The following is a 227,092-nucleotide window of genomic DNA, read 5'->3' as shown; positions in this document are numbered from 1 at the left end:
GCCGGCAACTGCTGGTCCGCGGCACGGTCACCCGTGCCACCGCCGCCGAGGAGCGTGCCGTCTACGCCCGTCGCGGCCGCTACCTGCAACTGCTGGCCTGGCTCAACACACCGGAGCAGGCGGCGCTGCCGGTGGCGGCCCGCCACGCCGCCTGGACGGAATTCGATGCGGCCCACGCCGACCTCGAACCGCCCGGCAGCTGGGCCGGATTCGCGCTCCGCCCCGAAGAATTCACCTTCTGGCGCGGCGACCCGGACGGCCCGTCGCAACGGGTCCGGTACCGCCGCGCCGAAACAGCTTGGACCGTGGAGGTTTTGCCCGGATGACTCTGATCGTGCACAACGCTGTACTGCTACCGGTGGCCGGGGAGGAGCAGTGGTTCCACGGCTGGTTCGGTGTCGGTGCCGACGGCCGGATCACGGCGATCGGCGCGGGTGATCCGCCCGCGGGGGAGGGGGAGCGCCTCGATGCCGGGGGCGCCTTCGTCGCACCGGGTTTCGTCTCCGCGCACAGCCACATCTTCACCGCGGGCATGCGCGGCGTCGCGGCCACCGACACCCTGTACCCCTGGGTGACCCGCAACACCGAGATGCTGCTCGCCACGGGCGCCGAGGACCTGTACTGGCTGACTCTGGCCGGGGCCCTGGACTTCCTGGGCGCCGGGGTCACCTCGGCCTACAACTTCACCCAGAGCCGAGTCCTCGCGAAGTTCGACTACGAGACGTCGAGCCTGAAGGCGGCCGCGGTGCGCCCGGTCGAATTCCTCACCCGCCAGATCGATGCCGCCGCCGACGCGGGCCTGCGCTGCGTCAACGCCGTCCGCCTCGACGACGAACAGCTGCCGGAGGCGGAAGCCCTGGAGGCGTTCGGCCTCGCGATGGAGCACGTCGCCGCCGCGGTCCCGCCGGAGCTGAATCTCGGTGGCTCCGTGTTCGGTTCGGTGCAATGGGCCACCGATCCGATCACCGCCGAGCGTGAGCGCGCGATGATGCGGCGCCACCGGGTCACCAACCAGGCGCATTTCGTGGAGACCGCCGAGCAGATCGACATCCAGCGCGCCAAATTCGACTGGTACGACAAGGCCGGGGTGCTCGGCCCCGACTTCGCCTTCGGCCACTTCGTGCACCCCACCGACCACATGATCGACCGCGCGGCGGAAACCGGTTGCGCCATGGTGTGGCAGCCGATGTCCAACGGCCGCTTGGGTTCCGGAATCGCCGACGTCCCGCGTTTGCTCGCCACCGGCATGCGGGTCGGCATGGGTCTGGACGACCAGTCCTGCACCGATGTCGCCGACCCGTTCGAGAACATGCGCACCGGCCTGTACCTGCAACGGGCCCGGCACTCCGACGCCGCGATCCTCGCCCCCGCCGACATGCTGCGCCTGCACACCCTCGGCGCCGCCGCCGCGATCGGCGTCGACGACCGCGTCGGCTCGCTGGAGGTCGGCAAATACGCCGATTTCGTGATCGTCGACCCCCGCCGCCCCGACCTCGGCCCGATCTGGGATCCGGTCGCCACCTATGTCCTGGCCTGCTCGCTGCGCAACCTGCGCGGGGTCTACGTGGGCGGCCGCCGGGTCTGGGCCGACGGCGCCTCCACCCACCCGCAGGCCACCGAGGCGTTCGCGCAACTGCACGACCGCATGGTCCGCGTCGCGGGAGAGAACGGGATCCATTGCGCGATACCGAGAGTCGCGGTCTGAGCCGGAACCTGCCGGACCGGTGGTCAGCGGCCGGCCCAGGGCAGCGGCGGCACCCGCGCGGTCAGCCAGCCGGTGACGTAGTCGAGTACCGCCGGGTCGATGGTGGTCTCGATGGTGCCGTACTCCCGGATCGTCCCGGTGCTCGTCGGCTGCATGAGGTGGTTGAGGCCGTCGAAGAGATGGACATCCGCGTCGGTGTCGGCGGCGAGATACTTCCGCATCGGTGACTCGCTCTGCTCGGGCGGCACCTGGAGATCCTTGCTGCCGAAGAAGGCGAGGACCGGCACCCGCAGCGCCGACAGCGCCGGAGCGGGATCGTAATTCAGGAACGACCGGAAATTCGTGGAGGTGTAGTAGTCGGCCTCGGCCGCCGGTCGCCGCTGCTCCGGCGCCAGCGTCGCGTTGTGCTCGCGATACAGGTCACGGGCCCGATCCAGATCCCCGGCCCGCAGCAGCGTCACCAGCGTGCTCACGAATTCCAGCTGACCGCGGATCTGTTCGGGCGCCGCCCCCGCCGCCTCGGCGATCAGCCGGTTCTGCTCCAGCAGTACGTCCGCCCCGACCACGGCCGGCCCCGCCATCAGGATCACGAAGCTCACCCCGCTGTCCGGCCGCGCCGCGACCAGCGGCGCGAGATACCCGCCCTCACTGTGCCCGAGCAGCCCGATCCGGCCGGCATCGACATCGGCGCGGCCACGCATGAAGGCGACCCCGGCCGCCGCGTCATCGGTGAGATCGCGGTAATCCGCACTGTTCAACGTGCCCCCGGTACCCCCGATGCCGCGTTTGTCGGTGCGCAACACCGCATACCCCGCCCGGGTCAGGGTGTCCGCCAGCAGCAGGAACGGCTTGTGCCCGAAGATCTGCTCGTTGCGGTCCTGCGGCCCGCTGCCCGCGATCAGCACCACCGCCGGATGCCGGCCCGGTGTGTCCGGCACCGTCACCGTCCCGGCCACGGTGATGTCGCCGCTGCGGAAAGTGACATCCTCGGCGCGATACGGCCACGGCGGCCGTGGCTCCTGTGGTCGCGGCGGCACCGGCACCTCACCTCGCCGCAGCGTCAGCGGCAGTTCCCGGCCGCCCTGGACGAAGGTCCCGACGATCGAATCCGCGCCACGGTCGTAGCTACCCCGGAACGCCACGTCACCCGGCAACTGCGGCACCCGGAACGACACCGCCCCGGCATCGGCGCGCACCTCGTCCAATGGCAACCCGTACGCCCCCTGCACCGGGACATCGAGCGTGCCCCCGCCGTCGGCGAACGTGATCCCCACCGGCAGTTGCTGATTCGGCAACACCAAGACCCCGTTCCAGGCGCCGTCCAGCCCCGGCGGCGCCACGTGCCCACCGGATCCGGACTGCGCACAGGCGGCCACCATGGTCACGAGCAACATCAGCGTCAGTGATCGCAACGCACCCATGCCCCCAGGCTAGACATGCGCCCCGATCCCGGGCCGGTATATCCCGAAGATGGCCCCGACCGGTCGGCTTCGCCGTATTCGCGAGGATGCCTGCCCGTGACGAAGTGGCCCCGACTCCCAACTGTCGAGTGCGACCTGCCGTTCCGTGGTAATTGGGGGTGATCGCGGACCGTCCTGGCACTTATGGTGGGGCTGAACCGAAGACGACGGTGATGTCCTGCTGTGGTCCGCGACCACCTCGCCCGCGCACGCCGATGCCCCGGGCCCCGGATCGTTCCAGGATGGGTAGGTGGCGGAAAACGGGTGCGGGCCGGGCACATGTCGGTCCCGGCGGCTAGGGTGCGGGGTGCGTTTTCCGGCAACGGCGCCGGAAAACGTCTGCCTCGTCGATCAAGGAGTGAATTCTGCTCGTGCGTTACCCGATTCGCGCTCTCGCCCTCGCCGCCACCACCGTTGCGGCCGCATTGCTGACCGTCGGCACCGCCGCGGCCGAGCCCGCCCCGCAACCCGCGACCGATATCTTCACCCAGCTGCACGGCATCACCGCCGGCCTGGTGGATTTCGATCCGACCTGCGCCTTCGGCTCCGTCTCCGGATCCGCCTGCGGCGGATACGACTAGCGATGCGACGGCCCGGGGCCACCGCCGATGCGGTGGCCCCGGCCGCGCGCTACGCGCGCCCGTAACGCTCCACCAGCGCGGATCCGAACACCGCGAGCTGTGCCCGTAACTCGTCGGGCTCGACGACCTCGACCTCGGGGCCGAGTGACATCACCCAGCGGGCCGCGGCGGCGATATCGTCGGTCGCCAGCCGCAATTCGCAGCCGTCCCCGTCGCCGACCGCCTCGGCCACCGACGGCGGCACCCAGGCCCGCACGACCTCCACCGGCGCGTCCACCCGCAGCCGCACCGCATGCCTGCGTCCGCGCGCGAGCGATCGGGTCACGAACCCGACGGGATCCTCCGGCGGCAGCGGAGTCGGCAACGACCTCCCGATCGGTTCCACCGTATCGATGCGATCCAGCGCCCACGTCCGCCAGGCGGGCGAATCACGTTCGCAGGCCACGAGATACCACATCCCGCCGAGGTGGACGAGTTGCAGCGGTTGCAGGGTCCGGGCCCGGTCGTCGACCCGCCGCCGGATCCGCACCGCCTCCCGCTGCCGGCACGCGAGCGCCAGCGCGACCAGCACCGCGCCGTCGACGATGCGCCGCGTCTCGTCGGCATGCCCGATCTCGGCGAGCGCGTTGAGCCGCTGCTGCATTCGCGCCGGTACGATCGTGGCGATCTTGGCCAGCGCGGTCGCGGCGGCCGTCGCGATGTCCCCGATCCCGGCCGCCGTCCGCAACCCCAGCACGACCGCCAGCAGTTCGTCCCCGTCCAGCATCAGCGCCGGTATCGAGGCCCCGCGCGCCAGCCGATACCCGCCACCACGCCCCGGTGCGGCGTCGATCCGATACCCGAGCTCGCGCAACTGCCCGATGTCCCGGCGCGCCGTGCGCTCGGTGACCCCGAGCCGCCGCGCCAGCTCGCTCGCCGAGATCCCCGGCCGAGCCTGGAGCAGCGTCACCATCTCCAGCCGCCGGCCCGTCGTGTTCACACCCGCCATTCTCGCCGATATCCGGACAGTTTCCGTCCGGGTTGGCTGGCACCATGACGCGCATGAACATCCGACTCCTCCAGCCGGCCGGGCTCGTCGCGAGCCCCGCCTTCAGCCACACCGCGATCGTTCCCCCCGGGGCCACCACGATCTACGTCGGCGGCCAGAACGGTGTGGACGAAAACGGCTCGGTGGTCTCCGCCGATATCGCCGAGCAGTCGCTCAGGGCGGTCGAAAACGCCGGCGTCGCACTGGAAGCCGCCGGAGCGACGCTCGGCGATGTCATCGCCTGGACGGTCCTCATCGACGCGGACGCGGACCTGCGCGCGGCCTACGGCGCCATCGCCCCGAAACTCGCCCGCCCCGGAGCCCCGCCGCTGGTCACCGCCGCCCGTGTCGCGGGCCTCGCCGTTCCCGGCGCCCTGATCGAGGTGAGCGCGATCGCCGCACTACCACCACGGTGAACGGCGACATCACCGGCACGGCGCCGTCGCGCCGGACATCGTGGTAACCCCGCCCCTGTGGCAGACCCGTGAGCGAAATGCACTGCTGTGCAAGGCCGTCGGCCGCCGGGCGGAAGTTGTCGGACCCAGCCGCTAGTTTCACCGGCATGACCGATCCGACTTCCGTCCGGCACGACGGCGACACGTGGGACCTCGCCTCCAGCGTCGGCGAGACGGCCACCGCGGCCGCCGCCGCCCGCGCACTGGCAACCCGCGCGAACCCCGCACTCATCGCCGACCCCTTCGCGGAACCCCTCGTCCGCGCGGTCGGCATCGACTTCCTCACCCGCCTGGCCACCGGTGCGGCGGACGAGGACTTGGTCGACCAGGTCTGGATCGACATAGCCGTGATCCGAACCACGTTCTACGACAACTTCTTCCAGACGGCCGCGACCGCGGGCATCACCCAGATGGTCATCCTGGCCGCCGGCCTGGACTCCCGCGCCTACCGCCTCCCCTGGCCCACCGGCACCGTCGTCTACGAACTCGACCAGCCCCCCGTCATCGACTTCAAAACCCGCACCCTGGCCGACCTGCACGCCACCCCCACCGCCGACCGCCGCCCGGTCCCCGCCGACCTCCGTGACGACTGGCCCGGCGCCCTGCGCACCGCCGGTTTCGACCCGTCCCGCCCCACCGCCTGGAGCGCCGAGGGCCTGCTGGGCTACCTCCCTCCCGAAGCCCAGGACCACCTGCTCGACACCCTCACCGACCTCAGCGCTCCCGGCAGCCGAGTGGCCACCGAAAGCCGCCCCAACCCGAACCCCGGCGACGACGCCGAAACCAAGAAAAGCCTCAACCACCTCTCCGACCGCTGGCGCGCCCACGGCTACGCCCCCGACATGGCGGGCCTCCGTTACTTCGGCCCGCGCAACGAGGCAGCCCCCTACCTCACCGCCCTCGGCTGGACCCTCGACAGCACCACCCTCCGGGACCTGCTCACCGCCACAAACCTCGCACCCCTGAAGGACGACACCATGCGCAGCGGCGACGTGCTCTATGTGAGCGGTGTCCTCGGGACGAGCATGATGTAGCACCACCTCGTCCCGAGGACCGGGCTGCCACGTCTCGCGAAGCGCCGACCGTGCCCGGCCATCTCCCGATCCGGCGGCCGGAACCCGCTCCCGCACACGGCCGTCGGTGTTACGCCAGATCCCACACCGATCGCGCGTGGATCGGGAGGCCGTGCCCCGGCAGCAAATGCTCGACCGGCAGTTCCCGCAGACGGCTCGCGGTCTCCGCGGCTGCCCTGACATCGACTGTGTCGGGAGCGAATCGCGGTCGCCCGTTGATCGTCAACACCGCGTCCCCGGACAGCAGCGTGCGGGTCTCGGCATTCCACAGCGCGATGCTGTCGTCGGTGTGGCCCGGAGTCCGCACGACCGTCCAGGCCGATGCGCCGTGCAGCGGTTGTCCGTCCTCCAGACTGCCGACCGGCCGTGGCCCCGGCCAGAGCATACGCCGAGTCCCGCCGAATCCGGCTGTCACGGCTGCCCGCACGAATCCTGTTGCGGCCCTGCGGTCGAACGGCTGCCCGAACAACAAGGGCCAGGTCCGGGCCAACTTCACCAGACTGGGAGTCCTCGGCTCGACGCCCTCGAGGTAGGACAGCGTCACCGTCGGCAGATGGACGTTCGCATCGTGCCGCCGAGCCAAGGCCGCCGCGCCACCGACATGATCGCAGTGCCCATGGGTCGCCGTGACGACCCGGACCTGCCCAGCCATGGTCGCCAGCAGCGGCTCGACATCATCGACCGACGTGGGCATCCCCGGATCGACCACGACGATCGCGCCGTCGTCGCCGGTCAGCAGATAGCAGTTGAAGCACCACCTGGAAACCCGCGACACCCCCAAGGCCGCCAGCCGTTCGACCACCGCACCCATGTCCACCCCCTGCCCCGGTTCGCCGCGCGGGGCCACCGCGCGGCGACCCTGCGGAGTGCAGTCTATCCGGCTGCGTCGACTCTCATCACCCGTCGTCGACCGTCCACGAGGTGAACTGTCCGGGCACATCCGCCCGGTCGGTAAATTTATTTCCGAATATTCGGCCAGGGATTCGATTAAATGAATTGAACGCTGGTCGTTTGTGTTCGTGCTCATTTTGTGGATATCTTCTGCACCATGCCGTTGTGACAGGCCGGAGTTGGGACCGAAAGTTGCACAATCATGACGATTTCACTCGACAAATATCGGTGGGAAAGCGAATTCGCTCTCCGCCACCAGGCATTGGGGCGTGCCGAGGGTGAAGCTGTCGGACGCGCGGAGGGTGAGGCGACGGCGATTCTCACCGTGTTGGCCGCCCGTGGGATCACTGTCGACGCCAGTACCCGCCGTCGCATATCGGAATGCTGGGACCTCGAGCTGTTGGCACAGTGGTTGAGGCGCGTTGCCATAGTATCGACCGCTGCGGAATTGTTCGAGTGAGGTTTTCGTTGTCGGGCACCGCATGTTGTGCGGTGCCCGACCGATGGTGATCAGGTGAGGTAGCGGTACGCCGGGGAATTCGGGTCCAGGCGTTCGCATTGGATGGGGGATTCGTCCATGCGTTCCAGGAGGGATTTCAGGCCCTCGGAGACGCCGAGTTCGATGCCGACCAGGGCGGCGCCGGTTTCCCGGTTGTTGCGTTTGACGTATTCGAAGAGGGTGACGTCGTCGTCGGGGCCCAGGACTTCGTCCAGGAAGCGGCGGAGGGCGCCGGGCTCTTGGGGGAAGTCCACCAGGAAGTAGTGCTTGAGGCCCTGGTGGACCAGGGAGCGTTCGATGATCTCGCCGTAGCGGGAGACGTCGTTGTTGCCGCCGGAGACCAGGCAGACCACCGTCGAGCCGGGTTCCACCGTGAGTTCGGCCAGGGCCGCGACCGCCAGGGCGCCCGCGGGTTCGGCGATGATGCCCTCGTTCTGGTAGAGCTCGAGCATGGTGGTGCAGATGGCGCCCTCGTCCACTTGCAGCATGCGGAAAGACCCTGCACCCGAATCGGATTCGGTGGAGATGAGCAGGGGCAGGGAGGCGTGCGAGACGATGCGGCCGCCGAAACCGGCGACCGTCCGGTAGGGCAGGTCGCCGATGCGGCGGACGGCGGCGCCGTCGACGAACGGGTCGATCGACGGGAGGGTGACCGGGCCGCCCGCGACCAGGGCGGCCGTCATGGAGGCGGCGCCGGCGGGTTCCACGCCGACGATGGCCGTGCCGGGGGAGCGTTCGCGCAGGTAGGTGCCGATGCCGGCCAGGCAGCCGCCGCCGCCGACCGGGATGATCACCAGGTCGGGGGTGGTGGGCAGCTGGTCCAGGAATTCCACCGCTACCGTGCCCTGGCCGGCGGCGGTGCGCGCGTCGTCGAAGGGGGGGACGGCGGTGGCGCCGGTGCGGGCGACGTCGGCCGCGGCAGCCGCGGCGGCCGCGTCGTAGGTGTCGCCGGTGGCGATCAGTTCCACGAACCGGCCACCGTGGGCGCGGATGCGGTCGCGTTTCTGCTTGGGGGTGGTGGTCGGGACATAGATGCGGCCCGCGATGCCCATGGCCCGGCAGGCGTAGGCGACACCCTGCGCGTGGTTGCCGGCGCTGGCTGTCACCACACCGGCGGCACGCTCGGCGGGTGTGAGTTGCACGATCAGGTTGTAGGCGCCGCGCAGCTTGTAGCTGCGCACGGCGGTGAGGTCCTCACGCTTGACGTAGACCTCGGCGCCCGATCGTGCCGACAGCCGCTCGATTCTCTGTAGCGGCGTCGGCTCGATGATGTCGGAAATTCGCTTCGCGGCCGCGTCGATCTCGTCCGCCGTCAATTCGGGCAGCGGACCGGACACCTTCTCTGCGAGCTCGAGCGATTTCGACACCCCGACATGCTATCGGCAGGCGAACCGGTCGCCGCGGCCGACCGGGGGGCCGCACCCATTGTCCGGTTTCGCGGACGGGGGCGCGGCCGGAGCCGGATCAGTGCGGGGTGAGGACGAACAGCGGGATGCTGCGGTCGGTCTTCTTCTGGTACTCCGCGTAGTCCGGCCAGGCCGCGACCGCGCGCTCCCACCACTGCGCCTTCTCGTCGTCGAAGACCTCGCGGGCGGTGTAGTCCTTGACCACGTCGCCGTCGCGCAGTTCGACGTGCGGATCGGCCTTGATGTTGTAGTACCAGACCGGATTCTTCGGGGCGCCGCCCAGCGAGGCGACCACCGCGTATTCGCCGTCGTGCTCGACCCGCATCAGCGGGGTCTTGCGGATCTTGCCGGATTTCGCGCCGACCGTGATCAGCAGGATGATCGGCTTGCCCTTCATGGTCTTGCCCTCGGCGCCGTTCGAGGACTCGTACTTGTCGGCCTGTTCGCGTGACCAGTCGGTCGGACTGGGCTCGTAGTCTCCGGTGAGTGGCATGTCCGTCAGAATACCGACCGGCATGCTGGTGATTCCGGGTGGCAGCGTTGCGATTCGGACTCCGGGTCAGCGTCGCCGGGAACCGACCGGCAACCGCTGCAACACGATGAATACCAGTAGTAGCGCGCCGATCACGATCCGCGTCCACCGCGAACTCGGCGTGCCCTGGAAACTGACGATGGTCTGGATCACGCCGAGGGTGAGCACGCCGAGCGCGAAGTGGTGCCCTCCAGCACCGCGATGTCAACGGTCTCATTCGAGCCCTTGTACTGGTCGGCCACCCACTGCCCGGCCTTGTGGCCCTCGCTTGATCTGATTCTCCTGCTTCTGTTGTGCGTCGGCGAATTTCAGGTTGATGCCCGCGGTCTTCGCCGACTCGTGGATGGACCGGGTGTTCGCGGTGCGCCGGCCGCTCTCGGCGCCGACCTGGGAGAAACCCAGGGTGGGCTGGCCGTTGCCGCTTCCGGACGAGCCGCAACCGGCGAGCGCCGCGGTGGTGAGGGTGAGGACACCGGCTGCGGTGACAAGCCTCTTCGATACGAGGGGATTCCCTTGCAGTGAACCGGGACAAGAGTTGTGTCTGATAGTGTTAGCGCTCACATTCGTCCCGTCAAGGGTATGAGTGAAACATTCCGGCACCGGTGACCCGCGGGCATCGGTTGACGCTCATGGCAATTCGCCGCGCACCGGCCGGGCCGCCGCACCCGGCGAAGTGAGCGCTAACCTGAATCGTCGGGACCGGGGCCGGGAGATCGGAACTCCACAAGGCGTGGAAAGGCTGGGGATGTGAGAGACAGGGACAGGCATGCGCCGGTGAAGGTGGCGCGGGTGGCCGGGGGACGTCCCGCGGTGATGACCGACGTGGCCAAGCTCGCCGGGGTCTCGCATCAAACCGTGTCGAGGGTGCTGAACGGCAGCCCGCAGGTGCGCCAGGAGACCCGTGACCGGGTGCTGCGCGCGGTGGAGGAACTCGGCTACCGGCCGAACGCGATGGCGCGCGGGCTGGTCAGCCGCCGCTCCAAGGTGCTGGGCGCGGTCACCTTCGATACCACGCTGTACGGCCCGGCGTCGATGATGCTGGGCATCGAGCGGGCCGCGCGCGCCGCGGGCTACGGCGTCTCCATCGTCACCCTCGAACGGGTCGACCGGCACGGCGTGCTGGACGCGGTGAACACCCTGGCCGACCAGGGCGTCGACGGGGTGATCATCCTCGCGCCGCAACTGGCCGCCGCGGTCGCGCTGCACAACCTGCCCGCCCGGCTGGTGGCGGTGGCGGTGCAGGCCGGGCACGACGCGGGTCTGCCCGCGGCCTCGATGGACCAGCACGAGGGCAGCCGCCTGGCCGTGGAGCACCTGCTGAGCCTCGGGCACGAGACGGTGTGGCACGTCTCCGGCCCCAACGGCTGGCTGGAGGCCCGCGACCGCGTCGACGGCTACCGCCGCACCCTGGAGACCGCCGGCGCTCGCATCCCGCCCATGATCAGCGGCGACTGGAGCGCCCGGTCCGGTTACGAGGCCGGTCTGGTGCTGGCCGCGCAGCCGGGAGTCACCGCGGTGTTCGCCGGCAACGACCAGATGGCGCTGGGCCTGTTGCGCTCGTTCGCCGAACGCGGCATCCGGGTGCCCGACGATGTGTCGGTGGTCGGCTTCGACGACATCCCCGAGGCCGCCTACCTGTCCCCGCCGCTGACCACCGTGCGCCAGGATTTCGACGAGGTCGGCCGCCGCAGCATGCAACTGCTGCTGCGACTGCTGGAGAACGACGGCGAGAACCCGGACCCGCCCGCGGTATTGCCGACCCTCGTCGTCCGGGACAGTTCGGCGCCGCCGAAATAGGCTGCGGCGCACAGTTCCCCGCTCCACGGCGGGCCGCTCGGACGGCCCGCCGAAATCGCCTGCCGCGCAGCGCCGCCACGAGTGCGGCCCGAACAGCCCGCGGCGAGCGGGAACCGGCACGGGGAACTCCCGCCCCGGAGGGTTGGGGCGGGAGTCCCCGGCGGGCGGCCACCGGATCGACACGGCCGCCAGCGCGGGGCGGCCGTGGGGTTCAGGTGGCCGCGCGCTTCTTGTTGTAGACGTCGAAGGCGACCGCGGCCAGCAGTACCAGGCCCTTGATCACCTGCTGCCAGTCGCTGCCGACGCCGAGCATGGACATGCCGTTGTTCATCACGCCCATGACCAGGGCGCCGACGATCGCCCCCACCACGGTGCCGATGCCGCCGCCGGCCGAGGCGCCACCGACGAAAGCCGCTGCGATGGCGTCCAATTCGAAGTTCTGCCCGGCCTTCGGGGTGGCGTCGCCGAGACGCGCGGCGAAGATGATGCCCGCCAGCGCCGCCAGCACGCCCATGTTGACGAACACCCAGAAGGTGTTGCCCCGGGTGTTCACCCCGGACAGCGCCGCCGCCTTCTCGTTTCCGCCCACGGCATAGATACGTCGCCCGATGACCGTTCGGTTCATCACGAACGAATAGACCAGGATCACCGCCACCAGGATCAGGCCGATGATCGGAATCCCGTTGTAGGAGGCCAGGACATAGGTGAACGCGCCGATCACCAGGCCCAGCGCGACCATCTTCGCGACGAACAGCGACCGCGGTCCGGTGGGCAACCCGTACGAACGCCGCCGCCCGCGCAACCGCAACTGCTGCCAGACCAGTGCGGCGATCGCGGCGATGCCCAGCAGCAGGGTGGCGCCGTGCAGATCGCCGACCCGCAGATGCACCACGATCCCGTGCCGGAACCCGTCGAACACCACCGCGTGGATCGGCAGCCAGTTCGGCAGATAGCCCGCGGCGATGTTGACGAAACCCTGCGGGAACGGCCCGATCGACTGCCCCTGCAACACCAACTGCGCCAGGCCCCGGAACAGCAGCATGCCGCCGAGGGTCACGATGAAGGCCGGGATCTTCACGTAGGCGATCCAATACCCCTGCCACACACCGATCACCGCGCCCAGCGCCAGCCCCGCGACCACCACGACCGGCCACGGCCAGTGCCAGTGCACGATCGCGATGCCGGTGAGCGCGCCGACCAGCGCGCATACCGAGCCCACCGACAGGTCGATGTGCCCGTTGATGATCACCAGCATCATGCCGACGGCCAATACCAGGATGTAGCCGTTCTGGAGGATGACGTTGGTGACGTTCAGCGGGGTCAGCAGGCTGACGCCGTCGCTGAGCTTGACCGTGGTGAGGATCTGGAACAGCACCACGATGGCGATCAGCGCGACCGTCATGCCGTACTGACGGACGTTGCCGCGCAACGTCTTCCGCAGCGCGGCCAGTGCGCCGGTCTGCCGCCGGGCGGTGGCGGCGACGATCTCGTCGGTGTTCTCGCCCTCGGTGATCAGATCCCGCAACGTCACGACGGCACCGCCTCGGACGCGGCGCCGCGGGTCATCAGTCTCATCACTGCCTCCTGTGTCGCTTCCGCTCGCGGCAGCTCACCGGTGATGCGGCCGGCGTTCATCGCGTAGAGGCGATCGCACAGACCGAGCAGTTCCGGCAACTCCGACGAAATGACCAGCACGCCTTTGCCTTCCGCGGCCAGCTGCTGGATGATCAGGTAGATCTCGTATTTGGCGCCGACATCGATGCCGCGGGTCGGCTCGTCCAGGATCAGCAGCTCCGGTTCGGTGAAGATCCACTTGCCCAGCACCACCTTCTGCTGATTGCCGCCGGAGAGGTTGCCGACCTTCTGGAACACCGTCGGCGTCTTCACCGTCAGCCGGGTGCGCAGCCGTTCGGCCGCGAGCACCTCCCGATGCGTGTCGATCACCGCACGGGTCGACACCGCGGCCAGATTGGCGAGTGTCATGTTGCGGCGGATGTCCTCCTCCAGGATCAGCCCGTACTGTTTGCGATCCTCGGAGACGTAGGCGATCCCGGCCGCGATGGCATCGCCGACCGTCGAGAGTTTCAGCGGCACACCATCCTTGCGCACGGTGCCGCGGATGTTGCGGCCGTAGGACCGGCCGAACACGCTCATCGCCAGTTCGGTGCGTCCGGCGCCCATCAGCCCGGCGATGCCGACGATCTCGCCGCGCCGCACGTGCAGCGCCGCATCGCGCACCACCTGCCGACCGGCGATGGTGGGGTGATCCACTGTCCAGCCCTCGAGCTCGAACAGCACCGCGCCGATGTCCGGCGCCGGCCGGGGCGGGAACCGATGGTCCAGGTCGCGGCCGACCATGCCCTTGATCAGCCGGTCCTCGGTCACCTCCGCGGCGGCCAGCGTCTCGATGGTGTGCCCGTCGCGCAGGATGGTGACGGTATCGGCCACGGCCAGTACCTCGTTCAGTTTGTGCGAGATGAGGATCGAGGTGATCCCCTGCGCACGAAGCTCTTTCAGCAGCTCCAGCAGGGCCGCGCTGTCGGTCTCGTTGAGCGCGGCGGTGGGCTCGTCGAGGATCAGCAGCCGGACCTGTTCGGCCAGCGCCTTGGCGATCTCCACGAGCTGCTGCTTGCCGACGCCGAGGGCGGCGACCGGCGTCTCCGGATCCTCGATCAGCCCGACTCGGGTCATCAGTAGCATTGCCTGCCGGTTGGTCTCCTGCCAGTCCACCGTGCCGTACCGGCCGCGCTCGTTGCCCAGGAAGATGTTCTCCGCGATGGACAGCTGCGGCACCAGCGCCAGCTCCTGGTGGATGATCGCGATCCCGGCGGCCTCGCTGTGCCGGATGTCGCGGAACGCCATCTCGGTGCCGTCCACCAGGATCGCGCCGGTGTAGGTGCCGTGCGGGTAGACCCCGGACAGCACCTTCATCAGGGTCGACTTCCCGGCGCCGTTCTCCCCGACCAGGGCGTGGATCTCACCCCGGGTGACCTCGAAGTCGACCTCGTCCAGGGCCTTGACCCCCGGGAATTCCATGGTGATCGCGCGCATTTCGAGAATGTGCGGGTTCACATCGCCTGCCTCTCCTGCGGACTCCGGGAGCCGCCCCTCATCGCGGCCGACTCCCGGTCACCCGAACCTGTTCCCGCACAGCGGGTTCGGCTCAGGCGAAGTCCTTCTCGCTGTAATATCCGCTGTCGATCAGCACCTGCTTGTAGTTGGCCTTGTCCACCGCCACCGGTTGCAGCAGATACGACGGCACCTTCTTCTTGCCGTTGTCGTAGGAGGTGGTGTCGTTGACCTCCGGAGTACCGCCGGTCAGGATGGCGTTGGTCATCTGCACCGCGGCCTTGGCCAGCAGCCGGGTGTCCTTGAACACCGTCATCGTCTGCTCGCCGGCGATGATCGACTTCACCGACGCCTTCTCCGCGTCCTGGCCGGTGACGATCGGGATCTTCTTGTCGCCCTTGCCGTATCCGACCGCCTTGAGCGCCGACAGGATGCCGATGGACAGGCCGTCGTAGGGCGACAGCACGGCGTCGACGGTGGCGTTGGAGTAGTTGGCCGACAACAGATTCTCCATCCGGGCCTGCGCGGTGGCGCCGTCCCAGCGCAGCGTGGTGACCTGGTCCACGTTGGTCTGCCCGGAGCGCACCACCAGCTTCCCGGTGGTGATCAGCGGCTTCAGCACCGACATCGCGCCGTCGAAGAAGAAGTAGGAGTTGTTGTCGTCCGGCGATCCGGCGAACAGCTCGATGTTGAACGGGCCCTTGCCTTGCGCGACGCCGAGCTGGTCGACGATGTAGTTCGCTTGCAGCACACCGACCTTGAAATTGTCGAAGGTGGCGTAGTAGTCCACGTTCGCGGTGTCGCGGATCAGCCGGTCGTAGGCGACGACGGCGATCTTGGCGTCCTTGGCCTTCTGGAGCACCCCGGTCAGCGACTTGTTGTCGATGGCCGCGATCACCAGCGCCCGCACGCCCTGGGTGATCATGTTCTCCAGCTGCGACACCTGGGTCTCGATCACATCCTCGGCGTACTGGAGATCGGTGTCGTACCCGGCGGTCTTGAACTGGCCGACCATGTTGTTGCCGTCGGCGACCCAGCGTTCGGAGGATTTGGTGGGCATCGCGATGCCGACCTTGCCGCCCGCCTTGGTCGTCGAGCCGGAGCCGGAATCGACGGAGCAGGCCGCCGCGGCGAGCAGGGCCGCGGCGCCGCCGGCGACGGCGAAGAATCCGCGGCGATCGAATCGGTTCATAGGGGACTCCCTTGTCTGTCTATACCTGCACGAATTCGATTCCGGTCAGCCGGCAGAACACCTGCCAGTCCGTGGCGTGCCGGCCCACGTTGAGCACCTGATGGTGCGGCCCGCCCGCCGCCAGCCAGCCGTCCATGCAGGCGCGCACGCCGCTGCCGGGCCGGAACTGGCCGTAGGGCATCTCCAATTGCGGCAGCGGCGCGGCGTCGAGCACCTCGCCCTCGGCCACCACCAGCCGGAACCGCTCCCCGCCGAGTGACACCAGACAGGCCAGGGTGGCCGGGCCGGGCCGGTACCGGAACAGGAACGTCGGCGGCGCGTCCAGCCGCCCGATGCCCAGTTCGCGGTGGATCAGCCGCACCGGCTCGTCGTCGCGGGCGACGCGCCAGTTCCCTTCGCCCATATGACTCATCAGGATCGAATCGGACGGGAAGTCCATGGCGTACATCTCGGTGAAGTGGCCCTCACCGATGAGCTGATGCCCGGCGTACACCATCGCCGCCGCCATCGCGTCGCCCTCGGCGCCGTAGCCGTAGCCCTTCGCCATCAGGCTCGACGCCGCCGCCAGCGGCAGCCGCGTGAACCGGCCGTCCTCGCCGATGGCGTCGAAATGGGTGGAGTAGGCCCGGTATCCGCGGTCGACGAGGATCTTCTCGATCGCCAGCTGCATCCGGGCGTGGTCCTCGCGCTCCGCGGTGGTGAGAGCGGCGTCGATCTCGAATCGCGTGTTCTCCCAGTCGATCAGCGCCGCCACCCGATCGGCGGGCACGTCCTGCGAGCCGCGGTACAGATCGCCCGGGGCGACGAAGGAGATCTCCGGGCCGAGGGTCCGCAGCAGCGCGTTCTCGTCGACGCGGATATCGCCCATGTCGTTCATCGCGTAGCCGAAGATGCCGACCTTCAACGACTTCCACGCCGTGACCGCGCGTGCCGCGCGCGCCCAGCGGTCCACCCGCATCGCGAATTCCGGTGCGCGCCAGTCGTCGGTGATCACCTCGAACGGCCGATCCGCGCGCACCAGGGCGTTCGCGGTGTCCTGGGCGCCGTGGATGCCCTGGTTGTAGGTCATGTCGGCCATGTCCCAGGCCGCGGTCACCTGCGGCTCGGGCTGAATGTTGGCCAGCAGCACCGGAAGCCGGTTCTCGTTGAACAGCCGGGCCACCCGCATCGCGGGGCCGTAGGTGAGCAGCACCACCATCACGCCGTCCAGGTCGGCGTTGACGAATTCCCGCATCACCTCCTCGGCGTCGGCACGGTCCTTGACCGGGCGGCCCACGGTCCAGTCGGCCACCTCGGCCAGCCGGTCGGCGATCTCGTGCGCGTAGCCGGCCTGCCGGTCGGTGATGCCGGGAATCATGTGGTCGTACAGCGCCTGCATGATGCCGAGCAGGCCGATGCGCGGTTTGCGCACGGGCACACCGGATTCCGCCGGGACCTCGGCCCGGTGCAGCGGAGATACGGATGTCATGACGGGTTCGACTCCTTCGGCGGCCGCGCTCAGCGCTGGCCGTAGACGTTCTGGTAGCGGTCGTAGAGACGGTCCACGTCGGCCTGCGGCAGCGGCGCGGGATCCCCGAGTTGCCGCGCGATGTGCACCGTGCGCGCGACGTCCTCGCACATGACGGCCGCCTGCACCGCGGCGCGCGCGCTGCCGCCGATCCCGAACACGCCGTGGTTGCGCATCAGCACCGCGGGGGAGCGGTGTCCGGCAAGGGTTTCCACCACCGCCCGGCCGATCGCGTCGGTGCCGATGAGGGCGAACGGGCCCACCGGGATCTCGCCGCCGAACTCGTCGGCCATCGCGGTGAGCGCGCACGGGATCGCCTCGCCACGCGCGGCCCAGGCGCTGGCATAGGTGGAGTGTGTGTGCACCACGCCGCCGACCTGCGGCATCGCCCGGTACACGTAGGCGTGCGCGGCGGTGTCGCTGGACGGCGACAGCTCACCCTCGACCGGATTCGCCGCCAGATCGCAGACCACCATGGACGCCGGGGTCAGCTCGTCGTAGGACACCCCGCTGGGCTTGATCACCAGCAACTGTTCCCCCGGCACCCGCGCCGAGACATTGCCCGCGGTCCACACCACCAGCCCCCAGCGGATCAATTCGTGATGCAGGACAACGAGTTCCGCGCGCAACCGGGCGATCGCGGCGGTGACCACGCCGGTGTACAGCGTGGGACCTTCCCGGCGGGCGGCTGCATGCGGCCCCGGCCCGGTCGCCGCCGGCCCGGGCGTGATCGCCACGTGCGGCTCCGGTTCGGTCACCGCTGTCCCGGCTGCACCTGTCGCGTGGGGCCAGGGCTCGGGCACCTCGGTCCCGGGCGCGGCTGTCCCGTGCGGTTCCGGCTCGCTCATCGGGTGCCCTCCTTGCGGGCCTCGTTGCGGATGCGGCGCAGCCGGTGCAGGACGTCGTTGCCGCCGCGGCCGAAATGGTCGTGCAGGAGCCGATATTCGGCATAGAGCGCGTCGTAGGCCGCGGCCCGATCGGGGTCGGGCAGGTAGGCGGCGCGGCGCACCCGGCCCATCGCGTCCGAGGCGGCCCGCACGTCCGGATGGCAGTCGGCGGCGACGGCGGCGTGGATGGCCGCGCCCAGCGCCGGGCCCTGCCCGGATTCCAGCACCGACAGCGGCAACCGGGTCACGTCGGCGTAGATCTGCATCAGCAGTTCGTTCTTCAGCAGGCCGCCGGCGACGATCAACTCCCGCACCGGAACTCCCGCGCCCTCGAAGGCGTCGATGATCGTGCGGGTGCCGAAGGCGGTGGCCTCCAGCAGCGCCCGGTAGACGTCCTCGGGTGTGGTGGCCAGCGTCAGGCCGACGATCACCCCGGACAGGTCGTGGTCGACCAGGACCGAGCGGTTGCCGTTGTGCCAGTCCAGCGCGACCAGCCCGTGCTCGCCCACCCGTTGCCGCGCGGCCAGTTCCGTCAGGTGCTCGTGTGGATCCAGGCCCAGTGCCGCCGCCCGCTCGGCGTACGACCGCGGCAGCGAGGAGGCCACGAACCAGGCGAAGATGTCGCCCACCCCGCTCTGTCCGGCTTCGTAACCCCAACTGCCCGTGACGATTCCGCCGTCCACGACGCCACACATGCCGGGCACCTCGGCCAGCCGGTCGCTGTTCATGACGTGGCAGGTGGAGGTGCCCATCACCGCGAGCATGCGGCCGTCGGCCACGGCCCGGGCCGCGGGCGCGGTCACGTGCGCGTCGACATTGCCGACGGCCACCGCGATGCCGGGCCGCAGTCCCGTCCAGGCCGCCGCCTCCGCGCTGAGACCACCGGCCCGCGCGCCCAGCGGTGACAGCGGATGGTCCAGTTTGGCGACGAAACCGGTGAAGCCCGGATGCAGTGCGGCGAGGTAGTCCGGGCCCGGCCGATGGCCGTCCTGGTGGATGCCCTTGTACCCGGCGGTGCACACGTTGCGGGTCTCCACCCCGGTCAGCCGCCACACGATCCAGTCCGCCGCCTCGATGAAACGCGCTGTGGCGGCGTAGATCTCGGGGTCCTCCTCGAGCAGCTGCAAGCCCTTCGCGAACTCCCACTCGGCGGAGATCCGCCCGCCGTACCGGCCGATCCAGGGTTCGTCGCGCTCGTGCGCGACGGCGGTGATCCGGTCGGCCTGGTCCTGCGCGGCGTGGTGCTTCCACAGTTTGGGATAGGCGTGCGGGCGGTCGGCGTAGCGCGGCACCCGGCACAGCGGAGTTCCGTCGGCCAGTGTCGGCAGCACCGTGCAGGCGGTGAAGTCGGTGCCCAGCCCGATGATCTCGCCCGGGTCGACCCCGGCGGCCGCGACCGCCGCGGGCACCGCGTCGCGCAGCACCTCCAGGTAGTCCTCCGGATCCTGGAGCGCCCAGTCCGGCGGCAGCGCCGCGCCCGAGGCGGGCAGCGTGCGGTCGATGACGCCGTGGCGGTACTCGGTCACGGCGGTGCCCAGCTCCGCCCCGTCCCGCACCCGGACCACGAGCGCACGGCCGGACAGCGTGCCGAAATCGACACCGACCACGTACTTGTCGGTCATGCATTGCCTCCAGCTATGTTAACGCGCACATTGTTACCTGGGACACTGGTCAAGTGTCAAGGTGTGTCCACAATTCCGGCCCTCCATCAGCGGTTTCGGATGTTCCCCAGCCGAATTCGTGCGTAAAATGGATGCTGGTGCACTGCGGCCGAATCCACATGTGACCGGTCTTGTGAGCGTTCACAACGATGATCCGAGGCCGAAGTGCCCGCGTGTCCCGGGGTCGGGCAAGAGCGGTCTGCTATTAGAGTCCAGCTTATGAGGTTCGGGGCGAGAGGGATGTCGATGACGGGGCTGGCCGCTGCCGTCGTCGCCGTCGGCGTGGGGGCCGCGCCACCGGCCACCGCGGAGATCGTCCCGATGGCGCCGCACGAGAAATCCTTCGCCTCCCCCTTCGGCGGGTTCACCGTCGGCACCCGGGACGAGACGATCAACCGGATGCCGCCGATCAACATGGTCGGCACCACCCGCGAGGCCCTGGTCAGCCTCGTCTCCTACGCCAGCATCGACGGCCCGGCCGGCGGCGTGCTACGCACCGGATACCACGTCGGCTGCGCGGTGGCCGTCACCCTGGCCACCCTCGGCAGCCAGTCCGAGGAACTCCAGGGCTACTCCTTTACCCCCGGCTCCACCACCCCCCTCAACCTGAACGGCTTCCTGGCCCCCGAACCCCTGGCCACGGTCAACCTCGCCCCCGGCGAGGTGAAGGAAGTACAGCTGGCGGAGAAGGAACTGATCCCCGGCAAGACCGTCTCCACGATCATCCGCGACTTCCACCTCATCGTGAACTCCTGCGAAGGCCCGGTCACCATCCGCGAATACGCCTACGTCTACGCCAAATCGGCCGAGGTCGACGACAGCGGCGCCATCTTCGGCGACCCGGCCTGGCTCTGATCGCGGCTCGTCGCTTCCGGCGTGACCTGCGGTATGGTTCGACCGAGCCGAGAACAGGGGCAGGGTCGAGTACGCCCGTCGACAACCGCCCTCCGCGTGACCGGGCGGGACCGGATATGGCCGACACGTTCGCAGTCGACCCTGCGGAACTCGCCGCGCAGGCACCCACATTCCAGGGGGCCGGCGCTGAGTTGTCCGCCGCGCTGTCGCGGCTGCAATCGGTCCTCGCCACCGAGGGGCAGTGCTGGGGTGCCGATGACGCCGGTCGGCAATTCGCCCGGACCTATCAGCCGGACGCCGACAGGACCGTCCAGGACGTGGCGAATCTGATTCAGATCCTGCAACGGACCGGCGGCAAACTCGGTACCGCCGCAGACTCTTTCGACAACCAGGACAACACCAACGGCAGTGTGGTCCGCCGTGGGGCCGGCGACGGCACTCCGGCCTCGCCCGGCAGCGGCGCTCCCGGTGCCACGCCCGTGACGATCGGGCCGGGCCGATCGTCGCAACCGGAGACCACGGGAAATACGAGCCCGCCGAATTCCGGATATCCGATCACGACGAGCGCGCGACCCGGGCAGGTGACGGCGACACCGAATTCCGATGTTCCCGGGTCGCGCGCTCCGATCGGACGCAGTGCCGCGCCGCCCGCCTCCGGAACGTCGAATTCGTCCGGGGCACCGGATGGTTCGGTCCCCGGCGGCAGTGGGTCCGGCGTCGAGCCCGGCGCGGTGAAACCGGGTGGTGAGAACCGGAATTCGCCGCGTGCCGCGACCGCGGACGACGCCGTCACCTCGGGGCCGGGCACGAGTCGGCCCACCTCGGGCGGCGTCGTGGCCGCCGCGCTGTCCGGATCGTCCCCGGGTGTCGGCGAATCGTCCACCGGCGTCGGCGATCTCGATTCGAACGACACGAATGGGTCCGTGCCCGCGGCTCCCGCCGTCACGTCCACCGGTGCGGAGGCCGGCGCACCGCGGCGCAGCCCCTGGACCCACCCCGGGCCCGGCCGTCGCCGCAAGGACAAGGACGAGCGCAAGCCGAAACCGAAGCCGGGTGCGGAGGCCGGCGCGGAGTCGGCGGCGAGTCCGCAGCCGCTCGAGAACCTCGAGTACGATGCGATCCAGGACGCGAAAACTCAGCCTGCCCAACGTATCTCGGCGGCCCGGCCGGATGGTGCGCGCCCTCGCGGTACTCCCTGGTCGACGCCGGGTCGCACTGTCCCCGATCCTGCGGCCCGCACGACCCGTGAAGGATGACCGATGCCCGAATACCACCGGCCGGACACGACCGAACTCCAAGCGGCCACCGCGGAGATGAAGCGACTCGTCGACTCCCTGCTCGACGGTCTCGATCAGCAGCGCGAGGATCTGCCGGGTGTCGTCGAGCGGCTGTCCCGCTCCCGGTCGTCCGCATGGTCGGCGGACCGACTGGCCGAGGTCGTCGTGGATGCCTACGGGATCGTGGTCGAGGTCCGGCTGGCCTCGAACGCGTACCAGGCCGCTACCCCCGGGCGACTGGCCCGATCGATCACCGAGGCCGCACGGTCGGCGGCCGCCCTCGCCCAGCAACAACGTGCCGACATCGTCTCTCCCATCACCGAAACCGCCGACGCGCTGCCGGATCTGCCGGATCTGTTCCCGGGCGCGCCGAGCCTGCGAGGGATCCGGGACATCGTCGCCGCGGCCGCCGGGACCTCCGAGGCGGTGACCGCACCCGACGACGAATCCGAGACCGAATGAGCGAATATCGGCTCGTCACGACAGCGTCGGACGAAGTCATCGCTGATCCGGGAGTACGCTGCGGTGACGACACATTCGCAGTCACGGCCGGGAGACAATGGACTTCGAGCAGTACATCGACGGGCCGATCATCTTGTTCGGTGTTGCCGACAACTCCGAGGACGGCGCCGTACTGTGGTGCGGGCCCAGGGCTCTCGTCCATATCGCCGGTCTCGGTGAATGGCCGCCCGGCGACATCGACGCTACCTTCAGGGTTTCGGGTACTCTGATCGCGGAGGGCGACGATGCCGACCTGCACAACGAGTTGAGTGAGGCCATGCATGGCACCGGTCGCCGGTACCTGGTACGAGATGCCGAGTGGGTGCGTGTTTCCGACTGATCGGTGAGGCGCCGCACACTCGGTGGAGTTCGGCGCCATTCTTCGAATCCGGTGTGGGTTGTCACGGATTCGATCGGTACGAGGGAATCCGCAGCGTGCCGTCCCGGTGAATTCGGGTGCCGCATCACGATCCATGGTGGTGTTTCTGATGATGCCAAGGCTGCGGCGCCGGATCGTCCGATGACATTCACGATGCCGCCGGAGGTACCGGCCTGGGTGGTTGCCGCGGTAGCGGGGCCCATGCCGGAGGGCGACGAGGACGCGATGCGGCGCGTGGGGCACGCGTGGATCGAACTCGGTGACGTCATCGCCCAGGTGGCCGAGTTGACCGGTGCCGCCCGGCAGAAAGCGCTGGCCGTCATCGCCGGCGAGACCGGCACGGCCCTCGCGGCGCACGGGATCGATCTGGACGGTGATCTCCACACCGCCGCCAATGCGTGCTACAGCCTCGGCGAACAATTGCTCAACAATGCTCTGTACACGGAATATACGAAGTACGTGATCGCCGGATCGCTGGTGGCGCAACTGGCGGTCGATGCGTTCGCACCGGGTATCGGTGAGGCAGAGGGCGTGGCACAAACCGCCGCGACGCGGATGACCATTCGCGCTGCGGTCCGGGAGTTGGTCGCGAACCTGGGACGTGACGGCGCTCGGGCGGCCGCGGCCCGGCTCGGGAAAATGGTGCTGTTCAAAGGGGCCACCCTCGGTGCCGTACAAGGTGGTCTCATTCCGGCGGCCGCCGATACCGTGCAGATGGTCCAGGGAAATCGCCGATGGGGTGATTTCGATTGGCGCGAAATCGGATTGGGGGTGGTGTCGGGGGGCGCGGCAGGAATGGCCGGTGAATTCTTCGGCGGCAAGGCGATCGCGGGGATGGATCGACGGGTTTCGGGCGCTGCTGCGCGGAATGCGGCGCACTCACCGTTTCTCGGACGGGCGGTCGTGCGTTTCACCGGCGCAGCGATCGGCGGCGGGGCGGGTGCCGTGGCGGGTGTGGTGGCCATCGCGCCTTTCACCGGTTCGCTGGATTTCAGTTGGAAGAATCTGCTGCCCGGGATCGTCGGTGGTGTGATCGGCACGCTGCCACATGCCTTGCGCGTGCACGGGCCGAGCGGGCCGCCACCGCCCCCGGGCAGTGAGCGGATCGCATTTCCCGAGGGTTCGCCGAACGGCCCGGACGGATCGGCCCTGCGTGTACCCCGGGACCCGACCGGCCTACCTCCGAACGCGCGCGTTGGCGAAGAGGGCCGTGTACCGGTGGTGCGGGACGGTGGGCCGGTGACCCGTGAGGGTGAGCCGGTGACCCGTGAGGGTGAGCCGGTGACCCGTGAGGGTGAGTCCGTGACCCGTGAGGGTGAGTCGGTGACCCGTGACGGTGAGTCGGTGACCCGTGAGGGTGAGCCCGTGACGCGCGACGGTGAGTCGGTGACGCGTGAGGGTGAGTCGGTGACGCGTGAGGGTGAGCCGGTGACCCGTGAGGGTGAGTCGGTGACGCGTGAGGGTGAGTCGGTGACCCGTGAGGGTGAGCCGGTAACGCGTGAGGGTGAGTCGGTGACGCGTGAGGGTGAGTCGGTGACCCGTGAGGGTGAGCCCGTGACGCGCGACGGTGAACCGGTGACGCGGACCGGTGAGCCGGTACTGAGGGAGGCCGAGGGACCGGTTGTCGGCGAAGGCGGGCCGCGTGGCCGATCCGCGGAGGTGCCGGTACGCGAGCCGGGGGAGATGGCGGCGCCCGGCGGCAGGGCCGGTGGTCCGGGCCGTGAGGTGACGGTATCGCCCGAACGCGCCGGTGAGGTGCCGCCGCGGATCGATCGAGTTGCCGCGGAAGAGGTTCCGGCCGCTACGGTCCGGTCCGAGGAGAGCCCGGCCGAGACGGCTCCGGCCGAGGAGTCCCCCGCCGCGGAGAGCCCGGCCGAGACGACCATGGATCTGGGGGAACTGCGAGGCGTACGAGAGGGAGAACTCCAGGTCGAAGGTGATTGGCGGGATCGCGAATTCATGCCGGAGCTCGACGGTCCCCGCCAGACCTATTTGAAGAGTGAATTCATCGAGATGTGGGAGAACAAGCTCGGCCGGAAGTTGTTCCCCATCGAGCTCAGGACGCTGGACCGTGGATGTATCGGTGTGACCATGCTGAGCATCGGCCGGGACGGGCACAGTCCGCCGATGAATCTGGCTTTCAGTGATCCCGGGACGCACTACTCGCCGTACGAGTTCGAGCGTGTGCTCGGTCCGCTGGAGCGGGCGAACGAGGGGATGAACCAGTACAACCGATGGCTCCGCGAGGCGACGGCCGAATTGGCGGCCGCGCGGCAGGTTCCCGGTGCCGGGGACGATTCACCGGAGATCCGCAATATCCAGGCCAGGGTGGATTACTACCGGTCCGAAGCGGCCAGATACGAGCAGGCGGCGGAGGATCTGGCAAAGAATCTGAATGCCCAGGACAAGTCCGCATGGGGTGATATGCGGACGGCGGCCAAATTGGAGCACGGTCAGCGGACCAAGGAAACGGTGCTGGGTTACAAACATCGGTTCGAGGAAATCTTGGCGCAGCGACCCGCCACCAGAGAAGACTTTCTCGCCATGGTCGCAGCGGATCCGGTGCTCGGCAGGCTACGGGGGGTGGATCAGCAATTACCCAGCGGCAGTCCCGCGGATTGGGACGTGGTCATGTATGCCAAGCACTTCTACTCCGGGCAGGCCTATGCTTACGGCGCCGACGGGAAGGTGCTGGTCGACTCCCATGGACATTGGCGCACGGTCGACACGGACCCGAATCCGCGCGCGTTCGCCCCGGATCCGGCCACGGCTCAGGTCGATATGTCGAGCGATCTCTTCGGCGGGAAAGGGCCCGGCATCTGCAACTTCGACTACGGACGCTATGTCGAGGAGACCGACAGCTGGCTGAGTGGCAACCACATGGAGTTCACCGACGCTCGGCGGGAGACCGATCCCATGCGCGTCATTCATCAGTCGGACGCCAGATTCCATTCGTACGGTAAGTCCTACGACAGTGCCGTGATCGCACTGGCCTTCAGACGGGTGACGTGAACCACCCCGTCGGATCCAGACTTGTCCAGGTTCGTCCCGGCTCGGCGTTGCTGCCCGGTGGGACGAGGTATGATTCCAGGGTTCGACCCTCGACGGCCGACGCTGATGGGAGCTTACTGATGGTGTCGCGCATCCACTCCGGGACATAGCAATGCGTTGGGGAACAATCGGAAGCATCGCCGGCACCCTGGTCGGCGGGGCGGTGGGCGGGATGATCGACCCGTTCGGCGGCGAGGTGGCCGGCGCCATGATGGGCCAGGCGTTGTTCAGCGGTGGTGGCGCCGCCGTGGGGCAGATGATCGGCGGCATGGTCGGTGACCACGAGGATGCCGGTACCGCGCTCGCTCATGCCATGATCAGCTTCGCCTCGGCGGGCGCGCCGGGCTCGCTGGCCGGGGCCGGTCTCGCGGGTCTGGGTGTCGAAGGTCTGGCCAACGGTCTGCTCTCGGGAGCCGTCGGATCCCTGTCGGTGCTGGGCATCAACCACGGGCTCGACGAGTGGCGATCGCAGATGGACCACACCATCGCGGACCGGAACGCGGGCGTATGGATCGGTGGTTCGGTCGACGACCTGAACGAGAAGGTCGCGGGCGCCACCGCACAGGGCTTCCTGTTCCAGCCGAATCTGATGCCCGCGAATATGCGCACGTGGTACGCGAGTCTGGCCGCATTGCTGGCCGCGCACTGGCGCAACCTCGGCCATCCGGATTCCAGCGGCCGGGCACCGCAGACGGCGATACCCTCGTCGGTCTCGACGCCGCCACCGCTCACCGGTAGTGGCGTGAAGGAATACGAAATCACCGCCGATGATCTGCGCACCAGCATCCAGACCTTCATGCGGTTGGACAATGCGCTGGTCGGTCAGGTCGATACCACCAAGGCCAACATCACGACGGCGAGGAAGAACCTCGTCACCCTGGCCGACAACATCAACGACTCGATCCGATCCGGCGACGGCAAGGCCGCCGGTTACGAATCCATGATCAACTACGCCTTCAACCAGGTCGTGGACACCATGAATGCGGCGGTCACCGCGCATCTGCTCACAGCCGGCACCATCACCGGGCTGGCGCCGAGGTAGCGCCGGCTCAGCTCGCCAGGCAGCCCGGCCCCAGCAGCGCCTTCAGATCGCCCATCAACGCCGACGACGGCGAGACCCGGAGATTGTCGGACACTTTCAGCAGGGTGGTCTTCTCGCGGGAGCCGACGTGGCGGATGTGGACGTCGGCGGTGCCGGGGTGGCTGGACAGGACGCGTTTGAGGGCGCCGAGTTTGTCGGGGGTGCACAGGCGGGTCGGGATGATGACCGACAGCGGTTTCTCGACACCGATGTGCGACAGGTCGGGGACCACCAGATCGTTGGCGATCAGGGAGATGCGGTCGTCGCGGGCGGAGACGCGGGCCTTGACCAGCACCACCGCGTCCTCGGTGACGTCCATGCCGTAGGCGGAGTACGACTGCGGGAAGAACAGCACCTCGATGCCACCGGAGAGGTCCTCCAATTGGGCCGAGGCCCAGGGCATTCCGTTCTTGTTGATGCGGCGGGTGACCGAGGCGAAGATACCGCCGACGGTGACCTGGGTGCCGTCCTTGATGTCGCCGCCGAGGATGGTGGGGATCTGGGTATCGGACTGCGCGTTGAGCACGTGCGCGACGCCGTCGAGCGGATGGCCGGAGACATAGAGGCCCAGCATTTCCCGCTCCAGGGCGAGTTTGTGCTTGGTCTCCCACTCCTCGTCGGGGACCTTGACGTCGAAGACGCTGGAGACCGAGTCGTCGGCGTCGTCGAGGCCGCCGAACAGGTCGAACTGGCCGATCGCCTCCGCCTTCTTGGTGGACATCACGGCGTCGATCGCGTCGGAGTGCACCAGCAGCAGACCCTTGCGGGGGTGGCCCAGCGAGTCGAAAGCGCCTGCCTTGATCAGCGATTCGGCGACCTTCTTGGTGCAGGCCACGGCGTCGATCTTGTTCAGGTAGTCGGAGAAGTCGGTGAACTTCGACTTCTCCTTGCGGGCGGAGATGATCGAGGCCACCACGTTCGCGCCGACGTTGCGGACCGCGCCCATGCCGAAGCGGATGTCGTTGCCGACGGAGGCGAAGTTGTGCTCGGATTCGTTGACGTCCGGCGGCAGCACCTGGATGCCGAGGTGGCGGCAGTCGGCCAGGTACACCGCGGCCTTGTCCTTGTCGTCGCCGACGGAGGTCAGCAGGCCCGCCATGTACTCGGCCGGATAGTTGGCCTTCAGATACGCCGTCCAGAACGACACCAGGCCGTAGCCGGCCGCGTGTGACTTGTTGAACGCGTAGCCGGCGAACGGGAGGATGGTGTCCCACAGCGCCTTGATGGCGGGCTTGGAGAAGCCGTTCTCCAGCATGCCCTTCTCGAAGCCCTCGAATTCGGCCTCGAGCACCTCGGCCTTCTTCTTACCCATGGCGCGCCGCAGGATGTCGGCGCGGCCGAGCGAATAACCGGCGACCTTCTGCGCGATCTGCATGATCTGCTCCTGATACACGATCAGGCCGTAGGTGTCGCGCAGGATGTCCTTCAGCGGCTCTTCGAGCTCGGGGTGGATCGGTGTGACCTCTTGCCGGTTGTTCTTGCGGTCGGCGTAGTCGTTGTGCGCGTTCATGCCCATCGGGCCGGGGCGGTACAGCGCGAGCACCGCGACGATGTCCTCGAAACCGGTGGGCTGCATGCGCCGCAGCAGATCTCGCATGGCACCGCCGTCGAGCTGGAACACGCCCAGGGTGTCGCCGCGGGCCAGCAGTTCGTAGGTGGGCGGATCTTCCAGCGGCAGCCGGTCCAGGTCGAGATCGATGCCGCGGTTGGCCTTGATGTTCTCCAGGGCGTCACCGATGACGGTGAGGTTGCGCAGGCCCAGGAAGTCCATCTTCAGCAGGCCGATGGCCTCGCAGGAGGGGTAGTCCCAGCCGGTGATGATGGCGCCGTCCTGCGGGCGCTTCCAGACCGGGATCGCGTCCATCAGCGGTTCGGAGGACATGATGACCGCGCAGGCGTGCACGCCGGCGTTGCGGATCAGGCCCTCGAGGCCGCGGGCGGTCTCGTAGATCTTGGCGACGTCCGGGTTGGTGTTGATGAGCTCCCGGACCTCGGCGGCCTCCTTGTACCGCTCGTGCTCGGGATCCATGATGCCCGACAGCGGGATGTCCTTGGCCATGATCGGCGGCGGCAGCGCCTTCGAGATCTGGTCGGCGATCGCGAAACCCGGCTGGCCGAACTGTACGCGGGCCGAATCCTTCAGCGCCGCTTTCGTTTTGATGGTGCCGAAGGTGATGACCTGGGCCACTCGGTCGGTGCCCCACTTCTCGGTGGCGTAGCGGACCATCTCACCGCGGCGGCGATCGTCGAAGTCGATATCGATATCGGGCATCGACACGCGCTCGGGGTTGAGGAACCGCTCGAACAGCAGGCCGTGCGGGATCGGGTCGATATTGGTGATGCCCATCGCGTACGCGACCAGCGAGCCGGCCGCCGAACCACGGCCCGGCCCGACGCTGATGCCGACCTCGCGGGCATGGGTGATCAGGTCGCCGACGACGAGGAAGTAGGCGGGGAAGCCCATCTCGATGATGACGTTGAGCTCGTAGTCGGCGCGGTCGAGGTATTCCTGCGACGGGCCGTCGGGGAAGCGCCGGTCGAGCCCGCGCAGCACCTCGCGGCGCAACCAGGACGACTGCGTCTCGCCCTCGGGGACCGGGAAGATCGGCATCCGGTCGCGGTGCGACCACACGTCGTCGTAGGGCTGGACCCGCTCGCCGATCTCGACGGTGCTGTCACAGGCCCCGGGCACCTCGGCATCCCAGATCGCGCGCATCTCGTCGGCGGACTTGAGGTAGTAGCCGGTGCCGTCGAACTTGAACCGGGCCGGATCCGAGAGCGTCTTACCGGTCTGGATGCACAGCAGCGCCTCGTGATTGGACGAGTCGGTCTCGAAGACGTAGTGGCAGTCGTTGGTGGCCAGCGGCTTGATGTCCAGGGTGCGGCTGATCTCGAGCAGGCCCTCGCGCACCCGCCGCTCGATGGACAGGCCGTGGTCCATCACCTCGAGGAAGAAGTTCTCCTTGCCGAAGATCTCCTGCCACTTGGCCGCCGCCTCCAGCGCCTCGCGGTCGTGGCCGAGCCGCAGCCGGGTCTGTACTTCGCCGGAGGGGCAGCCGGTGGTGGCGATGATGCCCTCGGCGTGCGCGGCGATGATGTCCGCGTCCATCCGCGCCCACTTGCCCAGCTGGCCCTCGATGGACGCCAGCGACGACAGCTTGAACAGGTTGCGCAGGCCGGTGGCGGTCTCGGCGACCATCGTCATGTGGGTGTAGGCGCCGGAACCCGAGACGTCGTCGCTCTTCTGGCTCGGGTCGCCCCACTGCACGCGCTTGGTGTCGAAGCGCGAGCCGGGCGCGATGTACGCCTCGATGCCGATGACGGGTTTGACGCCGTACTTCTTGGCCGTGTTGTAGAACTCGGAGGCACCGTACATGTTGCCGTGGTCGGACATGCCGACCGCGGACATCCCCAGGCGCTGCGCTTCCTTGAACAAGGGCGTGATCTTCGCGGCGCCGTCGAGCATCGAGTACTCGGTGTGGTTGTGCAGGTGAACGAAAGATCCCGACGAGGCTGACACGACTGGAGAGTATGCCTCACCCCCGACAGGTTTCGGAGCCGCTGTGCGGTCGTCGCAGGAACGCGGCGCGTCGCGTGGCGAAGGTCACGTCGCCGGGCAGTGTAGTTTGCCTGTGGATCGCTGATCGGAGGCGAACGGAGAAGGAGGCGCCGGCGTGACGATCGCGGGCCGGGGCCGGCCGGAACCGTGGCGGTGATCGCGATGCGGATGGAGTCCGCGGTCGACCTGGTGCAGCAGATCGGGGACATCGCAGGGGTTTTCGCCTTCGCCGTCTCGGGCGCGCTGCTGGCGGTGCGCAAGGACTACGACGTGTTCGGCCTCGCGGTGCTGGCGGTGGCCACCGCGCTCGGCGGGGGTGTGCTGCGCGATCTGATCATCGGCCGGGTGCCGCCGGCGGCGTTCACCGATCTCGGCTACCTGTACACCTCGCTGCTGGCCGCGGCGATGGTGGCGCTGTGGCGCCCGCCACGGGAGACCGGGCGGTGGTACCGGCGGACCCGGCGGCTGCGGCTGACCCGGTGGCTCGACATCGCCGACGCGGTCGGTCTGGGCCTGTTCTGTGTGCTGGGTACCCGCACGGCCTTCGAACACGGGCTCGGCGCGCCCTCGGCGGCGTTGCTGGGCCTGGTCACCGCGGTCGGCGGCGGCATCGTCCGGGACGTGCTCGCCCAGCGGTCGCCGGCGATCCTGCGCCCGGACACCGACCTCTATGCCATCCCGGCGCTGTTCGGCTCGGTGCTGACCGCGATCCTGTTGCACGAGCACTGGTATCGCGGCTGGACCGCGTTGCCGGCGGCCGCGGGCGCCATCGCGTTCCGGTTGCTGGCACTGCGCTACCACTGGCGCGCCCCTCGTGCCCGCGGTTCGCTACACCGCTGAATCGTACCGATCGATAACGAACCGATACCGCCGCTGCGATTATTCGAGTAGCACGCTACGCAGGTTTCGGACGGCTCACGGCGGGAGGATCGGGGTATGAAACGTTTGGTGGTGTGTTGTGACGGAACGTGGGGAACCGAGAGCAACCCCACGGTGTCGAACATCGTGAAGATCGCGGAGTCGGTGCGGCTGAGCACCTCCCGCGACACGGGGGAGCACGTGGGCCAGCGGGTCTTCTACACCGACGGTCCCGGTTCCCGGGGGTACCGGCTGGACAAATGGCTCGGCGGCGCGTTCGGGCTGGGCCTGGACGCCGCACTGGCGACGATGTATTGGCAGGTCGCGCTGAACTGGGAGGAAGGCGACGAGATCTTCATCTTCGGCTTCAGCCGCGGCGCTTTCACCGCCCGCAGTCTCGCGGGCATGATCAACCGGCTGGGCCTGCTGACCCCGGACGCGCTGATCGACAAGGCGTATCCGCAGGCGCTGGCCATCTACCGGGAACGCAAGGCGCATCCGGACGATCCGGATCCGCCGGAATGGGCCGCCTTCCGGGAGCGGTACTGCACGCCCTCGGTGCCGATCAAATTCCTCGGGGTGTTCGACACCGTGGGTGCGATGGGGGTGCCCGGCATCACCACGCATCGCTATCGGTTCCACGATCTGCGGCTGTCACCCATCGTGCACTGCGCCCGGCAGGCGCTGGCCATCGACGAGCGGCGGCGGGTCTACCAACCCTGCCTGTGGGAGATCACCGACGAGGACGGGGTGCGGCGGCAGCGGCCGGACCGGGTCGAGCAGGTGTGGTTCACCGGCTGCCACGGCGACATCGGCGGCGGTAACGCCGACTCCCGGCTGTCGGACACCACCCTGCGCTGGATGATCCGCGAGGCGCAGGTGCAGGGGCTGGAATTCGACGCCGGTCGGCTCGCGCGGATATTCGGCACACCGGCCGGCGACGCCGCGGCCGGGGCGGTGTCCGGCGACGGCGGGGACCGCCCGGCCACCGGCACCGGCCCGGCGTTGCCGAACCAGACGCTGACCGTCGGCTACCGCCTGCTGAATCTGCTGGGCCTGCTGGTGAATCCGGGCAATCCGCGGTTCTACCGGGACGCGTGGCGGCGGCTGGACACCCCCGACGACCGCAAGATCTACCTGTCCTCCAGCGTCACCACCGGACCGGAGTACGACCCGCCGAACGTGCGGCGCTGGGAACGGGAACTGGACGGGACGCCACCGACCGTGCGGGTACCCGGCCCGGAGGCGTTCGACCCGCCGCCGCGGCCGACCGTCGTGAGCCCGGTGGAACTGCCCGCACCCGCGCGCACCTGATTCGCTGCTCGCGGAACCCGGTCCGGCGTACCCGGGCCGGGTGCCCCGGCGACGGGCCGGCCGGGCCCATCCGGGGGTTCCGGCCCCGGAGGGACCGGACCGCCGCCTGCCGGTCACCGCGGATCCGGTCCGCAAGTGCCGCGGCGGCACGGTGTTTCAGCGGACCAGCAGCGCGACCGGCAGGCGGGCGAACAGTTTCTCCATCCGGGCCGCGCTCTGGAAGGTGTGCCCGGTGAGCCGGTCGGTCCAGGTGCTGCCGTTGGGCAGGTCCATGGTGGTGTCGGCCCAGCCGGTGTCGGCCAGGGCGGCGCTGTGCCGGGTGGCGGCCACGATGATCTGCGGCGGCTCCCCGGCCGGGCCGCGGCCGTAGGCGATCAGATGCGAGGCGTGCTCGCCGCGCCCGAACATCGGGGTGTAACTGCCGCCGACGAAGCAGTCCGGGCGTTCCCGGCGCAACCACAGCGCGTACGCCACGATCCACATCTTGGCGGACCCGGAGGCATCCACTTCCGGTGTGCCGGTGAGTGATTGCAGCATCGCCAGGCGCTGCCCGAAATCCACCGGACGGCGGTTGTCCGGGTCGACGAGCGAGTCCTCCCACAGCTCGGTGCCCTGGTACACGTCCGGGATGCCCGGCCCGCACAGTTGGAGCAGCTTCTGGCTCAGCGCATCCGACCAGGCGTGCGGCGCCAGTTGCCGCACCAGCGTGCCCATCTCGACGCCGACGCCGCCGTCCAGCACCGCGTCCAGCCACCGATGCAGGGCCGTCTCGAACTCCGGATCCGGCTCCTCCCAGGAGGATCGGGTGCCGGCCTCGCGAACGGCCTTCTCCGCGAACCGATGCAGTCGATCGCGCAGCCCCGGTACCTCCGACCCGGGGCGCCCGTCGGCGGGCCAGACCCCGAACATGTTCTGCAACAGGAACAACGCGGTCGCCTGGTCCGGGGCGGGGCTGCGCTCCAGCCAGCCGTCGACCTGCTGCGCCCAGCTCTCGGCGACCTGCGACAGCACCCCGATGCGCGCGCGGACGTCCTCACCGCGCTTGGTGTCGTGGGTGGACAGCGTCGTCATGGTGGCCGGCCAGCGTTGCGCCCGTGCGGCATTGGCGAGGTGGTAGTCCAGCAGTGAGCGCCCGAACCGGTCCGGATTGCCCCCGATCTCCTGCAACGACACCAGCCGGGCGGCCTGGTAGAACATGGTGTCCTCGACGGCCTTCGCCGCCACCGCGCCGCAGACCTGGTGGAACCGCCGGGCCGCCTCGCCCCCGGCGGCCAGCGCCGTCACCAGCATCGACAGCGGTGCGGTGAGTTCGCTGTTGCGCTTGGCCACCTCGGCCACCACCGCGCCGATCATTCCGGCCAGCGGGGCGTAGTCGGTGCGCGCCACCGGGATGAACGACAGCACCTCGATGGTGGCGTTGGTCAGCGACAGATCGCTGATCGGCACGGTGTCGGAGCCGCCGCCGTCGCGTTTGACCGCCGCCACCAGCCGCCGCACCTCGGGTACCAGCAGCTTCTCGGCGACCGCGCGCTTGATCCGATGTTCGGTGTCGCAGAACCACTCCCGATCGCTGCCGTGCCCCAGGAAGCGTTTGGACAGCTCGGTCAGCGGCGCTTCCCCGGCCGGATCCAGCAGGACGCCACCGAGTTCGTCGAGAGCGTCGTAGCCGGTGGTGCCGTCGATCGGCAGGGTGGCGTCCAGGGGTTCGCGATTGGACAGCGCCTTCTCGATCAGCAGCAACCGGCGCGGGCCGATCAACCGGCGCAGTCGCGCGAGATATCCGGCGGGATCGGACAGTCCGTCCGGGTGGTCCACCCGGACGCCGTCGATCAGGTCGTGTTCGCACCAGGCGGCCAGTTCCCGGTGGGTGAGGTCGAAGACGGCCGGATCCTCCTGCCGCACCGCCGCCAGGCTCGACACCGCGAAATACCGCCGGTACGTGCAGACGCCGGCCTTCCAGCTGACCAGCCGGTAGTGCTGGCGGTCGTGGATGCGCAGCGCGTTCTCGCCGTCGGTGCCCGGCGCGATCGGGAAGCGCAGATCGTGCAGGGCCAGCATGGGTTCCGCGCCGCTGCGGTCGACGGTCAGGGCCGCGGGGTCGTTGTCGTTCTGGAGCACCGGCAGCGCGAGCCGGCCGCCGGCGCCGTTACCCGGCGTCCAGTCGATGTCGAAGAAGTGCGCGAACGCCGACTGCTTACCGTTGCGCAGCACATCCCACCACCAGGGGTTGTGCCGGGCGTCGCCGACGCCGACGTGGTTGGGCACCAGATCGGCGATCAGGCCCATGCCGCGGCTGCGCACCTCGTCCGACAGCGCCTTCAGTCCCGGTGGGCCACCGAGGGCGGCCGACACCGTGGTGGGGTCGGTGACGTCGTAGCCGTGGGTGGAGCCCGGCATGGCCGTCATGATCGGCGACAGGTACAGATGCGACACGCCCAGCTGTTGCAGATATTCGGCGACCGAGCGGGCATCGGCCAGCGTCAGCGCGTCCGGCCGCAGTTGCAGCCGGTAGGTGCTGCGGACGGTGGTCCGGCGAGCGGGCGCCCCGAGCCGGGACTCGGGGCGCGATGCGGTGTCCTGTCGTGGTGGGGTGTCTGTCATCTCGGTGTCGATCATGCGGTACGGCGGAGAACGAGCAGGCAGCGAGCGGGTACCTCGACCGTTGCCGAGGCGTCGTGATCCGCCGGGGCGTGCCCGGTCGGAGCCGAGCAGTCCAGCGCCACCGACCATTGCAGGCCGAATCCCGTGCCCGGCAGCGTGAACCCCATCGGCTCGTCATGGGCATTGAAGCACAGCAGGAACGAATCGTCGCTCACTCGTTCCCCGCGTGGCCCCGGTTCGACGATGGCCTCGCCGTTCAGGAATACCGCCAGCGAGCGGCCGAAACCGGAATCCCAGTCGGAATCCGTCATTTCCGTGCCCGCCGGGGTCAGCCACGCGATGTCGACGGTGGGCCGGCGATCGGCGGTGGGGCGGCCGTCGAAGAACCGGCGGCGGCGGAACACCGGATGCGCGGCCCGCAACGCCAGTGCGGCCTTGGTGAATTCGACCATGTCGGCGTTCTTCTGCGCCAGCGTCCAGTCCATCCAGGACAGCGGGGAGTCCTGGCAGTAGGTGTTGTTGTTGCCCTGCTGGGTGCGGCCCATCTCGTCGCCGTGCAGCAGCATCGGGATGCCCTGGGACAGCGCCAGTGTCGCGAGCAGGTTGCGACTCTGCCGGTCCCGCAACGCGAGTACCGTGGGATCGTCGGTGGGTCCCTCCACACCGCAGTTCCAGGACCGGTTGTGGCTCTCGCCGTCGCGGTTGTCCTCGCCGTTGGCCTCGTTGTGTTTCTCGTTGTAGGACACCAGGTCCCGCAGCGTGAAACCGTCGTGCGCGGTGACGAAGTTGATGCTGGCCCATGGCCGGCGGCCGGTGGCCTCGTAGAGGTCGGAGGAGCCGGTGAGCCGATAGGCGAACTCGCCCAGGGTGGCCGGTTCGCCCCGCCAGTAGTCGCGCACGGTGTCGCGGTACTTGCCGTTCCATTCCGTCCACAGCACCGGGAAATTGCCGACCTGATAACCGCCCTCGCCGATGTCCCACGGTTCGGCGATCAGCTTCACCTGGCTCACCACCGGATCCTGTTGCACCAGGTCGAAGAAGCTGGAAAGCCGGTCCACGTCGTGCAATTCGCGGGCCAGGGTGGCGGCCAGGTCGAAGCGGAAACCGTCGACGTGCATGTTCAGGATCCAGTACCGCAGCGAATCCATGATCAGTTGCAGGGTGTGCGGGTGCCGCACGTTGAGGCTGTTACCGGTGCCGGTGTAGTCGACGTAGCAGTCCGGGTCCTCTTCGGACAGCCGGTAGTAGGCGGCGTTGTCGATACCGCGCAGCGACAGCGTCGGGCCGCGCTGATTGCCCTCGCCGGTGTGGTTGTAGACGACGTCGAGGATCACCTCGATGCCGGCGGCGTGCAGGGCGCGCACCATCGCCTTGAATTCGGTGACGGCCGCGCCGGCCCGCTGATCGGCCGCGTACTCGTGGTGCGGGGCCAGATAACCGACGCTGTTGTAGCCCCAGTACTGCCGCAGGCCCTGCTCCACCAGCGTCCGGTCGTGCACGAAGGTGTGCACCGGCATCAGCTCGATCGCGGTGACGCCCAGCGCTTTCAGATGGTCGACGATCGCCGGGTGCGCGATGCCCGCGTAGGTGCCGCGCAGCTCCGGCGGTACCGCGGGATGGGTCATCGTCATGCCCTTGACGTGGGCCTCGTAGATGACTGTCTCGTGGTACGAGTGCTTCGGCGGGTGGTCGTGCCCCCAGTCGAAGAACGGGTTGATCACCACGCCGGTCATGGTGTGCCCCAGCGAATCCTCGCCGGGGGTGTACAGCGCGGGATGGTTGTCGATCCGCCCGGTGAACGCCTTGCCGTAGGGATCGAGCAGGAGTTTGCTGGGATCGCAACGCAATCCGCGCTCGGGGTCGTGCGGCCCGTGCACCCGGAACCCGTACTGCTGGCCGGGGGCGATGGTGGGCACGTAGGCGTGCCAGACGTAGCCGTCGACCTCGTCGAGCGGTACGCGCGTCTCGCCGCCATGGGGGTCGATCAGGCACAACTCCACCCGCTCGGCCACTTCGGAGAACACCGAGAAGTTGGTGCCGGCTCCGTCGTAGGTCGCGCCCAGGGGATAGGCGGTGCCGGGCCATACGCCCAGCGGAGCCACGGCACCGGGGGGTTCGGGCAGGACCATACTTCGACACTAACCGTATCCCCGGGGAGGGCGAGACGGGTGGGGCGGGAGTGCCGCCGATCGGCGAATCCGCTATGTCCCCGCCGTCCGGGTGAAATACCAGGTCGTGGCCGTTTCGTCGACGAAACGCGACATCGATCACATCGCTACCCGGCGGTGACCGGGGAGATATCCGCGTCCGGCAGTTCCAGCCGCCAGGTCTGGCCGACCAGATCCCGCCCGAAGCTGTGGTGCGGCTCCGAGTCGACCAGTGCGAATCCGGCGCGCTGGTAGATGCGGCGGGCCGAGGCGAGGATGTCGTTGGTCCACAGTACGACGCTGCGGTAACCGGTGTCCGCGGCGAAGCGCAGGCAGGCGCCGACCAGGGCGGAGCCGACCCCGAGCCCGCGCGCGGACGGTTCGACCAGCAGCAGCCGCAGCCGCGCGGTGGTGTCGTCCTCGCGCACGCAGAACACCGCGCCGACGGGGGCGCCGTCGTATTCGGCGATCCAGGCGCGCTCGCGCCGCGGGTCGCGGGTGTCCAGGTACTGCGCCACGATCCGGGCCACCAGCGTCTCGTAGCTGCCGTCCCAGCCGAATTCGGCGGCGTAGAGGGCGGCGTTGCGGGCGATCACCCAGCCGTATTCACCCGGGCGGGGTTCGCGCAGGATCAGCGCCGGGGTGGCGCTGCGATCGAGGACGGCGCCGATGGTGCGCATGGCCTCGATCAGCCGGGTCCGGTCGGCGGGGGAATGCCCGGCCAGCATGTCGACCACATCGCGGCGGGAGCGCTCGTTCAGCTCGGCGAAGGCGGTGGCGCCGGCCGCGGTGAGCCGGACCTCCTGGCGGCGCGCGTCCCGCTCGGAGCGCTGCCGGGCGACCAGGCCCTGTTCCTCGAAGCGGGCGAGGATGCGGCTGAGGTAACCCGGGTCCAGGTCCAGGTCCCGGCGCAGTCCGGCGACCTCGGTGGGTCCGGAGGTGGCCAGCTCGAACATGATCCGGGCCTCGGTGAGCGAGAAGGCGGTCTCGACCAGATGTTCGTGCAGCGCGCCGATGAGCCGGGTGTAGCGGCGGTTGAAGGCGCGGACAGTCGCGATATCCGCTTCGGCGACGGCTGTTCCGGGGCGGTCGTGAGCGGCGCTACTGTCCGGCGGGGCGCTGTCCGAGGTGGCGGCGCTGTCGAGTGTGGCGGCGCTGTCTGGTGGGGCGGCGCTGTCTAGTGGGGCGCTGCCAGTTGTGGCGCCGCTGTCAGGGGTGGTGCTGTCCTGGTCGGCGGACGTGCGCACGGTGCTCATCGACGGATCCCGGTGCTCGGGGCGCGGCGTCTCGGATCTCCGGTGTGTCGTCGCCTGGGTGTGAAATTCTTTGACTGCGTCAAAGATTAACAGCGGCCCGCCCCGCCCGCCGTCTTTCGGCGCGGCCCGGCCGCGAGCGGGCCGTGGCCGGTCGAGTGGTAACTTGAACGCCGTTCAAGCCGCCTGTGCGAAGGACTTCCCGTGCCCCTCACCCCCGCCGAGATCACCGCCCTGGACGCCGCTCACGTGTGGCATCCCTACGGCGGATTCCCCGCGAGCACCGAACCGCTGATCGTGGCGTCCGCGGCCGGCACCCGGCTCACCCTCGCCGACGGCCGCGAACTCGTCGACGGCATGAGTTCCTGGTGGGCCGCCGTGCACGGCTACCGGCACCCGGTCCTGGACGCGGCGCTGCTGGCCCAGTCGCAGCGGATGAGCCATGTGATGTTCGGCGGCCTCACCCACGGACCGGCGGTGCGGCTGTCGCAACTGCTGGTGGAGCTGACCCCCGAGGGCCTGGACAAGGTGTTCCTCTGCGATTCCGGCTCGGTGTCGGTGGAGGTGGCGGTCAAGATGTGCCTCCAGTACTGGCGGGGGCTCGGCCGGCCGGAGAAGCGGCGATTGTTCACCTGGCGCGGCGGCTACCACGGCGACACCTTCACCCCCATGAGCGTCTGCGATCCCGAGGGCGGCATGCACTCGCTGTGGACCGACGTGCTGGCCGACCAGATCTTCGCCCCCGTACCACCCGCCGAATACGACCCCGATTACGTGGCGGACCTGGAACGACTGCTCGCCGCCCACGCCGGCGAGACCGCCGCGGTGATCGTCGAACCGGTGGTGCAGGGCGCGGGCGGCATGCGCTTCCACCACCCGCGCTACCTCGCCGACCTGCGCCGGTTGTGTGACGACCACGGCGTACTGCTGATCTTCGACGAGATCGCCACCGGATTCGGCCGCACCGGAACGTTTTTCGCCGCCGAACAGGGTGGGGTCGGCCCGGACGTCATGTGCGTCGGCAAGGCGCTCACCGGCGGCTATCTGACCCTGGCCGCCACCCTGTGCACCACCGCCGTCGCCGAGACGATCAGCGCCGCCCACGGTGGACTCATGCACGGCCCGACCTTCATGGGCAACCCCCTGGCATGCGCGGTCGCCGTCGCCTCGCTGGAACTGCTGCGCTCCCGCGACTGGGCCGCCGAGGTGGCGGGCATCGAGGCCGGGCTGCGCACGGGACTGGCTGCCGCCCACGATGTTCCGGGTGTGGTGGACGTGCGGGTGCACGGCGCGATCGGCGTGGTGGAACTCGGCCACCCGGTCGACATGCGCAAGGCCACCCACGCCGCGGTCGAAGCGGGCGTCTGGCTGCGACCGTTCCGCAACCTCGTCTACACGATGCCCCCCTTCATCAGCACCCCCGACGACATCACCCGGATCACCGCGGGCGTGGTCGCCGCCGCCCGCACCTGAGGCGGAGCTGCCGGGGGGTTGCCCTTGAACGGTGTTCAAGTATGCTCCCTACCTGTGACTGATCCGTTGAGTTGGCTGGACGAGCGGGCCGAGGAACGAGTGCGGGCCGGGTTGCGGCGGGAGTTGCGGGCCCGGACGCCGCAGACCGGGCTGATCGACCTGGCCTCCAACGACTATCTGGGGCTGTCGAAGCATCCGGACGTGATCGCGGGGGCGATCGAGGCGGTGCGGACATGGGGGACCGGGTCGACCGGATCGCGACTGGTCACCGGCACCACCACCGCGCACGAGCAGTTCGAGGCCGACCTGGCGGAATTCGTGGGTGCGGAAGCCGGACTGGTGTTCGCCTCCGGATACGCGGCCAACCTGGGCGCGGTGACCGCGCTGGCCGGGCGCGGCAGCCTGGTGATCTCGGATGCCGCGAGCCACGCCTCGCTGGTGGACGCCTGCCGGTTGTCGCGGGCCCGGGTCGAGATCGCCCCGCATCGGGACGTGGCCGCGGTGGACCGGCTGCTCGGCGGCCGCACCGAGGAGCGCGCCCTGGTCCTCACCGACTCGGTGTTCAGCGCGGACGGCGATCTCGCACCCCTGGTGGAGTTGCACCGGGTCACCCGCGCGCACGGCGCGGTGCTGATCGTCGACGAGGCGCACGGCCTCGGCGTGCGCGGCGATTACGGCCGCGGCCTGGTGCACGAGGCCGGCCTGGCCGGTGAGCCTGACGTCGTGGTGACCGCCACCCTGTCGAAAGCCCTTGCCGCACAAGGCGGTGCGGTACTCGCGACCGAACGGGTCCGGGCCCACCTGATCGACACCGCCCGCACCTTCATCTTCGACACCGGCCTGGCCCCGGCCGCGGTCGGCGCCGCCCACGCCGCGCTGCGCCTGCTGCGCGCGGATCCGGCGATGGGCGGGCGGGTCCTGGCCCGTGCCACCGAGATCGCCCGCATCGCCGGTGTCCCGCAACCGGATTCGGCCGTGGTCTCGGTGGTGCTGGGCGCCCCGCAGGTCGCCTACGAGGCCGCCGTGGCCTGCCGGGAACGCGGCCTGAGCGTCGGCTGCTTCCGCCCCCCGACGGTCCCCGAGGGCACCTCCCGCCTGCGCATCACCGCCCGCGCCGACCTCACCGACGCCGAGATGGGTGTCATCGCCACGGTGCTCACCGACGTGCTCGCCGACGCCCGGCAGGCGGTGGCGGCATGAGCACCGTGATCATCACCGGTACGTCCACCGATGTCGGCAAGACCATCGTGACCGCCGCCCTGGCCGCGACCGCCCGCGCGGCGGGACGCACGGTCGCGGTGTGCAAGCCCGCCCAGACCGGTGTCGCCCCCGGCGAACCCGGCGATCTCGCCGAGGTGCGGCGGCTGTCCGGCGTGGATCGCACCCTGGAGCCGGTCCGCTACCCGGATCCGCTCGCCCCCGACACCGCCGCCCGCCGGGCCGGGCAGCCACTGCTCACCCTGGGCGAGACGATCGCCGCCATCGACTCCCTGGCCGACGCGGACCTCACCCTGGTGGAGGGCGCCGGTGGATTACTGGTCCGGCTGGGCGAATTCACGCTCGTCGACGTGGCCGTGAAACTCGGCGCACCGGTGCTGGTGGTCGCGGCCGCCGGGCTCGGCACCCTCAACCACAGCGAACTCACCGTCCGCGCTCTCACCGCGGCAGGCATCGCGTGCGCGGGCCTGGTGATCGGATCCTGGCCCGCCGCACCCGATCTCGCCGCCGAATGCAACCGCACCGACCTACCCGCCGTGACCGGCGTCGACCTGGTCGGCACGGTTCCCGAGGGCGTCGGCCGCTGGGACGGCACACGTTTCGCCGCCGCCGCCCCGAGCTGGTTCGATTCCGGCTGGGCTGCCCGGTATTTGACCTGAGGTCACCGCGCGGCACCGAAACGTGCTGTGATCCTGAGGAAGTGGCCGGACACACGCCGGATGAACGGCTTCGGGGGTGAGGCCACGAAGGGACCGAGAGCCTGCTGCATGCGGTCTCGGCACAGACGGGCCCGCATCGCCGCGCGTGCGATCCGGGACCGGGCGGCTGCCCCGAGGTAGCGGCCGACTCGGCTCGAGTGGCGAATCTCTCCTCCGGGTCGGATGTTCGGCGGGTGTGCGCCGGCGGAGTGCCTGCGTAGCGAACCGCGGGCGACCCGGGTGGGCAGGATACTCGGGCGACTCGCGGCCCGGGGTGCGGTTCCCCGGCGGTGACGGCGGACGTCCTACCCTGGATGAGGTGCTGTTCGACCAGTGGGCTTCCACCAGCGTCGCGGATTACGACGATGCGCGGCGGCGGGCCCGGCTGGCCGAGACCAGGTTCGGGCACGGGTGGGTGCGGTGGGGGCGGACGCGCCGGGTGTTGCTGCGGGCGTTGGTGATTCCGCTGTTGCTGGGATGCGTCTGTGCGGCGTACACGGCCGGGGACGTGGCTCCGCAACGGGCGCGGCTGGCGCGTACCGAGCCGGCGGTGCTGCCGGTCACGCCGGCCGCGGATCCGCGGATGCGCGATACCGCCGTGTTCGATCTGGTCGGGCTGGGGGCGCTGGATTCCCGGGACACCGTCCGCGCGTTGCCGTCGCTGGCCGGGCTCGGGTCGGTGTGGTCGGTGCGGTACGACAACAGCGGTATCGATACCAAGGTGATCGGTGATCTGATCGTCAAGGTCACCGATGCCGCGCACGTGGACAACGTGGTGCTGGTCGGGCACAGCATGGGCGGGGTGATCGCGCTGGAGGTCGGGCGGCACCTGTACACCGGTAGTACGAAGCGGCTCACCGCGGTGATGCTGGACTGTACTCCGGTGAACCTGAACGCCGTTCGTCCGGAGAGCCGCAACCAGGGGGAGGAACTGCTGCGCTGGACGGGGTGGATCCCGGGGGCGCGGGAGAGCCGGACGTTGCGGCTGCTCGCCGAAATGTATTCCCGGCGTGATAATTTCGTCGACTATTCGTCGGAGCCGCCGGGGATCCGAGGAGACCGATTCGCCCGGACCGCCGCGGATGTGCTGTGGCAGAAGCTGTTCAATGAAGATGTCGCGAGCAACGGGTTGATCGAGTCCCAGTTCGAGGCGATCGTGGCCGGTGGCGCGATCGGCGATCTGGGAGCGATGGATCGGCGGGTGGACGGCAAACCGCGGCCCGCGATCGTGTTCATCCGGCCGCACGACCCGGATCGTGATCCGATCGTCGACGACGAGTACACCCATCGCGTGCTGATCGATACCGTCGGCGGGGTCGGCGGCACCCTGCTGGTGGTGCTGACCCGGGGGACCGGACATGCCGACCCGATTCAGCAGCCCGGCGAGTACAACGAGGTGATCGCGCAGCAGGTCGTGCCGTTCGTGCGGCTGGAACAGCGCGAGGAGCTGACCACCGGGCAGGCCCGCTAGCGCACCCGGGCGCCCAGCAGATGCCGCACGCCGCCCAGGAACAGTTGCAGACCGAAGTCGAAACGTTCGGTGGCGCTGGTGTTCTCGTACAGCGGCGACGATTCGTCGGGCAGCGCGCCCGCCGAGTCCATCTGCATCCGCGACTGCTCGTCCACCACCTCGCCGAGCACGTAGTACAGCAGCGTGTAGGCGGCCAGATCGGCCTCCTCCCGGGTCATGCCGGCCCGGATCAGGCCGCCGGCCATGCGTTCGCGGCCCTTGCTGGTGGTCAGCCGGGAGGCGTAGGTCGAGGAGACCAGTTCGGCGCCGTCGCGGTAGGCGAGCAGGCACGAGCGCAGCCGATGGGCGAGCACGCTCAGCTGCGCGGTCCACTCGCCGGGCCCGAGCTGCTCCTCCATCGGCGCCAGGATGCGGTCGGCGACCGCGCCGAGCAGCGCCTGCTTGTTCGCGAAATGCCAGTACAGCGCGCCGGGTTGCACGCTCAGCGCGGTCGCCAGCCGGCGCATGGTGAGGTCGGCCAGGCCGTACTGATCGAGAATGGCGACGGCCCCGTCGATCACATCCGCGCGGTGCAGCTGCACGTTCGCCACGGCCACTCCTTGTCCCGATTGACGCCACTTGGTTCCCTACCTTAACCTGAACACCGTTCAACACTCCTGAACGCCGTTCAAGTTGCACGGCCGCCGGTCGGACGAAGGGATTCACGCGCATGACCCAGGCACCCGTCGAGACCGCTGTCGACATTCTCGGCATCGCCCGCGAGCAAGTGCTCGAACAGGGCGTCGGGCTCACCCGTGAGCAGACCCTCGAGGTGCTGCGGCTCGGCGACGACCGGCTGGAGGAGCTGCTCGCGCTCGCGCACGAGGTGCGGATGCGGTGGTGCGGCCCGGAGGTCGAGGTCGAGGGCATCATCTCGCTGAAGACCGGCGGCTGCCCCGAGGACTGCCACTTCTGTTCGCAGTCCGGTCTTTTCCAGTCGCCGGTGCGCGCCGCCTGGCTGGACATCCCGAGCCTGGTCGAGGCCGCCAAGCAGACCGCGAAGACCGGCGCCACCGAATTCTGCATCGTGGCGGCCGTGCGCGGGCCCGACGAGCGGCTGATGGCCCAGGTCGCCGCCGGTGTCGAGGCGATCCGCAACGAGGTCGACATCCAGGTCGCCTGCTCGCTGGGCATGCTGAACCAGGACCAGGTCGACCGGCTTGCCGCGATGGGCGTGCACCGCTACAACCACAACCTGGAGACGGCGAAGTCGCACTTCCCGAACGTGGTCACCACGCACACCTGGGAGGAGCGCTGGGGCACCCTGCGCATGGTCCGTGACGCGGGCATGGAGGTGTGCTGCGGCGGCATCCTCGGCATGGGCGAAACCCTGGAGCAGCGCGCCGAATTCGCCGCGCAGCTGGCCGAACTGGAGCCCGACGAGGTGCCGCTGAACTTCCTCAACCCGCGGCCGGGCACCCCGTTCGGCGATCTGGAGGTGCTGCCCGCGTCGGAGGCGCTGAAGGCGGTGGCCGCCTTCCGGCTGGCGCTGCCGCGCACCATCCTGCGCTTCGCCGGCGGCCGCGAGATCACCCTCGGCGATCTCGGTGCGCAGCAAGGCATCCTCGGCGGTATCAACGCCGTCATCGTCGGCAACTACCTGACCACGCTGGGCCGGCCCGCCGAGGCGGACATCGATCTGCTGGCCGATCTGAAGATGCCGATCAAGGCGCTCAACGAAACCCTGTGACAGCGATGCTGTCGAAACCCTCCGACAGCGATGCTGCCGGAGGACCCGATATTGTTCGGGTATTGTCTCAGCCAGCCGGCGCAGCTGCGGGAGTCAGTGAGGTGGTCGTGGACATGGATGTCGTGAACATGGATGCGGAGACGCCGCATGCCGCGCGCTACAACCCGTTCACGGGTGCCGCCGTCACGGCGGACGGGTCCGGTCCGGTGCCCGCGGCCGCCGCGCTCGGACTGGAGCCGCCGCGCTACTGCGCGCAGTGCGGCCGCCGGATGATCGTGCAGGTGAGTCCCGACGGCTGGTGGGCGAAATGCTCCCGGCACGGGCAGATCGATTCGAAGAGCCTGGATCCGCGCTGATGCCGGGCCGAAGCGCCGCCGCACAGCTGGGCGGGCGGGACGATCTGCGTGCCGCCGCCCTGGTCGCCCTCGCCGTGATCCTGGTCAGCGCGGTCGCCGGGATCGCCTGGGGAGTGCTCGCGCCCTATGAGAAGGCGCTGGTCGTCGACTCGAAACACGGCGCTCCGCTGACCGGGGAGAGCGCGCATCGCTTCGACGCGATGGCGATGTTCCTGGCCTTCGCCGCGGCCACCGGCCTGTTGTGCGCGGTCGGCGCCTGGCGGCTGGCCCGCCGGCTGCGCGGTCCGCTGCTGGAGGCCGGCGTTCTGCTCGGCTCGCTGATCGGGACCGGCGTGATGGTGTGGGTCGGTGAGACGGTCGCGCGGCTGGCGCACCCCCGACCGTCCGATCCCGTCCTGCACACCGTCGTCGAGGTGGCCGCCACCGTCGACGGCGGCTTCAGCGGGAAATTGCTCGGCATCACCTGGCCTGTCCTGCACGCGGGTCCGGCGCTGGTGGTGCAACCGCTGGTCGCCTCGCTGGCGATCCTGATCCTGGCCGCCCTCAGCACGTCCGAGGATCTGCACACCGGCCGGGGCCGGGCCGTGCCCGGCGAACCGCCCTACCTGTCGGAGATCAGCTACGGGCCGTACGGGGCGGCGCCGGTCGACACCGCCGATCCGCGCTCGTAGCGTCGGAACCGGGGGCCGGTGCACCCGGTTGCGGTCGACGAGGAGGTGAGCGGCGTGGTCGACGATGTCGAGAAGCGATGGCACGATCCGGGCATGTTCCGCCGGGCCGTGCTCTACACCGTCGGCGTGGTGGTGGTCGCGGCGCTGGTACTGGTCGTCATCCAGACCTGGGCCACTCGCCGCGAGGCGTGCGCCGCTGCGGCGACCTACTGCGACACCGCCTCGCGCGCGGCGATCGTCGGTGGCCCCGGCCTGGTGCTGATGCTGGGCACGCTGGGGGCGTTCCTCGCCACCTACCGGGTGTGGCGGGAACACCGCACCTGGCCGATCTGGCAGGGTGCGGGCTGGTTCCTGCTGGTCCTGACGCTGGCGTATCTGGCGATCGGCAGCAGCGTCTTCGCCGGCTGAGCCGCCGGAGCACCGCGTTCCGCCCGGTCCGGCCGCTGCGGTTCCGGCAGGTGTGCGAATGCCGCGGGTGGGTAGTTCCGCCTTGTGGTACTGGGACTTTCGAGGGCGATCCGCGGCTGCCTGTTCGATATGGACGGCGTACTGACCCGGACCGCCGAACTGCACACGGCGGCATGGCAAGAGATGTTCGACGAATTCCTGCGGGCCTGGTCGGCCTGGCACGACAGCGTTTTCCAGCCCTTCGATCCGGATACCGACTACGGCGAGTACGTCGACGGGAAGCCGCGGGCCGACGGCGCCCGCTCCTTCCTCGCCTCCCGCGGTATCGACCTGCCCGACGGTGAGCCGGACGATCCGCCCGGCACCTGGACGGTCGAGGGCCTGGCCAATCGCAAGAACGACATCGTGCTCACCACGCTGCGGGCCGACGGCGTGGCCGTGTACGACGGCTCGCTGCGCTACCTGCGCGCCGCCCGCGACGCCGGGCTGAAATGCGCGGTGGTCTCCTCCAGCGAGCACACCTCGCAGGTGCTCGACGCCGCCGGGATCACCGGACTGTTCGATGCCCGGGTCGACGGCACCACCGCCCGGCACGACCACCTGCCCGGTAAACCCGCGCCCGACATGTACCTGGTCGGGGCCGCCGCCGTAGACCTGCCCGCGTCGGCGTGCGCGGTCTTCGAGGACGCCACCGCCGGGGTCGAGGCCGGGCACGCGGGCGGATTCGGCCTGGTGGTCGGCGTGGACCGGATCGGGCATCCGGACCGGCTGCGCGCGCACGGCGCCGATGTGGTGGTCTCCGACCTCGCCGAACTCCTGGACCGCCGATGATCACGCATCCCGCATTCGACGTGCGGCCCTGGGCGATTCACGAGAACTCCCTGCACCTGGACGCGCTGGCCCGCACCGAATCGATCTTCGCGCTGTCCAACGGTCATATCGGCGTGCGCGGCAACCTGGACGAGGGTGAGCCGTACGGCATTCCGGGCACCTATCTGAATTCGGTGCACGAACTGCGGCCGCTGCCCTATGCCGAGGCCGGCTACGGCTATCCGGAATCCGGGGAGACGATCATCAACGTCACCAACGGCAAACTGATCCGCCTGCTGGTGGACGACGAGCCGCTGGACGTCCGGTACGGCACCCTGCACAGCCACGAACGGACCCTCGACCTGCGCGCCGGCACCCTGACCCGGCGGCTGGAGTGGAGCTCACCGGCCGGGGCCGGGGTGCGGGTGTGTGCGCAGCGGCTGGTGTCGTTCACCCAGCGCGCGATCATGGCGATCCGTTACGAGGTGGAACCGATCGACGCGCCGATCCGGCTGGTGGTGCAGTCGGAACTGGTCGCCAACGAATCGCTGCCCGGCGCGGTCGGCGACCCGCGCGCCGCGACCATGCCGGAATCCCCGCTCATCGCCGAGGAGAACGCGACCACCGCCGAGGGCGCGGTGCTGGTGCACCTCACCAAGAGCAGTGAACTGCGGGTGGGCGCCGGCATGCGGCACGAGGTGACCGGCCCGGACGCACTGCACGTGGAGACCGACGGCGCCGAGGACGTCGCCCGGATGACCGTGACCGCCCGGCTCGCGCCCGGCGAACGGCTGACCCTGGTGAAATACGTCGCCTACGGCTGGTCCGCGCGGCGCTCCCGGCCCGCGGTGCACGATCAGGTGGTGGGCGCGCTGACCGCGGCCCACACCACCGGCTGGGACGGCCTGCTGCGGGAACAGCGGGAATTCCTGGGCGAGTTCTGGTCCGGCGCCGACGTCGAGGTCGACGGCGACGCCGAGGTGCAGCAGGCGGTGCGGTTCGCGCTGTTCCACGTGCTGCAGGCGGGCGCGCGCGGCGAGTGCCGGCCCATTCCCGCCAAGGGCCTGACCGGTCCCGGGTACGACGGGCACACTTTCTGGGACAGTGAGATGTTCGTGCTCCCGGTGCTCACCTACACCTCGCCGGAGGCGGCCGCCGACGCGCTGCGCTGGCGGCACCGCACCCTGCCGATCGCGGAGGAACGCGCCGCCCAGCTGGGCCGGGCGGGCGCGGCGTTCCCGTGGCGCACCATCGCGGGCCGGGAGTGTTCCGGCTACTGGCCGGCCAGTACGGCCGCCTTCCACGTCAACGCCGACATCGCGCACGCGGTGCTGCGCTACGTGGAGGCCACCGGCGACCGGGAATTCGAGCGCGACACCGGATTACCGCTGCTGGTCGCCACCGCGCGGCTGTGGCGCAGCCTCGGTCACCACGATGTCGAGGGCCGGTTCCGCATCGACGGGGTGACCGGCCCGGACGAATACAGCGCGCTGGCCGACAACAACGTCTACACCAATCTGCTGGCCCGGCAGAACCTGATCGGCGCGGCCGAGGCCGCGGTGCGGCATCCGGACCGGGCCCGCGACCTGGACGTGAGCACCGAGGACATCGCCGAATGGCGCAACGCGGCGGGCGCGATGTACATCCCCTACGACGACCGCCTGGGCGTGCACCCCGCCAGCGAGGGTTTCACCGACCACGCGGTATGGGACTTCGCCACCACCACCGCCGCGGATTATCCACTGCTGCTGCATTATCCGTACTTCGAGCTGTACCGGAAACAGGTGGTCAAACAGGCCGACCTGGTACTGGCGATGCACGTGTGCCCGGACGCGTTCAGCACCGGGCAGAAGGCCCGCAACTTCGCCTACTACGAGCCGCTGACCGTCCGCGACTCCTCACTGTCCGCCTGTACCCAGGCCGTCCTCGCCGCCGAGGTCGGCCAGCTGGACCTGGCCTACGACTACCTCGGCGAGGCGGCGCTGATGGACCTCGACGACCTCGAACACAACACCCGCGACGGTGTGCACATCGCCTCGCTGGCCGGAACCTGGGTCGCCCTGGTCTCCGGGCTCGGCGGCATGCGGGTGCGATCCGGGCAACTGTCCTTCGCACCGCGGCTGCCGCCGAACCTCGCCCGCCTGCGCTTGCGCCTGCGCTTTCTCGACCGGCGGCTCGAGGTGGACATCCAGGCGGACACCGCCACCTACCGGCTGCTGGACGGCGAGCCCCTCACCGTCGTCCACCACGGCACACCACTGCGCCTCGGGGCGGATCCGGTTTCGCGGCCGATCCCGCCTGTTTCCGCTGGGCCGCGACCTCGGCAGCCGCCCGGTCGTGCCCCGGCGCGGCGCGGTCCCGGCGACTGACGCGCGCACCCGGGGCCGGATGCCGCTGAAGTGTTGTCGTGCGTGCCCGGGACCGCTTGCCGACGAACCGTTGCCGTGTGCACGCGACAGCGGCAGCCGTTGAGCCATGTCCGGACCGGAATTCGATTTTCCGGCTCTCACCAGCACATTCGCCGCACAGGTGCGTCGTCTCCTGAACTCCTCCCGCCACGCTGGACGGTGCCTGGGATGATTCGGCGGAAGGGTGGGGAGGACAGATGGATTCTGGTGGGGTGCGGCGAGGCCGGCTGCGGCCGTCGCCGAGAACGGCTTTCTCGCAACGGTTTGCGGAGTTGTTCGTGGCGGCCGCGAATCCGACGCTGCGGCGGGTCGCGGCGGCGGCCGAGGCGCGGATGCGGGCAGCCCGCGCGGCCGGGCCGAAGTCCGGCGCGTCGATCCAGCGGATCAGCGACTGGAAGGCCGGGCGGAACGTGCCCGCGCGCTTCGAGGTCTTCCTGCCGGTCCTGCTGACCCTGATCGACGAGGCTCGCAAGGCCAGCAGCCCGGTGCCGCCGGTATTGCTGGATGTGCGTGAGTGGCAGCGGTTGTGGACCGCGTCGAACGAGTGGGATCCGAATTCCGAAGCGGCGGACGTGGTCAGCCCCTACCTGGGCCTGGCCGCCTACGGTCCGGAGGACACCGAGGTCTTCTTCGGCCGGGCCCGGCCCACCACCGAACTGGCCGACCTGGTGCGGCGGACGACGGCCGGCGACGGCGGCCTGGTGTTGCTGGTGGGTGCCTCGGGTGCGGGGAAGTCGTCGTTGTTGCAGGCGGGATTGATTCCGGCGCTGGTGGATTCGATGAACGAGTGGGCAGTGGCGACGCTGACACCCGGTCCGGACCCGGTGCGCGCGCTGGTGGCGGCGACAGCGGGCACGATGTCGGACCCGACACCTGCCAGGCTGTTCACCACTGGTGGCAGGGTGGGCACGCCCGCTGCCGAGACCGACCCATCCGGTGCCGGGGCGGCAGAGCCTTCCGAGGCCGGTATGACCGATGCGGAACCGCCCACCGTCAGCGAAGGACGTTCGCCTGCTGCGGATTCCACAGCCACGAGGCTCGCCGTATGGGGGAAGGGACGGCAGCGGCTGATCGTGGTCGATCAGCTGGAGGAGTTGTTCACCCTGTGTCCGGACGAGGGCGAGCGCGCGGAATTCCTGGACGCGCTGGCGCATCTCGCGATTCGTGGCGAATCCGGTCCGGTGGCAGTGGTGTTGGCGGTGCGTGCGGACTTCTACGCTCGGTGCCTGGACGAGCCGGTGCTCGAGGATGCGTTGAAACATCGCAGTTATCTGCTCGGACCGATGCGGTTGGACGAATTGGCCGAGGCGATCACCCGGCCCGCCGAATCCGCGGGGTACAAGCTGGAATCCGGGCTCGAGGGGCTGGTGATCAGTGAGCTGTGCGGGCTCGGTGGCGACGAACGGCGCAGTTATGATCCCGGTGCGCTGCCGCTGGTTTCGCATGCGATGGAGGCGGTGTGGCAGCGGCGCGAGGGCTCCCGGCTCACCATCGAGGGCTATCGGGCGGCGGGTGGGGTACTGGGTTCGGTCGCCGCCACCGCCGAGCAGGCGTGGGGCGAGCTGACGGAATTCCAGCAGGCGGTCGGTAAGCAGGTGCTGCTGGGCCTGGTCGCGGTCGGTGACGATTCCCGAGACACCCGTCGCCGGGTGTCGCACGCGGATCTGTTGCGGCAGAGCGTGACCGCCGCCGAGGCGGCCCTGGACGCGCTGGCCCGGACCCGGCTGATCACCCTGGAGGCCGAGACCGCTTACCTCACGCACGAGATCGTGCTCGACGCCTGGCCGCGGTTGCGGTCCTGGATCGACGAGGACCGGGTGGGGTTCCTGGAACGCCAACGCCTGCAAGCGGATGCCGACGACTGGGTCGAGCACCGGCGCGATCCCGCCCTGCTCTATCGCGGCGCCCGGCTGGTCACGATGCGTGAGCACGCCCGCCGGGGCGCCGTCGGCCCCGTTCCCGAGGAATTCCTGCGGGCCGCCGAATCCGCCCGCCGCCGTGCCGATCGCCGGACCACCGCCCGCCGGACCAGCCTGATCCTGCTCACTGTGGTCTCGATGATCCTGGCCGGGGTGGCATTCGTGCAGAACCACAACGCCTCTCGGGACCGTGACGCCGCCGTCTTCAAATCGGTTCTCGCCGAGGCGGACCGGCTGGAGGCGAGCGACCCTTCGCTGTCCGCGCAGCTGGTTCTGGTCGCCGCGCGGATGCGGCCGCGCGATCCGGAGGTGCTGGCGCGGCTGGTCGACACCGAGAGTCGGCCGCTCGCCACACCACTGAGCTGGCGCGGCGAAACGGTGACCGCCGCCGCCTTCCGGTCCGACGGCCGATTACTGGCGACGGCGTCCGACGGGATCCACCTGTGGGACATCTCCGATCGTGGTAACCCGCGCGTGGTGGGTGGCGAACTGCACGGCGGCTCGGCGGCCGTAAGCATTCTGGCGTTCGGCCCCGGTGGTCGGACTCTCGGCGCGGCCACAATAGCGGGGGACGTCCGGCTGTGGGATACGCGGGATCCGGAACATCTGGTGCCCCTCGGCACGTCCCTGCATATCGGCATCCCGACTGCGCTGGGCATCGGCCCCGATGGCTCGACACTGGTCACCGGCAGTCTGGACGGCGCAATCACGTTCTGGGACATCACCGATCCCGCTCGGCCGCATCCGATCGGCACCCCGATCCGGGTGGCCTCCGGGTTCCACAGCACCTATTCGGTCATGTTTTCGGCCGATCTGCGCCGCGTCGTGACGGTCAGCGCACAGGGTGCCGCTCGGGTGTGGGATGTCACCGATCCACACAGACCGGCGGTACCCATCGGCGATATCGACAGCGCGGCGACCGCGGCGGCGCTGAGCCCGGACGGCCGGGTAGCGGTCGTGATGACCAGGAACTCCCTGGAGATATGGGATTGCCACGATGCGAGCGCGCCTGCGCGTTTCCTCGCGACCTTGTCCGATGCGGACACCAACGTCGGTGCCGGGCTGGCTTTCCGCGCCGACAGCCGAGTGCTCGCTTATCCGTCCACCGGCGGTGGCGTCGCGCTGACGGGTCTGACCGAGTTGTCGCACCCGATATCGCTCGGCCGACAGTTGACCAGTCCGCTCGGGTTCCGTAGTCAGGTCACTTTCGGCCCGGACGGACACACCGTGGTGATCGACGGCCATGACGGCGCCTATTTGTGGTCACTGCCGGATTCTATTGTGCCAGAATATGATTCGTTGCCGAGGGGGTCCTTGAATATGGAACAGGACAGGACGATGCTGGTCGGCGACGAGGTGACGGGCAGGCATTTCGAGTCGTGGCGAGTGGATGATTCACTCGGCGTACATAGGATCGGCCGGTTCGATCTCCCGGAGACATCGGGCAGCCCGGGTCAGCTCCTGCTGGGTCCGGACGGCCGGAAATTGATATTTCATCCCGCCATCGGCAATATCCAGCTGTTCGATATATCCGAATCATCCGGCATCGCGCCAAGTGGCGAACTACCGCATACAGGAAGCGGCACCGGTAATGTCATGGCATTCGGTCCGGACGGCAACCGGCTGTTCGTGGGCTGGACCGAGAACGGCGCGGCGTACCTGCAGATCTGGGATCTCCACCGCAGCGTCCCTGCCCTGATCGCGGAGCGGGTGCCGCTCTCGACGCGATATATCCTCGCCCTGGACATCAGCCCCGACGGCAAATACGCAGCCGTGCTGAGTGAGGGGGGAAGGGCCGAATTGTGGTCGGTCGCGGATCCCGCCCACGTCGAACTGTCCACCCGATTGCAGCCGAGCGGATCCGTGCCGCTGACCCATGTCAGATTCGGCCCGGGAGGCGACATACTGATCGCGACCGCTGTCGATCGGACGATGCGGGTCTGGGACACCATGAACCGTTTCGCGCCGGTGACCATCGGCGACTCCAGCGCCGAGCGAACGGCCTGGACCAGTGATCTCGCCTTTTCCGGCGGTGGGAGATATCTGGCGTACATCGATGGCGACTCGGCGATTCGGTTGTGGGACTTCAGCGAGCCCGCGCATCCACGGGCGATCGAGCACCCGATCGGGACCGCGCGTCCCGCTCCGATGGGCGGCACCGTCGCCTTCCTCCCGGACGGCAGGCACCTGATCGCCACCGGCGCCGATGGCCTGGTGCACTTCTGGGACCTCGATCCGACCGCGGCGATCACCCGGATCTGCGCGACCACGCGGACGATCCTGACACCACAGATCTGGCGGGAGCACCTCCCCGAATCGCCCTATCGCCCACCGTGCTCCTGACAGGTCCTCGAACGCTCACTCCGTTTCGCGGACGGCCTCGTACTCGGCCTCGAAGGTCTTCTCCCGCCGCCGTTCCCGGATCTTCCACACCACCAGCGCCACCACGACGACGGCGGCCACGCCGATCGCCAGGTCCCGGCCGACGGTCTTCGCGACCGCCTGATAGGAGGCGCCCGCGAGGTAGCCGAGCACCACGAACGCGGTGCCCCAGATCAGGCCGCCGAAGGCGTTGAAGGACAGGAACTTCCGATACGGCATCCGCGACGCCCCGACCAGTGCGGGCATCACCGCGCGGAAGAACGCGGTGAACCGTCCGAGGAACACCGCCCACCCGCCCCGGCGCGCCAGGAAGTCCTGGGCCTGGTCCAGCCGCCCCCGATGCCGATCCAGTATCGAGGCGTTCAGGATTCGGGACCCCAGGTGCTTACCCACCTCGTATCCGACACTGTCGCCGACGATCGCCGCGACCACCACCAGCACGATCATCGCCCAGAGCTGCACATGCCCCTGACTGGCCGCGACCCCGCCCAGTACCGCCGCGGTCTCGCCGGGGATCACGAACCCGACGAAGATCGCGTCCTCGACGAAGACCAGCAGGGTGACGATCAAGTACACCCAGACCGGTGAGATGTCGAGGATCCGATGCATCAGCGACTCCATGCAGGTCACGGTACCCGGTTCCGCCGCGGGCGCGCCGGGTCTACCGCTCACCGGGCCCGCACGGTACTCGCTGCCCTCGTCTGCGGGCCCGGGAAAATCGCTGGTGACCCGGTACCGCATCGCGCTACTGTGCATCCGCGATCACGGGAGGAGATGAAGTCATGATCGATACGCCCCGCCGGGAACAGCCCGGCGATGCCCCGCTCCCGGAGCGCGCCGATCTCACGGCCTGGCGTCGTCGCCATGCTCTCCGCCGTTCCAGTGCGGCTCAGCCCGTTCCCAATGCGCGCCGCTATCGCCGCACCACCAAACACCGCAAGCACGAACAGGATTCGTAGGCCCGGCCGAGCGTTCGTGTACCCGCATGTATCGCTCCGGGGAGCGGAGTGCACACTGGAGTCCGCGTCGGTCTCGTGTCGCCCGTGGCCGGAGGATGGCTGGGAACCGCGTCTCAACAGCAAATCGGGGGGCGATGGAAGAGGTGCAAGCGGCGCTCACCGAGGGATTGCAGCGCATACGAACCGCGGTGCAATCCGGGACCGAGGCAGCGAGCGAGGAGACCGGTGCAGTGGCGGGCGGTATCCGTTCCGCCGCCACGAATGCCGAGCGTGCGGAGAAAAGCGCGCTCGGGGGAAATCACGAGTGGTCGACGCCCGGTTCCGGGCAGGCCGCGACACCCGCGGCACGTTTCGAGTCCGCTCCCGAGTCGGCTGAAACTGCCTCGTCCGCAACACTTTCCACCGCACAGTCGACAGTTGTCGATCCGGTGCCGTCCTATCCTGCTGCGATCTACCCGGCTGTTCCGGAAACCTTTGTTTCCGGCATTCCGGACTACCAGCTCGATGATGCCCTGACCAATCTGAGCGGCGGAAGTGCGCAGCGATTGTCCAGATTCGGTCCGGGTGCGGGCTTCAGCGGGGTGTACAACCCGGAGACCGGCCAGTTCCTGGCATATCCCAGCGGTAATACCAGGTACCACGATGGCCGCGGCTTTCCGATGAACTTGGTGGCCAGACTCGGTGGACACGGCGAAGTCAACGACACCTTCACCGCGATCACGGGATTGCCGGCGCGGGACAGTGTCGGATTTGTTGCCGTCATTCGAGACGACGGTGGCATGGGTTGCCGTTGGAGCTCGAGTTCCGTCAACAATCAGAATCCGAGTTTCGCCGGCCGTGAGGTTCCGGAACGGCTGCGACCGGGCATCATGGATGGCCTGGAACAGTTCACGGGACGCAGAGTGGAGTCCGACACATGAGTATGCCGGCAATCAACGGCTGGGTACTGCCCGCCGCCTTGACGGCCGCGATCGAGGCCGGGCGCTGGGTAGCGCCGTCCGATGCGGCTCTCTTGGAGCGAGTGTTCGCCGAGCCCCCCGAGGACCCGAGTTTCTATACGCTCGAGTACATGCGGTTCGAGAACGGCCGATGGCTCGAAAACGCGGTCAGGAGTCCAGAACTGTGCGGCGAGCCAGATAACGCGGCGCCGCCCGGTGATATCGATCCCGGCCGTTCTGTCCTCATCGGAGACCTCGGCTGCGACATGTCGTTCGCGCTCGATTTCCGGATTTCGGACGCCGCACCGCAGGTGATCTTCCTCACGCCGTCGACCGGGCGCTGGATAACCGTCGCGCCCCGGATCGAGGACCTGCTGGTCCGATTAGGGCTGTAGTGCCGCCGGGAGATGGAGACGGCTCCGTGGCGCCGGCAATCGGTTGCGGCCGAGATGATTTCATGCCGGTCCGGCTCTCGGTGTGAACACCGGATGCCTCAGCCGCGCGGCCGCAGGGCTGCGAATTCGTCGGTGACGCGCAGTTCCGAGTCGGTGAAGCGGTAGAGGGCGGCCGGGCGGCCGCCGGTTTTGCCGGGAGGGGCGGTGGCGCCGGTGGGGGTGATCACGGTGCGGCGGCTCAGGACGCGTTGCAGATTGGTGGTGTCCACCTCGTACCCCAGTGCGGCGCAGTAGATTTCGCGCAGGGTGGACATGGTGAAGCGCGGTGGGGCCAGGGCGAAGGCGATATTGGTGTAGGAGAGTTTCGCGGCCAGCCGGGTGCGGGCGTGCTCGACGACGGTGCCGTGGTCGAACGACATGTGCGGCAGGGCCGAGACCGGGTGCCAGCGGGTGTCGTCGGGGAGTTGCGGGTCGGAGGTGAGGGGGATCAGGCCGAGGTAGGCGGAGGCGATGCGGCGGGGGCCGGGAACCCGGTGCGGGTCGCTGAACAGCGACAGCTGCTCGAGGTGCGTCAGCTCGCGGACGTCGACCTTCTCGGCCAGTTGCCGGCGGGCGGAGGTGTCGAGGTCCTCGTCGTCGCGCAGGCGGCCGCCGGGCAGTGACCAGGTGCCCACCTGGGGGTCCATCGCGCGTTCCCACAGCAGCACGCCCAACTCGGTGCGATGCCCTCCGGTTGCTGGACCGGCTTCCGTAATGCCCGCTCGACCTGCGGAAATGATGTCCGGGAAGCGACGAACCTGGAACACGGCGGTGAGCGATTCGTGAATGGTGCTACTATGGGACACGTTTTCGATTCTAAGTCGAAAACCGGTCGGAGGCGAATCGGCGAAGTTGCCGGCTCCGATCGCGCGCATTAGGAGAGGGAGCCAGAGATGGCGACGATGACGCTTGCGGAGCACGTGGTGGACAGCCCTGCGGGTTACACGGGGATCGAGGCGACCCCGGAATGGGCGCAGGAGGTCCGGCGACTCGCGGCCGCACGCAATGCGACGATTCTCGCGCACAACTACCAGCTGCCCGAGATCCAGGACATCGCCGATCACGTCGGCGACTCGCTGGCGTTGTCCCGCATCGCGGCGGCGGCGCCGGAGCGCACGATCGTCTTCTGCGGTGTGCACTTCATGGCCGAGACGGCCAAGATCCTCAGCCCGGACAAGACCGTGCTGATTCCCGATCAGCGGGCCGGTTGTTCGCTGGCCGACTCGATCAGCGCCGACGAGTTGAGCGCGTGGAAGGCCGAGCATCCCGACGCGGTCGTGGTGTCCTACGTGAACACCACCGCGGCGGTGAAGGCGCTCACCGACATCTGCTGCACCTCCTCGAACGCCGTCGACGTGGTGGCCTCCGTCGACCCGGACCGCGAAGTGCTGTTCCTGCCCGACCAGTTCCTCGGCGCGCACGTCAAGCGGGTGACCGGCCGGCAGAACATCCACATCTGGGCCGGTGAGTGCCATGTGCACGCCGGTATCAACGGCGCCGAGCTGACCGAGCAGGCCCGCAGCCACCCGGACGCCGAGCTGTTCGTGCACCCCGAATGCGGTTGCGCCACTTCGGCGTTGTACCTCGCCGGAGAGGGCGCCTTCCCCGCCGACCGGGTGCACATCCTGTCCACCGGCGGCATGGTCGACGCGGCCAAGGCGGCGAAATCGAGCCAGGTCCTGGTCGCCACCGAGGTGGGCATGCTGCACCAGCTGCGCAAGGCCGCGCCCGGCATCGACTTCCAGCCGGTCAACGACCGCGCCTCCTGCAAGTACATGAAGATGATCACCCCGGCCGCACTGCTGCGCTGCCTGGCGGACAACCGCGACGAGGTGCACGTCGACCCCGATGTCGCCGCCGCGGGCCGGGCGTCGGTGCAGCGCATGATCGCCATCGGCAATTCCGGTGGCGGTGAATAGTCCGGCAGGCCAGCGTCTTTCGAACGGATCTGTCGTGATGCTCGAATTTTCGGACGGTACAAGGGGGGACCGGCGATGACCACACCGGTGATCTCCTGGGAGGCACAGGCGGACCTGGTCGTGGTCGGCGGGGGCGTCGCGGGTCTGACCGCGGCGCGCGCGGCGGCCCGGCGCGGCCTGCGCGTGCTGGCGCTCAGCAAGGGCGGTCCCACCGACACCGCCACCCAGTACGCGCAGGGCGGCATCGCCGTCGTCGCGCCGCAGGGTGATTCGGTGGAATCGCATGTGCAGGACACGATCGCCGCGGGTGCGGGCCTGTGCGATCCGGACGCGGTGCGATCGATCGTCGCGGGCGGTCAGGAGGCGGTGGCCGCGCTGACCGATCTCGGGGCGGTCTTCGACCGGGCCCGGGACGGGCAGATCTCCCGGACCCGGGAGGGCGGGCACAGTACCCGGCGCATCATCCACGCCGGGGGCGACGCCACCGGCGCCGAGGTGCAGCGGGTGCTCAACGCGGCCGGGCTGCCGGTGCTGTTCGGCACGGCGGTGGCCGAGATCGTCACCGGCCCGGCGGGGGTGCAGGGTGTGGTGGCGGTGTCCGGCGACGGATTCGGGGTCGTGCACGCGCCCGCGGTGCTGCTCGCCACCGGCGGCCTCGGTCAGCTCTACGCGTGCAGCACGAATCCGCCGGGGGCCACCGCGGACGGGATCGCACTGGCGCTGCGGGCCGGGGCGGCGGTCGCCGATCTGGAGTTCGTGCAGTTCCATCCCACGGTGCTGTTCACCCCCGGCGGGCTGGGCCGCCGGCCGCTGATCAGCGAGGCGGTGCGCGGTGAGGGCGCGGTCCTGGTCGATCCGGAGGGCCGGTCGGTGACCGCGGGGGTGCATCCACGCGGTGATCTGGCGCCCCGGGACGTGGTGTCGAAGGCCATCGCCGCGCGCATGCAGGCCCTCGGCGTCGATCACGTCTATCTCGACGCCCGCGCGATTCCCGAGTTCGCGCAACGGTTTCCGACGATCACCACGAGTTGCCGGGCCGCCGGGATCGATCCGGTCACCGACCTGATCCCGGTCGCACCGGCGGCGCACTACCAGTGCGGCGGCGTCGTCACCGACACCGCCGGGCACACCGGGGTGCCGGGCCTGTACGCCGTCGGCGAGGCCGCCCGCACCGGCCTGCACGGCGGCAACCGCCTGGCCTCCAACAGCCTGCTGGAGGGTCTGGTGGTCGGCGCCCGCGCGGGCATCATGGCCACCGAGCGGCGCGGCGTGCCCGCGCGGGTGACCGAGGTCGGCCCGGTGGATTTCCCCGCCGCCGACCGGAAACTGTTGCAGGAGTTGATGACCGACAACGCCGGCGTGGTACGCAGCGGCGACGGCCTGCGTGCGGCCATCCTGCGCCTGTTGCAACTACAGTCCGATCCGATCGCGGAAACCGTTGCGGCGCAGCCCGTGACAGCGCTCGAGAACGCGGCCCTGACACTGACCGCGCGTGCGCTGCTGCTGGCCGCCACCGCCCGCACCGAGAGCCGCGGCTGCCACACCCGCGCCGACCAGCCGGAACCCCGGCCCGAACTGGCCCGCAGCCTGCCGATCCGGCTGGGCCCCGACGGCCGCCCGCAACTGATCACCGACGGCCCGGCCGGCACCGGCACCGTCCCGGCCGTACGGCAGGCGTCGTGATCGCCGGTGCGGCAGGCCGCTCGATGAGCGGAGTAGCCGGGGCTGCGACGGACCCGCTACCCGGCACGATTTCGAGGACGAGGAGTGAACTGATGGCTCTGGACGAGGGATTGGACCGGGACGAGGTGCTGGCGCTGATCCGCACCGCGCTCGCGGAGGATATGCGCTACGGTCCCGACATCACCACGGCCGCAACGGTTCCCGCCGAGGCGACGGTGAAGGCGGCGGTGGTGTCGCGGCAGCCGGGCACGGTCGCGGGGCTCGACGTGGGCCTGCTGGTGCTCGACGAGGTGCTGGGGGCCGACGGCTACCAGGTGCTGGAGCGGGTGGCCGACGGCACCCGGGTGGCCGCGGGCGACGCCGTGCTGACCGTGTCGGCGCCCACCCGCGGGCTGCTGACCGCCGAGCGCACCATGCTGAACCTGGTGTGCCACCTGTCCGGTATCGCCACCGCCACCGCCGCCTGGGTGGACGCGGTGGCCGGCACCGAATGTCGCATTCGAGACAGCCGCAAGACCCTGCCCGGAATGCGCGCATTGCAGAAGTACGCGGTGCGCGTCGGCGGCGGGGTCAACCATCGGATGGGTCTCGGTGACGCGGCGCTGATCAAGGACAATCACGTGGCCGCCGCCGGTTCGGTGGTGGCGGCGCTGCGGGCGGTCCGCGCCGCGGCCCCCGGCCTGCCCTGCGAGGTGGAGGTCGACAGCCTCGATCAACTCGACGCCGTGCTGACCGAGGACGTGGAACTGGTGCTGCTGGACAACTTCCCGCTGTGGGCCACCCAGGCGGCCGTGCAGCGCCGCAACACCCGTGCCCCGCAGACCCGGCTGGAGTCCTCCGGCGGGCTCACCCTCGACGTGGCCGCCGCCTACGCCCGCACCGGCGTCGACTACTTCGCCGTGGGCGCTCTCACCCATTCGGTGCGGGTGCTGGATCTCGGCCTGGACTTCTAGGTACGTGCCGCACCGGCCGGATCGTGGTGCTACAGCCCGAATTCGGCCGGTGTGAGCCGCAACACCGCACAGCACTCCCGCAGCGCGGCGACGCCCCGGACACCGACATCGCCGTCCGGCGCGGCGATCTCGAGTCCCGCGCGGACGGCGGCGCGGGCCGCCACCGGCTCGGCGGTGGCCTTCGCGACCTCCTGGAACACGTAGGCGCGGCCGAAAGCGGGATCGAGGATCAGGCGATGCCAGTTGTCCTCGAACATGTTTCGCAGCTCACGCGGCGGAAAGTGGTGCAGCACAGGCGCGGTGCCGATGCGGTCGGCCACCCGGCTGCGCTGGTCCGGGTCGCCCACCGCGTCGGCGCTGCTCACCAGCGCGCACACGCCCACGACCGCGTCTCGGAACGAATTGCCGCGCAACATGTTCGGTGCTGCGGCGACCGGTCTCTCCGGTATCGGACCGGAATGCCCTGCTGACATCACGTACCCCCAACAAGCTGGTCGGTGGGTCGTGTACCCCTCACGATCCCGGCCGAAACGATCAATAGCGTGACGCTAACAGACCGATGTCATTCCTGCACGGTGAGTCCCCGCTCCAGAGGGGTGCGAAAACGAGGTATCGCGCGCACCGGCCCGAACCAGTCCGCGACCCGCCGCGCCTCGGCCTCGATCGCCGTGCGCGCGTCCGCGCCGACGTCTTCCAGCGTCCGCCAGACGATCTCGCCGTCCACGCGCTGGGCCCAGCCGCCGACCACCCGGCCGTCCCACCACACCGTGGGGCCGATATTGCCGTTGCCGTCGAACAGTTCTCGCTCGTGCGGACCCAGGAACCACTGCCGTGCCTGCCATCCCATCGGCGTCGGATCCAGTGCGGGCAGCAGCGCGGCCCACGGCTCGGGCGCCGGCGTCGGTTCCAGGTCGTCGGCCAGCACCACCCCGGCGCCGCCGTCGAGGTCGACCTCGGCGACGTCCAGCCGGGCCAGCGCCTTGCGCACCTCGCCCAGACTCCAGCCGGTCCACCACTTCAGGTCGGCGACCGGCGCGGGGCCGAAGGCGCGCAACCACTGTCGCACCAGTTCCGGGCGGGCCTGCTCGATCGGTGGTGGCGACAGGTCCGCGGGCAACCAGGATTCGGCCGGCGCCCAGGTGTACCGGCTGGACGTCCAACTGCCGCTGGGCCGGCCGCGCACGATGCGTCCCTCGGCCCCCAGGATGACGAGCACCCACGTGGTGATGTTGGTCGGCCGCGAATAGCTCTTGCCCGGCGAGGTGTCGACCTGCAGCCGCAGCCCGGGTATCGCGGCGCCGAGTTCCGCCCCGGTGGCCGCGCCGCGGCGCAGCAACTCCCGATGCGTCTCCTCGGCCACCTCGTGCAGCCAGCCGTCGACATCGCCCTCGATCGCCCGCGCGATGTAGCGGCCGTAGGTGCGGCGCTGCGTGACCGCCAGCGCGTCGGCCACCGCCGACTGCAATATCGGCGCCGTCTCCACCGGCGCCACGAACATCGTGCGCCGCATCGCCAGCAGCCGTAGCAGCGATCGGTCCTCGTAGAGGGCGCGCTCGACATCGGCCGGGGTGAGGCCCCGGCTGCGCGCGCTCACCGACAGGAACACCGTCGCCGGATCGGTGGCGTGCAGCGCCACCAGTGCGCGGGTGATCTCCGTCGCGTCGTCCACCCGGGCCGCGACCGCGAGGCGGTGCCGCACCGCCAGCCGGGCCCGCCGTTCCGTCACCGTCATCGAACGCATGAGCGAACACTACCGGTCGGGCCGGGGTTCCGGCACACCGGAACAGTGACCGGGGTCACGCCCGGATCTCGCAGTGATCTCGTACGCATTGCACAGTGTGGCCGAATATTTCCCACAGATCTCGCTCCGGCGACAGACTCCACCGTCCGGCCCGCTACACTCGTCCCGAGGCGCGGGCGACCGCGCACAGTAAGTCACGGATCACGGAGAAATTCGGAGTAGTGCCATCGAAACCGGTCAAGTGATCGCAGGGCATTACCGCCTGGTCGAGCGGATTGGTAGCGGCGGCACAGGCGTAGTCTGGCGTGCCGTCGACGAGCGTCTCGAGCGATCGGTGGCGATCAAGCAGATCCTCACCCAGCCCAGCCTGCCGCCGGGTGAGAAGGAGATCGTGCGTCAGCGCGCCTCGCGCGAGGCCCGCAACGCCGCGCGGTTCCAGCACCCCAACGCGATCGTCGTCTTCGACATCACCGATCACGAGGGCGACCCCTGCCTGATCATGGAATATCTGCCGTCGCAGAGCCTGGCGGTGGTGCTGTCCGCGCAGGGCACGCTGCCGCTGCCGCAGGTCGCGCGCATCGGTGAGCAGGTGGCGTCGGCGCTGGTCGCCGCGCATCGGGCGAGCATCGTCCACCGCGACATCAAACCGGGCAACGTACTGCTCGGCGACAACGGCACGGTGAAGATCACCGACTTCGGGATCTCCAAGGCCAAGGGTGACGTCACCCTCACCGCCACCGGCCTCATCTCCGGCACCGCCGCCTATCTGGCGCCGGAGGTCGCGCGCGGCGCCGACCCGACCCCCGCGGCCGACGTGTTCGCCTTGGGCGCAACGCTTTTCCACTCCCTGGAGGGGCAGCCGCCGTACGGCACCAACCCCAACCCGCTGGCGCTGCTGTACGCGGCCGCCAACGGCCAGCTGCAACAGCCGCGCAATGCCGGCCCGCTCACCGATCTGCTGCTGTCACTGCTGTCGTTCGAGCCGGAGGACCGGCCGAGCATGACCGACGTGCGGGACGAGCTCGCCGAATTCGCCGACTACGCCGCCGATTCCGAGAACAACCGGATGCTGGCGACGCATCGGCCGGCCGGGCGCCGCCCGGGCATCCACACCCTGGACCGCCGGGCCGCCCAGGCCGACATCTCCACCGCGGAGATGATGGCCGCGGCCGCAACGATTTCCGAGCCGGAGATGATTCCGGTCCGGCCCGCGGCGGTGCACTACCCGACCCGGTCCAACCCGGTGTCGGCGCCGATCGAGCTGGAGCCGAGCCGCCGCAAGCCGCTGCTGTTCGCCGGTGGTTTCGCCGTGGGCCTGCTGATCGTGGCGGGTGTGCTGTTCGCCATGTTCAACAATTCGAGCTCGAATTCGAATGCGGCGCAGTCGCCCTCGGCCAGCACCAGCACGTCGGCGAAGGCGGGTGCGGCCACCACGACGGCGGCCCCGGTGGGGCAGACCAAGAGCTCCGGTAAGCAGATCGACCAGAACGAGGCGGTGGCGCTCGTCGATCAAAGTTTCTTCAGCGCGATCCTGGACACCCGGTACTCCGATGCCTGGGCCGCGCTGACCCCGGCCGCCCAGCAGGTCTACGGCAGCCAGTCGGCCTTCAACCAGTACTGGACCAAGAACACCATCCAGGGCTACAACACCATCGACGTGGCGAGCACCAGCAGCACCGACGGTTCCGTCGACATCCGGGTGGCCAGCGTCACCTACGGCGGCCAGACCAAGTCGATGCTGTTCCACGTCATCGACTCCGGTGGGCGCCTGCTCATCGACAGCGACACCAAGTAGGACCACCGAGGCGGCGGACGAGGATCCGCCGCCTCGCCTGGTCGGCTCAGTCGCGCGGGCGCAGGTTACCGGAGACCCCGGTGGGCCGGACCGCGATCGCCACCCGCTGCTCCGCGTCCGGCGGGACCACCGGACCACCCCCGTAGCGCTCGGACAGCCGGCTGTACAGCGCCGCCGTCGGATCGGGATCGATGTGATCGATCGTGCCCCGCAGCTCGAGGTAGCGGTACGGATTGTCCGGATCGAAGATCGAGATGGAGACCCGCGGCTCCTTGGCGAGATTGCGGAACTTCTGCCGGGCATTGGTGTGGGTGAACCAGACGAACTCACCGTCCCAGACGAACCACATCGGGTTCACCTGGGGGGAGCCGTCCGGCCTGGTGGTGCCCAGGCTGGCGTAGATCGGCCGTTCCAGCAGATCCCGCACCTGCTCGGGAATTTCGGTCACGTCGTGCCTCCGCGAAGGGATAGTGGTTGCTTACCGCGAGGATCAACAGCGACGGGCCGCGGTTCATGCCCGGGTCGGGCGGCGAAAATCGGCTGGCGCGCACCCGATAGGCTGGTAGCCGGTCCGAGGCCGTCCGGCCTTCGATGTGATGACCAGCACAGACAAGGACTCCGCACCGCTATGACATCCCGCATCGAGCTCGCCCGCGTCGATCTGCGCGGTCGCACTCCCACCACCGCCGAGCTGCGTACCGCGCTGCCGCGTGGGGGAGTCGACGTCGACTCGGTGCTGCATCACGTGCGGCCGGTCGTGGAGGCGATCCGCGATCGGGGCGTCGAGGCGGCGCAGGAGTTCAGCGCGAAATTCGACGGTGTCACCCCGGATGCCGTCCGGGTGCCCGCCGCCGAGCTGGAGCGGGCGCTGGCCGAGCTGGATCCGGCGGTGCGCGCGGCCCTGGAGATCGCCATCACCCGCACCCGCCTGGTGCACGCCGATCAGCGGCGCACCGACACCACCACCGAGGTGGTGCCCGGCGGCACCGTCACCGAGCGCTGGGTGCCGGTCGAGCGGGTGGGCCTCTACGTGCCCGGCGGCAACGCTGTCTACCCGTCCTCGGTCGTGATGAACGTGGTGCCCGCGCAGACCGCCGGGGTCGAGTCGCTGGTGGTGGCCTCGCCGCCGCAGGCGCAGTTCGGCGGGCTGCCGCATCCGACCATCCTGGCCGCCGCGCGGCTGCTCGGCGTCGAGGAGGTGTGGGCCGTCGGCGGCGCGCAGGCCGTGGCGCTGCTGTCCTACGGCGGCACCGACACCACCGGCGAGGCGCTGCTGCCGGTCGACATGATCACCGGACCGGGCAACATCTACGTCACCGCCGCCAAGCGGCTGTGCCGCGGCCTGGTCGGCATCGACGCCGAGGCCGGGCCCACCGAGATCGCGATCCTCGCCGACGCCACGGCCGATCCGGTGCACGTGGCCGCCGACCTGATCAGCCAGGCCGAGCACGACGTGCTGGCGGCCAGCGTGCTGGTCACCGACAGCGCGGCGCTCGCCGACGCGGTCGACGCCGCCCTCACCGCGCAGCTGGCGGTGGTCAAGCACCGGGAGCGGGTCACCTCGGCGCTGACCGGCGCCCAGTCCGGCGTCGTCCTGGTCGACGACATCGACCAAGGCCTGCGGGTGGTCAACGCCTACGCCGCCGAGCACCTGGAGATCCAGACCGCCGACGCGGCCGCGGTGGCGGCCCGGGTGCGCAGCGCGGGGGCGGTGTTCGTCGGCGCCTGGTCGCCGGTCAGCCTCGGCGACTACTGCGCCGGCTCCAACCATGTGCTGCCCACCGCCGGCTGTGCCCGGCACTCCTCGGGCCTGAGCGTGCAGACCTTCCTGCGTGGCATCCACGTCGTCGAGTACAGCGAGGCGGCGCTGAAGGATGTCGCCGGGCATGTGGTCGCACTGGCGAACGCGGAGGATCTGCCCGCGCACGGACAGGCCGTCCAGGCGCGCTTCGAGGCATTGCGATGACGCCGGCAGCCGGCGCGAGACGAGGAACGACGAGACGATGACGAAGACCGTGAACGTGCCGGGCAGCGGCATCTCCCTGGACGATCTGCCGCTGCGGGAGAACCTGCGCGGCAAGAGTCCGTACGGCGCACCGCAATTGACGGTGCCGGTCCAGCTGAACACCAACGAGAACCCGCACCCGCCCAGCCGCGGCCTGATCGACGACGTGGCGGAGTCGATCCGCGCCGCCGCCACCGACCTGCACCGCTATCCGGACCGCGACGCGGTCGCGCTGCGCACCGACCTGGCCGCCTACCTGACCCGGCAGACCGGGGTCGAGCTGGACGTGTCGAACGTGTGGGCCGCCAACGGCTCCAACGAGATCCTGCAACAGCTGTTGCAGGCGTTCGGCGGATCCGGCCGCAGCGCCATGGGTTTCGTGCCCTCCTACTCGATGCACCCGATCATCTCCGAGAGCATCGACACCGAATGGATCGAGGCCAAGCGCGGCGGAGACTTCGCGCTGGACATCGACCACGCGCTGGCCTGCATTGCCGAACGCCGCCCCGACGTGGTGTTCGTGACCAGCCCGAACAACCCCACCGGGCACAGCATTGCGCCGCCGGAGCTGATCCGGATCCTGGACGCGGCGCCGGGCATCGTGGTCGTCGACGAGGCGTACGCCGAATTCTCCGACGCCCCCAGCGCCATCGAGCTGATCGACCGGTATCCGGCGAAACTCGTGGTGTCGCGGACCATGTCGAAGGCGTTCGCCTTCGCCGGCGGCCGGTTGGGCTATCTGGCCGCGGCCCCCGCGGTGATCGACGCGATGCTGCTGGTGCGGTTGCCCTACCACCTGTCGGTGGTCACCCAGGCGGCCGCCCGCGCGGCCCTGCGGCACGCCGACGAAACCCTGGGCAGCGTCGCGGAACTGGCGGCGCAGCGCGAGCGGGTGGCAGCGGCGTTGCGCGCGTTGGACTTCGAGGTCGCGCCCAGTGACGCGAACTTCCTGCTGTTCGGCCGGTTCGCCGACGCCCCGGCCGCGTGGCGGCGCTATCTCGACGAGGGGGTGCTGATCCGCGACGTCGGCATCCCGGCCTATCTGCGGGTCACCATCGGCCTGGCCGCCGAGAACGACGAATTCCTGCGCGTCAGCGCGAAACTGGCGGCCACCGAGCTGGTCGGCCGATGAGCGCGGACCGTATCGCCCGGGTGGAGCGGACCACCAAGGAATCCAGCATCGTCGTCGAGCTGAACCTCGACGGCACCGGGCAGACCGAGATCAGCACCGGCATCCCGTTCTACGACCACATGCTCACCGCGCTCGGCGCGCACGCCGGTTTCGACCTGGGGGTGCGGGCCGAGGGCGATATCGAGATCGAGGCCCACCACACCGTCGAGGACACCGCGATCGTGCTCGGCCAGGCGCTGGGCAGCGCACTGGGCGACAAGCGCGGCATCCGGCGCTTCGGCGACGCCTACATCCCGATGGACGAGACGCTGGCCCACGCCGCCGTCGACGTCTCCGGCCGGCCCTACTGCGTGCACACCGGTGAGCCGGAACACTTGCTGCACACCGTGATTCCCGGTTCGCCGGTCGGCGGCCGGGGCGGCGTCCCGGGCGCGCCCTACTCGACGGTGCTGAACCGGCACGTGTTCGAGTCGATCGCGCTGAACGCCCGCATCGCCCTGCACGTGCGGGTGCTGTACGGCCGCGACCAGCACCACATCACCGAGGCCGAGTTCAAGGCCGTCGCCCGGGCGCTGCGCGCCGCCGTCGAACCGGATCCACGGGTGACCGGCGTACCGTCGACGAAGGGAACGTTGTGAGCACCCCTCGGATCGCGTTGCTGGACTACGGTTCCGGCAACCTGCACTCCGCGCACCGCGCGCTGGTCCGCGCCGGCGCCGAGGTCACCGTCACCGCCGATCCCGATGTGGCGCTGGAGGCCGACGGGCTGGTGGTGCCCGGCGTCGGCGCGTACGCCGCCTGCATGAGCGGCCTGCTGTCGGTGCGCGGCGAGCGCATCATCGGCAAGCGCCTGGCCGGGGGCCGGCCGGTACTGGGCATCTGCGTCGGCATGCAGATCCTCTTCGATCGCGGCGTCGAATTCGGCGTCGAGACCGAGGGCTGCGCCGAATGGCCGGGCGTGGTCGAGCGGCTGCACGCGCCCGTGCTGCCGCACATGGGCTGGAACACCGTGCAGGCGCCCGCCGACAGCGTGCTGTTCGCCGGCCTGGACGCGGACACCCGCTTCTACTTCGTGCACTCCTACGCCGCCCAGACCTGGGAGTGGGAGGACAACGGCACCATCGCCCCGGCGAAACTCACCTGGTGCGACTACGGTGGCCGCTTCCTCGCCGCCGTCGAGAACGGCCCGCTGTCGGCCACCCAGTTCCATCCGGAGAAGTCCGGCGACGCGGGCGCCCACCTGCTCCGCAACTGGGTGTCCGCGCTCTAGCGAGCGAGCACATTCGTTGCGGCGCAGGTTGTCTCGTGTCGGGTAGGGCCGGTTCGCTCGCGTGGACGCGAGGCGGACCGGTCGGCGCTACTCGGTGTTCTGAAGGTCACTGACCAGCCAGCTGTCGCCCACCCGGTTCAGGGTCAGGGCGAAGGCCCACACCCCGGCGCGCGGTTCGCGGCCGGTTTCGTCGGTGACGACCGTCTGGTTCACCACCAGGCGGGCGGCCTGCTGCGCGTCGTCGCCGGCGCCGCTGGTGCACTCCACCACATTGCCGTTGGAATGGGCGTGCAGCCCGGCGAGTTTGGTGCGCAGGGTGGGCAGGGCGTCGCGGAAGTTGTCGTGGAAGCCGCCGGTGGTCCGGTCCAGTACCCGCTGGAAATAGCCTTCGATCTCGCTGTAGTCGTAATTGGTGACCTCGCGGCCGAAGTCGCAGGCCGCGGTCCGGGCTCGGTCGTCGTCCGCCGTTGCGGTGGCGGGCACGACGAGACCGGCGGACGCGGCCACCAGCAGGGTGGCCGGAAGCATGGCTCGATACACGATGCCCTCGATCGTCGTTGCGTGCGAACCAGGTTCGGATCGCAGCGCCGACCTTACCGGGGTGCTATCGAACGCCTTACCGGAGAGGTATCGGGTGTTCGGACTACACCGGGTCGACCCGGACCGCGAGCCAGCGGCCGCCGACATTGTCGAAGGTCACCCGCATGACGGTGCGGCTGGGCTGCGGCAGGCCGAACGTGGCGTCGCTGCGGGTGCTCTGGTCGACCGAGACCACCGCGTCGGCGTGCCCGGGATCGGCGGTGTCGGTACGGCATTCGACCACCACCGCCTCCGCACGGGTGTGCGCGGACAACACGTGTTGCCGCCGGTCGGCCGCCGAACTCTGGAACTGGTCACGGAACGCGCCGGTGGACCGGTCGAGTACCCGCTGGTCGTAGTCGTCGTAGGCGGCGTAGTCGTAGGTGGCCAGCTGCCGGCCGAAATCGCAGGCGGCCAGCTGGACCGGGTCGGTGGGCGCGGTCGCGGTGGCGACGCCGGGCGCGAACATCCCGGCCACCACCGGTGACAGCCCGGCGACGACCAGTGCGGGCGCGAGCGCCGGCACTGCGAGCGCCGACCGGGAACGCAGCCTGAATGCACAGCGCTGCAAGGCAATCCGAGACACAAGTCACCTCTTGCTGGTTCGGCGAATGCTGACCGCACGGTCCCGGCGCCCGGGGCACGCTGAGGATCGGACGTCCGCTCCGGCGCCCCACCCCCGTTGTCCGGGTTCCCCTCCGGGCCTGCCGCAAACCCTATCGCTCCCGCCGGTCGCCTCGGCCGGGCGTCCCTGCGTGTCCTGCGCGGCGTGTCGAGCAGGGTCTGTCCGTGGCGGCGGAAGTCGCGGCGCGGTGGGCAGTGCGGGCGCTGGTGGGATTTCGTGGTGCCGTCGAGTGGAGGGTTCCACCCTGTCGGTGGCGAGCGTCCGAGGGCTGCGGCGCTGTCGAGCCGCGGGACGGTGGCCGGTGTCGCGCGGTGCCGGGCCGACGAACGGCCGAGTGATGGTAACCAATAGGATGCTTTCGTGAGTCTCGTGCTGCTACCCGCCGTCGATGTCGCCAATGGTGAGGCCGTGCGCCTCGTGCAGGGAGAGGCCGGCAGCGAGACCAGCTACGGTTCCCCGCGCGATGCGGCCCTGGCCTGGCAGAACGACGGCGCCGAGTGGGTGCATCTGGTCGATCTCGACGCCGCGTTCGGCAAGGGCTCCAACCGGGAACTGCTGGCCCGGGTGGTCGGCGAGCTGGACGTGAAGGTCGAGCTGTCCGGCGGTATCCGCGACGACGATTCCCTGAAGGCCGCGCTGGCCACCGGCTGTGCCCGGGTCAACCTCGGCACCGCCGCGCTGGAGGATCCGCAGTGGTGCGCCCGCGCTCTCGGCGAATACGGCGATCGGATCGCCGTCGGCCTGGACGTCAAGCTCATCGACGGCGAGTACCGGCTGCGCGGGCGCGGCTGGGTCAGCGACGGCGGCGATCTGTGGGAGGTGCTGGAGCGGCTCGAGCGCGACGGCTGCGGCCGCTACGTGGTCACCGACGTCACCAAGGACGGCACCCTCACCGGCCCCAATCTGGATCTGCTGCGCGAGGTCGCCAACGCCACCGAATCCCCGGTCATCGCCTCGGGCGGCGTCTCCACCCTGGACGACCTGCGGGCCATCGCCGGTCTGGTGGACGAGGGCGTGGAGGGCGCGATCGTCGGCAAGGCCCTGTACGCGGGGCGGTTCACGCTGCCCGACGCGCTGGCCGCGGTGCGCTGACGCCGCCGATGACCACCGTCGCTGCGACCGCCGACCTCACCGGGCTGCTGGCCACGGCGAGCGAGGCCCTGGATTCCGTCGCCCCTCGCTTCGTGGCGGGCATCGGCGCCCCGAGCGCGGTGGTGAAGGGGCAGGGCGATTTCGCGACCGAGTTCGATCTGGAGCTGGAACGCACCCTCTCGCAGCTGCTGACCGAGCGCACCGGCATCCCGGTGCACGGTGAGGAGTTCGGCGGTCCGGAGCTGACCACCGGCACCGCCTGGGTGCTCGACCCGATCGACGGTACTTTCAACTATTCGTCCGGGCATCCGCTGTCCGGCATGCTGCTGGCGCTGGTCCGTGAGGGCGAACCGGTGCTCGGGCTGACCTGGCTGCCGCTGCTCGGCCACACCTACGCGGCGATGGTCGGTGGTCCGGTGCTGGTCGACGGCCGGCCGGTGCCACCGCTGGGCCGGGGCCGGCTGTCGGAGGCGATGATCGGCTTCGGCGCGTTCAACATCGATTCGCGCGGGCGCATCCCCGGCTCGTTCCGGTTCGACGTGCTCGGCGCGCTGAGCCGGCTGTCCGGGCGGCTGCGCATGCACGGTTCCACCGGCATCGACCTGGCGTTCACCGCGTCCGGGGTGCTGGGCGGCGCGGTCGTCTTCGGCCATCACGCCTGGGACAACGCCGCCGGGGTCGCACTGGTCCGCGCGGCCGGGGGAGTGGTCACCGACCTGGCCGGCGCGCCGTGGACGATCGAGTCCGGGTCGGTGCTGGCCGCCGCCCCCGGGGTGCACGAGGAACTGCTGGAACTGATCCACTCCGCTGTGGACCGTGCCCGCCGCGACGGGCAGGCCGAGCAGTGATCCGCCTGCTGGACCGGGCCGGGATCCGCCGGGCAGGCCGCGCGGAGACTCGACGGCCGGACCGGGCCGGGACTCGACGGCCGGACCGGGCCGGGATCCACGGGGCAGACCGAGCCGAGGCACACCGGGCGGGTCCGGGGGAGCCCAGCCCGGCATCGACCATGACGACGACAACGATGGGGCTGATCCGATGAGTCTGGCCGTCCGTGTGATCCCGTGCCTGGACGTGGACGCGGGCCGCGTCGTGAAGGGCGTGAACTTCGAGAACCTGCGCGACGCCGGTGACCCGGTGGAGCTGGCCGCCGCCTACGACGCCCAGGGCGCCGACGAACTGACCTTCCTCGACGTCACCGCCTCCTCCGGCGACCGGGCCACCATGATCGACGTGGTGACCCGCACCGCCGAGCAGATCTTCATCCCGCTCACCGTCGGCGGCGGCGTCCGCACGGTCGAGGACGTGGACCGGCTGCTGCGGGCCGGTGCGGACAAGGTGTCGGTGAACACCGCCGCCATCGCCGATCCGGAGATCCTGCGCGAGATGTCGGAGCGCTTCGGCTCGCAGTGCATCGTGCTGTCGGTGGACGCCCGGCTGGTCCCGGAGGGCAACCCCCCGACACCGTCGGGCTGGGAGGTCACCACGCACGGCGGCAAGCGCAGCACCGGCATCGATGCCGTCGAGTGGGCCGCGCGCGGCGCCGAACTGGGCGTCGGTGAGATCCTGCTCAACTCGATGGACGCCGACGGCACCAAGGGCGGTTTCGACCTGCCGATGATCCAGGCGGTGCGGGAGGCGGTCTCGGTGCCGATCATCGCCAGCGGCGGCGCGGGCCGGGTCGGGCACTTCCCGCCCGCGGTGCAGACCGGCGCCGACGCGGTGCTGGCCGCGAGTGTCTTCCACTTCGGCGACCTGACGATCCCGCAGGTGAAGGACGCCATGCGGGCCGAGGGTATCGTCGTTCGCTGAGCCCTCCGGTGCCCGCACCGATCATCCCGACGACGGAACGGTTTTCATGAGCCTCGACCCGGCCATCGCCGCCCGCCTCAAGCGCAACGAGGCGGGACTGGTCGCCGCCATCGCGCAGGAACGCGGCAGCGGCGACGTGCTGATGATGGCGTGGATGGACGACGAGGCGCTGGCCCGCACGTTGTCGACCCGCAAGGCCACCTACTACTCCCGCTCCCGGCAGGAGTACTGGGTCAAGGGTGAGACCTCCGGCCACACCCAGTACGTGCACGAGGTGCGGCTGGACTGCGACGGCGATGTGGTGCTGCTGGTCGTCGACCAGACCGGCGGCGCGTGCCATACGGGTGACCACAGCTGCTGGGACGGGGACGTGCTGCTGTCGGACGCGCTCGCCGACTGACCGGCGGGCCGTACGCGCACGTGGACCGGTAGCCGCGCGGACTTCGCGAACCGGCCGCCGGATGCGCGTGCGAACCGGCCGCCGCGTGTCCGGGAGCTACGAGTTCGAGCGCCGTCGTGGCGCCCGCGTGGGCCGGCCCTTGTCGTCGTCGGGGCGGCCGCCGGCGCGGCCGATACCGCGGGCCAGACCGGAGTCCAGCTGGGCGATCAGCGCCTCACCCAGTTCGGCCAGTTGTTCGGTCTGCTGCGGGGTCAGACTCTCGAAGACCAGCCCGCGTACCGCCTCCAGGTAGCCGGGAGTAGCCTGCTGCACCCGCTCGAGTCCGAGGTTGGTCAGCACGGCCTGAGCGCCGCGGCGGCCGGTCTGCGCGTCGCGCACCACCCAGCCGAGTCGCTCCAGCTTGGTCACCACATGCGACAGCCTGGATAGCGATGCATTTGCCTTCTGCGCCAGATCGCTCAGTTGCAGGCGATGGCCGGGTTGTTCGGCGAGTATCGACATGATGAGGTACTCGAAATGCGTGAACCCGGACTCGTTCTGCATCTGGGTATCCATCGCAGCCGGAAGTTTGGTCGTCAGCGCGACGAGCATCTGCCAAGCTCGCTGTTCGATGGTATTCAGCCACGTCGTCACTCTGTGCCCTCTCTTGCAGCCAAGTGACGTGATCTCGTTAGCCGAGCTAGTGATAATTGAAACTTCAATTCACAGTCACCCGCGAACACTTAGTTTGCCACGATTTCGCTCGTGGGTCACCAGTGTTGTTTATGACGTGACATCTATCACGTGTCATCAGGTCTTGGGGTGACCATCGTCGGCGTGTCGAAACTTGGATTCGCGTGTCGTGTCATCGATATCTTGCGGCGTGCCGACGGATTGCGCGCGCTGTGTCGCGAGTTGCCGCTTGGCCGCCTGGTGGAGGCGGAACCGGCCGCGCAGCACCAGGAAAGCGGTCAGCAGGAACAGCAGTGTGGCGACGATCGCGCCGCTGAGCGTGGCGCCGCGGAATCCGGGCGCGTCGACATCGAGGACCCGCTCGCCGGCGTGTGCGGCGGAACTGCCGCCGAGCACGATGCTCAGCGTCATCAGATTCGGCAGCGCGATCACGATGGCGCCCACCGCCGCGGCCCCGGCCAGGAACCGGCCGCCGCGCTTGCCCCACACGGTCGCGGCGAACAGCAGGAGCAGCAGTGGGATCGCCGTGCACAGGACGCCGAGGAGCAGTCCGGACCAGATGCCCCGGCTGAAACTGCCGTGCCCGGACATGCCGGCGATCCGCTGCGCCCACCAGCGCGGGATGAACGCCGCCACCAGCACATAGGCCAGGACCAGTACGACCACGAAGGCCAACGCGCCGAGGATCCGGTGCCGCCAGACATTCGCGCCGGGACGGACGCCGACGGGTTGCTCCACGCTGTGTGAAGTCATAGCAACAGCGTATGCATCCGCGGCGGGGTGGAGAACCACCCGGACCCGAGCGTGTCCGATCGGCGGCCGATCAGCCGTTGCGCTGTATCGGGATCGGCTGTCGCGCCGGTACGGGATCAGCCGTTGCGCTGTGTGAGGAAGGCCAGCGCCTCGTCGCCGTGCACATTCGCCTTGAGTTCGCCGGTGATCACCGCGAGCACCGTGTGATCGGTGTCGATGACGAAGGTGTGCCGCTTGACCGGCATGAACCGGCCCAGCAGCCCGCGCTTGACGCCGAACTGCTCGGCCACCACCCCGCCGACATCCGACAGCAGCGGGTATCCCAGGCGCTGCGCCTCGGCGAAACCGGCCTGGGTGTCGACCGCGTCGGTGCTGATCCCGGCGCAGCTCGCGCCGACCGCCGCGAAATCGGCGGACAGATCCCGGAAGTGGCAGGCCTCGGCGGTGCAGACCGGGGTGTTCGCGGCCGGATAGAAGAACAGCACCAGCGGTCCGCCGGACAGCAGCGAATCCAGGGACCGGACGGTGCCGGACTGGTCGGGAAGCTCGAACGCGGGCGCCTGCTCACCTGTCCTCATGATCAGCACAGTACCGGGCGCGACCGGCGCCCGGTACCCGGGAAAACCCCCGTCAGATGCCGACCAGCGCGGCGATCTCCGGGTTCTTGATGGTCATCACGTCGAGGATGCCGTGCGCCTTGAGGAACGGTCGCAGCTCCTTGATCCGGTCGGCGTGCCGGGCGAATTCGTCCGGGAAGGCCCGGCGGTCCAGGTCCTCCAGGGCCTTGACATAGGTGACGAAGGAGGCCAGCGCGTTGTGCTTGCTCGGCGTCTGGCTGCTCCCGGACGCCGACCGGGTGGACCGGTTCGGCGGCTGGCTGACGTTCGTCATCCGGGCCTGGTCCGGCGACGGCCGACCGGCGGCGCGCCGGGGACCCTCGGGTGCGACCGGCTGCGAGGGGTACATCGGAGTTGAACTCCTCTCGTAGGATCCCGCGCGGACGCGGGCAAGAGTTCGTACGGGCGGATTTCGTACGGGTGAACATCGGACGTTCGTTATTCGCCGCCGCAGCGGTCCCGGCTGGCCCTCGGGTCGCGGGAAACCCGCTTGCCCGGTCCTGGAATGATGGGCGAATGCACGGCGCGTCGACTCCCCACACGACCACCCGGGACCAGTTCCGCACCCTCGCGGCCGAGCACCGGGTGGTGCCGGTGACCCGAAAGGTGTTGGCCGACTCCGAAACTCCGCTCTCGGCCTATCGCAAACTGGCCGCCGACCGGGCGGGTACCTTTCTGCTGGAATCGGCCGAGAACGGCCGATCCTGGTCGCGCTGGTCGTTCATCGGCGCGGGCAGCCCGTCGGCGCTCACCGTGGTCGACGGCAAGGCGGCCTGGCTGGGCGCCACCCCCGTCGGCGCCCCGGCCGGCGGCGAACCGCTGGCCGCCCTGCGGGAGACTCTCGAACTACTGCGCACCGAACGCCTGCCCGGACTGCCGCCGCTGACCGGCGGCCTGGTCGGCTATCTGGGCTACGACATCGTGCGCCGGCTGGAACGGCTGCCCGAACTGGCCACCGATGATCTGCGGCTACCGGAGATGGTGCTGTTGCTGGCCGCCGACCTGGCCGCCTTCGACCACCACGAGGGCGCCATCACGCTGATCGCCAACGCCGTCAACTGGAACGGCACCGACGAGCGCGTCGACGAGGCCTACGACGACGCGGTCGCCCGGCTGGACCGGATGACCGCCGCGCTGGCCACCCCCGCCGAATCCACGGTCTCGGTCTTCGAACGCCCCGAACCGGAATACCGGCGGCAGCGCACCACCGACGAGTACGGCGCCGGGGTGCGCCGGCTGGTCAAGGAGATCGAGGCCGGCGAGGCGTTCCAGGTGGTGCTGTCGCAGCGGTTCGAGATGGACTACGACGGCAGCCCGCTGGATCTCTACCGGATGCTGCGCGCCTCCAATCCCAGCCCGTACATGTATCTGCTGCACGTGCCGGACGCCGCGGGCGAGACGGCCTTCTCCATCGTCGGTTCCAGCCCGGAGTCGCTGGTGACCGTGAAGGAGGGGGTGGCGACCACGCACCCGATCGCGGGCACCCGGTGGCGCGGCGGCACCGAGGAGGAGGACGTGCTGCTGGAGAAGGGCCTGCTCGCCGACGAGAAGGAGAACGCCGAGCACCTGATGCTCGTCGATCTCGGCCGCAACGATCTGGGCCGGGTCTGCCTGCCGGGCACCGTGCGGGTCACCGAGTACCGGCACGTCGAGCGGTACAGCCACGTGATGCACCTGGTGTCGACGGTCTCCGGACGGCTGGCCCCCGGGAAGATCGCCCTGGACGCGGTCCAGGCGTGCTTCCCGGCCGGCACCCTCTCCGGCGCGCCGAAGGTCCGCGCGATGGAGCTGATCGAGGAGCTGGAGCCGACCCGCCGCGGCGTCTACGGCGGCATCATCGGCTACCTCGACTTCGCCGGCGACGCGGACACCGCCATCGCGATCCGGACCGCCCTGCTCAAGGAGGGCACCGCCTACGTGCAGGCCGGGGCCGGCGTGGTCGCCGACTCGAACCCCGAATACGAGGATCTGGAATCCCGCAACAAGGCCATGGCGGTGCTCAAGGCGGTCGCGGCCGCCCAGACCGTCCGCGCCTTCGCCGCCGATCCCGAGACGGCCCGGTGAGCGCTTCCGGAGCGGATGCGGCGGGCCCCGGGACCGGGGACCTACCGGACGCCGGCATCCAGCCGGGCGGGTCGGCCGCGGGGTCGTCCGGGCCGGGCGATCCGGCATCGGACGGCGAGGTCTCGCCCGGCGACGGCGCGACCGCCGGGGGCACCCGCCGGTATCCGGTCGGCCCGGCGGTGCTGCTGGCCGTGGCGGCGGTGCTGCTGTGGTCGTCGTCGCGGCTGACCTGGGTCACCATGGTGTCCTCGGACGGGCTCACCGAGCCGCGGACGCATCGGCTCGACGGCGGCACCTGGTTCGGGGCGCTGACCCCGCTGGCGCTGGTGCTGCTGGCCGCGATCGCCGCGGTGTTCGCCACCCGCGGCTGGCTGCGCCGGCTGGTCGGTGTGGTGGTGGCGGTGCTGGCCGCGATGGCGGCGGTGCCGTGGTTCGCGTTGGTGAGCGGGCACAGCCGGACCGCCGAGCGGGCCGGTCGGCTGGCGGATCTGCCCGCGCGCGCCGTCGTCGAGCACGTGACGACGTCGTGGCCTGCGGTCTGGCTGTCGATCGTGGGTGCGCTCGCCGCGTTCGTGGCCGGGGTGATGCTGGCCCGGATGCCCGAGACCACCGCCCGGATGTCCGGAAAGTACGAGAACCCGGTTTTCCGGCGCGCCGCGGCGGCCGAGCGGGTCGCCGGGCAACAGAATCGAGCCGATGACGCTTCCGAACGGACCGCATCGCCCGCCTCCGACCAGCCGTTGTCCGAACGGGTGCTCTGGGATGCCCTGGATGCCGGGGCCGATCCCACCGAGGACGATCCCGGCCGGCGGCGGTGACCCGGACATGCCCTGGTCGACTGCACAACACCCCGCCGTCGGCGCCGTGAACAGAGCCATTACTCTTTATCAAGCATCGGTGAGACAGCGCCTGGGGATTCTCAGGAAGCAAGTCCGTCTCCCCAGAAAGGATTCGAGCCAGATGACAGTCCTCGACTCGATTCTCGACGGGGTCCGCGCGGATGTGGCCGCACGGGAAGCCCTCCTGGATTTCCAGGCTGTGAAGAAGGCGGCCGCCGCGGCCCCCTCGCCGCGCGATGCCCGGGCCGCGTTGTACGCGGACGGCATCGCCGTCATCGCCGAGGTCAAGCGGGCCAGCCCCTCCAAGGGTGCGCTGGCCGACATCCCGGACCCGGCGAGCCTGGCCAAGTCGTACGAGGACGGCGGGGCCCGCATCATCAGCGTGCTGACCGAGCAGCGCCGCTTCCATGGGTCGCTGGCCGACCTGGACGTGGTCCGCGCGACCGTCGACGTGCCGATCCTGCGCAAGGATTTCGTGGTCGGCCCGTACCAGATCCACGAGGCCCGCGCGCACGGCGCCGACGTGATCCTGCTGATCGTGGCCGCCCTGGAACAGGACGTGCTGGCCTCCCTGATCGACCGCACCGAATCGCTGGGCATGACCGCCCTGGTCGAGGTGCACACCGAGGAGGAGGCCGACCGCGCCCTGGAGGCCGGCGCCTCGGTCATCGGCGTGAACGCTCGCAACCTCAAGACCCTGGAGGTCGACCGCGACGTGTTCGCGCGCATCGCCCCCGGTCTGCCCACCGAGGTCATCCGGGTCGCGGAGTCCGGTATCAGCGGCACCGCCGATCTGCTGGCCTACGCCGGCGCCGGGGCCGATGCCGTGCTCGTCGGCGAGAGCCTGGTGACCAGCGGCGATCCCCGCGCGGCCGTCTCCGAACTGGTGACCGCCGGAACCCATCCGTCCTGCCCGCGCCCGCTGCGCCGGGGCGTCGCCCGATGAGCGGAGCCGTCGAGAGCGCGGCGCTGCCCCAGGCCAGCGAGGGTGTCACCCAGCGCAGCCACGAGCCCGACGCGGGCGGGCACTTCGGCGTGTACGGCGGCCGGCATGTGCCGGAGGCGCTGATGGCGGTGATCGAGGAGGTCACCGCCGAATACGACAAGTGCCGCGTCGATCCGGGTTTCCTGGCCGAACTGGACCGGTTGCAGCGCGACTACGCGGGCCGCCCGTCGCCGGTGTTCGAGTGCACCCGGCTGGCCGCGCACGCCGGGGGCGCGCGGATCTTCCTCAAGCGCGAGGATCTGAACCACACCGGTTCGCACAAGATCAACAATGTGCTCGGCCAGGTGCTGCTGGCCAAGCGCATGGGCAAGACCCGGGTCATCGCCGAGACCGGAGCGGGCCAGCACGGCGTGGCCACCGCCACCGCGTGCGCGCTGTTCGGCATCGACTGCGTGATCTACATGGGCGCGGTCGACACCGCGCGGCAGGCGCTGAACGTGGCGCGGATGCGGCTGCTGGGCGCCGAGGTGGTCTCGGTGACCACCGGCTCACAGACGCTGAAGGACGCCATCAACGAGGCGCTGCGCGACTGGGTCACCAACGCCGACGACACCTACTACTGCTTCGGCACCGCCGCCGGTCCGCACCCGTTCCCGCTGCTGGTGCGGGATTTCCAGCGGGTGATCGGCCTGGAGGCCCGGGTGCAGGTGCGTGAGCAGTCCGGGCGGCTGCCCGACGCGATCGCCGCCTGCGTCGGCGGCGGGTCCAACGCGATCGGCATCTTCCACGCCTTCCTCGACGATCCGGCTGTGCGGCTGGTCGGCTTCGAGGCGGCAGGCGACGGCGTCGAGACCGGCCGGCACGCGGCCACCTTCACCGGCGGCACCCCGGGCGCGTTCCAGGGCGCGTACTCGTACCTGTTGCAGGACGAGGACGGTCAGACCATCGAATCCCATTCGATCTCGGCCGGACTCGACTATCCGGGCGTCGGCCCCGAGCACGCCTATCTCAAGGACATCGGCCGCGCCGAGTACCGGCCCATCACCGATACCGAGGCGATGGACGCGCTGCTGCTGCTATCGCGCACCGAGGGCATCATCCCGGCCATCGAGTCCGCGCACGCGGTGGCCGGCGCGCTGCAACTGGGCCGCGAACTGGGCGAGGGCGCAGTGATTCTGGTGAGTCTGTCCGGCCGCGGCGACAAGGACATGGACACCGCGGCCCACTGGTTCGGGCTGTTCGACCGGCCGCAGGAGGAGCAGCAGTGAGCCGTCTGGAGAGCGCCTTCGCCGCCACCCGCGCCGAGGGCCGCGCCGCTCTGATCGGTTATCTGCCCGCCGGCTACCCGGACCTCGCCGGATCCATCGCCGCGTGTACCGCGATGGTCGAATCCGGTTGCGACATCATCGAAGTCGGCATCGCCTACTCCGATCCGGTGATGGACGGGCCGACCATCCAGGCCGCCACCGAGCAGGCGCTGCGCGGCGGTGTCCGGGTGCGCGACGTGTTCTCGGTGGTGCAGGCGATCGCCGACGCCGGTGGCCGGGCGGTCGTGATGACCTACTGGAATCCAGTGCTGCGCTACGGCGTCGACCGGTTCGCCCGCGATCTCGCCGCCGCCGGCGGCCTGGGCCTGATCACCCCCAATCTGATCCCCGAGGAGGCGGGCGACTGGTTCGCCGCCTCCGCGGCGCACGATCTGGACCGCATCTTCCTGGTCGCGCCCTCCTCCACCGAGGAGCGGCTGGCGATGACGATCGAGGCCAGCAGCGGGTTCGTCTACGCCGCCTCCACCATGGGCGTCACCGGCGCCCGCGACGCCGTCTCCTCGATGGCGCCCGAGCTGTGCGCTCGCATCCGGGCTCATTCCGATATTCCGATCGGAGTGGGGCTCGGGGTCCGCAGCGGCGCCCAGGCCGCCGAGATCGCCGCCTACGCCGACGGCGTCATCGTCGGCTCGGCCCTGGTCTCGGCCGCCGCCGAGGGCCTGGACCGGGTGCGTGCGCTCACCGCCGAACTCGCCGAGGGCGTCCGCTCCGCTCCCGTCGCCTCCTGACCGGGCGGCCGGGCATCGGCCCGGTCCCGTCGGCTACGGTGGGGCGCGTGACCATTCCAGTCCTGGCAGACAGTGTTGCTGCGCGCGGTGCGGTGTTGGCCTACATTCCGAGTCCGCCGCGGGGCGTGTGGCATCTGGGCCCGTTCCCGCTACGGGCCTATGCGGTGTGCATCATCGTCGGCATCATCGTGGCGATCTGGTGGGGCGAGCGCCGGTGGCGCGAGCGCGGGGGACAACCGGGCGCGGTGCTGGACGTGGCGATGTTCGCGGTGCCGTTCGGACTGGTCGGCGGGCGGCTGTACCACGTGGCCACGGACTGGCAGAAATACTTCGGGGCCGACGGGCATCCGATGAACGCGTTCCGGGTGTGGGAGGGCGGCCTCGGCATCTGGGGTGCGGTGTTCCTCGGTGGCATCGGGGCCTGGATCGGCTGCCGGGCATATCGAATTCCGTTGCCCGCCTTGGGTGATGCGATCGCGCCGCCGATCCTGCTGGCCCAGGCGATCGGGCGGCTGGGCAACTATTTCAACCAGGAGTTGTACGGGCGTACCACCGAGGTGCCGTGGGGGCTGAAGATCTTCCTGCGCTTCGACTCCGCCACCGGCCAGCCGGACATGATGAACGGCATCTCCAACGGCGAGGTGGAGAAGATCGTCCAGCCCACCTTCCTGTACGAGCTGGTGTGGAATGTGCTGGGCGTGCTGCTGCTGGTGTGGGCCGACCGCCGGTTCCGCATCGGCCACGGGCGGCTGTTCGCGCTGTACGTGATGATCTACACCTTCGGCCGGTTCTGGGTGGAGTTGCTGCGCGACGACGACGCCACCCACATCTTCGGCATCCGGATCAACTCCTACACCTCGGTGATCGTGTTCCTGTGCGCCCTCGCGTATTTCCTGTTCGCGAACCGTGGCCGGGAGACGGCCGAGCAGCTGGCGCCCGGTGGAAAGCGGCCGTGGCCGTGGCAGTTCGGCGCGATGCGGCGCGCCGCGTCGGATTCGGCCGCCGTCGATTCGGCCGTGGCCGCGGCCGCGAGCGAATCGGCCGCGAGCGGCTCCGGCGACCCGGCGGGTTCCGGCGATGCGGCCACCCCCGGTGCTGCGGCCGCCGCCGGTTCCGGTGATCGTGCCGCGACCGGTGATTCGGCGGACGACGCTGCCGCCGGCACTGCGGCGGCGGATGCCCCGGCCGCCTCGACCGCCGCCGATTCGGCTGCCGGGGAGCCGGATTCCGGCAAGGTCGCCGCAAACGGCAACGAAACCGGTGCCGCGGCCGATAAACCGGCCGACCCGGTGGACGACGAGGACTCCGGGGCAGCACATGCGACTGCGGCGAACTCCGCCGAGTCGAGCAAGAATTGATGCGCGGGTCGGCGTGACCCGCGCGGGGACGGGGCCCGAGCCGATGCGCGGGTGGCCCGGACGAGCGAGGAGGACGCGTGACCGAGCCCAACCAGCCGCAGCCCGGATGGGGAGAGCCGCAGTACGGGGCGCCCGGCACCGGGCCGGGCGCGGGCCAGCCGCAGGACATCGGCGGTCAGTCCTACGCCGGTGGTTACGGACAACCGGGTAGCGGCTACGGCCAGCCGCAGTACGGCGCACCCGGTTACGGCCAGCAGCCGGGCTACGGGCAGCAGCCGGGGTACGGCCAGCCGGATCCCTATGCACAGCCGGGCTATGCCCAGCCGGGTTACGCACAACCGCAGCAGCCCTATCCGGGGACGGCCTACCCACCGGATCCGGAGGCGCCCTACGGGCGCAACATGTACGGCGAGCCGTACTCGGACAAGTCGAAACTCGTTGCGGGACTGCTGGAGATCTTCCTCGGCAGCTTCGGCGTCGGCCGGTTCTACCTGGGTTATCCGGGCCTGGCGATCGCCCAGATCGCCGTCACCTGGCTGACCTGCGGAATCGGGCACATCTGGCCGATCATCGACGGAATCATGATCCTCACCGGAAAGGTGCGCGATCCGTACGGACGTCCGCTCCAGGAGAATTGACCTGATGTTCACGTCGTCTTCGGCGTCCCTCGGTTCGTGACGCAGATCATGTTCAGTGCAATTGATAGCGACGGGTATGCCACATCGGCATGCCTCCCTCGGCAGACTAGGGTTGACTCGTGATGCGACGGACAAAGATTGTGTGCACCCTCGGTCCGGCTACCGCCGCCGAGGACCGGATCCGCGAACTTGTCGAAAGCGGCATGGACGTGGCCCGGTTGAACTTCAGCCACGGCGAACACGCCGACCACGCTGAGAACTATCAGAAGGTACGGCGCGCGGCGGACCAACTCGGCCGCGCCGTGGGCATTCTCGCTGATCTGCAAGGCCCGAAGATCCGGCTCGGCCGGTTCACCGAAGGCAAGACCTTCTGGGCCACGGGGGAGGAGGTGCGGATCACCGTCGAGGACATCGAGGGCAGCCACGACCGCGTCTCCACCACCTACAAGGAATTGGCCGCCGACGCCAAGGCCGGGGACCGGCTGCTGGTCGACGACGGCAAGGTCGGCCTGGTCGTGCTCCGGGTCGAGGGCAACGATGTGGTCTGCCGGGTCACCGAGGGTGGCCCGGTCTCGAACAACAAGGGCGTGTCGCTGCCCGGCATGGACGTGTCGGTTCCGGCCCTGTCCCAGAAGGACATCGAGGATCTGGAGTTCGCGCTCGAACTCGGCGTCGACTTCATCGCGCTGTCGTTCGTGCGCTCGCCGGCGGATGTCGAGCTGGTGCACGATGTGATGGACCGGGTCGGCCGCCGGGTGCCGGTGATCGGCAAGCTGGAGAAGCCGGAGGCCATCGACAATCTCGAGGCCATCGTGCTCGCCTTCGACGCCGTCATGGTCGCCCGCGGCGACCTGGGCGTGGAACTGCCGCTGGAACAGGTGCCGCTGGTGCAGAAGCGGGCCATCCAGATGGCGCGGGAGAACGCCAAGCCGGTGATCGTCGCGACCCAGATGCTGGAGTCGATGATCACCAACTCCCGGCCTACCCGCGCCGAGGCGTCGGATGTCGCGAACGCGGTGCTCGACGGCGCCGACGCGGTGATGCTCTCCGGTGAGACCTCGGTCGGCGACTACCCGATCGAGACGGTTCGCACCATGGCCCGCATCGTGCACGCGGTGGAGGCCGAATCCTCCACCCGCGTGCCGCCGCTGACCCACGTGCCGCGGACCAAGCGTGGTGTCATCTCGTACGCGGCCCGTGACATCGGTGAGCGCCTGAACGCCAAGGCGCTGGTGGCCTTCACCCAGTCCGGCGACACCGTGCGCCGGCTGGCCCGGCTGCACACCCCGCTGCCGCTGCTGGCCTTCACCCCGCTGCCGGAGATCCGTAGCCAGCTCGCGCTGACCTGGGGTGTCGAGACGTTCATCGTGCCGTCGGTGGCGACCACCGACGAGATGATCGGCCAGGTCGACAAGGAACTGCTGTCGATGAACCGGTACCGTAAGGGCGACCTCGTGGTGATCGTGGCGGGCTCGCCGCCGGGCACCGTCGGCTCCACCAACCTGATTCACGTGCATCGTATCGGCGAGGAGGATCACTGATTTGAGTGCGAGGCTGGGCGAGTCACGGGAGGTCGCGAACCCGTCGGGTGGTGTCCCGGCAGGAGACGCGGGCCCGATCGGCACCGGCGACCTCGGGGAACTGCTCGGCCTGCTCGATCTGGAGCCGGCCGGTGAGGACGTCTTCCTCGGCCACCATCCCGCGAAGGTGTGGAGTCGCACCTTCGGCGGGCAGCTGGTGGCGCAGGCGATCGTGGCCGCCGGCCGGACGGTGGAGACTCCCGGCTCGGCCCGGCCCCCGCGCCCGCTGCACGCGGTCAACGCGCATTTCATCCGCGGCGGAGATCCCAAGCAGCCCATCGAGTTCCGGGTGCAGTGCATCCGGGACGCGCGCAACCTCGCGAACCGGATGGTGGTCGCCAGCCAGGACGGCGAGGAGCTGTTCGTGATGCTGGCGGCCTTCCAGGACTGGGTGCCCGGCCTGGAACACGCGACCGCGCCGCCGGAGGTGCCCGGCCCGGAAGGGCTGGTGCGGGTGGAGGAGTCGTTCGCGGGCTTCGAGGACAAGCTGGAGATGTTCGTCAAGGCCCCGCGGCCGATCGAGATGCGCTTCGCCAACGATCCGGCCTGGATCCTCAAGGGCACCGGCGGCACTCTCGACCACAATCGGGTGTGGATGCGCGCCGACGGCCGGTTGCCCGACGATCCGCTGATTCACGTTGCGGCGCTGGGCTATTCGTCCGATACCACGGTGCTGGACTCGATCATCACCACGCACGGGCTGGCCTGGGGGCTGGATCGGCTGCTGGCTATCACGGTGAACCATTCCATCTGGTTCCACCGGCCGTTCCGCTTCGACGACTGGGCGCTGTACGCGACGCAGTCACCGGTGGCGGCCGGTTCGCGCGGGCTGGCCACCGGGCACTACTACTCGCAGTCGGGTGAGCTGCTGGCCACCGTGGTCCAGGAGGGTTGTATCCGGCACTGGCCGTCGCGGAAGTGATCCGGCGGGCCGGACATCAATTGCCCCGGTGGCCGGAACCGGCTGCCCGGTGGTTCCGGTGATCAGCACCTGTGGTGATCAGAAAATGCTGAGGTCCAGTTCCCGATTCTCCTCGAGATCGAAACTGTCGCGGCTGCTGGCGTGGATGGCGTAGGGGACGCCCTCCGTGCCGCCGCCTGCCGAGATGCCCAGCACCAGTTGGCGTTCCAGCGCGTTCAGATCGGCAGCGGTGAGCAGTTCCGCATCGGCCACCAGGCTCAGCGCGATCTCGTAGCTGCCACGGGCGCCCGGGTCGGCCGCGGGATGCGCGCGGCGCCAACGGGTTTCCAGTTCGGCGTGGGCGGGATGGTCGGAGTCGATCGGCAGGGTGAAGCGCCAGGCGAAGACGTCACGGTCGGCGACGTGCTCGTCCACCACTCGGCGCACGGTCGTCACGACGTGCTCGAGGGTTTCCGGTGTCACATAAACATGGAGCGAAACATCCGAAATGCGTTTCGGCATGTCGTTCAGTCCTGTTCTTGTGTCGAACCGTCGGCTGCTGAAGTGTTCGCGGGAAGTGTAGACCCGAATACTCGAATTGGCGAGAATCAGGCGTGTCACCGGCGCTGGGAGGACCGGCGGATCGGCAGAGGTCAGGCGTGGCGGCCGATTCCGAGGTGCCGCTCGAACGGCTGTGGCTCGGCCCGGCCGCCGGGCAGCACCACCAGTCGCGGCCGGCCGCGCTCGTCGGTGCTGCGCCCCTGATGGATGTGCAGGGCCAGCAGCAGCGGTACCAGCGCCCCGGCGATACGGTCGCCGATCTCGCAGTATTTCTCGGGGGACAGGCCCACCGGATCCGGAATGTTCTCCCGGCCGACCAGGGCGAGATCGTTTCGTGCCCGGTCGATTTCGGCGACGGTGCGGGCGCCGCTGACCCGGGCGATCCGGAAGGCCTCCAGCAGGGTGAAGGTGCGCGGAATCGCCGATGCCACGAGTTTGCCTACATCGTCGCGGAGGTGATCGGTCATCGCCAGGATCAGATCCGCGCGTTCGGCCATGGCCGGTTGCAGCCGGCGCGCCTTGAATCCGGCCGCATCGCCGCCGAGGCCGGTGATCGTCTGTGCGGCAAGCGGTTCCACCCCGAATCCGACGAGTGCGCGGGTGCCGGCGCTCTCGGCGGTGAGGTCGGCGAGCCGATGCTCGGCTGCCAGCGCCGCTGTGAGGCGTTCGGCGATCACCGAGCGACACACATTGCTATTGCAGACGAACAGGACGTGCATGGCAGTACGGTAGGGCGCGGGAACCGAAATCAGAAGCCGATCACGGGGGAATCACAGTCGCGTGCGCGAGTGTTCATCCGCCGGTAGCAAACCGTCGCCGAGCGTTTGCTGGAAGGTCGCTCGAGTGGGTAAACCGTTCGGTTGCCTAACTTTTCATCGTGAGGTGCCGGACTCGCCGGCCGGGTCGGCGGGTGTGTCGGCGTAGTAGGTCCGCTCGTCCACCACCGGCGCCGCGCCGGTCCCGGTGTCGCGGATCCGCCCACGGGTGGAGAACAGCCGCCCCCGGGAGGCGACGGTGGGTGCGAACCGGGCCAGGCCGGTGGGCGTGGCCATGTCGTCGTACATGGCATCGATCCCGCCGCGCGCGAAATACGCCTCGTGCCAGAAACCGGTGCCGCCGGAGTCGCGCAGGAATTTCTCCCACCACTGCCGGTGCGGATCGCTACGCGTCCATCTTTCCAGGCTGTCGAGATCGCGCCAGTACTGCCGGGCTCCCCAGTGCGGCGGGAACAGGGCCCAGATGATGTCGTCGTGCCACAGCAGCCCATCCGGCCGATCCCGATGGGAGCGGTAGAGTTTCGGCCCCACTCCGAGCAGCCGGGCCATGCCGCGCAGGGTGTGCACCCGCATGCCGAGATAAACCACGACCAGATCCGGATATCCGGACAGATCCGCTGTCAAGCGCTGTACTCGCACTGTGTTCGCCCCTCCGTGAGACATCGGTACCAGAATCACGGGGCCGGAACGGGTTCGGTTCGACGGCCGATTCCGGTGCTGCCGTGCGGGTCCCGTGGTGGCCCGGCGGCTGTCGCCCGAGGTCCGGAACGCAGTCCCGCTTATCCCGTATGTCTGATTCGCGAAAAGGTAGCCAGCAAATCGACCGAGCGGTATCGAATTAATTTCACGGAAGCGGTTGCTTGAAATCCACCGTGCTGACAGGATGCTTCTCGACGGTGGTTGCGGAGGCTCTTGATCAACCGCCGCGTCGAACCCAATCTGCTCGTCAGGACACTCCATTGAAATATTCGCGCAGGCCGTGGCGGCCACCGAAGTTCCCGGCATTCTTTCGACGATCACCGATCTGATACGGCGGCGGCGCGGGCGTGCGATTTCGGGTGCACGTGCAGCCGGTGCCGAGCGGACCGAAATATCATCCCTCCCCGGAGCGAGAAGCATGACATCGGGTTCCGGTGCGAGCGCGAGGCGGGATCCGGCGCACGGCCGGAAAGCATCTCAACACGTGGTGGCGGAATTGTTGAATGCCGCGGCCGAACGGTATACCGGCATTTTGCGCGTCACGGGCGAGCCGGGCGGCGATTTTCATCTGGTGCACGGTGCGGTGCTCGTCGTCAATTCTCCCGGTGCGCCGGGGATGTCCGAGCTGCTGGCCCGGCCGGGGCACACCGTCGCGGGCGCGGCGGAATTGCGGGCGATGCGGCTCGCGGTCACCTACGACGCGGCGTTCGCCATCGCCTCCGGCTGGATCGAGGACTGTTTCCGGGCGGCGGCCGACACCACTCCGGCTGTCGCGATCGCGGATCCGGTGGCGGTCCTCGAACCCGGCGAGCTGATCGCGGAGACCGACCGCTGGCTGCGGGCGCTGGCGCCGCGGCGCATCGGGCCGTACCGGCATCAGCTGACCCGCACCGAGTCCGGCGACGCGCTGCTACGGCGCAGCGAGCCCGGTCTGCGCCGAGAGATCCTGCGGCACATGGACGGCCGGCACAGTTGCCGGGACATCGCCTTCCTGACCGGCCGGGGCCTGTACGCGGTGACGGTCGAGATCTGCCGGCTCGCGGCCGAGGACGCGGTGGCGGTGGCGCCGCCGCCGCGGGAGCGGGCCGCACCCCACGCGACACTGCCGCGACGCCACAAGGACGCCAGCGGGATCAACGAGCTCCATCCGCCACCCACCCCCCGATCCTCCACAGAAAGGCGAAGATGACCTCCCCGACAACGAGCGGCAACCTGACCGAACGGGTCGGTGCGCTCGTCCGGAACCTGAGAACCGAAGTGCCGGAATGTATTGCGGCCGGGGCGATCGACATGTCCACCGGCATGCTGTTGGCGGTGCAGACCGTCGACGACCACCCGGCGGAGGTGCTCGATCTGCTCGCCGCGGCCACCCTGGAGCTGTTCCAGGGCCGCAACGTGGTGATGATCGAGGAGATCTGGAAGGAACGCCGGGGAGTTCGCTCCGACGAGCACTACTTCCAGGAGGTTCTCGTCAACAGTGACAATCTCGCTCATCTGTTCGTCCGCATCGACAGCCGCGACGACATCGTGATCGTGGTGGTGTGCCGGAACACGGTGAATGTGGGCATGCTCTTCGCGCAGACCCGGCGGATCGTCCGGGAGGCCGGCCGGTTGTGACGGGTCAGAGGGCGCGATGACAGGGATCGACGGCTGCCTCGACGACATCATGGCGATACCCGGTGCGCGCAGTGTGACATTGGTGGACGGGGCCAGCGGCCTGGCGATCGCGGCCGCCGGGCGGCACGATCCGCTGGACGAGCACGAGGACGCCGCCGGCACCACCGACGTGGTGCGCGCGGTGCTCGGCTGCCCGGCACTGACGGCCGGCGACGACGGCGCCGCGGAGCTGATCGTCAGCGGCACAACACGATTCCACCTGTTGAACCTGGTGGACGGCGACTACACCGGCCGGCTGTTCGTGCACGCGGTGTTCGATACCGACAGTGGCAACCTGGCATTCGCGCGCTTCCGGCTGCGGGCGATCCTGGCCGAATTGGCAGGAGCGGGCAATGGGTGACGACATCACCGCCGCGTTGCGGCGATTGGCCGACGAACGGCGCACCGGCGTGCTGGCCCTCGGCGACGGCGCACTGCACTTCGCCGAGGGCGAGATCACCGCCGCCGCGTGCCCGCGCACCCCCGCGCTGGAACGACTGGTGGTCACCACCGGCGTCGCCACCGCCGCCGACTGGCAACGCGCGCAGGCCGGCGATCCCGGTTCGGTGCTGCGCCGGCCGCGATTGCAGATGCTGGCCCTGCTCTCGGTCTTCGACGCCGCCTACTTCCTGCTGGCCACCCCGGTGACCCCGGTGTTCCGGCCGGCCCCGGCGCACTGGCTGTCCGCCGTCTGCCGCATCCCGATCGGTGTGCTGGTGCACGAGTGCGCCCGTCGGCATGCGGCCGAATCCGGACCCTGGCCGATGGAACTGGTCGACCGCACGCCGGTCGTGCCCGCCGGCCGGCACCGCAAACGGGTGCCCCTGACCAGCGGTGAGGCCGAGATCCTGGCCGCCGCCGACGCGCGGCGCAGCATCGCCGGAATCGCCGGTGACCTCGGCCGCACCAGCTACGGCTGCCTGGTGGCGGTGCGGCGACTCACCGGAGTGGGCCTGCTGGAGGAGCCGGGCAGCACCCGGCCCGGCCCGGCGGCTCCCCGTCCTGCCGCGCCCGCGCCACCCACCCGCCCGGAGTCGGCTCCCGCCGCCCGCCGGGAGTCGGCCCCGCCTGCCCGTCCGGTGTCCGCTCCGCCCGACCGCGCGGCATCGGCGCTTTCCGACCCTGCGGCGTCGGCCCCGCCCGACAGCGTGGCGCCCGCACCGCCCACCCGTGCGGTGCCCGCCCCGCCTGCCCGCCCCGCGGCCGCTGCCAAGCCCCGGCCCCTGCCGCGCCGGCGAAAGGTCACGGTGATCCCGCCGGAGGCGCCGCCGCCGGGCGATGCCGCGGCGCCGGGACCTGCCGCTGCGGTCCCACCCGGTGCTACCGCACCTACCGAAGTCGCTGTGCCGCAGGGGGATACCGCGGCATCGCCCGAAACTGCCGTCGTGGTGCCGGAACTCTGGAAACCGGTGGATCGCGAGTTGCTGATCCGGCTCCGCACGGCATTGGAGGAGTTCGCGTGACCTTGCGGCTGCGGAGGAACACGCGCAACACCGCGCTCGGCGAATTCATAGGGAGGTTTACCAAGGTGGCGATACCCGGATCCGAACCGAATCCGAAGGTGATGGCCGAACTGCGGGCCTTACGGGACCGGATTCCGAAGCTGACCGGTGCGCTGGTGGCGTCCAACGACGGCCTGCTCGTCGCGCACGACCTGCCGTCCCACATCGAGCCCAACGGCATTGCGGCCCTGGCCGCCTCGCAACTGGCCGTCTCGCACCGCCTGGTGACCACCGCGCACGGCGGCGGATTCCACGAGGTGGTCGTCAACGGCACCGACGGCTACGCGGTGATCTACGCGGCCGGCTGGACCTCGCTGACCGTGCTCGCCGGCCCCGATGTGAACGTAGGCCGCCTGCACCTGGAATCCCGCCCGGTGGCCCGCGCGATCGCCGACCACCTGAAGCCTGCCGTGGACGAACCCGGCACGGACCGGATCACCGATACCGGATGAATCACCGAAAACAAAGAGAAGAAAAGGAAAAAGAATCGCCATGGCCAATATGGATCTGGCATTGAAGGACATGATGACCATCGACGGCGCCGTCGGCGCCGCGGTCGTCGACTACGGCAGCGGTATGGCGCTGGGCATGCTCGGCAGCTCCAAGACGCTGGACCTCCAGGTCGCCGCGGCCGGTAACACCGAGGTGGTCCGGGCCAAGATGCGCACCATCGATCAGCTCGGCCTGAAAGAGGAGATCGAGGACATCCTGATCACCCTCTCCGCCCAATACCACATCATCCGCCCGATGACCGGCCGCAAATCCAAGGGCCTGTTCCTCTACCTCGCCCTGGACCGCGGCCGCGCGAATCTCGCGATGGCCCGCCACCGCCTCAAGACCATCGAAGAGGAACTGGAGGTGTAACACGGCCGCACGACGACCGAGTCGCACCGCATATGCCCGGCATATCCGGGAAATACGAGCACGACGGCCGGTGCCGGAATTCACACCGGCACCGTTCCGGAATTACCCGGAACACCCCGCCGCCGTACCGTTCGATCGAGTGCCGAGTGTGGGACTCGAACCCACACGTCCGTGAGGACAACGGTTTTTGAGATTGTCGCTCTCGACGTTTGCGTTCGTTGGCAGATATCGGACGAGAACGGGATACCGGCGCTGACCTGCGGACTTCATTGATGGGTTCGCTGGTCGGCGTGGGCCTCGTTGTCCACCGCTGCGGCCGCACTGCGGAACGGACGTTCAGCGACGTCGGGTATCAGTCTCCAACGATCACAAGGTGGAGCAGGTCGACGACGAAGCTGTGCAGCGTGCCGAGCTCCGCTCCGAGTTGGTCACGTGTCGGTCGGCTGGTGTTGCCGTGCACGAGCTTGCCCCGTGTCTTGTATGCCTCCCTGAAGAAGGTTGATGGATCGACACCGCCATATTCTCGGTCCTTCAACCTGGATGCCAGCTTGCTTCCGGCTTCTGTGATCGACTCTCTTTTGCCGGATCCGATGTGTTGAACGATGAGCTTGCGCTCTTCGTCGCTGAGGTCGAGATCGTCGGCGTGACGTTGGAGTGTGTCGAGCGCTGTGCGGACAACGGAGGACTGCTTCGCCGGTTCGAGAAGGGCTTCGATGGCAGTGGTCAGCGAGATGTATTTCGTTTCAGGGTTCGGATCGAACCTTGAATCGTGTAGCAGAGTAAGCGCCAGAGTTTCCCGAGCGGTCATCTTTGAGGCTGTCTCCTTAACTGCGTGGATCGCGTTGAGAAGCTCGGATGACGAGCGTCCGACAGTTATATCGGCTGTGAAGGAGACAAATGATGACGACGGGTTGGAGCTCTCGGGGTAGACGAGCAGTCCGTGGTGATCTTTCAGGTAAACCGGGTCATCCGGCAGGAAGTCTGTCTGGCCAAGCGGTATTCGAGATGGGGTCGACTTGTCCTCGTCACCCAGGTTGATACCGATGTGGCGGTCTGAGCAGGCAAGCAGTAGGCATCTCCGCCAGCTCTTTCCGGCCTGCAAGGCGTCGTCCCGCGTCGGGTAGGGGCCGCCTGTCAGAAGGAATTCTGTCGCCTCCGAGAACGGCGTGTCGTCGCTCGAAGGGCTCAAGGTCACGGCGACCCCCGACTCAGAGAACAGCTCGATCTTCGCGCTCTCGGCAGCGATGGATTCGCCTGGGGACAGAGTCACTGTGTTACGGAAGCGGAACGTCGTGGTCACGCGCCGTAGCCTTCCACGTCTTCGTCCGTCCGGCTGACTTTCCTTCTCCCTCATCCTCATACTTGCCGCCCTCAGCGGAGCTCGGTCGTGTCAAGGATGCGCAGCACCGCGTAGCGGACACCGAAGATGGTCCTTTACTCGGGCGAGTGGAGCGAGACGATTACGGCATGAGGAAGTGGGACCCCTGCACCGCGGTTCTGCCGACCGGACTACAGCCAGGCCGACAGCTGGTGCCAGCGGATCGGATTCGAGGTCGCGGGAGAGCAAGTCGGGTACGGCTCCGGGAACGACCACACTGCTTCGTCGTAGCAGAAGTGAGCGATTCAGAGACGGGGCGGAACGGCCTGAAGGGCTGCCGCCGACGCGCCGGGCCGCCAGAGCGCAGCTTGCGGAGCGACGGCGAGCCCGGTTGCGTGGCGGCGGCGGCCCGTAGGGCCGTCGCCTCTTGAACCTATACAGCGAAATTCGGCAACGCTCGTAGTCCACCGCTGTCGTGGTTCGACTGATGAGGCTGCTGCAACACCTAAGGCAAGAAACTGATCGCGGCGGGTACCGTGGCGGCATGATTTCGGCCGTCGTGTTCGACGTTGGCGAGACTCTGGTTGATGAGACGCGCGAGTACGGTACCTGGGCGGACTGGCTCGGTGTGCCGCGCCACACGTTCACGGCGGTCTTCGGCGCCATGATCGCGACCGGCGGGAGCTACCTCGACACCTTCCAGGTATTCAGGCCGGGGTTCGACCTGGGGAAGGAGAGGCAGGCTCGGGCCGATGCCGGCCAACCGGAGTCCTACAGTGAGGACGACCTGTACCCCGACGTACGCCCTGCGCTGTCGGATCTACAGCGCCAAGGCATTTGGGTCGGCATAGTCGGCAACCAGACAGTGCGCTCCGGCCGTATCCTGCGCAGCCTGAACCTGCCCACCGACTTCATCGCGACCTCTGACGATTGGGGTGTCGAGAAGCCGTCCGCGGAGTTCTTCGCGAAGGTCGTGGAGGCCGCACCGGTACCTGCGGGCGAAATCGTCTATGTCGGTGACCGGATCGATAACGATGTGGCGCCGGCCAAGAAGGCCGGTATGCGCACGGCCTATCTCCAGCGCGGGCCGTGGGGGTGGATACTCCGTGGCAAAGAAGAGGTCTTGGACCTGTCTGATTGGAAGATCAGCGATCTCGGCGAGCTGCCGGGAATCGTTGCAGCGGAGAATAGTTGGGCTAACGGACCGGCGAACTGACCGTAGTGTATCGGGTTTGGCTGAAGATGCCGCGGGCCTTCGGACACGGTCTCACCGGCTCAGGATGTCATCGCGCTGTACAGCTCGTCCATCGAGCTGATGATCGCCGCCGGTCCCTGGACAGCGAGCTTGTCTGCTTTGCCTGGCTTGTTGGCGAATGCGATCACGGGGACCGAGGCGGCGTGTCCTGCCACGATGTCGGTCACCGAATCACCGACGAAGATGCACTCATCGGGTGCCGCTTGAAGCTGGCGCATCGCCGCGTGCAGCAAGTACGGATGCGGCTTGAGGTGCGATAGGTTGGCGTCGGTGCGTGCGTAGATCCCGGCCACATGTTCAGTCATTCCGTGAGCCTTGAGGTACGCGCTGATGGCGGCCTGAGAGTTGTTGCTGACGACGGCGATTCGGCCGCGCTCATCGGCGGCCCGAATCACGTCATGCGCACCCGGAGTCGGTCGCGCAGTGCCGATGGCGTCGAGTTCGATCTTGGTGAAATACTGTTCGGTGGCATCGGCGACGGCTGGTCCGACTGTCGCGGCGAAGGCAAGAACGTCGAACGGGTCGTTGCTCTCGGAGATCTCCGGCGGAACGTCCGAATCGAGCGATGCGATGAGCCGCTCGGTGGCGGTCTTGTTGGAGATACCGGAGAAGACCGAGCATATAGGGCCGTCGAAGTCCAGCAGGAGGCAAGGCCGGTCGGATAGGTGCCTGGTCAGTGGCGTACTTGGATGTAGTCCCGGGCGAATGATCACGCGAACCGCTGCGGCGTCTGACGACTGTGTGCCGGTGATGGACGGACGATCGCTACGGACTTGTCGTCGTGCCGCTTGGAGCGCGGCTGGAGTTGCCCATCCGGATCGTGGTGCGCTTCCCATTCGTGGCAGTCGGAGAGAAAGTCGTTCAGCGCTGACGTGTCCAGCCGCGCTAGCTGCTCCCACGAAAAACCCAGCGGTGCAAGCATATTCGCCGCTCCATCGGTCGCCATGACTATCCAGCTCACGGAACTCACCGGGTCGCGGCTGACGATGGCGTGTTCTGCGGCGGTTGGGTCTGCTTCGGCAATCCAGTAACCGTCCTCACGGTTTCGCCACTGTCGCTGCCTCGATTGGAGCGCCGTGAGTAGATCGTGGTGGCGCCGGTCGTATCCGCCGCCGGCCGCCAGCCTCGCCCGGTATTCACGCGATTCGGGTAGGTCGAGTGCTGCGAGACGATTGTCGGTGAGGATGCTCTGACTCCCATCGGTCCATCCGATGACGATGGGCGTGTCGCCGAGTAGGAGAGTCTCGATTGCATCGTGACGGAGCCGGACGATTGCCACTGTGCTCGATGGTGCTGTTCCTGGACGGATCTGGAGCGCATCGGCGGTCGACTCGATGGCACTGGAGAGGATGGCTTGAAGTCCGTCGGGAGAGTTCAGGCGTTGGCGGAGTTGATCACAGAGCAGATCGACGTACCCACCGGAGGTGGGCATCATGGGGTCGTGGGCGGTGGCACCGTCCAGAACGACTACGCCACTCGTGGTGGTGGCGATCCGGTCCTCCGCGGAGCTTTCCTGGAGCTGAGCGGTGACGACGTTCATAGGACCTCGATGTAGGGGCCGACGATGAGACGGCTGTCGGTCACGGAGAAATCTGCATCGAAATCGCATTCGACGACTCCGTTGACCAGTTCGGCGGCTGGATCGAATACGGCATTGAGGTGTCCATCGAGCCAGTGCGCGACACCGAGCGAGCCTATGGAGGTGATGCCGGCGATATGAACGAGGATGCGATCCGTGTCACGGTGACGAGCAAAATATCCGATGTCGGTGCGGTTACTGCTGTCGCGCCGGTACGGTGAGCGGTGCCGCTGCCCGGTCCGGGTGTCCGTGATCCACCAGGCTTCCTCGTCCCGCTCGAATCCGAGAATCGGATCATGTTCGAGAAGCTGCCGTGCGATCGGCGCCGACTTCGGTCCGCAGATGATGACGCAATCGCCTGCTGGCGGGACGGACCGGTCGGGATCGATGGCAAAGCTGTTGTAGGCCAATGAGAGTCGCGACAGTGTTGATTCCACGGCCTGTTGGGTTGCCTGGTCGTTCGCGTCGAAGAAGGGACGTTCCCGGCCCTCTTCCAGCCCGAATCGCCTCGGGATGCCGACATTGACAGGCCCGACCCCGAAGAAGGCGCGCTCGGGCTGCGGTGCAGTCGCCCGGATTTGGCTGATCCGCCCCTTCGTGATCCCAAGCTGGTCGGCGATCTCGGTGTAGCTGAGGCCGCGATGGTGGGCTTCCTCGATCGCTGCCTTCCGTAGCCTGGCAAGCTCGGTCGCGCGCTGCTGATACACGGTCATCAGCTCAGCGGCACGTCGGCCACGACGGATCGGGTCCGGGTCGTTCCGGACCTCGTCGAAGTCATCAGCAGTCGACACGCAACTGAGTTTAGAGGCCCTTGACTGGACTGGATGCAAGGCGTACCTTCGATTTATCCCCCCTAAACCAGACGGCCAACGACCCATCCGGCGAGTTTATGGGGGGTAAACAACACGGAGGAGGGCTCGATGGCTTTGAAGGATGCACGGTCTGGGACGGCGCCGGCGGGGGAGGATCGGGTGGAGCGGGGGACTGGGGAGTCGTCCGGGCCTGCTGCTGGGGGTGAGCGGGATGATGCGAGTGTCATGGATCGGCTGGATATCTTGTGTGCTCGATTGGATGCGCTCGAGGACCGGGTCAACGATGTCGAGCGGACTCGATCGCGGTGAGGCGGGCCTCGAAAGTGTCGAGACGGTTCATGATCGCGTCGAGTTGTTGGAGCACGACAGGGTTGGTCGGGATGCCGGATTCGCTGGTGTCGTCTGCGGGACGGCTGCGATAGAAGGTGCCGCGGCCCTGCCAGGAAACGATCAGACCCTCGTTGCGAAGCACGTCTATGGCGGAACGCACGGTTTCCCTGGCGACTCCCCACTCCTCGGACACTTTCGGCACAGACGGAAGTTGCACACCCGGCTGGTAGGCGCGGCGTAGCTCATCGGCGATGCGCAAGTAGACGGGCCGGGGGTCGTCAGGGTCCATCAGTCGGTCTGTCATGAAAACTAGTTTACTCATATGTTCTAGACAATCTCAGCAACCCAGTAGGCGGTTGGTTACAGCCGATTTGCGGCCTAACCCATGTTGACTAGGTAACCTAGGGTATCAATGTTCGGATGCGGGACCGCCACTCACACGGAGACGTTATGTTCGGCCTTCCACCGTCCAACCATGCAGCAATACCCAATGACCGGATGACCGATGGTTCGGCTCATCAGGTGATGCAATCGCATCTCGAGTGCTCGATCGAGGATTGCGCCGCCAAGGCACAGGCCCATCGGCATCTGGTCTCCGCCGGGAAGCTCGTGCCCGCCACCGGCCCGCACTTCGGCTACTGACAGCGGGAAATATGTTGAACAGCAGCGAGTCTCACCGTGCCCCGAAGTGCAACGCGATGACCGTCGTGGAACAGCATGCCGTCATGAACGATCCGGCCCATGGCCGGTGCACCTACGAGACGTGCGAGTTGTGGCGGTATTGCTGGCTGAACCTCCGCGCTCTCGGTCATGCGCATCCGCAGGAGACCCCCGAGCGTTGCCCGCAGTGCCGCGCCGATGCGCGTACCCGATGATTTCCCGGCCAGCGTAAGGATTCAGGGCCGCTGTGCCGGGGGGAAGAGGTAGCCCCCGGTATTCGGCTGTGCTCGGGGCGGGGGCTACCACCCTTCCATCCACGTCCAGGAGAACAACAGTGACCGACGACCAGGCGCCGACGCGCCTGATACTGATCCGCCACGGTGAAGCGCACGCCAACGTCGACGACGTCGCCGCGGGTGCCCGTACGTGCCGTGGACTGACCGACCGGGGACGCGAGCAATCTGACAGGCTCGCCAAGTATTTTGCCGGTCAACAGGATTGCCCTATCGCTGCGGTGTACAGCAGTACCGCCGCCCGCGCGAGGCAGACCGGGGAAATTCTCGCCGCTGCTCTCGATCAGCCGGTGTTTCCCGCACTGTCGGCACCGAACTACGGCAGGGGTGAGGGCCGGCCGTGGCCGGAGATCATCGCCGGACTCGGCTGTGCTCCGGCCTTGCGCCCGGACCAGCCCATTGCCCCCGGTGCCGAACCGTGGACGACGTATCAGCGTCGTACCGGCCATGATCTGGCCGACTTGATGCGCCGCTATGCCGGTGAAACCGTCGTGGTGGTCGCCCACCGGGAGACTGTCATCGCCGCGTCGATGAACTTCCTGTCCTTGCTGCCCTGGGCGCGCGCGGATGTCACGTTCGCCGTGGACTACACCGGCGTCACCATCTGGCAGCACGAGCCGTTGCGCCACACGAACCCCCGCGATGATCACCGTCGATGGAAGCTCGTGCGTCACAACGATACTCGACATCTCGACTGACCTTTCACGCTTCCCGGTCCGCACCCTCTTGCACACCAGCGCGGACCGGGAACCCGGAGAGAGGGCGATTTTCCGGACCCGGCCACGCGAACCGGACGCAGACCCGGTCCGCACCGGAAACCGAACTCTCTCACCGGAACCCCTGCCCTACACACCGTTTCCCGTCCGGCAGGGGCGATTGAAGCCCCGGCGGTACCCGGCCCTTATGGTGCCGCCCTTCACCCAGCCGGGTACCGCCGGGGTGATCCACCCATGATCCATCGCTCCAGAGGAAAATCGTTGACCGCTCTACCGATCGCCGCCCTCGTGATCTGCGCACACACCGACGTCGGCCAGGCACACCGGCTGTGGCGTGAACACCGCGCCTGCACCACGTACACCTGTGTCGTCAAACGCGCCGCTCTCCAAATCCTCACCCTCGCGGGCAAGGTCGTCCCGCCGGCCTCGAGCCTGTACGAGCGTGCCGCCCGCCGGGGCATCCCTGTTCCCGGACCGTACGAACCGTCCGCGCCGATGCTCACCTTGGGCACCGCGGAATTACTCGCCATGCTGGAAGGACTCGCCCGCGTATGACCAGCCCGCCCCCTGCCGCCGGACCCGCGGCGGCCCGGATGTTCTTCGGTTTCACCGTCGCCGGGGAAAGCTCACCGATGCCTCTGCATGCTGTGGCTGCCGACAGTTACCGGCCGTGCAGCAGCCCGGAGTGTGCCGGCGACCGTGACGAGGACTTCCACACCGTCACCGTCTACACCCTCACCGAACCGGTACTCCCGTGGTGGACCACCGTCGAAATCCACCTCTGTCAGACCGGGCACGCCTTGATCGTCGCCCGCCCCACCGCCGCTGAACTCCGGCCCGTCCCACCACCGGCCGAGACCGACTGCGGAGGCGATGGCGCGCGGATGTTCGAGGTCGTCAGTGCCGACGGACGGTACCGCAGTGTCCTGGACACGATCGAGACCGACAACGGGTACGACTGTCAGATCTGCCGCCGGCCCTGGGGTATGGCCTGGTACGAACTGTCCGAGGAAGTTCGTGCCGTCATCCCGGAGTGGTTCACCAACTGGTTGTCGCTGGAACTTCACTGGTGCGACGGCTGCGGGCACGGCCAGATCAAACACCACAGCTTCATCTGCATGGCCGCGTCCGCCCCGCCGGCGGTCGACCGGTAGACGCGCCCATGACCACCACTGTCGCTGTCCTGCACGACAATCACATGTCCTACCTGCATCGCCGCGCCGCTGCACTGCTGCTGCAACTGGCCGAACACCCGCTCGAGGACGGGTGGGCGCTGCTGCGGGAGGAACCCGCCGCCGTGGTCCACATCGCTGCCATGGCTCTCCAGGCCACCGCCACGGAACTGGCGCAGCAGCAGAACACGAGCATTCTCGCCGTTCTCGAACGCAGCGGTGTCCGTGTCTGCGCGAACGACGCGTGCGAGCACGGCCTCGCCACCGCGGATACGGTCGTGATCGCCACCCACGTGTAGAACGTTCCGCACTGACCAGTCCGTCCGCGGTGCCGCGAACGGCGGAACCCCGATGCCACGATCGAGCAGTCCCCTCGAGGCATCGGGGTTCGTGCTGTCTGTTCCCGCTGATGGCCGGGTTCGGCGACTCCGATCGTGAGTCGCGGGAGTTGCGCCGGTTCTATGTCATGCGGTGTCTGGTGCGCCGCGTTCGAGGCGTTGTTCGACGGTGGCGAGCCGGTCCTCGATGCTGCTGAGCCGAGCGAGGACGGCGGTCAGCTGTCGCGCTATCGGATCGTCGGCCGGATCGGTGTCGGGGCGGGCCTGATAAAAGGTTCCCTTGCCTCGCCAGGAGACGACGAGTCCTTCCGAGCGCAGTACCTCGACGGCGGAACGGATTGTCTCCCTGGCCACTCCCCAGGTTTCGGCCAGTGCCGGCATCGACGGCAGTTGCTTGCCCGGTTCGTAGGCGAGGCGAAGCGAGTCGGCGATCCGCAGGTACACGGGCCTCGGGTCGACGCTGGGTGGCCGGTCTGCCATGCCCTGACCCTATCAGACTATGTTACCTAGTAGCTACCAGTCTTCTATCTACTACCTAGACAAGACTAGATAACTATCGTAATCTAGTCCTGCCGGTGGGTCCGGTGCTCGACTAGACGGAGGTAGAGGACATGGCGATCAAGAAGGGCTATCAGTTCCCGATCGGGTTCGGTGAGGCGTTCCCTCAGGGCCTGGTGGGGGTGGGGGAGATCTCGGCGATGACGAAGTACAACCCGATCCCGGGTGCGGTGGCGGAGCAGATGTTCGACATCGATCCGAAGACGGGGGAGGGGACCGGTTTGCCGTTGTGGAAGATGACGGTGACCGACCCGCATCAGGACAAGGCGAAGCGAGCGTCGTTCGAGATCGTGTTCGTCGCGCAGGTGCAGCCGGTGCCGGCGACACAGGAGATCGTGCCGGGTACCGGGATGCGGATGATCGAGCTGGAGGGGTTGACCGCCGAGCCGAAGGTGATGGGACAGGGCGAATTCAAGTACCTGGGTTTCCAGTACCGGGCGACGGGGATCAAGGGCGACACCTCGGGCGCGCAGCGACCGGCGACCGGGAAGGCTGCGTGATCGTCATGTCGTGGATGTCGCTGCATGCCAACGGGTTCGAGGGTGTGGAGGCGGAGTATTCGCCGACGCACGGCACCGACTACGGGGCGCAGATTCCCGCGTACGTGCTGGTGAAGATCGGTGACCATCACGCCTCGCTCGGATTGAAGATCGAGGACGCGCGGGTCCTGTCGGCGTCGCTGGCCCGGATTCTGATGCTGCACGACTCGGTGGAAGACCTGGCCGCCGAATTGTCGGCCGACGACGTGTCCGAGCCGTCGCCGAAGGTGGCGTGAGTGTCATGAATCAGAAGGCGATGCGGTGGGCGCGGGCGTTCGCGGTCCTGGTGATCGTCGGTGTCGGCGCCGCCGCATTCCGCCTGTCCTTCTCCACCCTGCGCGACCTGGCGGCACTCGCGCACGTCCCGGCCTCGGATGCCTGGTTGCTGCCGTTGATCATCGACGGCACCATCGTCCAGGCCACTGCCGCGGTCCTGGTGCTGGCCAAGTCGACGGAGCGCCGCTGGTTCACCGGGGTTCTGGTGGTGGGTGCGGTGGTGTCGGTGGCCGGTAACAGCCTCCACGCCATCGCCAACGGCCACGAACTCCCCGCCTGGGCGTGTGCGGTGGTGGCGGCTATCGCCCCGGTCGGCCTGCTGGTCGATACGCACGGCCTGGCGCTGCTGCTGCGCACCACGACCCGAACTCCGGAACCGGTCATCGCATCCGAACCCGTGGATGAGACTGCACCGGAACCGATTCCGGCCCTCGAACCGACTGCCCCGGTGCCTGGGGTGGTCCCTGCTCCGGTGCGTCGTCGCCCGGTGCCGGTGGTGCGACCGGTATTGCCGTCAGCGGCCACGTCTCTCTGCGAGTAACTGCACGCGGTCGCTGGATCGCGAAGTCATCCAATCTGTTTCGTCTCGATCTTGTGCACCCTGAGGAGGGGTGATGTCTGAGCCTGCGCGTTTTTCTCCCGGTCCCGGCGCCCTGCCGAACATCGCGACCGGAATCGGGGTGGTGGTGATCGCTGCCGGGGTCGGCCTGGCCCTGGCCTCCCACCACACCACCCCCACTGTCCCGCACCCGCAGTCCACCTCGGCCCCGGCCCCGGCTGCGGTGGTGTCCGCCTCGCCGAGTGATCCCACGGTGCCCGACCCGGTTTCGTCGTCGACGGCCGTGGTGGGTCCGGGGTGCTGGATGTTCTGTGGTGAACCTGCGTTGCCGCCGGCGGATTCGTCGGGCTGCCGCTTGTTCTGCGACCCGTCCCGCCCGGCCGGGGACGGTGCCCGGTGATCCCCGCGGCGGAACTGGCCCCGGTGTTGATCTCCGGGGGTGCAGCGCTGGTGCTGGGTGCCCGGATGCTGCGCTGGTCCCGCACACCCACCACGGCGGCCCCGACGGTGGCGGAGATCCTCGCCGATGCCCCTACCGAACTGCGGACCGCGGTGTTGTGTTTCTACGACCCGGCGCAGGAATGGGTGATGTGGAAGTCCCTGGATCTGGGGTCGGTGGAGGACGGGTTCCCGCACGTCGTGGATGCCGTCTACACCGGTCACGGCCTGGATGTGGAGGTCCAGATCCGGGGTGGCCAGCACTTGAAGACCTGGACCGCCCCGGACACCCTCGACGCGTTGGCCCAGTACATCGGTGTCCCGGAAGTCACGGCGACACAGGGGTTTCCAGGGTTCGTTCGTCTCCAGGTCCGCGTGTTCGACACTCTCGCTGCCCCGGCCTCGGCGCCGCGGGTGGTCGGTGATGGTGTGGACCTGGAGGCGGTCCCGGCGGGTGTGTTCGAAGACGGCGACACCTGGACGGTCCCGATCCAGGGCCGGCACGTCCTGCTCGGTGGCCGCACCGGGTCCGGCAAGTCGGGGGTGCTGTGGTCGCTGGTCAACGGCATGGGTCCGGCGATCCGCTCCGGTCGTGTCGAGCTGCGGGTGATCGACCCCAAGGGCGGCATGGAACTCGGCTTCCTGGAACCGGTGTGCACCCGGTTCTCCTGCACCACACCGGAGGAGATGATCGGCCAGTTGGAGGAGACCGTCTCGGATATGCAGGAGGCCGCCCGGCGGTATCGCGGTGACCGGGTCCGCAAACCGGTTCCGACGCCGGACAACCCGCTGGTGGTCACGATCATCGATGAGGCCGCCACCTTGTCGGCGTTCACCGAACCGGAGATGCAACGCCGGTTCCAGCGCGCGCACGGCCTGCTGCTTTCGCAGGGCCGCGCACCACTGTTTTCGGTGATCGAGACGGTGATCGACCCGAGCAAGGAGAACGTGCCGCAACGGCAGTTGCTGCCGTATCGGATCGGGCTGGCGATGGACGAACCGACCCAGGTCGCCATGATCCACGGCCAGGGCGCCCGCGACCGTGGCTCCTATTGCGACCGGATTCCGCACACCACACCGGGTGTCTGTTTCGTGCAGGAGGACGGTACCGCTGGGTTCCGGCGTGCTCGGGCGTTCCTGGTCACCGATGACGACGTGGATCGCATCGTCGCCGCATACAAACCGGTCCCGCGGCCGGTCAACCTCGCCGACTTCGAGAACGGAACCGCCGCATGAGCATCACCGACTATCTCGCGTACGTCGCCGATGCCGACCTCGATGACCGGATCTGGTTGCGGCAGTGGACCGAACGCCGCGGCCTGGCCGGCGTGGAATGCCCCGACGAGCCGGAACCGTGACCGACATGACCAGCAACGATGATCCGAATTCTCCGAAATCTGCTGCCTCACAAGTAAATCCGATCGTGCAAGCGGCGGCCGACCAGGTGCGCCGGGCGAAGGATCGGACCGCACGCGAGAAGACGAAAACTCTGCCGCGGTCTGCTCGCCGTGATCAACAGTCCTTGTTCGATATTCCGGGGGTGACCGAATGACCACCGTCAACTCTGATCTTCATGTCCGTGTCGAGCCGACCCGCAACAGCCCGCACGCTGTGGAAGTCGTCGGCGCCGGGTTCCTCGGCCTGGCAACCGTCGTCGGCACGCTGGTCTGCTGGGCGGTGCTGTTCCCGATGCTGTCGCTGCCGGTGGCTGCGGCGGTGGTGGCGGAAGTGGTGTGGGGATGGCCGGCCGCTGCCGCGGTGGTCGGCGTGTCCACTGCGGGGCTCATCTTCTGGCGCTGGACGCGGCCGGAGATGTTCCGGCGGTGGGTGACCGGCCGCGCCCGGACCCGGTTCCTCGTCTGGTGGCGTTACCGCCGCCGATGGAACACCCACCTGCACGCCTGCGGATTGACCATCGAACATGCCGGGATTGCGAGAGTGCCTGTCCTGCAACAGACCACGATCGCCACGGCGGTGGATGTGCTGCGGGTGCGGATGCTGCCCGGCCAGTGCCCGGCCGACTACGAGAACCGCGTCGAGCACCTCGCACACGCCTTCGGCGCCACCGAATGCCGGGCCACGATCACCGGCCCCGCACTGGTGCAGCTGGTGATGCGCCGCGGGGACACCCTCGCCAACCCGACCCGGATACCACCTGTCGGCCTGGACCTCACCGGCGGCGACCAGGAAGGAACGGCTGTATGACCCACCCTTCGGATACGAACGTCGCGGTCTCCGGCGACACCGAAGACCCTGCTTCGGCGTCGGGAGACCGGGTGACAGCGGCCCAGCGGCGGGCCATGCCGAACATCGTCGAGATCGCCCAGGCCGCCGCCGAGAAGTTCGAGGTGTGCAAGCGGCCGATCCCGATGCGAGGCTTCCGCCCTGAATCCGGTGAATCGAAATACATTGCGGCAGCGTGCAAGACGACACGAGCATCGGATTGCCCGGCCTGCGCGAAGAAGGCCAAGGCGCTGCGGGTGACCCAGTGCAACGAGGGCTGGCACATGCTCACCGAACCCGATGACGCACATCGGCCGCCGACTGAGCACCAGATCGAATTGTTGACCGCACGGGCGGACCTGCTCGCCGAATACAAGACGGCTCGCGCCGCTGACGATGAGGAGACCGCGCAGGGATTCCGGGAGGTCATCGCGGATCTCGACCGGGAACTCCGGGAGTCGGGGTTGCGGGGCCGTATCCCCGGTATCGACGCGCAGTCGAAGCCTCGGTCTGTGAAGTCGACACGCCGCCGGCAGGACTTCCCGAACCTGCCCCGGAAGAAGGTCTCGAAGGAGACGATCGGCCGGACGTATGCAGGCAAATACCAGCCGTCGACGTTCCTGACCGCCACCCTCGACTCCTACGGCCGCTGCCACACCGACGGTGCTGTCAACAAACAGGGCCAGGTGTGCGGGGACGGTTCGCCGGTGGACCCGGACACCTACGACTACCGGCGGGCTGCCCGGGACGCGATCTTCTTCCCGATGCTGTTCGACCGCACCATGCAGAACTGGCGGCGGGTCACCGGCCGGGATGTCCAGTACTTCGCGACGGTCGAACCGCAACGCCGCGGCGCCCCGCACGCGCACATCGCTGCCCGCGGCACGGACCCGCATGCGGTGATCGCGGAGTTGCTGGCGGGGACATATCACCAGCTGTGGTGGCCGCACTTCGACCACGAGGTCTACACCGATGACCGGATGCCGGTCTGGGACCACCAGGCGGACGGGTTCGTGGACCCGGACACCGGCCACGCCCTGACCACCTTCGACCACGCCAAAGCCGTGATGGACTCGGTCGACGAGGTGGAACCGGCGCACGTGATCCGCTGGGGTGTCCAAACCAAAACCGTCGACATCGACGGCGCTGACCTCGACGCAGAGGGCGAACGGGGTCCGGTGCGGCCGAACAAGGCCAAGGGCGTGCTCGGCGGCACCAAGGACGCCAACCGGCTGATCGGCTACCTGACCAAATACCTCACGAAGTCCATCGGGGAAGTGCTGGAGGCACCCAACGAGCGGACCCGCCGGCACTACGACCGGTTGCACGCGGAGTTGCAGCGCACCCCCTGCTCCCCGGCGTGTGCGGTGTGGCTGCGGTACGGCATCGCGCCGAAGAACGCGACCGCGAAGACCCAGCCCGGCCGATGCAAGGGCAAAGCACACCGCCGGGACACCCTCGGCCTACGGGGACGGCGGGTGCTGGTGTCGCGGCGCTGGAGCAACAAGACACTCCCGGATCACAAGGCCGACCGCATCGAATTCGTCCGCCGGGTCCTGGCCGCCGTCGGCAAGGCCAAGCAACAGCAGTCGCAGGGCTGGATCGTCCGCCTGACCGACACGTCGGACCCGGACGTGCCCACGCGCGAGCACCTCATTTTCTCGGCAATCGCGCAACGGTCGGTGTGGCAGAACGACTACAACGAGGCGCTCGGGCTCATCGGTCCGCCTGGGGCGCAACAAGTTCCGGATATGCCGGTCGCGGCGTAGGGAGGAGAGCCGGACATGGGCGAGGAAGAGTATCTACGGGCGAAGGGCTGCGAGGCGTTGACGGGGATTCCGGAGGCTACCTGGCGGTGGTGGGCGCATATCGGGTACGGCCCGGAGAGTTTCAAGCTGGGGCCGCGGCGGCGGGTGTGGAAGCGGTCGGCAGTGCTGGCGTGGATCACCGAGCAGGAACGCACCACGGTCCGCGGCGGGAAGGTGGCGTGATGTCGGCGCGCAGGAATCCCCGTGCGGGAGTGGAAGATCGCTGGCACAAGACCGTCACCGTGGCCGACCCGGTCACCGGCGCCAAGACACGCAAGCGGGTGAAGTCCGAGTTGTTCGGCAAGGGCAAGCGGTGGCGTGCTCGGTATGTGGACCCCAACGGGGTGGAGCGGGCACGGTCGTTCGCGACGAAGGCAGAAGCTCAGAAGTTCCTCGATGGCGACGTGACCACGAAGGTGGTCACCGGTACCTGGGTGGACCCGGATCGCAGTGGCGTGCTGTTCTCGGTGGTCGCCGAGAAGTGGTACAGCACGAAGAAGGGTTGCAAGCCGAAGACCGTCGCCGGTTACCGGTCTCTGCTGGACACGCTCGTGATCCCGCGGTGGGGGAGTGTCGCGCTGCGGGATATCGAGTGGGAAGACATTCAGGAGTGGGTGGTCACCCTGTCGACTTCGGGCAGTATCCGGTTCGAGGGTCGTGGGTTGTCGGCGTCGCGGGTGGTGCAGGCGTATCAGGTGCTCGGGCGGGTGCTGCGGTACGCGGTGAAGGCCAAACGGCTGGCGGTGAATCCGGCCGAAGACGTCGACCTGCCCGCGGTGAACTCGGGCGAGCGCCGGTACCTCACTCATGTGGAAGTCCTGCGGCTGGCGATGGCGGCCGGCCGGTTCCGTCCGCTGGTGCTCACCCTGGCGTACACCGGCATCCGGTTCGGCGAGGCCACGGCCCTGCGGGTGGACAGCGTCGACCAGGGGAAGCGGCGGCTGTGGATCACTCGTTCGGCAACCGGGGTGACGGGGGAGGGGGTGGTGGAGTCCGACACGAAGAACCACTCCTCGCGGGCTGTGCCGGTGCCGGGGATTCTCGCCAAGGAACTCGGCAGTTTGCTGGAGGGCCGCGGCGCGGATTCGCTGGTGTTCCCCTCGCATAAGGGTGGTCACCTCACGTCGACCGAGTTCCGGTGGGTATTCGACCAGGCCGCGGAATCGGCGGGATTGTCCGGAGTCGTACCGCATGGTCTTCGTCATACCGCGGCGTCGCTGGCGATCAGTGCCGGCGCCAATATCAAGGTCATTCAGCGGATGCTCGGGCACAAGACGGCGACTTTGACGCTGGACCTCTACGGCCACCTGTTCTCGGATGATCTCGACCCGGTCGCGGATGCAATGGATGCCGGTGCACGTGCAGCTGCGGACCAATTGCGGACTGCCTGAATTACCGGGAGTGAAGGGAATTGGAAAATGCCTGGTCAAAGGAGTGCCGAGTGTGGGACTCGAACCCACACGTCCGTGAGGACAACGGTTTTTGAGACCGTCGCGTCTGCCTGTTCCGCCAACTCGGCGCACTGGTCGCACATCATAGCCCGACGCCGGCCGGGAAACCGAATCGGTGTGATGCCGATTGGTCGGTGCAGGGTAGATGGGGTTGGTGCGGAGTTCACCGGTACGCTTTAGCTACTCGGGTGTGCCGGTGCGGTGAGGGGTGGCGTCGTTGCCGGTACTGCGTCGAGTATCGGCATCGGAGACATGAGGGGTCTATCTATGGGAACGACAGCAGGGGGCGCCAACAAGGACGCCCCCGGGGCCGCCGCCGCGAAGCGGGTGGTGGTGGCCGAGGACGAGGCGCTGATCCGGATGGACCTGGTGGAGATGCTCTCCGAGGAGGGCTATCAGGTGGTGGGTGAGGCCGGCGACGGTCAGCAGGCGGTGGATCTGGCCGAGGAGTTGCGGCCCGATCTGGTGATCATGGACGTGAAGATGCCCCGCCGGGACGGGATCGACGCCGCGGCCGAGATCGCGTCGAAACGGCTTGCGCCGGTGGTGATCCTGACCGCCTTCAGTCAGCGCGACCTGGTGGAGCGGGCCCGTGATGCGGGTGCGATGGCCTATCTGGTCAAGCCGTTCACGAAATCGGATCTGGTGCCGGCCATCGAACTGGCGGCGAGCCGCTTCCACGAGATCACCGCGCTGGAGAGCGAGGTGGCGAATCTCTCGGAGCGCCTGGAGACCCGGAAACTGGTCGAGCGCGCCAAGGGTGTGCTGATGCAGACCCAGGGCCTGTCCGAACCGCAGGCATTCAAGTGGATTCAGCGCACTGCCATGGACCGGCGTACGACCATGAAGGCCGTTGCCGAGGTGGTGCTGGAGAATTTGGCGCCGAAGTCGTAGCGGCACGTCGTCGCTATTCGCGCACAACCGAATTGCCACGGGTTTACGCGGACGCAACACAGCACGGAGTTTATCGAGTCCGAACGTCACAGGGATGACTCGATTGTGATGCAGAGCTAACGTCGCGACGCTATGTTCTGAGCCTGGGCCGACGTGATCGGCCCCCTCTCGGTAAGCCGGGGGGAGCGCAGAACGTAGAGGTGAAACGTGCTTAGCTCGACATGGCGCGGTCGGACCACGCGAGGCTTGTTGGCTCTCGGTGCGGCTGCCGTCCTGGTGCTCACGGGGTGCAGTTCGAAGACGACGACGAGCAGTGGCGGTTCGGAGACCTCCGGCTCGAGCGGCGCCGGTGCCCTCTCCATCCAGCCCGTCACTCAGGTCGACTCGAACGGTAAACCGGTGGCCGCGACCGATACCGCGAAGGCCGCCGACCCGGCCGACACCGGCAAGGCCACCTGCCCGGCCGGGACCACCCTCGCCTTCGCCGGCGCCCTGACCGGTTCCAACGCCGCCCTCGGCATCAACATCGCCGACGGCGCGAAGCTGGCGCTGGATCAGCACAACAAGGCCAACCCCGGCTGCAAGATCGAGCTGAAGACCTTCGACACCGAGGGCGATCCGCAGAAGGCGACCGGCGTGATCCCGCAGATTGTCGCCGACAAGTCGGTCATCGGCCTGATCGGCCCGGCGTTCTCCGGTGAGACCAAGGCGACGGGCAAGATCCTCAGCGACGGCGGCCTGGTCTCGGTGACCGCGTCGGCCACCAACGCCACGCTCACCCAGAACGGCTGGACCTCCTTCTTCCGTGGCCTGGCGAACGACGACGTGCAGGGCCCCTCGGTGGCCAAGTACCTGGTCGGCAGCGCTGGTTACAAGAAGGTCTGTGTCGTCCAGGACAACAGCGACTACGGCACCGGCCTGGCCAAGAGCGTCACCGAGGGCCTGGGCGCCGCGGCCGATCCGGCCTGCGCGGCCAGCGTGAAGGCCGGTGACAAGGACTTCTCCGCGACCGTCACCAAGATCGCCGCGGCGAATCCGGACGCGGTCTTCTACTCCGGCTACTACGCCGAGGGCGCGCCGTTCGCGGCGCAGCTGAAGTCCGGTGGCGTGAAGGCCGTCTTCGTCGGCCCCGACGGCGTCAACGATCCGGAGTTCGTGAAGCAGGCCGGTAGCGCCGCCAAGGGCGCGACCCTGACCTGCCCCTGTGGTCCGGCGCCGGACAAGTTCGCCAAGGACTACACCGCGTTCAACAACCAGGCCCCGGGCGTGTACTCGGTGGAGGCGTACGACATCGCCACGATCCTCGCCAAGGGCATCGACGCGGGCAAGCTGACCCGTCCCGACCTGCTCGACTACGTGAAGAACTACGAGGGCGACGGTCTGGGCCGCCATTACAAGTGGAATGCCAACGGTGAGCTGTCCAGCGCGCTGATCTGGATCTACACGGTCAAGTAACCGCCGAACGCCGGTCGCAGCACGTGCGGGGCGGCTCGCCCGTCCCCGCACGTGCTGTTTTCGTGGCTGCACCACTGATGAGGGCGAAACACGTATGACGACAACAACTTGGGCCGACTCGGTACACCTCGTCGGCGCCTCGATCGGCTTCGACTATCAGGCCGTGTTCGACAACTTCTGGCGGCTGACCGTCGACGGAGTGGCCTACGGATCCATCTACGCGCTCGTGGCGGTGGGGTACACCCTGGTCTACGGCGTGCTGCGGCTGATCAACTTCGCCCATTCCGAGGTGTTCATGCTCGGGATGTTCGGGCAGCTGGTCGGGTTGATGATCTTCGGTTTCGCCGCGGCGCCGGACGCCTACTCCCAGGGCGTGGTGCTGACCTGTGTCTACCTGCTGCTGGCGATGATCGTCGGCATGCTGGTCTCCGGTGGCGTGGCCGTCGGACTGGAACGGGTGGCGTACCGGCCGCTGCGCAAGCGCGGTGCGCGGCCGCTGAGCTTCCTCATCACCGCGATCGGCATGTCCTTCGTGTTGCAGGAGTTCGTGCACTTCATGCTGCCGAAACTCGTTCCGTCCCTGGGTGGTCCGAACGCGCAGCAGCCGATCATCCTGATGCAGCCGACCAAGCAGTTCGGCTTCTTCGGGGCCGACATCACCAACATCACCATCCTGATCGTGGTGGCGGCCGTCGCGCTCGCGCTGAGCACCGAGATGGTGATCAACCGCACCCGGTTCGGCCGGGCCATCCGCGCGGTCGCCCAGGACCCGGACACCGCGACCCTGATGGGCGTCTCCCGGGAGCGGGTGATCGTGCTGACCTTCTTCATCGGCGGCGTGCTCGCCGGCGCCGCCGCGCTGCTGTACACGGTGAAGATCCCCAACGGCATCATCTACTCCGGCGGATTCATCCTGGGTATCAAGGCTTTCAGCGCCGCGGTGCTCGGCGGCATCGGCAACCTGCGCGGCGCGCTGCTCGGCGGGCTGATCCTCGGCGTGGTCGAGCAGTACGGGCAGATCCTGTTCGGAACCCAGTGGCGTGACGTGGTCGCGTTCCTGGTGCTGGTGCTGGTACTCATGGTGCGGCCCACCGGCATTCTCGGGGAGAGCCTCGGAAGGGCGCGGGCATGAGCGACACCCAGATATTGCCGGTCGTCCCGGAGCGGCCCGCGGGGCAGGGCCTCGGGGACACGCTGCGCACCTGGTGGGGTGGCCTCGGCCGGCCCGCACAGTGGGGCGTGGGCGTCCCGGTGCTGATCCTGCTGGCGCTGCTGCCGCTGTATCCGCCGCCGGGGATGGACACCCCGGCCTACAACTTCGGCCTGGTGATGGCGCAGGTGGCGATGTACTGCCTGGTCGCCATCGGCCTCAACGTGGTGGTCGGGCAGGCGGGCCTGCTCGACCTCGGCTACGTCGGCTTCTACGCCGTCGGCGCGTACACGGTCTCGCTGCTGACCAGTAAGAACAGTCCCTGGAACCAGACCCACGGCGGCTGGCTGGACACCAAGTGGGCCTGGCTGGCGTGCCTGCCGTTGGCCGCGCTGGTGACCGCGCTGTCGGGGCTGATCCTCGGCTCGCCGACGCTGCGCCTGCGCGGCGACTACCTGGCGATCGTGACGCTCGGTTTCGGTGAGATCGTCCGGCTGCTGGCCGACAACCTCGACGACATCACCAACGGCAGCCTGGGCCTGTCCGAGGTCGCCTATCCGCACGTCGGCGAGTCGGCGAAGAAGCCGGACGGTGTGTTCTCGGCCGGCAACGTGGGCGACCCGTCGAGTCTCAATCCGCTGGATCGCGCGGGCTACGGCACCTACTGGTACTGGCTGGGCATGGTGCTGATCGTGGTGATGCTGCTGATCGTCGGGAATCTGGAGCGCAGCCGCGTCGGCCGCGCCTGGGTGGCGATCCGGGAGGACGAGGACGCCGCCGAGATCATGGGCGTGCCGACCTTCAAGTACAAGCTGTGGGCGTTCACCATCGGGGCCGCGGTCGGCGGCGTCTCCGGAGCGATGTACGCCGGTCAGGTGCAGTTCGTGAACCCGACCCAGTTCAACGTCGTCAACTCCATGCTGTTCCTGTGCGCGGTCGTCATCGGCGGCCAGGGCAACAAGCTGGGTGTGCTGGTCGGCGCGTTCGTCATCGCCTATCTGCCGGCCCGGCTGACCTCGATGCACCTGGTGTCCGACCAGACCACCGGTTACGTGCTGCTGGCGGTGGACGTCGTGGCGTTCGTCGCGCTGCTGCTGGTGCGGCGCCGGTTCGGCGACCGGTTGCCGGTGTGGGTCCGGCGTGCGGTGATCACCGTGATCATCTTCACCGGCATCATGGCCGCCCTGCTGCTGGGCAGCGTGCTGCTGTTCCGCCCCGGCGGCGCGCAGAACCTCGGTGACCTCAAATATCTGTATTTCGGTGTGGCACTGGTGGTCATGATGATCCTGCGGCCGCAGGGCCTGTTCCCGGTGCGGCAGAAACTGCTCACCTACGGCCGGCAGGTGTATCAGGCGGTCCGGCATCCGGCCGAACCGGAACTGGCAGGAGCGGGGCGATGACGGGTCCGGGCGGCGCGCTGTTCGACAACGAGGACATGTCCGCCGGGTACGCCGCGGAGCCGGAGGCCGGCAGCGCCGGCGAGGTCGACGTGACCGCCGTGCTGCCGGTGCTGGCCGATGCCGAGGCGGTCGCGAATGTGGTTGCGCCACATCGCGATATCGAGACCGCGGTGGGCGAGCCGCTGCTGCGCACCGACGGGCTGACCGTGCGGTTCGGCGGTCTGACCGCGCTGGACCAGGTGAGTTTCGAGATCCGCCGCGGCGAGATCCTGGGCCTGATCGGGCCCAACGGCGCGGGCAAGACCACCTGCTTCAACGCCATCACCGGCGTGTACAAGCCGGCCGCGGGCACGGTCTACTTCGACGGCAAGCCGCTGACCAAGTCCAAGCGCAACGAGATCACCCGGCTCGGCATCGCCCGCACCTTCCAGAACATCCGGTTGTTCGGCGAGATGACGGCGCTGGAGAACGTGGTGGTGGGAACCGATGCGCGGCACCACACCTCGGTGCCGGGCGCGATCCTGCGCACCCCGCGGCACCGCCGGGAGGAGCGCGACGCGATCGAACGCGGGATGGCGCTGCTGGAATTCGTCGGCGTCGCACCCCGCGCGGTGGAGAAGGCGCGCAACCTCTCCTACGGCGATCAGCGGCGGCTGGAGATCGCCCGCGCGCTGGCGACCGAGCCGAAACTGCTGTGCCTGGACGAACCGGCGGCCGGCTTCAACCCGGCCGAGAAGGCCGCGCTGATGGAGCTGATCCACAAGATCCGCGACGACGGCTTCACCGTGCTGCTCATCGAGCACGACATGCGCCTGGTGATGGGGGTGACGGACCGGATCGTGGTGCTGGAGTTCGGCCGCAAGATCGCCGACGGGCTGCCGCAGCAGATCCGTGAGGATCCCGCGGTGATCGCCGCCTATCTCGGTGTGCCCGACGACGAGGCGGCCGCCGCGGAGTCCGGTGCGCCGGCGCCGGGCTCGCTGTTCGTGAACGAGGGCACCGAGACCACGGTGCTGCCCGTGGTGGGCGATCCGGCCGCCCCGGCCCCGGCGCCGGCCGGTCGCGCCGAACCGCTGCTGCGGGTCGAGGACATGGTGGTCAACTACGGCAGAATCCAAGCGCTGCACGGTCTCTCGCTGCACGTGTCGGAGGGTGAACTGGTCACCCTGCTGGGCGCCAACGGCGCCGGCAAGACCACCACCATGCGGGCGCTGTCCGGGCTGCTGCCGCTGACCCGGGGTCGAATCATGTTCGAGGGCAACGACATCACCCGGGTGCGGGCGCACGAGCGGGTGGTCGCCGGGCTGATCCAGGCGCCCGAGGGCCGCGGTGTCTTCCCCGGCATGACCGTGCAGGAGAACCTCGACATGGGTTGTCACGCACGGCCTTTCGGGAAGAAGGCGGAGTACGACACGACCCTGGAATGGGTGTTCGGGTTGTTCCCGCGATTGCTGGAGCGGCGCAAGCAGGTCGGCGGCACGCTGTCCGGCGGCGAGCAGCAGATGCTGGCCATCGGCCGTTCGCTGATGGCCCGGCCGAAGCTGTTGCTGCTGGACGAGCCGTCGATGGGGCTGGCGCCGATGGTGATCCAGCAGATCTTCCGGATCATCGGCGAGATCAACGCGCAGGGCACCACGGTGCTGCTGGTCGAGCAGAACGCGCAACAGGCCCTGACCCGCAGCGATCGCGCGTACATCCTGGAGACCGGCGAGGTCACCAAGACCGGGGCGGGGCATGCGCTGCTCACCGATCCGGCGGTGAAGTCGGCCTACCTGGGCGTCGGCTGACCGGCGTGGGCTGATCGGTGCCCCGGCTCGGGGCGGGCTGGCGGGACGGTGTCGGTGGGTGTCCCTAGACTCTGTCGGGTGACCCCCACCACCACCGATCAGCGCCAGAGCACGTCCACCGCCACCTCGCAGCCGGCCGGTGAGCGGCCGACGTTGCTGCTGCTGGACGGGCATTCGCTGGCCTATCGCGCGTTCTTCGCGCTGCCCGCCGAGAATTTCAAGACCGTCACCGGGCAGACGACGAATGCGGTGTACGGGTTCACCGCGATGCTGATCAACCTGCTGCGCGACGAGAAGCCCAGTCATGTGGCCGCCGCGTTCGACGTCAGCCGCAAGACCTTCCGCACCGAGGCGTATCCGGAGTACAAGGCCAACCGCAGCCAGACGCCCGACGAGTTCCGCGGTCAGGTGGAGATCACCCAGGAGGTACTCGCGGCGCTGGGCATCCCGACGCTGGCGATCGACGGCTACGAGGCCGACGATGTGCTCGCCACCCTCACCACACAGGCTGTGCCGCAAGGATATCGGGTGCTGATCGTCACCGGCGACCGCGATTCGCTGCAACTGGTCAACGACGATGTCACCGTGCTCTATCCGCGCAAGGGCGTCTCGGATCTCACCCGGTTCACCCCGGCGGCGGTGGCGGAGAAGTACGGGCTGACCCCGGCGCAGTATCCCGATTTCGCGGCGCTGCGCGGCGACCCGAGCGACAACCTGCCCGGCATCCCGGGCGTGGGGGAGAAGACGGCCGCGAAATGGATCCGCGAGTACGGCGATCTGAACGCGCTGGTCGACCGGGTCGACACGGTGAAGGGCAAGGTCGGCGACGCGCTGCGCGCGAATCTGTCCAGCGTGATGCTCAATCGGCAGCTCACCGAGATGGTGAAGGACGTGCCGCTGCCCTACACCCCCGACCAGCTCGCCCAGCAGCCGTGGGATCGCGACAAGATCCACCGCCTGTTCGACGATCTGGAGTTCCGGGTGCTGCGCGACCGGCTGTTCGAGACGCTGGCCCCGCCGGAACCGGAGGCCGAGGCCGGTTTCGAGATCTCCGGCGGTGCGATCGAGCCCGGCGCCGCCGCCGACTGGCTGGCCGACCACGCGAAAGCGGGTGTCCGCCACGGTGTTTCGGTGGCCGGTACGGGCACCCCCGCGCACGGTGACGTGACGGCCGTCGCGATCTCCGCCGCCGACGGCGAGGGTGGTTACTTCGACGCGGTCGCGCTCACCCCCGAGGACGAGCGGGCCCTCGGCGCCTGGCTGGCCGACCCGCACACCCCGAAGGCGGTGCACGAGGCCAAATCCGCGACGCACGCGCTGCGCGGCCGCGGCTGGACCCTGGGCGGCCTGTCCAGCGACACCGCGCTGGCCGCGTACCTGGTCCGGCCGGGGCAGCGCAGCTTCAATCTGGACGATCTGTCGCTGCGCTACCTGTCCCGCGAACTGCGGGTGGAGGACGGCGAGGAGGCGCAGTTGTCGCTGCTCGACGACGCCGAACAGGTCGATGCCGAACTCGCGCAGGCGGAGATCCTGCGCGCCCGCGCGGTCGCCGACCTCGCCGACGCCTTCGACGCCGAACTGCACGGCATCGAATCCACCGGTCTGCTCACCGATATGGAGCTGCCGCTGCTCGGCGTGCTGGCCGAGCTGGAGGAGGCGGGCATCGCCGTCGACGTGGCGCAGCTGGAGGAGTTGCAGCAGGAGTTCGCCGACAAGGTGGCCGAGGCCGCCGACGCCGCGTACGGGGTCATCGGCAAGCAGATCAACCTCGGCTCGCCGAAACAGTTGCAGGTGGTGCTGTTCGACGAACTCGACATGCCGAAGACCAAGCGCACCAAGACCGGCTACACCACCGATGCCGATGCGCTGGAGTCGCTGTTCGAGAAGACCCAGCACCCCTTCCTGGAACATCTGCTCGCCCACCGCGACGCCACCCGGCTGAAGGTGACCGTCGACGGCCTGCTCAAGTCGGTCGCCGACGACGGCCGCATCCACACCACGTTCAACCAGACCGTCGCCGCCACCGGCCGGCTGTCGTCCACCGAGCCGAATTTGCAGAACATCCCGATCCGCACCGACACCGGCCGCCGCATCCGCGACACCTTCGTGGTCGGCCCAGGTTTCGAATCGCTGATGACGGCCGACTACAGCCAGATCGAGATGCGGATCATGGCCCACCTGTCCAAGGACGAGGGGCTGATCGAGGCGTTCAACTCCGGTGAGGATCTGCACAGTTTCGTCGCGTCCAAGGCGTTCGACATCCCGATCGGCGAGGTCACCCCGGAACTGCGCCGCCGCATCAAGGCCATGTCGTACGGCCTGGCCTACGGTCTGTCCGCCTACGGCCTGTCGCAGCAGCTGAAGATCAGCGCGGAGGAGGCGAAGGCGCAGATGGAGGTCTACTTCACCCGCTTCGGCGCGATCCGCGACTATCTGAACGACGCGGTCGACCAGGCCCGCAAGGTCGGCTACACCGAAACCTTGTTCGGCCGCCGCCGCTACCTGCCCGATCTGGACTCCAGCAATCGGCAGCGCCGCGAGGGCGCCGAGCGGATGGCGCTCAACGCCCCCATCCAGGGCACCGCCGCCGACATCATCAAGGTCGCGATGATCAACGTGCAGCAGGCCGTCCACGCCGCCGGGCTGCGCTCGCGGATGCTGTTGCAGATCCACGACGAGCTCGTCTTCGAGGTCGCTCCGGGCGAGCGCGAGGCCCTGGAAACCCTTGCCCGCGACCACATGTCGAGCGCCATCGAACTCTCGGTACCGCTCGAGGTCTCGGTCGGCGTGGGCCGCAGCTGGGACGCCGCGGCACACTGAGCGGTCCCCGGTCCGGCGACGTCCGTACGTGGTCCTGCAACGGCGTCGCCTGTGGGCTCAGGACAGTGCACGTCGCGTGGGCCCGGCCGCTGCTGTTCGCTGCGCCGGCTCGTACGCTGCTGCCTGCCAGCGGGTCCGGCCACTGCCGCACGTCGCGCGGCCCGGTTCGCGCTGCCCGCTCAGACGACAGGTGTCGATACGAACGCGGTGCACGCCTCGGCGGCGGCCCGGCACACCGAGGCGCAGGCGGTCTCGCCCAGGCGGTCGCAGCGTTCGGCGGTGTCGGTGCAGACCCGGGCGGTGAGTTCGCAGACCCGGCCGTCCCACTCGGAATTGCGGTCGAGCAGGTCCCCGGCCAGCCGGCACAGGTCGGAGCAGTCGCGCAGGGTCTGGATGTGCCGGGCGGTGGCGTGCTCGCCGCCGCGTCCGAGCGATTCGGTGATCTGGTGCTCGCACCGGCGGTGGCAACCCAGCAGATGATTGATCGCGTTCTGGATCGTCAGGTCGGTCATCGCGGTCTCCGTCGTCCGGCGGGTGGTCAATGAGGTCGGGTGAGTGGGTCGCGGCGGGGTCGCCACCGACGCCGCGGACCCGGATCATCGGATGTTCTCGGGAGTTGCGGCTACCGCGAGAGTGGCACGGACGGGCCCGCCGAGGTGGTTTTCCGGAAATTTGCCATCGGGATCGTTACTGCTTCCACCTGCAATGAGATCTGTCCAGGTGCGGTTGCTGGACCGGTCATCGAGCGTTGGTCGGGCGTTCACGAAGGTGTGTGCCGAAGTTACTCATCGGTTCCGTGTCTTTATGGTTGCCATCGGAGGTGTAAGTCCATATTCTCGATCCCGTGCCGAACCCCGCTGCCAGCCGTAGCGCCACGCCGAATGTCGCCGACCGCGACCGGCTGGTGCTTCTTCCGCTCACCGCGATGACGGCTGCCGGTCGACTTCTCGTAGTTCTCCGCCGCAGCGGGGTCTGATTCGGACCGGCCCCCCGCTGCGGGCCGCACAGAACTTTTGCTTTGCGCTGGTTCCCTCTGTCATCAGACACGACAAAGCCCCAGGGAAGACCTAGTCAACCATGACGATCACCATTGATGCACACGCCTTCATCGCCGCCGCGCCCAAGAGCCTGCGGACCGAGTGCGCGGGGCTGACCCCCGCCGAGTTCTACGACCGGTACTGCGACCATTCCGGCCCGGTGAAGCTCGGCGACTGGGCGGCCACCGGTCAGCAGGAACTGCCCAGCGGGTACACCGCCACCCTCGAGTTCGGAGGCCGCCTCCGGACCGTGGTGTCGGCGGGCAGCCCGGTGGCGGCGCTGACCTCGGCCCTCTACGACGAGGGCTACCCGGTCGAGATCCTGCAATTCCACCAGCGTCCCACCGGCGACGGCACCGCGACCTTCGTCCAGTGCGAATGCAACGGCCACCGTCGCTGGGGCGCCGCCATCGCCGACGACGCCGCCGAATCCACCGTGCGCGCGATGATCGCGGGCCTCAGCCACCTCGGCTGAACACCGGCGTCCACACCCGGCGACGTTCGTACACGACAACGCCGCATCGGATCGAAATCCGATGCGGCGCTTGGTGCTTCGTCCGCGGAGAGGCCGGTGGACTATTCGGCGGCGCGGGCGCGCTGCTCGGTGGCCGGTGCGGCGGCCTGCTCGGCCAGCTGCTTGCGCACCTCGTCCATATCGAGGGCCTTCACCTGGGTGACCAGATCCTCGAGCGCGGCCGGCGGCAGCGCACCCGGCTGCGCGAAGACCAGCACGCCCTGCCGGAAGGCCATGATCGTCGGGATCGACCGAATATTGGCCGCGCCGGCGAGTTCCTGCTCGGCCTCGGTGTCGACCTTGCCGTGGATGACGTCGGTGTGCTTGTCTGACGACGCCTCGTAGGTCGGCGCGAAGGCGCGGCACGGGCCGCACCACGAGGCCCAGAAATCGACGAGTACGACATCGTTCGTCTGGACGACGTCGTCGAAATTCTGCGCGGTCAGCGTCTGGGTGGCCATGAGATCCTCTCGTGTCGGTGAGCTGACGGATGCAACGCCGCGCGGCCCGGTTATCTTCCGGACCGGTACGTGACGGCTATCGCCCGTCGTCCGGGCCGGCGATCGGCCAGTCCCGGCGTTGATCGCCGTCCCACCGCCGAATACCCACAAATGTTGCCGGGAAATCGCGGTCGGCGGCTACGGCGTGTACTGCTTCGCCGACCTGGTGCGGTTTCAGCCGCCGGGCCAGCGTGATGTGCGGGGTCCAGGCATCCGGCCGGACATTCGCCGGCACCCCCGGACACGGTGCGAGCACCGCGAACACCCGCTGATGCAACGCCAGCAGCGCCTCGGTGGGCACCACCAGCCGGACCAGAATGGGATTGCGCGCCCCGAACACCAGCAGTCCGCCCAGTCGCACCGGCACCGGCCGGAACTCCAGAGCGCCGAGCGAATGTTCGATGCGCGGCCAGATCTGCCGCGCGACCCCGAGCGTGACATGCGGCCGATGGTCGGCGGCGGGGCTGTGCACCCCCGCCTCGGCGAGCAACTGCCACTGCCGGCGGATCTCGGCGTCGGCCGTGTCGTCCAACAGCAATTCGACGGACTGAACCATGATCTTCGCAAGATAACGTGCCCGGACGGTCCGGTGCAGGAATTCGGGCATGGGTGAGAATGACTCGCGTGAGCGGAAGCGACGGCGGAGTGCGGCTGGGCCTGGTCGAGGGCGACGGCATCGGCCCGGAGGTGGTGCGGGCGGCCCGCGCGGTCGTCGACGAGGCGCTGGCGGTCGCCGGCGCGCCGGCGGCGCACTGGGTGCCGCTGCCGATGGGCGCCGCGGCGATCGCGGAGTTCGGCGATCCGCTGCCCGAGCCGACGCTGCGGGCGCTGGCCGAGCTGGACGCCTGGATCCTCGGCCCGCACGACAATGTGGCCTATCCGCCGGAACATCGGATCGGTCCGCCGCCGGGTGGCGTCATCCGCAAACGCTTCGGCCTGTTCGCCAATATCCGTCCGGCGCGCAGCTTTCCGGGTGTGCGGGCGGTCGGCGGCGAGATGGATCTGGTGATCGTCCGGGAGAACAGCGAGGGCTTCTACGCCGATCGCAACATGTTCGCGGGCTCGGGTGAATTCCGGCCGACCGAGGATGTGGCGATGTCGGTGGCGGTGGTGACCCGCCGGGCCAGCGAGCGCATCGCCCACACCGCCTGCCGATTGGCGGCGAATCGCCGCAAGCGGCTGACCATCGTGCACAAGGCGAATGTGCTGCCGATGACCACCGGGCTGTTCCGCGATGTGTGCCGAGAGATTGCCCGCGAGCACTATCCGGCGGTGCTGGTCGACGACGAACACGTCGACGCCACCGCCGCCCATCTGGTTCGCGCCCCCGGCGACTACGACGTGCTGGTGACCGAGAACCTGTTCGGTGACATCCTTTCCGACCTGGCCGGCGAGCTGAGCGGCTCGCTGGGCATCGCCGCCTCGATCAATTGCTCCGACACCACGGCGATGGCGCAGGCGGTGCACGGCGCGGCCCCCGCGCTCGCCGGGCACAACCGGGCCAATCCCGCCGCGCTGCAATTGTCGGCCGCGATGCTGTTGCAGTGGCTGGGCGCCCGCCGCGACGACACCGCGCTGCGACACGCCGCCGAACGCATCGAACACGCCGTCGCCGCGGTATTCGCCGCGGGGGTCGCTACCGCCGATCTGGGCGGCCTGGCCTCGACCAGCGAATTCACCGAACAGGTTCGCGCGCGCATCCATCGGTGGTGAGGCGCGCGGCCGGGCCGGGTTCTGTTCCACGCGGATTAACCTTCGGTAACCGCCCGACACGGACGGTCCGGATCGCCTACATTCCCAACGACGGGTCATCGGATGTTTCTGATTCCGCTGCCCGGATGACGATGTCAGACACGGAGGCTTGCTGTGTTCGTTCGATCCGGAGTCCGCGGGTACACCCTGCGGGCCGCATGTGTCCTCGCCGGCGGAGTGCTGATGCTGACGGGTTGCTCCAAGAATTCGGAGACGGGCAGCAGCCCCCAGACCACCACCAAGGTGTCGGAGACGAAGGTGGACGACATCGCCGCGAAACTCCCCGACAAGATCAAGCAGGCGGGCAAGCTGACCGTGGGGGTCAATCTGCCCTACGCGCCCAACGAGTTCAAGGATTCCAGCGGGAAGATCGTCGGTTTCGACATCGACCTGATGGACGCGGTCGCCGGGGTCCTCGGTGTGAAGGCCGACTACCAGGAGTCGGAATTCGAGCGGATCATCCCCGCGATCGAGGCGGGCACCCTCGACGTCGGCATGTCGTCGTTCACCGACAACGCCGAGCGGGAGAAGACCGTCGACTTCACCGACTACTTCTCCGCGGGCAGCCAGTGGGCGCAGCAGAAGGGCAAGGCGGTCGACCCGAACAACGCCTGCGGCAAGAAGGTCGCGGTGGAACACGCGACCGTGCAGGAGACCGACGAACTGCCGGCCAAGAGCAAGGCGTGCAAGGACGCCGGCAAGCCCGAGGTCACCGTGGTGCCCTACGACGACCAGGCCGGCGCCGCGACCGCGCTGGTGCTGGGCCAGGTGGACGCGTTCTCCGCGGACTCGCCGGTGACCGAGTACGCCGTCAAGCAGAATCCGGACAAGCTGGAACTGTCCGGCGCGATCTTCGATTCCGCGCCGTACGGCTGGCCGGTGGCGAAGAACTCCCCGCTGGCCGCGGCCCTGCAAGCCGCGACGCAGCACCTCATCGACTCCGGTGACTACCGCAAGATCGCCGAGAACTGGGGTGTGCAGGCCGGCGTGGTCGCCAAGTCGGTGATCAACGGCGCCAAGGGCTGAGATGCCGGATTCGCTGGTCACCGGCCCGGCCGCCGCGCTCGAGCCCGAGCCGATCACAGCGGTGCCGCTGCGGCGGCCGGGCCGGTGGCTGGCCGCCGCCGTCCTGGTGGCGTTGCTGGCGCTGTTCGTCTACGGCGCGGCGACCAACTCCGCGTACCACTGGGACACCTACCGCAAGTACCTGTTCGACACCCGCATCTCGCACGGCGCGCTGGTCACCCTCGAACTGACCGTGCTGGCGATGCTGATCGGCGTGGTGCTCGGCATGCTGCTGGCGGTGATGCGGCTGTCGCCGAATCCGGTGCTGCGGTCGGCCTCCTGGCTGTACCTGTGGATCTTCCGCGGCACCCCGGTCTACGTGCAGCTGGTGTTCTGGGGCCTGTTCCCGTCGCTGTACAAGACCATCGACCTCGGGGTGCCGTTCGGCCCGCAACTGCTGCACCTGAACGTGCAGAGCTGGTCGGCGCCGTTCCTGTTCGCGATGATCGGCCTGGGACTCAACGAGGCCGCCTACATGGCCGAAATCGTCCGCGCCGGAATCAATTCCGTCGGCGACGGGCAGCGGGAGGCGTCGGTCGCGCTGGGCATGACCTGGGGGCAGACCATGCGCCGCACGGTGTTGCCGCAGGCCATGCGGGTGATCATCCCGCCCACCGGCAACGAGTTCATCAGCATGCTGAAGACCACCTCGCTGGTCACCGCGATCCCGCTGAGCACCGACCTGTACGGCGTGGCGCGCACCATCTACGGCGCCAACTTCCAGCCGATCCCGCTGCTGCTGGCCGCTGCCACCTGGTATCTGGCCGTCACCAGCGTCCTGATGATCGGTCAGCACTATCTGGAGCGGTACTACTCGCGGGGCGTCTCGCGGCAGCTCACCGCCCGCCAGCTGCGCGCGCTGGCCCAGGTCCACGAGATCGGCAAGTGAGGCGCGTGCGGTCGCCGAGAGGAGCAGGGAAATGAGTTCCGCGGCAGGCACGTCGCCGGTCGACGCCACGCCGATGATCCGCGCGGATCGGGTGTGCAAGAACTTCGGCACGCTGCGGGTGCTGAAGGGGGTCTCGCTGGAGGTCGCGCGCGGCGAGGTGCTGTGCGTGATCGGCCCGTCCGGATCCGGGAAGTCGACCTTCCTGCGCTGCGTCAACCACCTGGAACAAGTCGACGCCGGGCGGCTGTACGTCGACGGCGATCTGATCGGCTACCGGGAGAAGGGTGGCCGGCTCTACGAGATGAGCCCGCGCGACGCGGCCCGGCAGCGGCGCGACATCGGCATGGTGTTCCAGCATTTCAACCTGTTCCCGCATCGCACCGCGCTGGAGAACGTGATCGAGGCTCCCATCCAGGTGAAGGGGGTCCGGCGCGCCGACGCGGTCGCCCGCGCCACCGACCTGCTGGCCCGGGTCGGCTTGTCGGACAAGGCGGAAAGCTATCCGGCCCAGCTGTCCGGCGGCCAGCAGCAACGGGTGGCGATCGCACGGGCGCTGGCGATGGACCCGAAACTGATGCTGTTCGACGAGCCCACCTCCGCGCTGGATCCGGAACTGGTCGGCGAGGTGCTGACCGTGATGCGGGAACTGGCCGCCACCGGCATGACCATGGTGGTGGTCACCCACGAGATGGGCTTCGCCCGCGAGGTGGCCGACCAGCTCGTCTTCATGGACGGTGGCGTGGTGGTCGAATCCGGCCCGCCGCGCGAGGTGCTGGCGGCCCCGAAACACGAACGCACCCAGGCATTCCTGTCCCGCATCCTGTAACCGGGAACGATCGGCACCGCGGGACCGGTCACCACGGTCGGCTCGGGCCGACGGCGCGGCTGATCACTGCGGCCGGGCCGTCACTGTGGCGGGGTGGTTCCGTCCGGTGCCGGCAGGTGCCAGCCGCCGAGTGCGCGGTGCATCCGGTCCAGCAGGATCGTCGTGGCCGGGCTCAGCGGCCGATCGGTGTTCCAGGCCAGCAGCAGCCGGCCGTGCATCGGCGGGTCGATGGCGAGGGTCCGGACGCCGAGCGCGGCCGCGTCGGCCGGGGCGAGCGGCGGGATCACCGCGACCCCGAGACCGTGGGCGGCCAGCCGGATCAGCACCGGCGGGGCGACCGCCTCGTAGGCCACATTCGGCACCAGACCCTTTGCCGCACAGGCGTTGTCGAGGACCCGGCGAATTCCGGTGCCGGTCGGCAGGCAGATCAGTGGATGACTGCACAGTGTGGCGAGGTCGACGCGATCGGGGAAACCGGCGGCGTCGGCGGCCACGGCGGCGACGATCGTGGTGTCCAGCACGGCCGCGGCGGCGATCTCCGGATGTAGTTCTTCCCCGGCGACGCTGATCAGCGCGAGGTCGAGTTCGCCGCGGCGCAGCGCGGTGTACATGATCTCCGAGGTGTTCTCGGTCAGCGTGATCCCGATCTGCGGGTGCTCGCGATGGAAGTCGGCCAGTATCTGCGCGATATCGAGTTCGGCCTCGGCGGCGCCGGAGATCAGCCCGATCCGGACCTGACCCCGCAGCAGGCCGGTGAATTCGTCCACGGTGTGGGTGATCCGTTGGGCCGCGGCCAATGCCGCGCGCGCGTGCGGGAGTACGGCGGCTCCGACCGCCGTGGGGACGACCGTGCGGCCGGAGCGGTCCAGTAACAGCTGGCCGAGTTCCTTCTCCAATTGCCGGATCTGGGCCGACAGGCCCGGTTGGGCCAGATGCAGCCGGGCCGCGGCCCGGGTGAAGTTCGCCTCCTCGACGACGGTCACGAAGTAGCGCAGTTGCCGCAGTTCCATAACTGGTCATTCTAGTTGCCAGAAGATCTATCTGTTTTACTTCTCGCTCAGGTGGCGGAATCGTGGTGGCATGACAACGACACCGCATTCGCGCACCGGACGGCTCGACACCACCGGTCCGGTGTTCCGGCCCGGCGACCCGGGCTACGACGAGGAGATCCGCGGTTTCCAGACCGCCTACACCCACCGGCCCGCCGTCGTGCTCGGCGCCGCCCATGCCGAGGACATCCGGCTCGGCGTGGAATACGCCGCGCGGCAAAACCTTCCGATCGCCGTGCAGGCCACCGGCCACGGCCTGTCGGTACCCGCCGCGGGCGGACTGCTGATCGGCACCCGGCGGCTGACGGGAGTCGTCGTCGATCCGGTGGCCCGCACCGCGCGGGTGGCGGCGGGCGCCCCGGCGAGCGCGCTGATCGCGGCCGCGGGGCAGTACGGGCTGGCGCCATTGAACGGTTCCTCGCCGTCGGTGGGCGTGATCGGCTATCACCTCGGTGGCGGGCTGGGCATCCTCGCCCGCACCCACGGCTACGCCGCCGATCACGTCCGCGCGCTCGACATGGTCACCGCCGACGGGCAATCGCGCCGGCTGGAGCCCGGCGACGAGCTGTTCGCGGCGGTGCTGGGCAGCGGCGGTAACTTCGGTGTGGTCACGGCGCTCGAGCTGGAGCTGTTCCCGATCACCCGGGTGTTCGGCGGGCAGCTGACCTTCGGCACCGCGCTGGTGGAACCGGCCCTGGAGGCGTGGCGGCAGTGGACCGCGGCCGTGCCCGAGGAGCTGACCTCGGCGATCACCCTGATGACCATGCCGGAGCTGCCGATGATCCCGGAACCGTTGCGCGGCAGGTACATTGCCACCATCGCGGTCGCCTGGACCGGACCCGCGGCCGCGGGCGAGGCGCTGGTGGCCCCGCTGCGCGCGGTCGGCCCCCGGCTCGCCGACACTCTGCGCGACATGCCGTACGCCGAGACCGACTCCATCCACCGCGACCCGGACTTCCCGCACGCCTACACCGCCACCAACGCCCTGCTGTCCGAACTGACCGCCACCGCCACCGAATCGCTGCTGGACACCGCCGGGGCGGAGGCGGCGATCCCGACGGTGCTCTCGCTGCGCCATCTCGGCGGGGCGCTGCGGCGGCCGGGCCCGGCCGGGGTGGCCGTCGACCATCGCGACGCGGAGTACCTGGCCCGCTTCATCACCGGCGGCGAACAGCCCGGCGACGGCCTGCGCGCGCATCACGACGCGCTGCGAAAGATCCTGTCCCCGTGGCTGATCGGCCACAGCCCCGCCTTCCTCTACGGCGCGGGGGACTGGGCGGACGAGGCGCAGACCCGCGCCGGGTACGCCGCCGCCACCTATGCCCGGCTGGCGGCGCTGAAGGCCGCGTACGACCCCGGCAACCTGTTCCGGCACAACCGCAACATCCGCCCCCGCTGAGACCGGGCCTGGACGGCGGCGCTCCCGCGTACTATCGTCGTGATATCACTTCGATATTGGGAGGATGTCATGGAGCTTCGTCCGGCCTTTCGGATGAACGGGTTCCTCGCGCTGCTGGTCCTGTTGGTCGTCCTGGTCGTCGGCGGCGCGCTGACGAGCGTCGTGCCGGCGCTGGGGGTGATCCTGCTGGTGGTGGCGGTGCTGCTGCTGACCGGCCTGACCACCCTCGGCCCGAACGAGGCCAAGGTGGTCCAGTTCTTCGGCCGCTACGTCGGCTCGGTCGGCGAGGCCGGTTTCTTCTGGCTCGTGCCGTTGAGCAACAAGCGTCGGATCTCGTTGCGGGTCCGCAACTTCGAGACGCAGAAGCTGAAGGTCAACGACTTCGAGGGCAATCCGGTGGAGATCGCGGCCGTGGTGGTCTACCGGGTGGTCGACAGTTTCAAGGCGGCGTTCGCCGTCGACGACTACGAGGAGTACGTGCAGACCCAGTCGGAGGCGGCGGTGCGGCACCTGGCCACCACCCATCCGTACGATTCCGACGAGCCGCACCGCACCAGCCTGCGCAACGGCACCGAGGTCGCCGAGGAGCTGACCGCCGAACTGCGCGACCGCACCGCGCTGGCCGGCATCGAGGTCACCGAGGCCCGTATCACGCACCTGGCCTACGCGCCGGAGATCGCGCAGGCGATGCTGGTGCGGCAGCAGGCCGCGCAGGTGGTGGCCGCCCGCAGCAAGATCGTGGAGGGCGCCGTCGGCATGGTCGGCATGGCGCTGGAACGGCTGACCGCGGAGGGCATGGTGGAACTGGACGAGGAGCGCCGGGCGGCGATGGTGTCGAATCTGCTCGTGGTGCTGTGTGGTGATCGCTCGGCCACGCCCGTGGTCAACGCCGGGACGCTGTATTCCTGATGGCGAAGCGGGAGCCGAAGAAGGTGCTGCTGCGGCTCGACCCGGCCGTCCACGAGGCGCTCGCCAAGTGGGCGGCCGACGACTTGCGCAGCGTCAACGCCCAGATCGAGTACGCGTTGCGGCTGGCACTGCAACAGGTCGGCCGCACTCCCAAAACCTGATCCGCTAGCCGGGTTTCGCTGTCACGAAGATCGCGGTGCCGGGGAAGATTTCGCCGCGCAACGGGCTCCACTGCCCCCATTCGCGGTCCAGCCACTCGGGCCACTCCGGTTCGACCACGTCGAGCAGGTGCAGTCCGGCGGCGGTGATCTCCCGGACCCGGTCGCCGATCGTGCGGTGGTGTTCGACGTAGCTGGGCTCGCCGGCCGCGTCCACCTCCACATAGGGGTTGCGGTCGAAGTAGGAGTTCACCGCCGTCAGGCCGTCGACCCCCGGATCGTCGAGGAAGATCCAGCGCATCGGATGGTTGACCGCGAACACCCAGCGCCCGCCCGGCCGCAATATCCGCGCCACCTCGCGCATGACCTGCGCCGAATCGGCCACGAACGGGACCGCGCCGAAGGCCGAGCAGGCCAGGTCGAAACTCTCGTCGCGGAACGGCAGCGCCTCCGCGCCCGCCTGGACCAGCGGCACCCGGGGGCCGCCGCGGTCCATGGCGGCCAGCCCGCGGTTCAGCATCCCCCGGGACAGGTCCAGCCCGACCGGATGCCCGCCGTGCGCGGCCAGCCAGCGCGCGCACGGCGCCGAACCGCAGCCGATCTCCAGGATCCGTTTCCCGGCGATGTCGCCGAGCAGCCGCCAGTCGCCCTCGTGCAGTCCCTCGGGGCACCACACGAATTCGCCGTCGGGGGAGTCGGCGCCGAGGAACTCGCCGTGCGTGGCGTGGTACTCCGTGGCGTCACCGTCCCACCAGCGCCGGCTGGCGCGCTGGCTGTCGGCGGATCCGAGCCGGATCTTGACGGGCCGGGAGGTCTCGAGCAGGGGATCGGGCGGTGTCGGCCGATCTTCGACGTGCGCGACCGGGTGATCATGGGGCATGATGTGGAGGGTATCGACTTGCCTGGGGGACCCCTTGTTTGCTTGGCACATTGCACCTCGCGTACGCTGTTTTCCGCGAGTGTCCTCAGTGCATGCGTCTTCACACGTACGTACTGAACGCACGTGCTGTGAGTACGCATGCAGTGAGTACAGCGTTGTGCCCGTGTCGCAGCGAGGTGCTGTGCCTGTCCAACGTTAGTTCCACAGCTGTGACTTCACAGCAAAACCGAAAGCCCACATGTCCACTACCGACCACAATCCGTCCGGAGCAACCCAACATATGCCCACCACCGTCACCTCGCCGCAGGTAGCCGTCAACGACATCGGCTCTGCCGAGGATTTCCTCGCCGCCATCGACAAGACGATCAAGTACTTCAACGACGGGGACATCGTCGAAGGCACGATCGTCAAGGTCGATCGCGATGAGGTCCTGCTCGACATCGGTTACAAGACCGAAGGCGTGATCCCGTCCCGAGAGCTGTCCATCAAGCACGATGTCGACCCGTCCGAGGTCGTTTCCGTGGGCGATGAGGTCGAGGCCCTTGTTCTCACGAAGGAGGACAAGGAAGGCCGGCTGATCCTGTCGAAGAAGCGGGCGCAGTACGAGCGGGCGTGGGGCACCATCGAGGAGCTCAAGGAGAAGGACGAGGCCGTCAAGGGCACCGTCATCGAGGTGGTCAAGGGTGGTCTGATCCTCGATATCGGCCTGCGCGGCTTCCTCCCGGCCTCCCTGGTCGAGATGCGCCGGGTCCGCGATCTGCAGCCGTACGTCGGCAAGGAGATCGAGGCCAAGATCATCGAGCTGGACAAGAACCGCAACAACGTGGTCCTGTCGCGGCGCGCCTGGCTGGAGCAGACCCAGTCCGAGGTCCGCAGCGAGTTCCTGCACCAGCTGCAGAAGGGCCAGGTCCGCAAGGGTGTGGTCTCCTCGATCGTCAACTTCGGCGCGTTCGTCGATCTGGGCGGCGTGGACGGCCTGGTGCACGTCTCCGAGCTGTCCTGGAAGCACATCGACCACCCGTCCGAGGTCGTCGAGGTCGGCATGGAGGTCACCGTCGAGGTCCTCGACGTCGACCTGGACCGCGAGCGCGTCTCGCTGTCGCTGAAGGCCACCCAGGAAGACCCGTGGCGGCAGTTCGCCCGCACCCACGCGATCGGCCAGATCGTGCCGGGCAAGGTCACCAAGCTGGTGCCGTTCGGCGCGTTCGTCCGCGTCGAGGAGGGCATCGAGGGCCTGGTGCACATCTCCGAGCTGGCCGAGCGCCACGTCGAGGTGCCGGACCAGGTCGTGGCCGTGGGCGACGACGCGATGGTCAAGGTCATCGACATCGACCTGGAGCGTCGCCGGATCTCGCTGTCGCTGAAGCAGGCCAACGAGGACTACCACGCCGAGTTCGACCCGTCGAAGTACGGCATGGCCGACAGCTACGACGACCAGGGGAACTACATCTTCCCCGAGGGCTTCGACCCCGACACCAACGAGTGGCTCGAAGGCTTCGACAAGCAGCGCGAAGAGTGGGAAGGCCGCTACGCCGAGGCGGAGCGTCGCCACAAGATGCACACCGCTCAGATGGAGAAGATGGCGGCCGACGCCGCCGCCGAGGCCGCCAAGGGCGGGCCCTCGAACTACTCCTCCGAGAGTGGCGGCTCGCAGGCCGCCGCGGAGACCCAGTCGGCCGGTGGCTCGCTGGCCAGCGACGCGCAGCTCGCCGCACTGCGGGAGAAGCTCTCCGGCAACGCGTAATTCGCACGAACGACGGAGGCCCCGGTCCACGGACCGGGGCTTCCGGCCGTTTCCGGCGGCGCATGTGGGCCAGCCGGTGGATCGGCACATCCGGGACAGCCGGTGGCCGTGCATCTCCGGGTGTAGTCGGCTGACCAGCACATCCGAGGCAGTCGTGGCGAGGAATCGGCACGGGTTCGTCTCGTGTTCACCCGGTGGCCGGACCGGTCGGTCGCGCATCCGATACGCTCAGCGGCTGTCTGTGAAAGTGTGACGCCTTCACACTGTGGCGAAAGGTTCGAGCGGCAGCATGGGGCACTTCGACGGCATCAACCGGCGTGATTTCCTGGCCAAGGCGATGGCGGCCGGTGGGGTGGCGGCCCTGGCGTCCTGGGCGAATCCGATCATCGAGCGCGCGCATGCCGCCGATCCGGCCGGGATGGGCGGCCTCGGCGACATCGAGCATTTCGTGCTGCTGATGCAGGAGAACCGGTCGTTCGACCACTATTTCGGCACGATGTCCGGGGTGCGTGGCTTCGACGATCCGTCCCCGGCCTGGCAGCAGTACGGGTATCAGCCCGGCGTGGGCCCGACCGCCGACGGCTTCCTGCTGCCGTTCCGGCTCGACACCACCCAGGGTGCCAGCCTCGACGGCGAGTGCGTCAACGATCCCGACCACAGCTGGGCGGGTATGCACCGGTCCTGGAACGGTGGCCGCAACGACCAGTGGATGCCGATGTCGATCGACAGCGTCGGCGCCGGCAACGGGCCCGCGGCGATGGGGTACTACACCCGCGCCGACATCCCGGTGCACCACGAACTCGCCGACGCGTTCACCCTCTGCGATCACTACCACTGCTCGGTGCTCGGGCCCACCGACCCGAACCGGTTGTACTGGATGTCCGCGAGTATCGATCCGGACGGCCTGGCGGGCGGTCCGCTGGTCGAGACCCCGGCCCTGATCCCGCAGAACACCTACAGCTGGCGCACCTACCCGGAGAACCTCTCCGAGGCCGGGGTGAGCTGGAAGATCTACAACAACCGTGATCTCGGCCCGCTCTCGTCGGTGGTGCTGGACGGCATGATGGGCTGCTTCGCGCAGGCCGCCGATCCGAACTCCGAACTGTCGCGGCGCGGCAAGGATCCGGTGTACCCCAACGACTTCGCCGCCGACGTCGCCGCGAACCGGCTGCCGGCCGTGTCCTGGGTGATCCCGTCGCTGGTGAACTGCGAACATCCGGCGCTGCCGCCGGCGCTGGGCGCGGTCGGCATCATGCAGGTGCTCGACATCCTCACCTCGAATCCGGCGGTGTGGGAGAAGACCGCGCTGATCGTCATGTACGACGAGAACGGCGGCTTCTTCGACCACGTCACCCCGCCGACCGCGCCGCCGGGCACCCCCGGGGAATTCCTCAGCGTGGACCTGGGCCGGGTGCCCGCCGCGAAGGGCGTGCGGGGCCCGATCGGGCTCGGTTACCGGGTGCCGTGCTGGGTCATCTCGCCGTACTCCCGGGGCGGGCTGGTGGCCTCGGAGACCTTCGACCACACCTCCCAATTGCGGTTGCTGGAGCGGCGTTTCGGCGTGGACGTGCCCAATCTGACGAAGTGGCGGCGCAGTGTCACCGGGGATATGACCTCGGTGTTCGACTTCGGGTCCGCACCGGACGCGGCGCCGCCACGGGTGACCGATCCGAACTCCCGCACCGCGGACGCGCTGGCGCAGTGCGGGCCGAACATCGCGGCCGGCTACGCGGGCAGCGGAAAGCCCTATCCGGTGCCGCCGAACCGGATGCCGGTCCAGGATCCGGGGACACGGCGTCGCCCGACCGGAATCGTCTGAGCCACGGCCGCACTCCGCTGCGGCCCTCGGGGCGGGGTGCGGTACTCGTCGCCGGGTATCCGACAGCAGCTGCGGGACGGTCCGTTCCGAGCTGTCCGATCAGGCCGTGGCCGGCACCCAGCGCCGGATCGGCTCGAAGGTGCGCCCGCGCAGCAGCGGGAACCGATGGCGGGCTGGACTGAGCAGAGCGGTGAGCCAGGAGCGTCGGTGACCCGCGAGCGCGGTTGCCACGGCCGGGATGTGCAGACAGTGCACGGTGCCGGAGGTACCCAGTCGGTGGCGACCCGTCCGGGTGTTGTCGATGCCCAATGCTGTTCCTTCGCTCGCTCGAGGTGGCCGGTGTGCTCGATATGGCCTGAGATCGCCCGCGGCGACAGTAGCCGAACGGAAGTGGGTTCGGTCGAAAGTTGATCAACTCTTGACCTTTCGCGTCGGAAGTTTGCCGACGTGTGGTCGGTATCGGTCGGAAAAAGTTGCGAATTGATCTCGCGGACATCACGGATCGGCATTTCCCGAACGGCGCGGGTGCAAGTCCGGTGCGCGGTGGGTACACCGTCTGCCCTCCGCTGAACGCGGGCGCCGGCGGCCGGGGGCCGTGCGGGAATCCGTATGGCGGATGCGAGACTTGTCCGGTGTTGCGAATCGGGCTCACCGGAGGCATGGGTGCGGGCAAGTCGACGGTGTCGCGGCTGCTGGTCGAACGGGGCGCGGTGCTCATCGACAGCGACGCCCTCGCCCGCGAGGTGGTCGAGCCGGGTACCGAGGGTCTGATCGCACTGGTCGAGGCGTTCGGACCGGACATCCTCGACGCCGACGGCCGCCTGGACCGGCCGGCGCTGGCGGCCAGGGCATTCGTCAGCGACGAGGCCCGGGCCACGCTGAACGGCATCACCCATCCGCTGGTCGGCAAGCGCGCCGCCGAACTGCTCGACGCCGCGCCTGCGGACGCGATCGTGGTGCAGGACGTCCCGCTGCTGGTGGAGAACGGCATGGGCGTGCTGCTCCAGCTGGTGGTCGTCGTGATGGCCGAGGTCGACGTGCGGGTGCACCGGCTGGAGCAGTTCCGCGGTATCGCCCCCGCCGACGCGCTGGTCCGGATCAACGCGCAGGCCACCGACGAGCAGCGCCGCGCCGCCGCGGATGTGCTGCTGGACAACAACGGCGACCCCGCTGCGCTCGAGCCGCAGGTGGCGGCGTTGTGGGAACGGCTGGTGTCGTTCGAGGAACATCTGCGCACGCGCACCCGGCCGCCGCGCGGGCCGGTGCGGCTGGTGGAGTCCGATCCGGGCTGGGCGGAGGCGGCGCAGCGGATCATCGGCCGGTTACGGACCGTCGCCGGCGCCGCGGCCCGGCGCATCGACCACATCGGTTCCACCGCGGTGCCGGGGCTGCCCGCCAAGGATGTGCTGGACATCCAGCTCACGGTGGCCGACCTGGACGCCGCCGACGCAGTGCGAGAGCCGTTGGCGGCGATCGGTTTCCCCCGCGTGCCGGACATCACCACCGACCGTCCGAAGCCCGGCACCGACCCTGCCGAGTGGCGCAAGCGCGTCCACGCCAACGCCGATCCGGGCCGGGCGGTGAATCTGCATGTGCGCGTGGACGGTTGGCCGGGCCAGCGGTTCGCCCTCGATTTCCGCGACTGGTTGTGCGACGACGCGGACGCGCGCGCCGACTATGCGGCGGTGAAACGCGCAGGGGAGGCGAAGGCCGCGGGTCTGACCGGTTCGGCCGCGACCGAGGCCTATCTCGCGGTGAAGGAGCCGTGGTTCGACGAGGTCTACCCGCGGGTGCCGCGGCGGCAGCGCTGAGCGGCTAGGTGCTGCCCTTCCAGGTCAGCGTCACACCCTCGGAGCGCAGCCAGCGGTCCAGGTGGTATTCGTGTGCGGCGAGGCCGGTCAGCGCGGCGGCCGCGGTCTGCACCGCGCGCTGCGCCTCGTCCAGGCCCAGATAGCCGGCCGCGTGCGCGGCGAGCAGTTCGTCGGCGTCGAGCAGATCGGCGCCGCGGCCGTCGCGGAGGCTGATGTCGAGATAGTGGTCGACCGATTTCCACAGCTGCGGCGTTGCCTGCCCGAATTCTCCGATGTCCAGGTAATAATCTTGGTCGCGCGGGAAGTCGGGGGTGTTGTGGAACACCGTGACCCGAATCGATAGTCCGGGCAGCAGCCAGGACTCCATGTAGTGGAATTCGCGGTGGTCCGCGTGGCGGCCCATGTACAGACCCCACGGTTCGACCTGAAAGCGCTCGACAGGCCGCACGAATCCCTTGGGATCGGTGTTGGTGAGTGCGGCGAGATCGAAGTGCTCGATCTTCGGTCGGTGCAGCTTCACCGTGTGCGCCTGGGTCATGACATCAGAATCTACCGTCGTGGCGCGCGGCGCATCCGATCCGCGGACACGGACGACCGGGACAGGGAGGATCGGATGTTCCGCACACTCGCGGGGGTCGGGCTCTGCGCCGCCGGACTGATCACGGCCGCGACCGGCGTCGCCGCCGCGCTGCCGTACGGCGTCAGCTGCGGCGGCGAGGTCTGCATGAACGCCGGTGACCGGGCCTACGACGCGGACATCGGCTGGCGGTGCCGCGACGGTCTGCGGGTTTCCACCCGCGAGCGGCTGACCCCGCACACGGCCCGGCAGCTGGGCGTGCCGCGCTGCCCGGACGGTTCGCGGCCGAAGATCGCCGGGTACGACATCCACTGAACCGGCTGTACCGGCTGTACCGGCTACAGCCAGGTCAGGGTGATGCCCCGGCCGGCCAGCCAGCGATCGAAGCTCTGCTCGTGTGCCGCGATCGCGGCGACCGTGCCGGTGGCCAGCTCGAAGATCCGCTGCGCCTGTCCGGTGTCGACGTAACCGGCCACGTGCGCGGCCAGCAGATCGTCGACGCCACCGAGTACCGGCGGCTGCCCGTTGTGCACGGTGATGTCGAGATAGTGCAGGACGGCCTTCCACCGCTTCGGCGCGACCTTGGTGAATTCGCCCAGGTCGAGATGGTAGATCGGGTCGCGGTCGTGGCCCACGTCGACGTGCTGCACGGTGGCCCGCAGCGACAGCTCGGGGAGCAACCAGGACTCGGTGTAGCGGTAGGGCGAGTGCTCGGCCCGGTGCGCGACGTACACCCCGCGGTCGGTGGCGTGGCCGCTCGCCACGGAGTGCACGAACCCCCGGGCATCGGTGCCGGTGAGATCGGCGAGGTCGACGTACTCGGTCCGCGGCCGGTGTGCGGCGGTGCGGGCCTGCCCGGCCGGATGCGGCCGGGAGCTGGGCTTATCGGACATCGGCGGAGCCCTTGTCAGGTTGTGGGGGTGGCTCGGTGCGATATGGACGCTAATCAGCGAGGCTGGGAACCCGCCGGGTAAACGCTCCGAGTCCGCTGCGGGAGCCGGGCGTTGCTGGAACGGGTGCGTGGGTGCCGGAACGGTGTGCGGATGTGGGAGCGGTGTGCGTCGCGTCGCGAACGATGTTCCTTGTCGGTGCCTCGTCCTACCCTGGGGGCATGGCTTTCGCGACCGAGATCCCCGCCGACGATTCGACCCTCGCGGAGAACCCCCCGCTGGCGCATTCGGAGTTCCGGCCGATCGGGGAGATCGAGCGGGCCGACGGCCACTTCGAGGTGATCAGCGAGTATCGGCCCGCGGGCGATCAGCCCGCGGCCATCGCCGAGCTCGAGCGGCGGCTACGCCGCGGCGAGAAGGATGTGGTGCTGCTCGGCGCCACCGGCACCGGCAAGTCCGCGACGGCGGCCTGGCTCATCGAGAAGGTGCAGCGGCCCACCCTGCTCATGGCGCCGAACAAGACGCTGGCCGCGCAGCTGGCCAACGAGCTGCGGGAGATGCTGCCCAACAACGCGGTCGAGTACTTCGTCTCGTACTACGACTACTACCAGCCCGAGGCGTACATCGCGCAGACCGACACCTACATCGAGAAGGACAGCTCGATCAACGACGATGTCGAGCGATTGCGGCACGCCGCCACCCAGAGCTTGCTGTCCCGCCGCGACGTGGTCGTCGTCGCGACCGTCTCGTGTATCTACGGCCTCGGTACCCCGCAGTCGTATCTCGATCGCTCGGTCATGCTGGAGGTCGGCGGCGAGGTCGAGCGCGACCGGCTGCTGCGGCTGCTGGTCGACGTCCAGTACACCCGCAACGATCTGGCCTTCACCCGCGGCACCTTCCGGGTCCGCGGCGACACCGTCGAGATCATCCCGTCCTACGAGGAGCTCGCGGTCCGCATCGAATTCTTCGGCGACGAGATCGAGGCGTTGTACTACCTGCACCCGCTCACCGGCGATGTGGTGCGTCAGGTCGACAAGCTGCGCATCTTCCCGGCCACCCACTACATCGCCGGCCAGGACCGGATGGACCGCGCGATGCACGACATCGAGGCCGAGCTCGAGCATCGGCTGGCCGAGCTGGAGCGGCAGGGCAAGCTGCTGGAGGCGCAGCGGCTGCGCATGCGCACCCAGTACGACCTGGAGATGATCCGTCAGGTGGGGTTCTGCTCCGGCATCGAGAACTACTCTCGGCACATCGACGGCCGCCCGGCGGGATCGGCCCCGGCTACTCTGATCGACTACTTCCCCGACGATTTCCTGCTCATCATCGACGAGTCGCACTACACGGTGCCGCAGATCGGCGGCATGTTCGAGGGCGACATGTCCCGCAAGCGCAACCTGGTCGAGTTCGGGTTCCGGCTGCCGTCCGCGGTCGACAACCGCCCGCTGACCTGGGAGGAGTTCGCCGACCGGATCGGCCAGACCATCTACATGTCGGCCACCCCCGGCCCGTACGAGCTGGGCCAGGCCGGTGGTGAGTTCGTCGAGCAGGTCATCCGCCCGACCGGCCTGGTCGACCCGCACATCGTGGTCAAGCCCACCAAGGGCCAGATCGACGATCTGGTGAACGAGATCCGGCTGCGCACCGAGCGTGACGAGCGCGTCCTGGTCACCACCCTCACCAAGAAGATGTCCGAGGACCTCACCGACTATCTGCTGGGCCTCGGCGTCCGGGTGCGCTACCTGCACTCCGAGATCGACACCCTGCGCCGCGTCGAACTGCTGCGCCAGCTGCGCCTCGGCGAATACGACGTCCTGGTCGGCATCAACCTGCTGCGTGAGGGCCTCGACCTGCCGGAGGTGTCGCTGGTCGCCATCCTCGACGCCGACAAGGAGGGCTTCCTGCGCAGCACCACCAGCCTCGTCCAGACCATCGGCCGCGCCGCCCGCAACGTGTCCGGCGAGGTGCACATGTACGCCGACAAGATCACCGATTCGATGCGCAACGCCATCGACGAGACCGAACGCCGCCGTGCCAAGCAGATCGCCTACAACGAGGCCAACGGCATCGAACCGGCCCCCCTGCGCAAGAAGATCGCCGACATCCTCGACCAGGTCTACCGCGAGGCCGAGGAGACGGAGGTGGAGGTCGGCGGCTCCGGCCGCAACGTCACCCGAGGCCGCCGTGCCCAGGGCGAACCGGGCCGCGCGGTCAGCGCCGGCGTCTACGAGGGCCGCGACGTGAAGAACATGCCGCGCGCCGAACTCGCCGACCTGGTCAAGGAAATGACCGCCCAGATGATGAACGCCGCCCGCGAACTCCAATTCGAACTCGCCGCCCGCCTCCGCGACGAGATCGCCGACCTGAAGAAGGAACTGCGGGGCATGGACGCCGCCGGGTTGAAATGAGTTGCGGTACAAGCTGTTCCGGACTCGCGTCCGGACGGCCGGCAGCATGTCTCGGCCTGCCCACTCCGGCGATCCGCGCCGAAGCGGGTCGGGCCCCGGCCGAATCAGCTCTGCTGGGCCATCCATTCGTTCACCCGGCGCTCGGCCTCCTCGCGGGGGACGTCCTCGACGCGGGTCATGATCACCCAGCGGTGGCCGAAGGGGTCCATCACGAGGCCGTAGCGGTCGCCGGTGACGAAGGTTTCGGGGTCCTCGGCGCGGCGGGCACCGTGCTCGCGGGCGAGTTTGATCACCGCGTCGGCGTCGGGACAGTAGTGCACGATGCTGGTGTGTACCCAGTCGTCGGCGGGAGTACGCAGGCCGTGGTCGGGGATCGGCAGGCCGAGCTGGATGGTCGAATCGCCGATCAGCAGTTCGGCGTGGGCGGGCTGGCCGTCGGGGAGGTCGTTGCGGCTGATCACCTCCGCGCCGAAGACCGCGCGGTAGAACTCGATCGCCTTGTTGCCGTCGGGGACGGCGAGAAAGCAGGTGATGCTGTGGTAGCCCTCGGGAATCGGATTCACGGTGTTGGTCATGGCATCCACTCTCGTCCGGGGGCGGGCGGGTGGTCTTGGAAGAAAGCGACAGCGCGAGATCGCCGGGGGAGACGGCCGTGACGCATCGGATCGGTGACGAGTCTCCTTCCCGCCGCGAGTCCGGCACGAGTGCGCGGGAGCACGCGAAAGGTGGTGTGCCGGAGGTGGTTCCGGTGCGGCCACCGGATGTGTCGAAGGCCATCCTGCGTCCGGTCGAGCAGGAGCGGCATCGGAGTTTGCAGCGGTTGCCGCCGGGGCCGGAATTGGCCCGGTTCCTGGACTGGTACTGGGCGGTGGCGTGGGATCTACGCGGGCGGCCGGATTACGAAGCGGAGGTGTTGCCGTACCCGTGTGTCAACGTCACCTTCGAGGTCACGCACAGCCGCAGCGGTGGTTTCGTCAACGGGGTGTGCACTGCGAAGTTCGTGCGCCCGCTGTCCGGGTTGGGGGAGACGTTCGGGGTGAAGTTCCGGCCCGGCGGGTTCGGCGCGTTCACCGGGCTGGACGTCGGAGCGTTCCGGGATACCGCGGTCGAGCTCACCACGGTGCTGCCGGAGGCGGTCGGGCTGACCGAGAAGGTGCTGGCCGCGGCCACGATGGCGGAGCGCCGGGAGATCGTCGAGGCGTTCTTCGCCGACGCCGCCGAACGGGCTCCCGACGATCCCTCCTACCGGCTGGTGCTGCGGATGGTCGACGCCATGGAGCACGATCGCGGGCTGACCCGGGTCGACCAGGTCACCGAGCGTTTCGCGGTGCCGATGCGGACCTTGCAGCGGCTGTTCCGGCGATACGTCGGGGCCGGGCCCAAGTGGGTGTTGCGGCGGTACAGATTGCAGGACGGCGCGCATCTGCTCGCGAGCGGCCACGTCGACGACGTCGCGGCGCTGGCGCTCGAGCTCGGCTACTACGATCAGGCGCACTTTGCCCGGGAGTTCGCCCGGGAGGTCGGGATGCCGCCGGTCGCGTATGCGCGGCTGGTCGATAACGACCTCTAGCGAACCGGCGGTTATCGACCTAGCGTCACAGGAACCGCATCCGCGGAAGCCCGACTATGCCCTCCAGGAACACGGCGTCGACGACGGAGGTCTTGGCGATGAGTGTTGTGGTGCTGATCGGACGGATTCTGTTCGCGCTGTTGTTCGTGCTGTCCTCGTTCGGGCACTTCGCCCAGGCGGACGGGATGGCCACGTACGCACAGGCCAAAGGGGTACCCGCGGCCAAGGCGGCGGTCATCGGTTCCGGTGTGCTGGCGCTGGTCGCCGGCCTGATGGTGGTGCTCGGCATCTGGGCCGATCTGGGCTGCCTGCTGCTGCTGGTGTTCCTGATCCCGACCACGTTCTTGATGCACACCTTCTGGCAGGAGTCCGACCCGCAGATCAAGCAGGCCGAGATGATCAACTTCAACAAGAACATCGCGTTGATGGGCGCGGCCCTGGCGCTGTTCGCGTTCTTCGCGCACGAGCGGCATCTCGGCCTGATGATCACCCAGCCGCTGTTCACCCTGCATTGATCCGCCTGGCGCCGGTCGGCGGTGCCCGGCGTCATTCCGGCCCCGCGGCCGCCCGGATTTCCCGGTCGCGGCGGGCCGGATTCTCTTTGCGCGAAATCGGGAATGCCACTCTCCGTGTGTTCGCGGAGAGAGCGAACCAGTGGCACGCCGCGATGATTGTGAATGTTCACGACGCGGTCGCGGCACGACGACACACCTGCGTTTCACCCACTGCCCCGCCGGGTATGGCCGCTGTGACGGAAATCCCAGGGCCGCAAGACCGTTCGGCTGTGCGACGAACCTCTTCCCGCCGTCGGCCGTCGGCCGAATCGGCGCAGGTGATACGGGTCGTGCGCGATTCCGGCCGGCGAATGCGGGACCTGCGCTTTACGCCATACGAGTGTGATGTGTTGCAATTCCGAGTTTCTCACTGTGCCGGGCGGCTATGGTCTAGCGCAGTTGCCGCCGGTGAAGAAACGCATCGGCACCGAACAACCGTATATTTGGAGGACACATGACCGCCTACCGGACCATCGTCGTCGGTACCGATGGGTCGGACTCGTCGTATGTCGCCGTCGACAAGGCGGCCTCGCTGGCCGCGGACGCGGGTGCCACGCTGTACGTCGTCTGCGCCTACTACCCGACCGACGACCGGGACGTCGCGGCCGCGGCCGATGTGCTCAAGGACGAGGCCTACCAGGTGCGTGGTTCCGCGCCCACCAACGAGATCCTGCGGACCGCGCGTGACCGGGCCCAGGCCGCCGGCGCCACCGACGTGGTCGACCGCGCGGTCGTCGGCGAGCCGGTGGAATCGCTGCTGAACCTGGCGAAGGAGCTCCCGGCCGATCTGCTCGTCGTCGGCAACCGCGGCCTGAACACGCTCGCCGGGCGGTTGCTGGGATCGGTGCCCTCGGATGTCGCCCGCAAGTCGCGGACCGACGTCCTGATCGTCCACACCGTCCGCTGATCCGTCGCTGCCCCCGGCCGGGCCGGGGGCAGCGGGCGGGCGCCGAACCGTGTCGGCCCATGCGACACCGAACCGCGTCGGCCCGTGCAGTGCGGCCCAGCGTCGGCGCGGGTGGCACCCCAGCCCGCGTCGGCCGTGTGGCATCACCGGGTGCAGCACCCAGCCCCACATCGACGGTGTGGCATCAACCGGGTGCAGCACCCCAGCCCGCATCGGCCGGGTGGCATCAGCCCAAGCGGCGCAGCACCCCGGGCAGTTCGCCGGTGTGCACCACGGTCAGCCGCTGGGTGGCCCGGGTCAGGGCCACGTAGAGATCGTTGAGCCCGCGCGGTGATTCGGCGAGAATCTCGCGCGGCTCCACCAGCACGACCGCGTCGAACTCCAGCCCCTTGGCGTCGTGCACCGTCAGCACCTGCACGGATTCGCCTGCGAGCGTGGACAATCCGTCGATCAGCGAATGCGGTGCCAGCACCGCGGCGATACCCGGCAGGGGCGCCTCGGCGGCCACCAGCTCGGCCACCGCCGCGGTGATGCCGTCGGCGGGCACCCGCCGCGCGGTCGGCGGATTGCCGGATTCCCGCACCGAGCGGGGTTCGCCCGCCGCCGGGTCGATAGCGGCGAGAACGTCTCCGGCGACGGCCATGATCTCGGCCGGGGTGCGATAGTTGACGGTCAGCTCGCTGAGCTTCCAGCGTTGTGCCACATACGGTTCCAGCACCCGCTGCCAGGACGACGCACCGGCCGGATCACCGGTCTGCGCGACATCGCCGACGATGGTCATCCACCGATTCGGGATGCGCCGCATCACCATTCGCCACGCCATCTCCGACAGTTCCTGGGCCTCGTCGACGATCACGTGGCCGTAGGTCCAGGTGCGGTCGCCCGCGGCGCGCTCGGCGGTGGTCTGCCGGTCGCGCACGTGCTGCCGCTCGGCCAGCTGACTCGCGTCGATCAGGTCGTAGGCCATCAGGATCTCCGGATCCAGATCGTCCTCCAGATCCTGCGGCGCGGAGCCGGTGAGGATGTCGAGAGCGTCCTGCGCCTCGGCCAGCTGGGCCCGCCAGCGTCGGCGGGAGCGTTCGCGCTCCTCGGAGTCGTCGATGCCGAGCAGTTCGGCCAGTTCGTCCAGCAGGGGTGCGTCGGCCGGGCTGAACTCGCCGGGCGTGGCGGGCTGCCGGTAGAGCTCCTTGCGGTCCTCCGGCGACAACTCCCCACCCGCGCGGGCCAGCCGATCGGGATCGGCCCACAGACCCGACAGCACCTCCTGCGGGGTCAGGATCGGCCACAGCCGCGCGATGGCGCCCTGGATGTCCCGGTCGGCCCGCATCTCGTCGCGGATCTCGGTCAGGTCGGTCTGGCTGAGCAGATTCTTGCCGCCGGTGAGGTCCTTGCCCATGGTGTCGGCCAGCTGATCGGTGAGCGCGTCGACCACCGAGGCCGCGAAGATCGGCCGGGCCAGGTTGTGCGGGCGGCGCGACGAGCGGGCCCGGCCGCGCGCGAGGGTGACGATCTTGCGATCCAGGGTGAGCTGGTAGCCGTCGAACGACAGCCGGATCGGCTCGGCGGGCACCTGCTGCCGGTCCCGGACGCCCTGTTTGAGCACCTCCAGCATGGCCGCCGAACCCTTGAGCTCACCCGCGCGCAGGCTGTCCTCGACGGTCGCCCGCACGCCCGGATACAGGTTGCCGATGGTCGACAGCAGCACACCGGTCTCACCCAGCGAGGGCAGCACCTGGCCGATGTAGTCCAGGAAGGTGCTGTTCGGGCCGATGATCAGCACACCGGCCTTGTCCAGCTGCTGCCGGTACGTGTAGAGCAGGAAGGCGGCCCGGTGCAGTGCCACCGCCGTCTTGCCGGTGCCCGGCCCGCCCTGCACCACCAGCACGCTCTTGTGCTCCGAGCGGATGATCGCGTCCTGCTCGCTCTGGATGGTCTCGACGATGTCGGTCATGTGCCCGGTGCGGGCGGCGTTGAGCGCCGCCAGCAGCGCGCTCTCGCTGCCCACCCCGCCGTCTGCGGCATCGGCGCCGGCCGCCCGCGCGGCGTCCAGATCCAGGAACTCGTCGGCGACCGAGGTGACCGTGCGATTGCGGGTGCGGATGTGCCGCCGCCGGATCACGCCGTCCGGGGCGGCGGTCGTCGCGAGGTAGAAGGGCCGGGCCAGCGGAGCCCGCCAGTCCAGCAGCAGGGTGGCGTAGTCGTCGTCCTCGTCCAGGATGCCGAGGCGGCCGATGTAGCGGCGGCCGCCGTCCGGATCCGAGCCGTCGGTGCTCGGCCCGGAATCGCCGCCGTCCGGCGTGAGATCGATGCGGCCGAAGCACAGCCCGTGTTCGGCGGCGTCGTATTTCGAGAGGTCCTCGCTGTACAACTGGGTGAAGGACTCCCGTTCGCTGCGCGCCTGCGGAGTACCACCGGTTTCCAGCAGCACCTCACGCAGCCGGCGCTGCGCGTAGGCGCGCATCTCGTCCAGCCGTTGGTACAACCGGGTCACGTGGGCCTGTTCCTGCTCGAGCTCGGCCGCACGGTCGGTCGCAGGGTGCTCCTCGGTGAGACGGTCGGGCAAAGTGGAACTCCTTGTCACCACAGAGTGCGTCCGGACCGCGTGCTCGGTCCGGGCTGAGAACAGAGTTGTCGAGTTTAGTGGGATATTTCCGGCAGCGCTGTAGGCGCAGGTGAGCGGGTTGCCCGGCGCCGGTCGGCGAGGCACCGGATCAGGAGGCGTGGGTGGTGTTCGGCCGCCGGGACAGGCTGTCGCTCTCCCGGCGGGCCGCCGGTTTCGCGCGGTACATGGCCAGATCGGCGTCGTGCAGCACGGCCTCCGGCGACCGCGTCTCGGCGACGCCGAGTTCGGTGATGCCGATGGTGGCGTCGACCCGGATGCGATGCCCGCGGGCGATGATCGGCTCGGCCATCGTGCGGCGCAACCGGCCGACGAGGGACTCCAGATCTTCCGCCCGCACCTGCCCGGACAACAGCACCAGGAATTCGTCGCCCCCGATGCGGCCGAGCGTGTCCTCCTCCCGCAACCCGCGCTGCAGGCGCTGCGCCGCGATCTGCAGCACCGTATCGCCGACCGCGTGTCCGAGCGTGTCGTTGATCTTCTTGAAGCCGTCCAGGTCGATGAACAGCACCGCCGCGACCGGCTTCTCCCCGCTGGTACCCAGCGCGGCGGCCAGCCGGGCCAGCACCAGCGACCGGTTGGCCAGCCCGGTCAGCGGGTCGTGGGTGGCCTGGAATTCCAGCTGTTTCCGGCTGGCCCGCTGGTCGGTGATGTCGTTGAACGAGCACACCGCGGGGGAGTCCGGATCGTCGGCGATGAGGCGGCGGGCCGATACCGAGATCCAGCGGCGCTGCCCGTCGGTGCGGTCCACGCCGAAGATGTAGTCGCTGATCGGTTCGCCGGTCGCAATCGTGTGGAACACGGGATACCGCGACAGCGGCAGCGGCTGCCCGTTCATGTCGAGGAACTGCATCGGCAGGGTGAGAATGGACACGCCGACCAGATCTTGGCCCTCGTTGCCGAAGATGCGTGTCGCCGCCGGATTGACCGATTCGATCCGGCCGTTGCGGTCGATCACGCACACACCCTCTTCGAGCTGCTCCACCACGGCGGTGAAGTACATCTCGGCACGGCGCTGGGCGGCCTCGGCACGCCGTTGCGCGCTCATGTCGTAGATGACCACCTGATAGGCCGGGCGGCCCTGCCAGACGGTCAGCACCCCGACGACCTCGGTGTCGACGATGCCGCCGTCGAGACGCACCGCCCGCACGCCCGCTCGTTCCGAGGTGTCGCCGGTGTCCCGCAGCGCTCCCAGCCGTTTCACCATGGCCGGGATGTCGACCGGGTCGATGAAATCCGTCACCAACCGGCCGATCAGCTCGTCGATCGCGGTGGCACCCAGCAGCCGCGCGGCGGCCGGATTCGCGAAGACGACACGTTTGCCGTCGTGCATGATCAGGGCCGTCGGGCTGTGCTCGATGAGATCGCGATACAACAATGCGAGTTGTGCGACGTCGGAGGGGCCTTCGATCCGGCCGTCCTCGTCGTCGTGGACCACGTGCACCTCCCGTCCGTCGGAGACTCACGCCACTGGCTGACCATGCGAATCGCTACCGAGGTTCCGTCGGCCTACGATCGTCGATCATTACAGGTGGGCGGTTCGCGCGGCAACGTTGCCGACGCTGTTCACACCGTACTCGGAGATTCGGATCACCCCTCGCGGTGCCTGGTGTGACCTGGACGAATCGGTCACCCCGGGTTTTTGTCGGTGGGTGTGCCTAGCATGGCGGCGGGTTAGTTCTGATTGCCGATACACGAGTGAGAAGGGACGGGCTGGTGGCGGATCGCCTGACGGTGCGCGGAGCGCGGGAGCACAACCTCAAGGGGGTCGATCTCGACCTGCCCCGCGACAGTCTCATCGTGTTCACCGGGTTGTCCGGATCCGGCAAGTCCAGCCTGGCCTTCGACACCATCTTCGCCGAGGGCCAGCGCCGCTACGTCGAGTCGCTGTCGGCCTACGCGCGGCAGTTCCTGGGCCAGATGGACAAGCCCGATGTCGACTTCATCGAGGGCCTGTCGCCGGCGGTGTCGATCGACCAGAAGTCCACCAACCGCAACCCGCGGTCGACGGTGGGCACCATCACCGAGGTCTACGACTACCTGCGCCTGCTCTACGCGCGGGCGGGCACCCCGCACTGCCCGGTCTGCGGCGAGCTGATCGCCAAGCAGAGCCCGCAGCAGATCGTCGACCAGGTGCTGGCCATGCCCGAGGGCACCAAGTTCCAGGTGCTGGCCCCGGTGGTGCGCACCCGCAAGGGCGAATTCGTCGACCTGTTCGACCAGCTCAACGGCCAGGGCTACTCCCGCGTCCGCGTCGACGGGGTGGTGCACCAGCTCACCGATCCGCCGAAGCTGAAGAAGCAGGAGAAGCACGACATCGAGGTGGTGATCGACCGCCTCACCGTGAAGCCGAGCTCCAAGCAGCGGCTCACCGACTCCATCGAGACGGCGCTGCGGCTGGCCGACGGCATCGTGGTGCTCGACTTCGTCGACCGCGAGGAGCACGCGCACGACCGGGAGCGGCGGTTCTCCGAGAAGCTGGCCTGCCCCAACGGCCATCCGCTGGACATCGAAGATCTGGAACCGCGGTCGTTCTCGTTCAACTCGCCCTACGGCGCCTGCCCGGACTGCACCGGCCTCGGCATCCGCAAGGAGGTCGACCCGGACCTGGTGGTCCCCGATCCGGAACTGAGCCTGGCCGACGGCGCCATCGCGCCCTGGTCCCGGGGGCAGACCGCCGAATACTTCCTCCGGCTGCTGTCCGGCCTGGCCGACGCGCTGGGCTTCTCGGTCGACACCCCGTGGCGGGAGCTGTCGCCGAAGGTGCGCAAGGCGGTGCTGGAGGGCAGTTCCGAACAGGTGCACGTGTCGTACACCAACCGGTACGGCCGCAAGCGTTCCTACTACGCCGATTTCGAGGGCGTCATGCCCTTCCTGCAACGGCGGCTCGACAACACCGAGTCCGAGCAGATGAAGGAGCACTACGACGGCTACATGCGGGACGTCCCGTGCCCGGTCTGCCACGGCGCCCGGCTGCGCCCGGAGATCCTCGCCGTCACGCTGAACAGCCAGGATGGCCGCAAATCCATCGCCTCCGTCTGTGATCTGTCCATTCGCGACTGCTCGCGCTTTCTCAACACCCTGGACCTGGGCGAACGCGAGGCGGCCATCGCCGGGCAGGTGCTCAAGGAGATCCAGGCGCGGCTGGGCTTCCTACTCGACGTGGGCCTGGAATATCTGACCCTGTCGCGCGCCGCGGCCACCCTGTCCGGCGGTGAGGCGCAACGCATCCGGCTGGCCACCCAGATCGGTTCCGGCCTGGTCGGCGTGCTCTACGTGCTCGACGAGCCGTCCATCGGCCTGCACCAGCGCGACAACCGCCGTCTCATCGAAACCCTCACCCGCCTCAAGAATCTCGGCAACACCCTGATCGTCGTCGAGCACGACGAGGACACCATCCACGCCTCCGACTGGGTGGTCGACATCGGCCCGCTGGCCGGTGAGCACGGCGGCCAGGTGGTCTACAGCGGCCCGTACCCCGGCCTGCTCGCCGACCCGAATTCGCTGACCGGCGCCTACCTTTCGGGTCGCGAGCGCATCGAGGTGCCGCTGGTGCGGCGTCCGGTCGACAAGAAGCGCCAGCTCACCGTCGTCGGCGCGAACGAGCACAACCTGCGCGACATCACCGTCAACTTCCCCTTGGGTGTGCTCAGCGCCGTCACCGGCGTCTCCGGCTCCGGCAAATCCACCCTGGTCAACGACATCCTGGCCACCGTGCTCGCGAACAAACTCAACGGCGCCCGCCAGGTGCCCGGCCGGCACACCCGCATCAACGGCCTGGACCATCTGGACAAGCTGGTACAGGTCGACCAGTCCCCGATCGGCCGTACCCCGCGCTCCAACCCGGCCACCTACACCGGCGTCTTCGACAAGATCCGCACCCTGTTCGCGGCGACCACCGAGGCGAAGGTGCGCGGCTACCAGCCCGGCCGCTTCTCGTTCAACGTGAAGGGCGGCCGCTGCGAAGCCTGTTCGGGCGACGGCACTCTCAAGATCGAGATGAACTTCCTGCCCGACGTGTACGTCCCCTGTGAGGTCTGCCGCGGTGCCCGCTACAACCGCGAGACCCTCGAGGTCCACTACAAGGGCAAGACCATCGCCGAGGTGCTAGACATGCCCATCGAGGAGGCCGCCGGATTCTTCGAACCGGTCACCTCGATCCATCGCTACCTGAAGACCTTGGTCGACGTCGGCCTCGGCTACGTCCGCCTCGGCCAGAGCGCCCCCACCCTCTCCGGCGGTGAGGCCCAGCGCGTCAAGCTGGCGGCCGAACTCCAGAAGCGCTCCACCGGCCGCACGGCCTACATTCTCGACGAGCCCACCACCGGCCTGCATTTCGAGGACATCCGCAAACTCCTCGCCGTCATCAACGGCTTGGTCGACAAGGGCAATACGGTCATCGTCATCGAACACAACCTGGACGTGATCAAGACCTCCGACTGGGTGATCGACATGGGCCCCGAGGGCGGCTCCGGCGGCGGCACCGTCGTCGCCGAGGGCAGCCCGGAGGAGGTGGCCGCCGTCCCCGGGAGCTACACCGGCCAATTCCTCTGCACTGCCCTCACCGCTGCCGCTCCGGCGCCGGCGAAGCCCGCCGCCAAGAAGACCACCAGGAAGGCCGCTCCCAAGAAACCGGCCGAGGCCGACCCCAAACGCGCCGCCGCGGCCCGCCGCCGAGCCGCTGCCCTGCGCTGAGCAGCCCACCGCCACACGCCCAGGATCGCGAGCTGCGGTGCCACGCTGAATTCGCCGAGCCGGACGGCGATTTCCTGTCCGTCCCATGCCGGGCGGAACCGTTGATCGTGTCTCGATCGCGTGCGGCAGCGGAACGCCGAAGATCCAGGGCCGTAGCGGAGCGCAGGTGCCGGAAGTCAGCAGGCCCGGCCGCACTTGCTACGTGGTGATGGCTGCGACGGGGTCATGGAGTCGGGCGACCAACTCTCGAACGAGGAGAGGCGCAGCGCTCGGATCACCGTCGATTCGCAGCCGACCGTCGGCCGCCGCAATCTGACGGTGGCGTCGAGCGGCAGCGATGGCCTCGGGGTCGTCTGCCCAGACCCGCCGGGAGAGTTCGTGATGGGTGGTGTAATCGGCGGTGATGCGGATGTCGGCGTCATCGACGGAGCCGCTGCCGACGTGGAGTTCGCCCAGGCGGATGCGGATGAACCAGCTCAGCGTTCCGGTGGAAGTGTCCGCTCGGCCGGCCGGCGGGTTCGTCAGATCCTCGCAGATGCAGTAGTCGAGTGAATCCAGGTCGTGACCTTTCAGAAGATCCACGATGATCGACTCGACGGCCTCGAGCCACTCTGGGCTCACGTATTCGAACGTGCTGGTGGGCGCCATCTTTCGGATGGTTTCACGGATCCGGGGTCCGGTCTTGTGGTGAGTTGGGTGGGTCCGGGCGGGATCCTGCGAACATTTCCGAGGCTACGGCGTTCGCGCGATGATCGGTTGTCATCTGCGATGGGCGGGAATCCGCTGTCGCCATAATCGAATTCGTTCACTACCTTGCTGTTCGTGATGAACTCGTCGCGAAAGCGGCGTCGTTGTCCGGTGAACTTTTCGCCGGAGCATGAACCGGACCGGCTGCGGGATTCCCGTTGCACCGCAGGCGGTTCGGAGTGGGCACGCGCCGAGTGGTAGCCCCGGGTCGACACCCGCGCGTAGCCGTTCGGCGCGTGGTTCGTTTCCGGGCCGTCGCGTGCCGAGCGGTTGCCCGGGGACCGGACGATAGTTGGTCAGCGGACGCGGCGGAGGGTGTCCGGGGTGAGGTCGGCGAGGGTGGGGTAGCCGTCGACGGCCATGATCAGGTCGGCCTCGGCCAGCAGGGAGCGGAGAACGTGGACGATGCCGTCGGCGCCGGCGAGGGCGGCGCCGTAGACGTACGGGCGGCCGATGCCGACGGCGGTGGCGCCGAGGGCGAGGGCCTTGACGATGTCGGCGCCGCTGCGGATGCCGGAGTCGAACAGGACGGGCAGGCCGTCCGCGGCGGCGACCACCTCGGGCAGCACGTCTAGTGCGGGCAGGCCGCCGTTGGCCTGGCGGCCGCCGTGATTGGAGCAATAGATGGCGTCGACACCGGAATCCTTGGCGCGCCGGGCATCCTCGGGATGGCAGATGCCCTTCACGATCAGGGGCAGATCGGTGAGTGACCGCAGCCAGGGCAGATCGCTCCAGGTGAGCGGGTTGCCGAAGGTCTGGATCCAGCGCAGCACCGCGCCGCGCGGGTCCTCCTCGGGGGTCTTGTCCAGGCTCGCACGGAACACCGGGTCGCTGGTGTAGTTGGCCAGACAGTGGCCGCGGAGCTGGGGGAAGTTGCTGGCGCCCAGGTCGCGGGGACGCCAGCCGGTGATCCAGGTGTCGAGGGTGACCACGATGCCCTGGAATCCGGCCTGCTCGGCGCGGCGCACCAGGCTGGCCGCCAGATCCCGATCCTTCGGCGTGTACAGCTGGAAAAAGCCCGGGGTGTCGCCGAATTCGGCGGCGACCTGTTCCATCGGGTCGACCGTCAGGGTGGAGGCGACCATCGGGACGCCGGTGCGGGCCGCGGCGCGCGCGGTGGCCAGGTCGCCGTGGCCGTCCTGGGTGCACAGCCCGATCACACCTACCGGCGCCAGGAACACCGGCGAGGGTAGCGTCAGCCCGAACAGCTCGATCGACATGTCCCGTTCGGCTGCGCCGACGAACATCCGCGGCATCAGTCCCCAGCGCTCGAACGCGGTGACGTTCGCATTCTGGGTCCGCTCGTCGCCCGCGCCACCGGCGACATAGGACAACACCGACGGCGGCAGCGCCTGCCGGGCACGTTCCTCCCAGCCGGCGTAACTCATCGGCAGTGTCGGCTGTATCCCGACCAGACCGGCGAAATAGATCTCGTTCTGGAAATCGGCAAAGGCCACTGCTCTGTCCCTTCTCGGCACGGTCGGTGCGAGATTCTGCCAAATCGCCCAGCGTCGTGGTCGTCAACCGCAAGGGTGTCGCGACAGGAACACGTGGCGGACTGCTTCTCGCCCAGAACGGCATCGCGGGCGTTGTCAACCGTAGGCCATCGCGGGTGTCGTCAACCGTGGGGCATCGCGGCGTCGTCAACCCTGGGGGTGGCGGCTGTCGTCAACCGTGGGGTGCTGGGTGTCGTGGGTGTGGCGCGGTGGGTGTCGTCAACCGCGGGGACGTTGCGGGAGGAACAGCCCAGCGGCGGCGAGTACCACCCCGATTCCCGCCGCCACCAGGAACACGAGGTCGTACCCCGCGGCCAGGGCGGCAGGCGCACCGGACCCGGCCGATTCGGAGCCGGCGACCGTGACCAGGACCGCCAGCGCCACCGCCCCGCCGATCTGGCTCGACGTATTGGCCAGCCCACCGGCGATTCCGGCGTCCTCGGCAGGCGCGTCGGCCGTCGCCACCGCCATGAGGGTGGGAAATGTCAGGCCGAGCCCGACTGCGACGAGCAGCGTCGGGCCGAATACGGCTGCGAGATAACCACTTCCGGACCCGGCCCGGGCGAGCCACCCGAATCCGGCCAGGAAGCAACCGCCCCCGGCTGCCACCAGCACCCGCGCACCGACGCGCGGCAGCAGCCCGGCGGCCCATCGCGCGACCACCACGAAGGCCACCGACGCCGGTGTCTGCCCCAGCCCCGACCGCAACGCACCGAATCCGAGCACATTCTGGAGCAGCAGCGAGGTGAAATACCACATCGCGATCGGAATTCCGCCGAACAGCAGCAACATCCCATTGCCCGCCGCGACCGCCCGAATTCCGAACAGCCGCAACGGCATCAGCGGCCGGGTTGCGAAACGTCCCTCCACCACGAGGAATACGGCGAGCAGCAGCACCCCTGCCCCGATGATGCCGAGCACTCGCGCGGACGACCATCCGTACGCACCACTCCGGACCACTCCGAAGACCAGCGCACTGGCGCCCGCAGTCCCGGTCACCGCGCCGATCGGGTCCAGCCGTGCGAGCCGGTCGACGGTGGTCCCGGACAGCGCCACCATTGCCACCGCGATCAGCACCACCCCGATCGGCACATTGATCAGGAAGATCCATCGCCACGACAGCGCGCCGGTGAGCGCCCCTCCCGCAACGGCCCCCGCCATCCCACCGGCCCCACCCGCGGCCGACCACGCACCCAGCGCCCGTGCTCGTGCAGGCCCCGCCGGGAAACGGGTATTGACCACCGCCAATGTCGCCGGGGCCAGAAACGCCGCCCCCGCGCCCTGCGCCACCCGCGCCGCCACCAGCACCCCCGCACCGGTCGCCAGCCCGCCGACCAGGCTCGCGCCGGAAAACACGAACAGCCCGGCAGTGAGCATCCGCCGCTGCCCGAACAGATCACCGGCTCGCCCACCCGACAGCATGAGCCCCGCGAACGCGAGCAGATACCCGTTGACCACCCAGGCCAGCCCGGTAGCGGAGAATCCGAGATCCCGCTGGATCGACGGCAACGCGACATTCACCACCGACGCGTCGAGGATCACCATGAACTGCCCGGCGCACGCCAGCGCCAGCACCAGCCGGTCGGCCGCGCCCCGCCCACCGATCCAGCGGTGGGACAAGGGTTTCGCCATCGATTCGGTCGCCACGAGCACTCCTGGAGACGAGAAGAATAGTTACGTGCATAATGTTATGTGCGTAACCAATTTGTCAAGGGAGCCCCGTGGACTTCGATCGAGCGGACGCCATCAACCAGGCCATTCGCCTCCTGAGCCTGCGCCACCGCGCGCGAGCCGCCACCCTGCTGGCCCCCCTCGGCCTGCACCCCGGCCAGGAGGCCCTCCTCCTGGAACTGGCCCGTACCGGCCCCATGATCCAGGCGCAACTGAGCGAGGCGCTGGGCTGCGAACCCCCCAGCGTCACCCTGATGACCCGCAAACTCGAAGCCTCCGGTCACCTCCGCCGAACTCCCGACCCCTCCGACAAACGCGCCAGCATCGTCGAACTCACCGACACCGGCCGAGCCCTCGCCGGCGAGGTCAAACAACTCTGGTGCGCCCTGGCGGAAGAAACCGTCACCGGCCTACCCGACCGAACTGTCGCCGAACTCCCCGCCCTCCTGCAGACCCTGACCGCCAACGTCGACACCCGCCGCCCCCGCCGCCCCACGAAATAGACTGCCCCCAAACTGTTCCGACTCACAACTGCGCGCCCAGCACCTGCCGGAGCACCCATCCGACCCACATCGCGGCAGCCACGCCGCCGAGGCCGCTGGCTGCCGCGCAACAGGATTCGCTGTTGACCCGCATGATCGCGGCGGAGGGAGGAGCTTCACGGGTGAGTGGCCTCGGCTGCGAGAGGCTGCGGTGGAACACCGAACAGTCTGTCGCGCTGAGGATCCCGATCGGCGGTTCGGTAGGGCCGGGACGGGCGCGGGAACTCGGCGTGTCGCCACGGTCCGCGAGTGGCAGGTGGTGGCGCTGCTCGGCGTAGGGCGGCGGGTCGCGTGTGCCGATTGCTGCCGCGCCGCCCTACTGTTTCGCGGCGGTGTGGATCAGTTCGGCGAGTTCGGTGGGGCGGGACCACATGGGCCAGTGGCCGGTGTGGAGGTCTATGAAGGTGGCGTCGAGGTGGGGGAGTTCGGAGAAGATGGGGGCGGTGCCGGTGAGGGCGTGGATCTGTTCGGCGGGGAAACTGCAACAGATCAGGGTGGTGGGGATCGTGCGGCCGGCGGGGGAGTCGCTGAGCGGCAACGGGGTTCGGGCGATGGTGGCGGGTTGGGAGACCGCGCGGGATCGGAAGCGTTGCAGGGTGAGTTCGTCCAGGCCCGCCAGGCTGTTGCCCGCGGCCTCCAGTTCGGGCCAGTCGGGGAGGGGGAGTTCGCGGGTGTCGGGCGACAGGTCGGGGTCGAGTACGAAACCGGGTGGCAGGGGGCCCGAGTCGACGTAGATCGCGTGCGAGAAGTTCTGGGGCGCAATGTCGCTCGCGAGATAGGCGGGGGCCGCGCCGCCGGAGTGCGAGACCAGCACCGTGGGGACCGGCGCGGCCGCGACGATGGCGGCGGCCTGCTCGGCCACGGTGGTGTCGAGGCGGTGCGGGGCATCGGGGTCGAGACCGGGCAGCGTCAGGGCCGTCACCTCGTGGCCGTGATCACGTAGACGGCCGGCCACGGCATCCCATGCCCAGGCGCCGAGCCAGAATCCGGGAATCAGCAGTATGTGAGCCATGAGGCGGATCATCGCATCGGGCACCGACAGGAATCGGCTCGAGTGGCGGGAATCAGCCGAGTTTCCAGGTGTCCTCCGGGCCGCGGTGGCGGCCCATCCGGCGCCGCCGGAAGAAGACCTCCTCCATCGACATGGGTTGTGCGGCAGCGGTGATCGCGGCCAGCCGGTTGTCCATCTGGTACTCGTGGATATGGCGTTGCAACCCGGCCTGACGTTCGGGTGACAGGGTCGCCCACACCGCGCCGAACCGGTTCTGCACATCGGTGTCGGCCACGGCCACCAGCCGCAGCAGCGAGGGCCACAGCTCGGTCTCGGTGGCGTGGGTGGGCAGTTCCCGGATCGTGTCGTCCGGCAGTTCGGAGATCCAGCGGGCGACGTAGCGCCGGGTGTCGACATCCATCCGCATGGCGAGTTCGCCGAGGCCGCGCCAACTGTCGGCGCGGCTGTTGGCGGCCAGGGCCCCCACCAGGGCGGGCAGGACCGCACCGTCGTAGAGCACCGGATTACCGGCCAGTTTGCGCAGCGCGGCGGGGCTGAGCCGGCCGGTGAAGGTCAGCAGTTCCGCGCCGGCGCCCCCACGCACCGCGGCGCCGATCAGCGCGCCGATACCGGCGGCGGGTGCGAGGTCGAACAGGATGTCGCCCACGGCCGTCACCACGTCCGGTTCGCAGCGGGAGAACACCGTGATCGCCGCCGCTTGCAGATCGGGCGGGCCCTTCAGGACCGAATGCACCATCCGGGGGATGCGCCCGGTGGCGCCGTTCAGGAAGTGCCGCACGATAGTGCTGACCGCGCTCCCGGAGTACGCGAAGGCGGCGGAGAAGATCAGCCCGGCGTCGTCGGGCACGCCGCGTTCGACGGCCTCGATCAGATCCGGGGTGGCGTAGGCGAGGAACGGCCCGGCGGTGACGTAGTCCCGGCGGCGCAGCATCTCGTTGACCACGTCGATGATCGGCTCGGTCGGCGCGATGTCGGCGAGCTGCCCGATCGCGCGCGGGTCCATGTAGGGCGCGCACTCGGCGGCGTACTGCGGGTGCAGCATCGCCATCGTCTCGGCGGCCTTGCGCGGGTGGTCGATACCGACCGCACCGGCCGCGCGCCCGGTCAGCAGCGGCGGCACCAGTCGCTGCACCAACGGCAGCGAGATGGTCAGCGGGATCACCGGGACCAACCGGCTGATGCGTGCGAACGCGTCGTCGTGGTGCTCGAACAGCGCCGCGGCCATGCGCTGCTGCAATTCGTGTAGATGGTCCGGCCCCAGCCGTTCCAGGTGGGCCAGCCGCTCCGGAGCCACGTGCAGGGTGCGCGCCAGCAGGATGATCTGGGCGCGGGTGACCAGGCTGCTCATCGATCCAGCGCGTGGCCGAACATGATCCGCTTCGTCGTCGGGCCCAGCGGCCAGGGTAGCGCGTGCACCATCCGATCCACCGCTTCGGACAGCGCGGTGACCTCGTGCCGCCGGGCGCCCTCGAACAGCCGCAGTAGATCAGCGCTCTCGGACTCCGTGAGGAAGTCGAGAGCGGAAACCGGGCCGTGCAGTGCCTCTTCGAGCTCGCGTCGGGCAGTCATGGTGCTCCTGGATCGGGTACTCCTTCGCCAGCTCCTATTACCCCTCGAATCGGCCTGCGAATCCTGGCATTCGCTCAAATATGTACGCCGGCCAGCCTTTCCGGGGTGCGAATTGGCAGTCGCCACCAAGAGTGGCCCGATCTCGACGATTCCGCCACTCCCGAGTTACCCGTGCCGGGAGGTGATCCGGGGTCAGTAGACGGGGCCGGTGTACTTCTCGCCGGGCCCCTTGCCGGGTTCGTCCGGATGCGCGGAGGTCTCCCGGAAGGCGCGTTGCAGCGCCTGTAGGCCGTCGCGCAGCGGCCCGGCATGCGGGCCGAGGTATTCCACCGAGGCCGTGATCAGGCCGGCCAGCGCCGTGATGAGGCGGCGGGCCTCGTCCAGATCCAGCTGCGGGCTCGACTGCGGATCGTCGTCGGCGAGGCCGAGCTTCTCGGCGGCCGAGCTCATCAGCATCACCGCCGCCCGGCTGATGACCTCCACTGCGGGGATCTCGGCCAGCTCGCGCACGGTCTCCGACGGATTGCTCATGCCGGTAGCATGGCACCCGATACCGATGTGCCTGGTCGCGGGGTTGCCCGATTCGGAGGATCAGCTGCGGGGATGTTAAGCTGATCGGCGACGACCGCCCCGGTCGTGTTGCAGCAATAGTTCGCGTCGTCAGATCGCTGCGTCGATGCACGTCTGTGGCAGGTCCGGGGCAATAAGTGGAGCCCAACTCCCACCGTTCGCCGGTTCACATCAGGCCGGACGGTCCCGGTCACCCGTCCGATATGGAGGGGTTTTTCGTGCGGCATCGTGCCCGTGCGAGGGTCGACGCGATTGCTCGCGTCGTCGGCCGGTCGACATCGGGCCCCGTGGCGGTGAAATACCGCAGCGGGGCTTTCGTGTTGGATATGGGGTTGCCAGTTATAGCTTGCGGTCGTTGGACGACACCGCTTGACCTAGGAGGCCCCATCAGCACTGAGACCCGCATCAACGATCGCATCCGCGTTCCCGAGGTCCGACTCATCGGACCAGGCGGTGAACAGGTTGGGATCGTGCGTGTTGAAGATGCACTGCGCGTCGCGCAGGAAGCCGATCTCGACTTGGTCGAGGTCGCGCCGGACGCGCGACCACCGGTCTGTAAGATCATGGACTACGGCAAGTTCAAGTACGAGACGGCGCAGAAGGCGCGCGAGTCCCGGAAGAACCAGCAGCAGACCGTGATCAAGGAGCAGAAGCTCCGTCCGAAGATCGACGACCACGACTACGAGACGAAGAAGGGCCATGTCCTTCGCTTCCTGCAAGCAGGCTCGAAGGTCAAGGTGACGATCATGTTCCGCGGTCGCGAGCAGTCGCGGCCCGAGCTGGGTTTCCGGCTGTTGCAGCGGCTGGCCTCCGACGTCGCCGAGTTCGGCTTCGTCGAGACCTCGGCCAAGCAGGATGGCCGGAACATGACCATGGTCCTCGCACCGCACAAGGGTGCGAAGACGCGGGCGAAGGCGCAGCAGACGGTGTCGCAGCGCGGTTCCGGTCCGGCTGCCAACGACGTCCCCGACGCGGCGCCGGCGCCGGACGCGGTCCCCGTGTCGGTGCCGGATACCGGCGCCGTGGAAGCGGACAGCCCGCAGTAACCGAACAGTGGACGGCGGACTCGTGGGAACGCGAGCCCGCCGCCGAACGAGACAGATTGAGGAATCCATGCCGAAGATGAAGAGCCACAGCGGCGCCTCGAAGCGATTCAAGGTGACCGGTCGCGGCAAGCTGCTGCGTGAGCAGGCGAACCGTCGACACCTGTTCGAGCACAAGCCCAGCCGCCGGACTCGTCGTCTGGAAGGCACGGAGGTCGTTGCGGCGGCCGACGTCCGTCGTGTGAAGAAGCTGCTCGCCATCTGAGCGGGCTCTCCTCGAGCCATCGCGCAGTGCCCCCGGCCGGTGCCGTTCACGGTCACCCGCACGGGCACGTCGCTACCACCGACCCCCGGGCGCCCCGAGCGCCCCTCGATCGAACAAGGAACTGACAAGTGGCACGCGTCAAAAGGGCCGTCAACGCTCAGAAGAAGCGCCGTACCGTTCTCGAGGCCTCCAAGGGCTACCGCGGGCAGCGCTCGCGGCTGTACCGCAAGGCCAAGGAGCAGCAGCTCAAGTCGCTGACCTACGCGTTCCGGGATCGCCGGGCGCGGAAGGGCGATTTCCGTCAGCTGTGGATCACCCGCATCAACGCCGCGGCCCGTGCGAACGACATCACCTACAACCGGTTCATCCAGGGCCTGAAGGCCGCCGGTGTCGAGGTCGATCGCAAGATCCTCGCCGAGCTCGCCGTGTCCGATGCCGAGGCGTTCGCCGGTCTGGTCGCGGTCGCCAAGGCCGCCCTGCCGGAGGATGTCAACACTCCGGCCGCCTGAGCCGAGTGACACCGACGCATTCGAAACGACCCGTGGACGCGCTCTCCGAGCGTAATCCGCGGGTCGTTTCCGCTGTCAAGCTCCATCGCGCGCCGCAGCGCCGCAAGACCGGGCTGTTCCTCGCGGAGGGCGCGAATTCGGTCGAGGCGGCCCTGGCCACCGAGCGCGCCGAAGAGCTGTTCTATTCTCTCCGCGCCGCCGAACGCGAACACGAACTGGTGGCGACCGCCGCCGCGCTCGGGGTGCGCACCACGCTGGTCGCCGAGCGCGCCGCCGAACTGCTGGGGGAGACCGTCACCCCGCCCGGTCTGGTCGCCGTCTGCCGCGCGGTGGACGTGCCGCTGCCGCGGGTGCTGGCCGCGGCGCCGCGGATGCTCGCGGTGCCGGTCGAGATCGCCGATCCGGGCAATGCCGGCACCCTGATCCGGGTGGCCGACGCGGTCGGCGCGGATGCGGTGGTGCTGGCCGGCGATTCGGTCGACCCGCACAACGGCAAGTGTGTACGGGCTTGTGCCGGAAGCCTCTTCCACGTCCCGATCGCCCGGGAGCGCGATGTCGACGCGGTGCTGGCGGCGTTGCGGGACGCGGGTGTCACGGTGCTGGCCACCACCGCGCGCGGCGAGGTGGATCTCGACGCCGCCGACGAGATCCTCGCCGGTCCGGTGGCGTGGTTGTTCGGTAACGAGGCGCACGGGCTGGATCCCGGCATCGCGCGGCGCGCCGATCATCGCATCCGGATTCCCATCCACGGCCGGGCCGAGAGCCTGAATCTCGCTGCGGCCGCGGCGATCTGCCTCTACGCCGGCGCGCGGGTGCAGCACCGCCGATAACGGCGACTCACTCCGCGACCAGGTTCTCCAGGATCTCCACCGCCCAGTCGCAGCGGACCGGATCGGGCCCGACGACCTGCATCGCGGTCATCACGGTGAGTAGCATGCCGGTGGACATGAAGTCGCGGGCCTGCTCGCCGGAGGCGCCGGTGAGGTCGCGGACCAGCCGGTAGATGCGGCCGAAGCGCTCGCGCACCGGATTGCCGATGGCAGGATCGCCGCTGGCCGAGAAGCCGTGCAGCAACACCATCAGCAACTCGCGCTCGGTGAGGAAGACGTCGAACGCCTCGCCGAGCGCGCCGATCTTCTCCTCGGTGTCCGCATCCGGGCCGACCGCGGCCGCGGCCTCCCGGAAGATCTCCTCGATCCGGTCGGTCACCAACTCCACGCTGTCGACGAACAGTTGCTGCTTGCTGCCGAACAGTCGGATCACATACGGCTGCGAAACTCCCGCGAGCCGGGCGATCTCATCGGTTTTCGTTGCGGCATAACCGGATTCGGCGAAAGCGGTGACCGCAGCCGCGAGCACCTGCTCACTGCGTTCACCGGCGGTCAGACGGGTGCGCGGCGACGCCATCGTCGTCCTCCTTCTCGATGCCGGTTCCTGGATGACCGATTACTCGACTCCGAGGTCGATCCTGCCATCGGCTCCGATCGCCGGATGTTCCGGTGGGCGGCCAGGACCGGACCTGTTGCCCATTGACATGTTATCAGCCGATGCATACTCTGACGACGTCGAGTTATCAGTGGATAACAACAAAGGATCTCGGTCATGACCACAACCCTCACCTCCGGGTCGTCCGCCACCTCGCGCTCCCGGGCGCCTCGTCCTCTCGCCGCGGTTCTGCTGGCCGTCGGCATCCCGATGTTCATGGTCACGCTGGACAACCTGGTCGTGACCAACGCACTGCCGGTGATCAAGCACGAGCTCGGCGCCTCGCTCACCGACCTGCAGTGGTTCGTCAACGCGTACACGCTGTCGTTCGCCTCCCTGCTGCTCGCCGCGTCCGCGCTGGGTGACCGGATCGGGCGCAAGCGGATGTTCCTGACCGGTATCGCACTGTTCACCGCCGCCTCCGCGGCGTGCGCGTTGGCCACCGAGCCGTGGATGCTGATCACGGCCCGCGCGGTGCAGGGCTTCGGCGGGGCGGCGGTGATGCCGCTGTCGCTGACCCTGCTGTCGGCGGCGGTCCCGGAGAAGATGCGCAGCGCGGCCATCGGCATCTGGGGCGGTATCTCCGGCCTCGGCGTGGCGCTGGGCCCGGTGATCGGCGGCGCGGTGGTCGACGGCCTGAACTGGCAGTGGATCTTCTGGCTGAACGTGCCCATCGGCATCCTGGCGTTGCCGTTCGTGGCCCGGGTGCTGACCGAATCCCACGGTGGCGCAGGGCGTTTCGATGTGCTCGGACTGCTGCTGGGTTCGGGTGGTGTGCTCGCGGTGGTCTGGGGCATCGTGCACGGCGCGGGTGACGGCTGGATGTCGGCGCAGGTGCTCGTGACCCTGATCGCCGGCGGCGCCCTGCTGGTGGGGCTGATCGTGTGGGAGCTGCGCACTCCGAATCCGCTGCTGCCGTTGCGGCTGTTCCGGTCCCGTGCCTTCGGGCTCGTGAACGTGACCACCTTCACTTTCGGTGTCGGGGTGTTCGGCTCGATCTTCCTGCTGGCCCAGTACTTCCAGGTGGTGCAGCACCTGTCCCCGTTGCAGGCGGGCATCCGCACCATGCCGTGGACCCTGGCGCCGATGGTGGTGGCGCCGATCGCGGGCCTGGTCGTCGACCGGGTCGGCGCCCGCACGCTGCTGGCCCTGGGTCAGGCGATGCAGGCCGCGGCGCTGGCGTGGCTCGCCCTGGCGATCGGGGTGGACACCGGTTACGGCGCGTTCGTCGGGCCGTTCCTGCTCGCCGGTATCGGCATGGGGCTGACGTTCGCACCGGGTGCCACGGTCACCATGGCCAGCGCCGCGCCGCAGGATCAGGCCATCGCCTCCGGTACCAGCAACACGCTGCGTGAGGTCGGCGTCGCCCTCGGTGTCGCGGTGCTGTCGTCGGTGTTCTCCTCCTACGGGTCCTATCTGGGTGGTCAGCAGTACGTCGACGGTCTCGCGCCGGCGGTGATGGTCGGCGCGGTGATCGTCGCGGTCGGCGCGCTGGTCGCGGTGCTGCTGCCGCGGCGGATCGTGCCGGTCTCCTGACCGCGGCGGCACGCCGTACGCCCCATCCGGCCACGCCGGGTGGGGCGTACCCTGTCCCGAGCCGGGCGCATACTCACGAGGGGTCCCACCTGCCGCGAAAACGGGATGAGGTGGCCTGATTGGATTGTCTACGATGCGACCGGCAAGAATGAGACGGACAACCAGCCGGACGTGTACCAGTCAGGGAGACGAACCACCGTGGCCGACGACAACGCACCAGCGGACCCGACAGCGGCGCTGACCGAGGAGGCGCTCGCCGCCGCGGCCGACGCGGCGCAGCAGGCGTTCGCGGCGGCGGCCGACTTGGATGCGCTGGCGGCCGCCAAGACCGAGTACATGGGCGGGAAATCGCCGATCGCGCTGGCGCAGCGCTCCCTGGGCACGCTGCCCAAGGAGGAGAAGGCCGACGCGGGCAAGCGGGTCAACGTCGCCCGCGGCCGGGTGACGGACGCCTACGAGGCCCGCCGCGCCGAGCTGGAGGCCGTGCGCGACGCCGCCGTGCTGGTGTCGGAGGCGATCGACGTCACCCTCCCGGCCGGGCGGGCCGCCGTCGGCGCGCGGCATCCGATCACGGTGCTGTCCGAGCGGATCGCCGACGTGTTCGTCGGGATGGGCTGGGAGGTGGCCGAGGGCCCCGAGGTCGAGACCGAGCACTTCAACTTCGACGCGCTCAACTTCCTGCCCGACCATCCGGCGCGCACCATGCAGGACACCTTCCACATCGCGCCGGAGGGGTCGCGGCAGGTGCTGCGCACGCACACCTCGCCGGTGCAGGTGCGCTCGCTGCTGGAGCGGGAGCTGCCGATCTACGTGGTCTGCCCCGGCCGCACCTTCCGCACCGACGAGCTCGACGCCACCCATACCCCGGTGTTCTCCCAGGTCGAGGGGCTGGCCGTGGACAAGGGCCTGACCATGGGCCACCTGCGCGGCACTCTGGACGCCTTCGCCCGAGCCCTGTTCGGCCCGGACACGCGAACTCGCATGCGCCCCAGCTTCTTCCCGTTCACCGAGCCGTCCGCGGAGGTGGACGTCTGGTTCCCGGACAAGAGGGGCGGTGCCGGCTGGGTCGAGTGGGGCGGCTGCGGCATGGTCAACCCGCGGGTGCTGATCGCCAGCGGTATCGACCCCGAGATCTACACCGGGTTCGCGTTCGGCATGGGCATGGAACGCACCCTGCAATTCCGCAACGGCCTGACCGACATGCGCGACATCGTCGAGGGCGATGTGCGTTTCACGCTGCCGTTCGGCGTCCAGTCCTGAACCCACCCCGCTCGATTCGAAGGAAAGCGAACGTCACGTGCGAGTAGCGCAGTCCTGGCTGACGGATGTCCTGCAGCGCGCGACCCCCGACTGGGCGGTCACGCCGGAGGAACTGGACGCCGGTTTCGTCCGGGTGGGCCTGGAGGTCGAGGAGATCGACACCTTGGCGCGCATCACCGGTGACATCCCGCATCCGCTGGTGGTCGGCCGGGTCGCGGAGATCACCGAGCTGACCGAGTTCAAGAAGCCGATCCGATTCTGCAAGGTGGACATCGGTATTCCCGACCACTTGCAGGAAATCGTCTGTGGCGCACGCAATTTCGCGGTCGATGACCTGGTCGTGGTGGTGCTGCCGGGCGGCGTGCTGCCGGGCGGGTTCGCGATCAGCTCGCGCAAGACCTACGGCCACGTGTCCAACGGCATGATCTGCTCGGTCGCCGAATTGGGTATCGGCAAGGATCATTCCGGCATCCTGGTGCTGGAGCCCGGCACCGCGCGGCCCGGCGCCGACGCCAACGTGCTGCTCGGTCTCGACGACACGGTGGTGGAACTGGCCATCACCCCCGACCGCGGCTACGCCTTCTCGGTGCGCGGCCTGGCCCGCGAGCTGGCCTGCGGCTTCGATCTGGAATTCGTGGATCCCGCGGTCCGCACGCTGCCCGACGCCGCCACCGAGGCGTGGCCGGTGCGGTTGGAGGCGGAATCGCTGTGCACCCGGTTCGCGGTGCGCCGGGTCACCGGCATCGACCCGGCGGCGGTCAGCCCGTGGTGGTTGCAGCGGCGGCTGCTGCTGTCCGGCGTGCGCCCGATCTCCCCGGCGGTCGACGTCACCAACTACGTCATGCTGGAGCTGGGCCAGCCGCTGCACGCGTTCGACGCCACCAAGGTGCGCGGCGAGCTGACGGTGCGCCGCGCGCACACCGGCGAGACCCTGCGCACCCTGGACGAGGCCGAACGCACCCTGCACGCCGAGGACGTGGTGATCGCCGACGACAGCGGGGTCGTCTCGCTGGCCGGCGTGATGGGCGGCGCGAGCACCGAGGTGGGCGCGACCTCGACCGACATCCTGCTGGAGGCCGCGACCTGGAATCCGGTCGCGGTGGCCCGCACCACGCGGCGGCACAAGCTGTCCTCGGAGGCGTCCCGGCGGTTCGAGCGGATCGTCGACCCCGAGGTGAACATCGCCGCGCTGGACCGCGCCGCCACGCTGCTGGCGCAGATCGCCGGTGGCACGGTCGAGCAGGTCCTCACCGATGTGCGGGTGCCCACCCCGGCGGCGGCGCCGATCCACATCGATATCGACCTCGCCGACCGCATCGCGGGCGTCACCTACCCGACCGGCACCTCCGCGCGCCGGCTGACCCAGATCGGCTGCACGGTCGACGTGGGAGTGGACGAGAGCACCGGCCATGCCCAGCTGGTGGTCACCCCGCCGAGCTGGCGGCCCGATCTGACCCAGCCCGCCGACCTGGTCGAGGAGGTGCTGCGGCTGGAGGGCCTGGAGCTGATCCCGTCGGTGCTGCCGACCGCGCCCGCGGGCCGCGGCCTCAGCGCCGCGCAGCGCCGCCGCCGCGCGGTCAGCCGGGCGCTGGCCTTCGCCGGTGCGGTGGAGGTGCCGTCGCCGGTGTTCATGCAGGAGGGTGTGTTCGACACCTGGGGCCTGGACGCCGACGATCCGCGCCGCGACACGCTGCGTGTGCTCAATCCGCTGGACGCCGAGAAGGCCGAACTGTCGAGCACGCTGCTGCCCGGCCTGTTCGAGATCGCCGTGCGCAACCTGTCGCGCGGTGAGCGTGATCTCGCGCTCTACGCGATCGGCCAGGTGGTGCTGGCCACGCCGAACACCGGTCCGGTCCCGCCGCTGCCGGTCGACCGCCGCCCGACCGACGAGCAGGTCACGGCCCTGCTGAATTCGCTGCCGGAGCAGCCGGTGCACGTGGCCGCGGTGCTCACCGGCCGCCGGGAACCGCGCGGTCCGTGGGGTGCGGGCCGGGTCGCGTCGGCCGCCGACGCCTTCGCGCTGGCCGACGCCGTCGCCGCCGCGGCCGGGGTCGAGCTCGAACGCCGCGCGGCCGCGCACCTGCCGTTCCATCCCGGTCGCTGTGCCGCGCTGATCGTCGACGGCACGGTCGTCGGGTACGCGGGCGAGCTGCATCCGGCGGTCCTGGACCGCGCCGGCCTGCCGCCGCGCACCTGCGCCCTGGAACTCGACCTGGATGCCCTGCCGTTGCGCGAATCCCGGCCCGCCCCGGTGATTTCCGCATTCCCGGCGGTCTTGCAGGACGTGTCGGTGAGTGTGGAGAAGGCCGTCCCCGCGGCCGCGGTCGAGTCGGCCCTGCGCTCCGGCGCCGGGGAACTGCTCGAGCACATCGCGCTGTTCGACGTGTACGAGGGCGAACAGGCCGGTGCGGGGCGAAAGTCCCTCACCTACGCCCTGCGCTTCCGCGCCACCGACCGCACCCTCACCGAGGACGAGGCCAGCGCCGCCCGCGACGCGGCGGTCTCGGCGGCGTCGACCGCGGTCGGCGCACTGCTGCGCGGCTGATCGCTGCGGCCTCCTCCTGGTGAACCAGGGCGGAGGTATCGATCACGACGGGCGAATCGGTCTCGCGCGGGACCTGCCCGGCGGCGTATGGCGACGTCGTGGTTCCGCGAATTCGTCTCGCGCCGAACCCGTTTCGGCGGCGCCCGGACGGTGCGCGGCGGCCGGGTGTTCGGCTTTGCGCGGGGTGCTGGCCGTGCGCTGCGGTAAGTGGTGTCACGCCGCACAGGATGTCTCGATCGGCGGCGGACACGACTCCGCCGCCGGACAGGTGCCCGGCGGCGGAGGAGAGAAGACCGACGCCCCACAACCGCCTCTCGGCGAGTGGTCGCTCGTGGCGACGAAGGGTGAGGCCCGGGGGTGTTCGGGCGCCGGCAATGGTGATCAACGGGTCGGTGGCGCTATCTATTCCGTTGCCGGGCATGTGAGGTGGCTCACCATCGATCACCCCAGGTGGTGCTGCTGCACCGGTGTGCTCAGGACGGTGCCGTTGACGTCCAGATACAGCAGCCGCTCGGTGACCGACAGGGAGGCGGTGTTGCGCCGCTCCAGCACGGCGGCCGCGGCGTCGACGAACGCCCGGTCGAAGCTGTACAGCGGGATCTCCTCGGCCCGGTGGATCTTCTTGCCGGCGAGCCCGGTCAGCACCTTGGCCGGATCGCGATGGGTGTAGATCGCGACGTCGCCGGTCAGTTTGCTGCCGCGATGCACCCGTTCCGCGTCCGGCGCGCCGATCTCGATCCAGGCGGTGAGCCGCCCGGTGAGATCCCGCACCAGCACCGCGGGCTCGTCGGCCGACGACACCCCGCCGTCGCTGAACGCGATGCCCTCACGGTATTCCAGGCAGTACGCCAGCAGGCGCGTGACCATGAACTCCGCGGATTCCGAGGGGTGCCGCGCGACTCTCAGCTCCAGATCCTCGTACACGCCGCGATCGACGTCGGCGAGCTGGACGGAGAAGTTGTACACGGTTGCGCTGAGGGCCACAGGAGTAGGACCTTAACGCCCGCGCGCGGCGGCCCGCACCGAGGCTCTCCGATCGCGCACCCCGGGCCCGATGATCACCCTGGACGCTCAGCTGATTCCTATCTAGGATAGCTATCTGGGGGCGGAAATCATCGGGAGAGGATCGGACATTGGCACGGACCGACGACGACACCTGGGATCTGGCCTCGAGCGTCGGGGCGACCGCGACCATCGTGGCCGCCGCGCGAGCGCGCGCCACGCGGGCCCCGAACGCCCTGATCGACGATCCGTTCGCCGAACCGCTGGTTCGCGCCGTCGGGGTCGAGGCCTACATCCGGCTGGCGACCGGTGACCCGGAGATCGTCGCGGCGAGCGGCCGGGACCGGCTGACCGACACCATCGCCGTACGGACCAGGTTCTTCGACGATTTCTTCCTCGACGCCGCGGCCGCCGGTGTGCGGCAGGCGGTGATCCTGGCCTCCGGCCTGGACGCGCGCGCCTACCGGCTGCCCTGGCCCGCGGACACGGTGGTCTACGAGATCGACCAGCCCGAGGTGCTCGAATTCAAGGCCTGGGCGCTGGCGGATCTCGGCGCCGTCCCGGCCGTCGACCGGCGTCCCGTCGGGATCGATCTGCGTCAGGACTGGCCCGCCGCCCTGGCCGACGCCGGCTTCGACACGAGCCTGCCCACCGCGTGGAGCGCCGAGGGCCTGCTGGGCTATCTCCCCCCGGAAGCGCAGGATTCGTTGCTGGACACGGTCACCGCGCTCAGCGCCCCCGGCAGCCGCTTCGCCACCGGCAACGCCCGCCGCCTCGACCGGGCCGATCGGGAACGCCGCCGGGAGCGCATGCTGGCGGCCGCCGAACGGCGGCGTGAGGCGGGTCTGGATCTCGACCTGTCCGAACTGGTGTACTTCGGCGACCGCAAGGACGTCGGCGAATACCTGACCGCGCGCGACTGGCACGTCCGGAGCAGTACCGCCGCAGCGCAATTCGAGGCCCTCGGCCTGCCGCCGCTGCCCGCGGACGCCGAGGACATCGCCACCCGCCGGTACATCGTCGCCACGCGCGCCTGATCCGCCGGGCGGCGGGCCTACTCCTGCTGCGCGAGCCGTTCCATCAGTTCGCCCGCCACCAGCATGATCCGCTGCTCGGCCGGGGTCAGGGCCGTGCTCATGGTGTCCTGGAGCCAGCTCTGGCGGCTGCGGCGGATCTCCGCCAGGACCTGGAGACCCCGATCGGTCAATTCGATGAAGACCCGGCGCCGGTCGGCGGTGTCGGGCCGCCGCAGGATCAGGCCCAGGTCCTCCAGTGCCCGCAGCGCCGCGGCGACATTGGAACTCTTCATCTGCAACTCGTCCGCGACATCGCTGGGCCCGAGTGCGGTGGGGGAGCGCCGCACCGTGACCAGCACCTGCACCATGGGGATCGAAATCCCCTCCATGACAGGATTTTCCCGCTGGATGCGCCGGTACAGCAGCTTCAGCTGCTGTTGTAGTCGATGGACGTCGTCTTCCTCCACATGGCTATGTTACATAGGGAATGGTGGCCGGACCGGTTCCTGCGATGATTCGGTGCCGAGGCCGCGCGCCGTGCACGGTCCGCGGCGGCGGTGTGGCTAACTCCCGGCCGTCGCCAATGCTCCGCGTAGCGGCGCGACGCGCCGGGATCGGTGGTGGTCGCCGCCACCCTGGCCGACATGGATGCGCTGTCGCGCGACCTCCTCGTCGAACGGGGCGCCGACGACCCGGTCCCGGTGTCCCGGACCGTGCCGTCCTGGCTGCTGGGCGCCATCGTGCCGCAACAACCGTATCCCGCCACGCCGGAAGCGTTACGGCGACAGCTGAATTCGATTATCGGTGGTGGCGCGACCGGGTGACCGATCGCCCGGGCCGGCCTGACCTCCGGCCGACTCGGTGCCCGGTCGTCGCGGGCGCCGGGATCACCGGCCGTGCCGGTCCCGCTTGCGTACCTCGTCGTGGTGTTCGCTGATCGCGCGATCGAGCCGGGCGCGCTCGGCTCGATCGGCGGTGACCAGGGCTCGGCGGAACGCGGCAATGTCGCGCATCAGCTCGAGATAGTCCTTCTCACGCACTGTGCGCATGCGGCGTCCTGTCCAGTCGTCGCCCCGTTTTCAGGTGTCCGGTAACTCCGCACGTCGACGACGTAGCTCAACACTACCTGGAATCTCGGCGGACTCGGTGGTGGAGACCCGGTTCGTCGCGGCGGAATCGATGATCGCAGTCGGTCGCCCCCGGCCCGGGGCCGATCGGCCCTGTCCGTTGCTGACCTGGGCGGATGAGGCCCGCCGCGTGGTGTGACTACACTGCGGGCAGATGCTGTACCGCAACCCGGGGCCGAGGGCGGGATCGGTTCGACAAGTCGTCGAGCACACGATCACCAGTTCCACAGCACACAGCTCACAGGAACCCGAGGGTACGAATCATGGCAATTACCGACATCGCTGTCTACGCGCATCTGAGCGGGGCCGATATCGAAGCGCTGGGGCGTGAACTCGACGCGATCCGTGCGGATATCGAGGACCGGCGCGGTGCACGGGACGCGAAGTACATCCGCCGTACCATCGCGTCCCAGCGGGCTCTCGACGTGGTGTCCCGGCTGGTCATCGCTGCCAGTCGCGGCAAAGTCGGCTGGACGGTGGGTACGGTCGCCCTGTCCGCGGCGAAGAGCATCGAGAACATGGAGATCGGCCACAATGTCGGTCACGGTCAATGGGATTGGATGAACGATCCCGAAATCCATTCCACCACTTGGGAATGGGATATGGCCGGTTCGTCGGCGCAATGGCGTCATGCGCACAACTACCGCCATCACGTGTTCACCAATGTGCTGGGCATGGACGACGATATCGGCTTCGGTGTGATGCGGGTGACCCGCGACCAGCGGTGGCGGCCGTTCATGCTGTTGCAGCCGTTGCAGAATCTGCTGCTGGCGGTCGCTTTCGAGTGGGGAATCGCCATCCACGGCCTCGATGCCGAACACGCTCGGGCCACGACGCGGACCGAGAAATTCGAGCAGGCCAAGCTGCTGTCCGGGAAGATCGCGCGCCAGCTCGCCAAGGACTACGTGTTGTTGCCCGCGCTGAGCGGCCGGCGCTGGCGGCGCACGCTGGCCGCCGGAGTCACCGCGAACGTCCTGCGCAACATCTGGGCCTACATGGTGATCTTCTGTGGTCACTTTCCCGACGGCGCGGAGAAATTCACGGCCGCCGCCTTCGAGGACGAGACCGGCGCCGAATGGTACCTGCGGCAGATGCTGGGCAGCGCCAATTTCGACGCCGGGCCGGTGCTGGCCTTTCTGAGCGGCCATCTGAGTCATCAGATCGAACACCACCTGTTCCCCGATCTGCCCAGTAACCGCTATCCCGAGATCGCGGTGCGAGTGCGGGCCCTCTGCGACAAATACGACCTGCCTTACACCAGCGGCCCGCTGCTGCGCCAATACCTTCTGGTCATGCGCACCATCCACAAACTCGCCCTGCCGGACCGCTTTCTCATCGCGACCTCCGACGACGCGCCGGAGACGGCCTCGGAACGAAGGTTCGCCGGGCCCCATGCGATCGCCGCCGACGGCGCCGTCGGCCGTGGCCTGCGCACGGCCTTGCGCCTGCGCCGCGAACACCGCCGATAGGCCCGGACCGCGCGGCACTCGACGTTGGGAATTCGGTACTCGGCCACCGCTTCACGAGCCGTCGATCGACTCTCCACGATCCGGCCCGGCGCCGCACATGCCGTTGCTCGAATTCTGGGGACGCTGGGCCCGGACTGCGCGGATCGGTGTGATCGCAGGTCCCGCTCGCCGCAGCGGAGGGATCGGCGGCGCTCGATCAGGTAGCCGCTGTCCGGTGAAAATCGCCGTGACCTGTGGAAACAATTGCCGCACGCGAAGTCCGGACAGGAACGGGTGCGGGATGTCGCCCGCTCTCGTTTTCGGGCCGGACGGTATGGCAGGGTGTGGGCATGCGAGTGGCAGTGGTGGCGGGGCCGGATCCGGGGCATGCGTTTCCGGCGATCGCGCTGTGCCTGCGACTACGCGCGGCGGGCGACGAGCCGGTGCTGTTCACCAGCCCGCGCTGGTTCGAGGCGGCCACCGGAGCCGGGATCGAGGTACTGCGGCTGAAGGGGCTGGCACCGCGTGCCGGGGACGACGATGCCGATGCCGGTGCGCGGATCCATGAGCGGGCCGCCCACATCTCCACCGAGATCCTGCCGGATCTGCGTGAGTGGCGGCCGGATCTGGTGGTCTCGGATGTGCTGACCGTCGGTGGCGGACTGGCGGCCGAGCGACTGAGTCTGCCGTGGGTGGAGTTGGCGCCGCATCCGCTGTACCTGCCTTCCACCGGCCTGCCGCCCATCGGAAGTGGGCTCGCTGCGGGGGTCGGGCTGCGAGGTCGCGCGCGGGATGCGTTGCTGCGCAGGATGACCGCGAAGGCGATCGCGCTCGGCGATCGGCAGCGGGGTGCGGCGCGGGTGAGTGTCGGCCTGCCCGAGGCTGATCCGGGGCCCGCCGCCCGGCTGATCGCGACATTGCCCGCACTGGAGTTGCCGCGCCCGGACTGGCCCGCCGAGGCGGAGGTGGTCGGCCCGTTGCTGTGGGAGCCGACCGACGTGGTGCTGCCGCTGCCCCCGGGTGACGAACCCCTGGTCATGGTGGCGCCGTCGACTGCTGCGACCGGCGTGGTGAGCATGGCCGAGACGGTGCTGGCGGCGCTCGACGGGGCCGGTGTGCGCGTGGTGGTGTCGATGCTGGACACGCCGCCTTCCGCGATCCCTCCCTGGGCCACCGCGGGGCTGGGCCGTCAGGACGAACTGCTGACGCACGCCGATGTGGTCGTCGGTGGTGGCGGGCACGGGCTGCTGGCGAAGACGCTGGCCGCGGGCGTGCCGATCGTCACCGTCCCCGGTGGGGGCGACCAATGGGAGCTGGCGAATCGTGCTGCCCGCCAAGGTGGTTCGATTCTGGTCCGGCCTTTCGACGGTGCCGCCGTACGGGATGCGGTGCTGCGGATCCTCGGTGATCCGGCCTATCGCCGGGCGGCCACCGCGGCGGCGGCCACCGCGGCGGAGGTCGCGGACCCGGTCGAGATCTGTCACCGGGTGCGGGAGACGGTCCGGGCCCGGTAGCCGGGTCGGCGCTCGCCCGGATTCCGCCGGAGCAGTACCCCGGTTCGGGGTGCGTTCATTACGGTGGCGGCACCGGGCGTGCGCGACCGCCGGTGGCGGGTATACCGATCGTCACCGTTTCCGGCGGTGGTCACCACTGGGACTCGCGAATCATGCTGGCCGCCGAGGTCGTTCGATCCTGATGTCGCCCTTCGGTGATGCTGTCAGGCAGGGGGCGGTGGTGTGGATTCCCGGTGATCCGGCCCGACGCCGTGTTGGCGTCGCGGCGGAGGTCGCGGATCCGGTCCAGATCTGCCGCCGGGCCGCTTGTCCGGCAGAAGGCATGAGTGGTCGCTGTATTCCGTCAGGAGCAGTGCACCGGTTCGGGCGGTGCGGTCGTCATCGTGGCTGTGGCGGACCCTGGTCGGCGGATGTCTTCACCACGTGAGGGGAAACCGTCCGGACTCGTCGGAGTGGAGGTGCTCAGCGCTGTCAGCGGGCGAGGAAGTGCCATCCCAGCAATGCCCACAGCGCCACGGCGATCGCACGCAGGACGCGGGTACTGGTGAGACAGTCGACGACCTCGGTGAGTGAGGCCACCTTCGCGCGCTGCCACCGGGACACCAGGGCAGCGGCGATGGCCACGGCGAGTACCGTGGCGAAACCGATGATCGAGAGCTGCCTGTCGTTCATCCGGCCGTCGGCCTCGGATTCGCCGACGGCAGTGGGCTGTGCCGATCATGGTCGTGCCGCTGGGCAATGGCGGGTTGGCGCAGGTCGTGCCCGTTGTGGTTGTGCTGCTGGGCGCCCGCTGATGGTTGTGGGTCGCGCTGATGCTGGTTGTGCGGCGGGACGGCCGCTGGTGGTTGCGGGTCGTGCTGATCACGCTGGTGCGCCTTGGTGATCGCCGCGGTGCGCGACAACCGGGCCGATTGCTCGATGTCATCTCGGTATCCGGCGGACAGGTATCTCCGGTTGTGTCGCCGGCTCATTGGCGCACCAGCATCCAGCCGAGGCCGAGCCAGGTGAGCCAGCCGGCGAAGCGGAGCGGTCCGTGGGTGAGGTAGGGGCTGAGCAGTGTCGAGAAGGTGGGGTGGGCGGGGTCCGGCACCGACCAGCGGGGCTGGTGCGACCAGGTGAACAACTCCCACGCCAGTAGGGCGGTGGCCAGGCCGATCCAGAGTGCGAGGCCGCGCACCATCCGGGCGTCGAGACGGCGCGGCCGGTCGGGGGTGAGCAGTGCGCGGACCAGGGCCGCGACCGCGAAGACGGTCACCATGACGATGGCGGCCCGGTCGAACGGGTGAGTGGTCGTGCCCAAGGCGGCTGCCGCGATCGCGAGGGCGAGCAGGCCCACACGGTTTCTGCGCCGGTGCGGCGCGCTGACCGGCGCAGGGGTCATGGGTGCAGGATATGGCGTCGGGCGGCGGCATCATCGCAGGCGGGCCGAGTGGCCCGACGGCGCTCATCGGACTCCGGTGTGCGCCGTCGGCATTCGCCGGATCCGACGTGCGGTGTCGGTGTTCACCGGACTCCGGTGTGTCTCGTCGGCCAGGCTGGTCTGCGAGTGTCACTCGCCCGTGACGCCGGTTGCTCCGCTCGGCTGCTCGGCGGGCAGTGTTGCCAGGAATTCTGTTGTCTCGCGCCATATTTCGTCGTGCGGTGCGTCGTGCTCGGTCAGGTCGCCCAGGTCGCGCACCGTGCCGACGGCATGCCGGATGCGCACGAGTGACACGGGATCCCGGGCCCAGTGTTCGGGGCCGATCCGGAGTACGGCGAGCAGTAGATCGCCGGGGAACAGGTCGCCCGCGGCCAGTGGATTCCAGCCGAGTCGGATGGCTGCTCGCGGCAACAGGATGTCGACGCCTTCGTGCTGCTGGAGCAGGCAGCGGACGTCTTCGACCGTCAGGCGGCCGATCGGGGTGCGTCGCAGCTCGTGCACCGTGCGCATCAGCGTGGTCGCGTCCGCCGGCGGTGCGGGCCACACGTCGTCCTCGAGCTGTTCGACGGACAGGTCCTCGACGGCGTCCGCGCATACCGTCCATCGGCCGGCCTCGTGCCGGAAGAAGAGGGTGGTGGTGCGGTCCGGTGCGTGAATGATCCGCGCCAGGGCGAGGTTTCCGAGGACTCGGACGGACGAGACCTCGAAGGTCGGTTCACCGGGTGGCTCGGCGTATCCCTCGGAGTCGGGGTCGGACACGTTGTCCAGGAACTGCTGTGCTTCCTCGTCGCACATCAGCGCGGCCATCTCGCGGGGTCTGCCTCGCTCCACCGCGAACCGGAATTCGGTGATCAGGTCCAGGATCAGGGACTCGGCGGCAGACCTCATGCCGACATCCTGCCCGCACCGGGCTTTCCGGACCGGCCGGTCCTGGGAAGGCCCGAGCCGGTCTCAGGGTTTCTTCGCCTGGTGCCGGGCGGCCTTGACCCGATTGCCGCAGGTGGCCATGGAATGCCAGCGCCGCGTGCCGTTCTTGGAGGTGTCGTAGAAGTACAGGATGCAGTGCGGGTGGTCGCACTGTTTGACGCGGTGCGGCGCCTCGGTGAGCAGGTGGAGCAGGTTGTCGGTGGCCAGCCAGCCGGGCCGCCATTCCGGCGCGGGAATCTCGGGGACGTCGGCGGGACCGGTCGCGGTGAGGGTGCGGCGGATGCGGCCCCGATCGAGGACCTCGTTCAGGGCCTCGATCGACTCGCCGTGGACGGCGGCCCGGATCGCGTCGCGGGTGGTGCGGAGCGCGTGCAGTGTCGGCTCGTCGGCGGGACCGGCGAGTCCGTTGGTGGACAACCAGCAGCTCAGTCCGGCCACGTCACGCAGCAGATCCTGTGGCCCGTCGGTGGTCATCCAGCGGGTGTTCAGCAGGTCCAGCGCGAGCGGTTCGCCGAGGTGCGGGCGGGGATCGAGCACGCCTGAGGTTAACCGGAGACGTCGCGGGGCAGGTCCATGCACACCATAGTAACCGCTGAAATGGGTTGAATGGTTGACGAGTGGCGGGGTGTGACGTTAGGTTATAACCGTTGAAATCGACACAGTGGTTATTCGAATCTCGGGAGGATTGCCGTGACCGCCGTTGCACCCCTGCTCGCCACCGGCCACATCGGACTCAATGTCACCGATCTCGGACGCTCGGTGGACTTTTATCGCCGGGCACTCGGCTTCGACCTGCTCGGTGGCGCCGATCATTTCGCCTTCCTCGGGGTCGAGGGGGAGCTCCGGCTCACGTTGTGGCAGCAGAGCGCGGGTGCCTTCTCGGCGGAAAGCCCTGGGCTGCATCACCTGTCGTTCCAGGTGGTGAATCTCGACCAGGTCCGTGCCGTCGAGACGGTGCTGCGGGAACTGGGGGTCGATCTCGTGCACGAGGGGGTGGTGGCCCATCGGGAAGGGGCGGCCTCCGGTGGCATTTTCTTCACCGACCCCGACGGCATCCGGCTGGAGGTGTACGCACCGACCGGCGCGCAGGACGCGCCGGCCCCCTACGGTGAGGCACCCACCTGTGGGTTCTTCTGATGCCGGTCCGCTGCCGGAGCGCGAGGCCGGGCCGAGTACCCTGACGCGGTGCGCTTGACCGAATTCCAGGAGTTGTTGCACACCGAGTTCGGCGTGGCCCGTGGCGACGCCCTGCTCGCCGACCACACGCTGCTGTCCATGGGCGGCCGCACCGGCGCCCAGGCCATCGAGGCGGGTGCGGATCCGCGTGATGTCTGGCGCGCGCTGTGCGCCGAATTCGACGTGCCCCGCACTCGGTGGTGAGGTGTTCGGCTCGCCCGGCCGCGGAGTTGTCGATCGGCTGTGAAAGTCGTTCTGTCGCTGGTTCTCCCGGTGTGATCGTTGCTTTCATGAATGGGCGACAGCCGATCGGAGGAAATGCGGCGGGATCTCCGCGCGGTCTTGGCGAACTACCGCCGCGACCATCACCTGCGCTGCGGATGACCTCGGCGGGATTCGGCGCACCCGGTACGCCGGGGCCCCTCGATCAGCCCTGGGGGCATACCGACGCCGATCACCCCGTCCCGCCGGAAGCGATCAATTCGGATAATCCGCCGGTGTCCGGTCCGTCCGGGCGGGTGTGCTGCACGCCGGCCGATTGGCGCAATGTCCTGGCCCGGCATCTCGCCGGCGCGCGGTGAGCCGTCGATGCTCGAGATCGGCACCATGGCCCGGCTACACGACACGCCGCCGGACGGGCGCTGTGCCGCCGGATGGTTCGTGGTCCCCGTCGAGGGGGGCGGCGCGGCCGCGGTACACCCACACCGGCAGCAATACGCTGTGGGCCGCGGCCGCCTGGTCGCTGCCCGACGAGAACATCATCGCCGTCGCCGCCACCAACCGCGGTGACCTCGAGGCGCGGGAGCCACCGGTGCGGATGGCACTCGGCCTGGTGGAGGCGTACACGGTCGGCTAACCGCGCGCCGGCGTGCCGGTGCCGCGGGGCGGGGCGGCGGTACCGGACCGGCCGGGCTCCGGCGCCGGGCCGAAGCGGCGGCGGTACTGGGACGGTCCGAGGCCGGTGTGGCGGCGCAGGACGGTCCGCAGATGGGCAGCGGTGCCCAGTCCGGTGCGCCGGGCGACGATCTCGAAACGGCCCTCGCCCTGTTCGATCAGCCGGCAGGCCAACGTGATCCGCTCACCGAGCAACCAGGCCAGTGGAGTGGTGCCGAGTTCGGCGCGGAAGCGGCGGTGCAGGGTGGCAGGGCTGACGGCGGCGCGGGCCGCGAGATCCGTGACCGTCAACGGAGTGTCGAGCCGTTGCTGCGCCCAGGCCAGCACGGGCGCCAGCGAACGGTCGGGGATGTGCGGGACGGGACGTTCGACGAACTGCCGCTGCCCGCCGTCGCGATGGGCCGCGAACACCAGGCGCCGGCTCACCGCATTGGCGATCTCCGCGCCGTGGTCGCGGCGCACGATGTGCAGGCTCAGATCCAGTGCGGCGGAACTGCCTGCGGCGGTGAGGATGTCACCGTCGTCGACGAACAGCACCTCGGGTTCCAGCCGCACGGTGGGGAAGCGGGCCCGGAAGCGGTCCGCCCACATCCAGTGCGTCGTCGCGCGCCGCCCCTCCAGCACGCCTGCCTCGGCGAGTGTGAAAGCGCCACTACAGAATCCGACCAGCCGGGCGCCGCGCGCCCGCGCCCGGCGGATCGCGGCCGAGACCTCGGGGCGGCGCGGCACCTGTACATCCGGCCGATTCGGCACGATCAGGGTGTCGGCCTCTTCGGCGGCCGCCAGGTCCGCGACACCGGTGAGCGTGAAGAAGCCGTCGCGCATCAGCGTCTCCGGTTCCGGTGCGCAGAGCCGGAATTCGTACAGATCGCGGCCGAGCTCCGGGCGGCGCAGGCCGAAGACCTCGATGGCACAGCCGAGTTCGAACGGATTCGAATTCTCGTCGACGATCACCACCACCCGCTGCGGCCCGGTATGCGAGGAATCGTGCGGCATATGCGATTCCTAGCACTCACGGCGACCCCGGGCAACCGGCCAGGATGCTCCCATGAGCACCGAACCGATCGCCCTCGCCACCGCCCTGGCCGCCTTCGACGCCCTCTGGAAGCCGCACATCGTCACCCGCGTGAACGACTACGACGTGCGCATCGCCAAACTGCACGGCGAATTCGTCTGGCACGTCCACGAACACACCGACGAATTCTTCCTGGTGCTCGACGGGCGCCTGGAGATCGCGATGCGCGAGCCCGCGGGGGAGCGCACCGTCCACCTGCCGACCGGCGCGGTGTTCTCGGTCCCGCGCGGCACCGAACACCGACCGGCGGCCCCCACCGGCGCCTCGATCCTGCTGTTCGAGCCCAGCGGCACCACCAACGTCGGCGACCGGCACGACGCCGTCCCCGATCACATCACCGAGACCGCCGGGTACGCGCTCGAAGACCGTTGACGGTGAACCGTGTCGTCCATCGGCGGCTCGCCTACGTTCGGTCCTCGAATTCTTCGCTGCCGCAGCGGCATTCCACGACGGGGTGGATGCGGAGAGCAATGTGCGGATCAGGCGCGGCAGCGAGGCGGCGGTGTCACCGCACTGGTGGCCGGGGTCGAATCGGCGCTGGCCGACCAGCGGCCGCCGGTGGTCGCCGCACCGGCCGATCGGGTGGTGTCGACCGCGGGCGGCCTGCCGATGCTGCTCGACGACTTCCCGCTGACCAGGCTGCTGGAGATCGCCGTGCATTCCGCCGATCTCGCTCTCGGCGCCGACATCCCGACCCCCGCCACTGCCCCGCACGTGTTCGAACCGATACTGGACCTGCTGGCCCGGCTCGCGGTGGTGCGGTACGGGCAGGTGGCGGTGCTGCGCGCGCTCAGCCGTGCCGAATGCGCATCCGCGGTCGTCGCGGGGATCTGACCGCACGGACGCGAGGTCCGCTTCCCGCCAGCGCCGGGTCCGGCGGCTCAGCACAGTGGAGGGCATGCATCGGAACATCGACCTGAAGGTCCTCTATTTCGGCACGCCGGTGGTACTGATCAGTACCCGCAACCCAGACGGCACGGCGAATCTCGCACCCATGTCGTCGGCGTGGTGGCTGGGCGATCAGTGCATGCTCGGGATGAACACCGGTTCACAGACCACCCGGAACCTGTTGCGGGAGAAGGAATGTGTCCTCAACCTGCCCGCCGCTGCCCACGTGGACGCCGTCGACCGGTTGGCACTGCTGACCGGCACACCGGCCTTGTCGCCGCACAGGATCGAGATGGGGTACCGGTACGAGCCGGACAAGTTCGGCGCCGCCCGGCTCACCCCGGCGCCCGCGGATCTGGTCGCCGCCCCCCGCGTGGCCGAATGCCCGATACAACTGGAATGCGAACTGCTGTCGGCCGCGCCGTTCGACGCGGACGACCGCGCCACCGCACTCACCGTCCGGGTGCTGCGCGCCCATGTGGACGAGCACCTGATCGTGCCCGGTACCACGCACATCGACCCGTTGCGCTGGGATCCGTTGATCATGAAGTTCTGCGAATTCTTCGGCAACGGTGTGCAAGTGCACCCGTCGCGATTGGCCGAAGCCTGGCAGATACCCCGGACGACTCCGGTGGGGGCCGCGTGACCGCGCCTTCCGATGGTGGCCCGTCTCCGACCTCACAGCCAGGGTGAGGGGGTGCCCCGGCCGCCGCGGCCACCGGTGGGCGCGATTTCGCGGATGTGTGCGAGGTCCGGCCGTCGGCGACGGGCCGCAGCCCACCTGATGCCGGAAGCTTTTCGGCCGCATCGCCGGAGGTGCTGTAGGCGTGCTGCCCCGGGGCGAGCGCTTGCTTGTAGTGCTGCCCCAGGGTGCGCGGTACTGCCTCGGGCGCTACTCCGGGGTGTGGCAGACGGCTTCGACGTTGTTGCCGTCGGGGTCGCGGACGAAGGCGCCGTAGTAGGTCGGGTGGTATTCGGGCCAGAGGCGGGGCTCGTGCAGGACCTCGGCCCCCGTGGCAACGGCGGCGTCGAAGAAGGCGCGCACGGCAGCGCGGTCCGGCGCGGCGAAGGCGATGTGCGACTCGCGGAAATCCGCACCGGTGCTGGGGCCCAGCCAGAAGTCGGGTTTCGGTGTGCTGCCATAGCCGATGACCGGCCCGAAATCCATCTGCCGGGCGCCGCCGATCGTGGCCAGCACGGTGTCGTAGAAGGCGGCGCTGACGGTGACGTCGGCGCATTGGATGGCCAGGTGGTCCAGCATCGAGAGGCTCCTGCTCGGTCAATCGGTGGGATGGTCACCGGAATCCTCGCCCCGGCGGTTCAGTTCGTCGAACACCACGGAATACGCGGTGGCGGAGGAGATGCCGCGGCGGGCGAGCAGGCCGACCAATTGGGAAGCCGCCTTGTCCCGCCGCAGCTCGGCCGACATGGTCCGGAGTTTCTTGCGCACCAGCTCGGCGGCGCGATCACGTTCGTCGTCACCTGCCGCGGCGTCCGGGTCGTCGTCTTCGTCGGGTGTCGCAGCCTGCCGAATCGTCTTGCCGCGGTGGAACTCCAGCCGTCGGGGTGAGGTCCCGCGTGGCGGCGGATCCACCTCGCCATCGCGGTCGGCGGCGTCCGCGTCGGTACGAGCCTGTTGCAGTTCGGCTTTCACGAGGGCGTAGGCGGCGGACTGGTTGTACCCCCGCCGGGCCAGCATGCCGACCAGCCGCCGCAGCACGGTGTCCCGGGGGAGGTCCGCCGAGAGTGTGCGGAGCTTGCGCCGCACGAGGTCGGCGGCGGCGTCGGCATCGATCCCAGCCGATCGGGCAGGGACAGCACGATTCAGCCGCCCGGCCCGGTTCCCGGCGCCCGCGCCGGTTCCGGTGCTCGCGCCAGCCGGGTCGCCTGTCTCGGTAGTGGCGTCCGCGTCTGTTCGGGTGCCGGTTTCGGTGGTGGCACCTGCGCCGGTTCTGGTTTCGGAGGCAGCACCTGTACGGGTACGGGTTTCGGTAGTGGCATCTGTGCCGGCCCGGTCGTCCGACTCGGCGTCGATGTCGGCGAAAAGTCCTCTGGTGGTGGGAAATTCGGCGATAACAGCGGCATAGGCGGTGGACTGGTTGTAGCCGCGTCGCATGAGCATGGCGACGAGGCGCTGAACGGCCTTGTCGCGGTCGAGGGTTCCGGTCCGGGTGCGCAGCTTGGCGCGGACGAGCTCGATCGCTCGCGCGTACTCGTCGTCGGGGGTGATGGCCGTCAGCGCGGCTTCCGCGTCCGTGTCGGCAATTCCCTTGCGCCGCAGCTCTTGTACGAGGGCCCTCTTGCCTCGGCCCGAATAGGTGTGCCGGGAATGGACCCACTGCTCGGCGAACGCCGCGTCGTCGAGGAGGCCGACCTCGGTGAGCCGATCCAGCACACGGTCGGCGACCTCGGGGGTGAAACCCTTGTCCGCCAACTTCTTCGCAAGCTCCGCCCGGCTGCGCGCACGGTCGGTGAGCAGCCGCAGGCACACCTCTTTCGCTTGCGCCTCGGTACCTCCGCCGGGTGCGGCCTCCGCATTGCCACCACCCCGCCGCCGGCCGCCACGCTTCGCGGGTCCGCCTTCGGCTCGGTTCTTTCCACCGGACCGCCCTCGGCGTTCGTCATGCTCCGCTTCGGGTGCACAGGTGTCCGACTCCGCCGCCCCGGCCCGCTGCGCTACCTCGCCCCGATATCCGAGCTCCGTCTCCCGAGTCGTCTCGTCCCGCCGACCCGGCTCGCGCTGTCGGCCGATCACCTTCGGCCGAGCCGCTTCGTCCCACGAACTCGTTTCGTCTCGCCGAGCGGCTTTGCGCGGTGACGCTGCTTCAACCGACCGACCCAACTCGGCCTGCCTGTCTACCTCGGTATGCAGGTCCGTGTCGGCTCGCCTGGCAGTCTCGGCGTGCGGGTCCGTGTCGGCTCGCACAGCCGCCTCGTCCTGCTGGTGGCGCTCGTTCTCCCGGACCTTATCGGCCCGTGGATCCGTCTCGGCCTGCCGAGCCGCTTCGGCGCGCCGGGCCGCCTCCACATTCCATTCCTGGTGCTGTGGAACGGATTCCGAGGTGGAGGTGAGGGGGCCGTTGTCGGAGCGCCAGATGCCTTGGGATGGTTCGGGGTTCGAGGAGTCGGGGTGGGGCTTTCGTTTCGCGCGGTGGGTGGAGCGGATGCGTTTCGGGCGGGGGTCCCCCAGTGGCTCGGACCCGGTCGAGCGGGCGTCGGCAGATTCCAGGTGCTCTATCTGCCGGCGCAGCCGCTCGACCGCGTCGAGCCGAGTCGCGTCGGAGCCGTGGAGGGGGTGTGGCTCCGGCGCTTCTCGGTGCGGCATCGGCTCAGAAGTCGACGGGCGCCTCCACGCCCGCGTCTGCGGTGACATCCGCACCGATACCGAGCTTCTCCTTGATCTTCTTCTCGACCTCGTCGCGCACGTCGGTGTTCTCCAGCAGGAACTTTCGTGCGTTTTCCTTGCCCTGGCCGAGCTGGTCGCCCTCGTAGGTGTACCAGGAGCCGGACTTCCGGATGAATCCGTGCTCGACACCCATATCGATGATCGAGCCCTCCTTGGAGATGCCGAACCCGTACAGGATGTCGAACTCGGCCTGCTTGAACGGCGGGCTCACCTTGTTCTTGACGACCTTGACCCGGGTGCGGTTGCCGACCGCGTCGGTACCGTCCTTGAGGGTCTCGATGCGGCGCACGTCCAAGCGGACCGAGGCGTAGAACTTCAGTGCCTTACCGCCGGTGGTGGTCTCGGGCGAGCCGAACATGACGCCGATCTTCTCGCGCAGCTGGTTGATGAAGATGGCGGTGGTGCCCGAATTGTTCAGCGCGCTGGTGATCTTGCGGAGCGCCTGGCTCATGAGGCGGGCCTGGAGGCCGACGTGGCTGTCGCCCATCTCGCCCTCGATCTCGGCGCGGGGGACCAGGGCGGCCACCGAGTCGATGACGATGATGTCGAGCGCGCCGGAACGGATCAGCATGTCGGCGATCTCGAGGGCCTGCTCACCGGTGTCGGGCTGGGAGACCAGCAGGGCGTCGGTGTCGACGCCGAGTTTGGCGGCATAGTCGGGGTCGAGCGCGTGCTCGGCGTCGATGAAGGCCGCGACACCGCCGTTGGCCTGGGCGTTGGCGACCGCGTGCAGGGCGACGGTGGTCTTACCCGAGGATTCCGGACCGTAGATCTCGACGATGCGGCCGCGCGGCAGGCCGCCGATGCCCAGCGCCACATCCAGTGCGATGGAACCGGTGGGGATCACCGAGATGGGCTGGCGCGCCTCTTCGCCCAGGCGCATGACCGCGCCCTTGCCGAAGCTCTTCTCGACCTGGGCGAGCGCCAGCTCGAGGGCCTTGTCGCGGTCGTAGGCCTGTGGTGGCATCGTCTGATCCCCTTTTCGACTGGTGGGTCTGGAGTCTGGTTGCCGCCCACGCTAGCCGGTGGCACCGACAAGTTCTGGCGGCCAGCTTAGACGAACATCTGTTCGAGGCAAGCGACGCGCCCCGCGATACGGGAAATCACCGGGCAACCCGGGTGCTACCCGCGGCCGGCCGGGGACATCGGGGCCGCCGGGGCGATCCGATCGGTGGGCAGCAGCATGGACTGCGCCTGTTTCAGCACCCGCAGGGTGGGGGTGACCTCCACGCCGGCGATGCCGTCCAGCGCGCCCAGCCGCTCGGTGAGATACCGGTACAGATGCGCGGTGTCCCGGCAGACGATGGAGGCCACGATGTTCGTCGGCCCGGTGGTCGCCGCCACGAAGGCCGTCTCCGGAAAACCGGCGATCGCCACGCCGACCGCGTGCAGATCGGTGGGCCGGGTCCGCAGCCAGAGGGACGCGCGCACGGCGTATCCCATCCGCTCGATGGCGAAATCGACGTCCAGATACAGCACCCCCGCCTGCGTCAACTCGGCCATGCGGCGCGCGACTCGCACTGCGCTCCAACCGGTTTCGGTGGCGAGCCGGGCGTACGAGGCGCGTCCGTCGCGGGCCAGCGCGGCCAGCAGGGTCTCGTCGGCCGACAGGTCCACCGCCGGGTCGGGACCGATGCGGTCGGGCTTCGACCGCCGGCTGGACCCCAGCTCGCGCCGCTGGTCCGGGGTCAGCAGCCGGCCGTAGCGCGGCCACTCCTCGTCCAGCGGGAAGCGGTGGATGATCTCGTGCGCGATCATCCCGGTCACCTGACTGGCCCGTGGCAGGGTGTCGAGCAACAGCCGATCCCGCTGCTCCAGGGTGCGCGGCCGGCTGACACAGGTCACCTCGGAACCGGTGGACAGCAACTGCACCCAGGCCACGTCGGGCAGCCGGGTCAGGGCCTCGGCCAGCCGCAGCGCCTTGTCCGGCGTCGACTGCAACCGCAGCATCCAGCTCGGACTGCCCAGCGGCACCGTGTCGACCAGGCCCGCGATGTGGATCATGCCGCGCCGCCGCAGCGCCTGGTAGCGCCGGGCGGCGGTCTGTTCGGAGACACCGAGGATCGCGCCGAGCCGCGCGAACGAGATCCGCGGATCGGTGGCGAGGCCGTGCACGATCTGCTTGTCGAGCAGATCCAGCACGGAGGATTCGCTATCCTTCTCGGCATCCATCGGAGGAATCACCCACATATCGCGCAACGACTGGGTGGATATTCAAGCATCCCGGAACCTTGGGTGTCGATATCCCTCGACCCGGCATGTGGCCGGTCCCGATTCCGGAGGTTTTCGTGCGGAGATGGCTCCCCTTGTTCGCGGCGTGTCTGGGCACGCTGATCCTGCTCATCGACATCACCATCGTGAACGTCGCCCTGCCCGCCATCGCCGCCGATCTCGGCACCGGCCTGTCCGGATTGCAGTGGGTGATCGACGGATACGCCCTGGCCCTGGCGGCGCTGCTACTGGTGCTCGGCTCGCTGGCCGATCGGCTGGGTGCGAAGCCGGTCTATCTGGCCGGGCTGGCCGTGTTCGCGGTGGCCTCGCTGGCGTGCGGACTCGCGCAGTCGTCGGCGGTGCTGGTGGCCGCCCGCGTCGTCCAGGGCGTCGGCGGCGCCGCGATGCTGGCGACCACCCTGTCGCTGCTGCATCTGACCTATACCGGCCGTGACCGGGGCATCGCGTTCGGCGCCTGGGGTGCGGTGGCGGGCGCGGCGGCCGGCATCGGCGTGGTGCTCGGCGGCGCGCTGACCGATCTGCTGTCCTGGCGCTGGATCTTCCTGGTGAACCTGCCGATCGCGGCGCTGGCGATCGGGCTGTCGGCCGTGGTGTTCGCCGCCTCGCCGCGACGGCCGGGAACCGGCGTCGACGTGCCGGGCATGTCGGCGTTCGCGGTGGGGGCGACCGCGCTCACCTACGGCATCATCCGGGGCGGCGAGCACGGCTGGTCCGACACTTCCGCGCTGCTGACGCTGGGTGGCGGCGCGCTGGCCACGGTGGTCTTCGTGCTGATCGAAAGCCGCAGTGCCACTGCGATGTTCCCGCTCGTGCTGTTGCGCAACCGGGCGTTCACCGCGACCCTGGTCGCCGCGGCGGCCTTCAACTTCGCGGCCTTCGCCAGTACTCCGCTGGTGTCGCTGTGGCTGCAACAGCAGCTGCGGTTGTCGCCGTTGCAGGCGGGGCTGGCGATGCTGCCGCTGGCGGTGACGGCATTCCTGGTGGCCGCCCTGTACAGCCGTTTCCTGCACGAACTCGCGCCGAAGTGGACCATCGGCGGCGGCCTGGCGGTGATCGGCGCGGGCAGTGCGCTGCTCACGATGATCGACGCCGGATCGACCTGGACCGCCCTGCTCGCGGGCTTCACGGTGATCGGCATCGGGGTCGGCGTGATGGCCCCGTCGCTGGTCTCGGTCGGCATGGCGGCGGTACCGCCGCAGCAGAGCGGCATCGCCGCGGGCGCGGTCAACACCACCCGGCAGCTCGGCCTGGCGCTGGGAGTCGCGATGCTGGGCACGGTGTTCCGCGGCAGGGCCGGTGCGGATCGCCGGATCCCGTTGTCACAGTTCGTCTCCGGGCTGGACGCCGCGGTGACCGTGGCGGCCGGGGTGGGTCTCGTCGCCGCAGTTCTGGTCTTCGGGCTGTTCCACCGCCGCGCCCGGACTCCCGAATCCGCCGCCCGGGCGGTGCCGGTGGGGTAGCGGGAGATGGGACTTGTTGCCGCGCAACGTGAGTCCGGCTCCAGGCGTCGGGCTCGACAGTGACAGCGGACGGGGCCGGGTGGTACCGGGCCTGCTGCTCTCCGGGTCGTACCGTCGTCGCCCGCGGACGCCCGGACCGGCCGCCGCCGCTGCCGCGGTCCTGGTGAGATGAACACGCGGATCCCGTTGCCCCGCAGCGGGGCAACGGGATCCGCGTGTTCATCGCAGTGGCAGCTCCCAGAGCTCCTGCTCGGGGCCGCGCGGGCCGAAGATCCGCCGGTCGGCCGCGGTGATGGCGATGTCGTTGATGCTCGCCTCGCGCCGCGACATCAGGCCCTCCGGGGTGAACTCCCACAGCTCGTTGCCGTAGCTGCGCCACCACTGTTCGTCGGTGTCGTGCCACTCGTACTGGAAGCGGACCGCCATCCGATTCTCCCGGAAGCCCCAGAGTTGCTTGCGTAGTGCGTACTCGAGTTCCCGTGCCCACTTGCGGCGGAGGAATTCGATGATCTCCGCCCGGCCGGTGACGAACTCGTCCCGGTTGCGCCACACCGAATCCTCGGTGTAGGCCAGCGCGACGGTCTCCGGATCCCGGGTGTTCCAGGCGTTCTCGGCGGCGCGCACCTTGGCGCGGGCGGAGTCCGGGTCGAACGGGGGCAGCGGCGGGCGGGTCATGGGTTCCTTCCGATCGGGGTTGATGCGGCACGGACATGATGGGGCACGAGTGGCCGTGCCGGTGGGAGGCGGCGGCTCAGGCCGGATTGACCGGGGACAGCTCGGGCTCGCCCCAGCGCAGCGGGCTCGCCTGCGGCACCGAGACCGCCTCGGTGACGGTGAAGTCGATCGAGCACTGCGCGCCCGGCGCGAATGTCGCTTCGTCCCAGGTGATCTCGGCGAGGCCGGTGAGATGCAGGGTGGCGCCGGTGGCCCAGTCGGGTACCAGCAGGCCGCAGCGCGGGTCGGTGACGATGTTGCCGAGCGTCATGAACATCGAATTGCCGCGGTAGTCCGGCCAGCGCAGCTGGGTGGGGGAGAGCACCCGCAGGAAACCGGGATTACCGCCGCGGTGGGAGGCGTCGGCGTTGCCGTCCGGATCGGCGCTGCCGACGAAGAACGAATCGGCCGCCGAGATAATCTGCCGCGCAGTGGAATTCAGCGACGCGGCACGGACCGGCGGGCCCGGCAGCGCCGGTTCGAAGGCGACGATCCGGCGCCGGGTGATGTACTGCGGGCAGTTCGAGTACACCTGTTCGGTGGTGAGCCGGATGCCCTCGCCGTCCGGTTCGGCGACGCCGTTGATCCGGACTCGGCGGCGGGTCTGCGGTTGCAGCGCGATCAACCCCACTCGCCGCCGGGTCCGCAGCAGCGTCACCAGCGGATCACCGGCTGCGGGCCGCCCGCCGAGCAGGATCGTGCGCGCGTCCACCACCTGCGCGAAACCGGGCAGCCCGATGATCTGGCCGACCCACGGCCGCCCGGCGTCGTCGGCCGTCGCGATCACCACCATCGGCTGATCGGCGAGGAAGGCCGCCGCCGGGCCGGGGATGTCGGCCCGGATACCGCGACCCACCCGGGCGGCGATGTGCCCCTGCCCCATTCGCTGCTGCACGGCCAGTTCGCCGTCGTGGAAAACCGATCCCATGCGGGCCTCCTCCGGACTGCCTGCGGTGGTGGCGCAACCCCGGGCTTGCCCGGAGCGCCCCTGGACGGCGGGGTCGCGACCTGGACGACCGGGACGCGACCTGGACCGGGACGCGACTGGACTACCGGGCCGCGAACCTGGACTGCCGGGCCGCGAACCTGGATAGCAAGGACGCCACCCCGGATGACCGGACGCCACATCTTCTGAAGGTATCCGCGGTACTTACAGCTGTCAACCGTTAAAACAATTTAAACGGTTAGTCGATGGCTCTGAAACGACCTCGGCCCCGCCGCCGATCGCACGGATCGGGGGCGGGGCCGAGGTAGCAGCGGGAAATGCCCTCAGGTCTTGCTACCGGACAGGGTGATGTCCAGTCCGGGTGCGGCGTCGGTGAGCGCCGCGGCGGCCGGAACCACCGCACTGCTGCGCCGGCGCGAGCGCAGCCGGCGCTCCAGCAGGGTCGCCGCCTTCGACAGCGCCCAGTTCAGCACGATCATGACCACCGCGACCACGATCAGCGCGGGCACCGTGTTCTGCTCCGCGGCGCCGAGTTGCTGCCCCTGCCGGACGATCTCCTGGAAGGTGATCTGGTAGCCGAGCGCGGTGTCCTTGAGCGCCACCACCATCTGCGACACGATCGCCGGCAGCATCGCGGTGATCGCCTGCGGCAGCAGGATCAGCCGCATCAACTGACCCTTGCGCAGGCCCAGCGCGACCGCCGCCTCGGTCTGTCCCTTGGGCAGCGAGCGGATGCCCGAACGCACGATCTCGGCGACGACCGAGCCGTTGTAGATGGTCAGCGCCACCACCACCGCGGTGAGCGCCAGCTGATCGGGGACGATCAGGTTGTTCTGCGCGAAGTAGTTGTACAGGAAGATCATCAGGATCAGCACCGGGACGGCCCGGGCGAGCTCGACGATCACGCCCGCGACGATCCGCACGGCGAGGTGGTCCGACAGCCGGGCCAGGCCGAAGATCGTGCCGAGGATCAGCGCGAACACGATCGACAGCAGCGCCGCGGTGATGGTGCCGCGCAGACCCGGCAGCAGATAGGTCTGCCAGACGTCGCCCTCCAGGAACGGCTTCCACTTCGCGGCGGTGATCTGCCCGTTGTGCTGGAAGGCGCGCACCACCAGCCAGGCGATCACGACGATCACCACGGCCGCCACGACCGAATAGATGTTGTGCCGCAACCGGGTCCGGGGACCGGGGGCGTCGAACAGGACGGAGGCGTCGGAACTCATCGCTTCACCTCGTATCGCTTCGCCAGCCAGCCGAACAGCAGACCCTGCGGGAGGGTCAGCACCACGAAGCCGAAGGCGAAGATCGCGCCGATCACCAGCAACTGCGCCTCGGATTCGTTCATCGTGGCCATCAGATTGGCGGCCTCGGCCACACCGATCGCGGAGGCGATGGTCGAGTTCTTGGTCAGGGCGATCAGCACGCTGCCCAGCGGCGCGATCACCGACCGGAACGCCTGCGGCAGCACCACATGACGCAGGTTCTGCCCGAAGGTCAGCCCCAGCGACCGGCCCGCCTCGGACTGCCCGAGCGGGACCGTGTTGATGCCGGCGCGCAGCGACTCACAGACGAAAGCGCCGGTATAGATGCTCAATCCGAGCACCGCGAAGCGGAAGTTGTTGGTGTCCAGGAACTTCTGACCGCTGCCACCGGCCAGTTTGATGTGCAGGGTGGTGTAGAGACCCAGCGAGCAGAAGACCAGGATCAGGGTCAGCGGCGTATTGCGGAAGATGGTCACATAGGCCGTGCCGAGCCAGCGCGCCACCGGAACCGGCGACACTCGCATCCCGGCCACGACGGTGCCCAGGATCAGGGCGCCGATGCCCGACAACACGGTCAGCTCGATGGTGGTCCAGAATGCGTGCAGCAGCTGGGAGCCGTACCTGGAGATCAAGTCGAACACGGCGGCCGTGTCCCTCCGATCGTCATGGAAACAGTGCGGCCGGCACGAGGAGCGGCGCCGAGCGACCGCTCCTCGCGAGCCGGGAGATCAGTAGCGGTCGACCGCCGGGGCCGGGGACGTCACGAAGCCGGTGCTGCCGAACTCCTGGTCCAGGTCCTTCTTCCAGGTGCCGTCCTTCTCCATGGCCTCGATCGCGTCGTTGACCTTGTCGCGAGTGGCCTTGTCGCCCTTCTTGAGACCGATGCCGTACTTCTCGGTGGTGAACGGCTTGCCGACCACCTTCAGGGCGCCGCTGGACTGCGCGGCGTAGCCGGCCAGGATGATGTCGTCGGTGGTGACCGCGTCGACCGCGCCGGACTTCAGCGCCTCCACGCACAACGAGTAGGTGTCGTACTCCTGCAACGCCACATCCTGGGCGTAGTTCTTCTGGATGTTCTGCGCCGGGGTCGAACCCTTCACGGAGCAGAGCTTCTTACCGCCCTTGAGCGACTCCGGGCCGGTGATGTCGGTGTTGTCCTTGCGGACCAGCAGGCCCTGACCGGCGATGTAGTACGGACCCGCGAAATCGACCTTCTCCTTGCGGGAGTCGGTGATCGAGTAGCTCGCGACGACGAGGTCGACCTGACCGTTCTGCAGCAGCGTCTCGCGCTGCGCCGACGGCGATTCCTTGAAGGTGATGTTCTCCGGCTTCACACCGAGCTTGCCGGCGACGTACTTGGCGACGTCGACGTCGAAGCCCGAGAACGAGCCGTCCTTGTTGCGCAGGCCGATACCCGGCTGGTCGAACTTGATACCGATGGTGATCTTGCCGTCCGCGGCCTTGTCACCGGCGGATTTGGAACTGCCGCCACCACAGCCGGCCACAGCCAGGGCGAGGGCGCCGATGCCGAAGCGCAGCGCGCGAGTGATCCTCATCTGTTGTGTTCCTTCTCTCTTGTGTGCGGAGAACGCCGCATTTATCACGATCGCGGGGACTCAGTGGCTCAGGATCTTGCCGAGAAAATCCTTCGCCCGATCGGAATTCGGAGCGGTGAAGAAGGTTTCGGGATCGCTGTCCTCGACGATCTGCCCGTCCGCCATGAACAGCACCCGATCCCCGGCCCGGCGCGCGAAGCCCATCTCGTGGGTGACCACGAGCATCGTCATGCCCTCTTTCGCGAGCCCGGCCATCACCTCGAGCACCTCGTTGACCATTTCCGGGTCCAGGGCCGAGGTGGGTTCGTCGAACAGCATCACCTTGGGATTCATCGCCAGCGCACGGGCGATGGCCACGCGCTGCTGCTGCCCGCCGGACAACTGCGCCGGATACTTGTCGGCCTGGTTGGCGATGCCGACCCGGTCGAGTAGTTCCAGCGCGTGTGCCCGCGCCTGCTTCTTGTCGATGCCGCGCACCTTCACCGGCGCCAGCATGACGTTGTCCAGAATTGTCTTGTGCGCGAACAGGTTGAACTGCTGGAACACCATGCCGACCTCGGTGCGCAGCCGGGCCAGCGCCCGGCCCTCCGCGGGCAGGTCGGTGCCGTCGATGGCGATGGTGCCCGAATCGATGGTCTCGAGCCGATTGATGGTGCGGCACAGGGTGGATTTGCCCGAGCCGGACGGGCCGAGCACGATCACCACCTGCCCCCGGGGCACCTCCAGGTCGATGTCCCGCAGCACGTGCAGCTTGCCGAAATGCTTGTTCACCGCGCGGATCGAGATCATCGGTGCGGCGTCGGCAGCGGTGGTCGCGTCGGCGGCGTCGGTGGAGGTGCCGGATATCGCGTCGGCAGCGTCGGTCATGGTCCTTGACCTTAGGGTGAAACGACTGGATTCGCGCAACTTCCAGGGGTGGCGACAGTACCCGTTCCATCGGGTTTAACCATACCTTGACATTGGTGATCCGGATCACGCATGACCGGCGGTCGGCGGCTACGGGTGGAGCAGGCCGTTTACCCGCCCGATACCCTGGACGAGTGAATTCGTCCAGCGCCTCGTCGCCGAGCGTCGTGCGGACCTACGAGGTGCGCACCTACGGCTGTCAGATGAACGTGCACGACTCCGAGCGATTGTCGGGCCTGCTCGAGGACGCCGGATACGCGAAGGCCGAACCCGGCGCCGGGGCCGACCTGGTGGTGTTCAACACCTGCGCGGTCCGGGAGAACGCCGACAACAAGCTCTACGGCACCCTCGGCCACCTCGCCCCGATCAAGGCCGGGCGGCCCGGGATGCAGATCGCCGTCGGTGGCTGCCTGGCGCAGAAGGATCGTGACACCGTCGTGCGCCGCGCGCCCTGGGTGGACGTGGTGTTCGGCACCCACAACATCGGCTCGCTGCCGGTGCTGCTGGAACGCGCCCGGCACAACGAGGAGGCGCAGGTCGAGATCCTGGAGTCGCTGGAGGCGTTCCCGTCGACGCTGCCGGCCAGGCGGGAATCGGCGTACGCGGGCTGGGTGTCCATCTCGGTCGGCTGCAACAACACCTGCACCTTCTGCATCGTGCCGTCGCTGCGCGGCAAGGAGGTCGACCGCCGCCCCGGCGATGTGCTCGCCGAGGTGCAGGCCCTGGTCGAACAGGGCGTCCTCGAGGTCACGCTGCTCGGTCAGAACGTGAACTCCTACGGCGTCAACTTCGCGGACGTCTCCGACGAGCAGACCCGCGACCGCGGCGCCTTCGCGAAACTGCTGCGCGCCTGCGGCGGTATCGAGGGCCTGGAACGCGTCCGGTTCACCTCCCCGCATCCGGCGGAGTTCACCGAGGACGTCATCGAGGCGATGGCCGAGACCCCGAACGTGTGCCCGCAGTTGCACATGCCGCTGCAATCCGGTTCCGACCGGGTGCTGAAGGCGATGCGCCGCTCCTACCGCAAGGAGCGCTACCTCGGCATCATCGAGAAGGTGCGGGCCGCCATGCCGCACGCCGCGATCACCACCGACATCATCGTCGGCTTCCCCGGTGAGACCGAGGAGGACTTCCAGGAGACCCTGGATGTGGTGCGGCGAGCCCGGTTCACCAGCGCGTTCACCTTCCAGTACTCGATCCGGCCCGGCACCCCGGCCGCGACGATGGCCGATCAGGTGCCCAAGGCGGTCGTCCAGGAGCGCTACGACCGGCTGATCGCCCTCCAGGAGGAGATCTCGCTGGACGCCAACCGCGCGCTGCTCGGCACCGCGGTGGAACTGCTGGTCGCCGAGGGCGCCGGCAAGAAGAACGCGGCCACCGCCCGGATGAGCGGCCGGGCCCGCGACGGGCGGCTGGTGCATTTCCGGCCCGGTCCGGGGGAGTCCGCGATCCGCCCCGGCGACCTGGTCACCGTCGAGATCACCGGCGCCGCGCCGCATCACCTGATCGCCGACAGCGAGGTCCGCGACCACCGCCGCACCCGCGCCGGCGACGCCCACGAGCGCGGCATCACCCCGAAGACGGCCCCGGTCGGCGTCGGCCTGGGCCTGCCGCGCATCGGCGCCCCGGAACCGGTCGCGGCCGCCGCGGGCTGCGACACGGGCTGTTCCGCGTGAATTCGTGCCGCCCGTTCCGAACGAATTCACGCCCGGCGACGGCGGGGCGGCCGAGGAAGGGACGCGATGGCCGAGCAGGATGATCCCGGGCGTGGTGATGCCGGGCAGGACGACGCCGGGCGAGATGCCGCCGCCCGCGCCGAACGAGAGCCGAACGAGGAGACGATGAAACCCGCCGAGAAGCCAGGCTTCGAGCAGTTCCGCGGTGATCTGGAGGCGGTCGAGCGCAAGATCGCCGGTGAGATCGACCCGGGCTCACGGGCCCTCGTGGTGGCCGGGGCGGTCTTCGTGCTGCTGCTGTCGCTGATCCTGCCGCACGCCGGGCACACCCGTGGCCTGGACATCCTGGTGTCCGACGACGTGGCGGCCGCCGATCACATCGGGCTGCCGTCGCGGGTGTTCGAGTGGTTCGTGCTGGTGTTCGGCATCGGGTTCTCGGCGCTGGCCCTGGTCACCCGCCGGTGGGCGCTGGCCTGGATCGCCGTCGCGGGGTCCGCGGTCGGCAGCGTCTTCGGGGTGCTGTCGATCTGGCATCGGCAGACGCCGGGCATCGGCAACTATCACGGCGCCGGGCCGGGCATCGGGCTGATCCTCGCCACCCTCGCGATCGTGGTGCTGACCTTCCACTGGATCCAGGTGGTCTGGGCCCGGACCTCGGTCCATCTCCAGGCCGAGGAGCAGCGCCGCATCGCGGCCGCCGCGGCCGAGGAGGAATACCGCCGCCGGCTGTTCGGCGACAAGTAGACATTCATGCCGGTGACCAGGCAGTGGTCGGCGGTGGCCCGGTACCGGTCGGCTGCGCCCCGGGCTGCCGACCGGCCCGTCGCTCAGCGCTGGCTGACCGCGCCCTCGGCGGCCTCGGCCCACTCCCGCCACTGCTTGGCCTGTTCCAGCGCCTTCTCCGCATCCCGGGCGCGGCCGGCGGCCTGGGCCTTGGCGGCCTGCTCCTCGAACTGGGCGACCCGCTCACGGAACTGCGCCGCGCGGGCCATCGCCTCCGGATCGCTGCGCCGCCACTGCGCGTCGACCGCGTCGCGGACCCGCTTCTCCAGCGTGCGCAACCGTCCCTCCAGCTCCTGGATCCGCTCGCGCGGGACCTTGCCCAGCGCATCCCACTTCTCCAGCAGATCGCGCAGCCCCGCGCGGGCGGCGTCGAGATCGGCGGCCGGGTCGATCACGCCTTCGTAGGCGGACAGCAACTCTTCCTTGGCGGACGCGTTGTGCTCGAACTCGGCGTCGCGCTCGGAGGCCGCGGCATTGCGGGCGGCGAAGAACACGTCCTGGGCGCTCTTGAACCGCCGCCACAGCTGCTCGTCGGCCTCCCGGGGCGCGCGGCCCGCGGCCTTCCAGTCGTTCAGCAGATCCCGGAAGACCGCGGCGGTGCCCGCCCAGTCGAGCGAGCCGGACAGCTCCTCCGCCCGGACACACAGCTCTTCCTTGCGGGTCTTCGCGGCGGCCCGCTCGCGGTCCAGTTCGGCGAAGTGAGCGCCGCGGCGCCGGTTGAACGACTCCCGCGCCTTCGAGAACCGCCGCCACAGCGCGTCGTCGACCTTGCGGTCCACGCCGCGGATGGTCTTCCACTCGTCGAGGATCTCGCGCAGCCGGTCGCCGGCGGACTTCCACTGGGTGGAGTCGGCGGCGATCTGCTCGGCCTCGGCGACCAGCACTTCCTTGCGCTCGGTCTGCTCGTGCCGGGTGCGTTCCTTCTCCTCCTTGGCATGCGCGGCGGCCTCGTCGGAGTGTTCGATGATCGCCTGCAACCGCTGGGCCAGGCCGTCGATATCGCCGATCACCGCGGCCGTCGGCAGCGATTCGGCCAGCGCGGTCGCGGCCGTCTTCGCCTTGCGGGCGTCGGTGCCGGCGGCCAGCCGGGCTTCCAGCAGCGCCACCTCGGTGGCGAGGTCGTCGAAGCGGCGGCCGAAGTGGGCCAGGCCCTCGGCGGCGTCGCCGGCCTGCCAGGAGCCGACGGTCCGCTCCCCGTCGGCGGTGCGGACCCAGGCGGTGCCGTCCTCGTCGACCCGGCCCCACCGGCTCGGGTCGCTGCCCGCGGGGGTGGTGACCGGGACCGGGTGCGGATGTTCGGCGGCCGGGCCCGCGACGGGTTTCACGGCGTGCGGTTTGGGGGATTCGGGTTTGGGCGTGCCGGGCTTCGGGGTACCGGGATCACGTGGCGTGGCCTCCGCGTGGCTCGCGGCATCGGCAGGGGTGGGCCGATGCGCGGCGGAGTTGCCGGCCTGCTGTGCTGTGCCGGGGTCCGGGTGGGTAGCCTTCTCGGTTCCGCTGTTGTCGGTCATCGCTCCTCGTCCCTGCCGCGCGTCACGGCTGCCTGGTTACGCCCTAGCTCATCCCATTCAACCAGGTGGGTGGCGGAATTGCCGTGTCTTGTCCACGGTGGCGCTGTGCCTGCGGCGTTGCCGGGGGCCGTTTCGGGGGCGATTTCCCGGCGCGGTGACCCGACCTTGATCGGGCCTCCACCGGATGGTTATGTCCCGCGGGTCGCGGGACGATCGTGCGGCTCGGCGACGTTTTTCGGCCACCGGCCGGCCGTGTCCGGAGCCCCGGCGGCCCCCGGTACGGGCGATTCCGATCGGAATACGGTCCGAAGTTCGCTCCGGCGGGCGGCCGGTCAAGGGGGATGCGGGCCGCGCGGGCCGGGTGCGGCGATCCGTGGCGGTGGCGGGCCGGGCCGATCGGGCGGCGAATCGCACTACCGCGTCGGCGGTGGTGATCCGCCCGCTACCGTGGACGGCGTGTTTGCTGCCGCCGTGCTGATCCCGTCGCCGCCCGTGCTGCTTCCCGAGCTGTGCGGTGGCCTGCCGGATCGCGATCCCGACCACCTCGCCGCGCAGGTGCGGCCGCTGCGGGACGCGGTGCTGGCGGCCGGGCTCGCGCTGTCGGAGGCGGACCGGTGGACCGTCGTCGGCGCCGCCGAGCACGAGCAGACCCTCGGCCCCGGTACGGTCGGCACCTTCCGCGGTTTCGGCGCGGACGTCCGGGTCGGGCTGTCGGACGCGGCGCTCACCGGCCGCACCCCGGCGGACCCGGCCCTGCCGCTGCCGGTCCTGCTCGGTGGCTGGCTGCGCGGGCAGGTGGCGCCGCGGACACCGGCGCAGGCCCGGCTCGTCGGCGCCGCCGCGACTGCGGAGCACTGCGGTGCGCTCGGCGCCGCGTTGCGCCGCGAGTTGGACACCGACCCAGGGACGCACGGCGTCCTGGTGGTCGCCGACGGTGCTGCCACGTTGTCGACCGCCGCACCCGGTTACCTGGACGAGCGGGCCGCCGCGGTGCAGGAGCGCCTCGACGCCGCCCTCTCGGCGGGCGACCGCACCGCACTGGCCGCGCTCGACCCATCGCTGTGCGCCGAGCTGGAGATCTCCGGCCGGGCCGCTTTCCAGCTCCTGGCCGGACTGTTCGACGCCGACCCGAAGGTCGACACCCGCTACTGCGCGGCCCCTTTCGGCGTCGCCTACCACGTGAGCATCTGGACCGACCCGAACCCGGCGCACCGGTCGTGACGGCGTCCGGCCCGGCGGCGGAGCAGCCGGGTACCGAAGTGTGCGAGCTGCCGGGTACCGAAGCGGCGGTGCAGTTGCGGACCGAGGTGGCCGGGTGGTCGGGAACCGAGGCGAGGCGGGAGCCCGGCACCGAGGCCGCCGGGCAGGTCGGGATCGGGCTCGGGCCGGTCGGGGGATTGCCCAGCGGCACCGGCGAACTGCCCGTGCCGATCGCGGTGGTCGGACCCACGGCGACCGGAAAGTCCGATCTGGCACTGGAATTGGCGCAGCGGCTGGGCGGTGAGATCGTCAACATCGATGCGATGCAGCTGTATCGGGGCATGGATATCGGCACGGCGAAACTGCCGCTCGCGCACCGCCGGGGCATTCCGCATCACCAGCTCGACGTGCTCGACGTGACCGAGACCGCCACCGTCGCGGCCTATCAGGCCGCCGCGGCCGCGGATGTCGAGGCGATCCGGGCGCGCGGCCGGGTGCCGGTCGTGGTGGGCGGCTCGATGATGTATGTGCAAGCGCTGCTGGACCGCTGGGAGTTCCCCGCCACCGATCCGATGGTGCGCGCGAAATGGGAGGCGCTGCTGGCCGAATCTGGCGTGGCGGCCGTGCATGCCGCGCTGCGCGAGGCGGATCCGGTGGCGGCGGCCACCATTCTGCCCACCGACGGCCGCCGGCTGGTCCGCGCTCTGGAGGTGGTCGAGCTGACCGGTCGCCCGTTCGCCGCCTCGCAACCGCGGATCGGCGAACCGCGCTGGGGCACAATCATTGTCGGGGTGGACCGGGAAACCTCTGAACTGGACGACCGAATCGCGCGCCGGACCGCGGCGATGTTCGCCGGCGGCCTGGTCGACGAGGTGCGCGGACTGCTCGACCGCGGCCTGCGGGAGGGGCAGACCGCGCGGCGCGCCATCGGCTATGCACAAGTCCTCGCGTACCTGGACAACGAATACGACCTGAACCATGCGCAGGAGCGCACATTCATCGGCACCCGCCGATACGTACGCAGGCAACGCTCGTGGTTCCGCCGCGACCCGCGCGTGCACTGGGTGCCGGGAGCCGATCCGCAGGTGATCGACACCGCGCTGACCCTGGTGCGCACGCTCGGCGCACGGGACACCCACACGGAGTAGACAGGACGAGCCGGCAGTGACGACGCGCAACGCCGCGGTCGCGGAGTGGCAGGCATATCTCACCAATCGGAACCGGCGACACCGGGACGGGCGCTTCCTGATCCAGGGCAGGGAGGCGATCGCCGCGGCGCTGCGGCACGGCTGGCCGGTGCAGACGCTGGTCTACCGGCTGGGCGCGCCCGCGCTACCGGGCTGGGCCCGGGAGCTGCTGGACGCCGGTACCGTGCCGGCGGTCGGCCTGGTGCCGGAGCTGATGGTCGAATTGGCCGAGAACTACGGCGCCACACCGGAACTGGTGGCCGTCGCGGCGATGCGCGCGGTCACGGCGGACGAGGTCCGGCCGCCGGTCGGCTCCGGCCCGCCGGTGATCGTGGTGGTGGAACGGCCCGAATCGCCGCTGCGACTGGGCGGCACCATCCACACCGCGCACGCCTTCGGCGCGGCCGCGGTCGGGGTGAGCGGGCCCGGCGCCGACGAGTACGACCCGCAGTGCGTGCGGGCCTCGGCCGGTTCGCTGTTCGCGCTGCCGGTGTTCCGGGTGCCGGGCCCCGCGGCGGTGCGGGAGTTCCGGGATCGGCGGACCGGACGCGGCGCCGACATCCGGATCATCGGCGTGGTCGCGGCCGACGATCCGGATGTCGGCACGGCGCGGCCGGTGGACACGCTGGACTTCACGGGTGGCACGATCGTCGTTGTCGGCGAGGGTGATCTCGGCGCCGCCTGGCGCGCGGAGTGCGATGTGCTGGTGCGGGTGCCGGCCGCGGGTACGCTCGCGGCGCCGTGCACGGCGTCGGTGGTGTTGTACGAAATATCCCGGCAGCGGCGGGCGTTGCGCCGCGGGTGAGCCCGCGGCAGGTGGCGGAGTGCGGCGGAGGAGCGGAGATGGCGGAGCAGGAGACGGGCGTGGAGTTCACCAAGGGGCACGGCACCCAGAACGATTTCGTGGTGCTGCCCGATCCGGACGCGTGGCTGGAGCTGCGGGCCGATCGGGTCGCCGCGCTGTGCGACCGGCAGCGCGGTCTCGGCGCCGACGGCGTGCTGCGGGTGGCCCGCGCCGGCGCGTTGCAGGAGACCGGTGTGCTCGCCGAGCTGCCGGACGGGGTGCAGCCCGAGCACTGGTTCATGGACTACCGCAATGCCGACGGTTCGATCGCCGAGATGTGCGGTAACGGGGTGCGGGTGTTCGCGCATTATCTGGTCGCCACCGGCCTGGAGCCGGGCGACACCTTCGTCGTCGGCAGCCGGGCCGGGGCCCGGCCGGTGATCGTGCACTCCGCCGACGAGGTGCTCGGCGATGTCACGGTCGGGATGGGCCCGGTCGTGGTGCTGGGTGAGTCGACGGCGACCATCGCCGGGCGCGCGCTGCCCGGGGTCGGCATCGACGTCGGCAATCCGCATCTGGCCTGCGTGGATCCGGAGCTGACCGCCGACACGCTCGCGGCCCTGAATTTCGGCGTGCCGCCCGGCTACGACCCGGAACTGTTCCCGAACGGCGTCAACCTGGAGATCCTCACCCCGCTCGACGCGGATCACGCGGTGGACATGCGCGTCTACGAACGCGGCGTGGGCGAGACCCGCTCCTGCGGCACCGGCACCGTCGCCGCGGCTACGGCCGCCCTGCTCCGGCAGGGTTTCGACCTCGCGACCGGCACCGGTGAGGTCCGCGTCCGGGTGCCCGGCGGCGAGGTCACGGTGACCCTGGCGAACGGTCGCGCGCAGTTGCGCGGCCCGTCGGTGCTGGTCGCCTCCGGCCGGTTGGCCGGGAAATGGTGGTTCGACGCCTGACGGCCCGGTTCGGCTCACCGAGAACTCGGATGCGCCGGGCGGCCACATCGTGGGAGCATGGAGGCGTATGAGGAAATCGGAGACGTACGAATTCACCCCCGCCGACGAGCTGCCCGCCGACGAGTTCGATGCTGCCGGAGCATCGAGCGGCTGGACTCTGGAGTCGGGCGACGACCAGGACGACGACACCACCACCGCGAGCACTCCGCGAGGTCGGCACGGCGGAGAGCCCACCGTCGGTGAGCTACAGCTGGACGAGCGCAGCGCGCTGCGCCGGGTGGCCGGACTGTCCACCGAGCTCGCCGATGTCACCGAGGTCGAGTACCGGCAGCTGCGCCTGGAGCGCGTGGTGCTGGTCGGCGTCTGGACCGAGGGCACCGCGGCACAGGCCGAGGGCAGCATGTCCGAGCTGGCCGCGCTCGCCGAGACCGCGGGCTCGGAGGTGCTGGACGCGCTGATCCAGCGCCGCGACAAGCCCGACCCGGCCACCTACATCGGTTCCGGTAAGGCCGAGGAACTGCGCGAGATCGTGCTCGAGACCGGCGCCGACACCGTGATCTGCGACGGCGAGCTGACCCCCGCCCAGCTGACCGCGCTGGAGAAGGTCGTGAAGGTGAAGGTGGTCGACCGGACCGCGCTGATCCTGGACATCTTCGCCCAGCACGCCACCTCGCGAGAGGGCAAGGCGCAGGTCTCGCTGGCCCAGATGGAGTACATGCTGCCGCGACTGCGCGGCTGGGGTGAGTCGATGTCCCGGCAGGCCGGTGGCCGCGCGGGCAGCAACGGCGGTGTGGGCCTGCGTGGTCCCGGTGAGACCAAGATCGAGACCGACCGCCGCCGCATCCGCGAGCGGATGGCCAAGCTGCGCCGCGAGATCCGGGAGATGAAGACCGCCCGCGACACCAAGCGCTCCCGGCGTACCGCCAGCGGTATCCCGCAGGTCGCGATCGTGGGCTACACCAACGCGGGCAAGTCCAGCCTGATGAACGCGCTCACCGGCGCCGGCCTCCTGGTGCAGAACGCGCTGTTCGCCACCCTGGATCCGACCACCCGGCGGGCCGAGCTCGTGGACGGCCGCGAGGTGGTGTTCACCGATACCGTCGGTTTCGTCCGGCACCTGCCCACCCAGCTGGTCGAGGCGTTCCGTTCGACGCTGGAGGAGGTCACCGGCGCCGACCTGCTGCTGCACGTCGTCGACGGCGCCGATCCGCTGCCGTTCGAGCAGATCAAGGCGGTCCGTGAGGTGGTCACCGAGGTGCTGCGCGAGTCGAACACCCCGGCGCCGCCGGAGTTGCTGGTGGTCAACAAGATCGACGCGCTGGCCCCGGTCGACCTCGCGCATCTGCGGGCCCAGCTGCCGAAGGCGGTGTTCGTCTCGGCGCGCACCGGGCAGGGCCTGGACGAACTGCGCGACTCGCTGGAGGAGTATCTCGGCGGGCTCGATGTCGAGGTCAGCGTGCTGCTGCCGTACACCCGCGGCGATCTGCTGGCCCGCATCCACTCCGACGGCCGGATCGTCGAGACCAGTCACGAGGAGGGCGGCACCCGGCTGCGCGCGCGGGTGCCGAAGGCCTTGGCCGCGGCGCTGACCGAGTACGCGCACGCGGGTACCCGCGGCGCCTGAGCCCCTGTCGCACAGACGGTTCTCTCAGCCGCTTTCGCTACCATGCCGGTGACGGAAGCGATGCTGAGGAGGGGTTTTGTCCGAACATGGTGCGGTGCCAGCCGGTGTCGCCGAGCGGGAGGGTGAGGTCCGGCTGTCGGACGGCGCCCGATTGCGGATGCCGCTGCGCGACGCCGATATCGCCGCGCTGGAGGCGGTGCTCGCGCCGATGCGGGCGTGGACGAGTCCGGAGTTCCTCGGTTTCGGCAACATCCCGGCCGACGGCCCGGTGATGCTGGTCGGCAACCACAACTTCCTGGGCATCGACACCCCGCTGCTGTGGCCCGAGATCGCACGCACCCGCGGGCGGCTGGTCCGTGGCATGGCGGAGAACGTCCTCATCACGGTGCCCGGTGTGCGGCACGTCCTGCACCGGATCGGCTGTGTGCGCGGCACCCGCGAGAACTGCCGGGTGCTGCTGGAACAGGGCGAGATGGTGCTGGTGTTCCCCGGCGGCGGCCGGGAGGCGGTGCCGCGCAAGGGGGACAAGTACACCCTGGACTGGGATGGCCGGCTCGGCTTCGCGCGGCTGGCGATCGAGACCGGCACGCCGATCGTGCCGATGGCCATGATCGGCGCCGACGATCTGTTCGACATCGTCGTCGACGGCCGGCATCCGGCGATGTGGCCGGTGCGCACGCTGGTCCGGTCGCTGGGCCTGAAAGCCGAGCTCACCCCGCCGCTGGTCCGCGGCCTCGGGCTCAGCTGGATTCCGAAGCCGGAACGCTTCTACTACTCGGCCGCCACCCCCATCGACACCACGCCGTGGCGGGATGCGACCGATCTCGACGCGGCCGCGGCGGAGGTGCAGGCGGTGGTGCGCAAGGCGCTGGAGGAGGAGCTGCGGTTCCTGCTCGCCCACCGCGACCGCGATCGGGGCCGCACCCTGACCGGTCGGCTGCGGCAGCTCGCCGGACTCTAGAGGTTCACCGGTATTCAGGCACTACCGCCGGTCGACACCCCGGCATTCCCTCACCTCGGTACCGATTCGACGACTCGAAGTAAACGACGATTCGTATTCGATGTACGGTGTCAGAGGAGAGCCCAGCCGCGTAGGAGGTTGATGTGGACCGCACCCTGTTCGAACCGGAGCATGATCTGTTCCGAGAGTCCTATCGGAAGTTCCTGGAACAGCACGTGGCGTCGAACCACGCCCGCTGGGAGGAGCAGGGCATCGTCGATCGCGACGTCTGGCTGGAGGCCGGTAAGCAGGGCTTCCTCGGCATGGCCGTGCCGGAGGAGTTCGGCGGCGGGGGTGTGAAGGACTTCCGCTACAACTCGGTCATCGTCGAGGAGACCGTCCGCGGCCAGTACTCGGGCCTCGGTTTCGGCCTGCACAACGACGTCATCGCCCCCTACCTGCTCGATCTGGCGAACGAGGAGCAGAAACAGCGCTGGCTGCCCGGCTTCTGCTCCGGCGAGATCATCACCGCGATCGCCATGACCGAACCCGGCACCGGCTCCGATCTGCAAGGCATCCGCACCCGGGCGGTCCGCGACGGCGACGACTGGGTCATCAACGGCGCCAAGACCTTCATCACCAACGGCATCAACTCCGACATCGTGATCGTGGTCGCCCAGACCGATCCCGAGAAGGGCGCGATGGGCTTCTCGCTGCTGGTGGTCGAGCGCGACATGCCCGGCTTCGAACGCGGCCGCAACCTGGACAAGATCGGCCTCAAGGCCCAGGACACCGCCGAACTGAGCTTCACCGACGTCCGCGTCCCCGCCCGCAACCTGCTGGGCCAGGAGGGCATGGGCTTCATCCACCTCATGCAGAACCTCCCGCAGGAGCGCCTGTCGATCGCCGTCATGGCCGCCGCCGCGATGGAGGGCTGCCTCGAGATGACCATCGACTACGTCCGCAACCGCAAGGCCTTCGGCAAACCGATCGGCGCCCAGCAGAACACCCGCTTCGTCCTCGCCGAACTGGCCACCAAGACCACCGCCGTCCGTGTCCTGGTCGACCGCTTCATCGAAATGCTCAACGCCGGAAAGCTTTCCGCCGAGGACGCCGCCATGGCCAAGTGGTGGACCACCGAGGAACAACTCGACCTCATCACCAGATGTCTCCAGCTGCACGGCGGCTACGGCTACATGCGCGAATATCCGATCGCCAAGGCGTACATGGACGCCCGCGTCCAGACCATCTACGGCGGCACCACGGAGATCATGAAGGAGATCATCGGGCGGTCGCTGAAACTGTCCTGAGGCTGCGTCGCTGTCGCAGCGCATCAGCGGTCACGTCCGGACGTTGCGAGCCGGCTCGGTCGCCGTCGGCGCTGCGGCATCGGTCAGCACCCGATACAGCACCCGGGCGGGTGCTGTGGCCCGGTCGTTCAGCACCGCGTCGGTGAACGCCTCGGCGAGGGCGGCGGCCGCGTCGAAGCGCCCGTCGTGAAAACTGCGGCCGCTCAATCGTGCTCGCCAATCCCGGAATCCGGCCACCGTGCTCCCCAGCGTGGCGTTCGCACCCGGCGTGGCCGGCGGCAGGTAGGCCGTCAGCAGCGCGCGGTGCGCGGATCGGCGGGCACGGAACCGCCCGGCGACGTCCAGCGCGCCGCCGAGTTCCCGCACAATCGACGAATAGACCGGTCGCCGAGTGCAACCGGGCGCGAGCAGGCCCGCACGGTCGGCCTCGGCGGTGCTGCGGGCGAGGGCCTCCGGGTCGGTCGCCACCCGGACCGCGAGCACGATGCGGGCGGTGAACGGAGTCGGCCCGGCCGGGCCCGGCTCCGAATCCCATTCCAGGCGAGTCGATTCCCCTTCGGGTAGCTCCTCGATGCCGATGGCGCGGAGGTCGATCGCCGGATAGGCCGGCAGCACGTCGTCGACCGCGGCCACCAACTCGGTCAGCACCGCGTCGGCGACTCCCGGGGTGTCGAAACCGAAGGCGCGGATGCCGTATCGCTCGGCCAGTTCTCGAACCAGCCGGGCCGCAAGCGATTCCGCCGGTGGGGTCGCCGCGGGCCGGGCGGGATCCCGATCCGAGGTCCGCCGTCCGCGCGCCGAGCGCTGGGGCGTTCGGGGAGCGCCGGGCTCGGAACCGGGCCCGCGCGGTGCGCCGCGGTCGGTCGGCGGCGCGGATACTCGTGGCGGTGCGCCGGATCCGCCCCGCTGCCACGGCGTGCGCACCGGGCCGCCGGCGGTCGGTCCGGCCGGAGGCCGGGGATCGGGTGTCGTGCGCTCTCCGGCGGTAGCCCGGTTCCCGGTGTCGGCGCGGGGAGCCGGGGTACCTGCCGCGCTCGGTGTGGCGGTGGCGTCGGCCGGGCCGCCGGGCCGATCGGCGCCGGAGGGGTTCTCGCCCGACGGTCCGGTCTGTTGTTGTTGCGCATCCGCTGTGCCGGGCGCCCCCGCGGGGGCGGCCGTATTCGCCTGCGCTGCAACGCCGGTGGCCGGTGTTGTGGCTCCGGGTGACCGCACGCCGGGGCCGGAGGCCACGGTGGCGCTGGGTGCGGTGGCGGTGGGTGCGGCAGTAGCCGTGGGTGCGGTGGCGGTGGCCGGTGATGCGGCGGCGGGTGATGCGGCGATCGTTTGCGGTGCCGTCCCGGCCGCCCCCGTGCTGAGGCTGCTGCCGCCCGGGGTGTCCTGTGCTGCCCGGTCGATGGCTTGGGCATTGGTGCGGTCGATATTGTCGAGATTGGCGACGAGCTGGCGCAGATCGGGGCCCGCCTGCTGGAGCGCTTGCACGATGGTGGCCAGATCCGACATCGTCTGTTGTTGTTCCGGCAGATAGGAGTCGGCGAAGGCGCGACCGGCGTCGTCGTTGCCCCAGGGCGCCCCCTCGGCGGCCAGGGCGTCCCGCAGTTGCGTGGCAGCGGCCTGCACATCCGCGCCGATCTGATCGAAGGTCGGGGCGAGCGCCTGCAACCGGTCCGCATCTACCGAGAACTGATCGCCCATCCCACCCTTTCTCGTCGCCGATACCCGATTTTCGCCGGATCACCCGAATTCGGTATTACCGGTGGTGGGAAATTGCCGCAAAACGGGCAGCTGGGAGGTTTGCCTCGCCGTTGCCGACACCGCCGAGCGGTGCCGTCGGCGCAATAATCGGAGGAGAGTCGGCGGAAGCGGATCGTGCTGGAAGGCGGACGGGATGACCGATATGGACAGCCTGCTCGCCGAGCTCCCGGCTTCGGTTCGCGATGTGGTGCTGGGGCATTGGCCGGCGACACAGGTCGAACCCATGCGCCGATGCAGTGCGGCGCATGCGGAGATGTGCCAAGCGTTGAATGCGGCGGCGGATCGTTACGATGCCGCGTCGGCACAGGCCGAAGCGGCGGTCGACGGTGATATCGGCTCCGGTCTGGAGACTCGTCACCGCGCGGTCGCCCAGGCCATGCGCAACCAGGCCGCAGTCCACGAGGGGTTGGCTCAGCAGTTCTCCGATACCGCCGACGCCACCTTGTCGACCCAGCATCTGCTGATCGTCGGCGGTATCGTACTCGCCGCGCAGCTGAGCTTCGACATGCTGATGTTCTTCCAGGGTGGTGGATTCAAGGCGCTCGGTGACCGGCTCGAAGCGGAGGCCGCGATGCGCGCCACGGCCGAACGGTTCGCCGTGGATGTCGGGGACGGGGTCGCCCGCGGCGCGGCGCGCCGAGTCGCGCTGCACGGCGCGTTGCACGCGGCCAAGATCGGAGCGATCTTCGGGGCGGTCACCAGCGCCGGTGCGCAGATCTGGGATCTCGCCGACGGCAACCGCACCCGATTCGACCTCGGCGCGTTCCTGGAACAGGCTGCGGGCGGAGCGCTCGGCGGTGTCGCCGGCGCCGAGGTCGGCCGCCGCCTGGCGCCTCGCCTGCTGGGTACGGTCGCCGGTCGCACCATGAGCAGATTCGGTACCGTTGCCTCCTATATCGGCCGGGTCGTACTCATCGGTGGCGCCGGTGGCGCGGCCGGTGGCATCGCGGGGGCGCTTCCTTCGCTCGCGCTGCATCCCGGGGACATCCACAGTCTGGGAGACGTGTTCGCGGCCGTCCGCGATTCGGCCATCACGGGATTCGGGGGCGGTGTGCTGGGCGCGGCATCGGGTGCGCTGCGCCCCCACGGGTCCGTCGGCGATGTCGCACCGGTGGTGGCGCGCAACGAGGAATTCGGCGTGCGCCTGCGGGATCTGCTGGGCACCGAGCCGTCGCCACGGGTCGAGCGGATCACCGCCGACGACACCGCGGGCGAGACACCGGCCACGGTCGAGCGTCTCACTTTCGCCGACGGCACTCGGGTCGTCCACATCGCCGCCGATGATCCTCGGCAGGCCGAACGCGCGCTGACTGCCGTCGGGGCCGGTTCCGGCGCCGAGGCTCCGGCGGTGCACATGATCGGCAACCATTTCTTCGTGGAGGAGTCGCGGCCCGACACCGCGGTGCGCCGTGCGGGCGCCACCGAGCCCGCCGGAAACCGGCGCTCGGCCGAATCGCTCACGCAGCCGGGCGAAACCGGGCGTGAGAAAACGAACGAACGGGTGTTCGCCTCGTCGCGTGACCGCGGGCCGAGACCACTCGAGGAGGTCCTGCGGCCGACCGGACCCGGCCGACCGGGAAGCGAACAACCGGTGGGTGATGTCGTCACGGGTAGTCCCGCGGGGCATCCGCCCGCGGCGCCGCGGCTGCCGGAGCGGGTCGGTGTGAGCGGTGATCGGTCCGGGGAACCGGTGCGGGTACCGGAGGTCCCTGGTGAGCTCACCCCGGGTCTGGCGCCGGGCGAGAGCTCGGTCGGCGTGGTGACCGCGCAGTACGGTGAGGAGCCACACGGTGCGGAGGAGGGCGAGCCGCCGCCGCCGGAGCCGGATCCGTTCGACGAGTCCGTCGATCAGTTCACAATGCGGCACCTCATGAGTGGCGGGGGCGGCGGCGATCTACCGCCGCCCCGGCCCTGGGGCGGAGACTGGGAGGACCGCGACCCCCCGAGTGAACTGGATCAGGATCTGGCCGCGCACGCGTTCGCGCGGTTGCCCGGTGGTGGCGACATCGCGCCCGCCGACCTGCTGCTCCCGCTGGATCGATCGGCGTATGTGGACGGCGGAGTGACGCCGGAGGAATTCGCCGAACACGGGCGTCGCCAGGCCGTGAACAACCTCACCTGGTGGCGCGGCCTGACCGACGACTCGATTCCGGCGGACATGCTCGCCCGAGTCTCGCAGGAGCCGTTCGGGCAATCCGGTTTCGGACTGAGCAGACTCCAGCGTGCCCTGCTGCGCTCGCATCCGGAACTGCTGACCCGAGCTCTGGGGATACCCGACGACGTGAGCAGCCAGGCCTCGTTGCGCGTATTGACCGAGCGCCTTCGGGTGCTCGACAGCAAGGCCGCAAGTGGCGCCAGATTCACCAGCGCCGAGGTCATGGAGCACTATCGGGCTCCGCAATTGCTCGCGAGCATGGTCCAGGACATCGGCGTGTCATCGGCCTATGTGCGGGATTTCGACCCGGCCAGCGGGGAGGCGACCTTCATCTTCGGCGATGCGGCGACGGCCACCAAACGCGTCTATGTCGTCGCGTCCGCGCATCCGAACATGTTCGCGGCGGATTACCACGAGAGTTGGCTGACGGCCAAACGCCTCTATCTGGAAATGCAACGCATGCAGCCGGATGCGGACGTGGCCGTGGTGGCGTGGGTGCGCTCCAGCGGCGACGATGTCGAGTCGGACGCGTTGCGCGGACCACTGCTACGCCGCGACATCGCGGCCGGAAACAGTGTGTATCTGGCGAATCAGCATGTCGATCCCACCTTCGCCGCGCTGGGCATCGATGTCGAGGTGGTCGGCAGCCACGATGTCATCACCCTCGGCCATGCCTCGGCCACCGGATACGCCGGGTTGGGCGAGGAAGGTCTGGCGACTCTGTTCGCGATCGACCCGCATCCGTCGCACGGGCCGGAGACGCCGCCCGCGGACGCGCAGCTCTACACGAGCTACACCCGGGGCGAGGACCCGCGCCAGGGGCCCGCCCTGCACGGTGGACAACATCTCGCGGCGGTGGACGGGACCCGCCATCCGGCCGACCCGAAAGCGGGCGAATCGAGTTCGATGCTGCGCGTGATGGCTCGGATCGGCCTCGGCCAGGACGTTTCCCGATATGTCCCGGAGTTGTCCGACTCTTCCGCGAATCTCGCACCCGACGGTGCGAATCTGCCCACTGGCAACCAGGCGCTTCGTGATCTCGGAGCGGACGACGTATTCCCGTTGCGCGACGGCGCACAGGAATGGCAGGCACTCGAGGGCAGCATCCGGGGACGGCTGGTGCCGGTCGACGACCTCGCCCCGGACGGCGCTGCGGTGATGGACCGGCTGGCCGACGATCTGCGTGCGGGCGTCGCCCGCACCGACAACGGTGTGGTCGTGCCGGGGGCGGTGGCCGACACGTACACCGTCGTACTGGACAACGGCGAGGCCGCGTACCGCCTCGAGCTGACCAGGGTCGGCGAGGGGATCGTGGTGATCGATCCGCTCGTCGGCGGCCCCCTGGAACTCGGTCGCTGGCAGGAACTTCGCCTGCATCCCACGATCGACAGCGCCTGGGTGATCGCGCACGGCCTCGGCGAGGACGGTGTGCTACGGCCGATCGAGGCAAACCTGCACGACCCCACCGTCGCCCGGTCCGACATGCCGTCGCGTGCGATCGGCGCGCAGGGGGTCGACGCGCCGTATGCCGAACGGGTGCCCGGACGACTCACCTTCGCTTTTCTGGGCGAGGAAGACGGGTACGTGAAGGCTGTCACCACGGGAGGCGAGGTGGCGATCGGCCGCAGGATATCGGGCGCGGCGATGTTCCGGCATTACGAGACCGTGTCCCGTGACCACGCCCGGGTGGGCGTGCTCCGTGACGGCCGGGTTTGGATCGCCGACAACGGCTCCCGGCTCGGCACCTTCGTCAACGAGGAGCGGCTCGGGCCGGGCGAGGTGCGGGTGATCGGGCCGACCGACTCGATCAGGTTGGGTCTGAATTTCCACACGTCGATCGGATTCCAGCCGGATCGTCCGCTCCCGGATACCCCGTCGCAGCCGTCGGTCTCCGGCGAACCACCGGCCCCGCGCGCGCCCGGCGAATCACAGCTGCCGCAGCCGTCCGGATCGCCGCGAGCGATCGGTTTCGGGGCAGGTTCCGAGATGATCCCGCTGGGTGCCGGCGAGAAGATAGAAATCGGACGCAATTTCGATCTGCGGCTACCCGAAGCACTCCGGGGCGACATAGGCGTGTCCCGACATCATGCCGAGATCGGTTTCGATGATCGGAACCGGGCGGGGATCCGCGATCTGGGCTCCACCAACGGTACCTATGTCAACGGGAAGCGGATCGGCTCGTCGAAGCCGACTCCGCTCGCGGACGGCGATCGAATTCGGGTCGGCAACTACGAAACCACCATTCATCTGCCGGCTCGGGCCGCCGAAGCCGTCGACTCACCGCCACCGGTCACCATCCGGTCCGCGGGCGCCGACGGGGGGTCGCTGCAACTGACCCCGGGGAGTGTTGTGGTCCTGGGGCGCGGCGACGGCCCGCTGATGCCGCAACTGGAGCACCTCATAGAGGTGTCCCGCTTCCACGCGACCATCTGGATGGACGAGAACGACCAGGTGTGGATACGTGACGACGGTTCGACCAACGGCACTTTCGTCAACGGTGAGCAGATCGACCCGAACACGCCCGTCCCGCTCGAAGGTGAGGTGGAGATCGCGTTGGGAAGCTCGTACCGGCTGGTGGCGAACTTCGGCGAGCCGCGGGCCCCCCGCCGGTGACGGTGTCGCGGTCACGGCGCCGGTGGCGGGCTGTCCCAGCTGTAGGTGTCGGGGAGGTTGTGGGTGCCGCCGGAGTTCTGGTTCTGGATGGTGGCGGCAGCGGTGTAGGACGTGCCGTCGGTGAAGCGGACCAGGCAGTGCAGGTGGGCGGCCGCGCCGCGCATGGTGTCGTGGACGCGGGGCGTGCACGAGACCGAGTCGACCGGGCGGTGATCGACATTGGTGAGGTGTGCCTTCATCGCGTTCTGGAGTGCGTAGGACGCGTCGGTGTTCGGGCCGCATCCGGCGGCGGCGAGCAGGGGCAGGGCGGCGAGCAGGGCCCGGTTGATTCGCATCGACTACCTCACTGCTCGAACACATCCCGACCGGTGTGGACCTATTCTGCGCCGGGTGGTACGGGTTCGGGAAGCGGTGGCTAGTCGGGGAAGTAGGCCGGGTCGGGGTGGCAGGTGAGGTCGGTGGCCGGGCGGATGCCGTCGCCGAGGTAGGTGTTCACGATATCGTTCACGCACGGGCTCAGGCCGAGGCGGAAGGTGCCATGAATGCGGGTGTCCGCCAACGTGATCAGCCGTGAGCGGGTCAGATCGCGATGCATCGCGAGACCCTCCGGGTACGCGGTGCGGGTGTCGCCGGTCGCTTGCAGGATCAGTGCGGGGGTGGAATTGCTCACCCGTGTGGGGGGTTCGGGTGGGTCCGGCCAGTAGGCGCAGGCGGTGATGTTGTTGCCGAACGGGCCGAACACCGGCTGTGTCGCCCGCACGGCGTCGATGTTGTGGTAGTACCACACCGGATCCCGGGGCGCGGCCTTGTCACCGCACAGCACGCCGGCCATGCCGGGTGTCTCCAGCGGCACGGCGCCGCTGATCTTCGCCTTCAGGGCTTCCATATCGATCGGCAGTCCGTCGACCTCGGTGGCGATCGTCCGGACCACGTCGGCGAGATCGGCGTTCAGTTTCGGGTTCGGCAGCAGTGCCAGCAGCATCATCGGCACCGTGTGCTCGTCGATGAGATAGCCGTCGGCGAACAGCGGATGTCCTGCGGCCCGGTGGATCAACTTCTCGATGTATGCCCGGACCTGTGCCGCGCTGCTGCCGAAGTGATAGTCGGCGTCGTGCCGCGCGGCCCAGATCGCCCAGTCGTCGAGGCCGGTTTCGTTGGCGGCGGCCATGTCCTGGAACAGGGTGATGCCCGCCCGATCGGGATCCATCGCGCTGTCGAGCACGATCCGGTCGCTGTGCTCGGGGAACATCTGGGTGTACACGGCTCCCAGATAGGTGCCGTAGGAGACGCCGAAATAGTTGAGTGTGGGTTCCCCGAGGACCCCGCGGATGACATCCAGGTCCCGAGCCGTGTTGCGGGTGCTGAGGTTCCGGGCCTTCTCGGGATCGGCCACCAGGCAGGAGGAGGCCAGGGCGGCGGCGAGCGTGGCATCACGCGCGTAGCCGAGGACGTCGAAACCCGCTCCGAACAACATGGTGGGCAACGGTAATGCGCACTCCATCCGATCCGAGCGGCCGATTCCGCGCGGGTCCATACCGATCAGGTCGTACCGGGCCCGCACCTCCGGGCTGAACACCGGCGCGAAATTCGCCATCATCCGCAGCCCGGAAGCGCCGGGGCCACCGGGATTCGACAACAGCATGCCCCGCCGCTGCGCCGGATCGGTGGCCGTGAGGCGCGAGATCGCCACGGTGACAGTCCGTCCGCCGGGACGGCGGTAGTCCAGCGGTACGACCACACCGGCGCACTGCGCGCCGGCTCGGTCGAGAACCGCATCGCCGCAGGGCTTCCAGTCCGGCTGCTGGTGGTAGAACCGCTCCAGCCCGTCGAGCGCGGCACCGCTCGGATCGGCGAGTGCTGCCCGCGCGGGAAGCGTTGTCGCCAGCACGATCCCCAGCATGAGCAATCGAATCCATCGTGTCGGCACCGACAACTTCCACTCCCGCATTTCGCTACACGTTCCGGCGCGCCACTGGGTCGTGCCGGAGATCCGAGCCTACAAGCCACCGAGCCATTACCGAATCAAAACCGACCGGAACGAATCATAATTGGTCACCAGCTTCGAATTGGCTCACATGGCTTGTAACACAATCGGTTCCGGAGACGAAAGTGGTTCGACAGTGAATGTTCGAGGATCGAGATCATATCGGAGTCGGTGCGGTTCATGATGATTCGGATCGACTGCTCGCAAGGGAATCCCGCCCGATTGGCGGCCGGACCTGTAGATATTCGATCGGTTGCCCTCGTCGATGAGCGGGATGTATTGTGCGTGGACAAGTCTGGTCTTTCGGATCTGTCGCCGATTGTATTCACTCGGCGTCGGATGCCGAACTGGCGGTACCGGGTCGGGGCCGGGACGCCGGGTCGGGATGCGTTGCCTCGCCCTCGGGCGGGATGCGGCAGCGCGGGCTCCGGCCACCGCCGGAATCATATGAGTGTGTCCGTCCGAACGCGGCCGAGGAATGCCGTTGTCGCACAGTGCAACCAGGGTGGGGATGATCGGGATGCCAGGGCCGCTGCAAGCCTTCGATTGGACGCTACGACCGCGTTCACACGATGCCGTCGTCGTTGTTCCCGGGATCATGGGCAGTGAGCTCGTCGAACGTGCGACGGGTCGCACCCTGTGGGGTGTGGGTGCGGTAGCCGGGTACACCGCACGCTGGCGGTACCGATCCGGGCTGGCCGCGCTCGCGGTGACCGACGAGGAACGGGGTGGCGCGACCGGCCGGGTGCAAGCGACTCGCTTGCTGGCCGGCCCGGCCTGGTTACCGGTATTCGGCGGAATCGAGCCGTACCACCGTCTGCTCGGAGCGCTGCGCGAGGTCGTGCACCCGGCCGCGATCGCCGAATTCGCCTACGACTGGCGGCTCAGCGTCGTACACAACGCGTCCTTGCTCGCCGAGACGATCGACCGGCATCTGACCGCCTGGCGTGCCCATCCTGACCATGCGCACGGTCGGCGGCTGCACCCCGAACAGCGCGACGCTCAGGTCGTGGTGGTGGCGCATTCGATGGGCGGGCTGCTGGCACGGGCACTGTCGGCTGTCGGCGGTGCGACCGACGCCATCCGGATGACCATCACCATGGGTACGCCGTTCGCGGGATCGGTGAAGACGCTCGAGGCGTTGGCGCATGGGCGTGGACTGCCGGTGCCGCTGCCGGCCGACGAGGTGCGTGAGATGGCCCGGACCGCACCGGGACTCTACGATCTGCTGCCGGCCTATCGGTGTCATCTCGTCGACGGCGACGCGCGTCCGCTGTCCGCGGAAGTCGTGACACAGCTGGGCGGCGATGGTGAGCTCGCGCGTGAGGCGGTCGCCCGGCAACAGCGCTCGGCCGGTCTGCTGTTGCCGGGCCATGTGCTGTTCGCCGGTATCAAGCAGCCGACGGCACGTTCTTTCGATATCCGGGACGGAGTGGTTCGCCTGTGGCGGCACGGCTACCGCCGGGACGCCGAGGACAACATCGCACTCGATGCGGCGGGGCGGCCGATTCCGGACGATCAAGGTGGCGACGGCACCGTCTATCGGTACGCGGCGTCCCTGCCTCGGACACCGGCCCGCACATTCGCCCAGCAGCATGTCGCGCTGCCGCGGACGAGATCCATCCTGGACAACATCGGCGGTCTGATCACCGAGGCCGGCAATCTCGATATCATGCTCGGCGCGAACGAGTTCGGACTCGATATTCCGGATGCCGTGAGTGCCGGTGAACCGTCGCTGATCCGGATCATCGGAGATGTCGACCCGGCACGACTGTCGTGTGCGATCGAGGATGTCGCCGACGACGACCGCGTGGTCGCCCGGCCGCTACCGACGGCCGGGTCCGACGGTGCCGGCGCGCAGGTGGCAATCCGGTTGCCGCGCACCGGTTTGTATCGGATACGAGTCGCTGCGGGCAGTGATCCCGTCAGCAAACTCGTGCTCTCCGTCGCGGACGGCAGCGATGACGGACGACCGGCCGGATGACCCGTCCGAGCCCGCAGCGGACGGGATCGTGACATTCGATATCGTGCCGGTCGCCATCACCGGCTACCGGCCCGACCGCGACAATTGGCGACAGTTGCCCGAGGCAGAGTCGGAAGTGCGCCGGATCGGCGCGATCTTCGAGCAATTGGGCGGGCGATTCCTGGCATGGGAGACCGACCCCGGCCAACGCGACCTGGGACAGGTGACGGCCCGGCTGCACGAATGGGCGGGATCGAATCGGGGCCGCAATTCCGTCCTGCTCTGGGTCGGTCACGGAGTATCCGACGACACTGCCGGGCTCATCGTTCCGGTCGGCGACGTGAACCATCCGATGCGACCGGAGGAATTCGCCGCGCGAATCATCGACAGGCAACGCCGCCGGGCGGAGGGGCAATGGGCAATCATCGTGGTCGAAGCCTGTGGCGCCGAACGGTTCGTGTCGTTGGTCGGGGCGATCTTGTTGCGGGAGAGGGCATCCGACGGTGTGCTGATCGTCGGTAGCGGTGCGGACCAGGGCAGCGGGTATCTCGGAACCTTCCATGCCGCGCTGTCTCGCGTGTATGCCGGTTATACCGGCAACGACACTCGGATCACCCTCGCGGATCTGGGCAACCGGCTCGCCGGCGCGCTCCCGCAGGGACATGTGTTCCCGGTGCCCGATCGCATCATCGCCTCGGCCGTGCTCGTCCCGCCTCGCGGCCCGATGGCATCGGTCACCACGTCCGTCGATGTCTATCGGGAGTTGCGCGACGTCCTCGCCAAACTGTCCGACGAAGAGCGAATCCACTTCGCGGGCAAGGGAATGGGCCTGCATCTCGGTGAGCTCGGCTGGTATTTCGTGGGCCGGGAGACCGAGCGCGCCGCCGTCATCGGCCGACTCGCCGATCGCAACCACGGTCTGCTGGTGCTGACGGGTCCGCGCGGGACCGGGAAGTCCGCCATTCTCGGCAACGTGCTGCTGCATGCCCGCCCGGAGATCCGCGCGATTCTGGCCGGAGCGGGTCTGGTCGACGATGGTTCCGCCGACGCGCCACCGCCGATCGATCTGGCCCTGCTCCTGACCGGGGCGACTCTGCCGGAGGTCACCGGCCGGATCGCCGAACTGGCCGGCATCGAACTGCGCGGCGGTGTGACGGCGGGCGAGAGCGCCACGGAATTGGCGCGGCAGTTGCGCTCTCGTGCCGGTCGGCCACTGGTCGTGCTGGCCGACGGCCTGGACGAGGCACGTGACCCGATGCCGATGGCAGGCCTGTTTCGTGAGCTGAGCTCGATCGAGGGGGTGACGATCGTCGTCGGTACCCGCCCCGCACCGATCGGGCCGGACGGCGACACGTTCACCGAGGACGAGACGTTGCTGGCCGAACTCGGCCGACGAGCCGACCATGTGACGATCCAGTGGGTCGGCCGCGATCCGAGCGCCATCGCCACCTATGTGTCCCGGCGGTTGCGCGCTGCGGACGGGCTACGGGCGCGTCTGGGCGATCAACTCGACGATGCGATCGCGGTCGTGATCGCGGCGTTGGGAGACACCGGCGGCCGGGAATTCCTGGATGCCCATCTGGCGGTGCACGAACTGATCGCGGATGAGACATTGTTGCTGCCGCTGCACCGCGGCCGACTCGACCGGGTGCTGAGGATGAGCACCGAGGAGTTGTTCGCGCACGCGCTGTCCCGGATGATTCGCGCGCTTCCGGTCAGCCGGGCCGTTCTTGGTGTGCTCGCGCACGCGAGGGGCCGCGGGGTGCCCCGAGCCGACGGACTGTGGGTGGACCTGGCGGGCGTCCTGGCCGGCCACGCGGTATCCGAGCAAGACCTGGACGGCGTGTTGCAGCTGGCCGGACCATACATCATGCTGGACGCAGCGGACGAGCAGAGCGTCTATCGGTTCGCACACCGGGAGTTGTTGCGGCAGTACATGATCGAGCCGGGTCATGCCGAACTGGCCGCATCACTGGCCCGGCGGCTGCTGGGGATCGCCGGCGAGGCCGCCGATCCCGGCCCGTACCTGCGCAGTCATCTGTCCGGCCATCTGGCCGATCTGGGTTCGGAGGGCTGGCAGGCGCTGGAGGGGCAGCCCACCGTCTTGGACCGGCTGGATATCTCGGCGCTCGTCTCCGACGGCATGCGGTCACCTGGTGGTCCGGCACGATTGCCTTCCGCGATTCGCGGGGCCTTCATGTCCGCGCACCTGGCGTCGGTCGCGTGCCCGGCGGACCGGCCCGGACTGCGGCAGCTCGGGCAGGCGCAGGTCGACGGTTTCCGGTCCGGATCGGCGGGTGGCGATGATGCCGAAGGGGGAGCGTGGGAACTGCGCTGGGCACGAGTGCGGCGACGCACGCCTCAAGTGATTCTGGCAGGGCATGCGGGCGCGGTCCGGGCGTTGACCGGTTACGCCGGGTTCGGTAACCGATTGCTGTTGGCCAGCGCCGGTGACGATTGTGCGATCCGGCTCTGGGATCCGGTTGCCGCACAGGCGGTTCGATCCGATCTCGCCCGGTTCACCGATCCGATTCTTGCGCTGGCCGAATTGCCGCAGTCCGACCGGACCGTGCGGCTGGTCGCGGTCGGCAGCAACGATCCGGTGCGAATGATCGATCCCCGCGGCCGGGCGTCGGAGGTGGTGTTACCGGACCGAGGCGGCACCGACCGCGGCGTCGCGGTGCTGCCCGGAACGAGCGAAGCGCGAGTGGTCCTGGTGGGAGTGCGAGAACTGTCCGTCTGGAACAGCGACGGCAGCTGCGTCCGCAGCGCCCCGCACCGGCACGCCGGTTGGGTCGAGGCGATCACCGTCGTCGCGGGCCGGGCCGGGCCGCTGATCGTGACCGCCGGCCCCGACGGGCAGATCCGTTCCTGGAACCCCGATCTTGCACCGCTGGTGAGCTGGCGCACCACGCCGGTGCGGGCAATCGCGGTGCTGTGTCGGGACGGTGCGCCGGACCTGGTGGCCACCGGTGGCGACGACGGGGTGATCCGATGCTGGGATCCGGTGGACGGCCGTCGGGTCGGACCGCAGTTCACCGGTCATACCGAAGCGGTGACGGCACTGGCCGCACACTCGTTGCCCAGCGGCGGCGTACTGCTGGTGAGCGGCAGCGCGGACAAGATCGTTCGGGCCTGGTGGTGGTTCGAGGACGCCGCCGAGGCGGTGGACGCGGCAGACGTCTGCGCACACCAGGTCCTTATCGGTCACACCGGCGCGGTCACCGCGGTGACGGTATTCGCCGGGGACAATGACGAGATCCGGCTGGCGAGCGGTGCGCGAGACGGCACCGTGCGACTGTGGACGCCGCAACGCGACGGCGGCGGGCGTGCGGAGGGTGACATCCCTCCGGGGGGTCCGGTGTCCGTGCTGACCGCAATGGTCGCCGCCGACCGGACGCCGATCCTCGTGGTCGGCATGCGCGACGGTACGGTGCACCGTTGGAAAGCGGAATCCGGTGAAATAGTCACCACTACAACACTTTCGGACGATTCGATGGCGTCGGTGGGTCGCAGCCGGGGACGGCGCGGGCAGCGCCGGGCGTCGATTCGCGCGGCACTGGAGTTCACCGATGCGGACGGCCGGACTGTGGTGGTGGAGGCAGGCCAGGACGGCGCGGTCCGGTTGTACGCGGACACTGGGCGGCGGTGCGGTGGTCCGTTGACCGGCCATTCCGACTGGGCCACCGCACTGGCGGTGGCGGTCGACCCGAGCGGGCGTCGCATCCTGCTGACCGGTGACGATAATGCCGTGCGGTTGTGGTGCGCCGGAAAATTGTTGCCGGCGTTGATGATTCCGCTCGGCATGCGAGTTCGCTCGATAGTGCAGGTCGGTGGCGACATCGCCGTGAGCACCGACGAGGGTGTGCTCGTGCTGCGACCACGGTGGGACCTGATCGGACCGGAGTGGCGGGGAGAAAGGTGGTCGGGTGACCGATAATCTTGTCGAGGAATACGGCGATCGAATAGATCAGCTGTTCTGTCGGCGCAATGCACCGTTCGGCGGATACAGCCGGATCGGCGCACCGACGATCGTGGTGCCGGACCTGCTCTTCCGGGCGACCCTCCAACAGGCCGGTGACGGCCACGAGTCCGATCGCTATGAATTGACCGTATTCGAGGGCATCGATGGCTTCGCCGGTGAACTGTGGCAGCGGTCGGCCAAATCCATGCTGCGCTTGCGCGCCCTGAACCATCCGGGTTTGCCCGAAATCGTTCGAGCGCAACCCCGTCACGCCGACCGGATCGCCTTCACATTGACGAGGGAGGTCGGGCCGCCACTGGATATCGAGCAAGCGGTAGCGAAGGCTACCGAGGAGCCGATCTGGGCGTTCGAGCAATTCAGCATTCTGCTCGATGCGCTCAAGGAGTTGCATGTCCGCCGCATTCTCCATCGCGGTCTGGTGCCGGACGCGTTTCGCGCCGACTTCGGCGACGATATGGGCCGTACCGTAGGAATTCGTCTGGCTCGGTTCGAGATGAGTACGCTGATCAGCAATATCATGCGCCGGGTCAGCGGCGATGCCACCGATGCGCGCCGCATCATCCGCCGTCTCCATCTCGCGGCCACAGACGATTCCGATACGGTCGCGGATCGGATGCGTCACGCGAGGCATATGGCGTACCTGGCGCCGGAGATGCATGCGTTCGTCTTCGACGAGCAGCTCCGCAGCCGCCGCGACTGGCAGAGCACCGATACCTTCGGTCTCGGCGTATTGGGCTGGGAACTGTTCTGCGGCGGACTCGGCGCGACGCTGCCCGACGAACTGGCCGCGGTGGCGGCCGCGACGGGTGCGGACCGCGTCGCCGCATTGACCGAATTGCACCTGGCGATGCGACGGAGTCTGAAGAATCGGCAGTCCCTGCCCGAGCCGCTGCGCGAGATGCTCGGCAGCATGCTCGGCGCCGAGCCGGACGAGCGGCCCACCACCTTCGAACTGTCGGTGGGGATCGAACAGGGCTGGGACGCGATCCGCGCGATCTGGGAAAAGCCTCCGGAAAAGCCGTATCTGGTGGCGTTCATGCCCGACGAGTCCACCGATACGATCTACAACACCCGGGGCTGGATATCGCGGAATCCGCGTGAGGCCGAAGGCCGGGAGGAGTTGCGGGAGTTTTTCGCCCGTGAGCTGAAGGGCGCGTTTCTGTTGCATTCACCCACCGGTGCGCGCGGTTATGTCACCGGTAACCGCACGGCTGCCCTCGCCGATGCCGAATGGGTGCTCATCGGTGAGCGGGGCGTGTGGTTCTGCGCCTATCTACGGGAACTCGGGGTCAACGGTCCCGGTAGGAGATTCGACAACGTACTGGTGATCAAGTTCGTCCGGAGCAAGGAGGAGGCGCAGCGGTTGGCCCGGATGCTGCCGCGGCGGCGAGTGCCGGATATCGAGCCGGTCTCCTTCCGCCCCGGACAGTCCGTGGACCATCTGCGAGTGGAACGCCCGCCCTGGACACCGCTCACCGAGTCGGTGCAGCAACGCAGGAACAAGGACGCCAAGAACGAAGCGTTCCTGCAGTCCATGGATTTTCTGCTGGATTATCAGCGCACCGAGTTGGCGGCGCATGCCTATCCGTTCGTCGGTGCCGGTGGCCGGGATGTTGTCGAGGTGACCTGGGACCGGAAACGGGAGGACGACTATCTGCTGCGACGGCCGTTGCTCAACGCGTACAGCCAGGACGTGAGTCGGCGGCCGTCGCTGGCCGATTTCGTGAACCAACTCGACGTGTCGGACGGCGACGCGGGTGGCGGGAACCGGATCCTGCTGGCTATCGACAGCAACCCCGATCGACCGTCGTTCTCGCCGGGCAACACGGTAATCGCCCAATTCGTCCAGAGCTTGGACCAGGACACGATTCGGTTGCGGCCGCTACATGGTGCATCGCTCCCGGCCGTGGGCTGGTTGCGGCCGAACTCGGACAGCGGAACCCCGGTTCAGCTGAGCAGGCAACTCAGCGCGCGCAGGCAACTCGAGGTGAACCCCAGCCTGGTGCGGGCACTGCGTGACCCGCCGCAGATCGATCTCGGACGGCATCGGTGGCAGGTGGAATCCGGTCCGCGGCTGTCGGGCAACGCACCCGCGGTGATCCGGGACATGCTGTCGCGGGAGGAGATCTACGCACTTCAGGGCCCACCCGGCTCGGGCAAGACCCATACGCTGGCCCACGCCGTGGATCTGTATCTGAAGGACGATCCGGGCAATCGAGTGCTGGTCAGCGCGCAATCGAATCAGGCGTTGGACAACATCGCCAAGAATCTGATCAAGACCTTGCCGGCCGATACCCTGATCCTGCGTGAGATGGCCCGCAACGGTGACCTCGACCGGGTGGATCCGCTGATCCAGCGGTACACCCTGCAGGAACAGACGAAGAATCTCGTGGCCGAGGTGTCCACCACCCTGCGGCGGCGCCTCAGCGGGCCGGATCACGACCGCGATCCGCTCAGCGATGTGGAGCACCGCATCCTCGTGCGCTGGTTGCAGATCGTCGAATCGAACCAGATCGAGATCACCGAGCGGCTGCGGGCCGCGGCCGCGATCGTGCTGGCGACCTGCTCGATCGCCGCCACCGTGCTGGACGACGCTCGCGACCCCAACAGCGCGTTCGACTGGGTGGTCCTGGAGGAGGCCGCGAAGGCATGGCCGACGGAGATCATCATTCCGTTGGTGCTCGGGACCAGATGGACGTTGGTGGGTGATCATCGGCAACTCGGCGCACATCGTGGTGAGGAGGTCGGCCGATTCCTCGAGGATCTCGAGCGCAGCAGCGACGAGCGGGTCTGGCCCTATCTGGATCTGAAAGACGATCACCTGCGGCTGCTCAATCTCTTTCGTTCGCTGTTCGAATCCGGCGCCGCCGAGGGCCGCAACACCGCGCTGGGACGGCTGGACACCCAGTTCCGGATGCACGACGACATAGTGCAGCCGATCGCCCGCGCCTTCTATCCCCTGCACGACCCGTCCCACCCGCAGGCACTGGACGAGCACGGGCTGCCGAGGAGTTTCCTGAAGACCCACGAGTCCGCGAATCGGCCACACGGAATGACGGTGCCGGGCTTCCTGCGCGGACATCCGCTGATCTGGCTGGACACCGAAGGCTGTGCCGACTGCACGGACACACCCTGGTGGTCCAACGACGGCGAGGTCGACCTGATCGAGCGATTGGTCAGCGCCATGGAACCGAAATCGGCCGGTCCCGGTGTCGAAGGCGACCGATCCCTGGTAGTGCTCACGCCGTACCGCGCACAGCTGGACAAATTGCAACAACGCGGGGTGCTGGCCCGCCGCGTCCACACGGTGCATTCGTTCCAAGGCGGGCAGGCGGACCGGGTGGTGGTTTCGCTCGTTCGTTCCACTCGGCGCGGTGACCATCCAGCGGGCAATGTCGGACATGTGGGTCAGGACGAGGTCGCGAACGTATTGCTCTCGCGCGCACAGCGTTTGCTGATAGTCGTGGGCAATCTCGGGCATTTCGAGCGGAATGCCGGACCCAAATGGTCGATCATCGCCGGGGCGGTACGGCAATACGGCCATGTCCAGAGCGCGACGAAGTGGGCTGCGCGATGACCGCTCCCGTCGAGCTGGGCCTACCCTGCCAGGTCGTCACGCTGACAGTGCGATTCGGCCGCCGCGGACAGCTGACGACCCTCGAGGATCTGGTCGCGCGCATCTGGTTGACCGGCCGCAATTCGCTGGCGGATATCGCCGGTTTCCTCGGGTTGCCCGTACCGATCGTCAAGGATGTCGCTATCGATATGTGGCACAAGGGTTTCATGACCTTCGATCTGGACAACGGCAGCGTGCACCTGACCGATGTCACGCGCGAGATCCTCAGCCGGGACGAGGCGCCCGACGAATCCGGCATGGACACGGCCACTATGGACTTCTTGTTCGAACCGATCACCGGCCGGGTACTGCGCCACGCACGTACCGCCGGTGAACGGAGCATACGGTTGCCCTCCCAGGCCGAGGTCACCGAATCCGACTTGGACCAGACCGAACTGGTACGAGCGGTACAGAACGCGCTTCGTGAGGACGAACGCCGCACCGGTCCCCGCACCGTACTGGAGGTGAGTTTCGGACATCCCATGCTCCGCGCCGCCAAATCGATGAAGTGGGCATCGATGCTCGTCACGGTCCAGCGCTACCCGCGCAGTGACCAGGTGACCGTGGCACCGGTCGATTTCTCCTGGAAGACTCGTGATACCCAGCGGCTCAACGCGTATCTCGGCCGGCTCGTCGACGAGTCGCCGGACCATCCGGTGCTCCGATCGCTGCGAGGACGTTCCGAATCCGTGCTACGACCGCCGGACCGGACGGAGGACCTGATCGAACGGTTGGGGGAGCGGGTCGCGGAACTGCGGTCGACCCCGCCGGAGCAGGTTGAGCTGCGCAGCGAGGAGTTGCGCCGGCTCGCGACACGGATCCACGAAAGGCTCGACGTCGATCGGACCGGGCACGCCACGGTCACCCTCGTCGGCCGCGACGAGGGGCATGCCTGGGCGGTCACGGATCTGATCGCGTCCGCGCGCACCCAATTGCTCATCGTGTCCCCGGAATCGGCGTTTCAGCAGGTGCGAGATGTGTTGCCGGCCTTGATCGAAGCGATCGACCGCGGTGTTCAACTGGTGGTCGTGTGGGGCCGCGCGCTGGACGACGAGTTGCCGGGCCCGGTCGGTACCGCCTTCGCGAAACTACGGGATCGATACCCGCAACGGGTGTTGATCGCCAGGCGCAGTGCTCGGACCGAGGCATGTCTCGTCGTGCAGGATGACAGCCGGGCTCTGGTCGGTTCCCATGCGGTGCTGTCGGGTCGAACACTCGGCAGAACCGCGGTGAGCGTCCTGGTCGAACCGGTCGACGAGAACCCGCCTCGCGCTGTCGTCGACCTGCTCTTGTGGGCGCGTCGGCAGTACCCGCACTGGCAGGAGGGCCAGCGAATCAAGTTGCATCGCGATCAGTTCGGGCGAGCCACCGTCGCCGGTCGCGGTCCAGCGCCACGGGAGGTAGCGCTGCCGGTCACGGTCGAGTCGATGGACGAGCCCGCTGTCCGGCTGTGGGCGCAGGGCTGGGTCGAGCACCATGCCGCACTCGTCGCTGCCCGGGCCCGCGCCGGCGCCCGAGGACCGGTTGTCGACGTGGTCACCGACGGTGAACATCGCACGTTGCTCGATCACTGTGTGCACGGTGCTCGTCGTCGGCTGATCATCACAGATGATCGGATCGATCCGGCGGTCGCCGATACCGACGCGGCCCGGACCATCAAGGAACGGCGTGGTAGCGGCGCCGCGGTGCTGGTCGTGCATCCACCGCTGCCGCGCGTCGGCGGTGACGGCGGGAACGAGTTCGTCACGCTGGACACCGGTCCTGACAAGGTCGCGGTCCGCCGTGAGGCCGGTGGCGCGCGGCTCGTAGTGTCCGACGATCAGTTGCTGATCGGCAGTTTCTCGTTGCTGGCGGGTGGTCACGGCCGGGGCGCCCGGCAGCGCAGTCACATCGGCCTGCATATTCGTAGCGAGGTGGTGGCGACCGAACTGGCGAGCCTGCTGCGTGCCGAACCGGCGCCGCCTGCCCGATCCGCGGACGGCGTGACCGAGTACCCACCCAGTGCGGAATACCGTTCGGCCGTCCCCGCAGCGCTGCCTCTGCTCTTCGCCGCTCGTGCCGCCTCGCCCGGTCGTCCGTTCGCTGAACAGGTGGTTCAGGGTCTCCGTGATATCGCTGATCCTTGGGCGGTTCTGGACGATTGGCGTCGGCAGCAGGTGTCGGCTGCCGAGTTGCGCACCGCTGTCGCCGCGCTGCTACGAGCCGATCGTCACCTCGGTTCGGAATCCGGCCGGAAATGGGCGGAATGGCTGATACACGACGCCTGGCAACGCCGGGCGTTCATGGCGGCGGCGGTGATCGGTGGCATGCTACCGGCGGCCGCCGATCTGCGGACGGTGTCGGTGCTTGCTGTGGCGCTCGAGACCGGGCCGGTGCACGTCGTCGTCGACGGTGCCCTCGAGCTGTCCGATGGCAGTGACCCGAGCGCGGCGGCCGCCGGTGCGGTCGCCGCCGCGGCCGAAATGTTGTTGTGGACAGACGAGGAGGGGAAGGAGGCACTCGAGCTGCTGTCCGAATCGTTGCCGCCCACGTGGCAGGAATTGGCTGATGCCGCAATTCGATTCGCGGGTACCGGTGTCGCTCTGCCGATCGCCGCGCTGGTCGGGGATCACCGAATGGAGCGTGACCGGTTGGCGTCGCGGGTACGGCGTGAGAAACTGGTCGCCGATATCGACAAGCTCAGAAGGCTGCGTGCGCGTTTCGATTTCGATACCGGGCAAGCGCTTTATGCCGCCCTTTTCGCCGCAGACGGTCTGCTCACGGTAATCGATCAGGCCTGTCGTGCCGGGACCGATCGGAACTCCGGTCTCGATGAACGATTGCCTATCGATGTCCGGACATATCTGGACGATCAGATCGCCGAGGCGAGAATGCCACCCATGCAATGGTATCGGCAACGTCGGTATCTCCGGTCGATCGAGGACATCGTGCGTTCGGCCCGGGTCGTCGCCGGCGAGCGGATCGATGGCAGCCGATTGCTCGTCGATCGCAGCGTGCACGCCGCATGCACCGCGCTCGGTGGCAGTCTGGCCGAAGCGTGGGATCGGCTGTACATCGAAGCGAAGTCCGTACAGCAACCTTACGACCAGCCGCTGCTCGCCATGTTGGAACGGCTGACCCCACTGTTGATGTGGGCACGGGAGCAGTCGTGACCGAACTGCCCGAGGATCTGTTGCGCAACTGGCCCGGACGTTTCCGGTTCGCCGAGTTGGTCGTACGGCTCATCCAGGAAAGGCTCGGCGACCCGGTTGCGGCCGTGCTCGACGGGATGATCGCCGACCGGACGGAGCAGGAGGTGCTGGCCGAGCTGATCGAGGCCGGTCACTACGCGGCGGCGGCACACATGCTCGACCGGTGCGACGTGCTGTCCGAGGAGGACATCGCACGAGCGCACGATCTCCTGGAACGTAGCCGCGCCCGGAGCAGACAGATATTCGCCGATCAACTGAGGCAGCTCGAGGAACTGGCTGATCGCGCCGGTCTCGATGTCGGGACGAATGATGCGGAGTTGGCGGATGGTTTCGATCGCTCGTGGCCGACGGTCGAGCGCCGACTGAACGAACTCCGCGATGAGCTGATCGACCGGATCGACGATCGCGCCGACGGCCTCCGGACTCGTGCCGCCGCAACGCAATTGGCGGACCCCGCGAGGGCCCAGTTCGAATCCCTGGTGCGCGACAACCGCCTGCGCGCCGCCGACAACCTGTTGCGGCGCGGCTCACTGGGCACCTCCGTTCCGGAGACGGTGCCGAGGGCGCCGCAATGGTCGTGGCCCGGGGTTTCCGCGGAGGAGGTGTTGCAGTGGCATCTGAGTCCGAATTCGGCTCGGCCGCCGGAATTCACGCGATGGGAACCGGTCGACGACACCGGTCGGCAGCTGCTCGACGCCTGGGCGGCTCTCGGAGTCGGCGGCGAATCCGCCGCACGCAGATTCACCGCGGCGCTGGACACCTTTCTGGGGCCCGCTCCGGATCATGTCGAAGTCCATCCGGTCGAGGGCGGATACCTCGGCAAGTTGGAGAATCTGTTCGATGACGACCGTATCGGCCGATTTCGCCCGGCCGGCGGCACCGACCTCTTCATCGTCGATCCCACCACGGTCATACCGCCGCGCGAATTTCCCGGTGTACAGCGATTCATCGCGGTGGGGCCGACGATTCGGGAGTGCGACGGTTCGGGTCGCGGTGATCGCGCGGCGCTCACCCTCCGCGATGTTCTCCGCCTTGTCACCCTCGCGTCCGGTCGGCAGGTGTCGTTGCTGCGCATGGTCGGCAAACAGTGGCCTCTGTCCGCATTCGGCTGCGGCTCGCCGACGGATCTGGCGCAGCGGCTCGGTCCACCGGGAGCGGACCGGCTCCAGCATCTGTGCTGGCTGGCCGACCTGCTGGGTGTCGGCGGCTCGGCGGCCGCCGACGAACTGGTTTTCCAGGGTGACGACGCCAGAGTGCTGCACGTTTTCCTGGAGTACTTGACCAGGACAACCACTTTCGACTGGAGAGGTCTGAATCGCTGGCGTGAGGACAAACGGCTCGCCGGGTCGGTCGAGGCCGCCGTCCTGTATCCGATCGAGACCGCCCCCTTCGCCCTGGCGGCCTTCTGGGCCGCGTTGGGGACGGCGCCACCGGGCACCACGGTGACGTCGAGCGAACTGGTCCGGACGGTAGCGCTGTACGGACTGGACTGGGATCGTGAGCTCCGGGACGGTCTGGACCGATTGTCGCGGCACTGGTTCGTCGCCGCCGCGTCGGAGGGCGAGGTCACCCTTCGCCACTGTGGCACCCTGATCGGCCTGAGCGACCTGGTGGAAGCCCGACTGAACGGCCTGGTCCAGCGTGTCGCGGATGCGGTGGCGAACGATCCGGTCGTGTCCTCGCCGACGGCTTGGACTGCCTATCGTTGTGCACTCGATCCGCAGTGGCCCGCTTATCACGCGTTATACCGGCAAGACCCACATGCGGATTCGGTGACCGAGGCCCGGCGGCGGCTCACCGGTCCGCCGGAGGATCCGGTCGCCGCGGCCGCAGGCATCGCCGGCACCGGTGATCTCGCCGCGATCGCTGGTGAGTTGAGCACCGCGTTCGGTATGCAATTCCCGGACATCGAACTGACCGTCGAAGCACCGCCGGAGTTGCGAACGGAACTCGGTGACCGAATCGTCTACGTGCTGTTGTACGAACTGCTCACCAATGCGGCGGAGGCATTGCCGACCGGTGGTGCGGTGGTGCTGACGATGGCCGTCTCCGATGGCGATGTCCTGATCGATGTCCGGGACACCGGCCCCGGTGTAGCCGCCGAGGTGGCGGGACACCGGATGTTCCGCAGAGGGATATCGACCCGAGGCGTCGGCCGCGGACGGGGTCTGTGGGTCGCGAAACAACTTGTGAGACCGTACGATGACTGCGATATCCAACTGGTGTCGGCCCGCGGCGGCCATCCGGTCCATCGAGGAGCGTATTTCCGGGTGGTGCTGCCGTTCAGTCCCGGTGGGATGCCGTAGCGCAGTGCACCCGCCCCGTCACTTGCCGGCCGGCACCACGGTGAACCGCATCCCGGGTTCGCCGACGTGGACCGGTCCGGCGAATTCCGCGACGGCGTCGGTGCGGCGGGACTGCTTCCAGTCCGCGTCCGGGGTGGTGAAATGGGTGAGCACCACCGAATGCGCACCGGCTGCCGCCGCGGCCCGCCCGGCCTCGGTCGCGGACAGGTGGCCGTGGCCGGTCCGATCCGGTTGTGCCAGTGTGGCTTCCGCGAGGAAGATGTCGGCGTCGCGGGCCAGGGTCAGCAGGTCGTCGGTCCGGCCGGTGTCGCCGGTGTAGGCGATGCTGCCGGAGGGGCTGTCGATCCGCACTCCGCAATTCGGTTCGCTGTGCACCATCGGGATCAGTCGTACGGTGGCGTCGCCGACGGAATATGTATCGCCCGGCTCGTATTCGACGACCTCGTAGGCCAGTTCGAAGGCTCGATCGAGGTGCGGCATCGACCTGACGGGGAACAGTGCCGCGAGACGGTCCAGTGTCGCGCGGGCGCCGGCGGGGACCAGCAGGGTGGTCCGTTTCGGCGCGGCCTCGCCGTGGAAATCGCCGGAACCGTCGGTGTCCGCGGGGCGGGTCCGGCTGTGGAACTGCATGATCTGTTTCCCGATCGGCAGTACGTCGTAGCAGTGATCCGAATGCATATGACTGATCACGACGGCATCCAGTTCGCCGGCGTGAATATATCGGGTCAGCGCGAGGGCGATGCCCGGACCGCAATCCAGCAGAATCCTGGCGCGCTCGGTCTCGACCAGATAACCGGAGCTGGCGGCGCCGTCCGCGGGCATGGCCGCGCGATTTCCGACGATTGTCAACTGCATTCGTCATGCCTTTCCGGACATCGGATTCGCCGCAGCCTAGCCTGGACCGGGGCGGATCCGGCCTGCGGAAAGCTATTTCCGATCCGGCCATGGGATTTCGTGATGACCGTTCGAGTTCACCCGGAGTCGGCCCGGAATTCAGCGGCCGCAACCGGGGTATTACGTATCGTCTACTCTCGATCGAATGAAGGAGATGTCGTGACGGAGCGGGCGCCCCTGGCCGGGGCGAGTGGAATGGTCAATGCACGGGACCTGGGTGGACTGCGCACCGAGGACGGGCGGCAGGTGCGCGCGGGCCGGGTGGTCCGGTCGGACAGCCCGACCGAACTCGATCCGGCCGGCTTGGCCTACCTGCTGGACGAGTACGGCCTGCGGACCGTCGTGGACCTGCGGGGCGCCACGGAGGCCACTCTCGACGGCCGTGGCGAGCTGGGCGACCGGGTGGCCCACTATCACAACCTGCCGGTGCTGGGCCCGGATCGGCGGCGGCTGGACCTGACCGCCCCCACCGCCGAGGGCAGCATGTTGCACCGCTACCTGGAGTACCTGGACGAGAGCCCCGGCGTGATCGTCGAGGCGCTGACCGCATTGGCGGCGCCCGAGGGCACCCCGGCGCTGGTGCACTGCGCGGCCGGTAAGGACCGCACCGGCGTGGTGATCGCCCTGCTGCTCGGCGTCGTCGGTGTCCGCGAGGAGGACATCGTCGCCGACTACGCGGCGACCGGGCCGAATGTCGCCGCGGTCCGCGCCCGCGTCGGCCGCGCCCGTTCGGCCCAGGCGGCCGCCACCACCGTCGCCGACCTCCCCGACTGGGTCTTCGCGGCCGACGCCGCCACCATGCGGCAGTTCCTGGACCACCTCTCGGCCGAGCACGGCGGGGCCGTCGCCTGGGCGACCGCGGCGGGCCTGGATCCGGCCGTGCAGCAGCACCTTTCGGAGACATTGCTGGAACCGGCCTCCTGAGCAAGGTCCGGCGCGGCGGGACCTGCTAGGTGATCGCCTGGCCGTGGAACGGGCCTGCGCGAATCGCGCAGGGCGTCACGATGTTCGGCGTCGAGTGCCGCCGCAACGACGGCACCCGACGCTGTT

212 protein-coding genes, 1 tRNA gene and 2 pseudogenes (1 of these 215 running past the window's edge) are annotated in these 227,092 nt (G+C 69.1%); 133 read left to right on the top strand and 82 right to left on the bottom strand.

Features of this window, described 5'->3' with window-relative positions; genetic code table 11:
* Both LBW94_RS22680 and LBW94_RS22675 read left to right on the top strand, forming a co-directional pair.
* Positions 1-326: the 3' portion of a pyridoxine/pyridoxamine 5'-phosphate oxidase gene (locus LBW94_RS22680; protein WP_225053109.1), read on the top strand. Its footprint begins 289 nt before the window's first position; only the last 326 of its 615 coding nucleotides appear in the window; its start codon lies beyond the left edge, outside the window; its stop codon occupies positions 324-326.
* Positions 323-1,705 (top strand): amidohydrolase family protein, encoded by a 1,383-nt coding sequence (locus LBW94_RS22675; protein ID WP_225053107.1) that lies wholly within the window; start codon positions 323-325, stop codon positions 1,703-1,705. The genes LBW94_RS22680 and LBW94_RS22675 overlap by 4 nt, the downstream gene beginning before the upstream one ends.
* Positions 1,706-1,728: 23 nt before the next feature.
* Here the strand turns inward: LBW94_RS22675 and LBW94_RS22670 are convergent, their stop codons facing one another.
* Positions 1,729-3,126 carry an alpha/beta hydrolase family protein gene (locus LBW94_RS22670; protein ID WP_225053106.1) on the bottom strand — a complete coding sequence of 466 codons (1,398 nt, stop codon included), beginning with the start codon at positions 3,124-3,126 and terminating at the stop codon, positions 1,729-1,731.
* 410 nt (positions 3,127-3,536) lie between these two features.
* On the opposite strand from LBW94_RS22670, the gene LBW94_RS22665 reads away from it, so the two are divergent.
* A complete protein-coding gene (locus LBW94_RS22665; RefSeq protein WP_225053104.1) occupies positions 3,537-3,746 on the top strand; it encodes a hypothetical protein in 210 nt (69 codons plus the stop codon).
* Positions 3,747-3,795: 49 nt separating this feature from the next.
* Here the strand turns inward: LBW94_RS22665 and LBW94_RS22660 are convergent, their stop codons facing one another.
* A complete protein-coding gene (locus LBW94_RS22660; RefSeq protein ID WP_225053103.1) occupies positions 3,796-4,725 on the bottom strand; it encodes a helix-turn-helix transcriptional regulator in 930 nt (309 codons plus the stop codon).
* Between the two features lie 62 nt (positions 4,726-4,787).
* Between LBW94_RS22660 and LBW94_RS22655 the strand changes: the two genes are divergently transcribed.
* Positions 4,788-5,189, top strand: a complete 402-nt coding sequence (locus LBW94_RS22655) for a RidA family protein (RefSeq protein WP_225053101.1) — start codon at positions 4,788-4,790, stop codon at positions 5,187-5,189.
* Positions 5,190-5,335: 146 nt separating this feature from the next.
* Positions 5,336-6,262, top strand: coding sequence for an SAM-dependent methyltransferase (locus LBW94_RS22650; protein ID WP_225053099.1), 927 nt, complete (start codon positions 5,336-5,338; stop codon positions 6,260-6,262).
* A 109-nt stretch (positions 6,263-6,371) separates the two neighbouring features.
* Here LBW94_RS22650 and LBW94_RS22645 read toward each other — a convergent pair whose 3' ends face one another.
* Complete coding sequence (locus LBW94_RS22645) at positions 6,372-7,112, bottom strand: MBL fold metallo-hydrolase (RefSeq protein WP_225053098.1); 741 nt, start codon at positions 7,110-7,112, stop codon at positions 6,372-6,374.
* A gap of 282 nt (positions 7,113-7,394) precedes the next feature.
* On the opposite strand from LBW94_RS22645, the gene LBW94_RS22640 reads away from it, so the two are divergent.
* On the top strand, positions 7,395-7,652 hold the full coding sequence (locus LBW94_RS22640; protein WP_225053097.1) for a hypothetical protein: 258 nt from the start codon (positions 7,395-7,397) through the stop codon (positions 7,650-7,652).
* A gap of 50 nt (positions 7,653-7,702) precedes the next feature.
* On the opposite strand, the gene ilvA is transcribed toward LBW94_RS22640, so the two are convergent.
* The 4 genes from ilvA to LBW94_RS44240 form a co-directional block, all read right to left on the bottom strand.
* Positions 7,703-9,058 (bottom strand): threonine ammonia-lyase IlvA, encoded by a 1,356-nt coding sequence (ilvA, locus tag LBW94_RS22635; RefSeq protein WP_225053095.1) that lies wholly within the window; start codon positions 9,056-9,058, stop codon positions 7,703-7,705.
* Positions 9,059-9,155: 97 nt separating this feature from the next.
* Positions 9,156-9,590: a nitroreductase family deazaflavin-dependent oxidoreductase gene (locus tag LBW94_RS22630; RefSeq protein ID WP_225053093.1), complete on the bottom strand. Its 435-nt coding sequence runs from the start codon at positions 9,588-9,590 to the stop codon at positions 9,156-9,158.
* A gap of 66 nt (positions 9,591-9,656) precedes the next feature.
* The gene (locus LBW94_RS22625) at positions 9,657-9,797 is read right to left on the bottom strand and encodes a hypothetical protein (protein WP_225053092.1); all 141 of its coding nucleotides are present in this window, start codon (positions 9,795-9,797) and stop codon (positions 9,657-9,659) included.
* Positions 9,798-9,842: 45 nt separating this feature from the next.
* Entirely contained in the window at positions 9,843-10,190 is a 348-nt protein-coding gene (locus LBW94_RS44240; protein ID WP_323137903.1) for a hypothetical protein, read from the bottom strand.
* Positions 10,191-10,376: 186 nt separating this feature from the next.
* Between LBW94_RS44240 and LBW94_RS22615 the strand changes: the two genes are divergently transcribed.
* Positions 10,377-11,426: a LacI family DNA-binding transcriptional regulator gene (locus tag LBW94_RS22615; protein WP_225053090.1), complete on the top strand. Its 1,050-nt coding sequence runs from the start codon at positions 10,377-10,379 to the stop codon at positions 11,424-11,426.
* 211 nt (positions 11,427-11,637) lie between these two features.
* On the opposite strand, the gene mmsB is transcribed toward LBW94_RS22615, so the two are convergent.
* From mmsB to araB, 6 genes are all read right to left on the bottom strand, one after another.
* Entirely contained in the window at positions 11,638-12,957 is a 1,320-nt protein-coding gene (gene mmsB, locus LBW94_RS22610; protein WP_323137902.1) for a multiple monosaccharide ABC transporter permease, read from the bottom strand.
* Positions 12,954-14,477, bottom strand: a complete 1,524-nt coding sequence (gene mmsA, locus LBW94_RS22605) for a multiple monosaccharide ABC transporter ATP-binding protein (RefSeq protein ID WP_255633475.1) — start codon at positions 14,475-14,477, stop codon at positions 12,954-12,956. The genes mmsB and mmsA overlap by 4 nt, the downstream gene beginning before the upstream one ends.
* Before the next feature lie 112 nt (positions 14,478-14,589).
* Complete coding sequence (gene chvE, locus LBW94_RS22600) at positions 14,590-15,687, bottom strand: multiple monosaccharide ABC transporter substrate-binding protein (RefSeq protein WP_225053087.1); 1,098 nt, start codon at positions 15,685-15,687, stop codon at positions 14,590-14,592.
* Positions 15,688-15,706: 19 nt separating this feature from the next.
* The gene (locus tag LBW94_RS22595) at positions 15,707-17,155 is read right to left on the bottom strand and encodes an L-fucose/L-arabinose isomerase family protein (protein ID WP_225053085.1); all 1,449 of its coding nucleotides are present in this window, start codon (positions 17,153-17,155) and stop codon (positions 15,707-15,709) included.
* A gap of 29 nt (positions 17,156-17,184) precedes the next feature.
* Positions 17,185-17,859, bottom strand: coding sequence for an L-ribulose-5-phosphate 4-epimerase (locus LBW94_RS22590; RefSeq protein WP_225053278.1), 675 nt, complete (start codon positions 17,857-17,859; stop codon positions 17,185-17,187).
* Between the two features lie 179 nt (positions 17,860-18,038).
* Positions 18,039-19,703, bottom strand: a complete 1,665-nt coding sequence (gene araB / locus LBW94_RS22585; protein WP_225053084.1) for a ribulokinase — start codon at positions 19,701-19,703, stop codon at positions 18,039-18,041.
* A 258-nt stretch (positions 19,704-19,961) separates the two neighbouring features.
* On the opposite strand from araB, the gene LBW94_RS22580 reads away from it, so the two are divergent.
* The 6 genes from LBW94_RS22580 (at position 19,962) to LBW94_RS22555 (ending at position 26,847) form a co-directional block, all read left to right on the top strand.
* Entirely contained in the window at positions 19,962-20,597 is a 636-nt protein-coding gene (locus LBW94_RS22580) for an MspA family porin (RefSeq protein ID WP_266271842.1), read from the top strand.
* A 116-nt stretch (positions 20,598-20,713) separates the two neighbouring features.
* Positions 20,714-21,853 carry a WXG100 family type VII secretion target gene (locus LBW94_RS22575; protein WP_225053080.1) on the top strand — a complete coding sequence of 380 codons (1,140 nt, stop codon included), beginning with the start codon at positions 20,714-20,716 and terminating at the stop codon, positions 21,851-21,853.
* Between the two features lie 3 nt (positions 21,854-21,856).
* The gene (locus LBW94_RS22570; RefSeq protein ID WP_225053078.1) at positions 21,857-22,336 is read left to right on the top strand and encodes a YbaB/EbfC family nucleoid-associated protein; all 480 of its coding nucleotides are present in this window, start codon (positions 21,857-21,859) and stop codon (positions 22,334-22,336) included.
* Between the two features lie 97 nt (positions 22,337-22,433).
* Positions 22,434-22,715, top strand: coding sequence for a hypothetical protein (locus LBW94_RS22565; protein WP_225053076.1), 282 nt, complete (start codon positions 22,434-22,436; stop codon positions 22,713-22,715).
* A gap of 180 nt (positions 22,716-22,895) precedes the next feature.
* Entirely contained in the window at positions 22,896-25,766 is a 2,871-nt protein-coding gene (locus LBW94_RS22560) for a hypothetical protein (protein ID WP_225053075.1), read from the top strand.
* Positions 25,767-25,917: 151 nt separating this feature from the next.
* Positions 25,918-26,847: a hypothetical protein gene (locus tag LBW94_RS22555; protein WP_225053073.1), complete on the top strand. Its 930-nt coding sequence runs from the start codon at positions 25,918-25,920 to the stop codon at positions 26,845-26,847.
* Between the two features lie 7 nt (positions 26,848-26,854).
* Here LBW94_RS22555 and dnaE read toward each other — a convergent pair whose 3' ends face one another.
* Positions 26,855-30,406 carry a DNA polymerase III subunit alpha gene (gene dnaE / locus LBW94_RS22550; protein WP_225053071.1) on the bottom strand — a complete coding sequence of 1,184 codons (3,552 nt, stop codon included), beginning with the start codon at positions 30,404-30,406 and terminating at the stop codon, positions 26,855-26,857.
* Between the two features lie 201 nt (positions 30,407-30,607).
* On the opposite strand from dnaE, the gene LBW94_RS22545 reads away from it, so the two are divergent.
* Together LBW94_RS22545 and LBW94_RS22540 are read left to right on the top strand one after the other, a co-directional pair.
* Complete coding sequence (locus tag LBW94_RS22545; protein WP_225053069.1) at positions 30,608-31,285, top strand: trimeric intracellular cation channel family protein; 678 nt, start codon at positions 30,608-30,610, stop codon at positions 31,283-31,285.
* Positions 31,286-31,381: 96 nt separating this feature from the next.
* A complete protein-coding gene (locus LBW94_RS22540) occupies positions 31,382-32,617 on the top strand; it encodes a DUF2235 domain-containing protein (RefSeq protein WP_225053067.1) in 1,236 nt (411 codons plus the stop codon).
* A 156-nt stretch (positions 32,618-32,773) separates the two neighbouring features.
* On the opposite strand, the gene treY is transcribed toward LBW94_RS22540, so the two are convergent.
* The 3 genes from treY to LBW94_RS22525 form a co-directional block, all read right to left on the bottom strand.
* Entirely contained in the window at positions 32,774-35,218 is a 2,445-nt protein-coding gene (gene treY / locus LBW94_RS22535; protein ID WP_225053065.1) for a malto-oligosyltrehalose synthase, read from the bottom strand.
* 11 nt (positions 35,219-35,229) lie between these two features.
* Complete coding sequence (glgX, locus tag LBW94_RS22530; protein WP_225053063.1) at positions 35,230-37,347, bottom strand: glycogen debranching protein GlgX; 2,118 nt, start codon at positions 37,345-37,347, stop codon at positions 35,230-35,232.
* Between the two features lie 146 nt (positions 37,348-37,493).
* On the bottom strand, positions 37,494-38,621 hold the full coding sequence (locus LBW94_RS22525) for a bifunctional helix-turn-helix transcriptional regulator/GNAT family N-acetyltransferase (protein ID WP_225053062.1): 1,128 nt from the start codon (positions 38,619-38,621) through the stop codon (positions 37,494-37,496).
* 201 nt (positions 38,622-38,822) lie between these two features.
* On the opposite strand from LBW94_RS22525, the gene LBW94_RS22520 reads away from it, so the two are divergent.
* The 4 genes from LBW94_RS22520 to LBW94_RS22505 all read left to right on the top strand — a co-directional run bounded on the left by LBW94_RS22520 (position 38,823) and on the right by LBW94_RS22505 (position 43,478).
* On the top strand, positions 38,823-40,091 hold the full coding sequence (locus LBW94_RS22520; protein ID WP_225053060.1) for an adenosylmethionine--8-amino-7-oxononanoate transaminase: 1,269 nt from the start codon (positions 38,823-38,825) through the stop codon (positions 40,089-40,091).
* A gap of 54 nt (positions 40,092-40,145) precedes the next feature.
* Positions 40,146-41,291, top strand: a complete 1,146-nt coding sequence (locus LBW94_RS22515; RefSeq protein WP_225053058.1) for an 8-amino-7-oxononanoate synthase — start codon at positions 40,146-40,148, stop codon at positions 41,289-41,291.
* Entirely contained in the window at positions 41,288-41,968 is a 681-nt protein-coding gene (bioD, locus tag LBW94_RS22510; RefSeq protein WP_225053056.1) for a dethiobiotin synthase, read from the top strand. Before LBW94_RS22515 ends, bioD begins: the two co-directional genes overlap by 4 nt.
* Positions 41,969-42,326: 358 nt before the next feature.
* Entirely contained in the window at positions 42,327-43,478 is a 1,152-nt protein-coding gene (locus tag LBW94_RS22505; protein WP_225053055.1) for an alpha/beta fold hydrolase, read from the top strand.
* Here LBW94_RS22505 and LBW94_RS22500 read toward each other — a convergent pair.
* Positions 43,475-44,059 carry a TetR/AcrR family transcriptional regulator C-terminal domain-containing protein gene (locus LBW94_RS22500; RefSeq protein ID WP_225053277.1) on the bottom strand — a complete coding sequence of 195 codons (585 nt, stop codon included), beginning with the start codon at positions 44,057-44,059 and terminating at the stop codon, positions 43,475-43,477. The two genes, LBW94_RS22505 and LBW94_RS22500, sit on opposite strands and share 4 nt — an antisense overlap.
* Before the next feature lie 128 nt (positions 44,060-44,187).
* On the opposite strand from LBW94_RS22500, the gene bioB reads away from it, so the two are divergent.
* The 7 genes from bioB (at position 44,188) to LBW94_RS22465 (ending at position 54,122) form a co-directional block, all read left to right on the top strand.
* The gene (bioB, locus tag LBW94_RS22495) at positions 44,188-45,207 is read left to right on the top strand and encodes a biotin synthase BioB (RefSeq protein WP_225053053.1); all 1,020 of its coding nucleotides are present in this window, start codon (positions 44,188-44,190) and stop codon (positions 45,205-45,207) included.
* Positions 45,208-45,320: 113 nt separating this feature from the next.
* Positions 45,321-45,563, top strand: coding sequence for a hypothetical protein (locus tag LBW94_RS22490; protein ID WP_225053051.1), 243 nt, complete (start codon positions 45,321-45,323; stop codon positions 45,561-45,563).
* The gene (locus tag LBW94_RS22485; RefSeq protein WP_225053050.1) at positions 45,563-46,234 is read left to right on the top strand and encodes a hypothetical protein; all 672 of its coding nucleotides are present in this window, start codon (positions 45,563-45,565) and stop codon (positions 46,232-46,234) included. The genes LBW94_RS22490 and LBW94_RS22485 overlap by 1 nt, the downstream gene beginning before the upstream one ends.
* 54 nt (positions 46,235-46,288) lie before the next feature.
* The gene (locus LBW94_RS22480) at positions 46,289-46,642 is read left to right on the top strand and encodes a hypothetical protein (protein ID WP_225053048.1); all 354 of its coding nucleotides are present in this window, start codon (positions 46,289-46,291) and stop codon (positions 46,640-46,642) included.
* Between the two features lie 84 nt (positions 46,643-46,726).
* Positions 46,727-47,473 (top strand): HAD family hydrolase, encoded by a 747-nt coding sequence (locus LBW94_RS22475; RefSeq protein ID WP_225053046.1) that lies wholly within the window; start codon positions 46,727-46,729, stop codon positions 47,471-47,473.
* The gene (locus tag LBW94_RS22470; RefSeq protein ID WP_225053044.1) at positions 47,470-49,821 is read left to right on the top strand and encodes a glycoside hydrolase family 65 protein; all 2,352 of its coding nucleotides are present in this window, start codon (positions 47,470-47,472) and stop codon (positions 49,819-49,821) included. The genes LBW94_RS22475 and LBW94_RS22470 overlap by 4 nt, the downstream gene beginning before the upstream one ends.
* A gap of 317 nt (positions 49,822-50,138) precedes the next feature.
* The gene (locus LBW94_RS22465) at positions 50,139-54,122 is read left to right on the top strand and encodes an NACHT and WD repeat domain-containing protein (protein WP_225053043.1); all 3,984 of its coding nucleotides are present in this window, start codon (positions 50,139-50,141) and stop codon (positions 54,120-54,122) included.
* A gap of 15 nt (positions 54,123-54,137) precedes the next feature.
* Here LBW94_RS22465 and LBW94_RS22460 read toward each other — a convergent pair whose 3' ends face one another.
* Entirely contained in the window at positions 54,138-54,782 is a 645-nt protein-coding gene (locus tag LBW94_RS22460; protein WP_225053041.1) for a DedA family protein, read from the bottom strand.
* Between the two features lie 161 nt (positions 54,783-54,943).
* On the opposite strand from LBW94_RS22460, the gene LBW94_RS22455 reads away from it, so the two are divergent.
* From LBW94_RS22455 to LBW94_RS22445, 3 genes are all read left to right on the top strand, one after another.
* On the top strand, positions 54,944-55,120 hold the full coding sequence (locus LBW94_RS22455; RefSeq protein ID WP_225053040.1) for a hypothetical protein: 177 nt from the start codon (positions 54,944-54,946) through the stop codon (positions 55,118-55,120).
* 134 nt (positions 55,121-55,254) lie between these two features.
* Positions 55,255-56,040 carry a hypothetical protein gene (locus LBW94_RS22450; protein ID WP_225053038.1) on the top strand — a complete coding sequence of 262 codons (786 nt, stop codon included), beginning with the start codon at positions 55,255-55,257 and terminating at the stop codon, positions 56,038-56,040.
* Complete coding sequence (locus LBW94_RS22445; protein WP_225053036.1) at positions 56,037-56,453, top strand: SMI1/KNR4 family protein; 417 nt, start codon at positions 56,037-56,039, stop codon at positions 56,451-56,453. The genes LBW94_RS22450 and LBW94_RS22445 overlap by 4 nt, the downstream gene beginning before the upstream one ends.
* A 98-nt stretch (positions 56,454-56,551) precedes the next feature.
* On the opposite strand, the gene LBW94_RS22440 is transcribed toward LBW94_RS22445, so the two are convergent.
* The gene (locus tag LBW94_RS22440) at positions 56,552-57,298 is read right to left on the bottom strand and encodes an NUDIX hydrolase (RefSeq protein WP_323137900.1); all 747 of its coding nucleotides are present in this window, start codon (positions 57,296-57,298) and stop codon (positions 56,552-56,554) included.
* Between the two features lie 87 nt (positions 57,299-57,385).
* Between LBW94_RS22440 and nadA the strand changes: the two genes are divergently transcribed.
* From nadA to nadC, 3 genes are all read left to right on the top strand, one after another.
* Positions 57,386-58,411: a quinolinate synthase NadA gene (nadA, locus tag LBW94_RS22435; protein ID WP_225053034.1), complete on the top strand. Its 1,026-nt coding sequence runs from the start codon at positions 57,386-57,388 to the stop codon at positions 58,409-58,411.
* A gap of 75 nt (positions 58,412-58,486) precedes the next feature.
* On the top strand, positions 58,487-60,094 hold the full coding sequence (locus LBW94_RS22430) for an L-aspartate oxidase (RefSeq protein ID WP_416276930.1): 1,608 nt from the start codon (positions 58,487-58,489) through the stop codon (positions 60,092-60,094).
* Positions 60,095-60,186: 92 nt separating this feature from the next.
* Positions 60,187-61,047 (top strand): carboxylating nicotinate-nucleotide diphosphorylase, encoded by an 861-nt coding sequence (gene nadC / locus LBW94_RS22425; protein ID WP_225053032.1) that lies wholly within the window; start codon positions 60,187-60,189, stop codon positions 61,045-61,047.
* 29 nt (positions 61,048-61,076) lie between these two features.
* On the opposite strand, the gene LBW94_RS22420 is transcribed toward nadC, so the two are convergent.
* Both LBW94_RS22420 and LBW94_RS22415 read right to left on the bottom strand, forming a co-directional pair.
* Complete coding sequence (locus tag LBW94_RS22420) at positions 61,077-61,463, bottom strand: TerB family tellurite resistance protein (protein ID WP_225053030.1); 387 nt, start codon at positions 61,461-61,463, stop codon at positions 61,077-61,079.
* Positions 61,464-61,609: 146 nt separating this feature from the next.
* Entirely contained in the window at positions 61,610-62,788 is a 1,179-nt protein-coding gene (locus tag LBW94_RS22415; protein ID WP_225053028.1) for a winged helix DNA-binding domain-containing protein, read from the bottom strand.
* A gap of 241 nt (positions 62,789-63,029) precedes the next feature.
* Between LBW94_RS22415 and LBW94_RS22410 the strand changes: the two genes are divergently transcribed.
* Entirely contained in the window at positions 63,030-64,583 is a 1,554-nt protein-coding gene (locus LBW94_RS22410) for a serine/threonine-protein kinase (protein WP_225053027.1), read from the top strand.
* A gap of 46 nt (positions 64,584-64,629) precedes the next feature.
* On the opposite strand, the gene LBW94_RS22405 is transcribed toward LBW94_RS22410, so the two are convergent.
* On the bottom strand, positions 64,630-65,031 hold the full coding sequence (locus tag LBW94_RS22405) for a PPOX class F420-dependent oxidoreductase (protein ID WP_225053025.1): 402 nt from the start codon (positions 65,029-65,031) through the stop codon (positions 64,630-64,632).
* A 180-nt stretch (positions 65,032-65,211) separates the two neighbouring features.
* Here LBW94_RS22405 and hisD point away from each other — a divergent pair, with 180 nt between their 5' ends.
* From hisD to hisH, 4 genes are read left to right on the top strand one after another with little or no spacing between them, the layout of a single operon-like run.
* Entirely contained in the window at positions 65,212-66,549 is a 1,338-nt protein-coding gene (gene hisD, locus LBW94_RS22400) for a histidinol dehydrogenase (RefSeq protein ID WP_225053024.1), read from the top strand.
* A gap of 37 nt (positions 66,550-66,586) precedes the next feature.
* Positions 66,587-67,720, top strand: a complete 1,134-nt coding sequence (locus LBW94_RS22395) for a histidinol-phosphate transaminase (RefSeq protein WP_225053022.1) — start codon at positions 66,587-66,589, stop codon at positions 67,718-67,720.
* On the top strand, positions 67,717-68,358 hold the full coding sequence (gene hisB, locus LBW94_RS22390; protein ID WP_225053021.1) for an imidazoleglycerol-phosphate dehydratase HisB: 642 nt from the start codon (positions 67,717-67,719) through the stop codon (positions 68,356-68,358). The genes LBW94_RS22395 and hisB overlap by 4 nt, the downstream gene beginning before the upstream one ends.
* Complete coding sequence (gene hisH, locus LBW94_RS22385) at positions 68,355-68,990, top strand: imidazole glycerol phosphate synthase subunit HisH (protein ID WP_225053019.1); 636 nt, start codon at positions 68,355-68,357, stop codon at positions 68,988-68,990. Before hisB ends, hisH begins: the two co-directional genes overlap by 4 nt.
* 87 nt (positions 68,991-69,077) lie before the next feature.
* Here hisH and LBW94_RS22380 read toward each other — a convergent pair whose 3' ends face one another.
* Both LBW94_RS22380 and LBW94_RS22375 read right to left on the bottom strand, forming a co-directional pair.
* A complete protein-coding gene (locus tag LBW94_RS22380) occupies positions 69,078-69,530 on the bottom strand; it encodes a hypothetical protein (RefSeq protein WP_225053018.1) in 453 nt (150 codons plus the stop codon).
* Positions 69,531-69,633: 103 nt separating this feature from the next.
* Complete coding sequence (locus LBW94_RS22375; RefSeq protein WP_225053016.1) at positions 69,634-70,095, bottom strand: hypothetical protein; 462 nt, start codon at positions 70,093-70,095, stop codon at positions 69,634-69,636.
* Between the two features lie 459 nt (positions 70,096-70,554).
* Here LBW94_RS22375 and priA point away from each other — a divergent pair, with 459 nt between their 5' ends.
* The 4 genes from priA (at position 70,555) to hisI (ending at position 73,498) form a co-directional block, all read left to right on the top strand.
* Positions 70,555-71,286, top strand: a complete 732-nt coding sequence (priA, locus tag LBW94_RS22370; protein WP_225053015.1) for a bifunctional 1-(5-phosphoribosyl)-5-((5-phosphoribosylamino)methylideneamino)imidazole-4-carboxamide isomerase/phosphoribosylanthranilate isomerase PriA — start codon at positions 70,555-70,557, stop codon at positions 71,284-71,286.
* Between the two features lie 8 nt (positions 71,287-71,294).
* A complete protein-coding gene (locus LBW94_RS22365; RefSeq protein WP_225053013.1) occupies positions 71,295-72,134 on the top strand; it encodes an inositol monophosphatase family protein in 840 nt (279 codons plus the stop codon).
* A gap of 190 nt (positions 72,135-72,324) precedes the next feature.
* Positions 72,325-73,098 (top strand): imidazole glycerol phosphate synthase subunit HisF, encoded by a 774-nt coding sequence (hisF, locus tag LBW94_RS22360; protein WP_225053011.1) that lies wholly within the window; start codon positions 72,325-72,327, stop codon positions 73,096-73,098.
* 46 nt (positions 73,099-73,144) lie between these two features.
* Positions 73,145-73,498 carry a phosphoribosyl-AMP cyclohydrolase gene (gene hisI / locus LBW94_RS22355; RefSeq protein ID WP_225053010.1) on the top strand — a complete coding sequence of 118 codons (354 nt, stop codon included), beginning with the start codon at positions 73,145-73,147 and terminating at the stop codon, positions 73,496-73,498.
* A gap of 96 nt (positions 73,499-73,594) precedes the next feature.
* Here the strand turns inward: hisI and LBW94_RS22350 are convergent, their stop codons facing one another.
* The 4 genes from LBW94_RS22350 to LBW94_RS22335 form a co-directional block, all read right to left on the bottom strand.
* Positions 73,595-74,089, bottom strand: a complete 495-nt coding sequence (locus LBW94_RS22350) for a MarR family winged helix-turn-helix transcriptional regulator (RefSeq protein WP_225053272.1) — start codon at positions 74,087-74,089, stop codon at positions 73,595-73,597.
* Positions 74,090-74,287: 198 nt separating this feature from the next.
* Complete coding sequence (locus LBW94_RS22345) at positions 74,288-74,923, bottom strand: permease (protein ID WP_225053008.1); 636 nt, start codon at positions 74,921-74,923, stop codon at positions 74,288-74,290.
* Positions 74,924-75,039: 116 nt separating this feature from the next.
* On the bottom strand, positions 75,040-75,501 hold the full coding sequence (locus LBW94_RS22340) for a peroxiredoxin (protein ID WP_225053006.1): 462 nt from the start codon (positions 75,499-75,501) through the stop codon (positions 75,040-75,042).
* A gap of 52 nt (positions 75,502-75,553) precedes the next feature.
* Positions 75,554-75,889, bottom strand: a complete 336-nt coding sequence (locus tag LBW94_RS22335) for a hypothetical protein (protein WP_225053004.1) — start codon at positions 75,887-75,889, stop codon at positions 75,554-75,556.
* Positions 75,890-76,056: 167 nt separating this feature from the next.
* On the opposite strand from LBW94_RS22335, the gene LBW94_RS22330 reads away from it, so the two are divergent.
* From LBW94_RS22330 to LBW94_RS22290, 9 genes are all read left to right on the top strand, one after another.
* Complete coding sequence (locus LBW94_RS22330) at positions 76,057-77,604, top strand: anthranilate synthase component I (RefSeq protein WP_225053003.1); 1,548 nt, start codon at positions 76,057-76,059, stop codon at positions 77,602-77,604.
* Positions 77,601-78,422: a TIGR02234 family membrane protein gene (locus tag LBW94_RS22325; RefSeq protein ID WP_225053001.1), complete on the top strand. Its 822-nt coding sequence runs from the start codon at positions 77,601-77,603 to the stop codon at positions 78,420-78,422. Before LBW94_RS22330 ends, LBW94_RS22325 begins: the two co-directional genes overlap by 4 nt.
* Before the next feature lie 142 nt (positions 78,423-78,564).
* Positions 78,565-79,389 (top strand): indole-3-glycerol phosphate synthase TrpC, encoded by an 825-nt coding sequence (gene trpC / locus LBW94_RS22320; protein ID WP_225052999.1) that lies wholly within the window; start codon positions 78,565-78,567, stop codon positions 79,387-79,389.
* Positions 79,386-80,657 (top strand): tryptophan synthase subunit beta, encoded by a 1,272-nt coding sequence (trpB, locus tag LBW94_RS22315; RefSeq protein WP_225052997.1) that lies wholly within the window; start codon positions 79,386-79,388, stop codon positions 80,655-80,657. The genes trpC and trpB overlap by 4 nt, the downstream gene beginning before the upstream one ends.
* The gene (trpA, locus tag LBW94_RS22310; protein WP_225052996.1) at positions 80,654-81,445 is read left to right on the top strand and encodes a tryptophan synthase subunit alpha; all 792 of its coding nucleotides are present in this window, start codon (positions 80,654-80,656) and stop codon (positions 81,443-81,445) included. Before trpB ends, trpA begins: the two co-directional genes overlap by 4 nt.
* 47 nt (positions 81,446-81,492) lie before the next feature.
* Complete coding sequence (lgt, locus tag LBW94_RS22305) at positions 81,493-82,803, top strand: prolipoprotein diacylglyceryl transferase (protein ID WP_266271822.1); 1,311 nt, start codon at positions 81,493-81,495, stop codon at positions 82,801-82,803.
* A gap of 77 nt (positions 82,804-82,880) precedes the next feature.
* Positions 82,881-83,441 carry a TM2 domain-containing protein gene (locus LBW94_RS44235; RefSeq protein ID WP_323137899.1) on the top strand — a complete coding sequence of 187 codons (561 nt, stop codon included), beginning with the start codon at positions 82,881-82,883 and terminating at the stop codon, positions 83,439-83,441.
* A gap of 119 nt (positions 83,442-83,560) precedes the next feature.
* Positions 83,561-84,982 carry a pyruvate kinase gene (gene pyk, locus LBW94_RS22295; RefSeq protein WP_225052992.1) on the top strand — a complete coding sequence of 474 codons (1,422 nt, stop codon included), beginning with the start codon at positions 83,561-83,563 and terminating at the stop codon, positions 84,980-84,982.
* 76 nt (positions 84,983-85,058) lie between these two features.
* A complete protein-coding gene (locus LBW94_RS22290; RefSeq protein ID WP_225053268.1) occupies positions 85,059-85,943 on the top strand; it encodes an acyl-CoA thioesterase in 885 nt (294 codons plus the stop codon).
* A 78-nt stretch (positions 85,944-86,021) separates the two neighbouring features.
* On the opposite strand, the gene LBW94_RS22285 is transcribed toward LBW94_RS22290, so the two are convergent.
* The 3 genes from LBW94_RS22285 to LBW94_RS22275 all read right to left on the bottom strand — a co-directional run bounded on the left by LBW94_RS22285 (position 86,022) and on the right by LBW94_RS22275 (position 87,898).
* Complete coding sequence (locus LBW94_RS22285; RefSeq protein WP_225052991.1) at positions 86,022-86,405, bottom strand: hypothetical protein; 384 nt, start codon at positions 86,403-86,405, stop codon at positions 86,022-86,024.
* Positions 86,406-86,575: 170 nt separating this feature from the next.
* Complete coding sequence (locus LBW94_RS22280) at positions 86,576-87,202, bottom strand: low molecular weight phosphatase family protein (RefSeq protein WP_225052989.1); 627 nt, start codon at positions 87,200-87,202, stop codon at positions 86,576-86,578.
* Between the two features lie 153 nt (positions 87,203-87,355).
* Positions 87,356-87,898 (bottom strand): phenylacetaldoxime dehydratase family protein, encoded by a 543-nt coding sequence (locus LBW94_RS22275; RefSeq protein ID WP_225052987.1) that lies wholly within the window; start codon positions 87,896-87,898, stop codon positions 87,356-87,358.
* 547 nt (positions 87,899-88,445) lie between these two features.
* On the opposite strand from LBW94_RS22275, the gene LBW94_RS22270 reads away from it, so the two are divergent.
* Genes LBW94_RS22270 through LBW94_RS22245 form a run of 6 tightly spaced genes read left to right on the top strand, consistent with a single transcriptional unit; the run spans position 88,446 to position 91,980 of the window.
* Entirely contained in the window at positions 88,446-89,147 is a 702-nt protein-coding gene (locus tag LBW94_RS22270; protein WP_225052985.1) for a hypothetical protein, read from the top strand.
* The gene (locus tag LBW94_RS22265) at positions 89,144-89,575 is read left to right on the top strand and encodes a hypothetical protein (RefSeq protein WP_225052983.1); all 432 of its coding nucleotides are present in this window, start codon (positions 89,144-89,146) and stop codon (positions 89,573-89,575) included. The genes LBW94_RS22270 and LBW94_RS22265 overlap by 4 nt, the downstream gene beginning before the upstream one ends.
* A 16-nt stretch (positions 89,576-89,591) precedes the next feature.
* Positions 89,592-89,975 (top strand): hypothetical protein, encoded by a 384-nt coding sequence (locus LBW94_RS22260; protein ID WP_225052981.1) that lies wholly within the window; start codon positions 89,592-89,594, stop codon positions 89,973-89,975.
* Complete coding sequence (locus LBW94_RS22255) at positions 89,968-91,077, top strand: hypothetical protein (protein ID WP_225052979.1); 1,110 nt, start codon at positions 89,968-89,970, stop codon at positions 91,075-91,077. Before LBW94_RS22260 ends, LBW94_RS22255 begins: the two co-directional genes overlap by 8 nt.
* Entirely contained in the window at positions 91,074-91,568 is a 495-nt protein-coding gene (locus LBW94_RS22250) for a roadblock/LC7 domain-containing protein (protein ID WP_225052978.1), read from the top strand. Before LBW94_RS22255 ends, LBW94_RS22250 begins: the two co-directional genes overlap by 4 nt.
* A 40-nt stretch (positions 91,569-91,608) precedes the next feature.
* Positions 91,609-91,980 (top strand): hypothetical protein, encoded by a 372-nt coding sequence (locus LBW94_RS22245; protein ID WP_225052976.1) that lies wholly within the window; start codon positions 91,609-91,611, stop codon positions 91,978-91,980.
* Positions 91,981-92,332: 352 nt separating this feature from the next.
* Here the strand turns inward: LBW94_RS22245 and LBW94_RS22240 are convergent, their stop codons facing one another.
* The gene (locus tag LBW94_RS22240) at positions 92,333-93,280 is read right to left on the bottom strand and encodes a HEPN domain-containing protein (protein WP_225052975.1); all 948 of its coding nucleotides are present in this window, start codon (positions 93,278-93,280) and stop codon (positions 92,333-92,335) included.
* A 562-nt stretch (positions 93,281-93,842) separates the two neighbouring features.
* On the opposite strand from LBW94_RS22240, the gene LBW94_RS22235 reads away from it, so the two are divergent.
* Positions 93,843-94,514: an HAD family hydrolase gene (locus LBW94_RS22235; protein WP_225052973.1), complete on the top strand. Its 672-nt coding sequence runs from the start codon at positions 93,843-93,845 to the stop codon at positions 94,512-94,514.
* 59 nt (positions 94,515-94,573) lie between these two features.
* On the opposite strand, the gene LBW94_RS22230 is transcribed toward LBW94_RS22235, so the two are convergent.
* From LBW94_RS22230 to LBW94_RS22215, 4 genes are all read right to left on the bottom strand, one after another.
* The gene (locus LBW94_RS22230) at positions 94,574-95,266 is read right to left on the bottom strand and encodes an HAD family hydrolase (protein WP_225052972.1); all 693 of its coding nucleotides are present in this window, start codon (positions 95,264-95,266) and stop codon (positions 94,574-94,576) included.
* Positions 95,263-96,093 carry a protein phosphatase 2C domain-containing protein gene (locus LBW94_RS22225; RefSeq protein ID WP_225052970.1) on the bottom strand — a complete coding sequence of 277 codons (831 nt, stop codon included), beginning with the start codon at positions 96,091-96,093 and terminating at the stop codon, positions 95,263-95,265. The genes LBW94_RS22230 and LBW94_RS22225 overlap by 4 nt, the downstream gene beginning before the upstream one ends.
* On the bottom strand, positions 96,090-96,923 hold the full coding sequence (locus LBW94_RS22220; RefSeq protein WP_225052968.1) for a sigma factor-like helix-turn-helix DNA-binding protein: 834 nt from the start codon (positions 96,921-96,923) through the stop codon (positions 96,090-96,092). The genes LBW94_RS22225 and LBW94_RS22220 overlap by 4 nt, the downstream gene beginning before the upstream one ends.
* 298 nt (positions 96,924-97,221) lie before the next feature.
* A complete protein-coding gene (locus tag LBW94_RS22215; RefSeq protein ID WP_225052965.1) occupies positions 97,222-97,578 on the bottom strand; it encodes a GntR family transcriptional regulator in 357 nt (118 codons plus the stop codon).
* A gap of 194 nt (positions 97,579-97,772) precedes the next feature.
* On the opposite strand from LBW94_RS22215, the gene LBW94_RS22210 reads away from it, so the two are divergent.
* The 6 genes from LBW94_RS22210 (at position 97,773) to LBW94_RS22185 (ending at position 100,414) form a co-directional block, all read left to right on the top strand.
* Complete coding sequence (locus LBW94_RS22210) at positions 97,773-97,916, top strand: hypothetical protein (protein ID WP_225052963.1); 144 nt, start codon at positions 97,773-97,775, stop codon at positions 97,914-97,916.
* A gap of 56 nt (positions 97,917-97,972) precedes the next feature.
* Positions 97,973-98,149, top strand: a complete 177-nt coding sequence (locus tag LBW94_RS22205) for a hypothetical protein (RefSeq protein WP_225052961.1) — start codon at positions 97,973-97,975, stop codon at positions 98,147-98,149.
* Positions 98,150-98,268: 119 nt separating this feature from the next.
* Positions 98,269-98,925, top strand: a complete 657-nt coding sequence (locus tag LBW94_RS22200; protein WP_225052959.1) for a histidine phosphatase family protein — start codon at positions 98,269-98,271, stop codon at positions 98,923-98,925.
* Between the two features lie 279 nt (positions 98,926-99,204).
* Positions 99,205-99,498, top strand: coding sequence for a hypothetical protein (locus LBW94_RS22195; protein WP_225052957.1), 294 nt, complete (start codon positions 99,205-99,207; stop codon positions 99,496-99,498).
* Entirely contained in the window at positions 99,495-100,097 is a 603-nt protein-coding gene (locus LBW94_RS22190; RefSeq protein ID WP_225052955.1) for a hypothetical protein, read from the top strand. The genes LBW94_RS22195 and LBW94_RS22190 overlap by 4 nt, the downstream gene beginning before the upstream one ends.
* 8 nt (positions 100,098-100,105) lie before the next feature.
* Positions 100,106-100,414, top strand: a complete 309-nt coding sequence (locus tag LBW94_RS22185) for a hypothetical protein (RefSeq protein WP_225052952.1) — start codon at positions 100,106-100,108, stop codon at positions 100,412-100,414.
* A gap of 165 nt (positions 100,415-100,579) precedes the next feature.
* On the opposite strand, the gene LBW94_RS22180 is transcribed toward LBW94_RS22185, so the two are convergent.
* On the bottom strand, positions 100,580-100,933 hold the full coding sequence (locus LBW94_RS22180) for a winged helix-turn-helix domain-containing protein (RefSeq protein WP_225052950.1): 354 nt from the start codon (positions 100,931-100,933) through the stop codon (positions 100,580-100,582).
* 131 nt (positions 100,934-101,064) lie between these two features.
* On the opposite strand from LBW94_RS22180, the gene LBW94_RS22175 reads away from it, so the two are divergent.
* The 11 genes from LBW94_RS22175 to LBW94_RS22125 all read left to right on the top strand — a co-directional run bounded on the left by LBW94_RS22175 (position 101,065) and on the right by LBW94_RS22125 (position 108,245).
* Complete coding sequence (locus tag LBW94_RS22175; RefSeq protein ID WP_225052949.1) at positions 101,065-101,511, top strand: hypothetical protein; 447 nt, start codon at positions 101,065-101,067, stop codon at positions 101,509-101,511.
* A 5-nt stretch (positions 101,512-101,516) separates the two neighbouring features.
* Positions 101,517-101,786 (top strand): hypothetical protein, encoded by a 270-nt coding sequence (locus LBW94_RS22170; RefSeq protein WP_225053267.1) that lies wholly within the window; start codon positions 101,517-101,519, stop codon positions 101,784-101,786.
* Positions 101,787-101,791: 5 nt separating this feature from the next.
* Positions 101,792-102,367, top strand: coding sequence for a DUF2637 domain-containing protein (locus LBW94_RS22165; protein ID WP_225053265.1), 576 nt, complete (start codon positions 101,792-101,794; stop codon positions 102,365-102,367).
* A gap of 73 nt (positions 102,368-102,440) precedes the next feature.
* A complete protein-coding gene (locus tag LBW94_RS22160) occupies positions 102,441-102,785 on the top strand; it encodes a hypothetical protein (protein WP_225052947.1) in 345 nt (114 codons plus the stop codon).
* Positions 102,782-104,059 carry an FtsK/SpoIIIE domain-containing protein gene (locus LBW94_RS22155; protein ID WP_225052946.1) on the top strand — a complete coding sequence of 426 codons (1,278 nt, stop codon included), beginning with the start codon at positions 102,782-102,784 and terminating at the stop codon, positions 104,057-104,059. Before LBW94_RS22160 ends, LBW94_RS22155 begins: the two co-directional genes overlap by 4 nt.
* Positions 104,056-104,181: a hypothetical protein gene (locus LBW94_RS22150; protein WP_255633471.1), complete on the top strand. Its 126-nt coding sequence runs from the start codon at positions 104,056-104,058 to the stop codon at positions 104,179-104,181. Before LBW94_RS22155 ends, LBW94_RS22150 begins: the two co-directional genes overlap by 4 nt.
* A gap of 5 nt (positions 104,182-104,186) precedes the next feature.
* Positions 104,187-104,375, top strand: coding sequence for a hypothetical protein (locus LBW94_RS22145; RefSeq protein ID WP_225052944.1), 189 nt, complete (start codon positions 104,187-104,189; stop codon positions 104,373-104,375).
* The gene (locus LBW94_RS22140; RefSeq protein ID WP_225052942.1) at positions 104,372-105,028 is read left to right on the top strand and encodes a hypothetical protein; all 657 of its coding nucleotides are present in this window, start codon (positions 104,372-104,374) and stop codon (positions 105,026-105,028) included. Before LBW94_RS22145 ends, LBW94_RS22140 begins: the two co-directional genes overlap by 4 nt.
* Complete coding sequence (locus LBW94_RS22135; RefSeq protein ID WP_323137896.1) at positions 105,025-106,815, top strand: replication initiator; 1,791 nt, start codon at positions 105,025-105,027, stop codon at positions 106,813-106,815. Before LBW94_RS22140 ends, LBW94_RS22135 begins: the two co-directional genes overlap by 4 nt.
* Before the next feature lie 15 nt (positions 106,816-106,830).
* Complete coding sequence (locus LBW94_RS22130) at positions 106,831-107,037, top strand: helix-turn-helix transcriptional regulator (protein WP_225052940.1); 207 nt, start codon at positions 106,831-106,833, stop codon at positions 107,035-107,037.
* The gene (locus LBW94_RS22125) at positions 107,037-108,245 is read left to right on the top strand and encodes a tyrosine-type recombinase/integrase (protein WP_225052938.1); all 1,209 of its coding nucleotides are present in this window, start codon (positions 107,037-107,039) and stop codon (positions 108,243-108,245) included. Before LBW94_RS22130 ends, LBW94_RS22125 begins: the two co-directional genes overlap by 1 nt.
* A 44-nt stretch (positions 108,246-108,289) precedes the next feature.
* Here the strand turns inward: LBW94_RS22125 and LBW94_RS22120 are convergent.
* Positions 108,290-108,373 (bottom strand) — tRNA-Leu (locus LBW94_RS22120).
* A gap of 199 nt (positions 108,374-108,572) precedes the next feature.
* Here LBW94_RS22120 and LBW94_RS22115 point away from each other — a divergent pair.
* The 7 genes and pseudogenes from LBW94_RS22115 to polA all read left to right on the top strand — a co-directional run bounded on the left by LBW94_RS22115 (position 108,573) and on the right by polA (position 117,811).
* Positions 108,573-109,199 carry an ANTAR domain-containing response regulator gene (locus LBW94_RS22115; protein ID WP_225052936.1) on the top strand — a complete coding sequence of 209 codons (627 nt, stop codon included), beginning with the start codon at positions 108,573-108,575 and terminating at the stop codon, positions 109,197-109,199.
* 246 nt (positions 109,200-109,445) lie between these two features.
* On the top strand, positions 109,446-110,654 hold the full coding sequence (locus LBW94_RS22110; protein ID WP_225052935.1) for a branched-chain amino acid ABC transporter substrate-binding protein: 1,209 nt from the start codon (positions 109,446-109,448) through the stop codon (positions 110,652-110,654).
* A 94-nt stretch (positions 110,655-110,748) separates the two neighbouring features.
* Entirely contained in the window at positions 110,749-111,786 is a 1,038-nt protein-coding gene (locus LBW94_RS22105) for a branched-chain amino acid ABC transporter permease (protein WP_225052933.1), read from the top strand.
* A complete protein-coding gene (locus LBW94_RS22100) occupies positions 111,783-113,204 on the top strand; it encodes a branched-chain amino acid ABC transporter permease (RefSeq protein ID WP_225052931.1) in 1,422 nt (473 codons plus the stop codon). The genes LBW94_RS22105 and LBW94_RS22100 overlap by 4 nt, the downstream gene beginning before the upstream one ends.
* Positions 113,201-114,151, top strand: a pseudogene (locus LBW94_RS22095) (ABC transporter ATP-binding protein); the annotation flags it as partial. The gene LBW94_RS22100 and the pseudogene LBW94_RS22095, both read left to right, overlap by 4 nt.
* A 144-nt stretch (positions 114,152-114,295) precedes the next feature.
* On the top strand, positions 114,296-114,991 hold the full coding sequence (locus tag LBW94_RS22090; RefSeq protein ID WP_225053262.1) for an ABC transporter ATP-binding protein: 696 nt from the start codon (positions 114,296-114,298) through the stop codon (positions 114,989-114,991).
* A 78-nt stretch (positions 114,992-115,069) separates the two neighbouring features.
* Positions 115,070-117,811: a DNA polymerase I gene (polA, locus tag LBW94_RS22085; protein ID WP_225052929.1), complete on the top strand. Its 2,742-nt coding sequence runs from the start codon at positions 115,070-115,072 to the stop codon at positions 117,809-117,811.
* A 179-nt stretch (positions 117,812-117,990) separates the two neighbouring features.
* Here the strand turns inward: polA and LBW94_RS22080 are convergent, their stop codons facing one another.
* The gene (locus LBW94_RS22080; protein ID WP_225052928.1) at positions 117,991-118,323 is read right to left on the bottom strand and encodes a four-helix bundle copper-binding protein; all 333 of its coding nucleotides are present in this window, start codon (positions 118,321-118,323) and stop codon (positions 117,991-117,993) included.
* Positions 118,324-118,888: 565 nt separating this feature from the next.
* On the opposite strand from LBW94_RS22080, the gene LBW94_RS22075 reads away from it, so the two are divergent.
* Positions 118,889-119,323 (top strand): alpha-isopropylmalate synthase regulatory domain-containing protein, encoded by a 435-nt coding sequence (locus tag LBW94_RS22075; RefSeq protein ID WP_225052926.1) that lies wholly within the window; start codon positions 118,889-118,891, stop codon positions 119,321-119,323.
* A 101-nt stretch (positions 119,324-119,424) separates the two neighbouring features.
* Here LBW94_RS22075 and trxA read toward each other — a convergent pair whose 3' ends face one another.
* Positions 119,425-119,823, bottom strand: coding sequence for a thioredoxin (trxA, locus tag LBW94_RS22070; RefSeq protein WP_225052924.1), 399 nt, complete (start codon positions 119,821-119,823; stop codon positions 119,425-119,427).
* A 76-nt stretch (positions 119,824-119,899) separates the two neighbouring features.
* Positions 119,900-120,418 (bottom strand): 2'-5' RNA ligase family protein, encoded by a 519-nt coding sequence (locus LBW94_RS22065; protein ID WP_225052922.1) that lies wholly within the window; start codon positions 120,416-120,418, stop codon positions 119,900-119,902.
* A 59-nt stretch (positions 120,419-120,477) separates the two neighbouring features.
* Here LBW94_RS22065 and LBW94_RS22060 point away from each other — a divergent pair, with 59 nt between their 5' ends.
* From LBW94_RS22060 to LBW94_RS22045, 4 genes are all read left to right on the top strand, one after another.
* Entirely contained in the window at positions 120,478-121,575 is a 1,098-nt protein-coding gene (locus LBW94_RS22060; protein WP_416276929.1) for an isocitrate/isopropylmalate dehydrogenase family protein, read from the top strand.
* Between the two features lie 153 nt (positions 121,576-121,728).
* Positions 121,729-122,640: an ABC transporter substrate-binding protein gene (locus LBW94_RS22055; RefSeq protein WP_225052919.1), complete on the top strand. Its 912-nt coding sequence runs from the start codon at positions 121,729-121,731 to the stop codon at positions 122,638-122,640.
* 1 nt (position 122,641) lies between these two features.
* On the top strand, positions 122,642-123,568 hold the full coding sequence (locus LBW94_RS22050) for an amino acid ABC transporter permease (RefSeq protein ID WP_225052917.1): 927 nt from the start codon (positions 122,642-122,644) through the stop codon (positions 123,566-123,568).
* 31 nt (positions 123,569-123,599) lie between these two features.
* A complete protein-coding gene (locus tag LBW94_RS22045; RefSeq protein WP_323137895.1) occupies positions 123,600-124,394 on the top strand; it encodes an amino acid ABC transporter ATP-binding protein in 795 nt (264 codons plus the stop codon).
* Between the two features lie 80 nt (positions 124,395-124,474).
* Here LBW94_RS22045 and LBW94_RS22040 read toward each other — a convergent pair whose 3' ends face one another.
* The gene (locus LBW94_RS22040; protein ID WP_225052915.1) at positions 124,475-125,404 is read right to left on the bottom strand and encodes a LysR family transcriptional regulator; all 930 of its coding nucleotides are present in this window, start codon (positions 125,402-125,404) and stop codon (positions 124,475-124,477) included.
* Between the two features lie 70 nt (positions 125,405-125,474).
* Here LBW94_RS22040 and LBW94_RS22035 point away from each other — a divergent pair, with 70 nt between their 5' ends.
* The 3 genes from LBW94_RS22035 to LBW94_RS22025 all read left to right on the top strand — a co-directional run bounded on the left by LBW94_RS22035 (position 125,475) and on the right by LBW94_RS22025 (position 127,912).
* The gene (locus LBW94_RS22035; RefSeq protein ID WP_225052914.1) at positions 125,475-126,842 is read left to right on the top strand and encodes an FAD-binding oxidoreductase; all 1,368 of its coding nucleotides are present in this window, start codon (positions 125,475-125,477) and stop codon (positions 126,840-126,842) included.
* Positions 126,843-126,911: 69 nt separating this feature from the next.
* Positions 126,912-127,751, top strand: coding sequence for an SPFH domain-containing protein (locus LBW94_RS22030; RefSeq protein WP_225052912.1), 840 nt, complete (start codon positions 126,912-126,914; stop codon positions 127,749-127,751).
* Entirely contained in the window at positions 127,751-127,912 is a 162-nt protein-coding gene (locus tag LBW94_RS22025) for a toxin-antitoxin system HicB family antitoxin (protein ID WP_225052910.1), read from the top strand. The genes LBW94_RS22030 and LBW94_RS22025 overlap by 1 nt, the downstream gene beginning before the upstream one ends.
* A 4-nt stretch (positions 127,913-127,916) precedes the next feature.
* Here LBW94_RS22025 and LBW94_RS22020 read toward each other — a convergent pair whose 3' ends face one another.
* A complete protein-coding gene (locus LBW94_RS22020) occupies positions 127,917-128,789 on the bottom strand; it encodes a class I SAM-dependent methyltransferase (protein WP_225052908.1) in 873 nt (290 codons plus the stop codon).
* A 280-nt stretch (positions 128,790-129,069) separates the two neighbouring features.
* Between LBW94_RS22020 and rpsA the strand changes: the two genes are divergently transcribed.
* Both rpsA and LBW94_RS22010 read left to right on the top strand, forming a co-directional pair.
* Positions 129,070-130,533: a 30S ribosomal protein S1 gene (gene rpsA / locus LBW94_RS22015; protein WP_225052906.1), complete on the top strand. Its 1,464-nt coding sequence runs from the start codon at positions 129,070-129,072 to the stop codon at positions 130,531-130,533.
* Between the two features lie 289 nt (positions 130,534-130,822).
* Positions 130,823-132,352, top strand: coding sequence for an alkaline phosphatase family protein (locus LBW94_RS22010; RefSeq protein ID WP_225052904.1), 1,530 nt, complete (start codon positions 130,823-130,825; stop codon positions 132,350-132,352).
* 99 nt (positions 132,353-132,451) lie between these two features.
* Here LBW94_RS22010 and LBW94_RS22005 read toward each other — a convergent pair whose 3' ends face one another.
* Positions 132,452-132,661, bottom strand: coding sequence for a hypothetical protein (locus tag LBW94_RS22005; RefSeq protein ID WP_225052903.1), 210 nt, complete (start codon positions 132,659-132,661; stop codon positions 132,452-132,454).
* Positions 132,662-132,984: 323 nt separating this feature from the next.
* Here LBW94_RS22005 and coaE point away from each other — a divergent pair, with 323 nt between their 5' ends.
* Positions 132,985-134,163 (top strand): dephospho-CoA kinase, encoded by a 1,179-nt coding sequence (coaE, locus tag LBW94_RS22000; protein ID WP_225052901.1) that lies wholly within the window; start codon positions 132,985-132,987, stop codon positions 134,161-134,163.
* A gap of 4 nt (positions 134,164-134,167) precedes the next feature.
* Here coaE and LBW94_RS21995 read toward each other — a convergent pair whose 3' ends face one another.
* Entirely contained in the window at positions 134,168-134,701 is a 534-nt protein-coding gene (locus LBW94_RS21995; RefSeq protein ID WP_225052899.1) for a DUF402 domain-containing protein, read from the bottom strand.
* 75 nt (positions 134,702-134,776) lie between these two features.
* Here LBW94_RS21995 and LBW94_RS21990 point away from each other — a divergent pair, with 75 nt between their 5' ends.
* Positions 134,777-135,055 (top strand): hypothetical protein, encoded by a 279-nt coding sequence (locus tag LBW94_RS21990; protein ID WP_225052897.1) that lies wholly within the window; start codon positions 134,777-134,779, stop codon positions 135,053-135,055.
* A gap of 23 nt (positions 135,056-135,078) precedes the next feature.
* Here LBW94_RS21990 and LBW94_RS21985 read toward each other — a convergent pair whose 3' ends face one another.
* Entirely contained in the window at positions 135,079-135,633 is a 555-nt protein-coding gene (locus LBW94_RS21985; protein ID WP_225052895.1) for a hypothetical protein, read from the bottom strand.
* Positions 135,634-135,851: 218 nt separating this feature from the next.
* On the opposite strand from LBW94_RS21985, the gene uvrB reads away from it, so the two are divergent.
* Entirely contained in the window at positions 135,852-138,038 is a 2,187-nt protein-coding gene (gene uvrB, locus LBW94_RS21980; RefSeq protein WP_225052894.1) for an excinuclease ABC subunit UvrB, read from the top strand.
* Positions 138,039-138,142: 104 nt separating this feature from the next.
* Here the strand turns inward: uvrB and LBW94_RS21975 are convergent, their stop codons facing one another.
* Positions 138,143-138,613: a VOC family protein gene (locus LBW94_RS21975; protein ID WP_225052892.1), complete on the bottom strand. Its 471-nt coding sequence runs from the start codon at positions 138,611-138,613 to the stop codon at positions 138,143-138,145.
* Positions 138,614-138,690: 77 nt separating this feature from the next.
* On the opposite strand from LBW94_RS21975, the gene LBW94_RS21970 reads away from it, so the two are divergent.
* The 3 genes from LBW94_RS21970 to LBW94_RS21960 all read left to right on the top strand — a co-directional run bounded on the left by LBW94_RS21970 (position 138,691) and on the right by LBW94_RS21960 (position 141,069).
* Positions 138,691-139,608, top strand: a complete 918-nt coding sequence (locus LBW94_RS21970) for an AraC family transcriptional regulator (protein WP_225052890.1) — start codon at positions 138,691-138,693, stop codon at positions 139,606-139,608.
* 98 nt (positions 139,609-139,706) lie between these two features.
* Complete coding sequence (locus LBW94_RS21965) at positions 139,707-140,123, top strand: DoxX family protein (RefSeq protein WP_225052888.1); 417 nt, start codon at positions 139,707-139,709, stop codon at positions 140,121-140,123.
* Between the two features lie 493 nt (positions 140,124-140,616).
* Positions 140,617-141,069: a universal stress protein gene (locus LBW94_RS21960; protein ID WP_225052887.1), complete on the top strand. Its 453-nt coding sequence runs from the start codon at positions 140,617-140,619 to the stop codon at positions 141,067-141,069.
* Between the two features lie 226 nt (positions 141,070-141,295).
* On the opposite strand, the gene LBW94_RS21955 is transcribed toward LBW94_RS21960, so the two are convergent.
* Together LBW94_RS21955 and LBW94_RS21950 are read right to left on the bottom strand one after the other, a co-directional pair.
* On the bottom strand, positions 141,296-143,632 hold the full coding sequence (locus LBW94_RS21955; RefSeq protein ID WP_225052885.1) for a HelD family protein: 2,337 nt from the start codon (positions 143,630-143,632) through the stop codon (positions 141,296-141,298).
* Between the two features lie 148 nt (positions 143,633-143,780).
* Positions 143,781-145,127, bottom strand: a complete 1,347-nt coding sequence (locus LBW94_RS21950) for a diguanylate cyclase domain-containing protein (protein ID WP_225052883.1) — start codon at positions 145,125-145,127, stop codon at positions 143,781-143,783.
* A gap of 278 nt (positions 145,128-145,405) precedes the next feature.
* Between LBW94_RS21950 and uvrA the strand changes: the two genes are divergently transcribed.
* The gene (gene uvrA / locus LBW94_RS21945) at positions 145,406-148,384 is read left to right on the top strand and encodes an excinuclease ABC subunit UvrA (protein WP_225052881.1); all 2,979 of its coding nucleotides are present in this window, start codon (positions 145,406-145,408) and stop codon (positions 148,382-148,384) included.
* A gap of 198 nt (positions 148,385-148,582) precedes the next feature.
* Here the strand turns inward: uvrA and LBW94_RS21940 are convergent, their stop codons facing one another.
* From LBW94_RS21940 to LBW94_RS21930, 3 genes are all read right to left on the bottom strand, one after another.
* A complete protein-coding gene (locus LBW94_RS21940; protein WP_225052880.1) occupies positions 148,583-149,032 on the bottom strand; it encodes an SCP2 sterol-binding domain-containing protein in 450 nt (149 codons plus the stop codon).
* Between the two features lie 395 nt (positions 149,033-149,427).
* A complete protein-coding gene (locus tag LBW94_RS21935) occupies positions 149,428-150,588 on the bottom strand; it encodes an alpha-hydroxy-acid oxidizing protein (protein WP_225052877.1) in 1,161 nt (386 codons plus the stop codon).
* 258 nt (positions 150,589-150,846) lie between these two features.
* Positions 150,847-152,274 (bottom strand): MFS transporter, encoded by a 1,428-nt coding sequence (locus LBW94_RS21930; protein ID WP_225052875.1) that lies wholly within the window; start codon positions 152,272-152,274, stop codon positions 150,847-150,849.
* 74 nt (positions 152,275-152,348) lie between these two features.
* Between LBW94_RS21930 and LBW94_RS21925 the strand changes: the two genes are divergently transcribed.
* Complete coding sequence (locus tag LBW94_RS21925) at positions 152,349-152,801, top strand: MarR family winged helix-turn-helix transcriptional regulator (RefSeq protein ID WP_225052873.1); 453 nt, start codon at positions 152,349-152,351, stop codon at positions 152,799-152,801.
* Between the two features lie 355 nt (positions 152,802-153,156).
* Here LBW94_RS21925 and LBW94_RS21920 read toward each other — a convergent pair whose 3' ends face one another.
* The 4 genes from LBW94_RS21920 to LBW94_RS21905 form a co-directional block, all read right to left on the bottom strand.
* Entirely contained in the window at positions 153,157-153,852 is a 696-nt protein-coding gene (locus LBW94_RS21920) for an alpha/beta fold hydrolase (protein ID WP_225052871.1), read from the bottom strand.
* A 52-nt stretch (positions 153,853-153,904) separates the two neighbouring features.
* Positions 153,905-155,200, bottom strand: a complete 1,296-nt coding sequence (locus LBW94_RS21915) for a hypothetical protein (RefSeq protein ID WP_225052869.1) — start codon at positions 155,198-155,200, stop codon at positions 153,905-153,907.
* Positions 155,197-155,421 carry a hypothetical protein gene (locus tag LBW94_RS21910; protein WP_225052867.1) on the bottom strand — a complete coding sequence of 75 codons (225 nt, stop codon included), beginning with the start codon at positions 155,419-155,421 and terminating at the stop codon, positions 155,197-155,199. The genes LBW94_RS21915 and LBW94_RS21910 overlap by 4 nt, the downstream gene beginning before the upstream one ends.
* 192 nt (positions 155,422-155,613) lie before the next feature.
* Positions 155,614-155,952 (bottom strand): DUF1844 domain-containing protein, encoded by a 339-nt coding sequence (locus LBW94_RS21905; protein ID WP_225052866.1) that lies wholly within the window; start codon positions 155,950-155,952, stop codon positions 155,614-155,616.
* Between the two features lie 365 nt (positions 155,953-156,317).
* On the opposite strand from LBW94_RS21905, the gene infC reads away from it, so the two are divergent.
* The 4 genes from infC (at position 156,318) to LBW94_RS21885 (ending at position 158,638) form a co-directional block, all read left to right on the top strand.
* On the top strand, positions 156,318-157,037 hold the full coding sequence (infC, locus tag LBW94_RS21900; protein ID WP_225053259.1) for a translation initiation factor IF-3: 720 nt from the start codon (positions 156,318-156,320) through the stop codon (positions 157,035-157,037).
* Positions 157,038-157,104: 67 nt separating this feature from the next.
* Positions 157,105-157,299, top strand: a complete 195-nt coding sequence (gene rpmI / locus LBW94_RS21895; protein ID WP_225052864.1) for a 50S ribosomal protein L35 — start codon at positions 157,105-157,107, stop codon at positions 157,297-157,299.
* Between the two features lie 128 nt (positions 157,300-157,427).
* Positions 157,428-157,808, top strand: a complete 381-nt coding sequence (gene rplT, locus LBW94_RS21890; RefSeq protein WP_225052862.1) for a 50S ribosomal protein L20 — start codon at positions 157,428-157,430, stop codon at positions 157,806-157,808.
* Positions 157,809-157,840: 32 nt separating this feature from the next.
* Entirely contained in the window at positions 157,841-158,638 is a 798-nt protein-coding gene (locus tag LBW94_RS21885) for a TrmH family RNA methyltransferase (protein ID WP_225052860.1), read from the top strand.
* A 7-nt stretch (positions 158,639-158,645) separates the two neighbouring features.
* On the opposite strand, the gene LBW94_RS21880 is transcribed toward LBW94_RS21885, so the two are convergent.
* Complete coding sequence (locus LBW94_RS21880; protein WP_225052859.1) at positions 158,646-159,215, bottom strand: TetR/AcrR family transcriptional regulator; 570 nt, start codon at positions 159,213-159,215, stop codon at positions 158,646-158,648.
* Between the two features lie 195 nt (positions 159,216-159,410).
* Here LBW94_RS21880 and LBW94_RS21875 point away from each other — a divergent pair, with 195 nt between their 5' ends.
* From LBW94_RS21875 to pheT, 3 genes are all read left to right on the top strand, one after another.
* Complete coding sequence (locus tag LBW94_RS21875) at positions 159,411-160,829, top strand: DHA2 family efflux MFS transporter permease subunit (protein ID WP_225052857.1); 1,419 nt, start codon at positions 159,411-159,413, stop codon at positions 160,827-160,829.
* A gap of 198 nt (positions 160,830-161,027) precedes the next feature.
* The gene (gene pheS, locus LBW94_RS21870; RefSeq protein ID WP_225052855.1) at positions 161,028-162,089 is read left to right on the top strand and encodes a phenylalanine--tRNA ligase subunit alpha; all 1,062 of its coding nucleotides are present in this window, start codon (positions 161,028-161,030) and stop codon (positions 162,087-162,089) included.
* Positions 162,090-162,126: 37 nt separating this feature from the next.
* Entirely contained in the window at positions 162,127-164,634 is a 2,508-nt protein-coding gene (pheT, locus tag LBW94_RS21865; protein WP_225052853.1) for a phenylalanine--tRNA ligase subunit beta, read from the top strand.
* A gap of 441 nt (positions 164,635-165,075) precedes the next feature.
* Here the strand turns inward: pheT and LBW94_RS21860 are convergent, their stop codons facing one another.
* Positions 165,076-165,618 (bottom strand): YaeQ family protein, encoded by a 543-nt coding sequence (locus LBW94_RS21860; RefSeq protein WP_225052851.1) that lies wholly within the window; start codon positions 165,616-165,618, stop codon positions 165,076-165,078.
* A 149-nt stretch (positions 165,619-165,767) separates the two neighbouring features.
* On the opposite strand from LBW94_RS21860, the gene LBW94_RS21855 reads away from it, so the two are divergent.
* Complete coding sequence (locus LBW94_RS21855; RefSeq protein ID WP_323137892.1) at positions 165,768-166,673, top strand: SAM-dependent methyltransferase; 906 nt, start codon at positions 165,768-165,770, stop codon at positions 166,671-166,673.
* 17 nt (positions 166,674-166,690) lie between these two features.
* Here the strand turns inward: LBW94_RS21855 and LBW94_RS21850 are convergent, their stop codons facing one another.
* Positions 166,691-167,119, bottom strand: coding sequence for a MarR family winged helix-turn-helix transcriptional regulator (locus tag LBW94_RS21850; protein WP_225052849.1), 429 nt, complete (start codon positions 167,117-167,119; stop codon positions 166,691-166,693).
* A gap of 153 nt (positions 167,120-167,272) precedes the next feature.
* Between LBW94_RS21850 and LBW94_RS21845 the strand changes: the two genes are divergently transcribed.
* The gene (locus LBW94_RS21845) at positions 167,273-167,476 is read left to right on the top strand and encodes a hypothetical protein (protein ID WP_225052847.1); all 204 of its coding nucleotides are present in this window, start codon (positions 167,273-167,275) and stop codon (positions 167,474-167,476) included.
* Between the two features lie 63 nt (positions 167,477-167,539).
* On the opposite strand, the gene LBW94_RS21840 is transcribed toward LBW94_RS21845, so the two are convergent.
* On the bottom strand, positions 167,540-167,701 hold the full coding sequence (locus LBW94_RS21840; protein ID WP_225052845.1) for a hypothetical protein: 162 nt from the start codon (positions 167,699-167,701) through the stop codon (positions 167,540-167,542).
* Positions 167,702-168,042: 341 nt separating this feature from the next.
* Between LBW94_RS21840 and LBW94_RS21835 the strand changes: the two genes are divergently transcribed.
* Positions 168,043-169,248 carry a fatty acid desaturase family protein gene (locus LBW94_RS21835; RefSeq protein WP_225052844.1) on the top strand — a complete coding sequence of 402 codons (1,206 nt, stop codon included), beginning with the start codon at positions 168,043-168,045 and terminating at the stop codon, positions 169,246-169,248.
* Between the two features lie 329 nt (positions 169,249-169,577).
* On the top strand, positions 169,578-170,741 hold the full coding sequence (locus LBW94_RS21830; protein WP_225052842.1) for a glycosyltransferase: 1,164 nt from the start codon (positions 169,578-169,580) through the stop codon (positions 170,739-170,741).
* Between the two features lie 471 nt (positions 170,742-171,212).
* Here the strand turns inward: LBW94_RS21830 and LBW94_RS21825 are convergent, their stop codons facing one another.
* From LBW94_RS21825 to LBW94_RS21805, 5 genes are all read right to left on the bottom strand, one after another.
* Entirely contained in the window at positions 171,213-171,413 is a 201-nt protein-coding gene (locus tag LBW94_RS21825) for a DUF6186 family protein (protein WP_225052840.1), read from the bottom strand.
* On the bottom strand, positions 171,410-171,712 hold the full coding sequence (locus LBW94_RS21820) for a hypothetical protein (protein ID WP_225052839.1): 303 nt from the start codon (positions 171,710-171,712) through the stop codon (positions 171,410-171,412). The genes LBW94_RS21825 and LBW94_RS21820 overlap by 4 nt, the downstream gene beginning before the upstream one ends.
* The gene (locus tag LBW94_RS21815; protein ID WP_225052837.1) at positions 171,709-172,122 is read right to left on the bottom strand and encodes a hypothetical protein; all 414 of its coding nucleotides are present in this window, start codon (positions 172,120-172,122) and stop codon (positions 171,709-171,711) included. The genes LBW94_RS21820 and LBW94_RS21815 overlap by 4 nt, the downstream gene beginning before the upstream one ends.
* Before the next feature lie 168 nt (positions 172,123-172,290).
* The gene (locus tag LBW94_RS21810; protein WP_225052835.1) at positions 172,291-173,049 is read right to left on the bottom strand and encodes a contact-dependent growth inhibition system immunity protein; all 759 of its coding nucleotides are present in this window, start codon (positions 173,047-173,049) and stop codon (positions 172,291-172,293) included.
* Between the two features lie 63 nt (positions 173,050-173,112).
* On the bottom strand, positions 173,113-173,625 hold the full coding sequence (locus LBW94_RS21805; RefSeq protein ID WP_225052834.1) for a CGNR zinc finger domain-containing protein: 513 nt from the start codon (positions 173,623-173,625) through the stop codon (positions 173,113-173,115).
* A 153-nt stretch (positions 173,626-173,778) separates the two neighbouring features.
* On the opposite strand from LBW94_RS21805, the gene LBW94_RS21800 reads away from it, so the two are divergent.
* The 3 genes from LBW94_RS21800 (at position 173,779) to LBW94_RS21790 (ending at position 175,120) form a co-directional block, all read left to right on the top strand.
* Positions 173,779-174,225 (top strand): VOC family protein, encoded by a 447-nt coding sequence (locus tag LBW94_RS21800; protein ID WP_225052828.1) that lies wholly within the window; start codon positions 173,779-173,781, stop codon positions 174,223-174,225.
* A 48-nt stretch (positions 174,226-174,273) separates the two neighbouring features.
* Positions 174,274-174,468: a DUF3046 domain-containing protein gene (locus LBW94_RS21795; RefSeq protein WP_225052826.1), complete on the top strand. Its 195-nt coding sequence runs from the start codon at positions 174,274-174,276 to the stop codon at positions 174,466-174,468.
* A gap of 439 nt (positions 174,469-174,907) precedes the next feature.
* A complete protein-coding gene (locus LBW94_RS21790) occupies positions 174,908-175,120 on the top strand; it encodes a hypothetical protein (RefSeq protein WP_225052824.1) in 213 nt (70 codons plus the stop codon).
* On the opposite strand, the gene LBW94_RS21785 is transcribed toward LBW94_RS21790, so the two are convergent.
* Positions 175,117-176,154, bottom strand: a complete 1,038-nt coding sequence (locus LBW94_RS21785; RefSeq protein WP_225052822.1) for a GlxA family transcriptional regulator — start codon at positions 176,152-176,154, stop codon at positions 175,117-175,119. The two genes, LBW94_RS21790 and LBW94_RS21785, sit on opposite strands and share 4 nt — an antisense overlap.
* 52 nt (positions 176,155-176,206) lie before the next feature.
* Between LBW94_RS21785 and LBW94_RS21780 the strand changes: the two genes are divergently transcribed.
* The 3 genes from LBW94_RS21780 to LBW94_RS21770 all read left to right on the top strand — a co-directional run bounded on the left by LBW94_RS21780 (position 176,207) and on the right by LBW94_RS21770 (position 177,767).
* Positions 176,207-176,605 (top strand): cupin domain-containing protein, encoded by a 399-nt coding sequence (locus LBW94_RS21780; protein ID WP_225052821.1) that lies wholly within the window; start codon positions 176,207-176,209, stop codon positions 176,603-176,605.
* Between the two features lie 144 nt (positions 176,606-176,749).
* Entirely contained in the window at positions 176,750-177,067 is a 318-nt protein-coding gene (locus LBW94_RS21775) for a hypothetical protein (RefSeq protein WP_225052819.1), read from the top strand.
* A gap of 64 nt (positions 177,068-177,131) precedes the next feature.
* Positions 177,132-177,767, top strand: a complete 636-nt coding sequence (locus LBW94_RS21770) for a flavin reductase family protein (protein ID WP_225052818.1) — start codon at positions 177,132-177,134, stop codon at positions 177,765-177,767.
* A gap of 246 nt (positions 177,768-178,013) precedes the next feature.
* Here the strand turns inward: LBW94_RS21770 and LBW94_RS21765 are convergent, their stop codons facing one another.
* From LBW94_RS21765 to LBW94_RS21745, 4 genes and pseudogenes are all read right to left on the bottom strand, one after another.
* Positions 178,014-178,382, bottom strand: coding sequence for a VOC family protein (locus tag LBW94_RS21765; RefSeq protein WP_225052816.1), 369 nt, complete (start codon positions 178,380-178,382; stop codon positions 178,014-178,016).
* Positions 178,383-179,177: 795 nt separating this feature from the next.
* Positions 179,178-179,654, bottom strand: a pseudogene (gene recX, locus LBW94_RS21755) (recombination regulator RecX); the annotation flags it as partial.
* 796 nt (positions 179,655-180,450) lie between these two features.
* The gene (gene recA, locus LBW94_RS21750; RefSeq protein ID WP_019928040.1) at positions 180,451-181,494 is read right to left on the bottom strand and encodes a recombinase RecA; all 1,044 of its coding nucleotides are present in this window, start codon (positions 181,492-181,494) and stop codon (positions 180,451-180,453) included.
* 155 nt (positions 181,495-181,649) lie between these two features.
* Positions 181,650-182,699, bottom strand: a complete 1,050-nt coding sequence (locus tag LBW94_RS21745) for an Lrp/AsnC family transcriptional regulator (RefSeq protein ID WP_225052814.1) — start codon at positions 182,697-182,699, stop codon at positions 181,650-181,652.
* Between the two features lie 116 nt (positions 182,700-182,815).
* Here LBW94_RS21745 and LBW94_RS21740 point away from each other — a divergent pair, with 116 nt between their 5' ends.
* Positions 182,816-184,219: an MFS transporter gene (locus LBW94_RS21740; protein ID WP_225052813.1), complete on the top strand. Its 1,404-nt coding sequence runs from the start codon at positions 182,816-182,818 to the stop codon at positions 184,217-184,219.
* Positions 184,220-184,438: 219 nt separating this feature from the next.
* On the opposite strand, the gene LBW94_RS21735 is transcribed toward LBW94_RS21740, so the two are convergent.
* The 6 genes from LBW94_RS21735 to LBW94_RS21710 all read right to left on the bottom strand — a co-directional run bounded on the left by LBW94_RS21735 (position 184,439) and on the right by LBW94_RS21710 (position 189,489).
* Positions 184,439-184,894, bottom strand: coding sequence for a nuclear transport factor 2 family protein (locus tag LBW94_RS21735; protein ID WP_225052811.1), 456 nt, complete (start codon positions 184,892-184,894; stop codon positions 184,439-184,441).
* Positions 184,895-184,970: 76 nt separating this feature from the next.
* Positions 184,971-185,861, bottom strand: coding sequence for a pyridoxamine 5'-phosphate oxidase family protein (locus LBW94_RS21730; RefSeq protein ID WP_225052809.1), 891 nt, complete (start codon positions 185,859-185,861; stop codon positions 184,971-184,973).
* A gap of 341 nt (positions 185,862-186,202) precedes the next feature.
* Positions 186,203-187,105 carry an amino acid ABC transporter permease gene (locus LBW94_RS21725; protein ID WP_225052807.1) on the bottom strand — a complete coding sequence of 301 codons (903 nt, stop codon included), beginning with the start codon at positions 187,103-187,105 and terminating at the stop codon, positions 186,203-186,205.
* The gene (locus LBW94_RS21720; protein ID WP_225052805.1) at positions 187,102-187,785 is read right to left on the bottom strand and encodes an amino acid ABC transporter permease; all 684 of its coding nucleotides are present in this window, start codon (positions 187,783-187,785) and stop codon (positions 187,102-187,104) included. The genes LBW94_RS21725 and LBW94_RS21720 overlap by 4 nt, the downstream gene beginning before the upstream one ends.
* A gap of 87 nt (positions 187,786-187,872) precedes the next feature.
* Positions 187,873-188,700, bottom strand: coding sequence for a glutamate ABC transporter substrate-binding protein (locus LBW94_RS21715; RefSeq protein ID WP_225052803.1), 828 nt, complete (start codon positions 188,698-188,700; stop codon positions 187,873-187,875).
* 60 nt (positions 188,701-188,760) lie between these two features.
* Positions 188,761-189,489 (bottom strand): amino acid ABC transporter ATP-binding protein, encoded by a 729-nt coding sequence (locus LBW94_RS21710; protein ID WP_225053257.1) that lies wholly within the window; start codon positions 189,487-189,489, stop codon positions 188,761-188,763.
* 251 nt (positions 189,490-189,740) lie between these two features.
* Between LBW94_RS21710 and miaB the strand changes: the two genes are divergently transcribed.
* Both miaB and LBW94_RS21700 read left to right on the top strand, forming a co-directional pair.
* A complete protein-coding gene (miaB, locus tag LBW94_RS21705; RefSeq protein WP_225052801.1) occupies positions 189,741-191,282 on the top strand; it encodes a tRNA (N6-isopentenyl adenosine(37)-C2)-methylthiotransferase MiaB in 1,542 nt (513 codons plus the stop codon).
* Between the two features lie 165 nt (positions 191,283-191,447).
* Complete coding sequence (locus tag LBW94_RS21700) at positions 191,448-192,026, top strand: hypothetical protein (protein ID WP_225053256.1); 579 nt, start codon at positions 191,448-191,450, stop codon at positions 192,024-192,026.
* Between the two features lie 83 nt (positions 192,027-192,109).
* Here LBW94_RS21700 and LBW94_RS21695 read toward each other — a convergent pair whose 3' ends face one another.
* Positions 192,110-193,576: a DUF349 domain-containing protein gene (locus LBW94_RS21695; protein ID WP_225052799.1), complete on the bottom strand. Its 1,467-nt coding sequence runs from the start codon at positions 193,574-193,576 to the stop codon at positions 192,110-192,112.
* Between the two features lie 456 nt (positions 193,577-194,032).
* On the opposite strand from LBW94_RS21695, the gene LBW94_RS21690 reads away from it, so the two are divergent.
* From LBW94_RS21690 to LBW94_RS21660, 7 genes are all read left to right on the top strand, one after another.
* Positions 194,033-194,797, top strand: coding sequence for a hypothetical protein (locus LBW94_RS21690; protein ID WP_225052798.1), 765 nt, complete (start codon positions 194,033-194,035; stop codon positions 194,795-194,797).
* Positions 194,798-194,994: 197 nt separating this feature from the next.
* Positions 194,995-195,924 carry a tRNA (adenosine(37)-N6)-dimethylallyltransferase MiaA gene (gene miaA / locus LBW94_RS21685; protein WP_225053254.1) on the top strand — a complete coding sequence of 310 codons (930 nt, stop codon included), beginning with the start codon at positions 194,995-194,997 and terminating at the stop codon, positions 195,922-195,924.
* A gap of 16 nt (positions 195,925-195,940) precedes the next feature.
* Positions 195,941-196,768: a TrmH family RNA methyltransferase gene (locus LBW94_RS21680; protein WP_225052796.1), complete on the top strand. Its 828-nt coding sequence runs from the start codon at positions 195,941-195,943 to the stop codon at positions 196,766-196,768.
* 59 nt (positions 196,769-196,827) lie between these two features.
* The gene (gene dapF, locus LBW94_RS21675) at positions 196,828-197,709 is read left to right on the top strand and encodes a diaminopimelate epimerase (RefSeq protein WP_225053253.1); all 882 of its coding nucleotides are present in this window, start codon (positions 196,828-196,830) and stop codon (positions 197,707-197,709) included.
* A gap of 67 nt (positions 197,710-197,776) precedes the next feature.
* On the top strand, positions 197,777-199,333 hold the full coding sequence (hflX, locus tag LBW94_RS21670; RefSeq protein WP_225052795.1) for a GTPase HflX: 1,557 nt from the start codon (positions 197,777-197,779) through the stop codon (positions 199,331-199,333).
* A 76-nt stretch (positions 199,334-199,409) separates the two neighbouring features.
* Complete coding sequence (locus LBW94_RS21665) at positions 199,410-200,294, top strand: lysophospholipid acyltransferase family protein (protein ID WP_225052793.1); 885 nt, start codon at positions 199,410-199,412, stop codon at positions 200,292-200,294.
* Positions 200,295-200,437: 143 nt separating this feature from the next.
* Positions 200,438-201,583, top strand: coding sequence for an acyl-CoA dehydrogenase family protein (locus LBW94_RS21660; RefSeq protein WP_225052792.1), 1,146 nt, complete (start codon positions 200,438-200,440; stop codon positions 201,581-201,583).
* A gap of 30 nt (positions 201,584-201,613) precedes the next feature.
* On the opposite strand, the gene LBW94_RS21655 is transcribed toward LBW94_RS21660, so the two are convergent.
* Complete coding sequence (locus LBW94_RS21655) at positions 201,614-203,275, bottom strand: WXG100 family type VII secretion target (protein ID WP_225052790.1); 1,662 nt, start codon at positions 203,273-203,275, stop codon at positions 201,614-201,616.
* A 193-nt stretch (positions 203,276-203,468) separates the two neighbouring features.
* Here LBW94_RS21655 and LBW94_RS21650 point away from each other — a divergent pair, with 193 nt between their 5' ends.
* Positions 203,469-208,103: an FHA domain-containing protein gene (locus LBW94_RS21650; RefSeq protein WP_225052789.1), complete on the top strand. Its 4,635-nt coding sequence runs from the start codon at positions 203,469-203,471 to the stop codon at positions 208,101-208,103.
* An 11-nt stretch (positions 208,104-208,114) separates the two neighbouring features.
* On the opposite strand, the gene LBW94_RS21645 is transcribed toward LBW94_RS21650, so the two are convergent.
* Together LBW94_RS21645 and LBW94_RS21640 are read right to left on the bottom strand one after the other, a co-directional pair.
* A complete protein-coding gene (locus LBW94_RS21645) occupies positions 208,115-208,438 on the bottom strand; it encodes a hypothetical protein (RefSeq protein ID WP_225052787.1) in 324 nt (107 codons plus the stop codon).
* An 80-nt stretch (positions 208,439-208,518) separates the two neighbouring features.
* Positions 208,519-209,991, bottom strand: coding sequence for an alpha/beta fold hydrolase (locus LBW94_RS21640; protein ID WP_225052785.1), 1,473 nt, complete (start codon positions 209,989-209,991; stop codon positions 208,519-208,521).
* Between the two features lie 742 nt (positions 209,992-210,733).
* Here LBW94_RS21640 and LBW94_RS21635 point away from each other — a divergent pair.
* The 5 genes from LBW94_RS21635 to LBW94_RS21615 are packed head-to-tail and all read left to right on the top strand — an operon-like array spanning position 210,734 to position 225,148.
* The gene (locus tag LBW94_RS21635; protein ID WP_225052784.1) at positions 210,734-212,071 is read left to right on the top strand and encodes a lipase/acyltransferase domain-containing protein; all 1,338 of its coding nucleotides are present in this window, start codon (positions 210,734-210,736) and stop codon (positions 212,069-212,071) included.
* A gap of 28 nt (positions 212,072-212,099) precedes the next feature.
* A complete protein-coding gene (locus LBW94_RS21630) occupies positions 212,100-215,990 on the top strand; it encodes an AAA family ATPase (RefSeq protein ID WP_225052782.1) in 3,891 nt (1,296 codons plus the stop codon).
* Positions 215,980-219,612: an AAA domain-containing protein gene (locus LBW94_RS21625; RefSeq protein WP_225052780.1), complete on the top strand. Its 3,633-nt coding sequence runs from the start codon at positions 215,980-215,982 to the stop codon at positions 219,610-219,612. Before LBW94_RS21630 ends, LBW94_RS21625 begins: the two co-directional genes overlap by 11 nt.
* Positions 219,609-222,803 (top strand): hypothetical protein, encoded by a 3,195-nt coding sequence (locus LBW94_RS21620; RefSeq protein ID WP_225052778.1) that lies wholly within the window; start codon positions 219,609-219,611, stop codon positions 222,801-222,803. The genes LBW94_RS21625 and LBW94_RS21620 overlap by 4 nt, the downstream gene beginning before the upstream one ends.
* Positions 222,800-225,148, top strand: a complete 2,349-nt coding sequence (locus LBW94_RS21615; protein WP_225052777.1) for an ATP-binding protein — start codon at positions 222,800-222,802, stop codon at positions 225,146-225,148. Before LBW94_RS21620 ends, LBW94_RS21615 begins: the two co-directional genes overlap by 4 nt.
* An 18-nt stretch (positions 225,149-225,166) precedes the next feature.
* Here the strand turns inward: LBW94_RS21615 and LBW94_RS21610 are convergent, their stop codons facing one another.
* A complete protein-coding gene (locus LBW94_RS21610) occupies positions 225,167-226,003 on the bottom strand; it encodes an MBL fold metallo-hydrolase (protein WP_225052775.1) in 837 nt (278 codons plus the stop codon).
* A gap of 198 nt (positions 226,004-226,201) precedes the next feature.
* Here LBW94_RS21610 and LBW94_RS21605 point away from each other — a divergent pair, with 198 nt between their 5' ends.
* On the top strand, positions 226,202-226,966 hold the full coding sequence (locus LBW94_RS21605; RefSeq protein WP_225052774.1) for a tyrosine-protein phosphatase: 765 nt from the start codon (positions 226,202-226,204) through the stop codon (positions 226,964-226,966).
* The last annotated feature ends 126 nt before the right edge of the window (positions 226,967-227,092 follow it).

Origin of the sequence: Nocardia sp. alder85J, from assembly GCF_020176955.2 — a bacterium.
GTDB lineage: Bacteria > Actinomycetota > Actinomycetes > Mycobacteriales > Mycobacteriaceae > Nocardia.
The sequence above is the reverse complement of the archived record's forward strand: the minus strand, read 5'-3'. Positions and strand labels throughout refer to the sequence as shown.

What these genes read in the sequence shown, in the direction of transcription:
- LBW94_RS22595 (WP_225053085.1), bottom strand. Translation starts at nt 17,155, where the DNA reads ATGACATCCGTATCTCCGCTGCACCGGGCCGAGGTCCCGGCGGAATCC.
- chvE (WP_225053087.1), bottom strand. Translation starts at nt 15,687, where the DNA reads ATGAACCGATTCGATCGCCGCGGATTCTTCGCCGTCGCCGGCGGCGCC.
- LBW94_RS22545 (WP_225053069.1), top strand. Translation starts at nt 30,608, where the DNA reads ATGCGGATGGAGTCCGCGGTCGACCTGGTGCAGCAGATCGGGGACATC.
- LBW94_RS22215 (WP_225052965.1), bottom strand. Translation starts at nt 97,578, where the DNA reads ATGACAGACCGACTGATGGACCCTGACGACCCCCGGCCCGTCTACTTG.
- LBW94_RS21785 (WP_225052822.1), bottom strand. Translation starts at nt 176,154, where the DNA reads ATGCCGCACGATTCCTCGCATACCGGGCCGCAGCGGGTGGTGGTGATC.
- glgX (WP_225053063.1), bottom strand. Translation starts at nt 37,347, where the DNA reads ATGGTCCTGCCCGAACCCCCCGGTGCCGTGGCTCCGCTGGGCGTATGG.
- LBW94_RS21975 (WP_225052892.1), bottom strand. Translation starts at nt 138,613, where the DNA reads ATGACCAACACCGTGAATCCGATTCCCGAGGGCTACCACAGCATCACC.
- LBW94_RS22640 (WP_225053097.1), top strand. Translation starts at nt 7,395, where the DNA reads ATGACGATTTCACTCGACAAATATCGGTGGGAAAGCGAATTCGCTCTC.
- LBW94_RS22460 (WP_225053041.1), bottom strand. Translation starts at nt 54,782, where the DNA reads ATGGAGTCGCTGATGCATCGGATCCTCGACATCTCACCGGTCTGGGTG.
- LBW94_RS22205 (WP_225052961.1), top strand. Translation starts at nt 97,973, where the DNA reads ATGACCGTCGTGGAACAGCATGCCGTCATGAACGATCCGGCCCATGGC.
- LBW94_RS22145 (WP_225052944.1), top strand. Translation starts at nt 104,187, where the DNA reads ATGACCAGCAACGATGATCCGAATTCTCCGAAATCTGCTGCCTCACAA.
- LBW94_RS22100 (WP_225052931.1), top strand. Translation starts at nt 111,783, where the DNA reads ATGAGCGACACCCAGATATTGCCGGTCGTCCCGGAGCGGCCCGCGGGG.
- LBW94_RS22415 (WP_225053028.1), bottom strand. Translation starts at nt 62,788, where the DNA reads ATGCGTTCGATGACGGTGACGGAACGGCGGGCCCGGCTGGCGGTGCGG.
- LBW94_RS22130 (WP_225052940.1), top strand. Translation starts at nt 106,831, where the DNA reads ATGGGCGAGGAAGAGTATCTACGGGCGAAGGGCTGCGAGGCGTTGACG.
- LBW94_RS21700 (WP_225053256.1), top strand. Translation starts at nt 191,448, where the DNA reads ATGAAACCCGCCGAGAAGCCAGGCTTCGAGCAGTTCCGCGGTGATCTG.
- LBW94_RS22235 (WP_225052973.1), top strand. Translation starts at nt 93,843, where the DNA reads ATGATTTCGGCCGTCGTGTTCGACGTTGGCGAGACTCTGGTTGATGAG.
- LBW94_RS21960 (WP_225052887.1), top strand. Translation starts at nt 140,617, where the DNA reads ATGACCGCCTACCGGACCATCGTCGTCGGTACCGATGGGTCGGACTCG.
- LBW94_RS22025 (WP_225052910.1), top strand. Translation starts at nt 127,751, where the DNA reads ATGGCGAAGCGGGAGCCGAAGAAGGTGCTGCTGCGGCTCGACCCGGCC.
- LBW94_RS21765 (WP_225052816.1), bottom strand. Translation starts at nt 178,382, where the DNA reads ATGCTGGACCACCTGGCCATCCAATGCGCCGACGTCACCGTCAGCGCC.
- LBW94_RS22090 (WP_225053262.1), top strand. Translation starts at nt 114,296, where the DNA reads ATGGTGGTCAACTACGGCAGAATCCAAGCGCTGCACGGTCTCTCGCTG.
- LBW94_RS22190 (WP_225052955.1), top strand. Translation starts at nt 99,495, where the DNA reads ATGACCAGCCCGCCCCCTGCCGCCGGACCCGCGGCGGCCCGGATGTTC.
- araB (WP_225053084.1), bottom strand. Translation starts at nt 19,703, where the DNA reads ATGACCGACAAGTACGTGGTCGGTGTCGATTTCGGCACGCTGTCCGGC.
- LBW94_RS22140 (WP_225052942.1), top strand. Translation starts at nt 104,372, where the DNA reads ATGACCACCGTCAACTCTGATCTTCATGTCCGTGTCGAGCCGACCCGC.
- nadC (WP_225053032.1), top strand. Translation starts at nt 60,187, where the DNA reads ATGGCTCTGGACGAGGGATTGGACCGGGACGAGGTGCTGGCGCTGATC.
- rpmI (WP_225052864.1), top strand. Translation starts at nt 157,105, where the DNA reads ATGCCGAAGATGAAGAGCCACAGCGGCGCCTCGAAGCGATTCAAGGTG.
- mmsA (WP_255633475.1), bottom strand. Translation starts at nt 14,477, where the DNA reads ATGCGCGCGATCACCATGGAATTCCCGGGGGTCAAGGCCCTGGACGAG.
- LBW94_RS22165 (WP_225053265.1), top strand. Translation starts at nt 101,792, where the DNA reads ATGAATCAGAAGGCGATGCGGTGGGCGCGGGCGTTCGCGGTCCTGGTG.
- LBW94_RS21770 (WP_225052818.1), top strand. Translation starts at nt 177,132, where the DNA reads ATGCATCGGAACATCGACCTGAAGGTCCTCTATTTCGGCACGCCGGTG.
- LBW94_RS22395 (WP_225053022.1), top strand. Translation starts at nt 66,587, where the DNA reads ATGACGAAGACCGTGAACGTGCCGGGCAGCGGCATCTCCCTGGACGAT.
- LBW94_RS21745 (WP_225052814.1), bottom strand. Translation starts at nt 182,699, where the DNA reads ATGGATGCCGAGAAGGATAGCGAATCCTCCGTGCTGGATCTGCTCGAC.
- LBW94_RS22570 (WP_225053078.1), top strand. Translation starts at nt 21,857, where the DNA reads ATGCCCGAATACCACCGGCCGGACACGACCGAACTCCAAGCGGCCACC.
- LBW94_RS21880 (WP_225052859.1), bottom strand. Translation starts at nt 159,215, where the DNA reads ATGGCGTCGCCGCGCACCCGTCTGACCGCCGGTGAACGCAGTGAGCAG.
- LBW94_RS22255 (WP_225052979.1), top strand. Translation starts at nt 89,968, where the DNA reads ATGGGTGACGACATCACCGCCGCGTTGCGGCGATTGGCCGACGAACGG.
- LBW94_RS22260 (WP_225052981.1), top strand. Translation starts at nt 89,592, where the DNA reads ATGACAGGGATCGACGGCTGCCTCGACGACATCATGGCGATACCCGGT.
- LBW94_RS22050 (WP_225052917.1), top strand. Translation starts at nt 122,642, where the DNA reads ATGCCGGATTCGCTGGTCACCGGCCCGGCCGCCGCGCTCGAGCCCGAG.
- LBW94_RS22075 (WP_225052926.1), top strand. Translation starts at nt 118,889, where the DNA reads ATGACGATCACCATTGATGCACACGCCTTCATCGCCGCCGCGCCCAAG.
- LBW94_RS22330 (WP_225053003.1), top strand. Translation starts at nt 76,057, where the DNA reads ATGCACGGCGCGTCGACTCCCCACACGACCACCCGGGACCAGTTCCGC.
- LBW94_RS21725 (WP_225052807.1), bottom strand. Translation starts at nt 187,105, where the DNA reads ATGAGTTCCGACGCCTCCGTCCTGTTCGACGCCCCCGGTCCCCGGACC.
- LBW94_RS22525 (WP_225053062.1), bottom strand. Translation starts at nt 38,621, where the DNA reads ATGAGCACCGTGCGCACGTCCGCCGACCAGGACAGCACCACCCCTGAC.
- LBW94_RS22540 (WP_225053067.1), top strand. Translation starts at nt 31,382, where the DNA reads ATGAAACGTTTGGTGGTGTGTTGTGACGGAACGTGGGGAACCGAGAGC.
- LBW94_RS22645 (WP_225053098.1), bottom strand. Translation starts at nt 7,112, where the DNA reads ATGGGTGCGGTGGTCGAACGGCTGGCGGCCTTGGGGGTGTCGCGGGTT.
- LBW94_RS22210 (WP_225052963.1), top strand. Translation starts at nt 97,773, where the DNA reads ATGACCGATGGTTCGGCTCATCAGGTGATGCAATCGCATCTCGAGTGC.
- LBW94_RS22490 (WP_225053051.1), top strand. Translation starts at nt 45,321, where the DNA reads ATGGATGTCGTGAACATGGATGCGGAGACGCCGCATGCCGCGCGCTAC.
- LBW94_RS21695 (WP_225052799.1), bottom strand. Translation starts at nt 193,576, where the DNA reads ATGACCGACAACAGCGGAACCGAGAAGGCTACCCACCCGGACCCCGGC.
- LBW94_RS22135 (WP_323137896.1), top strand. Translation starts at nt 105,025, where the DNA reads ATGACCCACCCTTCGGATACGAACGTCGCGGTCTCCGGCGACACCGAA.
- LBW94_RS21620 (WP_225052778.1), top strand. Translation starts at nt 219,609, where the DNA reads ATGACCGCTCCCGTCGAGCTGGGCCTACCCTGCCAGGTCGTCACGCTG.
- nadA (WP_225053034.1), top strand. Translation starts at nt 57,386, where the DNA reads ATGGCGACGATGACGCTTGCGGAGCACGTGGTGGACAGCCCTGCGGGT.
- LBW94_RS21875 (WP_225052857.1), top strand. Translation starts at nt 159,411, where the DNA reads ATGACCACAACCCTCACCTCCGGGTCGTCCGCCACCTCGCGCTCCCGG.
- LBW94_RS22420 (WP_225053030.1), bottom strand. Translation starts at nt 61,463, where the DNA reads ATGTTGCGCGGCAATTCGTTCCGAGACGCGGTCGTGGGCGTGTGCGCG.
- LBW94_RS21995 (WP_225052899.1), bottom strand. Translation starts at nt 134,701, where the DNA reads ATGACCCAGGCGCACACGGTGAAGCTGCACCGACCGAAGATCGAGCAC.
- LBW94_RS22065 (WP_225052922.1), bottom strand. Translation starts at nt 120,418, where the DNA reads ATGGTTCAGTCCGTCGAATTGCTGTTGGACGACACGGCCGACGCCGAG.
- LBW94_RS22265 (WP_225052983.1), top strand. Translation starts at nt 89,144, where the DNA reads ATGACCTCCCCGACAACGAGCGGCAACCTGACCGAACGGGTCGGTGCG.
- LBW94_RS22030 (WP_225052912.1), top strand. Translation starts at nt 126,912, where the DNA reads ATGGAGCTTCGTCCGGCCTTTCGGATGAACGGGTTCCTCGCGCTGCTG.
- hisI (WP_225053010.1), top strand. Translation starts at nt 73,145, where the DNA reads ATGAGCCTCGACCCGGCCATCGCCGCCCGCCTCAAGCGCAACGAGGCG.
- LBW94_RS22160 (WP_225052947.1), top strand. Translation starts at nt 102,441, where the DNA reads ATGTCTGAGCCTGCGCGTTTTTCTCCCGGTCCCGGCGCCCTGCCGAAC.
- LBW94_RS21810 (WP_225052835.1), bottom strand. Translation starts at nt 173,049, where the DNA reads ATGAGGTCTGCCGCCGAGTCCCTGATCCTGGACCTGATCACCGAATTC.
- LBW94_RS21650 (WP_225052789.1), top strand. Translation starts at nt 203,469, where the DNA reads ATGACCGATATGGACAGCCTGCTCGCCGAGCTCCCGGCTTCGGTTCGC.
- LBW94_RS21910 (WP_225052867.1), bottom strand. Translation starts at nt 155,421, where the DNA reads ATGACTGCCCGACGCGAGCTCGAAGAGGCACTGCACGGCCCGGTTTCC.
- LBW94_RS21825 (WP_225052840.1), bottom strand. Translation starts at nt 171,413, where the DNA reads ATGAACGACAGGCAGCTCTCGATCATCGGTTTCGCCACGGTACTCGCC.
- LBW94_RS22115 (WP_225052936.1), top strand. Translation starts at nt 108,573, where the DNA reads ATGGGAACGACAGCAGGGGGCGCCAACAAGGACGCCCCCGGGGCCGCC.
- LBW94_RS22010 (WP_225052904.1), top strand. Translation starts at nt 130,823, where the DNA reads ATGGGGCACTTCGACGGCATCAACCGGCGTGATTTCCTGGCCAAGGCG.
- LBW94_RS22245 (WP_225052976.1), top strand. Translation starts at nt 91,609, where the DNA reads ATGGCCAATATGGATCTGGCATTGAAGGACATGATGACCATCGACGGC.
- LBW94_RS21815 (WP_225052837.1), bottom strand. Translation starts at nt 172,122, where the DNA reads ATGACCCCTGCGCCGGTCAGCGCGCCGCACCGGCGCAGAAACCGTGTG.
- LBW94_RS22485 (WP_225053050.1), top strand. Translation starts at nt 45,563, where the DNA reads ATGCCGGGCCGAAGCGCCGCCGCACAGCTGGGCGGGCGGGACGATCTG.
- LBW94_RS21905 (WP_225052866.1), bottom strand. Translation starts at nt 155,952, where the DNA reads ATGAGCAATCCGTCGGAGACCGTGCGCGAGCTGGCCGAGATCCCCGCA.
- LBW94_RS21715 (WP_225052803.1), bottom strand. Translation starts at nt 188,700, where the DNA reads ATGAGGATCACTCGCGCGCTGCGCTTCGGCATCGGCGCCCTCGCCCTG.
- rpsA (WP_225052906.1), top strand. Translation starts at nt 129,070, where the DNA reads ATGCCCACCACCGTCACCTCGCCGCAGGTAGCCGTCAACGACATCGGC.
- LBW94_RS22670 (WP_225053106.1), bottom strand. Translation starts at nt 3,126, where the DNA reads ATGGGTGCGTTGCGATCACTGACGCTGATGTTGCTCGTGACCATGGTG.
- LBW94_RS21985 (WP_225052895.1), bottom strand. Translation starts at nt 135,633, where the DNA reads ATGTCCGATAAGCCCAGCTCCCGGCCGCATCCGGCCGGGCAGGCCCGC.
- LBW94_RS22150 (WP_255633471.1), top strand. Translation starts at nt 104,056, where the DNA reads ATGAGCATCACCGACTATCTCGCGTACGTCGCCGATGCCGACCTCGAT.
- LBW94_RS22170 (WP_225053267.1), top strand. Translation starts at nt 101,517, where the DNA reads ATGTCGTGGATGTCGCTGCATGCCAACGGGTTCGAGGGTGTGGAGGCG.
- LBW94_RS22445 (WP_225053036.1), top strand. Translation starts at nt 56,037, where the DNA reads ATGAGTATGCCGGCAATCAACGGCTGGGTACTGCCCGCCGCCTTGACG.
- LBW94_RS22430 (WP_416276930.1), top strand. Translation starts at nt 58,487, where the DNA reads ATGACCACACCGGTGATCTCCTGGGAGGCACAGGCGGACCTGGTCGTG.
- LBW94_RS22455 (WP_225053040.1), top strand. Translation starts at nt 54,944, where the DNA reads ATGATCGATACGCCCCGCCGGGAACAGCCCGGCGATGCCCCGCTCCCG.
- LBW94_RS21835 (WP_225052844.1), top strand. Translation starts at nt 168,043, where the DNA reads ATGGCAATTACCGACATCGCTGTCTACGCGCATCTGAGCGGGGCCGAT.
- hisD (WP_225053024.1), top strand. Translation starts at nt 65,212, where the DNA reads ATGACATCCCGCATCGAGCTCGCCCGCGTCGATCTGCGCGGTCGCACT.
- recA (WP_019928040.1), bottom strand. Translation starts at nt 181,494, where the DNA reads ATGCCACCACAGGCCTACGACCGCGACAAGGCCCTCGAGCTGGCGCTC.
- LBW94_RS22080 (WP_225052928.1), bottom strand. Translation starts at nt 118,323, where the DNA reads ATGACCGACCTGACGATCCAGAACGCGATCAATCATCTGCTGGGTTGC.
- LBW94_RS22560 (WP_225053075.1), top strand. Translation starts at nt 22,896, where the DNA reads ATGACATTCACGATGCCGCCGGAGGTACCGGCCTGGGTGGTTGCCGCG.
- LBW94_RS22650 (WP_225053099.1), top strand. Translation starts at nt 5,336, where the DNA reads ATGACCGATCCGACTTCCGTCCGGCACGACGGCGACACGTGGGACCTC.
- bioB (WP_225053053.1), top strand. Translation starts at nt 44,188, where the DNA reads ATGACCCAGGCACCCGTCGAGACCGCTGTCGACATTCTCGGCATCGCC.
- LBW94_RS21915 (WP_225052869.1), bottom strand. Translation starts at nt 155,200, where the DNA reads ATGAGCAGCCTGGTCACCCGCGCCCAGATCATCCTGCTGGCGCGCACC.
- LBW94_RS22345 (WP_225053008.1), bottom strand. Translation starts at nt 74,923, where the DNA reads ATGACTTCACACAGCGTGGAGCAACCCGTCGGCGTCCGTCCCGGCGCG.
- LBW94_RS22280 (WP_225052989.1), bottom strand. Translation starts at nt 87,202, where the DNA reads ATGCACGTCCTGTTCGTCTGCAATAGCAATGTGTGTCGCTCGGTGATC.
- hisF (WP_225053011.1), top strand. Translation starts at nt 72,325, where the DNA reads ATGAGTCTGGCCGTCCGTGTGATCCCGTGCCTGGACGTGGACGCGGGC.
- LBW94_RS22180 (WP_225052950.1), bottom strand. Translation starts at nt 100,933, where the DNA reads ATGGCAGACCGGCCACCCAGCGTCGACCCGAGGCCCGTGTACCTGCGG.
- LBW94_RS21920 (WP_225052871.1), bottom strand. Translation starts at nt 153,852, where the DNA reads ATGGCTCACATACTGCTGATTCCCGGATTCTGGCTCGGCGCCTGGGCA.
- LBW94_RS22105 (WP_225052933.1), top strand. Translation starts at nt 110,749, where the DNA reads ATGACGACAACAACTTGGGCCGACTCGGTACACCTCGTCGGCGCCTCG.
- LBW94_RS22580 (WP_266271842.1), top strand. Translation starts at nt 19,962, where the DNA reads ATGAGGTTCGGGGCGAGAGGGATGTCGATGACGGGGCTGGCCGCTGCC.
- LBW94_RS22575 (WP_225053080.1), top strand. Translation starts at nt 20,714, where the DNA reads ATGGCCGACACGTTCGCAGTCGACCCTGCGGAACTCGCCGCGCAGGCA.
- LBW94_RS21780 (WP_225052821.1), top strand. Translation starts at nt 176,207, where the DNA reads ATGAGCACCGAACCGATCGCCCTCGCCACCGCCCTGGCCGCCTTCGAC.
- LBW94_RS22125 (WP_225052938.1), top strand. Translation starts at nt 107,037, where the DNA reads ATGTCGGCGCGCAGGAATCCCCGTGCGGGAGTGGAAGATCGCTGGCAC.
- LBW94_RS21610 (WP_225052775.1), bottom strand. Translation starts at nt 226,003, where the DNA reads ATGCAGTTGACAATCGTCGGAAATCGCGCGGCCATGCCCGCGGACGGC.
- hflX (WP_225052795.1), top strand. Translation starts at nt 197,777, where the DNA reads ATGAGGAAATCGGAGACGTACGAATTCACCCCCGCCGACGAGCTGCCC.
- LBW94_RS21645 (WP_225052787.1), bottom strand. Translation starts at nt 208,438, where the DNA reads ATGCGAATCAACCGGGCCCTGCTCGCCGCCCTGCCCCTGCTCGCCGCC.
- LBW94_RS22340 (WP_225053006.1), bottom strand. Translation starts at nt 75,501, where the DNA reads ATGAGGACAGGTGAGCAGGCGCCCGCGTTCGAGCTTCCCGACCAGTCC.
- LBW94_RS21965 (WP_225052888.1), top strand. Translation starts at nt 139,707, where the DNA reads ATGAGTGTTGTGGTGCTGATCGGACGGATTCTGTTCGCGCTGTTGTTC.
- LBW94_RS21710 (WP_225053257.1), bottom strand. Translation starts at nt 189,489, where the DNA reads ATGATCTCGATCCGCGCGGTGAACAAGCATTTCGGCAAGCTGCACGTG.
- LBW94_RS22365 (WP_225053013.1), top strand. Translation starts at nt 71,295, where the DNA reads ATGACCACCGTCGCTGCGACCGCCGACCTCACCGGGCTGCTGGCCACG.
- LBW94_RS22350 (WP_225053272.1), bottom strand. Translation starts at nt 74,089, where the DNA reads ATGCTCGTCGCGCTGACGACCAAACTTCCGGCTGCGATGGATACCCAG.
- LBW94_RS22040 (WP_225052915.1), bottom strand. Translation starts at nt 125,404, where the DNA reads ATGGAACTGCGGCAACTGCGCTACTTCGTGACCGTCGTCGAGGAGGCG.
- LBW94_RS21655 (WP_225052790.1), bottom strand. Translation starts at nt 203,275, where the DNA reads ATGGGCGATCAGTTCTCGGTAGATGCGGACCGGTTGCAGGCGCTCGCC.
- trpB (WP_225052997.1), top strand. Translation starts at nt 79,386, where the DNA reads ATGAGCGGAGCCGTCGAGAGCGCGGCGCTGCCCCAGGCCAGCGAGGGT.
- infC (WP_225053259.1), top strand. Translation starts at nt 156,318, where the DNA reads ATGGGGTTGCCAGTTATAGCTTGCGGTCGTTGGACGACACCGCTTGAC.
- LBW94_RS22225 (WP_225052970.1), bottom strand. Translation starts at nt 96,093, where the DNA reads ATGAACGTCGTCACCGCTCAGCTCCAGGAAAGCTCCGCGGAGGACCGG.
- LBW94_RS22335 (WP_225053004.1), bottom strand. Translation starts at nt 75,889, where the DNA reads ATGTACCCCTCGCAGCCGGTCGCACCCGAGGGTCCCCGGCGCGCCGCC.
- LBW94_RS21990 (WP_225052897.1), top strand. Translation starts at nt 134,777, where the DNA reads ATGTTCCGCACACTCGCGGGGGTCGGGCTCTGCGCCGCCGGACTGATC.
- LBW94_RS21820 (WP_225052839.1), bottom strand. Translation starts at nt 171,712, where the DNA reads ATGAGCCGGCGACACAACCGGAGATACCTGTCCGCCGGATACCGAGAT.
- LBW94_RS22175 (WP_225052949.1), top strand. Translation starts at nt 101,065, where the DNA reads ATGGCGATCAAGAAGGGCTATCAGTTCCCGATCGGGTTCGGTGAGGCG.
- LBW94_RS22450 (WP_225053038.1), top strand. Translation starts at nt 55,255, where the DNA reads ATGGAAGAGGTGCAAGCGGCGCTCACCGAGGGATTGCAGCGCATACGA.
- LBW94_RS22045 (WP_323137895.1), top strand. Translation starts at nt 123,600, where the DNA reads ATGAGTTCCGCGGCAGGCACGTCGCCGGTCGACGCCACGCCGATGATC.
- LBW94_RS22630 (WP_225053093.1), bottom strand. Translation starts at nt 9,590, where the DNA reads ATGCCACTCACCGGAGACTACGAGCCCAGTCCGACCGACTGGTCACGC.
- LBW94_RS21730 (WP_225052809.1), bottom strand. Translation starts at nt 185,861, where the DNA reads ATGGGATCGGTTTTCCACGACGGCGAACTGGCCGTGCAGCAGCGAATG.
- trxA (WP_225052924.1), bottom strand. Translation starts at nt 119,823, where the DNA reads ATGGCCACCCAGACGCTGACCGCGCAGAATTTCGACGACGTCGTCCAG.
- LBW94_RS22185 (WP_225052952.1), top strand. Translation starts at nt 100,106, where the DNA reads ATGACCACCACTGTCGCTGTCCTGCACGACAATCACATGTCCTACCTG.
- treY (WP_225053065.1), bottom strand. Translation starts at nt 35,218, where the DNA reads ATGACAGACACCCCACCACGACAGGACACCGCATCGCGCCCCGAGTCC.
- LBW94_RS21830 (WP_225052842.1), top strand. Translation starts at nt 169,578, where the DNA reads ATGCGAGTGGCAGTGGTGGCGGGGCCGGATCCGGGGCATGCGTTTCCG.
- LBW94_RS22060 (WP_416276929.1), top strand. Translation starts at nt 120,478, where the DNA reads ATGACTCGCGTGAGCGGAAGCGACGGCGGAGTGCGGCTGGGCCTGGTC.
- uvrB (WP_225052894.1), top strand. Translation starts at nt 135,852, where the DNA reads ATGGCTTTCGCGACCGAGATCCCCGCCGACGATTCGACCCTCGCGGAG.
- LBW94_RS21735 (WP_225052811.1), bottom strand. Translation starts at nt 184,894, where the DNA reads ATGACCCGCCCGCCGCTGCCCCCGTTCGACCCGGACTCCGCCCGCGCC.
- LBW94_RS22035 (WP_225052914.1), top strand. Translation starts at nt 125,475, where the DNA reads ATGACAACGACACCGCATTCGCGCACCGGACGGCTCGACACCACCGGT.
- LBW94_RS22020 (WP_225052908.1), bottom strand. Translation starts at nt 128,789, where the DNA reads ATGCCCCATGATCACCCGGTCGCGCACGTCGAAGATCGGCCGACACCG.
- hisB (WP_225053021.1), top strand. Translation starts at nt 67,717, where the DNA reads ATGAGCGCGGACCGTATCGCCCGGGTGGAGCGGACCACCAAGGAATCC.
- trpC (WP_225052999.1), top strand. Translation starts at nt 78,565, where the DNA reads ATGACAGTCCTCGACTCGATTCTCGACGGGGTCCGCGCGGATGTGGCC.
- LBW94_RS21840 (WP_225052845.1), bottom strand. Translation starts at nt 167,701, where the DNA reads ATGCGCACAGTGCGTGAGAAGGACTATCTCGAGCTGATGCGCGACATT.
- LBW94_RS22565 (WP_225053076.1), top strand. Translation starts at nt 22,434, where the DNA reads ATGGACTTCGAGCAGTACATCGACGGGCCGATCATCTTGTTCGGTGTT.
- bioD (WP_225053056.1), top strand. Translation starts at nt 41,288, where the DNA reads ATGAGCACCGTGATCATCACCGGTACGTCCACCGATGTCGGCAAGACC.
- LBW94_RS22675 (WP_225053107.1), top strand. Translation starts at nt 323, where the DNA reads ATGACTCTGATCGTGCACAACGCTGTACTGCTACCGGTGGCCGGGGAG.
- LBW94_RS22555 (WP_225053073.1), top strand. Translation starts at nt 25,918, where the DNA reads ATGCGTTGGGGAACAATCGGAAGCATCGCCGGCACCCTGGTCGGCGGG.
- LBW94_RS22655 (WP_225053101.1), top strand. Translation starts at nt 4,788, where the DNA reads ATGAACATCCGACTCCTCCAGCCGGCCGGGCTCGTCGCGAGCCCCGCC.
- LBW94_RS22470 (WP_225053044.1), top strand. Translation starts at nt 47,470, where the DNA reads ATGATCACGCATCCCGCATTCGACGTGCGGCCCTGGGCGATTCACGAG.
- LBW94_RS21940 (WP_225052880.1), bottom strand. Translation starts at nt 149,032, where the DNA reads ATGGCGCCCACCAGCACGTTCGAATACGTGAGCCCAGAGTGGCTCGAG.